Source organism: Microbulbifer thermotolerans, from assembly GCF_001617625.1.
GTDB classification, from domain to species: domain Bacteria; phylum Pseudomonadota; class Gammaproteobacteria; order Pseudomonadales; family Cellvibrionaceae; genus Microbulbifer; species Microbulbifer thermotolerans.
This window is the reverse complement of the sequence record NZ_CP014864.1, coordinates 3,164,901-3,395,586: the sequence shown is the minus strand read 5'-3', so window position 1 is coordinate 3,395,586 and position 230,686 is coordinate 3,164,901. Positions and strand designations below refer to the sequence as shown.

Sequence of the window (230,686 nt, the reverse complement as noted above, 5' to 3'; positions counted from 1 at the left end):
AAGGCCGTCTGCGTGGGGATACCCGCCGGGCCGGCGCGGTAGAAACTGTGTACCGATGGGTCGTCGGTACGGCGTATGTCCCACTGTTCCAGGGCCTCAAGCAGTGTACGGCTGTGTACGGTGGGTAGGGATGTATCAAGCAGTCCCTCTGCCTCCAATTCGCCGAGAATGGCCATAACGCCACCGGCGCGGTGTACGTCCTCAATATGGTATTTCTGGGTGTTGGGCGCCACTTTGCATAATTGTGGAATATGTCGGGACAGGCGGTCGATGTCCGCCAGATTAAAGTCGATACCCCCCTCTTGGGCGGCGGCCAGAAGGTGCAGGATGGTGTTGGTGGAGCCCCCCATGGCGATGTCCAAGGCCATGGCATTTTCGAAAGCGGCGCGACAGGCGATGTTGCGCGGTAGGGCGCTTTCGTCGTCATTCTCGTAGTAGCGCTTGGCCAGGGAGACGATCTCACGACCGGCGCGGAGGAATAGCTGCTTGCGGTCGGCGTGTGTCGCCAGCAGGGTGCCGTTGCCTGGGAGGGCCAGGCCCAGGGCTTCGGTCAAACAGTTCATCGAGTTGGCGGTGAACATACCCGAGCAGGAGCCACAGGTGGGGCAGGCGGACCGCTCATATTCGGCTACCGTCTCTTCGGAGGCGGTGTCGGTGGCCGCGATCACCATTGCGTCGACGAGGTCCAGTTTGTGCTCGGCAAGCTTGGTCTTGCCGGCCTCCATAGGGCCGCCAGAAACAAATATGGTGGGAATATTCAGCCGCAGCGCGGCCATCAACATTCCGGGAGTGATCTTGTCGCAGTTGGAAATACAGACTAATGCGTCGGCACAGTGGGCATTGACCATGTACTCAACCGAGTCGGTGATAATCTCGCGGCTGGGCAGGCTGTAGAGCATACCGTCGTGCCCCATGGCGATGCCGTCGTCCACCGCGATGGTATTGAATTCTTTGGCCACGCCGCCGGCACGTTCTATTTCTTCCGCCACCAATTGGCCCATATCCTTTAAGTGCACGTGTCCGGGTACGAATTGGGTAAAGGAGTTGGCGATGGCGATGATCGGCTTTTGAAAATCGCCGTCTTTCATACCGGTCGCTCGCCACAGGGCGCGGGCGCCGGCCATATTGCGACCGGCGGTGGAAGTTCGGGAGCGGTATTGGGGCATAGAGAATTCCGGATAGATTCACTCAGTTGTGGCTTTGCACCGCCCCTAGCCGGACGGTACGACGTAGAAGGCGAAGGTTACCAAAATTGTGAAAATTTTGCGCGCTGTGAGGCTGTTATGCCCTAAGGGGAGATTTGCATCCCAATTTTTGGGGATGCAAAGGGTTATAGTCCTTTTAAATCCCGGTGTTATGGATGCAGCCGCTTTCGCAAAACACGCGAATTGCGCTGTATGTTGTACAGGGATTGGCGCGAAGCCGGCAGGTCTTTTGCTGTCGCCGGGTTAAAGCCCTGCTCGATAAACCAGTGTTCAGTCTGCGTGGTCAGTACAAAGAGTTCATTGATCCCGAGCACACCCGCCTGACGTTCCAGGTGACGCAATAGCTTGGCGCCGCGACCGCTGCCGCGGAAATCCGGGTGTATAGCTACACAGGCAAGTTCCGCCGCGACAACCTGACCCTGTTCATCGTGAATCGGATACAGAGCGGCGCAGGCGACCGGAGTGCCGTCCACTTCTACCAACGTGAAGTGGTCGATTTCCGCTTCCAGCTTTTCCCGCGGGCGTCGCACCAGTATGCCCTGTGTCTCCAAGGGGCGAATCAGGCCGAGAATGCCTCCCACATCGGTGATACGTGCGCGGCGGATCACTTCGTAGCTGTCGCGGTAAATCATGGTGCCGGCGCCCTCGCGGCGAAACAGCTCCTGTATCAGCGCTCCGTTCTGCGCGTAGCTCAGCAGATGTGTGCGCGGCGTGCCGGCATTGCAGGCGGCGATAGCGCAGCGCAAAGCTGCGCTGTCCACCCGCGAGGTGATTTGTTCCGCCTGCACGATACTGAGCTCCGTGACACGTTCGCCGTCAATCGAGAGTTGTGGTGCTTCGCGAAACAACACCAGTTTTTCCGCCTGCAAGGCACGCGCGGCTTCCGAGGCTAAATCGAGATAATTGAGGTTGAACAGTTCGCCGGTCAGCGACGTGCCCAGCGGAGACAGCAGTACCAACGCGCCCTGCTCCAGAGCGTGCTGAATGGTTTTTACCTCCATGCGGCGTACAGTACCGGTCCAGCGCAGGTCCACACCGTCGAGCACGCCGATAGGGCGCGCGGTAATGAAATTGCCCGACACGACCTTCAGTGCCGAACGCGCCATTGGTGAGTCCGGCAAGCCCTGGGAAAAAGCGGCTTCCAGTTCGAAGCGGAGTTTGCCTATCGCGGCCTTGATTACCTCCAGTGTTTCGCGGTCGGTAACGCGGGTGTTGCCGTGAAATTGATTCGCGATACCGCGCTCGGCCAGGGCCCGATTTATCTGCGCGCGCGCACCGTGGACAACCACCAGACGTGCTCCCAGGCTGACCAGCAGCGTGAGGTCATGCACCAGGTTGCGGAAATTTGCGTGTTCCAGTGCATCGCCGGGAAGGCCGATCACCAGGGTACGGCCGCGCAGGTCGTTGATATAAGGTGCGGCGTGGCGAAACCAGTTTAGGGAGGCGTTGTCATCGCTCACTAATTTGTACCCCGTTTGTTTTGCAGCCCTGGCGAATATACAGCAATTTTACCTTTCCCCTATAGCTGCAGTTGACGAACCGGTGTTACCTTCAGAGGGGGGTTCATCCGGGTGCGAGCGAAGTGGGATTGCCACCTAAAAAGACTCATGAGTACTTTTTCCTGCTGCATCAAAGGCAAAATCTTGCGATCAGTCCGCGCAGTATCGATACCATTGGTTCGATACGCTCCAGCCCGAGAAACTCATCTGGCTGGTGGGCTTGATTGATGTCGCCCGGCCCCAGAACGATGGTGTCCATCCCCATACTTTTCAAATAGGGGGCCTCGGTGGCGAAGGCCACGCTTTCGGCGCTGTTGCCGGTGAGCTTTTCGGCGGTTTTTACCAACTCTGAGTGGATATCCTGTTCGAAGGCCTCGGTGCCCGCAAACAGCGGCGCATAGTCGAGTTTGATTTTTTCGTCCTCGATACATGCGTGCAGGCGTTGTTGCAGTTCCGCGCGCAGGTCAGTCAGCGCCATGCCTGGCAGGGGGCGAATATCAAACTGCAATTCCACATGGCCACAGATCCGGTTCGGATTGTCTCCACCGTGGATGCAGCCCAGATTCATTGTTGGAACCGGTACGGCAAAACCGGGGTTGTGGTAACGCTGCTGCCACTCTCCGCGCAATTTCAACAATTCGCCGATAGCAGTGTGCATCGCTTCCAGAGCATTGGCGCCCAAGGCCGGGTTGGAGGAGTGGCCGGACTGGCCGGTAATACGTACCGCCTCCATCATGGCGCCTTTATGCGTGTAAACGGGTTTGAGCCCGGTGGGCTCGCCCACTACGGCATAGCGGGCCTTGGGCCGGCCGGCTTTAACCAAGGCGCGGGCGCCGGCCATCGAAGTTTCTTCATCAGCGGTGGCAAGCACGATCAATGGCTGCCGCAGCGGTTTGTCACTAAAAGTTTTTGCAGCCTCTATGGCGATCGGGAAAAAGCCTTTCATATCAGTGGCTCCCAGGCCGTAGAGGCGGTTGTCCCGCTCCACCAACTCAAAGGGGTCAGTTTGCCATCGGCCCTCGTCGAAGGGCACTGTGTCTGTGTGCCCGGCCAACACGAGGCCGCCGTCACCCCGGCCGAGGGTAGCGATCATATTGACCTTTTGCGGCTGGTTTGCGATTGGCATCAGCTCGACATTAAAGCCCAGGGTTTCCAGCCAGACCGCCAGAAGCTCAACGACTCCGCGGTTGCCCATGTCGAGAGCGGGGTCGGTGGCGCTGATACTGGGGCTGGCGACCAGTTGCCGCAGTTGCTGCTTCAGATCCGGAAGCGGTTTGACCATGGTGGTTTCCTTTTGTTGGCCCTTTCCTCTTTTTAGTATCGGACCGCGGGTGTCGCATGGGCGGCTGTGCGCAAAGTGCGGGAATCTCTATTCCCGTGCATAAAAAAAGGAGGCGCTTTGCGCCTCCTTTTTATCAAAGTGCTTGGGGTGGAACCAGCTGTTTCTAGCCGAATACGCCCTTGAAGAAAAAGAAGAACAGGATTGCGATACCGGCACCTGCGGGCAAAGTAACCACCCAGGATACGGCAATGGTGCTGACCATACGCAAGTTGAGCGCACCGATACCCCGGGCCAGTCCTACCCCCAGTACCGCTCCGACCAGTGTGTGGGTGGTGGATACCGGCAGGCCGGTACCGGAGGCCAGCACTACAGTGGACGCAGCGGCGAGCTCTGCGGCAAAGCCGCGGCTGGGCGTCAGTTCGGTGATCTTTTTGCCGATGGTGGCCATTACCTTAAAACCGTAAGTGGCCAGCCCGACAATGATTCCCACTCCCCCCAGCAGCAAAATCCATGACGGCATGGTTGCCTTGGCCAATACCGCGCCACTCTGCACCGTGCTGACTACCGCGGCCAGAGGCCCCACGGCGTTGGCCACGTCGTTGGAGCCGTGGGCAAAGGCCATGGCACAGGCGGTGAAAATCATCAGGATTGCGAAGAGACGCTCGACACTGGCGAAGCGGTTGCTCTGCTCCTCAGCCGGGTTGCGTTTGATGCGCTTCAACATGGCGATGCCGACGGACATCACCAGCAAGCCCACCAGTGCGGCGATGCCGGCGTCTTGCAAGAAGCTCAGCTTTATATCCAAATCCTTGAACAGGTGTTTGAGCCCTTTGGTGAGGGTGACCATGGACACCATCCAGCCCGCCGCGAACATATACATGGGGATATAGCGCTTGGCGTTGGCAAAGGGGTCGGCGGTATCGAGAATAAGGCGTTGGACACTGCGGAACAGCAGAAAGGAAATGGTGCCGGCCAACAGCGGTGATACCACCCAGCTGGCGACGATGGATACCACCTTGCCCCAGGCCACCGCTTCGATGGATATCCCCACGGCCGAGAAGCCGACAATGGCACCGACAATGGAGTGCGTGGTGGATACCGGCCAGCCGAGCAGGCTGGCAATCAGCAGCCACGTACCCGCCGCCAGTAGTGCCGACAGCATTCCGTAGACGAGCAGCTCCGGTTGATCCGTGAACACTTGGGCATCGATGATGCCCTTGCGGATGGTGGCGGTCACTTCGCCGCCAGCCAAATAGGCTCCGGCAAACTCGAACACCATGGCGATGACGATTGCCTGTCTGACGGTCAGGGCGCGAGAGCCTACAGAGGTGCCCATGGCGTTGGCCACGTCGTTGGCGCCTACTCCCCAGGCCATAAAAAAGCCGAATACACAGGCGAGAATCAGCAGGATATTCCCGTATTGACTCAGAATTTCCACTGTCGATCCCCCGTTAACGCGCCAGCAGTAACTGCAAGCGGTTGCCCACGCTGAGGGCGCGATCGGCCAGATCGCCGACCCACTCGATAATCCGGTAGAGGAATATCACATCCACCGGCGGCAGGTCTTTCTCGATGGCAAACAGGGCTGCACGAATTTCCACTTCCAGCTTGTCGGATTTGCGCTCCAGTTCGTCCAGTTCTTCGATCATACGCCGGACGATATCCACTTCGCGGCCGGCGAAACCGCTTTCCAGCAGCTCATCCAATTCGTTGATCGCGCGCAGGGCTTGCGCGGAAGTGGCGACGGCGCTGTCGACGAAGGTCTTCATCAGCGGCTGGAGAGGGGCGGGAATCTGCATCTTGCGGCCGATCGCCAAGCCGGCGATATCCTGGGCGGTGTTGGCCACCTCGTCCTGAGCGTGCAGCAGCACTAGCAGGTCGGACCGGGATACCGGCATAAACAGACTGTCAGGCAAGTGTAAGCGCAGGTCTTTTTTGATGTCGTCGGCGCGGTTCTCCGCGGCGGAGATGCGTTGCTGCACAATTTCCGCCTCGGTGAGGTCTCCGCGCATCAGTGCCTCGAAAAAGGGAACCAGATCCGCCGAGGCCTCGTGGGCCGTGGCCATGTGCTTTTCGATCGGTTTTATCGGCGAGCGGCCAAACAGGTTGGCGATATTGGACAGGGGCATGGTGAGCTCCTTTGTAGAACATCTGGGAACCACTGAGTGCCCCCGCAGTGCCACTGCGGTGAGTTTCAGGGAACCCTCGGGTGCGAAATGGCCGGCATGGTACCCCAAGTTGCCGCAAAATCGGTAACCTAGCGGTCACAGCGCACTGTTGCAGGGTGCGGATAAAGCTACAATGCGCGGTTGGCAGCAAAAGGATAGACGGGGGTTTTCCCTATGACAGTGAGCAAAGCGGTGAACCGGATTCTGGATTTACCCGGGTTGCTGGACGACTTAGTAGCCCAGGGCTATGTGAGCCGCCAGGACGCCAATCGCCTGATCGGCACTCCGCGCACCGCCGAGCAGGCGCAGATGCACCCGCTCAGCTATATCGCCAGCTGTGAGCTGCAAAATCAGAGGCGCCCTGGCAAGGTATTGGACGCGGCTACCTTGACCCAGTGGCTGGCGGATACCTCGTCGCACGGCCTCTACCATATAGACCCGCTGAAGGTGAATGTGGGCGCTGTGACCGAGGTAATGAGTTTTCAGTTCGCCAAGCGCCACCAGATTCTCTGTGTCGAAGCGACGAAGGAGATGCTACTGGTCGCCACCGCGCAGCCCTACGCCAGCGGCTGGGAGGAGCAGCTGGAACACACCAGCGGTCGCACCGTACAGCGGGTGGTGGCCGATCCGGCGGATATCCAGCGCTACTGCGTCGAGTTCTATTCCCTCGCCAACTCAATCTCCGGTGCCAGTGGTCTCAAAGGCAGTTCATCTGCCGGGAATTTTGAACAGCTTCTGGAGCTGGGCAAGCTGAACGAGCCGGACGCCGACGATCAGCACATTGTCAATATCGTCGACTGGCTGTTACAACACGCATTTGATCAGCGCGCCAGTGATATTCATATAGAGCCGCGTCGAGGGGTGGGCCGTATCCGCTTCCGCATTGACGGTGTCTTGCATCCAATTCACGAGTTACCGGACGCGGTCAATGCGGCAGTGACCAGCCGCCTGAAAATTCTCGGGCGAATGAACGTTGCCGAAAAGCGCAAGCCCCAGGACGGTCGCATCAAAACCAAGCGCCAGGACGGCAGCGAGGTGGAGCTGCGTCTTTCTACACTGCCTACCGCCTTTGGCGAGAAGCTGGTGATGCGTATTTTCGATCCCGAGGTCTTGGCGCGCTCATACGCGGACCTGGGCCTCGGCGGCGAGGATTTGGCGCGCTGGCAGAAGATGTTGTCACGCCCCAACGGCATTGTACTGGTTACCGGTCCCACTGGCTCCGGCAAGACCACGACCCTCTACACTGGCCTCAAACAGCTGGCCACCAGTGAAGTGAATGTGTCCACCATCGAGGACCCGATCGAGATGGTGGAGGAGAGCTTTAATCAGACTCAGGTGCAGCACAGCATCGGCCTGGACTTTGCCGCGGGTATCCGCACGCTAATGCGCCAGGACCCGGACATTATCATGGTGGGTGAGATCCGCGATCTGGAAACTGCCGAGATGGCGGTGCAGGCGGCACTTACCGGGCATTTGGTGATATCCACTCTCCACACCAACGACGCCCCCACCGCGGTGACTCGTCTGCTGGATCTGGGACTGCCGCACTATTTGTTGAAATCAACGGTGATCGGGGTTATGGCGCAGCGGCTGGTGCGCACTCTGTGTCCGGCCTGCAAGCGCAAAGGCACTATCAGTGAAGAGGACTGGCAAACGCTGGTGCGCCCGTGGAAGGCGCCGCTGCCGGAAACCACATATCGGCCGGAGGGCTGTCTGGAATGCCGCAACACCGGCTACCTCGGCCGCCAGGGAATCTACGAGATACTGCCGTTCACCGAATCCATCCAGGCGCTGGTGACTGCGGACTGCGATTTGCAGGCGCTGCGGCACCAGGCGATGCGCGAGGGAATGAACAGTTTGCGGTTATCCGGTGCCCGCAAGGTGGCGGCGGGTATCACTACTGTTGCAGAGGTGCTGCGGGTCGCGCCGCCGCCGGATATTGCGTTTTAGGGTGGACTTCCTTGTCCGAAAACGGCCAGACTGCTCAGAAGTTGACGCCAAACTGCATTGCCGCGCCGTAGGTGTCGTTATCTCCGTAGAGTGCCGAGATATCCATATTGATAACACCGAAGGGCGTGAGCCCCAGGCCCAGGGAGACGGTGTCATCCATTGCCGATTTTAAATCGGTCTTGTACCCGAGGCGCAGCTGGGCCCAGCCCCAGGCATTCATTTCCAGGCCAATCCGCGCGAACTGAGTGTCTGCACCCAGACCGGGGATTTCCACCGCGTTGGCATCTATGTCAAATGCCGCGGTCAGCCAGCCGTTGCGGTAACCGCCTCCGAGCGTTAGACGCGGCTCCAGTGTCACCTTCTCCCCGGAGATGGTTTTGTAATCTTTGGCGATCAGGTTGCTGAGGGTGGCGCCTACCTGCCAATTGCCGAACGCTTGCTGATAGCCCAGATCCAGGTTGAAGCCGGAATCTTCGCTGCGGTATTCGTCTGCGTCGAACTCCTCGTCATCGAAGTCCGCCACGGTCGTCAGGTATTCGAAGGTCTCCACCTGTTGCAGTTTCGGTGCTATGCCGAAGGACATATCGCCAAACTGCCGCGCTATGGTTACCCCGCCTTCGGTGATTAGGGCACCCTGTAAGAGAACGGCGCTGTTCAGGCTGTCCGAGTCGAAAACTGCATTCAGGTCTCGGGCATTTTCGATCAGGGTCACGTCGCCGTCATCCACCAGCGTGGTGCCCGCCAGCATCAGGTTAGTGCGGGCGAAGAGGCTGGTGGAGTAATCGCCGATGGGGAGACTCAGGGATAGGCCGCCGCCGCCTTGTAACCAGATCTGACTGTCGTCGATGGCTTCCAGCTGGTTGATCAGCGTATCTGCGGTGGTTTCGCCTATCAGCATCTGATCCACTTCGTCGAGGGTATCGCTGAGTTCCTCAGCGTTATCCAGCAGTTCGTCTTTGTCGGATGCTTGCAGGCCCAGATCCAGGTGCAGGTTGTGACTGTTGTCCCTATCGTAACCGGCCATGGCGGCCGGGTTGAGGCTGGCCGCTCGGCTGTAGTCGGCGGTGGCGACACCTGCACTGGACATGCCCATGGCGCGGGCGTCAAAACTGTCCGCATGGACTGCCGCGGAGACGCCGAGGGTTGCGGTGACCCATAGTGAAATGTGTCTGGGTAAGGGCTTCATGAATAGTCCTGTTTACTTCTTGTTGGTTTTAAAGGTCGTTGGGATGAGGCGCTACAGCAGTTCTCCGCCCAGTACATCAGTACAGGCTGCCGCATTTTCTTCATAGGTGATGAAGTTGTCGTCCGCGCAGCGATAGGGGGTCCGGTATTGTTGCGGGCACTGGCCCTCACCCGCTGAAATCAGGCTCGGGTCAACTTCGGGGTAATAGGAGACAGATCCGTTGATCGTCTCTACGAGTGTTTGCCAGGAACCAGAAGCATCGGATTCCATCACCACTTCATTATCTTCGACCCAACGAATTTCTTCGCAATAGGTTTCCTCGGTATCACCGCCCCAGATGAGGTGTAAGAGAATACCGTCGTCATTGCTTGTCTGGCTGTTGTCAGTATCGGTATCGTTACCGGAGGAAATTCCTGCCGGGCCGGCCCCAAGGCGATTGAAGATGACCTGTTCTTCACTGGTCTCAAAGGTCATTAAGTTGCCATTGACGAACATTTTCAGGTCTGCGGTGCCGACAAAATCGGAGAGACCGTATTCATTAGTGTCAACAAAAATGTTGCTGATGGTCACTATGCCGGTTTCCGCATCGTAGCTGTAGTTGCCCACCTCGGCGCCGTCGTCCTCAGCTTCTACATAGGTGCCGTTTTCCAGGAAAGCGATCATCACTAGATCCCCTTCCTCAAGGGCATCGGAGGATTCGGTGTCGGCAACCCAGACACCCTGAAGACCGTTGGCTACTACCCGGTAGGTGGGGATGCTTTCTGCTAACTGGTCTTCCTCGCCGTTTTCCGCAGACTCAAAAATACTGAGGGTGGCGTCGTTGCCGTCGACCTCGAAAGTAATATATTCACCATCCTCTTGGTTGAAGTCGCCGTCTTCCGGGTCGTGTAGACCGATACCTCCATTTTGGTCAGAAATCATTTCGGTGGCTTTCAGTACTTTGTCCGAGCCTAGACTGTAGAAGCCCCATTCCAATCCCTCTTCGGTTTCGTCTGGGAACTCCTTTTCCTCCACATGGAGGTAAGTGCCGTTGGTCTCATCGAAAGCCAGGAAAATAAAGTGGTTGGTACCATTTCCGGTTTCATCGCTGGTATCCAGCACCCAGCCTCCGGTCAATGAGTATTCGTTGGTATAGCCCAGCTGCTCTTCCTCAAGTGTGCTCTCCAGGTGGGCTTGGGCCTCTTCCATGCTGACCAGCTCAGTGACGACTTGATCCTGCCCGCCATTCTCAATCAGAGACTGGACTACTGAAGATGTGGCGAAATCTTCAGGCGATTGAGCGAAGAATTCCTCAGTGGACAAATTGGGGTCCTTGCTGCCCACTGCCGTGTCGCTGATAGTGATGTTGTTGCTCGGGTCTCCATCCGTATCCAGAGATTGCAGCAGGCGTGCCATGTTGATTACGGTGTTATCGGAGGTATCGGTAGTGCCGGCAATATCCAGTGGGGTCACTTTTCCCATGGCGGCCGCCGGAGGAAACTCCAGGCTACCAATAAAGAAAATCACTGTGTCACCTGGCTCGTAGTCGTATTCACCATTGGCGTTGGTGACCCCTTCGTGGGTTGTATTGCCGTCGCTATCTACTGTGCGATAACCGATATTGACCACTGGGCTGTCGATAAAAACACCAGTTTCGGTTTCGACTGGATCTTTTGGATCAGTCGTTTTTACCGGTGGAGAAGTTGGGTTGTCTTGTTTGTCGTTATTGCTGCTGCCACCGCATGCAGACAAAGTGCTGATCAGTAGTGCGGTGGTGGATAAACGTAAGATTTTATTTAGGGATGGTGACATGACGTTGGCCCTTTCTATTGTTAGCGGCTTGGGAGTCCGAGCCCCGGTCCCGTGTCTGAATGGCGCCGGGCTGAAGAGGAGGCATTCGGAGTACTTCTTTGTCAGAGTGATGAGTTAAGAAAGGTTAAGTGGCGCTGCTTAAGGGAGTCTTTCCTATGGCTGAAAGGATGTGATCAGCGGTGAAAAGTTGTGACGAGATATGACTGGAGGAAGAATTAAGGCGTTTCTGATTAATTTGTATCCTGGCGGCAAAGATACTTCGAGGCTTGAGCAGCCCGGAGCCAACCACAAGCGCACGTAAATTCATCGCGGCCGTTTAGCCTGTTTCCTCACCTGGCGGTCGCTGGCCGCAGGGTGAGCAGGACATATCAAGATGAAGGCGTTATAGGGCGTGGGCGGGTTGGTTATTGCTGTGCTCGAAGAGCGGCAGGATCAGGTCATAAAGGTCTTGTGGGGTGGCGGCGACGCCTTGGCCGCCGAGTTCGGCGAGCAGCTCGCGCTGCGCATTACTGGGTAGAATGGTGTAGAGGAAAAAAGGGGTATTGTCTTCCCTTCTGCGCAGCTCTTCTACAAGCCTGAAGCCTGCCAGAGGCTTTTCTCCGCGGCCGAGATCCGAGATCACCGCGGTATAGCTGTCATACATTGACAGTATTCTGAGGGCATCGACACTATTGGTGACTTGGTACACCGCGATCCCCTGGCTCTCCAGGTAGCGGGCTTCCGCCACATTGTTTTCCGGGTGATCATCCACCCACAGCACGCGACCGATGGTGTTTGGCGGTTCTCCGATACGCAATTCCTGTGTTTCGTCCTCGCGCCGGAGCTCCAGTCCCAGCCAGGTAGCCGCTACCGTGGCCGCCAGCGCTGCGCCAGCCCAGGGGCGCCAATGCGCGATCCGGCGAGATGGTTTGGTGGGGCGTCCGGGGGAGGGGGCGATAGCCGCGTCGGCGCTGATGAAGCATTGCGCCGTGATACGGTAGCCAAAGCCATGCACTGTTTTCAGGGCTTGCCCATCGGTGCCTAGGCTCTTGCGTAGGCGCCCGATCAGTTTGGCAAGGGAGTTTTCCTGCACTACCTTGCCTGGCCAGGCTATCTCCAGTAGATCCTGCTTGCTGACCGGCTCACCGTTATTGCGCAGAAGCGCAATTAGAACGCTGTAGCAACTCCAGTCGAGATTGACGGGGTTTTCGCAAATATGAATGGTGCTGTTGCCTTCTTCGACCAAGGTATTTCCGAATTTCCATGACTTCGGCTGCTTTAAGCCTTTTACTGATTCGGAATCCGGTTTCGAGGCTAATTCTTGTTTCATCTGTAACGGTGAGAGAGGCGAAGGTGGATTACATAGTAAAGTTTGGCGCCAATTTCCCGCACATGATACGTCGTGTGGTCATAGTGTGCCAGGAGATGCTCTTGCTCTTCTCGAGAAGGGGGAGAAGATTAGCAGGATAACCCAGAGCCGAGATAACATTACGCGACTGCGATAGGAAGTCGGAAATGCCACTACGAATTGAATCTTGCCCGTCACAATTTCAACACCAACTCAATGAGCGGTGGACTCAATGGCGGGAATCCGCAGGAGAAGATGTCGCCGGGAATACAGACACTTTGTTGGAGGATGTATCCCTGCAGCGGGCTGTGGCGCGTAGCTTCGTCGGCTCTGACTTCTTCTATCGGCAGTGCTGCCGCAGTCCTGAGTTACTGCCCGAACTGCTGCAAAATGACGATTTGGGTCTCGCTTCTATTGATATTGAGCAGTTTGGCGATGACGAAAGCCTCGACCGTGAATTGCGCAAACTGAGAAACCGCGTTACAGCCGAAGTAATTTATCGGGATTTCGCAGATCAGTGGGATATTGCGCGGGTTTGCCAGCGCCTGACTGAGCTGGCTGAAACCTGTATACAGGCTGCACTCGCCTGGCATTACCGGCAACTGGTCAACCGCTACGGTGAACCGCGCGATAGAGAGGGGAATACCCAGTCCCTGATCGTGCTGGGCATGGGCAAACTGGGAGCCCGCGAGTTGAACCTGTCCTCGGATATCGATCTGATCTTCGCCTACCCCGAGCCGGGCGAGACAAGCGGCGAAAACAGTGTCGACAACCAAAAATTTTTCCAGCGTCTGGGCCAACGCCTGATTAAGTCCCTGGATGCGATCACCGCGGACGGCTTCGTCTTTCGCGTCGATATGCGCCTGCGGCCCTATGGCGACAGCGGCCCGCTGGTGAGCCACTTTGCGGCGCTGGAGGATTACTACCAGACACAGGGCCGCGAATGGGAGCGCTACGCAATGGTAAAGGCGCGCCCTGTCGCCGGTGACGTTAATGCCGCTGCCGAGCTGATGGAGCTGCTGCGGCCTTTTACTTACCGCCGCTATATCGACTTCAGTGCCATAGACGCATTGCGCGAGATGAAAACCCTGATCCAGCGCCAGGTGCGCGCCCGGGGCCTCGGCGATAACGTCAAGCTGGGCCGCGGCGGAATCCGCGAAGTGGAATTTATCGTTCAGGCTTTTCAGCTGATCCGCGGCGGCCGAGAACCCGCCCTGCGCGAGCGCAATCTGTTGCAGCTTCTACCCCTGCTGGAGAGTGGTGGTCACCTGGAGCCCGGTATCGCGCAAAAACTGGCAGACGCATACCAGTTGTTGCGGCGGGTAGAGCACGCCCTGCAGGCAGAGCGCGATCAACAGACTCAGACTCTGCCGGCGGAAGAGGAGCGTCGGCAAAAACTGGCCTTCGCTCTCAGTCGAGACAGCTGGGAGCAATTGTGGGGTGAGCTGACCGAGGCGCGCGCGGTGATAGAGCGGGAATTCGACGCGGTGATTGCCCCGCCGGAGGACATTGCCCCGCCGAGTGCCGCGGAAGAGTGGGAAGCGCTCTGGGCCAGCTGTGACAGTGAGCCTGCCGCCAGCGAAGCGCTGAGAACTTTGGAGTTCGCCGGTGTGGAGCCTGCGCATGAGGCGCTGGATTTATTGGCGGAGCTGAGGGTGTCGCCCGTGGTGGCGACGCTGCCGAGCGCCTCACGAGAACGCCTGGACCAGTTTATGCCGCTGCTGCTGGCGGCCGCAGCGCGGGAGCAACAGCCATTGTTGGCATTGACCAGGGTGCTGCCGCTGGTGCGCGCGGTACTGCGCCGCAGTGCTTATCTGGTGCTGATTAACGAAAACCCGCCAGTATTGAAACAGCTGCTGCGTCTCTGTGCCGCCTCCCCGTGGATCGCTGAGCGACTGGCCAGGCACCCGATACTGTTGGACGAGTTATTGGACCCGAGGCGCCTTTTGGCGCCTGCGAAGGCCTCCGATATTTCCGACGAGCTGCGCCGTGAACTGCTCAGAGTTGATCCCCAGGATCTCGAAGTGCAAATGGAGGCGCTGCGCCACTTCAAGCAGAGCCAGAGCCTGCGCATTGCCGCCCAGGAAGTCAGCGGCGCACTGCCACTGATGAAGGTCAGCGATTCCCTGACCTGGCTGGCGGAGGCGATATTGCAGCAGTCGCTGCAGTTGGCCTGGACTCAGCTCGAGGAAAAACACGGCGCGCCCGCGGGTGCGTCCCGGGAGGACATGCGCTTTGCGATCATTGCCTACGGCAAGCTCGGCGGCCTTGAATTGGGGCACGGATCAGACCTGGATCTTGTCTTTGTGCACGATGCCGATCCGATGCAGTACACCGGCGGAGAGGCTTCCATCGACAACCTGCGTTTCTATACCCGCCTGGCTCAGCGCCTGATCCATATATTGCAAACGCGCACACTGAGTGGCCCCCTGTATGAGGTGGATACGCGCTTGCGCCCTTCCGGTAACTCTGGCCTGCTGGTGACATCCCTCGCCGCTTTTGAGAAATACCAGCGCGAAAATGCCTGGACCTGGGAGCACCAGGCACTGGTGCGCGCGCGCCCGGTGGCGGGCAGCCGGCGGCTGTGCGGGGCCTTTGAGCAGCTGCGACTGGAATTGCTTTGCCAGCCGCAAGATGAAAAAAAACTGCGCGAAGAAGTGGTCGTCATGCGCGACAAAATGCGCGCGCACCTGGATAAGAGCAACGATCAATCCTTCGACTTAAAGCAGGGGCGGGGCGGTATTGTCGATATCGAATTTATGGTTCAATATGCAGCTCTGGCCTGGGCGCACAAAGCGCCATCGATAGTGCGTTATACCGACAATATTCGCATTCTCGAGAGTCTGAGGGACGCGGGCCTGATGCCGGCCCACCAAGCCGGGCATCTGATCGACGCCTACAAAGCCTACCGATCTGAAGGTCATCGCCTGGCATTACAACAATTGCCAGGGGTTGTTAGCGGTGACCAATTCACAGCGGAAAGAAAGACCGTTCAAACAAACTGGCGGCAACTGCTCGGCTGAATAACTGCCGGAGTCTCTGCAGCCTACACTGTTTTTATCGGATTTCCTGCACCCGCAGGAGCGCCCGCCGGCGGCTCCTGCGCGCGGTGCAGACAGCGAATTTTGTAGGAGTTTCCCCATGTCTTTTGCCGACCGCGACGGCGTAATCTGGTTTGATGGCGAATTGATTCCCTGGCGTGACGCGCGGGTCCACGTGCTCACCCACACGCTGCACTACGGAATGGGCGTCTTCGAGGGGGTGAGGGCTTATCAAACGGAATCCGGCACCAGCATCTTCCGGCTGCAGGATCACACCCGGCGGCTGTTCCGCTCAGCCAAAATCATGAATATGGCCATGCCCTTCGACGCCGAACAGTTGAACGAAGCCCAGAAACTGGTGGTGCGCGAGAACAATCTGAGCGAGGCCTATCTGCGGCCGATGGTGTTCTACGGCTCCGAGGGCATGGGCCTGCGCGCGGATGCGCTGCGGACACACGTGATTGTCGCCGCCTGGGAGTGGCCCAGCTACATGAGCCCGGAAGCGCGGGAGCTGGGGATCAAGGTGAACACCTCTTCCTATACCCGTCACCACGTCAATATCACCATGTGCAAGGCCAAGGCCAACGGCAATTACATCAACTCGATGCTGGCCCTGCAGGAAGCGATCCGCAACGGATGTGAGGAGGCGCTGCTGCTCGATCCGGAAGGCTATGTGGCTGAGGGCAGTGGCGAAAATATTTTTATCGTCGCCAACGGTATTCTTTACACGCCGGAACTCACCTCCTGCCTGGATGGCATCACCCGCAACTCGGTGATCGAGCTGGCGCGGGAGTGCGGCTATCAGGTGGTGGAAAAGCGTATTACCCGCGACGAGGTTTATATCGCCGACGAGGCTTTTTTTACCGGTACTGCCGCCGAAGTACTGCCGATCCGCATGCTGGACGGCCGCACTATCGGCGCCGGGCGCCGCGGTCCTATTACCAAGCGTTTGCAGCAGCTGTACTTCGATGTGGTGCAGGGGCGCAGTCAGGCTCATCTGGGCTGGCTCACCGATGTCGCTGAAGTGGGACTGGGTGAGACAGGCCGCCTGGCCGCGGTCTAGCAGCTGTGAAACTGTTCTCGCTGACGGCCTGTTGATTTGTAGAGCCGTCAAGCGACTTCCCGTAAAATAGCCGCCCTCCGCTGCCGGCCTTCCGCTGGCGGGGGCGGCTATTTTTATCTCTGTTGCCGCCAGCCGCTTGCCATATAGATCACCGGTGCATCAACGTACTTTGGGAGCGGCTTTTGATTCTTCCAGACGGTATTTCCGAAAGGCTGAGCAGCGCCGGGGGGACACTCTGGCAGCGCAACCACCTCTTGGATATTCCTCCTTTCATGCAGTTATTCGGTGGCCTGGTCGTACTTTTTAGTGCGATTGCCTGGCCCCTGGCGGAACCCTTGTCGGGGCCCACGGCCATTCTGCTGGTGTTGATCACGGGCTGGGCGGTGTTCCGCCACGGCCGGCATTTGCTCCGTTCTCCGGTCGCCTGGCTGTTCGCCGCCGCACTCGCGGTGCAAATCGCTTCCTGGATTTCGGTGCAATTGTCGCATCCGGAGTGGGCCGAATCCTCGCCAAAGATGCACAGACTGGGACACTGGTTTGCCTTTGCCGCTATCGCTTGCTGGCTCGGTGGCAGCACACGCAACGCGCTGGCCTTGTGGACGGTGGCGCTGGTCTCCCTGCTGCTGACCCCCTGGGTGACCGGCGGTGGTTTCGCCGAGTGGACGGCGGGCGCCGCCGGTAAACGCGTCGACTTCGGTATTCGCAATGCCCAGCATACCGCCATGTTGTTTGGCACTGCACTGATCGGCCTTCTGGTGTTGGCGCCGCGCCTGTTTCGCTGGGCTCGCCGTTCCGCCTATACCCTGTTGCCGGTGGGCCTGTTGTGGTTGGCGGCTGTGATTGCCTGTTCTTTGGCTGTGCTCTACACCCAGACCCGCGCGGTGTGGCTGGGGTTGACGCTGGCCGTGCTGTTTCTCCTGACGGCGGTCCTGTGGGCGCAATTTGCCGGGTTTGGCCGCCGCCGCTTGCGTCGGCTAGTGGTGATGTCGACGTTGATTCTCGCGCTGTTGGTCGCTTTGGGGGGCAAGTTCGGCGGTATAGTGGCCGAGCGACTGGAGTATGAACACCATGCGATAGGCCTGGTCCTTGCGGGGGATATCGATTCGGTGCCCTATACCAGTACCGGTATCCGCGTACATACCTGGGTGGACGCGCTGCCGTGGATTCAGGAGCGTCCCCTGTTGGGCTGGGGCGGCAAGGGGCGCCGCTTGGTGATAGAGCATTCCGAGACTATGCCCCGGCAGTTGAAAGACACCATGGGGCATTTGCACAACAGTTATTTGGATCTGCAGGTGAACAACGGCTTGCTGGGCAGCCTGCTGTTGCTCGCTCTGATCGGTTGGCTATTGCTGGCGAGCCTGCGGGCCTGGCGGCAGGGTGTGTTGCCGGGAGATCTGTTGCTGTTTTTCCTCGGCTTTATGCTCTACTGGCTGTGGATCAACTGTTTCGAGTCCTATCTATTTTTCGGTAGCGGCGGTTATGTGTTCGGCCTGGTTTGCGCCGGTGTGGTGACGCACGTCTTGCGGGCGGGGTATTCAGTGAAAGGCGCTGAGAGTGCTCTGAAGGGAGCGTGAGCTGCAGGTTCGGTTCACAGTCGGGGCGCTGCGCGCCCCTTCTTTTAGCGGTTAGCGCGCCGCCGGTATCCGCGGGCGCCCCACGCAATAGTAGTCGATGCCGGAGCGGGCCAGCTGTTTGGGGTCGTAGAGGTTGCGGCCGTCGAAGATCACCGGGTTTTTGAGACCGGAGGTCACGGCTTCGACATCGATGGCTTTGAACTGCTGCCACTCGGTGGCGATGATCAGAGCATCGGCCCCGGCCAGTGCACTCTCCTTGGTACCGCAAAGTTGCAGGCCATCGCGCACGCCGTAGATGCGCTGGCATTCTTCCATCGCCTGCGGGTCGAAGGCCTGCACTCTGGCGCCGCGCTGCCAGAGTTGCTCCATCAGCACACGGCTCGGCGCTTCGCGCATATCGTCGGTATTGGGTTTGAAGGCCAGGCCCCACAGCGCAAAGGTTTTGCCGCTCAGGTCGTCGCCGAAGTGCGCGCAAATTTTTTCCAGCAGGTAGCGCTTCTGGCGCTCATTTCTCTGTTCCACGGAAGCCAGGATTTCCGGGGTTACGTCCAGTTTACCGGCGGTGGTGATCAGTGCCTTGACGTCCTTTGGGAAACAGGAGCCGCCGTAGCCGATGCCGGCGTAGATAAAGTGGTAGCCGATGCGCGGGTCCGAGCCTATCCCCTGGCGCACCTGCTCTATATCCGCGCCGACGCGATCGGCGATTTCCGCCATTTCGTTCATAAAGCTGATCTTGGTGGCCAGCATGCAGTTGGCGGCGTACTTGGCCAGTTCGGCACTCTTGATGTCCATGGCCATGATTTTTTCGTGATTGCGGTTAAAGGGCGCATACAGCTCGCGCAGGGCCTCCTCCGCTTCCTTGCTGTCGGTGCCGATAATAATGCGGTCCGGGCGCATGCAGTCCGCGACCGCGGAGCCCTCCTTGAGGAATTCGGGGTTCGAGACCACGTCGAAAGCCAGATCTCCCGCGCCGCGCTTGTCCAGTTCGGATTTTATAGCCTCGCGCACCTTATCGGCGGTACCCACCGGCACAGTGGACTTGTTGACGACGATTTTGGATTCTCCCATGTGTTCGGCGATAGTCCGAGCCACGGTCAGCACATGGCGCAGGTCGGCGGAACCGTCTTCGTCCGGCGGAGTGCCCACGGCGATAAAGATAATCTCGCCGTGGTCCACACCGGTTTTGGCATCGGTGGTGAACTGCAGGGTACGGCTGGACAAGTTGCGTTCCACAAGGGGGGCCAGACCCGGCTCGTAGATGGGTACCTGGCCCTTGTTCAAGGACGCTATCTTGTTTTCATCGATATCGATACAGATAACCTTGTGCCCGGCTTCCGCCAGCACCGCCGCTTGAACCAAGCCCACATAGCCGGTCCCAAATACAGTTACATTCATTCGCTTGTCTCAAATTCCGTCGATCTCAGGGTAAACAGCCGATGTTGGCGTTCAATGCGGCAATTGTACCTGAGTTCACGTGGATGCCGCGAATGGCGGGGGGCGGATCGGTGAACCAATTCCGGGATCTTGCCTCTGCATAAATACCGCTCATCTCGATTCTGGGTTTCGCTTGGACCTGGTGGATGGGCTATGCTTTACGCCCATTTTTTGCTGGTTTGAGGCGGTTTCTTTGCAACTGACGGTCTGGCGTTTCCTGGACGGCAACCGCGCGCACGAAAAACAGAGTGCGGCACTGGTGGCTGGTCTGCGGGCCTCTTTTGGTGGAGAGGGTGGAGTGGCGAGTTTCGATATTCCCTGTCCGCCTTCGTTCTTTTCGCGCGTGTTTTCCGATCCCGCGCAATCGCGCGGACTGCCAAAGCCGGATTTTATTATCGGCACCGGCAGCGGCAGCCGCTGGCCCATGCTGGCCGCCCGCCGGCATCACGGTGGCCGTGCGGTGGCGATCAATTTGCCGCTTCTGCCGTATCGCTGGTTTGATTTCGCCATAGTGCCGGAGCACGACAGGCCGCCGCCGCTGCCCAATATAATTCTGAGTCAGGGGGCGCTGACCGAGCCGCTGCCGAACTCCAGTATTCAGTCCGGGCGCGGCTTGATACTTGTGGGAGGCCCGAGCAAACACTTCACCTGGGATCTGCAGTCGTTGCGGCAGCAGCTTGAGCGCTTGCTGGCACACCCACTCGACTGGCAGCTGTCCGACAGCCGCCGCACACCGGATGGAAGCCTGGAATCCGTCACGGGGGCCAAGCTTGTACACTGGCGGGAGTGTCCGCCGGGCTGGCTGCAAGAACAACTGGCCACGGCGGAGCAGATCTGGGTGACCGAAGACAGCATCTCCATGGTGTTTGAATCCTTGCAGAGCCGCGCGCGAGTGGGAGTTTTGCGGGTGCCCAGTAAGAAAAAGGCCAACAAGGTGCGCGCCACAGTGCAGCGCCTGGTGGATCAGGGAATGGTGACCGACCGTCTGGAGGATGTGTCCGCGCCGTTTGCGCCGGTCCGCGAGCCCCTCAATCAGTACCTGGTGTGCGCGCGGGCGCTACTGCGCCGCTGCGGCTTACCGGTTGCGGACACCTGAGAGGGTGCGCTTGCCAGAGTATAGGGGAGCCCCTATGTCACAGACGCTTCCTCAACGTTTGAGACCGCGCGCCTCGAATTTGCGCCAGGGCAGGCTTTTATCGGACAGTTCCCACTCAGTGCGCAGCCACATGCGCGCAATGCGCCGCTCGATATAGCTGTCGGCGAAATAGTCGAAATGCGCCGGCAGAGGTAAAAAGGCCGCGCTGCCGAGACCGTCGATCAGGTACAGCTCCAGTTGCCCTTTCTCTTCTCGCACCACCAAATTGTGGGGGATCAGGTTTTTGGTCAGTACCCGGTGGCGCCGCAGCCAGTCGCAAAAGCGTTCCATCGCCGGGTGGATACGATCGTCCAGGCCTTGGCTGTTTAGGTATTGGCGCAGTGTCGGCGCCGGCTCTCCCCGTGCATCCAGGATCATATCGGTAACCGCGCCCGGCCCCAGGCTGGTCTCGCGGATGCCATACCAGCGCGGCAGATGTCGCCACAGCGCATCGTCGCCTTGGCGCAGAGCGCGCTGGGCATAGCCCTGTTGCTCGCGCAGGTTGTCGTCGAAGTAACTCTCACCGCGCCAGCGCTTGTACCAGGGCGCGCGGGCGACAAGTTCCGCACAGCGGCCCGGGCGCATTACCTTGACGCATAGTGCCGGGTCTTGCGGGTGGCGGAAGCAGAGGCGGTTGCCGCCGCTGGCGAAAGGCGTGCTGTCGCTCAAGTCAATCACGGTGCAGCTCCCGCTCTTCCAGTAGCGATTGATAGATTTCGATGGTGTGTTGCGCCTGGGCTTGCAGGGTAAACTCCGGCGCTAGATGTGCCCGTTCCGCCGGCGTGTCGAGCAGTTCACAAGCTTTGCGGTACAGGGCGTGGGGATCGGATTTTTGCACCAACCCGCGGGGGAAGCAGGCGCGCAGGGACTCCGCCGGGCCGCCGATATCGTAACCGATGATTGGTGTACCCACCGCCGCCGCTTCGATGACGGTGCGGCCGAAAGGCTCGGGGCGTTGCGACAGGTTGAACACCAGCGCGGACTGCTTGTACCAGTAACGGATATCTCCGCGGTGGCCGACGAAGGTCACCCGGTCCTCAATGGCGAGACTGCGCACCCGTTCTTTCAGTTCTTCCTCGTAGTGGGTTTTGTTTGGCTCGCTGCCGCCGAGAATAACGCCGTGAATATCCGCGTGCTTCTCCGCAAGGCGCGCCATCAATTCGATAAAATCCTCCTGCCCCTTCCAGCGAGTCAGGCGCCCCGGTAACAACAGCCAGCGCTTGCCGCGCAGCTCGGGAAATTCACCACAAATGTTTTCCAGCCAGTTATCCGGCAGTTGCAGTGTCGGGAAAAATTCATTGGTATCCACACCGCGGTAAACGAGCGCGGGCGTTCGCTGCAGATATTTGCCGTAGTTTTCCTGCAGGTAGTCGAGCACGCAGGTGGATATCGCGATTACCTGCTCGCTTCTCGCCATGATGGCGCTATAGCGGTTGATCGAATAGAGACCGTGGGCGGTACTGACCAAGCGGGGCCGGGAGGCTTGCGGCATTTTCTTCCAGGCCAGGTAAGTCAGCCAGGCGGGAATGCGGGAGCGCACGTGCAGAATATCCGCCTGCAACTCCGTGAGCAGTTCGCGCAGTGGGCGCACCTGCCACAGGCTGGAGAGGGACTTCTTGTGGATCGGCATGGCGATATGCCGCGAGCCTTCGCGCTCGAGCTGCTCGACCATGCGGCCGCCGTTGGAGATCACAATGGATTCATGCCCGGCTTCGACCAGGGCGCGGGCGAAATCCACGGTGCCGCGCTCAACGCCGCCCGAGTTTAAGGCGGGCAGCAGTTGCACTACTTTCAAAGGCTCAACTCCGATTACAGACGTGGTAGGTATCCGCTCGATGGTATGATGGCGGCCTCCCGGAAAGGGTGGCAATTATAGGCAGCGGGGCTGTATCGCGTACAGCGGAGGGCCCGCGGCCAGGAATTTTTTCGGTTCTTTTCTTAGATGCGCAATCTTTACACTTGGTTATTTCGTGCCGCTGTCCCTTTGATTCTGTTACGTCTGTGGTGGCGCGGGCGGCGGGAGCCGGCGTACCGGCAACGGCTGCGGGAGCGCCTGGGGCGGGTACCTGTGCGCGCCAGCCGTGCGCCCCTGATCTGGGTGCACTCGGTTTCTGTGGGGGAGACCCTGGCGGCGGTCCCGGTGATCGAACAGTTGGCGGCGCGCCACCCCCACTGGCAGTGGCTGGTGACCACCACCACCCCCACCGGCTCGGAGCGGGTGGGCGCGGCACTCAAACCGCTGCTCGGCGGGCGGCTGCTGCACTATTACCTGCCATACGATCTGCCCGAATGTCTGCGTCCCTTTCTCGACGCTCTGCGGCCGAACCTGCTGGTGATTATCGAGACGGAATTGTGGCCCAACCTGCTCGCGCTCTGCGCGGAGCGCGGAATGCCCACCTTGCTCGCCAATGCACGCCTGAGCGAGAAATCCGCCCGTGGCTATGGGCGTTTCCCGCGCTTGACCCGAGCTATGCTCAACAACTTGACCCGGGTGGTGGCTCAGTACCCGGCCGATGCCGGGCGCTTTGTCGAGTTGGGACTGCCTCAAGAGCGCGTGGTGGTCAGTGGCAATATCAAATTCGATCTGGATATCGACTTGGGCATGGTCAGCGAGGCCCAGGCGCTGGCGCACCAGTGGCGCGGTCGCGACCACCGGCGGGTGTGGCTGGCAGCCAGCACCCATGCGGGCGAGGAAGAAGTGGTGCTCGATGCCTTCGCCCGGCTGCGGTGCGGGCACAAGTCGTTTGAAGACCTGCTATTGGTGCTGGTTCCGCGCCATCCGCAGCGTTTTGATGATGTTGCGCGTCTGTGCCGCGATCGAGGTTTTCGGCTGCTGCGCCGCAGTGACGGCGGCCCTCCCGGGCCGGAGCATCAGGTTTTGCTCGGCGACACTATGGGTGAACTGCTCAAGTTCTACGGTGCCTGCGAGCTGGCCTTCGTCGGCGGCAGTCTGGTACCGGTGGGCGGGCACAATATGATCGAGCCCGCCGCCTGGGGTGTGCCGGTGATTTGCGGCCCGCATCTGCATAACTTCGCCGCAGTGGCCGAACTCTTGTCCCGGGTTGGCGCCTTGGCGGTGGTGGAAGATGCAGAGAAGCTGGCGCAGCAGGTGCGGAAGTGGCTCGAGGATGACAGGGCCAGACGCAGTGCGGGCGCCCGGGGCAGAGATGTGGCACAGGAGAACAGCGGCGCACTGCTGCGGCTGCTGGAAGAAATCGAGAAACTGCAAGAGAGCGCTTTCCGGGGAGTCGCTGATTGACGCGTTTGAGCGCTGTCAGTGATTCCGGCGTTCAGGCAGCGGGACAGCTCCTTCACATCAGTGCGGGCGACTGCCAAACACGCCCTGTATCCAGGGCCGTCGGAATCTTCCTTTCAGCGTTGGGGCCCTATCCAGCGTTGGTCTTCCCACATGCGCATGAGCAAATCAATTAGAAGCGGGCGGACAATGTCCGCCCGCTAGCGATTTATTTAACTGCCGGCACGGCGCTGGTTTCCGCAACGCGGTTGACAGGTTGGGCTGGGTTGAGCCTGGCTTCCAATTGCTGCAGGTCGTCCGGTGCCAGAAGGCCCGCCACCCGCTTCAAACTCAGGGTGTTGATAATGTAATCGTAGAGGGCATTGGCGTAATCGGTCTGTGCCTGGAACAAAGTGCGTTGTGCCAGCAAGACGTCGACGATATTGCGCGTGCCCACCTCGTAACCGGCCTGGGTCGCATCCAGGGCGCTTTTAGCGGAGACAACCGCCTGTTCGCGGGCCTTCACCCGGGAGACATCCGTTACTACCGCGCGGTGCAGCGTGCGCGTGTTCTGCACCGTGTTGCGCTGGGTCAGGTTGCGCAGGTCTTCCGCCTGGAAGGCCAGATTGCGCGCCTCGCGGCGGCTGGCACTGAGGCCGCCGCCGGTGTAAATGGGGACGCTCAGTGTGAGCGCTGCGTACTTGGTTTCAGTGGTGGTATCGATGGGTAGCCTGATGTCGTCTGCGTCCGGGACAGACGTGTCTGCATGGCCGTCCTGATAGTACTTCTGATAGGTCAGGGAGCCGGTCAGGGTCGGCAGGTGTTCGCTGGCGGCGGCGCGGGCGCCGTAGCGCGCGGCGTCCGCGGCCAGGCGCGCGGCTTTGAGGTCAAAGTTATTGGCCAGGGCGAAATCCACCCAGGCGGCGCGCTCGATCGGCTCCGGCGGCGCCACCTGGAAATCCCCCCGCAGAGGGGCGACTGTGTCGTGGTGCGAACCGGTAAGTACCGAAAGTGCGTCGAAATTGCTCAGTAGGTCGTCTTGGGCGGTGAGGCGGCGGGCCACGGAACTGTCGTAGGCGGCCTGAGAGTCGTATACATCGGTGATCGCCGTCAGACCCACTTCAAAGCGTTGCTGGGTTTGCTCCAGCTGCTTGGCCAGGGCCTCTTCCTCGGCAAGGGCCGCTTCCAGTACATCGTGGGCGCGCAGTACGTTGAAGTAGGCGGTGGCGACGCGCAGCATCATTTCCTGCTGATTGGCACTGAACTCCGCCGCGGCCTGTTCGCTGGCCATGGCGCCCTGCTTATAGCCGAACCAGGCCGGCAGATCGAAGATGGCCTGGCTCAGGGTCGCGGAGTAGGTGCGCTCGTCCGTGTCCGAGTCAGTGGTGTTGGGTACCGGCAGAACGCCCTGATCGAGGAAGGTATAGTCAAACTGGGTTGAATTGTTGCGGGTCCGGCTGGCTTCGGCCGAGGCGCTGATCTGTGGCAGCAGCGCCGAGCGCCCCAGGTTTTTGGCCTCGAGGCCCGCGTGGTAGGCGGCGCGGTCGGCGGCCAGTTGCGGGTCGTTTTCCAGAGCCTGCAGGTATACCTCCCACAGCGTGTCCGCCTGTGCCTGCACGGCGCCGAAGCCGAGCAGTGCGGCGGCGAGCGGTGCTTTCAGGGCGGCGAAAATCTGGTTTTTGAGCGGGCGCAAATGGCTGCCCCGCGTTTTGTTGCGTTCACTTCTTTTCATCGGTATCGACTTCCTGTGACGGGTGCGGTCTTACAAGCGGGCAATGCTGCCAGTCTCCCCAAATCTGTCGCGTGAGTGTACCCGTGGGCCGCGGGGGCGTCGAGGCGACGCCCGGGGCTTTTTGGTATATCTTCGTTAAACCGAAGCGGCTGTGCGGCAACCGGTAAACACTGGTGGCGCTGGGGAATAGCCGCTGTTCCCTGATTGGGGCGTCGCGCGACAATTCAATAGACGCGACAAAGCCGGTTTTGGATGCGGCAAATATTATGCAGAAAAAGGCAAGGATTTCCGGCAGATGCAAAGAGGGGCAGATGTGATGCAGCGCCGCTGGCAGCGCGCCTGCCACGAGTGCGATCTGCTGATAACCGATGCCCTGGCACCGCCTGGGCAAAAGCTGGTGTGTCCGCGGTGCAATGCCGTGTTGCACCGCAACCCAAAAAACAGCATCCGCTACACTGCGGCGCTCAGCCTCACCGGACTGCTGCTTTTTATTCCCGCCGCGACTTTGCCGCTCATGCACTTTTCCATCTTTGCCTTCAGTGGGGAAAGCACGCTGCTAAATGGTGTCGCCGCGCTGTTTAATGCCGGTTATGTATGGCTATCCGCTTTGGTACTTTTCTGCAGCGTGTTGGCCCCGCTGGTCAAATTTCTGTTGCTGGCTTTTATTTGCTGGGGCAGTGCCTGGGCTTTTCTCGACGGTCCGGTAGCCGTCGCGGTGCGCTGGTACCGGCACCTGAAGGAGTGGGGCATGTTGGACGTGTACATGCTCGGGGTATTGGTGGCGCTGATCAAGATGCGTGATCTGGGCAAAATGGAAGTGGATGTCGGCCTCTATTGTTTTGTTGCCATGATGCTGGTGGCCAATCTGACCACGTTAAGCTTCGACCCCCATGTGGTCTGGGCACGCATGGAGCGTCGCCGGCGGCGCGCGAGGGCGGCCGTTGCGGGGGGCACGCAGTGAGGCTTCCGCAGAAGGCCCTGTCGCACGGGCTCACCAGCTGCCTTTCCTGCCACCAGCTGGTGCGGTTGCCCGCGTCTGGCTCCTGTACCTGCCCCCGCTGTGGAGGTCGGGTGCACGGGCGTATCGAAGGCAGTCTAATGCTGACCTGGGCGCTCGCCATCACCGGTGCACTGCTTTTGCTGCCGGCCAATATTTTGCCGGTGATGACGGTGATTTATCTAGGCTCCGGCGAGCCGAGCACGATTATCAGCGGTGTGATGCAGCTTTATAACGCCGGTCTCTGGGGGATTGCGTTGGTGGTGTTTGTGGCCAGTATCGCGGTGCCGGCGATGAAGCTGATGGGACTGTTCCTGTTGCTGATCCAAGTTCAATTGCGTCTGCCGCTGCTGCCGCTACAGTCAATGAGACTCTACCGTGTGGTGTCCGGAATCGGCCGCTGGTCTCTGCTGGATCTGTTTATGATTTCCATACTGGTGGCGCTGGTGGATATGGGGGTCATAGCGCAAGTGGTTGCAGGCCCGGGCAGTACCGCCTTTGCCACCGTGGTGGTAGTCACCATGTTGGCGGCGCGCAGCTTTGATCCACGCCTGATCTGGGACGTTTACGACCAGCGCTGTTTCGACAACGAGAACCCGGGGGCGGGGAATGAGTGACGATGATTCGCCAAAAAAACTGCCGCCGGGCAGCGGGGATTACAGCGACGGCCCACAGCAAGGGCTGGTTAGGCGCAGTCGCGGTCTGCCGTTGGTGTGGTTGTTGCCGCTGACCGCGGCGCTGATCGCGCTGTGGTTGCTGTACAAAAATTTCACCCAGGGAGATATCCACGCGACCATTCTCTTCCGTTCCGGCGACGGCTTGGTGAAAGGCAAGACACCGGTGAAATACTCCGGTGTGGATATCGGGGTGGTGACGGATTTCAAGCTAGTACCGGACGCACCGGAGCTGGGCGGTGAAGACGGTGTACTGGCGGAGGTGGATTTCAGCCGCAGCGCCGAGCACCTGCTGGTGGAGGGCTCCGATTTCTGGCTGGTCAGACCCGAGTTCACCATTACCGGGGTCCGCGGTCTGGAGACGTTGCTGTCCGGCAACTATATCGCCGTGGAGCCGGGCAGCGGCGCGCGCAAGCGCAAATTTGTGGCTCTGGATCGACCGCCGGCCTTTGTGCGCGGAGACGGCCTGCGGGTGGTGCTCAAGGCGCCGCGGCTGGGTTCTTTGAACCACAGTTCTCCGGTCTACTACCGACAGCTGAATGTGGGGCAGGTGGAGGACTTCCGCTTGAGCGAAGACGGCAACGGTGTAGAGATCAACCTCTTTATCCGCCGCGAATTCGCCCACCTGGTGCACCGGGGCAGCCGCTTCTGGAACAGCTCTGGTCTCAGTATTGAAGGTGGCATCAGTGGAATCACCATCAATCTGGAATCCCTGGCCGCTCTGGTAGCCGGCGGGGTCAGCTTCCACACCCCGGAGGAGCAGCGCCACTCCCCCCTTGCGGTCAACGGCAGCCAGTTTGAACTCTACGACAGCTTTGCCGCTGCCGATGCCGGCATTCCGGTGACCTTGAATTTCGATCGTGGCGTCAGTGTCAGCCCCGGCACTCAGGTGGTTTACCAGGGTATAAAGGTGGGGGAGGTGAGCGAGGTCAAAGCCAACCGCCAGCTCAATGGCATGGAGGTCAAGGTGTTAATGGACCCCATTACCGATGACCTGCTGACCGAAAACACCCGTTTCTGGACCGCGCCGCCGACGCTGGACATCGCCGGAGGGCTGGACAACCTGCTCAGGGGGACCCGTATTGAAGTGGATCTGCGCCACGGCAGCTATTCCCGCCGGGCCTTCGACGCCCGCGCCGGGGCGCCACCGCGGGACCCGCGAGTGCCGGGGCTGCACCTGCGCCTGACCGCGCGCAACCCCGGCTCCCTGCAGCGCGGCGCCTCAGTCTATTACCGCCGCATCGAAGTGGGGCGTGTTCAGGGAATGGAGTTGCGCGAGGATGGCAGCGGTGTGGAAGTGTACGCGGTGATCGAGCCGCGCTACGCGCACCTGGTAAATCGGGAGACCCGCTTTTGGAATATCAGTGGTCTGCGCGCCAGTGCCAGTTTGAGCGGCATTGAAGTGGAAGCGGATTCACTCTTGTCGTTACTGCGCGGCGGTATTGCATTCGGCAGTCCGCCATGGGCACATAAGACGGCTGCGCCAGCTCAGAGTGGCGACAGCTTTCCCCTCTACAGCAGCCGCGAAGCGGCGCTTGAGGAAGGGGTCACTATTCACATCATCCTGCCCGATGCCGAGGGCCTGCGGGAGGGGGCGCCGGTGCGCTACAAGGGGATACAGGTGGGCGAAATCACACGCCTGCGCCTGGAACAGGATCTGGGCGCTGTGCGGGCACGGGCCAAACTCTATCGGCGCGGAGAGGATTTCGCCCGCGAGGGTACCCGAATTTGGGTGGTGTCACCGCAAATCGGTATCGGTAAGCTGGCCAACCTCGATACCTTGGTTACCGGCCGCTACCTGGCGCTGGAGCCCGGTGACGGTGGCGAGCAGACCGAGTTTGTCGCCAGCCTGCAGCCGCCGCGGGACCCGCTGGCGGAGGCCATGAGCCGCCCGGGCCTGACCCTAATTCTCGACGCCGCTCGGCGGGGGTCTCTGGTGGCCGGCAGCCCCGTCTATTATCGCCAGGTGCAGGTGGGTGAAGTGACCGGCTTTGACCTGGGGGAACTGGCGGATCGGGTCTACATCTATGTACATATTGCGCCCCGCTACCGTACTCTGGTGCGCGAAAACACGGTATTCTGGAACGCCAGTGGCGTGGAAGTGAACTTCGGCTTGAAAACCGGACTCACCGTCCATACTGAATCCACACAGGCGCTGCTCACAGGCGGCGTCGCCTTTGCCACGCCGGAGGCGCCGAAAATGGGGCGTGAGGTGGAATCCGGCAGCCACTTTCCCTTGTATTCGGAGCCGAAACCCGAGTGGTTCCGCTGGAGCCCCAAGATAGAACTGTATCTTGCCGACGAGCCGGCCAAGTAGAAAACGAAAGGAGTTGTTATGAGAACTGTAATTGTTGGTCTGCTCGGGCTGTTGCTCGCAGCGTGCCAGGACGTTCAAGTGCAGAGAATCGAGCCCGCGGCGGCACCGGTGGCTTTTTCCACTTATGCCTGGAGTCAGGCGGCGCTTTCCGATGTCCCAGAGGCATCGGCACAACTGGTGGAGCTGGATCAGGAAATGCGCGCGGCGGTGACCGCGGAACTGCAGATGCGCGGCTATCGACAAGTGGAAGATACCGGAAGCGCGGATATGCTGGTGGACTACCAAGTGGCGGTGGTGGAAGAGACGTTTTCCGGCGACCCCACCGATCCCAGCTGGGATGCCCAGTTTGACAGTAACGCCCCCGCTGGCGTGGTGGAACTGCCGGCTCGCACTGGCGCGCCGCGGGTCACCCTGACGCTCGGTATCGGCCGTGCCGACAGCGCGCCGATATGGGGAGGCAGTGCGACAAAATTGCTGACGCGCCCGGAGAGCGCCGAAGAGCGCCAGCGCGTGATTGGTAACACGGTACGCGAGCTGCTAAAAGATCTGCCGGCGGCCTATTGAGGACAGCTCACAGTAGAGCAAAGCGACTTCCGGGCGTTCTTTGTGGGGTGGTTAGCCGCTCCGCTCCCGGAGGAAAAGCGCAAATGATGGAATAGCGATAGTGACGCCGCCACATAAAGCGATGTTCACGTGTGAATCAATCGGCGGTTGTCACATGTGAAAAAACAAACAATAAGGAATCATTTTTTCGGTACGGATGCCGATTCTTCAGCAATCTTGTATTTGGAGGCAGGCATGAGTGCCATTCTGCGGTCCACCTTTTTGTTGCGCTCGGGAATTCTGGCCCTGGTGGTGTTGTTGGCGAGCTGTGCGTCCGCGCCGCCAGTGGCGGTGGACTACGATCCCCAGGCAGATTTTTCCAATCTGCACAGTTACTACCTGCTCGATCCCCTTGCCACTGGCCCTGTGTCGCCGCTGGAAATTAAGCGCATGAAGCGGGCGGCGGACGACATACTGCGGCAGCGCTATATGGCGGCCGACAACGCCGAAAGTGCGGATTTTTTGGTGCGGGTGCAGCTGCACTCCGTGGATAAGGTCGCAGTTTATGACGACACCCTGGCATTTTACGGTGGTTACCGGTACTGGGGCTTCGGTTGGCGCGCGCCGCTGCATGTGCGCGAGTACCGGGAAAATACCTTGGTGATGGATGTCCTCTCCCCAGACAATTCACCACTCTGGAGTGGCAGCCTGCGCTCCACCGCCGCCCGCTATGACGACCCAGTGCAGCGGCAACAGCAGTTGCGGGAAGAAATGGCGCAGCTGCTGGGCCGTTTCCCGCCCAACTGATCCGACATCCCCTTCACAAGCGCTCCGCCGCCTCAGCAGGCACTGCCAAACGGGGCGCGGAGCCTAGGGAACCTCTGATTCATTCACTTCCCGGCGTAAAACTCTTTGGAGCCAGATGAGAAGCTCAGGTGATAGGCTGGCCATTTCGAAACCGTCGGATACAAGGATGTATCCGGCGGAGCTACAGGGAAGTACTCGTGCGTTTTCGAAATGGCCAGCCTATTGCCTGAGCGCCCCGGAAGCTACCATAGTATTCACGCGAATTAATCAGAGGTTCCCTAGCTGCAAAGTGCTTTTGTAAAACGCCGTTTACCGCCCCTTTTCCAGCAGATGCTGGTATAGCTCCGTGTAGGCGGCGACAATATGCTGCTTTGAATAGCCCTTCGCGTACACCTCCGCGGCACTTTCCACCAGCTGTTCGCGCAATCCGGGGTTTTCCAGCACTGACTTGATGGCCGCAGCCAGTGCGTCGGCGTCGTCGATGGGGGTGAGCAATCCGCTCAGTCCATCGGTGATAACCTCGCCCGGCCCCTGAGACTTGGTGGCAACGATTGGACAGCGGTGGGCCCAGGACTCCATTACGATGGAACCCAAACCCTCATGCCGCGACGGGCATACAAAAAGGTCTGCTGTACGCATCAGCGCCGTGACATCGGTGCGCCAGCCGAGAAAACGCACCCGGGTGTCGAGCCCCAGCTTGTGACACAGCGCTTTGAGCTTGGCCTCTTCCGGGCCGGAGCCCGCCAGCCACAGCATTGCATCGGGAATCTGCGTTAGGGCGTGCAGCAGTACGTCAAAGCCCTTGTTTATGTGCAGGCGGCCGGCCGCCAGTATCAGCGGCCTGTCGGCCGGGGTGTCAAAACTGTCCCGTGCCAGCGGCTCCACCGGTGTTTCGTCGGCGAAATTGGGGATGTGGAAAATCCGTTCCTTGGGCAGCCCGCCGTCCACCATATGCTGGCAGATGCCCTTGCTGATACCGATCCAGTAATCCGCGTGGCGGTAATACTTGAGGTTGTAGTAGTGTCCCAGTCGGTTGACCAGCAGATAATCCGGGGAGGATTTGGTTGTGATGCTGGCCCGGCCCATCCAGGTCATAACGATATCCGGGCGGTAGTTTTTCAGCGCGCGCCGGTAGGCCGACTTGCCGATCACATCAAGCGGGCCGCCAAAGCTGAAACCTTCGGTTTCCACGCCGTTGTGGCGCAGCGACTGCACGCGATGCGCGTGGTTGCGGATAAATGCCTTTTGCGCAAGTTCCGGGCGTTCGTTGAGGCCGCTGACCAGACGCACGAAAAAATTTTCCGCTCCACCCCGTTCGGCGCCGGCCAGCACCTGGGCTACTCGTATTGGCTTGTTGCTCATAAATAAAAAACTTCGTGAGTTGCGCCGACGTTATTTCAGTGTGCCGTCCAGCTTGATATCGCGTGCCCAAACATAATCGTGGCTGAAAGGCTGAAGGGTAGATGCCTCGACAATGTATTGGGCATAGAGTTTCGAATTCATCTCTGTGTGGAAAAAATTCCGTGCACGTGCGGCCCAGGCACGGCGCTTGGCGTCGTCGCCGTGGAATTCACGGATCTTTGCCAACAGGTCGTCTTCGTTGCTGAAGTAGACTACGCTTTCCGGTGGCAGCAGTTCGTCGAAGTGCAATTTATCACTGGTGAATTGCAATATGCCGTTGCCCGCCAGCTGTGCCATGCGCGCGGAAGCGTACCAGTAGTGGGTATCCTGGCGGTTGAAGTTGAGGCCCATTTTGGTTTGTGCCAAAGCCCGGTCGTAATCCCGCCCCCACACCGGCGGTTCGCCGAAACTGCCGTAGGTTTTGAAATTCAGCTCGTCGCCGAGCTGGTCTTTGAGGTATTTCACCATCTGCAGGCGCTTGGTGAAATTGTTGCTGTTGCTGCAGAAAAGCAGGTCGATGGGGAGATCGGTGCGCTGCGAGTTGTCCAAATTCTCAATTGCCGGTTCCACCGGGTTCGGCATGTGGTAGACGCGTGCTCCGATACCCTCGAACATTTTCAATTCACGGCGGCCGGTGGAGACAAAAATCGCATCGGTCACTTCGGCGCGGTGCTTGATCCGCTCCACATTGCTGGGTACGAAGAGCGGGTCGTTGTTGCAGTGGGCGATAATGCAGTTCGGTTGTTGCCGTTTGATCGCTTTGAGTGTGTCGTTGCTGATCATGTCGCAATGGCCTGCGATCACCAAATCCGGATCGAAGGCCTCCACTGTCTCCAACAGGCGGCGGTTGGCTTTGCCCACCCCCAGATCGCGGATGCCTAGCGGCGCCTCGAAGGCGGCTACATCGCGGTCGCTGAAAACCTGGGTATAGTGATCGTTCTTGATAAGACCAAAGGTCAGCTTCTGCGCCCAGCTGACCCGGGTCTTGCCGTAGCGGCGCAGTTGCTGGTAGGCGATGTTGAGCACTCTCATAAGGTGCGTTCTCTGTACTGCCAGGGGAAAGTGAGGCGGAAAAATTTCTGGCCGCGTGGTCACGGATTTTTCCAGGCGGCAAAGTATAACAGCTGGCCGGAGGCGAGATAGCCCACCAGCGCGGTTCACGGAGTGCAATAATGAAAATGAAAGACAGAAATGAGGACTTGTCCCCGGAGTTTGATCGCAGCTCAGTAGAAATTATTTCCCGCAAGCCCGTTTTTCAGGGATTTTTCACCATGCTGCGCCTGCGTTTGCGCCACCGTTTGTTTCGCGGCGGCTGGAGCGCTGAGTTCGACCGCGAATTGTTCGTGCGCGATCCGGCGGTGGGGGTGCTGCTATACGATCCCGTGCACGAACTGGTGGGGCTTACCGAACAGTTTCGCGTTGGCGCGCTGGAGCGCCCCGGGGGGCCCTGGTGTCTGGAGGTGGTCGCGGGTATGGTGGAAGAAGGCGAGTCCTTCGAAGATGTGGCCAGACGAGAGGTCTACGAAGAGGCGGGCCTGCAAGTGGAGCGTCTGAACTTTATTCGCAGCTATATGCCGAGCCCGGGCGGCAGCTCCGAGCGACTGCACCTTTACTGTGCGCTCGTGGACCTGCAAGGCGCAGGGGGAAATTTCGGTCTGCCACAGGAAAACGAAGATATCCGTCTGCGGATATTTCCGCTGCAAGCGGTGTTGGATGCGATGGAGCAGCGGGAGCCGGGAGCCCATTGCCCGATCGACAACGCGGCTACCGTTATCTGTATGCAGTGGCTGCAGCTCAATTACCGGCAACTTGCTATGCAAACGATTTCGGAATGACTGGTCAGCGTAAATTTTGTTCGTCTACCCGTGAGGGTGTGCAAACTGAGATCTGAATCACAGCGATATTAGAATTGGAGTGTCAATAATGGCCCTACTGACCGAGACCGGGGCGGTTGCCGAGCAAAAGGCAAAGCTGTCGCTAAAGGGCAAGAAAAAACCGGCATATCGCGTAAATCTGCCGGCCTATCACGCTGACTGCGATGCCAATTATCTGCGTCTGTGCAAACTGCTGCCGGAGCTGGACAGCAGGGAGCGCTGGCGTTACCGCATGCCCCATGGGACTGTTGAACTGCTCGTGCTGGAGCGCTCCAGGTATACCACGGAAGTGTGCCTGAGTGCCGAGGCTGTTGCCGGCGACCGCCGTTGGATAGCGCCGCCGAACATTACCGTGCGCCTCTATCACGACGCGCGCATGGCGGAGGTAATCGCAATTGATGGACACGGGCCCGTGGGCGGCACTGGTGTCGATCACGTTTATCCCAATCCGCGGATGCAGAGGGCAGATGAGCGGCAGCAAGTTAATCGTTTTCTCGGAGAATGGCTCGGCCACTGCCTCGCCAATGGTCGCGCAGAATTTGAATTAGTGCTGGATGGCCGGCGATTCTAGTATTTCCGGCCCGCACAAATCGGTATGACATGGATGTCAACAATAGGTGAGTAAGTGAGTTGCGAGCACAGAGAATCGAGTGGGCCGTCACATCGCCTAGTTCAGTTTACTGACCCCCATATTGGCGGTCGGCCCGACTATCAGTTGTTGGGACTGGACACCGGGCGCACCTTGGACGAAGTGTTGCGCGCCATCGCCCGCGACCAGGCGAAGGCCGAACTAATGGTGGCCACCGGAGACATCAGCGCCAATGGTAGTGAGGCCGCATACCGCCGCTTTCTGCAGAAAATGCAGTCGGTGCGTACGCCCTGGCGCTGGCTGCCCGGTAATCACGACGACCCTGCGCGCATGCGGCAGCTGGCCCCGCGCCGCTCGGCGGAGGTGGCCAACTTGGGCAACTGGCGCCTGTTGCTGCTGGACACCAGCGTGGAGAATCAAATCTGCGGCGGTCTCAGTGAGGAGCAGCTGCGGCGATTGCAGCAGCTACTCGAGGAATCCCGCGAGCACCCGGTGATGATTCTGATGCATCACCAGCCGGTGCCTGTGGGCAGTGACTGGATCGATGGCCATATGCTGCGCGAGGGCTGTGAACAGTTCCTGCGCCTGGTCCGCGCGGCACCCCACGTTAAGGCCCTGGTATGGGGGCATGTGCACCAGCAGTTCGATGGCAATTTGGACCATATTGGCCTGCATGCGACCCCTTCCACTTCGGTGCAGTTCACTCCCGGCAGCGGCCCCTTCTCGGTGGACGATGAAATGCCGGGCTACCGCTGGTTCGACCTAAAGGAGGACGGTACCTATACCACCGGTGTAGAGCGGGTCACCGTATCCGAATACAGTGTCGACCTGGCCTCCGCCGGTTACTGAGGCGTCCCTTTACGGTTCTTGGCTGTTATTGCCGGCTGCCAGTTTTACAATGGGGCGTCTCCAGGGAAAGTGATGAGGTCGGATATGAGAAGAATTTTCCAGCCACTGGTCTTTATCTCCCTTCTGTTTATTGGCGCCTGCGCCCAGCAGTCTGCACTGGAGGAGCGGGCGCAAAATGCTGATGCGGACGGTTTGCTGCCGCGCGAGAGCGGTCTGGATGAGGTGGCCGCGGTGTTCGCATTGGATTTAAGTGGTGCTGCCGTCTATGTAGAGCCCGTTGAGATCGAATATACAAAACGCTTCAAAACCGGCCCCGGAACCGCCCGTGCGCGCGATTACGAACTGGATGAAGGCGATCGACAGAAACTGAATGAACTGCTGGCGCAGACCTTCAGTGAGAAATTCCTCGCTCCCCGTGGAAGCCGCTTGGTGGACGACCCCGCCGAGGCGGATTACCGGCTGCAACTGCGCCTGGAAAACTTCTCCCTCGCCGCGCCTCTGGACCCCACTGCCACTTGGGTTTGGCGTGTCTACACCGACCAGAGCGCCTACGGTGTATTGGTGGGTAGCCTTTACGATAGCGACGGCAATCCGGTGATGCGCTTTCGAGACCGCCGCGATATCGGCGATAACTTTGTCGCCGGCCCCGGGCGCTTCGAGCGCTTTAACAGCGTGACCTTCTGGGGCGATATGAGAATTGATATGCGCCGCGCATTCGCCAGTTTGGATAAATCCCTCTGAGGAATTTCTCGAAAAAGCGCAGCGGTGTCTTTGGCTCCGTTGCGCTTCAGCCTCTGCTCTGCAGCGCGAGAGCGCTATAATCTCCCCCCATGTCTTACTCAGAACAAGCAAAGCGGCCGCTGCTGATCTATCTGCACGGCTTTCTGTCCTCGCCGCAGTCCTTTAAATGCCGGCTGATGCGCGATTGCCTGATCGCGGACTATCCGCGGATTATCTTCTGTGCGCCGCAGATATCCCCTTATCCCGAAACCGCCAGACAGGCACTGGTGAGCCTGCTGGAAAACTTTCGCAGCGATGACAGCTGTGGGCCGATCGGCCTGGTAGGCAGCTCCATGGGTGGCTTCTGGGCCACCTACCTTGCGGAACACTACCGGTTGCCGGCGGCACTGGTGAATCCGGCGGTGAACCCCGCGCGGCGCATGCCGGAATACGTCGGGCAAACACTCAGACCTTACGGTGGTGGAACAGAGGAGTATCGCCTTACCCCGGCAGACGTTGATACCATGCATCGCCTGGAAGCCGGGTTGCAGCACCCGCTGCGCGGCCGCTATTGGTTACTGGCTCAGCGCGGCGATGAGACACTGGACTACCGCGAGGCGGTGGACTTCTACCGCGGTCAGCGCCAGACCGTCGAAGATGGCGGAGATCACGGATTCCAGGGCTTCGCGCGCTACTGCAAGCCGATTGTAGAATTTTTATTTAATCCATAAGAGCACCAGCTTCTGTTGGATAAAAACCGCATTTGTTAACGAGCAGTCAATAAATATATGGCCAATTATTCCGCCGAAGATATCGAGGTACTCACGGGGCTGGACCCGGTGCGCAAACGCCCCGGCATGTACACGGATACAGCGCGCCCCAACCACCTGGCGCAGGAAGTGATCGACAACAGTGTCGACGAAGCCCTCGCCGGCCACGCGAAGAAAATCGAAGTGGTATTGCACAAGGACCACTCCCTGTCGGTCAGTGACGACGGTCGGGGAATGCCGGTGGACATACACCCGGAGCAGGGTCGCCCCGGGGTTGAAGTCATCCTCTCTACCCTGCACGCCGGCGGCAAGTTCTCCAATAAGAACTACCAATTCTCCGGCGGTCTGCACGGCGTGGGGGTATCAGTGGTTAACGCCCTCTCCAAAGTGCTGGAAGTCACCATCCAACGGGAGGGAAAAATTCATCGCATCGGCTTCCAAAACGGCGAAAAAGCCTCGGACCTGGAAGTGATTGGAGACTGCCCCAAGCGCACCACAGGGACCAGCGTGCGCTTTCTGCCAGACCCGAAATACTTCGACTCCGCCAAATTTTCCGTGCCGCGCCTGCGCCACCTGCTGCGTGCCAAGGCAGTACTCTGCCCAGGCCTGAGCGTCACCTTTATCAATGAGCAGGACGGCGAATCCGATCAGTGGTATTACGAAGACGGCCTCAAAGACTATCTATCCGACGCCAACCGGGGTTGGGAAGTGCTGCCCGAGGAGCCCTTTATCGGTAGTTTCAGCGCACAGACCGAGGCCGCCGACTGGGCAGTGCAGTGGCTGCCCGAGGGCGGTGAAATTACCGCTGAATCCTATGTGAACCTGATCCCCACCGCCCAGGGCGGTACCCATGTGAACGGTTTGCGCTCGGGCCTGCTGGAAGCCATGCGCGAGTACTGTGAGATCCGCAACCTGGTACCGCGGGGTATTAAACTGGGGCCGGAAGATATATGGAGCCAATGCTCCTACGTGCTCTCCGCCAAACTCGCCGACCCACAGTTTTCCGGCCAGACCAAAGAGCGTTTGTCCTCCCGCGAGGCCACAGCGTTTATTTCCGGTGTGGCCAAGGACGCCTTCAGCCTGTGGCTGAACCAGCACACAGAAGAGGGCGACCGCCTTGCCGAACTCTGTATCAGCAATGCGCAAAAACGTGTGCGCTCGGCGAAAAAAGTTGCGCGCAAAAAAGTCACCCAGGGACCGGCCCTGCCGGGCAAACTGGCAGACTGCTCCAGCGGCGACCCGGCCAGAAGCGAACTCTTTCTGGTGGAAGGCGACTCCGCCGGCGGCTCCGCCAAACAGGCCCGCGACCGAGAATTCCAGGCCATCATGCCCCTGCGCGGAAAAATCCTGAATACCTGGGAAGTGGACTCCACGGAAATTCTCGCCAGCCAGGAAGTGCACGATATCGCCGTGGCTCTGGGGTGGACCCGGGCAGCGATAACCTGGAAGGCCTGCGCTACAACAAAATCTGCATCCTCGCCGACGCCGACTCCGACGGCCTGCATATCGCCACCCTGCTGTGCGCCCTTTTCCTGCGCCACTTCCGCCCTCTGGTCACCGGCGGCCACGTTTACGTCGCCATGCCGCCGCTGTTCCGCATCGACGTGGGCAAGGACGTTTACTACGCGCTGGATGAAGCGGAAAAACAGGGCATTCTCGATCGTATCAATGCGGAAAACAAAAAAGGCAAAATTCAGGTCACCCGCTTTAAAGGCCTGGGCGAAATGAACCCCCTGCAACTGCGCGAAACAACCATGGACCCGGACACCCGCCGGCTGGTCCAGCTCTATGTGGATGCCGGAGATGACAGCAACCAACTGCTGGATATGCTACTGGCGAAGAAAAGGGCTGGGGATCGCAGGCAGTGGCTGGAGAGTAAGGGGAATTTGGCTGAGGTGAGTTGATTTTTAAATTAACAGTTTGAATAAAAGCCCCAACAACTTCACTTGTTGGGGCTTTTTTGTTGGAATAACGTGGCTGTTTTTGCTATCGGCTACTAAAAGATAATGAATCTATTTCAGTATTTTGTAAGAATGTTGTCGCTTATTTCAAGCTGCTTACCTGAATCTGGTTAAGCTTTCATTCGGGTTTGACTCGAATTTATGGGCGCACTGCCGGCCAACTGCACCTGATCTTGTGTGAAATTATCGGGCTGGCCTCAGGTTATCGAAGATCACTTCAAACGCTTCCTGCATGCCTATTCAGCACTCACAGTAAAGCCGGTTTGGTTTCTGAGTCTGATGAAAAACTACACCTCCCAGCACGGTTCTATCATGACCGAAAAGCTGTATGAGGCTCGATTTCCCTCTGTCCCACACGAGACAATTGATGATGCGTTTATGGCCAACGATATAAACGAACTGGTAGCCGCGTTTAAGACTTTCTTACGGGAAGGGGGGGAAGAGGGGACTAAAGGTGTACCAAGGTGTGGTTAACATATACCAATAAGTGAATTATATTGGCTGATTATTGGTACAAAGGCGTGAGTCATGCTCATTCTTAGGGGGCTCCTGCGGGCTAAATCACAGGAAAATGCGCTGGTGTACTTAATGTCGCGCGGCGAGGGTTATGCTCGTGCAATTGCCGGTTTTTACGGTATGCCAGTTAACCCCATGCAAAAGCAACTGGCTCGGTTGGAAGAGGATGGCGTGGTCGTCAGCGAGCTAATTGGTCGGGTGCGTAACTACCGCTTAAATCCGCGCTACCCATATATCGAGCCACTTACCGCGTTGTTAAAAGCCGCCGTAGCCGCTTATCCCGTCGAGCTGAAAAACCGCCTCCTAGTGCAGCGCACCCGACCACGTAAGGCGGGTAAGCCGTTAGTGGCTGCGCGAGGCGAGGGCAAATAATGGACTTTAGCAATACCAGCATGACCGATTTGGCGGCCATTATTGTCCGCCACTTGGCAGAGCTCGGCATAGAAGTAGTGCTGGTGGGTGGCCTGGCTGTGGAAATTTACAGCAGCAACCTATACCTCACCAAAGATATTGACTTGGTCAATACCAGCTATGCTCCGGCTAAAATGTTGCACCGCGCAATGGCCGAACTGGGTTATTACAAGTAAGGTCGCGTGTACGTGAATAACACCACCGAAGTGACGGTTGATTTCCCATCCGTGCCTTTATCGGTAGGTGATGAGTTGATTACGCAAACGACCAGGGTGCCCACAGCAAATGGTGACATACCCATCTTAAAAGTAGAGGACGTGGTGAAAGACCGCTTAGCCGCGTATATCCACTGGAAAGATACCCAGTCTCTGGTGCAAGCCGTCGCTGTAATGCTGAAGCACGAGCTAACCCCCAATGTATTTCGGGCCTTTATTGAACGCGAAGGCTCCGGACAAGACTACGCCTTACTGCAATCGCTATTTTCCGCAGGCAGGCAGGGCGAGGTCACCATGACCGCGCTGGAAACCTATTTGGCAGATATTTTGCTACAACAGCCTTAATAAGAGAGATGGCTTCAGGAAGAGATAGCACAGGCGAGAGCCAACTTGCACCTTGCGGGCATTGGCATTCAAGATCCACGAAACGGCATTTACCTGCCTATAACCAAGGCGCACAAGGGACACTGGTCCGCTCCTAAAGCTCCGGCTCACACAGAGATACACAGGTTTAACTACGAGACATGGATTTATACCAAGTTTTCGCGACCATTGCCGACTTTAGCTTTTGAGGCTGTGCTTTTGGTGGTAAAGACCCAGCTTAAGAACGGCGAGCACCCGAAAAAGATCTTAGAGCTGTAGTGGCATAGTGGGTCTGGCCATTTTCAGCGCAAGCTCTAAAACTTCCTTAGACCGGAGTATTGTCAAGCTAATCAAGCTTTGGAGCTAGCGGTAGAACCTCTTTTTCTGGATACCGATATGTAGCGCTGCATTTATTAGGGCGTCTCTGATTAATTCGCGTGAGCGCTGTAGTAGATCCCTGCGTGCATCGTTAACAAGTGAATTAATTATAGATCCCTTGGGTTTTATTTCAGTTGAATCGTCATATTCGGATGCTCCGCCTGCTCAATATCCGAATCAAACCAGCGCGCAGTCACTGTCTTGGTTTCGGTATAGAAGCGCACGGCCTGCTTGCCGTAGGCGTGTTGGTCGCCGTAGAAGGAGGCGCGCCAGCCGGTGAAGCTGAAGAATGGCAGGGGGACAGGTATGGGCACGTTGATGCCCACCTGGCCCACCAGAATTTCGTGCTGGTATTTGCGCGCGGCGGCGCCGCTGGCGGTGAAGATGGCGGTGCCGTTGCCGTAGGGGCAATCGTTGACTAGGCGTATGGCGTCGTCGAGGCTGTCCGCATTGACCAGACAGAGCACCGGGCCGAAGATCTCGTCGGTGTAGATGGACATCTCCGGGGTGACATCGGCAAACAGTGTCGGCCCAACCCAGTTGCCGCCGGGGTAGCCATCGACTTTTACGTCCGAGCCGTCCAGCAGGCAGCGGGCTCCTTCCGCCTTGCCTTTGGCGATATAGTCCAGTACCCGTTTGCGCGCTGCGGATGAAATCAGTGGGCCGAAGTCTGCGTTGGGGTCTTTCCAGTGGCCGGGTTTGGCCTTGGCCATAGCGTCGCGGATTTCGGTGATCCATTGCTGTGCCTCGCCCACCAGTACGGCGACAGAAATGGCCATACAGCGTTGGCCAGCGGCGCCTGCGGAGGCGCCGATCAGGTTGTTGATCACTATCTGTTTGTTGGCGTCCGGCATAATCACCATATGATTTTTGGCTCCGGCGAAGGACTGCACTCTTTTCAGATGATCGGTGGCGGTGCGATAGATATGTTGGCCTACAGGGACAGAGCCGACAAAAGAGACAGCCTTGATATCCGGGTGTTTGAGCAGGAAGTCCACCTGCTGGCCGCCGCCGTGCACGACTTGCAATAAGCCCTTGGGGGCGCCGGCTTCTGTAAAGAGTTCCGCCAGTTTATAGGCAGTGACCGGGTCCTGTTCCGAAGGCTTCAGCACGAAGGTATTGCCGCAGGCGATGGCCATGGGGAACATCCACAGTGGAATCATGGCCGGGAAGTTGAACGGGGTGATACCGGCGCAGACTCCCAGGGGCTGGGTGTAGGAGTAGCAGTCGATGGCGGCGGCGACATTCTCTACCGTTTCCCCCATCATCAGCGCGGCGATATTGGCCGCCTGTTCCACCACTTCTATGCCGCGCCAGATATCCCCTTTGGCATCCTCGAAGGTTTTTCCGTTCTCCTCGCAGAGAATTTCCGCCAGTTCTTCCTGGTGCTGTTTGAGCAGTTCCTGGTATCTGAGCATTAAGCGGGCGCGCGTGGGAACCGGGGTTTCTCGCCAGCTATGGAAGGCAGTTTTGGCTGCCTCTACAGCCCGCTGCAGTTCCGGTTCTGTAGTGCAAGGCACCCGGGTCAGTGTCTCGCCGGTAGCGGGATTGGTTACATCGATCCAGTCGCGGCTTTGGGAAGGCACCGGGCTGCCATGGATATAGAGCGGAAGTTGGGGGGAATGGTTTTGTCCATGGGGCGCTACCTGATGTCGTCATCGGGGCGGAAGTGCATGGACAGTTTAGGCCTAAGTGCGGGAGGAGAGGGAAAGCGGCGCGCCGCTTTCCCATGTGCCGGACGCTAGCGGGCGTAGGCAGGCTGGCGTTCGGTGTTGTATTGCTTTTCGACCGGTATTTGCTGCAGGTGCAGAGTATAGGTCAGCAGTGTGTAGTCGCGCGGATCCGCTTTGCATTCGAAGCCCATTTCGCCAGCGAAACGTTTTACGCGCATGTTGTCGGCGGATTCGATGGAGTAAATCCGCTCCAGGCCGTATTCGCGTGCCTTGTCGATCAGGCGTTGTAGCATCAGTCTGCCGAGTCCCAGTCCCTGCCAGTCGTCGCTGACCACTACTGCGCACTCGGCGGCGCGGCCGTCTTCATCCAGTGCATAATGAGATACCGCGATGGCTCTCTCTTTCCCATTTTGGGTAACAATGGCGATAAAAGCCTCGTGCCGTTGATCGTTGTCGGTCAGTAGTTCAATCAATTTGGCACTGGCTTTGCAGCTGCCGCCGATAAAGCGGTCGCGGCGCGTCTCTGGAGACAAGCCCTCGATTAGGTCCTTCTCCAGCTGGCCGTCACTTCTGCATATCGGTCTGATCAGCACTTGGCGCCCATTGCCCAGAGTTACATATTCTCCCGGCTCGCATTTTTCCGACGTATCGTAAGTAGACGCCATCAGTCACTCCTCACCGCAATGCAATTTCAATCCTCGGTCGCGTTTGCAACCGTCAGCAAATACTATGATAGCCACCCTGTGGTCCCAAGGGTTACTGGCGTATCGGTCTAAACAAGTGGCGGACTACAACCACCGGGTATTTGCGTAAAATAAAACTATGCGGTCGCTGTGAGTGTGCTATAGTGGCGCGCCAAAGCATTGCGTTATCCGCAGGCCGTCGGGCCTGCCGGCATTTCCCCCGGAATTTTTTTCCACCCCCCTGGAATCCATCTGGTTTATGAGGCGCAAGTGGTGGCTGATGGCGGTCGCCGTGTGCTGGTGTGCAATGTGCGGGGAGAGGTGGTACCTGGTTCACGCGCAGTTCTGCGCTCGGTTTTTCGGTATAACGCTGCGGCGGGCTTCCGCCGGCGATTTGGGAACCCGAATTATTCACAGCGTCCGCAAGTGGGCGTAACGGTTTGCGATTGCGTTGGAACGCAACTCGAGGTTGATTTTTATATGCTATTTGAAGATCTGGGCTTGGTGCGGGAAATTGCCCGCGCTGTCACAGAGAAAGGTTATACGGAGCCGACTCCGATTCAGGCTCAGGCAATTCCCGCGGTGATGGCCGGCGGGGATATTATGGCGGCGGCGCAGACAGGTACCGGCAAGACAGCCGGATTTACTCTGCCGCTGTTGCATCGGTTAAGCCAGGGAGAGCGCGCGCGCAATGGCCGCGTCCGCACCCTGGTGCTCACCCCCACCCGCGAGCTGGCGGCGCAGGTGTTCGACAACGTGCAGGATTACAGCAAGTACCTGCCGCTGCGCCATGCAGTGGTTTTTGGCGGGGTGAAAATCAATCCGCAGATCGCGCGCCTGCGCGGTGGCGCTGATATTCTCGTGGCCACTCCGGGCCGCCTGTTGGATCTGCACGGCCAGGGGGCTGTGCATTTTGACAAGCTGGAGGCCCTGGTGCTGGATGAGGCCGATCGCATGTTGGACATGGGCTTTATTCACGACATCAAGCGCATCCTGAAACTTCTGCCCGCCAAGCGCCAGAACCTGCTCTTCTCCGCGACCTTTTCACCGGAAATCCGCAATCTTGCCAAGGGATTGGTGAAAGATCCGCTGGAGATTGACGTCAGCCCGCGCAACACCACCACAGAGACGGTGCAACAGAAGTTGTACCCGGTGGACAAGGGGCGCAAACAGAAGCTGTTGAGCCATTTGATCCGCGAGAACAACTGGTATCAGGCTCTGGTGTTCAGCCGCACCAAGCACGGCGCCAACCGACTGGTGAAACAATTACAGGCGGACGATATCACCGCTGCCGCCATTCACGGCAACAAGAGCCAGAATGCGCGCACTAAGGCGCTGGCGGATTTTAAGAGCGGAAAGGTGCAAATACTGGTGGCCACGGATATCGCTGCCCGCGGTATCGATATCGACCAGCTGCCCCAAGTGGTGAATTTCGATCTGCCCAATGTGCCGGAGGATTACGTGCACCGCATAGGCCGCACCGGTCGCGCCGGTGCCCGCGGCCAGGCGGTATCCCTGGTGAGCGCGGATGAGATCAAACAGCTGCGGGATATCGAGCGGCTGATCAAGATGGCGCTGCCGCGGGAAGAGGTCGCGGGATTTGAACCGAGCCAGCCACTGCCGGAGTCGGGCGGCCCGGCGAAGGGGGGCAGGCGCCGCAGCGGCGGCAAGAGGCCTGGTGATGGCGGTCGCGGCAACGGACAGAGACGGCGCCGCAACGACAGTAGCCAGACTCCGCGCGGTGACGCCCAGCGTCCCCGCCGCCGCCGGCGCCCGGCGCACAGCAGCGAAAGCGCATCAGGGTAGTGCCGGGACTGGGGCTTATTGCCCGCGGGCGGCGGACAAATAGTTCAGCGTCAGCCGGGTAATGGCCTCAGTACCGGTTTTCAGCGCCGTTTCATCCACGTAAAAACGCGGTGAGTGATTACTCGCTGCGGTGGCGGGGTCTGTGCCCGCGGGCGTTACGCCGAGGAAGTAATAGAAGCCCGGCACTTCCAGGGCAAAGAAGGAGAAGTCTTCGGCCCCGGTGATTTTGGGAATTTCCATAACGTTTTTATCCCCGGCAACCGCTTTCAGCACGGGTACCGCTTGCTCGGTTAATGCGGGATTGTTGACGGTTACCGGATAGCCCTCGAGTATTTCCACTTCGGCCTCGGCGCCGCTGCTCTCCGCAATCCGTTCCGCGGTGGTTTTCAGCTTCTTGAAAATCTGCTGGCGGTTGTCCATATCGAAGTTGCGAATGGTGCCGTTCAGGAAGACGCTGTCCGGGATGATGTTGTTGCGCACACCGCCTGCGATTTTGCCGAAGGAGACCACCGCCGGTTCCTTACTGATATCGATCTGACGGCTGACGATGGTCTGGGTGCCCATGACGATCTGCGCTGCTGCGGTGATCGGGTCAACACCACCCCAGGGGCGGGAGCCGTGGGTCTGGCGGCCTTTGACAGTGATGCGGAACTCGTCCGAACTCGCCATCAGGGGACCGGATCTGTAGCCGATCACGCCGCTTGGGAGGGTGGAGGTCACGTGCTGGCCGAAGGCCACTTGCGGCTTGTATTTCTCAAATAGCCCCTCTTTCAGCATCAGCTCGGCGCCACCCTCTTCGCCGTCCGGCGCACCCTCTTCCGCAGGTTGGAAAACAAACAGCACATTGCCATTCAGTTCATTGCGCATAGCAGCCAGGACTTCCGCCGCGCCCATCAGCATGGCCACATGGGTGTCGTGACCGCAGGCATGCATGACACCCACTTGTTCGCCGTTGTACTCGGTTTTTACCTTTGATGCGAAAGGAATATCCACCTGTTCGGCCACCGGCAGTGCATCCATATCCGCGCGCAGTGCCACTGTGGGACCTGGGTTGCCGCCCTTGAGTAGAGCGACCACGCCGGTGTGCGCTACGCCGGTCTCCACTTCCATGCCGAGGGATCTCAGGTGTTTCTCAATATATTTGGCCGTTTTGAACTCTCGGTTGCCGAGCTCCGGGTACTGGTGGAGGTGGCGGCGCCACTCGATCACCTTGGACTCTGTTTGCTTCAGCAGTTGTTGCGGGTCTGTGGCGGTGGCCGGGTTGCTGCTCAGTAGTGCCGTGCCCAGGGCGAGCGGCAGGAATAGACGTTTCACGGTGGCCTTCCTTATCTATGGGTAATTTGTGACCGGTGTCACGACGCCTCTTATGTACTGGCGCGGAGACACTCGGACAATGTCCATCCGATCATTTTCTTCTCACTGCCGGGTGCAGCGCGGTGTAGAAGCGCGTGCCAGATAGCGAGGGCAGTGATCAGTCAACGGTAGAAATATACGACAAATTGCACAAGATCCAGTGTTTTGTGATTGGTTGCTTACCATCCCAAACGTCTCCTGTATACCCTGCCGAAGAGGGCATTTACTGAGACGTGTTTTTAACTTATTGATTTATAGAGATTTTTTGATTCCCACTGAGCGCTGGGAAAAATGGGATAGCTCATCTTCTCCGCTCCGGCCCAAACTGGGACGACACCTATTGCCGATTCGCCGAGGATTCTCCCGCCTCGATGACTCCGTTGGCGCTAGGCAGTAGCGGCGATCATCTGAGCAGATAAAAAAATAACGACATCACGATGGTGGAGAGAACTCCATGAGCAATCAATTTGGGTTTAGGAAAAAATCCATGGCCGCGGCTATCGCGGCAATGACCATGAGCAGTGTGACAATCGCTCAGAGTCAAGAAACCCCGGCACTGGAAGAAGTGACGGTGCTGGGGGTGCGCGGCGCTCAGGAGAGTGCCGTCAATCTCAAGCGTGACTCCTTGTCCATGGTGGACGGTATTGTCGCTGAAGATATCGGCAAGTTGCCGGACGTGACTGTTGTGGACTCCTTGCAGCGTATATCTGGTGTTCAGATTAAGCGCGATGCGGGCGAGGGGGCGACAGCCAACATCCGCGGCCTGCCACAGGTGATGACCCTGCTAAACGGCGAGCAGTATCTGACTGCCGGTAATCTGGGCGGTGCCCAACCGACCCTTACAGACATCCCCTCCCAGCTGATGGGCGGAGTGAATGTTTACAAATCTGCTGACCTAAGCAATGCCTTGAATGGCATCACCGGCACATTGGACTTGCGCACCCTCCGCCCCATGGGGCTCGACGAGGGTTTTACCAGCACCGTTGCCGCCGAAATGGCCCAGGGCGATTACACTGGCGAGACCGATCCTTCCGTTAATGGGTTGGTGAGCTGGCGCAATGAAACGATGGGCGTTTTATTCTCCGCCAGTAAGAGTGAAGCGAATCTGGGCAACAACTACTCCGGTATTTCCGGTGGCGTCTTCGGCAATAACGATTGGGGCGGCGACGGCAAGAACTTCAACGCGCCCCACGGCTACGACAGCTTCAACCGAGTGGTGGAACGCAACCGCACAGGTATGAATCTGGCCTTTGAGGCGGATCTCGGCAATGGCTTCAATGTTGTCGCGGAGGGCTTCTACACCGAGCTGGAAGAGCACAATCGCGCGGTGGGCCTGAACATTTCCAACCGCTGGCAGACACTGGATTGGCTGACGCCCACTGATTACACGGATACTGGGATTGCCGGTAACAACGGCGAGAGCTGGCTTTCCGTGGATGAGTACGATGTGCACGCCCAGTGGGTCAACTCCTTTACAGTAAACCGTACCAATACGTCCGATTCCAAGAACATTAACCTTGAACTGAATTACGACAACGGCGGCAATTTCCGCGGTGGCCTGCGCGCCATTCACGGCGATGCCAATCGTTTGTCTATGAACGGTCAGGCTCAGGGTGACCTGTCCAACTGGCGCGACGATACGCCCAAGCAACTATTGCCTTTCTATCCCGCCGATATCGCCGCCCTGTACGACGAAGACCGCTATGTGGGCGATGTGGGGGAGAATGGCGGCCGCTTTATCGATCCCAACCCGCTGGGTTACGGGGAGACTCCGGAACTGCATTACGATATCAGCGGCAGTCATCCGCGCTGGAGTGGTTTCGATAACCCGATTTCCGGCGGTCTGGGGGCAGGCGCCACCATGCGCGATTACATGGCTAACCTGGACAGCTACGCGGTGGCCGCCTTCTCTTCCGAGGGCAATAACGAGTCTGACGCTACCCTGGATGTCTTCTCGGCCAAGGGCAGTTACGACTTTGACCAAGCCGTGGGCGGATTTATTACCAAAGTGGATTTCGGCCTGCGCCGCAGCGACCGGCAGGTAGAAATTGAACAGTTCCACCTTTTCTCCCGCTTCTACGCCGGCAACGGCGCCACAGATCCCGCCGGCTGCGAGGCCCAGTGGAAAGCGATCGATGTGGTGATGGATCAGGACCAGTGTCAGGCGGGCGAACTGGTCAACGGAGAATTCCAAGGGTACACGGTCAACCGCCCCACCAAACTATACGACTACAACAACGTAATTTTTGTGGATGACTATGGCTCAGTCACCTCTGGCCTGCCCGGTGTCTGGGCTATTGACCCCAAAGACTTTGACGATGTGGAAGCCTTCCAGAAACGTGTATTTGGCGATGCCTATCGCGTAATCGTGCCCGGCGAGAGTTACGATGTCGGGCTGGTGGAGAACAGCTTCACTCTGAGTGCGGATTTCGAATATGGCATAGTGACCGGTAATCTGGGCCTGCGCGTGATCGATACCGAGATCAGTGTTCGCCAGAATGTCACTGGCGATATCAAGAATTACGGTGATACCAATATCGATGCCGGTGATGTCTTCTCCAAAAACAGCTACACCGATGTCTTGCCAGCGCTCAATTTGACTGCAGCACCCTATGATGAGTTGTTGCTTCGATTCGCCGCCAGTCAAAACATGATGCCGTTGGACCTGGGGTGGTACGGCGGCGGCCTGGACATTAATACTTCTGACTGCCCCGAGTATGGATACGGCACACGCTGTGTTACCAGTGCCAATGCCGGCGGCAACCCCGAACTGGATCCCTGGCGCTCTACCAATTTTGATGTAGCGGTGGAGTATTACTTCGGTGGCGCCTCCATGGCCAATCTGGCGCTGTTCCATGTGGATATCGACAGCTTCGTGGTCGGCGGTACCGTTGAAATGCGGGAATTCGCCGACTCAGACGGTGTGGTGCGCCGCTCGGTACCCGTAACCGGCCCCGTAGAAGGGGAGGGGGCAAAGTTCAAGGTGTGGAACTTGGAGCCAAGCTGGCATTTGGGGACTTTACCGACGGCCTGTTAGGCAACTTTGGTATCGACACCAACTACACCTATTCGCCCAGTAGCAGTAACGACGTCGACAAGAAAGGCAATGAGCTGCCCTTCTACGATACCAGTGAACATCAATTCAATTTTGTTGCCTGGTATCAAGATGAAAAACTGCAAGCGCGAATTGCCTACAACTACCGAAGTGATCGGCTGCAGGATGGCAACGTCGGTGGAACTGGCTTCCAGGTGTATCAGGAGGCCACCAACTATGTGGACGCTCAGGTCAGCTACGATGTCACGGAGGAGGTCACCGTATTCCTGAACGGCTCCAATATCACCGGAGAAATCGAAAATTACTATATCGATTACGCCGGTGAGGCGGAGCAGTATCACTCCCAGAACGAGTTCGAACCCCGTTATACACTCGGTGTCAGAGCCCGTTTCTAAAAAGGTGTGCCGGCTCTTCGGAGCCGGCTTTTTTTATTAGGAATATTCATTTAGCAAACTTGTGGAAAAATTGTTTCAAAAATTCGTTATAAAAATAAGCGCAATGCGCAAAGCTGTACCATGACAACAGACAAACGAATTAAGTCCCTAGTGATTGTCGGCGGCGGCACCGCCGGTTGGATGGCGGCGGCGAGTCTGCAACGCCACTTTTCCGGAACACCCCTGAAAATCACTTTGGTGGAATCGCCCGATATTGGCACCATTGGTGTCGGCGAGGCCACCACACCCACCTTTCGCCGTTTTTGCCACAGACTGGGATTGCAGGACCTGGACGTAATGCGCGCAATCGGCGCCACCTGCAAACTCGGTATTCAATTCAATCACTGGAAAAACCAAAACCACAGTTTTTTTCACCCCTTTAGTGTTTTCGGCCAGTCACTGAATCAAGTGGATTTTCTGCATTACTGGCTGCGGGCACGCAAGGCGGGGTTGGACGCACAACTGACAGACTTCTCTCTAGGTGCGGGCTTGGCGCTGGCCGGTAAATTTTCTCCGCCCTCGCCCAACCCACCCTCCACACTCAGTGTCTATGACTGGGCGCTGCACTTGGATGCGGGACGTTTCGCCGCGCTCCTGCGCGAGAAAGCGGTGGCCGGAGGCGTGGAACATGTGCGGGCTACTGTTCATCGAGTTACCAGGGCTGAGAACGGATTTGTTCACAGCCTGTTACTCGACGATGGCCGCGAGCTGGCCGGAGACTTGTTTATCGACTGCTCCGGGTTCCGTGGCCTTTTGATCGAAGATGCGCTGCAAACCGGCTTTGAGGACTGGAGCCACTGGCTGCTGTGCGACGGCGCCTGGGTGGCGCCCAGCGCGCGCGAGACCGCAGCAAAACCCTACACACAGGTAAATGCCCACAGTGCGGGTTGGCAGTGGCATATCCCCTTACAGGAACGCAGTGGTAACGGCCGGGTCTTTTCCAGTCGATATATCGACGCAGAGCAGGTACGGGATGAATTTTCCCAGAGCTTGGGTGAAAGCGCCTTGGATGAACCTCGGCTTATAAGGTTCAAACCGGGTATACGCCGCCGGGCCTGGAATAAAAACGTCATCGCGCTGGGGCTTTCTGCCGGTTTTATCGAACCGCTGGAAAGTACTTCTATCGCACTGATAGAAACGGGGATAGAGCGGTTGAAAACCCTCTTCCCTCAGCGGGATTGTCACCCCGATATCGCTACTGAGTTTAATGAACAGACACGCCTTGAGTATGAGCGGGTGCGGGATTTCGTATTACTGCACTATGCACTAAATGGCCGGGAAGACAGTGATTTTTGGAGAGAATGTCGCGCTATGGCAAAAAACGGCAATTTGCCGGAAAGCCTGCAGCGGAAAATAAACGTATTTTTATCCAGCGGTTATTTGCTGCGCTATCGCTGGGAAATGTTTCAGCCCGCCAGTTGGCTGGCCATATTCGCTGGGTTTGATCGCTTGCCGCACAGCTGGAATCTCGCCGCTGATGCGTTGGATCAAACACAACTTTTACAGGGACTGCGGGGCATGCGTGACAGCGTCCGCCAGGCGGTGCGGGAAGCGCCAGCGCATCAGGAATTCATTGCGCGTTATGTGCAGAAAAAATAGCCTGGTTCAGAAATAATCTATGAAAGACAAATTCGATTTAGACGACAGAATTCGCCATATCGTCGTTGTGGGTGGTGGTAGCACCGGCTGGATAGCCGCTGCGGTGCTCGCCCACCAGTTCAAGCCAGATGTATGTAAGGTGACCTTGGTGGAATCGGAGGATATCGGTACCATCGGTGTAGGTGAATCCACGATTCCTCCGTTTATCGGACTGCTGCGTGGTCTCGGTATCGACGAAGCGGATTTTATCCAAAAAACTCAGGCAAGCTTTAAGCTGGGAATTCAGTTCCACGATTGGCTGGAAAAAGGACAGAGTTATTTTCACCCCTTTGGCGTTCTAGGGCAGCGCCTCGGTATTATTGAATTTTATCAGGCCTGGCTCTGGGCACAGTTGAACGGGCACTCTTCCGAGCTGCAGGATCACGCACCCTGTGCCGTTATGGCAAGGGAAGGGCGCTTCTATCTGCCGCAGAAAGCACAGAAAACGCCAATCGGTGGCGCCAGCTATGCACTGCACCTGGATGCCAAGCTGGCGGGACGCTATCTACGCAACTATGCCGAAGCGCGCGGTGTTGAGCGTGTCGAGGGGCGGGTTGTTGAAGTCTTTAGCCATGACAACGGTTTTATCGACAAGGTGCGGTTGACCGATGGACGGGAAATCAGCGGAGATTTCTTTATTGACTGCAGTGGCTTTAGAGCACTGCTGATCGAACAACAGCTGGGTGTAGAGTTCGAGGACTGGAAAGATTTTCTGCCCTGCAACAGAGCCGTTGCCGTGCAGACCGAGAATACCGGAGCCACTACTCCCTATACCCAGGCGAGTGCCGAAAGTGCCGGTTGGCGCTGGCGTATCCCGTTGCAGCACCGCACCGGCAATGGCTATGTATTTGATACCCGCTTTATCAGTGACGATGAAGCGCGCGCGCGCCTGCTGGAAGCTGTGGATGGCAAACCTATCACAGAGCCGGCATTGATCCCCTTTCGTACCGGCATTCGCACAGAGCTGTGGAAGCACAACTGCCTGTCCCTCGGGCTCGCCTCTGGGTTTATTGAGCCATTGGAGAGTACCGCTATCCATTTGGTGACACGGGGTATGGATTTCTTCTTGCGCTTTTTCCCTGGAAAGAGCTGTGATACAGAGCTTGCAGCGGAGTACAACCGCCGCATGCGCCTGGATTACGAAGAGATCCGCGATTTCGTTGTGTTGCACTACTGCCTCACCCGCCGCCGGGATGCACCCTTCTGGCGCTGGTGGCAGGAAGAGGCGGAAATCCCGCAGACGCTGCGGGAACGCATCGCGCTGTTCCGCTGCCAAGGGGCGCTGCGCGAAGGCATTGATGAGCTTTTTCACAGTCCCAGTTGGTTTTCTGTTTTCGAAGGCATGGGGGTGCGCCCGCGCCGCTATGACGCCCGCCTGGATAACCTGCCGGCAGCGCAGATTATCCAGCACCAGGAAACCGCCAGAGCGGCCATCGCACAGATGGTCGATACCCTGCCCAGTCACGACGATTTTCTGCGTGAGCACTGCCCGGCAGTTACTATTAACAATTGACGCTCTCTCGAATGGAGTCAGTTGCTTTTCGACCCGCAATGCGGGTCTTTTTTTGCCCCAAAATCGTTCATTCCCCTTCCCACTTTTCGTGCGCACCCGGAAAAAGTGTGATCTGGACCATATTGCCTCGCATTTTTAAAGTGGGACGACGTCTTTCTGTACATTGCGTACAAGGGGAACAGATATTGGCGTTTCTAAAGCGTTGTACGAAATCTGTGCAGATAAAAAATAGGAGTTCTGCGGTGATAAAAAAACGAATTCTCCAGGGGGTCATCTCCTGCCTGGTGGCGGCTGGTGGCATTGCCGCTTGTAGTGAAAAAGTTGCACAAGATAAGAACGACAACCCAGTCCGCCTGGGCGCAGATTGGCCGACTCTGCACGGTGGATTGGTCCAGGATGCAGATATGGAAGCCAAGATTGACCGGCTTCTGGAAAAAATGACCCTGGAAGAAAAAGTTGGCCAGCTGATTCAGGCCGAGCTGCGCGCTGTGACACCACAGGATGTGCGGGATTACCACCTGGGATCAGTTCTCAATGGCGGAGGCTCATTTCCTAACAACAATAAATACGCAACCGTGGATGACTGGGTAGCGCTGGCTGATGCCTTTTACCACGCGTCTATGGACACCTCTGACGGCGGTGTGCCCATTCCCATTATCTGGGGTACGGATGCGGTACACGGCCACAACAATGTTATCGGCGCAACGCTGTTTCCACACAATATTGCGCTAGGCGCTACGCGCAACCCCGACCTGATTCGGAAGGTTGGTGCCGCCACGGCAGCCGAAGTGGCGGCCACAGGCATAGATTGGAGCTTTGCCCCCACCTTGGCGGTAGTCCAAGATGACCGTTGGGGGCGCACTTATGAGTCCTACTCCGAAAACCCCGAAGTGGTAGCGAGCTACGCCGGACCCATGGTGGAGGGATTGCAAGGCAAAGTTCGTACCGATGAATTTTTTGCCGGGGGACATGTGATTGCCACCGCCAAGCACTATATTGCCGACGGCGGTACCACCGGCGGTATTGACCGGGGTGACGCACAGTTTGGAGAGGAGGAATTGCTCAAAATACACGCCCCTGGTTACTTCACCGCGATAGAGGCGGGCGTGCAGACGGTGATGGCCTCCTTCAGCAGTTGGCAGGGGGAAAAAATGCACGGTCATAAATACCTGCTTACCGATGTGCTGAAAAATCACCTCGGCTTTGATGGCTTCGTCGTGGGCGATTGGAACGGCCACGCCTTTGTGGAAGGCTGCAGTACCGTCAGTTGCCCGCAAGCAATCAACGCCGGTCTGGATATGTTTATGGCGCCGGACCCCAACTGGAAAACACTTTACGCCAACACCCTGGCCCAGGCGAAAGACGGCACCATCCCGGCATCGCGCCTGAATGACGCCGTGCGGCGTATCCTGCGGGTCAAAATGCGTGCGGGCTTGTTCGAAAAGGGAGCGCCCTCAGAGCGGGCTTTGGCCGGGGACGAATCCGTTATTGGCTCACCGGAACACCGCGCTATCGCCCGCCAAGCGGTGCGTGAATCCCTGGTGCTGCTGAAAAACCGTGACGGTTTACTACCCCTGGCGCGCAACCAGCGTGTCTTGGTGGCCGGTGACGGCGCCGATAATATCGGCAAGCAAGCTGGTGGTTGGAGTATCAGCTGGCAGGGTACCGGAAATCAAAACAGTGATTTCCCCGGTGCGACCTCCATTTACGCAGGTATTGCCGAAGCGGTGGAATCTGCCGGTGGCGAAGCCATACTGAGCGTGGACGGCAGCTTCACACAAAAGCCGGATGTGGCCATAGTGGTATTCGGAGAAGACCCCTACGCGGAAATGCAGGGGGATATCGCCAATTTGGATTACCGGGGTGACCCCGATCTCGCACTGTTGAAAAAACTTCGGAGCCAGAATATTCCCGTGGTTTCCCTGTTTATCACCGGGCGTCCCCTGTGGGTAAATCCGGAAATCAACGCCTCTGATGCCTTTGTTGTAATCTGGCATCCGGGCAGTGAAGGTGCTGGTGTGGCCGATGTCATTTTCCGCAGAGCGGATGGTGAAGTGAATTACGATTTCGCTGGCCGCCTGCCGTTTACCTGGCCGCAAACCGCAAATCCGGAAAACCCCAAGGTTCAGTATGCCTTCGATTTTGGTCTGAACTATAGTACTCAAGACGTCGCGGGATTGCTGCCGGAGGAAAGTGGCCTGAGTGAACCCAGCGGTGAAGAGGAATTACAGCTGTTCGCAGGCCGTGCGCTGGCCCCTTGGAAACTGGAAGCTCTGGATAGCAGTAACCGAAGCAGCACCATCACCGATAGCGTCACTGAATTAAATGGCCTGCGGGTACAGATGGTGGATCGCCATGTACAGGGAGACAGCCGCCGACTGCAGTGGGGAGGAAAAGGCTCGGCCACCGTTGGCCTCTTTGCCAATCAGCGCACGGATCTGAGCGGTTATCTCCAATCCAACGGCGCCCTGTTGTTCGATGTAAAAGTGGAGCGCGCACCCAGCGACGAGGTGCGAGTGGGCATGTCCTGTGGCACAGACTGCCGCGCAGAACTGCCGGTAACCGGCCTGTTGCAGGCAACAGAGCCCGGTGAGTGGAAAACCATCTCTATACCTCTGCAATGCCTCGCGGAAAAAGGCGCACGTATGGATATGGTGCTTTCACCTTTCTATATGACCACAGCCGGGGAGGTGGATGTTTCAGTCAACAGTGTGCGCGTGTCGGCCAATGTAGAGTCCGATATGCACTGTGGTTGAACATATCCTTGAATATATTCGACTTATTTAAGTTTCTATAGCGTGTGAGAGTGCCCTAAGGAACCTCTGATTAATTCGCGAGAGCACTATGATAGCTTCTGGGGCGCTCAGGTAATAGGACGGAAATTTCGAAAACGCACGAGTACTTCCCAGTAGCTCCGTCGGATACCTCGTGTATCCGACGGTTTCTAAATATATCTATCCTTCACTCCAAGTATTCTGCCCATCTTTTCCGATACGCACATTAAATCAGCGGGTCTCTCTAGGCGTGCGAGCAAGAGGAAAATCCGCTCCTTTTCCCACCACAAAATTTAAGCAGTCAGTAAGGGAATTCGATACACCAAGTGGCTAAGTAAATCAGCCTTCCGGCTGCCAGTTAGCATCGTCGGTCACTCCTTTGATAATGCGGCGGAAAAACCATTAAAACCTTATTCAAAGCGGAGTCTACAGGACGGGCATCTGTAAAAGGAGAGAAATACGGAACATACGGCTTTTCCCTGGGTTGATTCCTTTAACCATAATCGTATTTTTGCATCTATTGTCGATATACCGCTTGATAAATAGAGAAATCTTATTTTTTAACAGTTTAAGGAACCTCTGATTAATTCGCGTGGACACTATGGTAGCTTCCGGGGCGCTCAGGCAATAGGAAGGACATTTCGAAAACGCACGAGTACTTCCCTGTAGCTCCGACGGATACATCCCTGTATCCGACGGTTTCGAAATGCCCGTCCTATCACCTGAGCTTCACATCCACCCGTGAAGAGCCTCTGCCACCAGAAAGTGATTTAATCAGAGGTTCCCTAAGTTAAATTTAAAATGATTTAGATAGCCAGGTTACTGAGATAAAATCAATACCTACACTTTTTACAGGTGCCGGGTAATAAATGCACAGTATGCTAAGTTGTCTGCTGACACAATATAAGATGAACAATTGGGATAGCCTATAAAGCATGGCTGCATTTGTAACAGAAAAAATCTTGTTGTGGAGAAAAGAATTTTCGGTTGCTCAGATATAACAAGTCTTGAAATAAAGACAACTTATTAACTATGATTTTGTATTATATTTAGGTTATTGATTAATTTAAATTATTTAAATTAGGTATTGATAAATGAAAAAAATCTTATTGTTTTTGTCTGTGATGAGTGCCAATTCTGCCTGCGCTTTTAATATCGATGAGATTGATAAAGAATGTAGCAAAGGTTTGATTGATGAGATGCTTTCTTGCTATCAAAGTTATAATGATGAACTCGATGAATTGATAAAGGAAAAGATAGAAGACGCTAAAGTTAATTATGAAAATCCAAAGCTGGCAATTGATACGCAGCCGCTATGGGAATCTTATATAAATAAATGGTGTTCCGGTCGCAACCGTTTAAGTGGCGGATGGGGACAGCTTGTTTACTATAATTGCATAGTTGATCACAAAATAATGCGTCTCGAACAGCTAAATAAATATTACTGTACTGATAATGGATGTGGGAAGAAAATTTAATATTTAAATGGGTGATGTGATGTCAAAAAATCTGGTTTTAGTTCTATCTTTTTTGTTGTCTGTTTCTGGTTTTGTTCGTGCTGAGGATGAAATCATTTGTGATGAGGTATCTCAATATAAGGGTAAAATTACAAATAATTTAGATTCGTATGATGTATTTTCTGATCTTGTTGATGCTGGTGAGATCTATATTCCGAATGGACAAGAGATGCACCCAAGTGTAGGGCTTAAGCTATTGATTCAAGGTGGTACTTATAGGATGCCAGTAGATATTTCCAGGTGGAAGAAAAAAATTGAAGACCTGGAGGGTATCATGAAAACGATGCGAGTAAAAAAGTTTAAAGCCGATATGAATAATAATGGGGATATGGAAGATGTGGTGCAGGTGGCCTGGAAAGGAGATGAAGTTCTCAAGGGGGTGTGGATAAAAATTAATTATGTGGTGGATGAGTTTAATAATATTAGATCGGATTTTGTTAATGATGGGACTGTTGAATATATTTCAGGAGACGTTATTAGTTACAAGGATATGTTTTATACGATCAACGCTTATGGTTATGGTCGCCCGGCTATAGAGGTAAATGAGCTATCAACAAAGCCAATTCTAAGCGAAAACAAGCCGGATGGTTTCTTTAAAGGATTAACAGTTTGTAAAATTTCCCTCTGAAGGACAGTTATGCTTCTCCATTTCTAGCAGTAAGCAAAATTTTGTGCGGCGAGACGATTTGCTCGCTGCATTAAAGTTTCACTGATTACTTGGAATCATGTTTATAAAATCTAAATAAAACGGTAAGGATATACCATCTATAAGATTCGTAAATCTTGGCAGGATTCGCTGGAGGAAGCCAGACGACCGAAGTCAAGATCGATACTGTTAACTTTACCAAGTACGACGTAATAGATGCGGAACTCATTAACTTGTCTGATGATGCAGTACAGGATGAGAAGCTGGGGTTGATCTACAAGGCGCGATTGCGCTTAAAGCAGGATGGCCTCTCTGTGGAGGACAAGTATGTTCGGCTGTCGCCCGGTATGTCGGTAACGGCAGAAGTGAAAACCGGGCAGAGGCGGATAATTGAATTTTTTCTGTCTCCATTGCTTAGGTATAAGAAAGATAGCCTCAAAGAAAGGTAAAGGTGGGAACACAAGTGGAAATCTATAAAAAAGAGGCTTTTAGCCAAAAGCTAGGCGGTCACATTGGGTAGATAGGATACCGCCAAGGGCACACACAACAGTTATCCTGCACCTGAGAGGCGCGAAGTCCGTAAAGATGCAAAGATAACCGATGAGGTAGGAAGTCAGATAGAAACATTAATCCGACAGGAACCTAGCCTGTAGTAAATGGAAAACTACCTAGAAAGACAAACGGATGTGTCTTTGCAACACGAGCTGATCTATCAGCTGGTTTATATTGAAAAAATAATTGGCGGAAATTTATAAACTTACCTGCGCATGACGTAAAAATTCTGCGGCAAGCGCTATGGCAGCAGAAACTGGATCGGAAAGATAAGTAATCGTGTTGTAAATGCAGAATTTTATGTTGAATATTTTGATTGGGGATAAGGGTGTGTTTAGATTTTCATGTTTATTGTTTATTAGCGTTTTATTTCAGTCGGCCAGCTGCTTCGCATCAGAATACTACGACATTTCTTTGCAAAAAATTGAGAGTATGGTGAAGAATAATTTTTATTTTTCTCTATACCGTCAGAATGCTAAGCAGAAGCAGCTTTGCGAGGGGATTATTAGTGGGATTAGATCTCTTGCCGATGATAAGGTTGAAGGGGAGGTTAGCTACCTGTATCCAGTGCATGCTTCAGATAGCAAAAAATCACCAGAAATAAAGAAGTTTTCGAGGGTGTTCAAAATTCTGTGTCAGCCAAATAGCCTGAGGGTGTTCAAAATTCTGTGTCAGCCAAATAGTCACAGACTGATGTATTTCTCCAAGCGTTCCGGGAAGTGGATCGCCAGCTGTGACAGCGTCAGGTTCCAGTTCTGGATTGGGTGCGTCCAGCGCTCGGAGGCCTTCAGTATACCGGCGTACAGCAGCTTGAGTAAGCTGTTCTCATTGGCGAAGCCACCCTTGGTTTTGGTCAGTTTTCGAAACTGCCTGTGCACGGCTTCAACGGCGTTTGTGGTGTAAATTGGCTTGCGTACGTATTCCGGATATTTGAAGTAGGCCGATAGTGTGAGCCACTTGCTGCGCCAGGACTTGATCACCATCGGGTATTTGTCGCCCCACTTGGCTTCCAGCTCGTCCAGTGCGCTCTCGGCAGCATTGAGTGTTGCCGCCTTGTAGACACATTTGAGATCTGCCATAAAGGCCTTCTGGTTCTTCGAAGCCACGTACTTCATCGAATTGCGGATCTGGTGGATCACGCAGTGCTGGATCTCCGTTTGGGGGTAGATGCTCTCGATGGCTTCGGGGAAGCCCTGGAGGCCATCCACACAGGCGATCAGGATATCTTTGACCCCGCGGTTGTATAGGTCGGTCAGAACGCTCAGCCAGTGGTGTGCGCCTTCCTGGTCGGACAAGTAGAGTCCCAGCAGCTCTTTCTTGCCTTCGATGTTCAGGCCGAGGATGGTGTAAATGGCCTTGCTGATATAGCGGCCGTTTTCCTTGATTTTATAGTGGATAGCGTCGAGCCAGATGATAGGGTAGATAGGCTCCAGGTCGCGCTCACGCCAGGCCTGAAGCTCGGGCAGCAGCTTGTCTGTAACGGCATTAATGGTGCCGTTGGAGAGTTCCATACCGTAGATGTCGGCAATGTGTGTGCGGATGTCCTGGTAGCTGTTACCGAGGGCAAACAGGGCAATCACTTTGCGCTCCAGTTCGTCGGTAAGCTGCGTCTGATGCTTTTTGACGATCTGCGGTTCGAAGGTGCCGGCACGGTCCCGCGGCGTATCCAGTTCAAAGCTGCCAGCGGAGCTCTTCATGGTCTTAGATGTATGGCCATTCTTGCGGTTGGGCTTGTCCTCGCTTGCGAGGTGCTCCTCCAGCTCCGCCCGCATGGCCGCTTCGGTAAGCTGTTTGATCAGTGGGGTCAGGATACCGTCTTTGCCACTGAGGTCTTTGCCCTCACGCAGTGCCTTGATGGCGGCATCCATATCGAAGGTAGGTTTGGTCATAGGTCATCTCTTTTTTGTTAATGGTAAAGAAATGACACAGAATTCTGAACACTACCAAGTTTTCCAGCCATCTTCAGGATGATCCATTTTCTCTTTATACCTCTCTTTATCCAGGGTTGGTAGGGGAGTCAAATTTTCTAGTTTTTCAGCACGATTTTGATGAGCATCTGGAAAATGGCATAGAAACTATTTTTTTTAGTGGTGAAATTTCGCGGGAATATAGGGATTCTAAATATAATGAGCCAGGAGATATCTACAAGGTGTATGGAAGTTCTGGGATTAAAAGGAACTACGTTGCTTTTGTGTATGGAGTTTCTGGTGAAAATGATATCAGGTCTGTTTTAGTAAAGTACAGAAATTCTGTATACGTTGTTGGGTACAATAAAAGGGGCCTTTCTGGTGGGAGAGGTATAGAAGGGGGGAAGTTCATTGCGGAATTCAATATTTTTGAGCTCAAGGATAATTATCCTGAGGCAATTCGGGTCTGTAAATATGTTGTCTTGAAAAATAAGTCAGAAAAAATATCTGAATTTAAATTGAACATGGAGATAGATCAGCTCAGGGAACCAGAAAGGTTATTGTCAGATACCTCAGTCATTGAGCCAGTTGAGTTTATAAGTAAATACTCGAAAATTAAGGTTGATAAAATTACAGCCTACGATGAAGTTCCTGAAGAAGTGTGTCGAAGATATGATTTGGCAGTTAGGGAGGGTAGAGCGCAAACGATTCTTCCCGACCATATCTCCCAGGAGAAGTGGTCGCAAGAAATGCTCAAATACTATAGCAAAATCAGCAGGGAACCTTATGAGAATGAGATGAGCCTTATCGCTGATGGTCAAATTATCCCGAGATGGGATCCTTACTCGGTGTTTTTGGGTGGGCCGGTGGAGCAGTATGGTTTTGCGCTAGGAGATTATACGGTATATCAAACTGATATGGATGGTCAGGGTGATAATGAAATTGTTTTTATGGCCAGGGATCTGGCTATGTATGGGTATGGAGATAAGGGTGGACTGGAGTTTAAGGTGTATGGTGCGAATGGTGAATTTATTGATAGCGTGAGTGTTTCGGATTGGAAATATACTGAAGATTATAAAGGGTGGCCTGGAATAGCCAAAGTAGGGAAAGAGACATATGTTTATAGATATTCAATTGAGAATATTAATGGCCGTAAAAATCTTTATATCGAAACCTACCAGTTATTAGATGGGGAATTTAGTGCAATATGTTTTATAAAATCTCGCGATTTTGAATAATAACTGTAATTGGTAAGTGGCGGCCAGCTGGTAGAGCCTGCACCTTTCCCCAGCAGGGGAAAAGCACCGATGAACTACAACCAGCTCACCGAGAATGAGCGATACCAGGTCACAGTCTGAAAACAGACGACTCTCTAAATTTGAGATTGCCAAAAATCTGGCTGGGGCGACATACTTCCACAATCAGCGATGAGCTACGCCGTAACGCTGGACTGAGGGGGTACCGTCCAAGACAGGCACAAAAGTTTTCAACAGCTGGCTGTGCACACGATTGGCGGTGTGGTTACCCCAGCTCAGGAGTTGATGCTGATAGTGCCTGAGCAGAGTGAACTGGAGGTAGAGGCTTTTATCCTCAACAAAGATATTGGCTTTGTGCAGGAAGGTCAGACGGCGGAAGTCAAGATCGATACTTTTAACTTTACCAAGTACGACGTAATAGATGCGGAACCCATTAACTTGTCTGATGATGCCGTACAGGATGAAAAATTGGGATTGATCTACAAGGCGCGATTGCGCTTAAAGCAGGATGGCCTCTCTGTGGAGGACAAGTATGTTCGGCTGTCGCCCGGTATGTCGGTAATGGCAGAAGTGAAAACCGGACAAAGACAGATAATTGAATTTTTCCTGTCTTCGTTGCTCAGGTACAAGAAAGATAGCCTGAAAGAAAGATAAAGGTAGGGGAGCAAGTGCAAATCTATAAAGGAAATTTGCTTTATTTTCTTATATCTATTGTGGTTCTCTCTTTAATTGCTATTTATTTTCATATCTCTTGGAGATTTTCGCAAGTCGATGCAGGGATCTGCCCAGCAGAAGGTAGGATTCTAAGTGGTGATGAGTTGCGGAAGAGGATGCTAAAAGATTTTGTGCGTATACATGTAGATTTTACAGATATATACTACAGAATTTTGCGCAGTGGTTCTTGGCGGGTTGGTATTTCTCCTGACTTGTCTAGAGTTGATGTAAAACGATTGATTAGAGAATCTTATGGCAATGAAAAATCTTTTGAAGAAAATTTTTCCATCGATGTTATTGCGCCAAGTGAAGTGGTTGTAACATATAAAGAGAGTCTAATTATTGATTTTCCTAAGAAGCATTTTTCTTTGGTATTTTTTACGGATGATAAGTCTGGTTTAGCAAGGTTTATATCAACGAAAAGTGTTTATGAAATAGAAAATGATGATGATTATAAAAAGAGATATAAAATTAGTTTGTTTGATGGATGTCGTGGTTTCGGAAAGAATTTTTATTCTTTAAAAAGTTTAATCATACATAAAGATTGCTGTGATAATAAATTTTATAGGCAAACCATTCGGGAATACATGAAAAATAAGCGGGAGGCTTACAGGGATACCGTTGAAGAATTTGATCGTGGTGTTGCATTTCATAGCCAAGTTGTCGCTGTATCCAATTGTGGGAATGTTATGACAGAAAAGGTTGAAAATGGTTTAAATTTGGATTTTGTTAAATGGATGTAAGGAGAGTATTTATGGCTATGCCAACAATCGAGCAAGTGGTTTCCAGGTATCTGTTCAATCAGGATGCGTCGCCGGTAAAAGGAATACAAGTGATATTATCACCTTTGAGGATGGTGAAGGACGTTTTTATAGGGGCATCCAGATAATTAGTCGAACGAAGTCGTAGTTGGAGTTCTTAAAGAGAAGATTACGCAAGATTTAGGAGTGGTATATATGAGTAGTATTTCCAAGTCATTACTTCTTTGGGGCCTCATGTTGTCCTTCAATGCATCAGCCAATACGGTCGCGCCATCGGTTGATGTCTGTGCTTATGCAAAGGAGAGGATATTAAGGTTTACAGAAGAGATTGATAAAAGAAATCAGGGAAAACATTATGAGGAAAAAATTGGAATCAATGTGGATTTTAACTTCACCCTAAATTCATGGACGTCTCAGGATGTGTTGTCTATTGGCGTGAAAGGACGGGAATATGTATTTGCTAAGCTATTCCAGTTTGTAGACATAAATAATGACGGAGAAGAGGAGTTTGTTGCAAAGTTCTATGAGCAGGCCGGTCGGGAAGCTGAGGGTGAGGGTCTGATTATAAATAAATATATAAAAAGGAAAGATGTTGAAAATCTGATCACGCTAAGTATTGCCAGGGAAAGCTTATCTTTTGGTTTTAGAGATAGACTGTTTTTGGATGGCTCTGGCCGGAAGTTTGGAATTCCATTCCATCCATATTTATTTAGTTTTCAAGATCGTAATTACCTTCTGTTTGTACTCCATTTCATCGGGCATGACGACTTTGTGGTCTCCGAGCTCAGTGAAAATTTTCAGCTTAACCAAATTTGCTACATAGATGAATTCTCTAATTAGGGAGTGATTTTATGATTACTTGAATCCAAAAGCGATTATGTTGGCTATTTGTGCGTATCCAATAACTCAATCCAATGCTGAACCGGCACCTCTGCCTGGGATTCCAGGTGCATCTGGCAGCCGATATTGGCAGTGACGATACGGTCTGGTTGACCCACCATCAGCGCGTCCAGTTTTTTCTCCAGCAGTCGTTGGCTCAGTTTTGGCTGTAGCACGGAATAGGTCCCGGCCGAGCCACAGCACAGGTGTTTGTCCCGGGTTTCTGCAAGGTCGATGCCTGCGCGAGTCAGGACTTGTTCCACTACACCGCTTTGTTGCATGGCGTGTTGGAGTGTACAGGGACAGTGAAAGGCCACTTTGCCTGGGTTTTGTTTTAGGTGGAGTTTTTCCAGGTCCTGCTGGAGTAGGAAAGCGCCCAGATCAGTGCAGAGCTCGCTGACTTTTTTGGCCCGCTCGGCGTAAGCGGGATCGTCTTTTAGCAGGTGTCCATAATCTTGAACCATGGCGCCGCAACCGGAAGCGGTCATGATAATGGCCTCTGCACCGGCTTCGATGGCGGGCCACCAGGCGTCGATGTTCCGGCGCATATACGCCAGCGCCTGCTCGTGTTCCGACAGGTGGTAATTGACGGCTCCACAGCAGCCGGCTTGTGGCGCCTCCACCATGGTGATGCCGAGTTTGTCTAATACCCGCGCGGCGGCGGCGTTGGTATTGGGTGTAGCCGAAGGTTGAACACATCCGGCCAGGGCCAGAACTTTGCGTTGATGGCTGACTTTGGGCCAGGGGCTGGCTTGTTTTTTGGGGGGCACTTTGCGGCGCAGGCTGTTAGGGAGCAGCGGCCGGAATAGCTGCCCGATGCGCAGCAGTGATCCAAACAGTCGGCGCCTGGGCAGCACCCGGGCCAGGCCCCAGCGCAACCAGCGGTCTATCGGCTTGCGGGGCAGCTGTTTTTCTATCAGGCCGCGGCTGATATCCACCAGGCGGCCGTACTGAACCCCGGAGGGACAGGTGGTTTCACAGCTGCGGCATGTCAGACAGCGGTCCAGGTGTTCGCGGGTTTTTTCTGTAATTTCCGCTCCTTCCAGGAACATTTTCATCAGGTAGATCCGTCCCCGGGGGCCGTCGCGCTCGTCGTGCAGTTCCTGATAGGTAGGGCAGGTCGCGGTGCAGAAACCGCAGTGTACACAGGCGCGCAGAATGGCTTCCGCTTCCTGACCTTCCTGTGTTTTGGCAAATTGTTGAACCAGATTTGTTTGCATGGTGTTTCTGCTCTTACAGCCAGCTGTATAGGCGTCCGGGATTGAAAAGGTGGTCCGGATCGAAGGCATTCTTAATGCGTTGCTGAATGGTTTTCAGGGCCTCGGGTTGGCGGTGCATGACTTCGCCACTGCGGTCGCCGCCGCGAAAGAGGCTGACCTGCCCACCTGCGGCAGCGGCCAGCGCTTCCATCTCCACCATCTTGCCTTCGCCCCGGTACCAGCGTTGGGCGCCCGCCCAGTCGATCAGCCACTCGCCCTCTAGTTTGGGCTGTAGGGCGGTGGAGCTGATGGAGAAGCGCCACAGGGGGACATTTGTGGCGGTGAAGAAACCGTGCTGCAGATCCCGGATCTGTTGCCAGAACTGTTCGCCTTGCTCCAATATTTTCCCGGACCACTTCTCGGCGGTTGCTTCTACCGCGGAACGGGCGCCGGACAGGCGCAGATAGACTTTGCCGTCTACCCAACAGGCGCCTGTAATGGGTTTGGGTTCCGCAGCGCGGCTGTTCATATACTGTATGACTTCGCCCGGCGCCATGTCTTGCACTAACGTGAGGGTGGCGGCGGGTTGCGGCATGACTTTGAGGCTGATTTCAGTGATGACGCCCAGCGTTCCCATAGCCCCGGCCTGCAGGCGGGAAACATCGTAACCGGCCACATTTTTCATCACCTGGCCGCCAAAGCGCAGGTGTTCACCCTTGCCATTTAGCAGCCGGATACCCAGTACCTGATCGCGAATGGAGCCGGCCCAGGGGCGCGCCGGGCCGGACAGGTTGCAGGCCAGTGTGCCGCCGATGGTGGCGTTCTCTCCCAGTCTTGGCGGTTCAAAGTGCAGAGCCTGGCCTTGTTCTGCCAGTGTTGCTTCAATTTCGCGCAGCGGGGTGCCGGCGCGTACCGTTAGTACCAGCTCCACCGGATGATATTCAACCACGCCGGTGTGTTCTGCCAGGTTGAGGATGTCTGTGTTCGGATCGACCGGGCGCCCCATAAAGGCCTTGGTGCCACCGCCGATAATATTGAGCTTTCTCCCGTCTTCCCGGGCCTGGAGTACCTGCTCCTGAAGTTGTGGAAATATATCAGCCATGGGGGGCATCCGTTTGTGTGTGCTGAGTGGGGGCCAGTGCGCGGTATTCCTGGCAGAATTTCAGTGCGGGCACGTTCTTACCGGGGTTGAGAATTCCCACTGGATCGAACGCGGTTTTCACATCGTGGAATTGCCGCAATTCTTCATCGGTGAATTGCACTACCATTTGTCGGATTTTCTCCACGCCGACGCCGTGCTCGCCGGTGATACAGCCTCCGGCCTCGACACAGAGTCTGAGAATACTGGCACCAAAGGCCTCGGTGCGCTCCAATTCGCCGGGCGCGTTGGCGTCGAACAGGATCAGTGGGTGCAGGTTGCCGTCGCCGGCGTGGAATACGTTGGCCACTCGCAGCCCGAATTGCCCGGATAATTTTTCGATTTCGGTCAGGACATGGGCCAAATGGCGGCGGGGAATGGTGCCGTCCATGCAATAGTAATCCGGAGAAATTTTTCCCACCGCCGGAAAGGCACTCTTGCGCCCTTTCCACAGCAGAGCCCGCTCCTCTTCGGTACGTGATGTGCGCACAGAGGTGGCGCCAAGCTCGTGGAAGAGGGCTTCTGTCTGGGCGATATGTTCATCTACCTCTTCCTCGGTGCCGTCCACTTCGCATAGCAGCAGCGCTTTTGCCTCGCGCGGATAGCCACCCCCGATAAAATCGTCGGCCGCCACAATTGCGTGGCTGTCCATCATTTCCAGGCCCGCGGGGATAATGCCGTTGGCGATGATGCCACCGACCGCATCTGCCGCTTTCTGAATACTGTCGAAACCGGCCATCACAACCCGAGCTACTTCTGGCACTGGCAGCAGCTTCACTTTGACTTCAGTCACCACGCCCAGAAGCCCTTCGGAGCCGGTTAATAGCGCCAGTAGGTCCATCCCGCAGCTGTCCAGGCCGTCACTGCCGATGGTTACCAGCTCCCCTTCGGCGGTCACCATTTCCACGCTGATAATGTTGTGCACGGTCAGCCCGTACTTCAGGCAATGCACACCGCCGGCGTTCTCAGCCACATTCCCGCCAATACTGCAGGCAATCTGGGATGAGGGGTCTGGGCCGTAGTAGAGTCCGTATTTGGCCGCTTCCTCGCTGATAGCGAGGTTGCGGACCCCCGGCTGTAATCGCGCTGTACGCGCCAGGGGGTCTATATCGAGAATGCGGCTGAAGCGGGCCAGGGAGAGCACTACGCCGTCACGGTGGGGCATGGCACCGGCGCTGAGTCCGGTCCCCGCGCCTCGGGCCACCACGGGAATGCCGTACTGGTTACAGATACGCATCACCTGCTGCACTTGCGCCACAGTGTCCGGCAGCACGACCAGCATGGGCATTTCGCAGTAGGTGGCCATGCCGTCACATTCGTAGGGCTTCAGGGTTTCCTCGTCGGTAATAACGAATCGGGGGTCAATGAAGGCCCGGAACTGCTCTGCCAGCTGGAGTTTGCTGATTCTCGCTTTGCTCGCCATAATGCTCTCTAGGGTTGTAAACTGTTAAAAACTACTCACTGACGTCAAACCACTTAGACGTGACCGCTACTACAGCGCCCTATCTTCCTGTTTTTCAGCAGGCAGAGTGTGTATACGGCATTTTAATTCATAGGCAACCAACCATTAGTATCTGGACACATTGGTTTCAGGCTTATCTTTGCTGATGCATTCTTCCTATTCAAGTGCGCAGGGCCTGCTGGTGCAGACCACACAGGTAGGGTTTTGTTCTTTTCGCGAGTAATTTGCCTGAGCGCCCCGGAACCAACTGCAGCACTCAATTGAATACATCAGAGGTTCCTAAAGCCTATTGGGGTCTCAGGCCGGTTTGCCCAACCTCAATTTGATGTAATTTAAGGAGGTACAAGTATTGCCCCGTATTCAGCTTGCATTCCTATTGGGGATGACTGTTGCTCTCGGTCCGCTCGCCCTGGATGCTTATCTGCCCGCATTTCCCGAAATTGCTGATGAGCTCGGTGTAGCCCACGGTGCTGTGGGCCTTACGTTGGGTGCCTATGTGGGAACCATGGGACTGGCGCAATTGATCGGGGGCCCTCTCTCGGATCGGTATGGGCGGCAGAAAATCCTTATGCTAGGGCTGGCAGTCTTTGCCTTGGGGGCCTGGTTAGTTGCTCAGGCAGGTACTTTGCAGGAAATGCTGCACTGGCGGATTTTGCAAGGCATTGGCGGAGCCTTCTGCGCTGTGTCCGTGCCCGCGGTGGTTCGCGACCAGACTGGTGGGGCCGAATCAGCACGCCTTTTCGGCTTGATAGGGCTGATTATGTTTGTTGTCCCGGCGCTCGCTCCAACCCTGGGGGCTATCCTGCTGGAGTGGAAAGACTGGCCGGCCATTTTTCTGGTGCTGTCGGGTTATGCTGTCGTACTTATGGTGGTACTCCACTTCGGGCTTTTCCGCCGTTTACCGCCCCGCAAGCCTGTCGTTACGCCTATGGTCACCTTGGTGACCAACTACGCGATGGTGCTCCGCCACTTGGTGACCATGAGGTTTATTGGCATCCAGGCTCTATGCTTTTCGATTATGCTGGTTTTTATTACCCACTCCTCGTTCATTTACCAAGAGTGGTTTGGTCTTTCCAAGAGTATGTTCTCCGGCTTGTTCGCGGCCAATATTGCCGCTATGGCAGGCATGAATCTATTGAATCGCAAGTTACTGCGTTCTTTTGATTCCGTGGTTATCCTTCGAGCCGTTATCGTTTTGCAGGGCGTGATGGTCTTGGCGCTGGTGATGGCGGCCTTCTTTGAGGCCCCTTATTGGCTTGTAGCAGTGTGTATTATCTGTTGTGTAGGGTTTCAGGGTGCCATTGTTCCGAACAATATGGCCAATGCATTGGAGTTTTTCCCTCATCTCGGGGGGACTGCCGCGGCACTGCTCGGTGCGACGCAGTTTGTCATTGCCGGTTTGATCAGTAGTTTCTCGTCATCGGTAAGTGGACATGCTTTGCTACCTATTGCGTTGACTATGGCCGCCTGTTCCGCGGGTGCGGTATTTCTGGTTCTGGGTGCACCAGAGGCGGTAGCGCGAGAAATACGTGCCGTTCAGGCAACTTCTAAGCCAGAAGTTTAACGGGCTTCCGAAAAACCTGGGGTGACTTAAGGAATCTCTGATTAATTCGCGTGAACACTATGGTAGCTTCCGGGGCGCTCAGGCAGTAGGACGGATATTTCGAAAACGCACGAGTACTTCCCTGTAGCTCCGACGGATACATCCCTGTATCCGTCGGTTTCGAAATATCCGTCCTACCACCTGAGCTTCACATCCGCCCCGAAGCGCCTCTGCCACCAGAAAGTGACTTAATCAGAGGTTCCTTAAAAGCCCTTTCCGGCAGCCGTTTTGCGAAAAATCAGTTTTATAAAAGGGGGGCGGTTTTGCACTCCAGCTGACTACTGGAGTGCTGAGTCTTATAGATGGAGGCCGCTTTTAATTAAGTTACTTTATTGATTCCGATATTTTCATCCTGATGGATCGTCAGTGGCCAGCCTGGAAATTGGTTGTTTGGATTGTTATCCGTTGCATCAACCAGAAAGCGGAATGCCTCCATTGTATAGGTTCTATCTTCGGTATCAAAAGTGATAAATCCGAACCCAGAACCTTTTTCATGCGCTCGAATATAGCGGTTTGCGGATTTTTCTACTTCCGGATTGCCCGCTGCGTAAACGTATATTTTGTTGCCAAAGCTATCCAGGTATTCACCAGTTTGTGATAAGCCGTGGGAAGGGCGGTTAGTGTGAGGCAGGGGTAAGTCGTCAGGACGCCACCACCTTGGCCAGCCAGCGGCGATAGCGGGGGTGCAGAATGCCCAGTTGCTATCCCGTTGTTTATCTACGCCGTATTGAGAGAGTGTGGCCAGGTGGGTGTCACCGCAAATATGTAATGCTTTGGATTGACGCATTATTTTTATTGCCCGGTTGCGTGCTGTAGCCGGCCAGCCGCTGCTGTCAAAGTCATATTTGAGGTAGCGGTCGGGCAGGGGTTGGTGAGTGGAAATTCCTGCAAATACGGTTTGGCTGATAACCGCTTTTAAAGTGTGATCGCGCCAGTCGTTGCCCCATTGTTCTAAAAACGCTTCCTGGCGTTTGCCAAGTAGTTGTAAATCCTCCCGATCAAAATCCGGGTTGATATACAAGGGATCTTCATCTTGACCGGTTTCTCCTACCACTATATTTAAGCGATCTGGGCCGCTTTTCCATTGGCGGTCTGCCAATATGGCGAAGCTGATATTCCCATAGACCATTTCCGTATAATAGACATTCAGCCCTCTGTCTGATGGCGTCGGGTCAACAGGATCGGGAAGGTGGGCAGTGTTAGTCTTGTGAATCACATTGAGCACACGTATTGGTTCAATATAGCCACCCAACATATCGCTGCGCCCCAGCTTTTTAGCTTCATCAGACATTTTTGCGCCACCTTCACCCCACAGGTTGCCTTGCAATACATCGTGGTCATCAGGTAGGCAAATGGTGGGCGCATGGCGCATCGGCTCTCTAAAGGCCCAGCCAAATTGATAAAATTTCCTTAAATAGTTCAATATAGCGGGTTCTGCGGGGAAACGAATAACTCCAAAGCCGCCGTGATTCTCATAGATTTGATCGCCTGAAAATAAAATCAGATCCGGCTTTAACTTTGTTACATTGTTGGCTACTGGCTCGTATGGGAAGGCATAGTCATTTTGACAGGTTAGTGCCGCCATTCTCAATTTTCTACCAACGGGTTGGGCCTGAATGGTGCCGGTGAATATATCCGGAACTTCACTGCCATCACGGCGTTTTTCACGGTATACCAGCCTGTAAGGCGTAGCTACTTTTTCATTCCAGTTGGCAATGCGGAATGTGGCTGTCCATGCGTCGGGATCAAGTTGAGCAGTCGCCAGGGAAACCCATTTGCCTGATTGTTTAATCTGTAATTCAACGTGTTGGTTATCTTTTTTACCCAGCGGCCCCGTCAGTGCGCTGAGCTTCATAATATAACCTTCATCAGACCGGCTATTGGTTAAGGTATACATTGCCCATAATATGGGGCCAAATTTTTGCTCGGGGACATCGTTAAACGCATCTCCTTCTATCATCCACTGAGAAAAGCGATAGCGCGTACCATCGGTTTTAGCGGAGCCATTGTTGGAAACCATAAAATCATCAGGATTGTCTGATGGCAGGCTAAAGTTGCTGACAATACAGGTATTCCCAAGCACTTTGTCAACGGAGAAAAGGTCACTTAACTGGCCAATATGTTGTCCATTTTCTGATAAATAGGCATCGAGAGTTAAAGCAAATACGCCATCTCGTGGCTCGCCGCGCAACACTAAACTTACATTCTGCGCATTAACTTGTTGAGACAGGTTTGTTTTTTTGTCGCCTAGCGACAGTTGATTGTTGATTATCCCGGCATCGAGGCCTTGCTGAACAAAACAGTTGCTGCGGTATTCATTAATATCGCTTTTTACACCGACTCGAATACCGGCGCCGCCATCTTTTGAGCTTGTTTGCAACCTTTTTATATTTACGCTGATAACAAAGGGTTTGTGTGCGACTAATTGATGCGTTAAGGAATGAATGCTTCGATTGCCCCCGGTACTCACGCATTCAACGCCACCATCGACAACGCGCCAGTCTTCCATTGGGTTTGCCCAGTACTCACCGCCTACCCAGATCCGGTCATGGGTTTGATCCCAGCTGTCGCTAAACTTTTTTGTAAGGTTGTTGGTCTGATTGCGCTGAGTGTTATTAGTTGTTGATGTGCAGCCAACAACGCCTGCAGCCATTCCGGCGGCTAGCTTTAATGCGTCACGACGTGAGATCCGGTATTTCATTTTCTACCCTTCAAAGTTTTCTTTTGTTTTATAACAAACGGGTGCTGATAGTTTGGTAACAGTTAATTGTTGACAATATCATGGTGATTTTGGCGTTTCAATATATTTTGATTAAGAGGCTTCCTGAGTCTGTAGAAGGCGAAGGTATGGTGGTTTCTGGTATCTGGGGCTTGAGGATCGCGGACCCTATTGATTGTTTTTTTGTGATAATCAAAATCAATAGAGGGGGCTCGTGTATTTATTGAAGGTTATCGAGCGGCTGCGGAGAGCGATAAGATACGTAGGCCTGCCGGTTTTCAAATGGCAATGTTTGGTCTATGCGTGTTGAGGATAATGTAATATTTTTTCTGAAAAAAACAGAAAATACGGATGTTCTCGCTTTTTATTGTTGGGAGTGACTGATTTAGTTTGCTTGAGTGCAGTAGTTGGTCTAGGTGCGATCAGGCAGTGGGGTGGCATTTGGTTTTGTTCACAGCTGCAGAGCGGGAGATAAAATCCGACTGGTGATAGATGTAACTCACTTTTTCTCGTACTTATGTAGAGACAGCTTTGTTTTTATTGAGTGCCTGTTTGCGGTACTCCGTTGGTGACATGCCAACCAAGCGGCTGAAAAAACGGTGAAACGCCGATTTGCTGTTGAAGCCAGATTCCATTAACACATCCAGAACAGTCATATCCTTTTTGTCAGGGTTTGCTAATAGTGCCTTGGCCTCTTCTATTCGATAAGAATTGATGAATTCGAAGAAATTAGTGCCAAAATGCTTGTTAATTACATTCGACACTTCTTTTGCTGACAGTTCGACAGAATTGGAGAACTGTTCCAGGTTAAGGTTCTTTTTCAGATAGAGTTTTTCTACTTCCATCGCTTGACGCACTTTGGTTATAGCGCTGTCCGATGGTTTTTCCTCATTCGGCTCACGGCTTTGTTGTGGTTGCGTAGCCAACAATTGATGAGCGTAGCTAAGACTGTAAGCGAAAAAAGCGTTGATCAGGATAAAGGTCACATAATTATCGGCAATACCCAGCTGATCGGCGGTTTCAACTGATGTGTACTTGGCCAGTATGTGCACCAGCAGGGTCCAACTCCAACTGACTAGAACGCCATAGGTGAGAATATTCAGCCAGTGCAGCTCGGTAGTCGAAAAGTGTGAATATTCGTCCTCTAGCTGGCCCCGGTAGCGGCGTAGCAGCAGTACCGCAGCAGCCGCGTAGGCGAGTGGTACAGCGGTGGATAGGTCCCATACGAGATCTACCGCCAACTTGGGGAAATCCGGGTGGTTTTCGGTGAGTCGGCGCAGGTCGTCACTGCTCAGATCAAATACGAATACCCATAGAGCCACTGCCATCGCAGGAATCAGGTGCAGGGCATGGTGCCGGTGCAGGCGCAGGTGCTGCTGTGTTAGAGCGGAGACGTAAAGGTAGATGGCCGGCCCTTTCAACATTATTGCAGTAAGAAGGAAGTAAGGGAGCAGGGATCGTCCAAATAGCGGTGCCACTTCTATCTGGTCGTTCCAAAGAAGTAGTGTGCAGGCGGATGCGGTGGCAACGATAAGCAGGAATGCGGTCAGTAATAGCCCGTAGTTACGTTCGCGGATGGGTAACACCTGCTGAAAAATCGCCAGCAATACACATTCCGCCGCAGTCATCAACAGAACTACGTCGTGAACGTTGAAAATGTACTCTTTCATCATCGCACCGAGGTTTTTATGGGCGTTTTTGGCGAGAGTATACCCGAATTCGCATCGGTAGCGGTTCTTCCCGCTTTGCCTCTGCCAAGGTGGGACAGGGGGCAAGCCCCAGTTTGCCGGTGGGAATAAAGTGGGGCGACGGTCGTTCCTTCACCGTGGGAGGATCTTGTGCCCAGCTATCAGGTATCGAACGGTACCTAACAGCAACCCATAACACTAGAGAGTGCAAAAGGATGAAACTTCTCAGCAAGTCTTTCTGGTTGGGGGCGACGCTTTCCGGCCTTGCGGCGGCGCCTCTGGCCGAAGCGGCCTTTACTAGCTACGGGGCTGGCAATATCAGCGACACCATCAACCCGGCGGGCTACAGTTGCGTGGTTGACTATGGGTACTGGATTCACAACGCGGGAGTGGTAGAACCCGGTGTCAGCTCCTGTGATCCCATTGGTACTCCGACTCCGCGCTACCCGCAACTTGTGGCGCCAGCCAGCGAAAAGCCGACTATGACCCACCGCTGGTGGGGATCGGTGTCCTTCCTCGGTGAGATGACCATCGGCGATAGTGGGGATGCGGCATATATCACTCCGGATCCGATCACTGCACGTATTAGCAATCGCGGTGCGCGCCTGTTATCAATTCCCGCGGGTATCAAAACGCTCTCTAACGGGATTGAGAGTACCTACCAAATCCCCGACCCTTTTAATGAGGTGTTCGATGGGATAGCGGTGGGCAACTCCGCGTACGACGATATGGACGCCTACCTGAAGGATTACAGCGATGGCTCCGCCACCGTACAGTGGCGCAGCGGTTCGACCCCGGTGATGGAGGCGACCTTTGTCTACGGTTCACCCTATGTATATTTCACCGCACTGCAGGGGCAGCTGGTGCTGCGTACCAAGGCCGCAGATGGCGCGGAGAAGGGCACCTTCTACAGCGACGGCAACAGCCTGGGTGTGTGGACAGATGTGGCGGAAATACGCAACCACTTCCTGATCGTGGGGGATGGCGATACTCAGTTCGATAATTCCAGCAGCTCTGAGATCTCAGTGGTGGGCAGCGACACCATTACCGTGGCCTGGCTGCCGGACTCAAGCAGTGCCACCATTCAGACTTTTGCCCAGTACGCGCAGCAGCCGGTAGATGAGGTGTTTATCGATTACTCCGTCGACCGCAGCGATAACTCGGTAACAATTTCCCATTCCTATCGCTATCAGGGGACCCCGGTAACCACGCTGGCCGGCCTGATGCCACTGCAGTGGAAGAATTCCGCTCAGCCATTGTCTGGCTACAATGCCCGCAGCGCCCGCGGTGTGGTGCAGTTTGCGGCTACCAGCCAGTTCAGTTACCAGCTGCCCTTTGTCGGCGTTCTGCCTTATTTCCCCGAGGGTATCGGTGACTACGATGAAAACCAGCTGCGTCAGCTGGTGCAAGAGTTTATCGACGCCGGTAACTGGAATCTCAATACAGATACCTACTGGTCCGGTAAGAACTACGGGAAAGTGGCTGAGCTCGCCGCTATTGCGCGCAGTCACGGCATGACGACCGAGGCGGATCAGTTAATTAACTGGCTCAAAGGCGAGCTGGAGGATTGGTTCCGTGCGAACACCAGCGGCGGATTGGATATCAACAAGTATTTCGTTTATGACGAAAACTGGAATACGTTACTTGGCTTCGATGAATCCTTCGGCGCTCAGCAGCAACTCAATGACCACCACTTCCACTACGGTTATTTTGTGCGCGCGGCGGCGGAGATCTGCCGTGTAGATCCGGACTGGTGCGCGCCCTCGGCCTGGGGCCCAATGGTGGAGCTGCTGATCCGCGACTATGCGGGCGGACGCGACGACCCGATGTTCCCCTATCTGCGCAATTTCGATCCGGCTAACGGATTCTCGTGGGCTTCTGGTCACGCCAACTTTGCCCTCGGTAACAACAATGAATCCACTTCGGAGGCGGCCAACGCCTACGGTGCGATAGTGCTGTATGGTCTGATTACCGGCAATGATGAGTTGGTGGAGCGGGGTATGTATTTACACGCATCCTCCACAGCGGCGTACTGGGAGTACTGGAACAATATTGATCGTTACCGCGGTCTCGGCGGCGACTACGATAACTTCCTGCCCGATTACGACAAGATGACCACCTCGATTATCTGGGGCAATGGTCATGTATTTGCCACTTGGTTTAGTGGTGCCTATGCACACATCCTCGGTATTCAGGGCCTGCCGCTGAGCCCGCTGGTGCTGCATATCGGCCAGCATCCGGATTACCTGGCGGACTATGTGGCCCTCGGTATGAGCGGTGAATCAAGCAATGGCAAGCCATCCGGCCTGCCCGAGGGGCACTGGCGGGATGTCTGGTGGAATATCTGGGCTATGACAGACGGCACTGCTGCCGTTGCTGATTTCAACACGGTGAACTTTAACTACACGCCCGAAGCCGGTGAAACCAAAGCGCACACTTACCATTGGATTCATACCTACAAGGCGCTCGGCCATCTGGCCAGTGGTGATGGTGTGTTAAGTGCCGATTACCCGGCAGCACTAGTATTCGATAATAGCGGTCAGAAAACTTATCTGGCCTATAACTTCGGCAGCAGCGCCCGCACTGTGACCTTCTCGGATGGCACCAGCTTTGAAGTGCCTGCGGGGCAGATGTCGGTTAACGGTTCATCTAGCCAGGAACCGCCAGCTGAATCCCCGACCGAATTTGATCTGACGATTCAGGCAGAGGATTACACCGCAATGTCCGGGGTCCAGACCGAATCTACCTCGGATACCGGCGGCGGCCTGAATGTAGGCTGGATAGACACAGGCGATTGGTTGGCCTATGCGGGAGTAGAGATCCCTGAAGCTGGTACTTACCGCATTGAATATCGTGTCGCCAGTTACTCCGGTGGTGGCCGGCTTTCACTGGACAAGGATGCAGGCCAGACCGTTTTAGGTGCATTAGATATTCCCGCAACTGGCGGTTGGCAGAATTGGACCACGATACAGCATCAAGTGGAATTGCCGGCGGGAACATATCAGCTGGGCATTTATGCGGCACAGGGTGGCTGGAATATCAACTGGTTCCGTATCGTGAAAATCTAAAAAACTATTAAAGGAACCTCTGATTAAGTCACTTTCTGGTGGCGGAGGCGCTTCGGGGCGGATGTGAAGCTCAGGTGATAGGACGGATATTTCGAAACCGTCGGATACAGGGGTGTATCCGTCGGAGCTACAGGGAAGTACTTGTTGCGTTTTCGAAATATCCATCCTGTTGCCTGAGCGCCCCGGAACCCACCGTAGTATCCACTCGAATTAATCAGAGGTTCCCTAAGCTCGATTTGCCCTTCTGTCGCTCGCGACAGAGACAGGTTGTAGGAATGTATTTCCAATAATTTGTCGCATCACAATATGGCTGAGGCAATGAACCAAAGCCAACCAGAAAATAAAAAATATGGTGAGAGAAATGCAGTTAGCACCAATAGATATCGTAATTTTCGCCGTCTATGTAGCCGCCCTGGTTACTATTGGCTACCTGGTCTCCAGGGAAAAGTCCGGCCACCAGAAAAATACCCAGGATTATTTTCTGGCGGGCAAAGGCTTACCCTGGTGGGCGGTGGGTGCATCGTTGATTGCGGCTAATATCTCCGCCGAACAGATTATCGGCATGTCTGGTTCCGGCTACGCGATAGGACTGGCAATTGCGTCCTATGAGTGGATGGCGGCGATCACGCTTATTCTGGTCGGAAAATATTTTCTGCCGGTATTCGTGCGCAAGAAAATCTACACCATGCCGCAGTTTCTCGAACAGCGTTATGATCATCGGGTAAAGGTAGTACTGGCTATCTTCTGGCTGGGGGTTTATACCTTCGTAAACCTGACAGCGGTGTTGTGGTTAGGTGCTTTGGCCATTAATGCAATAGCTGGTGTCGAGTTGCTGTTCGGCCTGCTATTCCTCGGTTTGTTTTCCGCTGCCTACTCCCTCTATGGCGGCCTCAAGGCGGTGGCGCTGACAGATATTATCCAAGTGGTACTGCTGGTGTTTGGCGGCCTGTTGCTGTCTTGGCTGGCGCTGGATCTGATTGCCGGAGGGCGTGGACCCGTTGCCGGCTTTATCGAGTTGACACGTCAGGCACCGGAAAAGTTCGACATGATTTTGTCGAAGGACAACCCCCACTATGCGAGTCTGCCGGGGCTGTCGGTATTGGTCGGTGGTATGTGGGTGATGAACTTCAGCTACTGGGGGTTCAATCAGTACATCGTGCAACGCGCCCTGGCGGCCAAGAGTGTGGAGGAGGGCCAAAAGGGCATTGCCTTCGCCGCTTATCTGAAGTTGCTCATGCCGATTATCGTTGTTCTGCCCGGTATTGCCGCAGCGGTGCTGCTCCCCGATCTGTCGCGCCCGGATCAGGCTTATCCGGAGCTGATGAACCTGATGCCAGTGGGCTTCAAAGGACTGGTGTTCGCTGCCCTGGTTGCGGCCATCGTCTCATCCCTGGCGTCGATGACCAACAGCATTGCCACCATCTTTACGATGGATATTTACTCCCGTTACAAGCCGGGTCAGAGCGAGTGCCACTATGTGACTGTGGGTCGGGCCGCGAGCATGACCTCCCTGCTGCTGGCTATGCTCTGTGCTCAGCCGTTGCTCGGTCAATTTGAGCAGGCGTTCCAGTATATCCAGGAGTTCACCGGCTTCTTTACCCCGGGAATCGTAGTGCTCTTTGTGCTCGGCGTCTTCTGGCCCCGCGCCACGGCAAATTCGGCATTGGTAGCCGCTATCGCCTCGGCGCTATTGTCACTGGCGCTGAAACTGTGGTGGCCAGCGCTGCCGTTTATCGACCGGGTGGGGCTGGTATTCCTGGTCTGTACTGCTCTGGCGGTGGGCGTGTCCCTGCTCCAGGGGCGAGCCCAGGCGGCAACAACTACTGCAGGTGGTGCCCTGGCTCTGCGTGAAATCGACTTTTCCACCAGTCAGAGTTTCAATTTGGCCGCACTGGGGGTTTCTCTAGTGCTGGCAGCGCTTTATGCCACCTGGTGGTAACCGGGTACCCCCTCTGTTCAGCCGGCCACAGTGCCGGCTTTTTTTTGTGTCTGTCCCCCCGGAGCGCATTGCGGTAAGACCGTGCCGTTTCGGGGAAGGGGCTATGACCGCCATGGGACTGGTTTTATTTTGCGCGACGCCGTACCTTATACCGCCATTTTTTTCTGCGGTAGGGATTAAGGATAAAGATGACAAGCATCGTAGCGGATATCGGCGGCACCAATGCCCGCTTTGCTATTGCCAAGCCCGTAGCTGGCGGTTATCAGCTGGAATCACTGAGTGTGGTTGACTGCAGGCGCTTTGACGGCTTCAACGCGGCGCTGCGCCACTGGCTGGATGGGCTGGAACAGCCACACCCGCAGCAGGTATGTATCGCCGCGGCCGGGCCGCTGGAGCAGGATGGGCAGGGCAGCCGTGTCTATATGACCAACCTGGGTTGGACCATTACCACTGAGTCCCTGCAAGAGGAGTTCGGTTTCCCGCGCTTGGAGCTGATCAATGACTTCGCCGCTCTGGCACTGTCCCTGCCTCGGCTGACAGGGGAAGACTACCGGGTACTGCGTGACAAGCCGCGGGTGCCCGGCGCCGCCATGGTGGTACTGGGCCCCGGTACCGGTCTGGGGGTGGCCGGATTGGGCGTTGATAACGGTCACTATCACGTGTTGGCTGGTGAAGGTGGCCACGCGAATCTGGGGGTGTCGACGGAGCGCGAGCTGCAATTGCTGCAGCAGCTTATGAAACAGCAGCAGCCAGTGTTCAATGAGTGGGTGCTGTCCGGCAGTGGCCTGGTTCATCTCTATCGCGCTGTTTGTGATCTGCATGGCCGCAAGGCAGAAGAGCTGACGCCGCCGGACATCAGTGCGCGCGGCCTGGAGGGCTCGGACCCCCTGTGTCGGGAAACCCTGCTGGACTTCCTCAACTTTCTCGGCAGTGCGGCGGGTGATGCGGCCCTTTATCTGGGGGCCCGCGGCGGCGTATTCCTCGGCGGTGGTATACTGCCACGCATCGCTGAGTTGCTGCCTGAGAGTCAGTTCGAGCAACGTTTCCTCAGCAAGGGCAGGGTGGAGCGCTGGATGGAGACTGTGCCCGTCTACGCCCTAAATGCCGGCTATCAAGCCTTGATCGGGGCCGCAGCACATCTGGAAGATTGATTCTGGTTGATTGGTAAAAGCTAAATAAATCAATGGGTTAGGCTGTGGTAAGGCGCCTGGACAAAGGGCGCCATGGATTCTCCCGCCTCCTCCCCCCTCGGGGGAGGATGTTACGGATATTTGGCAGGCCTAGGATGCAAGGCCTCACCATAACGATAAATCCTGGGAGAAGATGATGAGTCTATCCAATAAAGGTAAAGGGGGCTTCCGGCCGACACTGCTGTCTGCTGCCGTGGCGGCGACTGTGACCGCTTCATTGGGCGTGCATGCACAAGAGGGCGCGGAGCCACAGGAGCTGGAAGAGATAACGGTCACCGGCTTCCGCAAGAGTGTGATGGATGCCATCGACACCAAGCGCGATGCCAAGGCGGTCGTTGAAGCCATATCCGCCGAAGATATCGGCAAGCTGCCCGACTCCTCCATTGCAGAATCCATTTCCCGCCTGCCGGGCCTGGCCTCCCAGCGCCTGGACGGCCGCGCCAGCCGTGTGACTATCCGCGGTTTTGGTGAGAACGAGAGCGCAACCACATTCAACGGCCGCGAGCAGGTGTCCATCGGTGACAACCGCGGCGTTGAGTTTGATCTGTACCCGTCCGAGATTATGAGCGGCGTTACCGTATACAAAACGCCGACGGCCGATCTCGAAGCCGAGGGCATCGCGGGTGTGATCGATATGCAGACCGTTAAGCCCCTCGAGCGCGGCGAGCGGCTAGTCAAGGTCAGCGGTCAGTACGAGATGACCAGCTTCGATAAGCTGAATCCCGACGGTGAGGATTCCGGCTACCGCACCACTTTCTCCTATATCGATCAATTTGCCGATGACACTATCGGTGTGGCCTTTGCCTTTAACACCATGAGCTCGCCGAACCAGGAAGAGCGCTGGAATGCCTGGGGATATCCCGAGATTTTTGTGACTGACCAGGGTGTTTACAAGAGCTGGCCGGGTGACGAGAATAATCGAAATTCAGATGGAACCCCATGGGACTCTACGGAGACCAGCATGCTCAGTGGGGCCAAGCCTTATGTGCGTTCGTCTGTTCTTGATCGGGACAGCGCCATGTTGGTGCTCGAGGCCCGGCCCACAGACAAACTGCATATGACTTTCGACAGCCTGTATGTGGACTACTCCGATGAGAAAATCCTGCGCGGTATTGAAATCCCGTTCGCTGGGGGGCAGGGTGTCTTCGAGCCTATCGGGGATGCGACTAATGGCTTTTATACCAGCGGTATTACCGAAGGTCAGCGCGTCGTGGTTCGAAACGATGTGGAGAATCGCGATGCCGAACTGCAATCATTCGGGTTTAACGTCGAATACGATTTCAGTGATGATCTGCAGTTGGGGTTTGATATCAGCCACTCCAAGGTAGAACGTCAGATCTGGAGCTTTGAGAGCTACTCAGGTACCGGTCGAGGTGATAATGGGGGAGTGGCCGATACTCTAAGTTACACCCTTAATTCTGGTAATGCCGGTGCTATCTTTACTCACGGATTGGATTACAGTGATTGGGACCTGATCCAATTGGGCGGCCCGCTTACCTGGGGCTGGAATGAAACTCTCAACAACAAGTACGTTACTGATGATGCACTGATAAATACTGCGCAGGACGGCTTTCTCAATGCGCCGGAAATTGATGATGAGCTGACCTCTCTGAAGTTGGCTGCGACCCAGATGGTCAATGCCGGTATTGTCAACGAAATCAGCTATGGTATTTCCTACCGCGATCGGCAGAAAGACAAACAGTCTCACGGTTACTACGTAACCCTGGCTGCTTTCCCGGATACTCTCGTAGTGCCGGAGGCGTATCGCCTGGGCAGTGTATCGCTGGACTTTATCGGCATGGATGAAATGATCGCCTATGATTCCAAAGCCCTGCTGGCGGATGGTTACTATGAGCTGACCGATGCGTCCCTGGCCGATCTCTCGCACCTGACCAAGTCTTATTCTGTGGGTGAGCAGGTTACTGCCGCCTTTGTTGAAGCGGGTTTCGAGACCGAAGTTGCCGGCTTGGTGCTGACTGGTAGCGCGGGGCTGCGCTATGTTCATACCGAAGTGGAGTCTAAAGGTTACGCCGGGAAGCTTGAAGACGGAGCGGTGGTTGCCGTGCCGTCCAATATCCAGCACGACTATGGACATCTGTTGCCGAGTCTGAACTTGGCCTTGGCGCTCGATGAGCAGCAGACGCTGCGCTTTGGAGCGGCCAAGACCATATCCCGTGCGCGCATGGATGAGATGAATTCTTCCGTGAGCTACGACTACCTGGCAGTACAGGACGCAAATGGCAATAACTTCAGCATCAGTGGAGGTAATCCCTATCTGGAGCCGAAGGAAGCAGTGGGCCTGGATTTGTCCTATGAGAACTACTTCAGCGATGAAGGCTACTTCTCTATCGCCTTGTTCTGGAAAGACCTGGACAACTGGCACTTCGACGATATTTACGAGGTGGATCTCTCCGAAATTATGGACCTAAGTGCCGTGCAACTACCGGACGGAGTGAATACCACTGCGACTCGCAGCAGCAAGGTCAATGGTGGTGGCGGTACTTTGCAGGGTTACGAAGTCTCTGTCGCCCTGCCGTTAAACGTGTTCAGCGAATACCTGGACGGATTCGGCATGCTGGCCAGCCATACTGGCGTAAGCTCAGATATCGAAGACCAATATGGCAACGATTATGAGCTGCCGGGCTTGTCCGACAAAATCCAGACTTTTACCTTTTACTATGAGAAGTACGGTTTCTCAGCGCGGGCCAGTATGCGCAAGCGCTCCGACTTCAAAGGAGAGGTTTACGATATCGCTTTCGAACCAAAACAGGTTGAAGTATTGGGTGAAACCATCTGGGATGCACAGCTTGGCTACGACTTTGCCGAATCCGGTATTGGCGGTCTCGAGGGCCTGTCCGTATTCCTGCAGGGCATTAACCTGACCGATGAGCCGTTCACTACCCTGAGTGGCGACAATGAGCTACAGGTTCGTGACTATCAGAGCTACGGCAAGACCTATCTGTTGGGTTTCAGTTACGAGTTCTGATTTCCGGTAGTTAGTCTCACAGGTTGAAGGCCCTTGCAATCCCGTGTTGCAAGGGCCTTTTTATTTTTCGCTTCACGAACGGGTGTTTCAAGTGCGTGATGGAAGTATAAAAAAACTGGTCATACTGGGCGGCGGCACCGCCGGCTGGATGACTGCAGCCCTGGCAGCCAAGGTGCTGGGAAAAGTCATCGATATCACTCTGGTGGAATCGGACCGCATCGGAACTGTAGGGGTAGGTGAAGCTACCATCCCGCCGATAATCCATTTCAACCGTGCATTGGGGATTGATGAGCGGGAATTTCTAACTGCCACAAAAGGCACTATAAAACTGGGAATTCAGTTTGAGAACTGGCTGCGGCGTGGCGACAGCTATATGCACGCCTTTGGCAGTATCGGCAAGAATCTCGCCTTTTGTGATTTTCACCATATTTGGAACCGCAGTCGCCTGCGCGGCGACACTTCGAGCTTCTGGGATTACTCGTTGAACTACCAGGCGGCCATCAACAATAAGTTCGCTCCACTGACGCATATCCAAGGCACCAATCTACCCGGTATCTCCTACGCCTATCACTTCGATGCGGGGCTCTACGCCCAGTTTCTGCGGCGCTATAGCGAGGGCCGGGGCGTCAAGCGGATCGAAGGTATGGTCAAGGAGGTGAGAGTCCGGTCGGACAACGGCTTTATCCAAGGCCTGCTACTGGAGTCTGGCCTGGAGATTGACGGCGATCTGTTTGTGGATTGCACCGGTATGGCCGCGCTGCTAATAGAGAAAACCCTGGGCGTCGGCTACGAGGCGTGGTCCCAGTGGCTGCCTTGCGACAGGGCCATGGCGGTACCCAGTGCATCAGCAAAACCCATCGTGCCCTACACGCGCTCCATTGCCCACGAGGCTGGCTGGCAGTGGCGTATTCCGCTGCAACACCGCACGGGCAACGGCCTGGTATATTCCAGTAAGCATTGGAGTGATGACCGGGCACGGGAAGCATTGATGAGCAATCTGGATGGTGAGCCACTGGCGGAACCCAGGGTTATCCCGTTCCGCACCGGCCGCAGGGGCGAGCAATGGTGCAGGAATGTAGTCAGTATCGGCCTGTCCAGTGGCTTCCTGGAGCCTCTGGAATCCACCAGTATCCATTTGATTCAAACCGCCGCCACCCGGCTGATGAAAATGTTCCCTCATCGCGGCATCCGCGCGGAAGAGGTGGCCGAATTCAACCGCCAGTCCAGGGTAGAAATCGAACATATCCGCGATTTCATTATCCTGCACTACAAGGCCAACCAGCGCCGGGATAGTGATTTCTGGCGCGACTGTGAGGCGATGGGGGTGCCGGATACATTGAGCGAGAAGGTGGAGCTATTCCGCAGAACCGGCAAGGTATTCCGCGATTACGACGACTTGTTTAGCGAGGCGGCCTGGCAGCAGGTAATGATCGGGCAGGGCATAGTGCCGGAGGATTATCACCCAGTTGCGGATGCTTTGTCGGAAGAGCAACTGGGAGATCTGATGGCGAGCCTGAGGACTATGATCGACGGCACGGTAAATAGTCTGCCAGAGCACGAACAGTATTTACCGAATGTTGGATAACGGAGAGCGGGCTCCTCGGCTCTGCGGAGAGCTGTTTCGCGCAGCTCTCCGCAGAATTTTTCCGAGAGAATGGACCCGGTCTTTTATTGCATTACCAGCACAAGCCCGTTTCGTGGAGAAATCTTGATTTCCCCCAGGCTCTGGTCGAGCGTAGTTGTTTTGTTGCTGAGTAGATCCCGCCAGGTGGAATCACCGAGTATTTCTGTCGAGATACTCTGTGTCTTCGGAGAGTTGTTCAATATCACCAATACCCGATTGTCGCGATACTGCCGCAGATAACCGTAAAGCTGGCGCTCGTCATCGATCACTACCGGATTAAAATCTCCCTGCTGCAGCGCCGGGTTTTGGTTGCGAATATGAATCAGTTTTCGATAGTGCGACAGCAGATCACTATTCACGGCAACCTTGTCGGGCGATCGCTTGCTTCCGTCGGGCAGGAAAACTTCATCTTCGTATTCGATGTCCGGCCAGATCATCGGCTTGCGGCTATCCGGATCGTTTGCGCCCCACATGCCCACTTCGTCGCCGTAATAAATCATCGGTGCGCCCACATAGGTCATCTGGAAGATGGCAAAGAGTTTTTGCAGTTGTATCTCCTGGGCGTTGGGCTTCCTGACGTTGTAGTCGGGGTTATTGGTGACCTGTGAGGTGGGGAAGTAGTTGTCCCAATCCCGGAAGTTGCCGATACCGCGGTTTACGATATGTGAGCCGATACGGTTGGAATCGTGGCTGCCAAACAAGTTTTGCACCACATAGGCCACACCCTGTGGATACAGGTTCCTGAGTTCTTTTAGCTTGCGGTCAAATTCGCTGGCACTGATATTCATGCCCGGCGGGTTGAAGAAGAACTCGGCTGCGGTGAAGGCAAAGTTGTAGTTCATTTCGCCGTCAAACTCGTCGCCCTGGAAATACGGCTTCACTTTCTCCGGCTCGTCGACAATTTCCGCAGTGAGATAGGCCTCGGGATTGACCGACTTCACATGGCTGCGCCACGCTTTCCAGAAGTTGTGGTGCACCTCGAAGGCCACGTCCAGCCGCCAGCCGTCGATGCCGTGTTCTATGCCTTTGCCTTTCGGATTCATCCAACGTTCAGTTGCGGAAAATACGTAGTCTCTAGGCCCTTTGACCAGACCGTTTTCATCTTCCCTGAACTCGGGTAGAGAAGCTACGCCAAACCAACCGGAATACTTGAATTCCGTTCCTTTTTTTTCGTCGCGGAAAGACTCGACAATAAACCAGTCTTTATAGGGAGACGCCTGCTGGTGCTTCAGCAGGTCTTGAAAGGCGAAGCTGTTGATGCCCATATGGTTGAACACACCGTCGAAGATAATTTTCATATCCCGCTTATGGGCTTCGTCGATCAGCTTCAGTGCCAGCTCATCGGCCTTGGTCCAGACCCAGGTTGAAGGGTCCAGTGGATTTTCCGTGGCCATCAGTTTGCGGTCCCCTTCCGGGTCGGGGCCAAAGTTTGGATCTATATGATGGTAGCTGGCGCCATCGTATTTGTGCAGCGACGGGGCATCGAAGACAGGGTTCAGGTAGACGGCGCTGATGCCGAGATCTTTCAGGTAGTCGAGTTTATCGATAACGCCTTGAAGGTCGCCGCCATAGCGGCGCCGCAGCAGGTGTTTCCACAACTCCGGTTCGCCGTTGGCCTTCTCGTAGGGCTGTAATTTGTACCAGTCGCTACCCCAGGGGTGGATCTGCCAGTGTTTCGGCGGATCCTGAGGGTCCGCTCCGAGGATATCTTTCACTTTGGGGTCGTTGGTGGTATCGCCATTGCGAAAGCGCTCTGGGAAGATCTGATACCAGACGACTTGTTTAGCCCATTGCGGCACAAACTCAACTTTCTCGCCGGCGTTGGATGCGGTGGGAAAGGCGAGTGCCGCGGAAAATAGGGCGCTTATTGTGATCCGGCTAATGTTTTTCATAGACAACTTTTTCTCAACGCACATGAATCAATATAAAAATTAGAGTAAAGCAATCATCCGCTCGATTGATGGGCGCTCTAGGTCACCATGGACAACCTTGGGTTACCCCTGCAAAGCCTGGCCATTCCTGGCCAGGCTTTCTCCGTTTGGGGTCAGATAAGCGTTTACTGCCAGGTTAAAACGCTTGTATCCAGAGTCCCGGTGGATGAAGAGGGAGATGTAATGGAGCGGTTGTTCCCCCCTTCCCAGGTTACATTGCCACTGCTGTCCTTTTTGATGAACTTGTATTGAATGGTGGTGTTCTTCGGCACTGAGACCGGCAGAAACCACTCCGGATAGTTCGGCGTATGGAAGGGGCCTACAGCTTTGGAGGTGTCCCAGCTTCCCAGTTCCGGAATATCACCGACGATATAGATATTCTCTCCCCAGCTGGTAGTGGCGTTAACTTTAAAGATGACCTGATTCTGATCGTCGGACAATACCTCGTAGCGGAACTGATTGCTGACGTTGGTACCTTTCGTGACCGTAATCTGTCTGGCTCCCGCACTGACATTGGGTACGATTGCTTCGATCATCGTATCGCTGTTGGACACTACCGTTGCCGCTGTGCTGTCAAATTTGACGGTAACGGTGCCGCCGAGACCTGTGCCGTATATGTAGACGGTATTTCCAGCGCGTCCCATTGTGGACACGACATCGCCAATGCGGGGAATGGCGGTGCCCAGATCGGGATTGTAAGACCAGACACTGACTTCGCCACCTGCGAGTGTAAAGGAGCCTATCTTTCCGTTGTTGACGGTCATGGAGTCCCCGTACAGCAGGCCGTTCAGCACGTCATCGTAGCTTCCCGCAGGCAGGGTCGTATTGATTGCCGGGACAGTAAAGGACAGGTCTGGTTGGCGGTTTACCGCGACAATCACCTGCTTGTCATAGAACTGCCGTTTGAAAACAAGCACATCGTCGCTGCTGTAAAGTATGGCGGTTTCGCCATAGGCGACCGCTTCATTCTGCCTGCGCAGTGCGGACAGGGCCTGAATGATCTTGTAGGCCGTGGTTGTCTGATCGAACGAGGTCTCCCTTTCCATAAACACCCGCCCGGAAATGTCGCTACTGTCGGCAGAGGTCAGGTATTGTTCTGTACCGTAGTAGATGTTGGGCGTGCCGCGTGCGGTGAGCAGTGTGGCCAGAGCCGCATGGTAAGGTTTGTCGTTTGGTTGAATGTAGCGGAATCGGGTGACGTCATGGTTGTCGAGGAAAGTGACTGCCTGATTCTCGTACTCGTAATCTGCGCTGGTCGCAATCAGCATCTGGCCGAATGCACTCATCGTCTCAGAGAAGTAGCCGAAAGCGTTGGTTGATGCGCGGAAGTACTCAAAATCGAGATTGTTTATACCCGTGCGATCCGGGAAAGACTGGTATTCATCGTATTTCGGGTCTGGACGTCCGATAAAGAACTCTCCGAAGTGGGTAAGCGGACCACCGCTTGCGGAGTCAATCGCATCCTTGAACCCCTTGGCGAATGAGGGGCTCATATGCAGGGTTGCGTCGTGGCGGAAACCATCCACGCCTTTGGATTTCCAGAAGGTGGCCGCTTTTTCCAGATGTTCTACAACCGCTGCGTTCTCAGTGGAGAAATCAGACAGAGAGCCCAAGTCCTTAAAGCGGTACCCGAACTGTGTGTCATCACTGCCTCGGTCACCGAGGTTGTGGAACCAGCCGTTGATGTCATAGTTGGGATCGGCGAGCAGGTTTTCGACGTTTCCATCGGAGTTGTAGTCTACAGGGTTGCCGTTTGAGTCAAAGACATAGTCGCCGTTGCTGTCCTTGTCAGGCTCGTACAGCTTGCCGTCCTCCGGTGAGTTGCCGCTGGTCGGGTTGGTGCCGCGGCTCGTATGGTTGGATACAAAATCGATAATGAGCTTTATGCCGTTGGCGTGCAGCGCGTCCCTCAGCGCTTCGAAATCCTGCATCAGGCCGAAGTGCTTGTTGGTGGCGAAATAGTTGCGCACATGATAACCGTGGAAGCTGGTCCAGAGGTCGTAGCCACCGCTCTGCTGGTAGTCGTAAATTGGCGTATCGCGGTTTTCGTAGGGGGCGGAAATCCACACCGCGGTAACGCCCATGTTTTTCAGGTAGGAAATTTTATCGATGATCCCCTGCCAATCGCCGCCCTGATACAGTTTCAGGTCGTCTCCGTTACCGAGGCCGTCCTGGTCTGGATCGTCAAACAGACTGGCGCTCGATCCTGTCGGGATGTTGTTGGAAGTATCGCCGTCGACAAAGCGGTCGGTAATAATCTGGTAAACGACGTCCTTAGGAGTGACCGGGGAGAGCATACCGGAGGACGTTGCCGCTTCCGCTTGCTGTGCTGATAGCGTGCTCAAGCCGACTGTGGCGGTCAGCGCAATGGAAGATCCCAAACATCGCAATACATTTTTTTTCTTTTTCATTGGGTTTTGTCTCTTATAGTGTTGTGTGAGTGAACGGATCAGTGTCACGTCTTTGAGCCCGCAGCCCCCGATTTATGCACAGGTAAAGAACAGCGTACCCAGCAGCAGGGGATGAAACCGCTTTTACCTCATCTAAAGGCTCGATCTGATGTTATCTATAGCCACGGTTGCAACCCTCCTCCCCTCTAAGGGCGTAGACAGGGTTGGTCGTCGCCTTCTATGCTCTGGAAAACCCGGTGCTTCTTACAGTGAGGGGGCAACAGAAGGCCGACAACAAACGGAAGGCTGTACCTCTGTAGTGGGTGACTTTTGACCACATCCGGTGGAGAGTTAGTGCGGGAGGGAAGAAATGCCAGTCAGCGGGTTTGACTGACTGGCTTGCGAGAGGCGCTCTTGTCTAATCAGTGAGTGGAGCGCTTTGGGTGAGGTTCACTTGGTCGTTGTGGTGAATTCGTTACAAACCATCACATCTGTATCCAGGGAGGCGATCACTCGCTCCGCGGTATTGCCCCGCAGTAGTGAGCCGGTGGCGCCATACTGGTTCAGGGTGCCCATCACCACAAGGTCCGCATCGATTTCTTTCGCCACCTGGGCGACCACTTCGTTGGTATAGCCCTGCCTCACGTGAATGCGGCTGGTGGGTACGCCGGTCTTATCCGCAAGTTTGGCCAGGGCGCCGCGGTCTGGGTAGAGCATGGAGTCCAGGTAGGCGTTCACCAGGTGGAGTTCAGCGCCTTCATAACAGCTGGTGATATAGTTGGCGCGCTCGGTGATCTGCCGGTTGAGTTGACGTTGCTGCGATGTCTGGGCTTGGTAGTTGACCGTGGCCAGGACAACTTGACGGCTGTCTTTGGCGCCGGGACGGATCAGCACCACCGGGCATTTGGCTTTCTTGAGTACTTCCCACTTGGATTCGGCGAAAGTCCAACGGCGGTTGGTTTTCGGGTGGAGCGGCAGGTAAATCATTTCGGCGTTGTAGCGCTTTGATTCCTGAATAATGGAACCCTGCCAGTCACTGGACCAGCACACCAGGAGTTCATGCTCCACGCCAGCGTCTTCCGCAGGCTGGCGGATTTTTTCACGGAACCAGGTTTCGTCGCGGAACAGGTGGTCGTTGACCGCGCGCGTGTCTACCGCCTCGCCGTCCACGGCGACGAAGATGACCAGTTTGGGTTGGGGGTTGCGGAGCTTGGCGATGATCAGGGCGCGCTCCAGCGCCACATGTTTTTCGTCATTGGGGTCTACGACAACAAAGACAGTAGTCTGCTCGGCCTGCATTTTCTCTCCTCGGCTGGAATGGATCTTCTTGTTGTTTTCGTACCGCAGCGGCCGGGTTCAACCTTCCGGCCGGCAGCGGCCGCTGTGGAGGAGATTAGCACAAACCCTGTGCCGTGGCTTCAGGTGGTGACTATTCGGATTGTTGCAGCGGAATCTGCTCCAATGCCGCTTTCAGCTCCCGCAGTTTTTCCTTGACCCGCGCGGCGTTATCCGGCCCCATACGGATCATCAGTTTGTGCAGTCCGGGCAGCTTTTCCAGCTCGGGATCGGCGAATTTGTAGTAGACAGAAGGGCGCACCAGCTGGATAGGCTCCTCTGCTGCCGGCGCCGCCAGAACCTTGTCGATGGCCTCCATGACTTCTTGGTGGAAATTCTTATTTCTGATACCCAGCTCGGCATAGGCCTGGGCCAGGCGCGGGTACCAATAGCGGTAGATTTCCACGGCGGTGTCGGTGTCCATCATGGAGAAGAGGCGCACCGCTTGATCATAGCGGCGGTAGTTCTCCGGGGACAATTCTATGCCGGTGGGACCTGCCTCGGTGATCGCGATTGGCCCTTTGATGGTTTTTAGGGGACGGTGTTTGTGGATCAGCTCGCCGCGGGAGGCGGCGTTGACTGCGGCTACCCACTTGCGCACCACTTCATCGGGCACCAGCCACTTGGCCAGGGCGCCGTCGGGAGCGAGACTCATCAGATCCCGGTATGCGGCTTCGTCGCTCTCGTTCAGGGCCGGGGGCGGCCCCTTCTCGGGCTCGGGCACGGGTGCCGGTTCCGGGGGCGGTGGTGCCGCGATTTCGGGCATAGGTTCGGGCTCTGGCGCCGGCTCTTCTATTACCGCCTTGGGTGGCGCCTCTGTTTTGTCTGCGGACCAAAACCAGTAGGCGCCCGCCGCTACCGCTGCAAAGACAACCAGGCCGATGATCCACTGGGTCGACTGATTTTCCGACATTCCCTGCCTCCTGTAGCTGAGGTTTGACTGTTGGACCGCGCTGCCGATTAGCGGTTTCCTGTGACGCAGAATTCAGTGTAGCTACATTACTCCGCACAGGCGCGGGCCGCAAAGCTTTCGACCGGCACAGTCTCAGCGTCACCAGGGCCCGGCGGCGTGTTCCAGGCTCGGTGACAGCGCGCGGGGCAATAGAGCGGCCTACGCCCCCGGGGTGGAGGATGTGGGACAGAGACGGGTCGCTAAAGTTGCATTGACCAAATTGCGATCAATGAGCAGAGAGAATAATGAGGAAATTTGCCAGCTTATGCGCAGCTTTGCTGCTGTGTTCAAGTGCCTGCGCGGAGAGGGATGCAGACGCTGTCGCGGATACCAACGCAGACGCTTTCTGGCGCAACGCTACTGTTTACTTCCTGCTGCCGGACCGCTTTGCCAATGGCGATCCGGAAAACGATTTGTCCTACGGCCGCGGGAATGACGCTGCGCCCTTGCGCGGTTTTCACGGCGGCGATCTGCAGGGGGTTATCGATAAGCTGAACCAGGGGTATTTCAACGCACTGGGGGTAGATGCCCTGTGGATGTCCCCGGTTTACGAGCAGATCCACGGCGCCACTGACGAAGGCACCGGCCGCACTTACGCTTTTCACGGTTATTGGCCCAAGGACTGGACCAGCGTGGACCGGAATTTCGGCAGCGAGGCAAAGCTGGCGGAGCTGATCGAAACGGCCCATCGTCACGGCATCCGCGTGCTGCTCGATGTGATCGTCAACCACACGGGCCCGGTGACAGATAAGGACCCGCTCTGGCCGGAATCCTGGGTGCGTGCGGAGCCGGTCTGCGACTGGAGTGGTTTTTCTGGCACGGTGTCCTGCACGCTGGTCAAAAACCTGCCGGATATCCGTACAGAGGATGAAAAGCCGGTGGCGCTGCCGCCACAGCTGGTCGACAAATGGAAAGCCGAGGGGCGCCTCGAACAGGAGCAGGCGGAACTGGAAGCCTTTTTCCAGCGCACCGGTTATCCGCGCGCACCGAAATACTATCTGGTGAAGTGGATTACTGACTGGGTGCGTGAGTACGGCGTGGACGGCTTCCGGGTGGACACCGTCAAGCATGTGGAGCCGGAGGTTTGGCAAGTGCTGAAGAGGGAGGCGAGCCTCGCACTGGCGGATTGGAAAAAGCGCAACCCGGACAAAAAACTCGATGACCGCGATTTTTATATGATCGGGGAAGTTTACGGCTACGGTATCACCGGCGGGCGCGAATACGATTTCGGTGATCGCAAGGTGGACTTCTTCGACTATGGCTTCGATAGCCTGATCAATTTCGATATGACTGCGCGCGCCGCAAAAGAAGATATGGAATCTATCTTTTCCAGTTATTCGAAAATGCTGCACGGCGGGGCGCTCGGTGGCTTGAATGTACTCAATTACCTCACTTCACACGACGATGCGCACTCTTTCGACCGCGAACGCCAACGGCCGCGGGAGGCAGCGCTCAAGTTGTTACTGGCGCCGGGCGCGGCGCAAATCTATTACGGCGACGAAGTGGCTCGGCCTCTGATGGCCAGTGATGCAGAAGGGGACGCCCAGCTGCGCACGCCGATGAACTGGAGCGACCTCGAAAAGACGGAAAAACGTGAGGTTCTGGATCACTGGCGGAAGCTGGGCCAATTCCGCCAGGCGCACCCGGCAGTCGGTGCCGGGGTGCACAGAAAACTGCAGGACAAGCCCTACACTTTTGCCCGCACGCTGGAGGGAGAAGCGTCCGTGCTGGTATCTATCGGTACTGGCACCGGGAAAAAATCCCTGCCGGTATACGGTTTGTTTGCCGAAGGTACACGAGTGAAGGATTTTTATTCCGGTCTTGAGGCGGTGGTTAAGAACGGCCGGGTGGCGTTTGATACGGAGTTCGATCTCCTGTTGCTGGGACAGGCCGCAAACAGCCATTAAGGCGCCTGTGATTCATTCGTCTGACCGCTGTAGTTGTTTCAGGGGCGCTCAGGCAATGTGAATACACGAATACTCGCCTGTAGCTCCGTCGGATACAGGGATGTATCCGTCGGAGCTACAGGGAAGTACTCGTGCGTTTTCGAAATTCCCGTCCTATTGCCTGAGCGCCCCGGAAGCTACCAGAGTGTTCGCGCGAATTAATCAGAGGTTCCTTAATTATTGTTCCTTTTTATATCGTCATCCTCTCTTCTGATTTCCGCCGCCTTGTGCGGCGTTTTTCTGTGAGGGCCTGCATTTTTCGGGCACAAAAGGCGATCTCTGTCATAATTTTCCACTACGCCCCCTTTGGGGGAGGATGTGTTCCGTCTTTATCCCCATCTAGGCTGTGAAGCTGCTGTTGTCACAAGCCGGAGCCATTGCTGTACCGCGCTGCTCGGTCAATAAATCTAAAAAATAATAATGGTACAGAGCGATGAATAATCCCTTTCCCGGCGCTCAGCTCCGGCTGCTTGCCTTCCCCAGTCTACTATTTTCCTGTTCCGCAAAAGGTGTCTCGTCGGATTGGAAAATCCACGACGCTATCAGTTGCGCTATTTGTCTCGGTGCAGCGCACCTTTAAAGCCCAAGCAGCAATCAATCAGAAGTTCACCAGTAGTTTTGTTTTCTAGATAGCGTCTAAATATCGCTATAGCGCGTTTATACAAATTAACCAGAGATTCCCCCCAAAAGAGAAAAGGAAAATTACGATGAAAAAACCACAGGGATTCAGGTGTTGGCTCAGTGGTGTGGGCCTCGCGCTGGGCGCACTATCTGCCGGTAATGCCAGTGCGGGTACCGCGTTTGTGCATCTGTTTGAATGGCGCTGGAATGATATTGCCAGCGAGTGTGAAAATTTCCTCGGCCCCAAGGGATTCGATGCCGTGCAGATATCCCCGCCGCAGGAGCATATCAGCCTGGATACTTGGTGGGCGCGCTATCAGCCGGTGACCTATACCAATCTCACCAGTCGCAGTGGCACCGAAGCGGAGCTGGCGAGCATGATTCAGCGCTGTCACGCCGCTGGGGTGAAGGTCTACGCGGATATGGTGATAAATCACACCGCTGCCTGGAACCAGGGCGGCACAGGCTGGGGAGGAACGCCCTGGTCGGTGACCAATCACCCGGAGTTCTCGCCACAGGATTACCACTCTGATTGCACCGTCAGCAACTACGGTGATGCCTATAACGTGTGGAATTGCCGGCTCAGCGGGCTGCCAGATCTGAATACGGGTTCCGGTTATGTACAGGATCGATTGGCGGCCTACTTCAATAAGCTGAAGGGCATGGGGGTGGACGGTTTCCGCGTGGACGCGGTCAAGCATATGGCGCCGGGAGACCTGCAGGCGATTCTCAATAAGGCCGGCAACCCCTGGGTCTTTTCCGAAGTGATTGGTGCGGCGGGTGAAGCGGCGGAAATTCAGCCGGGAAATTATACCTACCTGGGCCATGTGACTGAATTTAAATACGGCACCGACCTGGCCAGTAACTTTAACGGTCAGATCAAATACCTTGCCAGTATCGGTGAGTCCTGGGGATTGTTGCCGTCGTATAAAGCGGTCAACTTTGTCGATAACCACGATCGCGAACGGGGCCATGGTGGTGGCGGCAATCTCACTTACAAGGATGGAGCAAAATACAACCTCGCCAATGTTTTTATGCTTGCACACCCCTATGGCTATCCCAAAGTGATGTCCGGTTACAGATTTACAAATACCGACATCGGCCCACCCGCCACTGGCCCGCAGGGCTGTACCAACAGTGCCTGGGTGTGTCAGCACCGGTGGGGCAATATTGCCAATATGGTTGGCTTCCGCAATTTTGTGGATGGCACAGCGATGACCAATTGGTGGGATAACGGCAATAACCAGATCGCCTTTGGCCGTGGCAATAAGGGTTTTGTGGTGATCAATAATGAGTCCGGCCAGCTCAATCAAACCTTGTACACAGGCTTGCCTGCCGGGGAATACTGCAACGTGCTTGCCGGCGACGACGCTTGCAGCGGTCATATGATTACCGTTGATGGCAAGGGTTACGCGACCTTCAATATCGCCGCCAATTCTGCCGCGGCTATTCATGGCGGCGCTGTAGCTGCTCCCTGCAGAGAGTGTGCCGCGCAGAATTTTCCGCAACTATATTTCCGCGGTACCGCGAATGGTTGGGGCGTGGACACCATGGCTCTTGTTGCCGACCATACCTGGCAGATTTCGGTTTCCTTTGATGGTCAGGCGGATCAGCGATTTAAGTTCGATGTCTACGGGGATTGGCGTCAGAACTACGGCGATAGCGGAGCCGATGGAACGCTCGATCGAACCGGGGCGGATATCTATACCCCTGTCGTCGGCGACTACCTGGTGGAAGTCAACGACCGGACAATGACTTACAGTCTACACTGCCTCGAATGTGGGGAATACTAGGGAAGCCTCTCTTCCCTGTATTTACGCGGTACACCAGATCAATGTGGCGATAAAAAATGAAACAGGTGGGTGGTGGTGCCTGGGGCGTGGAATTTGACGGCTGGGCATAGTTGCATTTTAGGGATTGTTCATACTAGTTAGTGTACCTACTATCAAAGCAAAATGTATGAAGAACTTGAAAATGACATCTAACCTTTCAAAATGAGAAGAAATCGTCATGCGGAAGCGGTCTGTGGACAATTGCTGAGAGTTACAGCGGATAGATGACAGCCAATATCATGGAGATTGACAGGTTTTCAGATTTTTGAAACTCGTTTATTTCCATATTAATTCTGGGGTCAATCAATAATTGTACTTTTTCATGCAGGGTATCCATATTTACAGTATACCCTGCATGTATAATCAAATACTTACATACCTCGGAGCATTATTTACCACATTTCGCTTCCAGTTTACTCATCGTTTTGGCAAATTCAGCGCCCATGCGAATAACGCCTTCGGTGTTGTAATGCCAGCCGTCATCTAGGTAACCGAAGTCTTTCGTGGCAGTCATGTAGGCTGCGCAGGTATCACTTTTTACGTAGTCTTGCTGAGCATCTTGTACCGTTTTGATGTAGTCCATTACGCTCCCGTCTTCACTCATTCCTGAGTCGGTGATTTTGCCAATGACCACGGGCAGGTCATCCACGCGCAGCGTGGCCCGCAGTAAATCCATTAAGCGCTGAAGGTTAGCACGGTAGGCATCGGCGGCAGCCTGGCTGTCATAGGCATCGGCCTCTCCTTGCATCCAAACAATCCCTGAAGGAATCAGGGTGTCGGGAGCACCGTCGCCATCTATATCGCGATTTGCAAAAGCGTTTCGTATGGTTTTTAAGGCGTGGTCGTATTGATTTAGTCCCGCACCTTCGTTGAAGTCCGGATGCCAGTTTCCATACCCTACGCCTTGGGCCAGACCTGTGCCACCGGCAGCGTATTTAATAATGGCAATGCGCTCTTGCGGATAGGTGCTGGCCATCACTTGACCAAAAAAGAGCTCGGGGCCAAAGCGTCCGGAAAGTATGTTTTTCTTACCGTCGGTTTTAAAACCTGTACCAAAACCCGGTTCTAGAGTTTGCCACAAGCCGACGCCACCATGAGTTTGGTTGTCCAGGGCCGGCTGTCCAGAAAAAATTTTTACCCTGTCATTAATTTTAAATTCCCCTTTTGGTAGTTCATTGGTATAGCCGAAACCCTCCATGTTCGACTGGCCGCCCAAAAAGTATAGTTTGTACGTATTGCCTTCGGTAGCGGCAAATCCCGTGCTGCTGAAACATAGTCCCAGTGCAGCGATTAGTTTTTTGATATATCTCATTATTTACTCCTGTTGTGATGTTTTTGTGGGCTTAGCCGCTTTGACGTTTTTATTGTTATGTGAAGGTCAAAATTAGCCAGTAATAGGGGAGTTCAGCATCTAAAGCCACCTATATATCTACCCCATTGCCTGAGCACTCCGAAGTCCAAAACGCACCTATGAAAATAGATCTGCTTATAGGTTTAAGCGTAAGATATAGCCGGATAGTGGTGCGATCTGCAGGGGAATCTTCGTTTCCTCCCGGGAAATCACAAGGGTGCTTTCCGCAGTGCTGAGCTGGTCGGTAAGCCTGTATGTGCCATCTCTTAATCGCCATTGCTGTAACAGTGTCTCTGGCAACCGCAGTGTCACATCTTTGCTTTCCTTTCCGAAGTTAGCCACTACCAGCAGTTTTTCGCCTTCTGTCCAGCGCGCGAATGCGAATAGCTGCCCGTCATAATCCCGATTGTGTTCGCGGTTATAACTGTGAATTTCCAGATAGTTACCGCGCAGTGCCGGGCTGGCGGCAGAGAAGTTCATCAGGCGTTTGTAGAAATCGCGCAGTTGTTTTTCCTGCTCGGTGGATTCACCCAGCAGCCAGCGGCGCACGCTGGGTACAGACCAGTAGTCGAAGATGGTGGTGCGGGAGGCTTTGCCGAAGCCGGCATCTTCAGCGGCGGCTTCCCCCAGTTCCTGGCCAAAGTAAACCAGGGTGGGTGCTGCAGAAATGGTGGCGGAAACTAACATTGCCGGTTTGCCAGCTTCGGCATTGCCGGCGAACTCGCCGCTGGCGATGCGCTGTTCATCGTGGTTTTCCATAAAGTGCAGCATATGCGGCGCTATATCCGCGAGGCTTTGCTGCAGCGGCACCAGGGCGTCGGTGCTTTCATTACCGGCCATAATCGCGCGCAGGGTATCGTAGGTGCCCACCTTGTCGTAGAGGTAGTCCATCTTGCCCAGGTGAATATAGTCGCGGTAGCGTTCGGGGGTATAGATCTCCGCGAGCAGCAGCGCATCCGGTTTTTTCATCTTGATCGATGAGTTCAGGTAGCTCCAGAACTCCACCGGGACCATGCCGGCCATATCGTAGCGGAAGCCGTCCACGCCGAAGCTGAGCCAGTAATCGGCGATATTGCGGAATTTCTTCCAGGTGTCCGGCACATCTTTGTCGGCCCAGAATTCGGCGTGGGCCTTGTAATCCTTTTGCGCGAATTCGGCGCTGAGTTCGGGGAAGTCCTTGCTGCCATCCGGGCGCACACCGAAGTTGATCTTGACGGTCTCGTACCAGTCGTTGATATCCGGTTGTGCGGCGCGGGCACCATTGCCGGTCCACTTGGCCGGGCTCTCGTGGAATTTTCCATCCACCAGTGGGTGGGGCTCGCCATTCAGCGGTTTGTAGTCGTCGTTCTCTGGAACTTTAAAGTCTTCGCCGATCACGTAATAAAAGTTGTTGTTCCGGGCATAGGTCACGGAGGTGTCATCGTCCGCGCCGAAATCCCGCACGCCCTCTGGTTTTTGTACGGAGTGATAGGCGCGGGCCACATGATTCGGAACAATATCAATAATGACCTTGAGTCCCTGCTCGTGACTCCTTTCGATTAGCGCGCGGAATTCGTCGAGGCGTTGGGCGGGGTTTTCCGCTAGATCGGGGTTTACGCTGTAGTAGTCTTTGATGGCATAGGGTGAACCGGCGCGGCCCTTGACGACGTCCGGGTCGTCGTTGCCGATGCCGTACTCGGTGTAGTCTCCTACAAGTGCATGGTGCAGGGCGCCGGTGTACCAGATATAGTTGGCGCCCAGGTCGCGGATTTCTCCGAGCACTTCCGGCGTAAAGTCATTGAATTTGCCTACGCCGTTTTCTTCTAGGGTACCCCAGGGTTTGTTGGTGGGGTTGGTGTTGCCGTACAGACGGGTCATTACCTGGTAGATTACCGGTTTTTCCTCCGCTAGTGATTCAGGCTTTCTTTCCGCACTGTTGCTGGGGTCGTCTGCACAGCCCGCCGCGGTGGCGAGCAGTGCCGCGGTAAAAAGAGATTGAATTTTTTTCATCGCTACTTTTGCCTATGTATTTGTTACTGGTTCTTGACGGCCAGTTGTAACGGCTGTTTTTCCCAGGAAAATTTCACCAGCAGCTGGTCGTTGCGTTTGTCGTACCAAGCGCCCTCGGTCGCGCGAGAGAAGTCCTTTTCACGTTGGAACAGTGCTAGCTCCTGCCCATCGGCCGCTATCGCGGCTGGAGCTTGTTGCCAGTTGTGAATTTTCAGCGTGATATGGCGTTGTTCCGGCATGCCTTGATAGCCGCCGCCGGTACGATTGAAATTGAATGTAATGCCGTCGCTATTGCGGCTGGCGGAAAAGTCCAGTTTTTCATATTGGCCGCGGGCAAAGGCATTGACGGTTTTGCCGTCGTCTTCATAGATATAGCCGCTGGAGGTCACTGCACTCGGATGGGCGTAGTAGTCCAGTGTCAGTTTTGCGCTGGTGTAATCGCGGGTGTTGTCGATGTCGCTGATGGTGGGGATAAAGGCTCCCGCACGCACTAATACCGGGATGGTTTTCAGGTCCACTTCCACATGCGCGGTATCGCCAATGTATAGGTCGTCATTCCAGTAATCGAACCAGACGCCGCCGGGCAATTTCACCTCCATCTCGTCGATATCGGCTTCAGTTATCGGCGCAACCAGGAAGTCCCGGCCCCACAGGTAGGCATCTTTGTAATCGATCAGCTCTGGGTTGTTTTCGTCTTCGAAGAAGAGCGGGCGCATTAGCGGCATGCCGGTCTGGCTGTTCTCAAATGCCAGCGTGTAGTTGTAGGGCAGCAGACGGTAGCGGAGTTTCACGTATTCGCGCAGGATATTTCTGGTCTTGCGATCGTGGAATACCGGCTCGGGAGCGATATGCTCCTGGGCGTGGGGGCGGTAAACGGGCTGGAAAACGCCGTACTGCAGCCAGCGGATATAAAGTTCGCGATCGAACTTTTCACCACCGGCAAAGCCGCCCAGGTCTGAGTGGGTGTAGCTGAAGCCGAGCAGGCTCATAGAAAGGGAAAGCTCCATCTGAGACTGGAGGCCGCCCCATTCGCGGGCCACGTCGCCGGTCCAGGGGATCATGCCAAAGCGTTGAGAGCCGGCGAAACCGGCGCGCATCATGATAAAGGGGCGGCGCTCGGGGTATTTCGCGGTTTGTCTTTCAAACAGTAACTGCGCCCAACGGTGGCCGTAGGCGTTGTGGATTTCGTCGGCGGTGCCGATGGCGTGCACAGTGTCCGAGGGGTGTACCTCCGGCTCTCCCAGGTCGCCCCACCATCCGGCCACGCCCTGTTGCAGCAGGCCGTCGTAGATATTCCAGAACCAGTCGCCGGCTTTGTCGGAGAAGACATCGACCAGTCCGGTATTGCCGAAGTAGAAATCGAAACGCTTGGGTTGCCCGGCCAGATTTTTCGCCAGTGCATCGGCGGCCACCGCTTCGTCCCAGCGCTTGGAAGTGGTGAGGATAAAAGGCTCTGTTACCAGAATGGTGTTGATACCGCGCTGGCGGAAATCCTCCATCATTTTTTCCGGTTCCGGGAAGGCTTCTCTATCCCAAGACAGATTGCCCATATGGCCCTGGATATCGGGGCCGAACCAGTAGAGATCCAGTACTACTGCGTCCAGCGGAAAGTCTTCTTCGGCAAACTTATCCACGGTGGCACGCACTTCCTGTTCCGTATGGTAGCCGAAGCGGGAGGCAAAATTACCCAGTGCCCAGCGCGGCGGCATCGGTTGCGGGCCTGTGACGTCCACATAGTGTTCAATCAGTTGCGGATAGCTTTCGCCGCTGATGATGATGTAGGAGGTGCGTCCGGCGGCCGCTTCGAACTGCAGTACATTTTCCTCACTTGCCCCCAGGTCCAGTGTGCCTGTGGCGGAGTTGTCAAACAGCAGTATGTATTTATTGCTGGAAAGGATTGCCGGCAGGGAGAAATACATCTGCTCCGATTCGGTGGTGTAGCCGTAGTGGGCCTTGTTGTATAGGGGCAGGCGCTGACCGCGGCGGTCCATACCCAGCGCTCTCTCGCCGCCACCGAGCAGCTTTTCTTGCGGTGACAGCGCAAAGCGGAAGCCGCGCATGGTCTCATTGATGAAGAAACCGATTTCCTCGCCGATCAACGGCGTTTGCCGGTGCAGGTACTCGATGCGAAACGGCGACTTGTGGATAACCGCGGTGAGATCGGCGGTGCTGTAGGTCAGTGTGCTCTCAGTTTCGGCCAGCTTTGTTTTCACACTGCGTTGCCGCGAGTAATCGATGGCGAAAGAGGGCAGCTGTTTCATGCCCTCCCGTGTGTAGTGGACTTCCATGGCCGCTTTACTCAGCGGCGTCAGGGTGACACTGCCGTCACTGGTGTAGACGGTGAGAGCGTTTTTCTTTAACTGGTGTTCCCGGTATTGCCGTAGATCCGCTGAGTTGGCCAGAGTGCTGTACAGTAGGATAAGTAAAGCGCAACCGCGCAGTATGAGTGTCTGTTTCATCATCGGTTCGGTTTTTGTTGTTTAATTAGTGTAATTCCAACACCAGTACATCCCGGGCGGGAAGGGGCAGATTTGCCAGTGTATAACGCCGTCCGCTGATCACATCGGTGCCGCGGGTCTCGCCGTCGATCACTTCGGCAAATCGCTTCATGTCCAGTTTCTTCGCTTGGTCTGACTTATTGATGGCCACCATAATTTTTTTCTTGTCGTCGTAGCGGAAATAGACATAGGTGCCATTTTCGGGCGCAAAGTGTTTCAGTTTTCCGCTGTGTACTGCCGGTGTCTGCTTGCGCCAGCTGAACAGCTTGCGCACCATGTCCTGGGCGGTTTTCTGCGGTTTGCTCAGTCCCTTGCCGGTGAAGGCGTTGCGCTTGTCGTCGGCCCAGCCGCCGGGGAAGTCGCTGCGCACTATGCCGTCGTCGCGTTGTTTGGGGCTTCGCATGAGTATTTCATCGCCGTAGAAGAACTGCGGTATGCCGCGCATGGTGGCAATATAGGCGACGGCCATTTTGAACAGTGCGGGGTCTTCATCCAGTGCGCTGAAAAGGCGGCTGGTATCGTGGTTGCCGCCGAAGATCACCAGGCGGTTGGGTTCCGGGTAGAGAAAGTCATTGGCCAATCCTTCGTAGAGACGTGTCAGGCCGCTCTCCCAGCTGTCGCTCTGGGCCAGTCCTTCACGCAGCGCGTAAAAGATGGGAAAGTCCATCATACTTTTCAGTCGCCCGCCGGTGACCGGCTCGCTTTCGCTCCGCTGCCAGTGGGCTACCAGCGCCGGATTGCGGGTCCACTCTTCGCCGACAATATTGAAGTTCGGGTATTCACGCCGGATACGCGCCGCCCATTGCTGCAGGAAATCCGCATCGGAATAGGCATAGGTGTCGGCGCGGATTCCGGAGAGCCCCGCGTATTCGATCCACCAGAGGCTGTTTTGGATCAGGTAGTTGGCCACCAGTGGATTGCGCTGATTCAGATCCGGCATGGAGTCCACGAACCAGCCCTCGGTAAAACCTTCTTTATCGTATTCACTCGCGTAGGGGTCTACGTGGGTGAAGCGGGCGTGGTTGGTTATCCGGTATCCATTCTTCTCAGTAGCTCGGCCGTTCAGCCAGTCGCCAGCGGGCAGGTCGCGCATCCACCAGTGATGGTCGCCGATATGGTTGAGTACAACATCCTGGATGACGCCCAGCCCTTTTTCCCGCGCGGCGGTGACAAATTCGCGGAAGTCTTCGTTGCTGCCGAAGCGCGGGTCTATGCGGTAGTGATCGGTGGCGGAGTAGCCGTGGTAGGAGTAGGCCGGTTGGTTATTTTCCAGCAGGGGATTGGGCCAGATCTGGGTGAAACCCATGTCCGCGATATAGTCGAGATGTGCGCGCATACCGGCGATATCGCCGCCGTGACGGCCGCCGGGATGTTTGCGGTCTGGCCCCTCAAGCATATCAGCGCTGCGGTCGTTAGCCGGGTTGCCATTGGCAAACCGGTCCGGGGTGATTAGGTATATAGCGTCCGTGGCGTCGAAACCGCGGCGCTCGGCGGAGCCGGGTGTGCGTCTATTTAGTTGGTAGTTGACGACGGCCTCTGTTTCGCCGCGGTGAAACAGGGTGATTGCCATTTGGCCCGGTTTTGCCTCCGGGGACAGCTGCAGATTGATAAACAGATAGTTGGGGTTTTCCGTGCGCTGGGTGTCCAGCAGGGTAACGCCGGGGTGGTCGATCTGTGCTTCTAGCTCGGCGATATCGTCTCCGTGCAGCATCAGCTGCAGGACCGGCACTGCCATGCCGGTCCACCAGCTGGGTGGTTCTATCCGGTCCACGGTGGTCTCCGCGTGTGCGGTGGACGCACAGGCGAGTGCGAGCAGCAGTGTCGATAGGCGTTTCATGGCGGGCTCCGAATGATTATGGTTACAACTTCCCGAGTTTGATTGTGTAGTGTTTCGGAGCGGGTGATATCCCCCTCTGTTTGGGGGGAGATCGCAAAATAGTGCACCGGAACCCGGGTGTGGCACCTGTGGCGATACTGAGGTTCCGCTCGCGGCATAAATCGGAGTTTCTTCCGCGGCCGGCTAATGGCGGCAAGCGGGGCGGTGCAAGCTGCCTGGAAACACTGGAGCTTTCTCCCCCCTGAGGGGGGAGGAGGGCCCCCGTTCACACTCCTGACACAATCCGCGCATAATCATAATCAGTTATCAGCGGTGACCCCCATGACTGAATCAGCTTCCGGCGCCGATGTGCGGCCCGTGCAACAGCCTCGTCTGCCTTTCTGGCAGGTTTGGAACGTCAGCCTCGGTTTTCTCGGTGTACAGTTCGGTTTCGCACTGCAAAATGCCAACGCCAGCCGTATCCTCTCCGATCTGGGCGCCGACCTGCACTCGCTGTCCTTCTTTTGGATAGTGGCGCCGCTGATGGGCCTGATTGTGCAGCCGATTGTCGGCTCTGCCTCGGATCGCACCTGGAACCGCTTCGGGCGCCGCAGCCCCTATATCCTTTTTGGTGCTATAGCGGCTGCTCTGGGAATGGCATTGATGCCCAATGCCGGTATCGTGGTGGCTTTTGTCGCCCCGATACTGTTTGGCGGCGTGATGCTGGCGCTGATGGATGCAGCCTTTAACGTCACCATGCAGCCATTCCGCGCTTTGGTTTCGGATATGGTGCCTTCTGAGCAGCGCACCTTGGGCTACTCGGTGCAGTCGCTGCTGATCAATATCGGCGCTGTGTGCGGCTCGATACTGCCGTTTGTACTGACCAATGTCATCGGATTGGAAAACAGCGCCCGCGCCGGTGAAGTGGCGCCCTCGGTGATCTGGGCCTTTTATATTGGCGGCACGGTGCTGCTGGGGTCTGTATTGTGGACGGTGATCCGCACCAAAGAGTACCCACCGGCGCAGTATGCGGCCTACAAGGGCATAGACGCGGAACAACTGGCCCGCACACAGGCGGAGCACAAGCCCCTGTCCCAGCGGATTGGCGGATTCCTGCGGTTGTTGATCACCATGCCCAAGACCATGCGCCAGCTGGCCGTGGTGCAATTCTTCTCTTGGTTCGCGCTCTTTATCATGTGGGTCTACACCACTCCCGCGATCACTCAGCATGTCTGGGGTGTGGAGGCCAAGTGGTTCGACTCCCACTATCTGGAGAGCGTCGGTCAGGTGCCTGCGCATATCGCCGCAGCCAAGGGGGCCGCTGGCGACTGGGTAGGTATCCTCTTTGCCGGTTATTCGCTGTTTGCCGCCATCTTTTCCGTTGTGCTGGCGAAAGTGGCCAATACACTGGGACGCAAGCTCACCTACGCGCTGTCGCTGCTGGCCGGCGGCGCCGGCTATATCAGCTTCCTGCTGTTCCAGGGGGGCGAGCCGGTGGCGGTGAATCTGTTGATCACGGAGGTGACAGTGCCCAGCGGCGCCCTCGGTCTGCTGCTGCCGATGGTGGGGGTGGGTATCGCCTGGGCGGCGATACTGGCCATGCCCTACGCGATTCTTTCCGATTCTTTGCCGGCGGATAAAACCGGTGTCTATATGGGCATTTTCAATTTCACCATCGCTGCGCCGCAGATATTGTCCGCGCTGGTGGCGGGGCCGATTCTGGCAGGGCTGTTCGGCAACCAGGCCATCTATATTCTTGTGCTGGCGGGTGTGTTTATGGCGCTGGGAGCCGTGTCAGTGTTCTTTGTCAGGGAGGCCGGCAGTGAGCCGGGCGCGGAAGCTGAGGAAGCGGCAGCCACTTGACAAAAAAGCCCCTGAACCACAGGGGCTTTTTTTCTGCGGGCACTGCAGATCGCCAAGGGGTGGTTTTTTTACGCGGATTCCTCCCGGGTCAAGTCCGGTACGGTTTCTTCCGTGTTGGCGTAGGGCCAGTTGGCTTTGCTAAAGGCGCCCCCGTCTACCCACAGGGTCTGGCCGCTGATAAAGGACGATTCCTCTCCGGCGAGAAACAATACCGCATCGGCGATATCCCGGGCGTAGCCCACCCGGCCGAGCGGGGTGATGGCGGACCAGGATGCCGCGTAGTCCGGCGCTTCCCGCTCGGTTCGCTCCACCAGCACCCCTCCGGGGGCCACGCAGTTGACGCGGATGCCATACTCCCCCAGCTCGATGGCGGATGCCTTGGTGAGCATTTCTATGCCCCCTTTGCTGGCCGCATAGTCCACCAATCGCGGAAAGGCCAGTTTGTTGCATCCGGAGCCGATATTGACGATGCTGCCCCCGCTGCCGGCCTCCACCATCAGGCGCGCGGCGCGTTGGGTGTTCAGAAAACAGCCTTTTAGGTTGGTGTTAATTACCCTGTCCCAATCTTCTTCAGCCAGGTCGAGCAGCGGCGCCCAGGTCTGTATCCCGGCGTTGTTGACCAGCAGGTTTGGTGCCTGCTGAAAGTGGTCAGTCAGGCCGTGGAAAAAGCGGTCCACGGAGCGGCTGTCACCCACATCGCAGGGGGCGTACCAGGCGCGTCCACCCATGGCTTCCACTTCTCGTACCAGTTGCAGGGCTGACGCGTCCTCGGCCTCCAAATTGTTGACCGCGATAGCCCAGCCGGCCTCGGCGAGCCTCAATGAGATCCCCCTGCCGATGCCGGTTGTGCCGCCGGTAATCACCGCCAGTCTGTTGTTGTTGGTCATTTCCTCTATCTCTACATGCGCAGCCTCGGCTGGCCGGCAGTCAATGGTCGAATTCCAGCTAGGCTAGCAAATGATGTAAACGTTTACAAATGTGGGGGTGCCCGGGCGTATTTGCGGGAATTTTCGTGAAGGAAACGCTAACATCGGCCTTTTATTGGGCATCTCAAGGACTTTTACTTTGTCGATCAAAGATGTGGCCAAGCTCGCCGGCGTTTCCATCGCCACTGTGTCGCGCTATCTGAACAGTCCCGAAGCTGTGCGCGAAAAGACCCGCAAAAAAGTGCGGGAGGCGATCCGTCAGACCGGTTACGCCCCCAATACATTGGCACGCAATTTCCGCCGCGGTAAAACCAGTCTGGTGGTGGTAGTGCTGCCCTCGGTAGGTGACCCCTTCTTTGCCGGAGTAATGCGGGGCATCTGGCGGGTTGCCGACGAAGAGGGGTACAGCATCCTGATCCGCGAAACCCAGTTCAACACCCATGCTTTCGACGAGTACACCGATATCGTTTTTTCCAAGCAGGCCGATGGCATTGTGCTGTTGGCGAGTATCTCGCCGTTTATGCAGGGCGACGCCGAAGTGACCGGCAAAGGCGGTCGTGTGCCGCCGATAGTGGTCGGCTGTGAAGCGGTGGCGCCCCAGCTCAGTCCCTTCCCCAGTGTGCGGGTGGACAATGCCCGCGCCGCCGCCGAGGCCACAGAGCATTTGATCGGTCTGGGTCATAAACGCATCGCTTTTATTTCCGGTCTGGCGGCTTCACTGCTGACCCGCGACAGGGAACAGGGCTATCGCAGTGCTATGGCCGCTGCTGGTCTCGCGGTCTCCGAGCACTGGGTGGTGGAAGGGCGCCAGACGCTGGAGGGTGCCCGCGCGGCCACGCGCCGGCTGCTGGCACTGGAGGCGCGGCCCACGGCTATTTTTTGCGCCAATGATGAGATGGCAATGGGCGCCATGCGCGAGATCCGCCGCGCCGGTTTGCGTATTCCGCAAGATATCTCCGTGGTGGGGTTCGACGATATCCGCTACGCGGAAATTCTCGACCCGCCACTGACCACCGTCGCCCAACCCGTCGAGGAAATCGGCGAACGCACTATGCGTCGCCTGTGCCGCGCCATCGACGGCGGCGATATTGGTGCGGGGCCGGAAATCGTGTCGCACCGACTTGTGGTGCGTGAATCCAGCGCCGCGCCGCCGAAGTGATACAGCGGCGGAACCGCTTGCCCGCTACAGGTCCTGCACATCGCTCTCGCCCTTGACGGAATGTAAACGTTTACATTAATGTGAAGAGCACAGGTGGGTAAGACGGCTGCAATTCCCGTCGAATCTGCTGCCATGAAAACAAAAATAAGAAATAAAGCTGCGGCTAAAGCTGACAAAATAGCAAAACAATAAATAAACCGGCCCGCGGGCCACAGCGAATGAGGGAAATAAGAATATGAATCCCACTTCCACCAGTGCGGTATCGGACCGGGTATCCGGTGCCGTCGCCTCCGAGACTAACCACTTTCTCGTTATCGCCATCAGCACCGTAGCGACCATCGGCGGTTTTCTGTTCGGCTTCGACAGCGGCGTCATCAACGGCACCGTAGACGGCCTGCAGGCGGCGTTTCATTCCGACAGCGCCGGTACGGGCTTTAATGTGGCCTCCATGCTGCTCGGCTGTGCAGTGGGCGCCTTTTTTGCCGGGCGGCTGGCGGATATTTACGGGCGCAGGGCGCTACTGATAACAGCGGCTGTTTTCTTTATCGTCAGCGCCTGGGGTTCCGGTATCGCCTCCGGTTCCTTGGAGTTCGTTGTTTACCGGGTGCTGGGCGGCCTTGCGGTCGGCGCGGCCAGTGTGATGACACCGGCCTATATCAGCGAGGTGGCGCCGGCTGCCTACCGCGGGCGCCTGGCCACGGTCCAACAGGTGGCGATTATCTTCGGACTGTTCGGTGCCTTTGTCAGCAACTACTGCCTGGCCCGCTGGGCCGGCTCTTCCACCACCGAGTTCTGGTGGGGGTTCGAGACCTGGCGCTGGATGTTCTGGGTGGAGTTGCTGCCGGCAACCATCTTTCTGATCGGTCTCTTTTTTATCCCGGAGAGCCCGCGTTTCCTGGTGGCTAGCGGCAGGAAAGCGCGCGCCGGCGCAGTGCTCGGCAGGCTGTTCGGCGAGCGCGAGGGCAGGCAAAAGGTGGCGGATATCGAGCGCTCGCTGTCCTCTGACCACAGGCCCAAATTCTCCGACCTGAAAGCCCCCGGAGGCGGCTTGCGCAAAATCGTCTGGGTGGGCATTGGCCTGGCCTCCTTCCAACAGCTGGTGGGCATCAATGTGGTCTTCTACTACGGCGCTGTGCTCTGGCAGTCCGTGGGCTTCACCGAAAGCGATGCCCTACTGATCAACGTGGTGTCCGGCGCGGTGAGTATCGCCGCGGTGATCACCGCACTGCTGCTGATCGACAAGGTGGGCCGCAAGCCGTTGCTCTTTTGGGGCTCGGTGGGCATGGCGGCGACCCTGGCGGTGATGGCGGCGGCTTTCTCCCAGGCCACCCTCGATGAAAACGGTTCCCTGCAGCTTTCCGATACCGTTGGTACAGTGGCGCTATTGGCGGCCAATGCCTATGTGGTCTTTTTCAACGCCTCCTGGGGGCCGGTGATGTGGGTGATGCTCGGAGAGATGTTCCCCAACCAGATCCGCGGCTCCGGCCTGGCGGTCAGCGGCCTGGCCCAGTGGGGCTCCAACTTTTTGATCACCTGGACTTTCCCCATGTTACTGGCGGCCATCCAATTGTCCGGCAGTTATGGCCTCTATGCGCTGGGTGCCTTTATCTCCATCCTTTTTGTTTCCCGCTGGGTACACGAAACCAAGGGACGCGAACTGGAACAGATGGAGGGATGACGCGTGCGGGAGCTGAGTGCGGAGTGTGTCTGGCCCGCAGGTGCCACCCTTGGCGAAGGGCCTGTGTGGGTGGCGCGGGAGCGGGCGGTCTACTGGGTGGATATCAAGGAATACAGACTGCACCGCTACATCCCCGAGTCCCGGGAGCGGGCCAGCTGGCGCATCAATGCCCAGGTATCGGCCCTGGCGCCCCGTGCCGGCGGGGGCTTTGTCTGCGCTACCCGCGACGGCTTCGCACTGCTTTTCCTCGACGGCGGTACTGCGCGTTTGGAATTGCTCGGTGGCCCCGAGGGGGATCTGCCCGGCAACCGTTTCAATGACGGCAAGACGGATGCCGTCGGCCGCTTCTGGGCCGGCAGTATGGACGACGGCGAAAGGGCCCCCAGTGGCGCACTCTACCGCCTGGATACAGATCTCCGCTGGCAGCGGCTGGATGCGGACTATGTGATCACCAATGGCCCGGCGTTCAGCCCCGACGGCGGGACTCTCTACCACACCGATACGCTGCGGCGGCGTATTTACGCCTTTGAGGTGAGCGATAGCGGCAGTTTGCAAAACAAGCGTCTCTTTCTCCAGTTGCCGGATTCCGCCGGATATCCGGACGGCATGACGGTGGACAGCGAGGGCTGCCTCTGGGTTTGCCACTGGGGCGGCTGGGGCATTAGCCGCTTTTCTCCCGGCGGTGACGTCGTAGGGCGCATTGCCTTGCCGGTGTCCAATGTGACCAGCTGCACCTTCGGCGGTGGTGGCCGGGACCAACTTTATATCACCAGCGCCCGCAAGGGGTTGAGCGAGGCGGAACTGGAGCGCCAGCCCCTGGCTGGAGGCCTCTTCTGTTGCAGGCCCGGTGTGTCTGGCTTGGAGACGCCGCTGTTTCAAGGCTAGCCGCCGGCGGTATTTGTTCGGGTTTTACTGTAAACGATTACATCACTGGTGGGTTCATGAGCGACAACGACAATTTGCGTGGGCTTCTGCTGCCCGAGGATGGTCTCGCCGGCACCTTGCTCGGCCGTGTGTGGCTGCCGGAGACCCTGTCCCCGGTGCCGGGGCCCAGCCCTGTCTGGCTGTGCGACGATGGCGTCTTCGATCTTTCCGCTCTGGCTCCCACGCTGGCCGAAATCGTAGAGAAGGGCTTTTGCCCGCAGGATTTGGCAGCGGGCAAGCAGCGCCGTCTGTGCGGTGTGGATGAATTGCTGCACAACAGCATGGCGCCACTGCACGGGGGGCAGAGAGACCCGCGCTATCCCTACCTGCTGGCACCGGTGGACCTGCAGGCGATCAAGGCCTGCGGCGTCACTTTCGCCTGCAGTATGTTGGAGCGGGTGATTGAAGAGCGCGCCGGTGGTGATCCGGGCCGGGCCGAGGCGCTGCGCAGCTTACTGGCGGAAAAAATCGGGGGCGATATCGGCGCTGTGGTGCCCGGCTCCGCCGAGGCGGAAACGCTGAAGGCGGCGTTGCAACAGCAGGGTATCTGGTCGCAATACCTGGAAGTGGGCATCGGCCCCCTGGCGGAAGTCTTTACCAAGGCCCAACCCCTGTCCGCGGTGGGGCCTGGCGAGCAGGTGGGGATTCACCCGATTTCCCACTGGAACAACCCGGAACCGGAGGTCGTGCTATTGGTGGACAGCCGCGGCCGTCCCCGAGGGGCGACTCTCGGCAACGACGTCAACCTGCGGGATATCGAAGGTAGAAGCGCGCTGCTGCTGGGCAAGGCCAAGGACAACAACGCCTCCTGCGCCATCGGCCCTTTCGTGCGCCTCTTTGACGAGCGCTTTTCCATGGATGAGGTGCGCCATGCCGAGGTAACTCTGGAAATCGAGGGCGAGGACGGTTTCCGCCTGCGCGAAGTCAGTCCGATGACAGAAATCAGCCGCGATCCGCTGGATCTGGTGGCCCAGACCATTGGTGAAAACCACCAGTACCCGGATGGCCTGGCGCTGTTCACCGGCACTCTGTTCGCGCCCACCCAGGACCGCGATCTGCCCGGACAGGGGTTCACACACAAGGTGGGGGACCGGGTGACCATCCGCTCCCCCAGGCTGGGGGCGTTGATCAACACGGTCACTACCAGCGACAAGGCGCCCCCATGGACCTTCGGTATCTCTGCGCTCATGCACAACCTGACGGCAAGGGGGTTGTTGTAGGGCGCGGACCCGTCAACAAAATTGGCAAAACCAAGAGGTAATCATGACGATCCACTGCAATTACATCGGCGGAGAATGGCGGGAGGGCCAGGGCACCATCGCCAATATCAATCCCTCCGACACCAACGACCGGATCGGCGAATACGCCGAGGCCAGCCCGGCCCAGCTGGATGAGGCTGTAGCCGCAGCCCGCCAAGCGTTTCCCGCCTGGTCCCGCAGCGGTATTCAAAGCCGCAGCGAGCTGCTCGACCGTATTGGCCAGATGATTCTCGATCGCCGCGCGCAACTGGGTGAACTGCTCGCCCGCGAGGAGGGCAAGACGCTGCCGGAAGCCACCGGTGAAGTGGTGCGTGCCGGGCAGATATTTAAGTTCTTCTCCGGTGAAATTCTACAGTTGCGGGGTGAACTGCAACCGTCGGTCCGCCCCGGACTGGAGGTGTCCGTTACCCGCGAAGCCCTTGGGGTGATCGGCCTGATTACGCCGTGGAACTTCCCGATCGCCATCCCCGCCTGGAAGATAGCGCCGGCACTGGCCTACGGTAATTGCGTGGTGTTCAAGCCGGCGGAGCTGGTGCCCGGTTCCGCCCACGCGCTGGCGCAGATCATTGCGGAAGCGGGTGTGCCCGACGGTGTTTTCAATCTGGTGATGGGCCCCGGTCGCGTCATCGGCGATGCGCTGGTCAATCATCCCCAGGTGGACGCCATCAGCTTTACCGGCTCGCAGAATACCGGCCGCCGCATCGCCGCGGTCGCCGCCGCGCGCCTGGCCAAGGTGCAGCTGGAGATGGGGGGCAAAAACCCTCTGGTTGTTCTCGACGACGCCGATCTGGATACCGCGGTCGAGTGCGCGGTTAATGGCGCCTTTTTCTCCACCGGCCAGCGGTGTACCGCTTCCAGCCGCTTGATTGTCACCAGTGGCATACACGATCGCTTTGTCGAAGCGGTGTGCGAGCGCATGAAAGCGCTGGTCACCGACCACGCGCTAAAGGCCGGTACCCATATCGGTCCGGTGGTGGACGAGCGCCAGCTCAAGCAGGACCTCGACTACATCGACATCGGTCGTGGCGAAGGGGCGACCCTGGTGTGTGGTGGCGAGCGGGTGGAGCGGGAAACGCCGGGCTTCTATCTGACCCCGGCCCTGTTTACCGGCACCGAGCCGCAGATGCGCATAAACCGCGAGGAAATTTTCGGCCCCGTTGCCACGGTAATCCGCGCCGATGACTACGAGCAGGCGCTGGCGCTCGCCAACGACACGGAATTCGGCCTCTCCGCGGGTATCGTCACCCGTTCGCTCAAACACGCCAGCCACTTCAAGGCCAACGCTCAGGCGGGCATGGTGATGGTCAATGTGCCCACCGCCGGTGTGGATTACCACGTGCCCTTCGGCGGCCGCAAGGGCTCCAGCTACGGGGCGCGGGAGCAGGGCAGCTACGCGAGGGAGTTTTACACCACGGTGAAGACGGCCTATACCCTGGCTTGAGCCAAGAGTGGCCGGTGCCAGCGACTCAGCAGGGCACCGGCCTGCAGTATCACGTCGCTCTGAGCGGCAATTTTCGCGAAGGTTTGGTTGTCAATTGATGAATAAAAAAAGAAAGCTCCGCAGTGCCGATTGGTTCAATGACCCGAACCATCCGGACCACACGGCTATCTATATCGAGCGCTATCTGAACTACGGCCTCACCCGGGAGGAATTACAGTCCGGTAAGCCGATTATCGGCATCGCCCAGACAGGGAGCGATCTTACGCCCTGCAACCGCCACCACAGGGAGCTGGCACAGAGGGTGCGCGAGGGCATCCGCGACGCGGGCGGTATTCCGCTGGAATTTCCCGTGCATCCCATTGCGGAAATGGGCAAACGTCCCACTGCCGCGCTGGACCGCAACCTGGCCTATCTGGGGCTGGTAGAAATTCTTTATGGCTATCCCCTAGACGGTGTGGTGCTCACCACCGGTTGCGACAAGACCACGCCGGCCACTTTGATGGCAGCGGCGGCGGTTGATATCCCGGCAATCGTTCTATCCGGCGGTCCCATGCTGAACGGCTGGGAGACAAAAAATAACGAAGAACAGCGGGTGGGCTCCGGGACCATTATTTGGCGTTCGCGGGAGGACTATGCCCGCGGCGATATCGATTACGAGCAGTTTATGCAGAATGTCACCCGCTCTGCGCCCTCCGTCGGCCACTGCAACACCATGGGCACGGCGCTGACAATGAACTGTCTCGCCGAGGGGCTGGGTATGTCTCTGCCCGGTTGCGCAGCTATACCTGCGCCCTACAAGGAACGTCCGGCCATGGCCTATTACACCGGGCGACGCATTGTCGATATGGTGTGGGAAGATCTGAAACCCTCGGACATTATGACTCGCGCGGCTTTTCTCAACGCCGTGCGCCTCTGTTCCGCAATTGGCGGCTCCACCAATGCGCCGCCCCATTTGCAAGCGATCGCCAACCGCCTGGGGGTGGAACTGTCCATCGACGACTGGCAAACCTTCGGCGAAAAAATTCCCCTGCTGGTTAACTGTCAGCCGGCGGGCGAATATCTGGGCGAGGATTTTTACCGTGCCGGCGGCGTCCCCGCGGTAATGGGCGAGCTGCTGCGCGCGGAGCTTATCGACGGCAGCTGCCGGAGTGTAAACGGTAGAACTATCGGTGAGAATTACGCTCGGCAGTTACCCCGCAATACGCAGGTTATACGCTCCTTCGATGATCCGCTGCGGGAAAATGCGGGTTTTGCCGTTATGCGTGGCAACCTGTTCGACTCGGCGATTATGAAAAAATCCGTGATCGGCGATGATTTTCGTAAAAACTATCTTTCCAACCCCGAACACCCCAATGTACTGCGCGGCCGCGCCATAGTGTTCGAAGGCCCCGAGGATTACCACCGCCGAATCGACGATCCGGCACTGGAGATCGACGAACACTGCATACTGGTCATTCGCAACTGCGGCCCAGTGGGTTATCCCGGTTCCGCGGAAGTGGTCAATATGCGCCCGCCCAATTATCTGATCAAACGCGGTGTTAGCTGTCTGCCTTGCATCGGCGATGGCCGTCAGAGTGGCACCTCTGCCAGCCCTTCTATATTGAACGCCTCTCCCGAGGCGGCGGTGGGCGGTGGTCTTGCGCTTCTTGAGACCAATGACATAGTGGAAATTGATCTGAATAAAAACCAAGTGCATGTGCTGGTAGAAGACGGAGAACTACAGCGTCGCCGCGCCCGCTGGCAGCCGCCGCGACTGGTCAATCAAACCCCCTGGCAGGAGATATACCGCAACACCGTTACCCAGCTTGCCGACGGTAGCGATATGGACCTGAAGGAAGCGCACCTGCATATTGTCGAGTGTCACGGCACACCGAGAAATTCCCACTGAATCTTACGGCGGATCATTCAGAAATCATCGATTAACTCGTTCCCTGGCTTTAAAGAAACCCTGTGATCGCACGAGAAACGCAGGCGATAGGGAACCTTTCAAGGTTGTTGGATACAGAGATTTTATCGTGCGTTTTCGAATCCCATTGTTTGCGCGCGCTTCCTGAAAATATGACAGAGCTTATGCGGATCAATCATAGGTTTATCAATCGGCAAATAGATAGAATAATGCCGCCGACAACTTTCTCTCGATAAATAGGCAGTTGGCTGCAGAGAAGATGTTTAATGATCCGTTGGTGGATGAATTGAGCTTTTGTATCTGAATCTGATCTGAGACTATGAAATTAGAGTTGGAAAATTTTATCGAACAAATAAAAAGATAATCGCGCCACAGCAATAAAAACGATAGGCGAAGGGAGAACTTTATAGTGAAAAAGAGATTGATAGCCCCAGTAATAGCGGCGCTGTTGTGCGGCTGTGGGACTGGAGATAAAACCACAGAAAGCCATACGGTCACGGATAACAGCCCCTGGCCGAAGCTCGAACCGGCGCTGGCGAAAGACCCGGAAATTGAAAAGCGGATTGCAGCCCAACTGGCGAAAATGACGCTGGAAGAAAAGGTCGGCCAGTTAATTCAGGCGGAGATCAAGTACGCCACCCCGGAAGACGTGAAGAACTATCACCTGGGTTCGATTCTAAACGGCGGCGGCACCTACCCGAACAACGACAAATTTGCCAAGCCTGAAGACTGGCTCGCGCTGGCGGAAGCCTATCACCGCGCGTCCATGGATACTTCCGACGGCGGCGTGGCAATCCCGGTACTCTGGGGCTCCGACGCAGTGCACGGCCACAACAATGTAATCGGCGCAACTCTGTTTCCGCACAATATCGGCCTCGGCGCCACACGGGACCCGCAGTTGATCCGCCGTATCGGCGAGGCCACCGCGCGCGAGGTGGCGGTAACCGGAATTGACTGGACCTTTGCACCGACGGTGGCGGTGGTGCGTGACGACCGCTGGGGGCGCACCTTTGAGAGCTATTCCGAGGACCCGAAAATCGTGCGCGAATACGCCCGCGCCATGGTGGAAGGCATTCAGGGGGAAAAGTCCTCGGCGGAATTCCTCGGCGGTGAAAAGCTCATCTCCGCCACCAAGCACTTTATCGGCGATGGCGGCACCGATCGCGGTATGGACCGCGGCGATACCCCTGCCAGTGAAGAAGAGCTCGCGGAGATCCATGCCGCAGGCTATATCGCCGCGCTGGAGGCGGGCGTGCAGACTGTGATGGCCTCCTTCAACAGCTGGAAAGGGGTAAGGCTACACGGACACAAATACCTGCTGACCGATGTACTGAAAGGTCGCTTGGGCTTTGACGGTTTTGTGGTGGGAGACTGGAACGGCCACCGCTTCGTTGAAGGTTGCACCCTGGAGAGCTGTCCCCAGGCGATCAACGCGGGGCTGGATATGTTTATGGTACCTTCCGACTGGAAGGCGCTTTACGAGAACACGCTTGCACAGGCCAAGAGTGGTGAAATTCCCACAAGCCGCATAGATGACGCGGTGACGCGCATACTGCGGGTAAAAATGCGCGCGGGCCTGTTCGAGCGCAACAAACCACTGGCAGGCGCTACCGGTATTCTCGGCAGCCCAGAGCACAGAGCCATAGCCCGCGAGGCGGTGCGCAAATCGCTGGTATTGCTGAAGAACAATGGTCAGCTGTTGCCCCTTAATCCAAAACAGAAAATTCTCGTCGCCGGCGACGGCGCAGACAATATCGCCAAGCAGAGCGGCGGCTGGACGATTTCCTGGCAGGGCACCGGCAACAGTCAGGCGGATTTCCCTGGGGCTACTTCCATTTACGCAGGCATTAAAACCGCTGTGGAAAGTGCCGGTGGTGAAGCCGTATTGTCTGTCGACGGAGAATTCTCCGTAGATACCTTTACCGACGCCGAGCGGCCGGATGTGGCCGTGGTGGTCTTTGGCGAAGACCCCTATGCGGAATGGCACGGGGACATCACCAGTCTTGAATATCAGTTCGGTACCAAAACCGATCTGGCGCTGCTGAAAAAACTCAAGGCCCAGGGCATTCCGGTGGTGAGTATTTTTATTTCCGGTCGCCCGCTGTGGGTCAACAAAGAGCTGAATGCGTCTGACGCTTTTGTCGCCGCCTGGCTGCCGGGCTCTGAAGGCGCAGGGGTGGCCGATGTAATCCTCACTGATGCCGACGGCAAAATCCGCCATGACTTTACCGGTAAACTTTCATTCAGCTGGCCGCTGTTGGTGGATCAAACACCGCTCAACCTGGGCGATGATGACTATGATCCGCTGTTTGCCTATGGCTACGGCCTCACCTACAGCGACAAGGTTGAAATAGCATCCGACCTCACGGAACAGGGGGAGAGCTACGCCGAAGGCAGACTCGAGGATGCCTGGATGATGGTATGGCGCCCGCGCGCGCCCTGGAACCTTGTGTTGCTCGACGAGGGCAGTGCACCGATTGAAGTAGAGGGCAATGTGGCCGAGAGCAGCGACGGCAATATTCGCGTAAGCGCCATCGATATGCGTAATCAGGAAGACGCGCGCCTGGTGCAGTGGGCCGGCCTGCGCCCCGGCGGCGTGGCCCTGCGCGCGGGGAAACCGCAGGACATGAGCCGCTATCTGGAGTCCGGTGGCACCCTCAGCCTGAAGTTGCGCTTGGACGAAGAGCCGCGTGGTGAGGTACGTGCATCGGTGGGCTGTGGTGATGACTGCACCGGCGGTCTATCGCTGCGCGAGTCGTTGCGGCAGTTGCAGACCCAGGAATGGACAGAGATGTCCATTGATCTGCAGTGCTTTGCGAAACAGGGGGTGGATTTCTCCCGCATTGAGAGCAGCCTGTTGCTGGAGAGCGATGAGGCGTTGTCACTGGCTTTGGCGGATATCAAATATGTGCCCGGCGGTGCGGATAGCGCGACTTTGCGCTGCGACGGTTGAGGCTCGGGCCTTTATATCGCCCCCTTTCCCGCAAGCGGGAAAGGGGGCGAGCTGAGGGGGGTATGGGGCAGATAACCGATGGTAGATGATTCCCGTCGCAACCTGTTTAAGACATTGATCGCGGGGGCCGCATCCGCTCCTTTCCTCGGCGGACGGGCCAGGGCTGATCAATGCGGCGAGCGCCCGCAGTCTTCCGGGACCCAGCAACCTATGTGGGCTAGGGGGATAGGGGGCCAGCGTAAGGCGGATTTTGGCAACGGGTACTTTTTGAACCCGATCCTTCCTGGCGACCGCCCAGATCCCACTATTCTGAAGGACGGGCGCGACTACTACATGACCTTCACCTCCTTCAAATCCTATCCCGGCCTGGTTATCTGGCACTCCACCGATCTGGTGAACTGGATTCCCATTGGCCCGGCGCTGTTTAAACCCATTGGTAACGTTTTCGCCGTGGATCTGTGCAAGTATGGCGACCGTTACTACATATACATCCCCGCAGTGGCGGATGGGCGTGGCTGGTCCATCTATGTTATCTGGGCGGACGATATCCGCGGTCCCTGGAGCGAACCGATCGATTTAAAAATACCCGGTTGTATCGATCCCGGTCATGTGGTGGGAGAAGACGGTCGCCGCTATCTGTTTGTGAACGGTATCCGCAAGGTGCGGCTTTCTCACGATGGTCTCTCCGCCGATGGGGAACTGGAAACCGCCTATGATCCCTGGCGCTATCCCGACCACTGGGTGGTGGAGAATTTTGCCCCGGAGGGGCCAAAGCTGCTGCGCCGCGGTGGCTGGTTCTATCTCATCACAGCGGTGGGAGGCACCGCCGGTCCTCCCACCGGGCATATGGTGATCGCCGCCCGCTCCAAATCCATTCACGGCCCTTGGGAGCACTGTCCGCACAACCCACTGGTGCGCACCACCAGTGCAGACGAACTCTGGTGGTCACGGGGCCATGCGACTCTGGTGGAGGGGCCAGCGGGGGACTGGTGGATGGTCTATCACGGATATGAAAACGGATTCCGCACGCTTGGCAGGCAGGTATTGCTGGAGCCAATCGAGTGGACCGACGACGGTTGGCTGCGGGCCAAAGGTGGGGACCTTTCCATACCGCTGCGGATGCCTGTGGGCGGCGGAAAGCGGCCTGGATCAGCGGGCTTTGCTCTGTCGGATGATTTCAGCGAAAACCGCTTCGGCCTGCAGTGGTGTTTTCACAACCCGGCGGCGGACGAGTTACAGCGAATCCGTTATGAAAAAAAAGGTCTGCGCTTTGCTGCGCGAGGTAGGTCACCGGCGGACAGCGCACCGCTGATCTGTGTCGTCGGTGACCGCGCCTACGAGGCGGAAGTCACTGTCGACCTTCTCGGTGAGGAAGAGGACACTGAGGGCGGACTGCTGTTGTTTTACAACCACAAGGCGTTTGTCGGACTCGGTTTTTCCCGCGACCACCTCAAGACCTTCCAGTACGCTGAGGAACAGCGCTGGCTGCGCCAGCCGTCAAAGGCTTCCAGTCTGCGTATTCGTCTTACCAATGACAATCATATTGTGACCTATCACTATTCCCGCGACGAAGGCCGAACCTGGATTCTGCACGGTCACCGCATGGAAGTCTCGGGCATTCACCACAATGTTTTTGGAGGTTTCCTGAGTTTGCGCATCGGCCTCTATAGCAGTGGAAACGGGAGTATCCGCTTACGTAATTTTACCTATCGGGCACTTTGAAGCGGACTTTATCCCGGCCCGGTTGCCTGCGCCTTGAGTGCTGAGCCGGTACCGTAGTTTAGTTCATGGATACCCATACGCAATGAGGAAGTTTTTGACGATTCTTAATGCAGTGGTACGGGATGGCCAGGAGTGGGCGTACTAAATATTTTTGCTGGCGCTTGTGACCTGCCCCCAATTTTTAATCCAACCTCGTGTTAGTAATGTTCGTGTTGATAGATTCTTTTTTGTGCGACCTGAACGCTGCAGCAAATTCCGCCGGTGTCTGATAGCCCAGCGATGAGTGTGGCCGCTGCTCGTTGTAGTCTTGCCGCCACTGGCTGATCAGCCCCCGAGCATGAGCCAAGTCCCGAAACCAGTGCTCATTGAGACATTCATCCCGAAATTTGCCGTTGAAACTCTCGATATATCCGTTTTGTGTCGGCCTCCCTGGCTGGATCAACTTTAGCTCAACCCCGTTGCGATAGGCCCACTGATCAAGCGCTTTGCCGGTAAACTCCGGCCCTTGATCTGTCCTGATGGCTTTGGGATAACCACGGAAGGCCGCTATGGCATCCAAACTCCTCACCACCTGCTCTCCAGATATCCCGCTGGCTACCTGAATATCGAGACACTCCTTGGTGAAATCATCGACAATGGTCAGACACTTGATACGACGGCCATTGGCCAGAGCATCCATCACGAAGTCCATCGACCACGTATGGTTCGGGGTTTCCGGTAGCGATAGAGGCTGTCGCTCAACCATAACGCCCTTGCGACGCCTACGTTTGCGGACGGCTAGTCCCGCCTCGTGATATAACCGATAGACCTTCTTATGGTTCACTTTCAGCCCTTCCCGACGCAGCATCTGGTGCACTCGCCGGTAGCCGAATCGCCGTCGCTCGAGTGCTATTTCCTTGATACGTTCAGCCAGTTCAGACTCTGTAGCCTTTTTGGACTGGTATCGCATGGACGCGCGAGATAACCCGACGAGCGAACAGGCCCTACGTTCTGAGATAGTCGTTTCCGACCGCATGATTTGTACGGCCTCGCGCTTGTTGCCGACGGTTAGTACTTTCCCTTAAGGGCAGCCTTCAATGCTTCCTGATCCAATAGAGACTCCGCCAGCAGCTTCTTAAGGCGGGCATTCTCCTGTTCCAAGGCCTTGAGCCGCCGGGCCTCAGATACCTCCAGACCTCCATACTTCTTACGCCAGGTGTAAAAAGTGGCATCCGAAATACTGTACTTGCGGCAAAGCTCTTTCACCGGGATACCGGCCTCAGCTTCCTTCAAGATTGGGATAATCTGTTCTTCAGTAAAACGTTTCTTCATGTTCATCGTCCTCATTGGTGATGAACATTACTAGGATTGAAGTGGACTAGAAAGTGGGGAGCAGGTCAGAGCGCTACCTATCCCCGCCGATTACTTCTTAAAGTTTTTTCTTTCTTTGAAAAACACAATCGCGGGCTTCAGCAAAGCTGATGTTACGCACCAATAAATCTATTTGGCGCAATTCCACACAGGGCGCCGACCCTACTTACCCGAATGTAAAGCTCTGGCAACAGCGGGCTGAATATGCACTAGCCTTCCCGTCAATTTTTTGATTGGTGGATGTCCATTATTTCGCTAGCGTTTGAACCACAGTTGCTTGTTATGCACGGATTGCTTTGTGCTCTCTCATTGCCCACAAATCACAAGCTGTTTCTTTATCTTGACTAAAGTTATTTTTTATGTGAGCAATTTCGTGAAGTGCTAAGTGTTCTAGAAACTCAATTTCGCTGTTAATGTCACTAGCGTAATTAACTAGATCATCAATATCCTCTTGGATTCCACGCATTTGTAGAGCTAAGATGTGATCCTCGATTTCCGGCTTCGTAATAGTTTGTTTAAATGTGATTCTTGCGGCATCCGAGGAGCTTGACCATTCAGCCATGGACAATTTTCCTTTAGTCTTTGAGTGATCGTTGGTGATTACCACCTCAGCATTGATATAGCGAGAAACTAGCCCTTCTATTCGCCCTTTCTCCAATCTTACATTTAAGTCTTCCATGTTTGCTCCATTAGCGCATAACACCTTTGTCAGGCGTCCATAAACCGGAGTAGATTTTGTGCTAAAGTGAAGCGTAACGTAACGCACAAAAGCTGCGTAGGTTTATGGGTCGGCTGGACAAATTGTTATGCATATCTTTTTGTCTGTATACAAGCACCGTTAAAATGATACATATCTAGAACTTCTAAAGCGGCCTTGAACCATGTTTGCTCGATGTCTATCTCGTTATTATAGGCATCAAGAATGTGCAAGGATCTAATCTCACTAAAAGGCTCATCGTAGTAACTTACAGGTTTTTCAGCATCTCTAACTGTGCCACAACATTCTCTTTCAGTTTCACTAGATATTTCACACAAAACAATATACACCATGTGGCCATCTAATATTTTGCTAAATGGTATCGCATTATAGCGATCTATCTCGATCTCAAGTTTTTCTTTGGCACTCGCGCCAAACTCTTCTCCCAGTTCGTCTAATAATGTTTTTCGAATTTTATATGTAGTTATCGTTTGCGCTTTTTTCTTCCCCTTTGCGCTCCCTCCAGGGAGGTGCGCACCTTTTCGATTATTACCGCTAGACTTACCTCCAAAGCCGAAAAGAATGTTTCCTGTTCTCGTAAAAAACACTCCATACACTTTGCTCATAAAAATATCCTATTTCCGATTGCTTTAAGCGGTTCCAGAATAACGCCTCAATAACCGGCGCAGCTTTGCTTCGTCCGGCGCCGTAGGCGCGAAGTTGATTGACTTTTTACGCAATTACGCTGCCTCTGTTGATGTCGATTGTTTTACAGCACCTCTTATAAGGCGCCAACCGACAGCTATTACAAATAGGGCAAGATTAAAACCAACATAGAACCAGTATATCTCGCCTGCTTCAGTTGGTGCTGAAGAAGCAGTTCCGAGGTCTATTGCTCCTGATGAGGCGGCATCAGACAGCATAATGCTTGGACTGAGAAAGGCAGTATTAATGATATTAATTCCGAAGGTAATCCCGGACAGGGTAGGCTGAGATCTGAACGAAATCATCGCCATGACGCTGCATAGCATAGCTATGAATACACCTCCGACTGGAATGAAAATGGACAATGCCCCAAAGACTAATGCGACTATAGCTAATGCTTTCATGATATTTTCCTTTTTTGCGAGTTTGAGTCTTATATGCCTAACGTCTGCAGCAACCGCGGCTTTGTAGTGAAGCCACAGGCGCAATGGAAAAGCCGTCGGATTGCCTGCGATTGTTAGCCGTGATGGTCAAACCACTCATTGTATTTCTGAATAAGATCAATGAAGTAATCTCGAGAATCTCGACCGTCAATTAAGAAGTACAATTGGCCTAGGCTATCCCCGGCTCTTCCCAGGCCCGCTCGGAGCCCTTCTGCCTTAGATGTCGATCCCTGTGTTCCGGACGTAATGTGGTGTTTTCCCCGATTGCACAATTCTTGAATTATACGAAACGATGGCATCGAGTATATTTCAACGAAGAATCGCTCTCCATCTGTCAAAGCTTGTCCGGCTCTTTCCTTGCACTTGATTTCTTCGTAACTCGACTCCGATATCCATTCACGCAGATGGGTAAGGCCAAGCGTAAGAAATAGGAAACCCCGTTAAGTTGGATACCGAATATATTCCTCGTAAACCTCGAGAATAATGCGATATAGATCTTTTGGATCGTTTAGGTCAAATAGGTCCATATTGCTTGTCCGGCTAACAGTTTTATTCACAAGCCAGTGGCTTTATATCATCCTGGCTCTTGTTTACAGGCGCACAATGCCACATGCTGGAAAATCGTCATTGAAATCAATGAGATAACCTACAGCTCGATTTAAATTCAGGAGTTAAACGAGCCAGATGCTCATTTACCTTTTTTCTATGTGGCTCAAATTTTTATCACTATCCACTTTAAAGTCAACAACTAAGTGGCGGCTCATCGGTGAACAAGAGCTACCGGCTAATGAGCACGGGCTTGATATAACTATCTCCGCAACAGGCAGTTCATGAACACCCATAAAACAAAAGCTTTCGACGCCAATCATATTGCAACATATCTTACCTCATAGAAAACACTTTCCTCCCATACAGTTAGATAAACAGTCAAAATGAGACGTTAGTGCAAATCCCGGACTTCTCTCGAAGCTACGCTCTACTACCATTGCGTCTCCCGCCGCGTGCACCGCGCGTTCCTGTGCGGCCAGGATGAGCGAACCGAGCGTTGCTTCGAGCTCAAGAAGCAATGAATCGAAGGTCGGTTATCGGAGTTGGCTGGGGTATTTGCGCTGGATATCTTTGCTTATGCAGTCATGAGCAACCACTGCCATCTGGTACTGCATATCATTGCGGTACAAGCTGAAGCCTGGACGCTGCAAGAGGTAGTAGACCGCTGGCATTAACTCTGTAAATAATGATTCATAGACACCCATATAATGATTCCTCAATCTAGGGGGGCATGAAATTCATTATCGGACTGCCTTAAACACCAGCGATGATTAGACTTTCCTCCGTTCTTTTATCTGATGTCGTGAAAAATCCGGGATAGCGATACAAGACATTTTCTAGCTTGTCTTCCGCATAGGCATCTGAATTTGTAAGATGCCGTCCAAAGGGCCTATTTTATTTACATATAGCCCTTGCTTGAAAACTATTTGTAAACCGTGCTCTCGTTCCCAATCACAGGAGCACTCTAATGAGATGTAGACCAGCTTGTCCCCGTATGGACGACGCAAAACCATTGGAGTATTACCAAATTAAATATGCTTCCAAACATCCTCGGGATTAGCTATTTCCACATACCAGTCATCATCTGGAACAAGCTGGATAAAGATATCTTTGTAATATCGCGAATCATAACGCGAATCATGGACATCCATAAAATAAAAAGTTTTCAATGCCAATCATATTGCAATATTCTCTACCTCATAGAAAATGCTGTTGATATATACAGTTCAATGAGTGAACAAAATGGGACGCCCGCGCAAATCCCTAATCTCTCTTGAAGCTACTCCCTACTACCATTACGTCTCTCGCTGCGTGCGCCGCGCATTCCTGTGTGGCAGGGATGAGCGCACCGGGCGCTGCTTCGAACACCGAAGGCAGTGGATCGAAGATCGGTTATTGGAGCTGGCTGGGGTATTTGCGCTGGATATCTGTGCTTATGCAGTCATGAGCAACCACTACCACGTGGTATTGCATATCAATGCAGCACAAGCTGAAGCCTGAACGCTACGCGAGGTGGTGGATCGCTGGCATCAACTCTGTAAAGGTTCTCTTCTTTCCCAACGTTATGCCCGTAACGAAGCCTTGAACGGTACGGAACTGGCCCGGCTGGAGGAGGTGACCGCAGAATGGAGAGCAAGGCTAATGGGTATCAGCTGGTTTATGCGGATGCTCAATGAATCTATTGCCCGACAAGCCAATCGGGAGGATGGCTGTACCGGTCGCTTTTAGGAAGGTAGATTCAAATCCCAAGCACTGCTCGACGAGCGAGCTCTGGCGGACTGTATGGCCTATGTAGATCTGAACCCTATCCGGGCCAAAATGGCTGATACGCCCGAAACCTCAGACCACACTTCCATACAGCGCCGTATTTCGGCAGCTCAGGATGGCAGGCAGCCACAGCACCTCTTTCCCTTTGCTGGTAATCCGCGAGAACCTATGCCTGTGGGACTGCCGTTCCAGTTGCAGGACTATCTGGAGTTGGTGGACTGGAGTGGCCGTTGCCTGCGTGAAGACAAGCGCGGCGCTATCGATGAACAACTACCACCAATTCTCGATCGGCTGCAGATCGACCCACGACACTGGTTCTACCTGAACCGAAAGTTCGAAAGCCGCTTCAAGTGCTTGGTTGGCGCCGCGCACTCGGTGCGTAATGCCTGCCAGCAGCTCGGCAAACGCTGGGCGCAGGGTATTCTCGACTGCGAGCTATATCTATCTCCTCCGATCACTTCCCAAAATTTTGCCTTTCCTTGAGAAATAACATCGCGGGCTTCTGCGAAGGACTGCTGCGCCACAACAAAACTGTTTGGCGAAATTCCACACAGGACGCAGGCTCTACTTGCCCGAAAACAAAACTCTGGCAACAGCGGACTAAGAATGCAGTAGCCTTCCCATTAATGTTTCAATTGGTGGGTGTCTATTTTTATCACTCGTCCCAACAATTATTCAATTAGTGGGTGTCCAATTTTTTCGTTTTGCGCAAAAATGGGAGCGCAGCGACCTGCGCAAAATGTGCACGAGGTAAGCTGTCCCGCGGAGGGCCGAAGGCCCGGAACTTTACTGCCTGGCTTTGTTATGAGTTTCTACCAGACTGGTAAGCCGGACTATCTCAGTATGGTTGCAGGCCATACCTCCCAAAACACTATATCCATCACCAGATAGCTCTGCATGAGCCTTATGCAAGAATACAAGCTCCAACTCGCTCGCCTTTAATGCGGATTCCGAAAGGCAAGCATTAGCCACTTGGTATCCAGGCTCCTCGACAATGGCTAGCGGAACACTTGCCATAAGAACTCCTGATGAATCCTTCACATTTACCATTATGCCAGCCAAGTACATAGCTTCATTGACATACTTTGGAGCTAGCAAAAAATTAATATTTAGGCAGCCTTCCAGAATGGGGGCGTCTGCGATTTTGGAGTCGGTAACATACTTATAAATGTCGACTTTGTCTTTGGCACAAGCAAAAACTAAGTTTGGAAATAGTGTCACCAAGAAAACAAATACGATTTTTCTCATATTGACTCATGACGCTTGCATAAACGGCGCCCGACTAGGGCGTCCGGTGGAGGCCCATCGGGCCGGAACGAATTTAATGCACTGGTTATGTGATTAGACATAGAAGGCTATGCCTACGGCCGCAAAAACCATGATCTTAATGATTAACTCTACGACGGAGCGTTTCCATATCGCCTTAGAACCTTCCGGATTTGACCACTCGCCTGGAACTTCATCATCCAAGGTAACGAGGTGGCCCAGAGCAGACCAGCCAGAAAAAGCTAAAGCAGGTGCAGCAAAATATTTGGCTAGGGATTGGTGGCCCATAAACATAGCCACCGAAGCAACCAAAAGCGAGGTCAAAAATATCCCTATAACAATGCGTTGTGCCATTCAATCATGCCCGTTGGTACTACCCACATAACGCCTTGCTTTGGGGCGTCGGAGCGTCAGCGTAGGCGTCCCAGCAGCGTGCCCCTTTGCGCTGCGACAACAGCAACTTGTTAGGGTGGGATGGCTACGCATTGCATTTAATTTCAATTGAACGACGACCAAACCAATTAAAGAAGATAAGCCCGGTTTCATCAGCTACTCGCTGCCCTTCAAAAGTATGACGAAGTATCCACTTATAGGGCTTTGACCCGGAGTAACATATTTCCAGCTCTGCATCAGTAACTATAGAGTTCAAGAATTCCCGCAGACTAGCCTCTAGATCTTTAGGCTTCCAAACTGTTACGTCCCAACAACCACCGTGCCAGCCTTCAGCTGACGGATATACCCCGTATTCCGTGCATTCCAATTCAACTTGAAACCCATTTTCCGATTGCGGCGGGATACGAAGGACATCTCGGTCCTTTTCGGATTTGATTTCGGCTGCCACAGACAGCGAAGCCATAAATTCTTCAGCAACATTCCGAAAAGAATTACGAAATTCGCTCATTTTGAACCCTAACGCCGCCAACACGCGCGCCTACAAAATGGAGGTGAAGCCGCAATGTAGTAGGCGTCGCCGTGCTTGGCCTTGTTAGCGCTCGCTTTCTCGCAACTTGGAAATAAGCTTCCAAACATACACAATACTCTGAATGGCTAGAACTGAGGTAAAAACCTCCACCAAGACAAACGATGTAGCAATTGGATCGTAGTTGTGGAAGTTCCCGAACCCAAAAGAGCTGTACCCCTTAACAGAGGATGCAATAATACCGATGCTTGGTGGAAGATAAACCAGCATTATGCAAAGTGTAGCCAGCAATAGTGGTATCGCACGGGACCACAATACTGACTTAAGGTTATTTTTGAACTCCCCTCGGTTCTCCTTGTGCTGCGGCATGACCATAGAGATTGCGTTAACGATATCATCATGCCAAAGCGCATAAAGAACGCCAGTTATAGCCAATAGAACACTTGCTGCAGTCAGAAGTTCATTCATTAGGTATAAATTGTTCCGTGAGCCTAGCGTAAGCGGCAGGGGATATTTCAAAAGTGGACACAGTACCCCGCCTTTTCTTTATTTGCTGAAGTGTTCCATCTATTGATGCAAGCGCTCTGTTGAGTTCTTCGACAACATTTTGGCTGTTAATTGTTACCACATAGGGGCCGGTATCACCTTCTTGCTGAGCAGAGTCAAGAGATCTTCTTATAGAGTTATCAATAGCGTCACGTAGTTGATATTGAAACTTGGACATTACTGCCCGGATCAATGCTCGACTTTCTGTAGCGCTAGTTTGAAAGAGTCGACAAACTTCTTGTTCATCCGGAATCCTATTCTCGAAGACATTTGTTATGAGGAGGAATAGACGATACTCATTGATATCAGATCCACGCCTAAAGATCTTCTGCCCTAGAAACATAGAGACGTACTCTTTCAGCGCGGCTGACGAATACGATGAGAGCGAATCTGAGATATCACCTATCGAGCAATCTAGAATTCGAGCTAGCTCCTGCTGATCCTCATCGCTGAGCTCAATTGTTGTAGTTACTTCCATGACTTCTCCTTAATCTGCTTACGCTAACAGTTTTATTCAAAAGCCAGAGGCTCTATATCACCCTGGCTCTTGTTCCCAGGCGTGCAATACCACATGCTGGAAAATATCCATTGAAATCAATGAGATAAGCTGCGGCTCGATTTAAATTCAAGAGTTAAACGAGCCAGATGCTCTGTTATCTTTTTATTGATGTGGCTCAAATGTTTATCACTATACCCTTTGAAGTCAATGACTTAGCGGCGGCTCATCGGTGAACAAGAGCCACCGGCTACTGAACACGGGCCTGATATAACTATCTCCGCAACAGGCAGTTCATGAACACCCATAAAACAAAAAGCTTTCGATGCCAGTCATATTGCAACACTGATTACTACACAGGCAAGACTATCTATATATACAGTTATGCGCATGGCCCAAATGAGACAGCAGTGCCAGTTACTGGCTTCTCTCTATACTAAACCCTACTATTGTTGCGTCTCTCTTGCGTGCACCACGCATTCCTGTGTAGCTGCGATGGACACACCGGGCGTTGCTTTGAGAATCGGAAGTAATGGATAGAAGATCGGCTATTGACGCTGGCTGGGGAATGATTCATAGACACCCATGTAATGACTCCTCAATCTAGGGGTGTCCATAAACTTCATTCGCTTGGTGCAGTGGGCGTGGTTTGTGCTCCGGTGGCGTGGCCCTGCGAGCGCATAAACCGCAGGACATGAGCCGCTATCTGGAATCCGGCGGCACCCTGGATTTGAAGCTGCGCCTGGATGAGAAACCCAGTGGCGAAGTGCAAGCTTCGGTGGATTGCGGATCAGACTGTGCCGGCAGCCTGTCATTGCTGGAATCTCTGCAGCAAATCCCCGTCAATGAATGGGCGGAGATGTCCATCGACACTCTAGTGTTTCGCCAAACAGTGCGCGGATTTCTCGCGGGTTAAGAGCAGTCTGCTGCTCGAGAGCGAAAAGCCCCTGTCATTGGCAGTGGCGGATATCAAATATGTGCCCGCTGGTGCGGAGAGCACCACGCTGCGCTGCGACGGCTGAGTCTTTTCAAAGCAGCTGCGAAGGCCCCTCCCTCTTGGAGGGGCCGGGGCATCTGTTTTTCCGAACAGAAAAATTATTGACCTCTCTGAATCTGTTACCCGAATAGCAAGCGCTGGCAACAGTGGACTGAATATGCAGTAGAGTTCTCAACTATTTTTAAATAGATGGGTGTCCATTTTTATTTTCTCAAAAATTAGTGTGAACAGGCCCTAGTAAGCGCCCCAACGCCCCTAATATTTACTCTGACTTTTTGTAACTCGCCAGCATTAGCCAAAACACCCGCCCCGTCCCACAATTTGAGCAATCCGCTCGGGCCCCAAAGCGGTTATTGACGCCATTCTTACGAATATGCCGGGCAGTTTGGCGGTTGGTCGGTGACGGTGTTCACAGGCCACATGGCCTGTTTATGCTCCAATGCACGCCCATCATAAAATAGTTAACAATCGACAATCCGATAAATGTAAACCACAAAAAAGAGAGGTCATTATGAAGTTTTTCGCTTCTGCTCTTACAGCACTTGCTATCAGCTCCCCCACCATTGCCGCCGACTGGGATGGGCTCTCCGTTCCCGCAGATGCCGGCGCAGGAAACATTTGGCAGCTGCAGGACAATGTTTCCGATGACTTTAACTATTCCGCCCCGGCCAACGGCAAAAGCCAGGCATTTTACGACCGCTGGGCCGAAGGTTTTATCAATGCCTGGCAGGGCCCTGGGCTGACCGATTATCACAACCCGAATTCACGCGTTGAAAACGGCCAGTTAGTTATTCAGGCAACCCGCAAACCCAACACCGATCAAGTGTATACCGGTGCTATACACTCCAACGACAGTGTTCAGTACCCGGTTTACATTGAAACTCGGGTTAAGATTATGGATCAGGTGTTGGCCAATGCGGTCTGGATGCTAAGCAGCGATTCCACTGAAGAGATTGATATTGTCGAAGCTTACGGCAGCAGCCGCCCGGACCAAACCTGGTTTGCCGAACGCATGCATTTGGCCCACCACGTTTTTATTCGAGACCCCTTCCAGGATTATCAACCTCAGGATATGGGCGCTTGGTACAGCGATGGCCGCCTGTGGCGCGAACAATACAGTCGAGTGGGTGTGTACTGGCGCGATCCCTGGCACCTTGAGTACTACATTGATGGCCAGCTGGTAAGAACCGTGAGCGGTACGGATATGATCGACCCCTACGGTTACACTAACGGCACAGGGTTGAGCAAGCCCATGCAAATTATTATCGATGCGGAAGATCAGGACTGGCGCTCTGACAACGGCATTCTCGCCACTGATGCCGAGCTGGCCGACAGCAGTAAAAACCAGTTTTATGTAGACTGGGTTCGCGTGTACAAACCCGTCCCCGCCGACGATAATAATGACGACAGTGATGTTACTGTCAGTTTTGACTTTGACAGCTTTTACGCCACTGGCAAAGAAGGCGATGCGGTAGCAGGTGACACTGTTACAGGTTTTAACCCTTCGGGTAACGGCAACATTAATTTCAACACCTTGGGCGACTGGGCAGAGTACAGCTTCAATATACCGGAAGCCGGAGACTATCGGCTGGAGCTGGATACCGCCTCTACCGTTACCTCAGGTATCGGAGCTGATCTTCAGATTGACGACATCTACATCGGGCAGATCAGAATGCAAGCAACAGGCGGTTGGGAGAACTACCAAACCTTTAGCCTCAGCAACAATTTGACGATCGGTGCAGGCGCTCATATCCTACGGGTGCAAAGCAGCGGCAGCGCTCCATGGCAGTGGAATGGCGACAAAATTCGCCTGATCAAAGTGGGTGACAGCACAGGGAACAACGGTGGGAACGACGGCGGTAATGACAACGGCCAACAGACTCAGGTCATTACTCTAGAAGCCGAAAACTTTACCAGCACTGGCGGCACCTACGATGGTTTTCAAACCTACACACAAAACGGCGTTACCGCCATTAATTACAATCAGCGCGGAGATTACGGCGAATACACCCTGTCCGTTCCCAGTGGTGGCAATTATATTTTTAGCGCTGTCGTCGCCACGCCAGAAACTGGTGCCGCCATGGCGCTCAGCTTAAATGGCAATGCCTTACTGAATTTGGACGTTCCATCCACCGGAAGTTGGAGTCATTTTTCAACCATCAGCGCTGCTAATGCCGTAACCCTGCCCGCTGGCACACACACTTTGCGCATTACCAGCGCGGGTAACACCAGCAACACTTGGGAGTGGAACGCGGATAGCTTTGAATTCAGCCCACAATAAAACCAACCTGGCCTCTGCCGATAGGGCAGAGGCCTAACCCCAGCACCAGCATCCTGTGTTTGCGCCAAGTGAGAAGGTTGCGAATCATGGACACCCATAAAATAAAAAGTTTTCAATGCCAATCATATGGCAACATTCTCTACCTCATAGAAAATACTGTTTATCCATACAGATAAATGGATAACCAAAATGGGACGCCCGCGCAAATCCCTAATCTCTCTTGAAGCTACGCCCTACTATCATTGCGTCTCCCGCTGTGTGCGCCGTGCATTCCTGTGCGGCAAGGATGAGCGCACCGGGCGCTGCTTCGAACACCGGAGGCAGTGAATCGAAGATCGGTTATTGGAGCTGGCCGGGGTATTTGCATTGGATATCTGTGCCTTTGCAGTCATGAGCAACCACTACCATGTGGTACTGCATATCAATGCAGCACAAGCTAAAGGCTGGACGCTGCGTGAGGTGGTGGACCGATGGCATCAACTCTGTAAAGGCTCTCCACTCGCCCAACGTTATGCCCATAACGAAACCTTGAACGCTGCGGAACTGGCCCGGCTGGAGGAGGTGGTCACAGAATGGCGTGCGCGGCTGATTTTTATCTGGACACTTCCATACAACGGCGGATTTCGGCAGCTCAGGATGGCAAACAGCCACATCAGCTCTTTCCCTTCGCTGGTAGCCCACGAGAACCTATGCCAATAGGACTGCCGTTTCAGTTACAGGACTATCTGGAGCTGGTGGACTGGAGCGGACGTTGCCTGCGTGAAGACAAGCGCGGCGCGATCGACAAACAACTGCCGCCGATTCTCGACCGGTTGCAGATCGACCCACGACACTGGCTCTACCTGAACCGCAACTTCGAAAGCCGCTTCAAGTCTCTGGTTGGTACCGCCCACTCAGTGCGCTCTGCCTGCGAACAACTCGGAAAACGTTGGGCCCACGGAATCCGCGACTGCGCGCGCTATCTCTCCCCGCCGATCACCTCTTAAAATTTCTCCTGTCACGGAAAAACGTCATCGCGGCTTCTGCGAAGGACTGCTGTGCCATAACAAAACTGTTTGGCGAAATTCCACACAAAACGCAGGCTCTACTTGCCCGAAAACAAAGCTCTGGCAACAGCGGACTAAGAATGCAGTAGTCTTCCCATTAATGTTTCAATTGGTGGGTGTCCATTTTTATCCTACTCGTTCGCTCTTCCGGTTCTTTAAAATTTGACTTAGATTTCGTTATGTATTTGCTTGCAGACAAGCCGGTTCCACGAATATTAACGGTGGCCTTAACGCCTTTCTTCCCAGCATTGACTGCAAGGCCTTTTCGGCCGACAGATAGACTGGTAATACCTTTTTTGCCGACGTTTAGCCTTACACCTTTTCCGAGCTTGATACTTCTTCTTTTCTTAAACATGAAACCTCCTTGTTTTGGCTAACGGTTAAGCTAGCGGGCGCACGCTGTTTGTGCGTCTGTTGTTAATCGCATTGTTATACGCTTTTTATGAAACATGATAAACCCCCATTACTTTAGAAAAGCCTAGGGAAGGTCTGAATAACCCCTCCATTTCATAGTGTTATATGTCGCGAATCATGGACACCCATAAAATAAAAAGTTTTCAATGCCAATCATATTGCAATATTCTCTACGTCATAGAAAATGCTGTTGATATATACAGTTCAATGAGTGAACAAAATGGGACGCCCGCGCAAATCCCTGATCTCTCTTGAAGCTACTCCCTACTATCACTGCGTCTCCCGTTGCGTGCGCCGTGCATTCCTGTGCGGCAAGGATGAGCGCACCGGGCGCTGCTTCGAGCACCGAAGGCAGTGGATCGAAGATCGGCTGTTGGAGTTGGCCGAGATATTTGCGCTGGATATCTGTGCTTATGCAGTCATGAGTAACCACTACCATGTGGTACTGCATATCAATGCCGCACAGGCTGAAGCCTGGACGCTGCGCGAGGTGGTGGACCGCTGGCATCAACTCTTTAAAGGCTCTCCGCTCTCACAGCGTTTTACTCGCAACGAAACCTTGCACGCTGCAGAACTGGCCCGGCTGGAGGAGATAGCCACAGAGTGGCGGGCACGGCTGATGGATATCAGTTGGTTTATGCGAATGCTCAATGAATCTATTGCCCGGCAAGCCAATCGGGAGGATGGCTGCACCGGTCGCTTTTGGGAAGGTAGATTCAAGTTTCAGGCTTTGCTCGACGAGCGGGCCCTGGCTGCCTGTATGGCCTATGTGGATCTGAACCCGATCCGAGCCAAAATGGCTGATACACCCGAAACCTCGGACCACACTTCCATACAACGGCGTATATCAGAAGCTCAGGATGGCAAACAGCCACCGCAGCTCTTTCCCTTCGCTGGTAATCCACGAGAGTCCATACCTGTGGGACTGCCGTTTCAGTTACAGGACTATCTGGAGCTGGTCGACTGGAGTGGCCGTTGCCTTCGTGAAGACAAGCGCGGCGCTATCGACGAACAACTACCGCCAATTCTCGAGCGGCTGCAGATCGACCCACGACACTGGCTCTACCTGAACCGCAATTTCGAAAGTCGCTTCAAGTCCTTGGTTGGCGCCGCGCACTCGGTGCGCAATGCCTGCGAGCAGCTCGGCAGGTAGTGTTCAGAATTCTGTGTCATTTCTTTACCATTAACAAAAAAGAGATGACCTATGACCAAACCTACCTTCGATATGGATGCCGCCATCAAGGCACTGCGTGAGGGCAAAGACCTCAGTGGCAAAGACGGCATCCTGACCCCACTGATCAAACAGCTTACCGAAGCGGCCATGCGGGCGGAGTTGGAGGAGCACCTCGCAAGCGAGGACAAGCCCAACCGAAAGAATGGCCATACATCTAAGACCATGAAGAGCTCCGCTGGCAGCTTTGAACTGGATACGCCGCGGGACCGTGCCGGCACCTTCGAACCGCAGATCGTCAAAAAGCATCAGACGCAGCTTACCGACGAACTGGAGCGCAAAGTGATTGCCCTGTTTGCCCTCGGTAACAGCTACCAGGACATCCGCACACACATTGCCGAAATCTACGGTATGGAACTCTCCAACGGCACCATTAACGCCGTTACAGACAAGCTGCTGCCCGAGCTTCAGGCTTGGCGTGAGCGCGACCTGGAGCCTATCTACCCTATCATCTGGCTCGACGCTATCCACTATAAAATCAAGGAAAACGGCCGCTATATCAGCAAGGCTATTTACACCATCCTCGGCCTGAACATCGAAGGCAAGAAAGAGCTGCTGGGACTCTACTTGTCCGACCAGGAAGGCGCACACCATTGGCTGAGCGTTCTGACCGACTTATACAACCGCGGGGTCAAAGATATCCTGATCGCCTGTGTGGATGGCCTCCAGGGCTTCCCCGAAGCCATCGAGAGTATCTACCCCAAGACAGAGATCCAGCACTGCGTGATCCACCAGATCCGCAACTCGATGAAGTACGTGGCTTCGAAGAACCAGAAGGCCTTTATGGCGGATCTCAAATGTGTCTACAAGGCGGCAACACTCAATGCTGCCGAGAGCGCACTGGACGAGCTGGAAGCCAAGTGGGGCGACAAATACCCGATGGTGATCAAGTCCTGGCGCAGCAAGTGGCCCACACTATCGGCCTACTTCAAATATCCGGAATACGTACGCAAGCCAATTTACACCACAAACGCCGTTGAAGCCGTGCACCGGCAGTTTCGAAAACTGACCAAAACCAAAGGTGGCTTCGCCAATGAGAACAGCTTACTCAAGCTGCTGTACGCCGGTATACTGAAGGCCTCCGAGCGCTGGACGCACCCAATCCAGAATTGGAATCTGACGTTGTCACAGCTGGCGATCCACTTCCCGGAACGCTTGGAGAAATACATCAGTCTATGAGGCTATTTGGCTGACACAGAATTTTGAACACCCTCGCTCGGCAAACGCTGGGCGCAGGGTATTCACGACTGCGAGCGATATCTATCTCCTCCGATCACTTCCTAAAATTTTGCCTTTCCTTGAAAAATAACATCGCGGGCTTCTGCGAAGGACTGCTGCGCCATAACAAAGCTGTTTGGCGCAATTCCATACAGGACTCCGGGTCTACTTGTCCGTATAGCAAGCTCTGGCAATAGTGGGCTGAATATGCAGCAGATTTCCCACCAATTTTTCAATTGATGGGTGTCCATTTTTGTTGCCGATGGGTGTCCATTTTTGTTGCCGACCCACGGCACTGGCTCTACCTGAACCGCAACTTCGAAATCTGCTTCAAGTCTCTGGTTGGTACCTCTCACTCAGTGCGCTCTGCCTGCGAACAACTCGGAAAACGTTGGGCCCAGGGAATCCGCGACTGTGCGCGCTATCTATCCCCGCCGATCACCTCTTAAAATTTCTCCTGTCACGGAAAAACGTCATCGCGGCTTCTGCGAAGGACTGCTGCGCCACAACAAAACTGTTTGGCGAAATTCCACACAGGACGCAGGCTCTACTTGCCCGAAAACAAAGCTCTGGCAACAGCGGACTAAGAATGCAGTAGTCTTCCCATTAATGTTTCAACTGGTGGGTGTCCATTTTTATCTATTTTCTTTGGAGCTGGCAGAAAATTAATATTTAGGCAGCCTTCCAGAATGGGGGCGGCTGCGATTTTGGAGTCGGTAACATACTTATAAATATCGACTTTGTCTTTGGCACAAGCAAAAACTAAGTTTGGAAATAGTGTCACCAAGAAAACAAATACGATTTTTCTCATATCGACTCATAACACCCACAACACCGGAAAAACGGAGCGAAGCGTAGTTTTTTCCGGTGCTTGTGATTGTTAGATCCTGTTTTTATTTACCAAATTCCAATAGTGTGCACCTAAAACTGTCAATCTACATCCGGTTGAATTCATCGCTGCAAAATACATGTGATCTTCATCGATCGGCTTTACTAAATTTATGCGATTGTATTTTTGGAGTAAGGAAAATATCTCTGTATTATCTGGTTCGGGAGAGTCTGATGTCGGTTCGTAACTGGGGTCTAACGAAAATACGTGCTCCGCAGCCGGGAAAAGCACTATAATTTTCCGTAAATCTTCCAAATCAATGGGCGGCTGCACTTCACGCAAGGAAATAAATCTTTTTACATTTGTTTTAAAAATTGGTCTTTGTTCCCATGGGCCAAGAGATTGATCAATGTGTGCATACACACTTCCAGGAGTGATATCACCGACTAGATTTGCAGCGCTACCATTTAGAGCATCAACAAACAGAGACGTAAAAACACCAGAGCCATTATTTTCAATCGAATACTGATTCTTGGCTGAAGCGGTCAAAATTGTCACCCCCTCACTTAGAAATGATTTATCTGATACGCCAGATGGGTTGCCAGCAGCGCCAGAGTGACAGCAATCAAGTACAATTACTTTGTTTTTGGCAGGCGATGAATTAGCTATTGTTAACAGCTCATCCATCGAAAAGCCGTCATCTCCATCGGAGCATTCCGAAGTAATAAGATATCCTCCTGTAGACTCTATATATCCATGACCAGAAAAGTAAAAAAGCGCAATATCAGCGTCATCTTTAAATAATTCCGTGACAAGATCTTTCAGTATTCTCCGCTCAACTTTGGAACGTTGATCCGACGCTACTATTGTGTTTACTCCAAAATTGGGTGATCCATCACCATGTCGTTCCAATACATTTTTTACAGCATAGGCGTCATTCACACATCCATGAAGTCGATTTATATTTTCATAGAAATCTATCCCAACTATCAAAGCCTTCCTCATAAACACCACCTATATCGAATGCTGTCTGATTGCGCTTACGATTGACGAGCTATTCCACTTTACAATTGCATCCGCATTATCCTTAACAATTTTTGATGTTTTCTCCGAACCCCAAGGCTCAATTGCCACAAGTGGTTTTGAATAAACTGATTTCGCGATCTCAATCTCTTTATTTATCCACTTCGAGTATGTGCTATACACTCCCGCAAGTACTACAACACAGTTAACAAACGGCATTTGATTCTTTATGGCTTCATAAAGAGCCTTGTCATTGGGCGCGTTATGGATCGGATCATTCTTAGGAACGGAGTAATCAACCCAACTGAAGTTCGGGTGCTCATCAAAAAATTTCACCAATTTTTCGTATGCATCCCCATAAGCCCATGAATGGCTAATGAAAAGTCTATAAGTTTTTAATTGAGGCATCGCCAATTCTCCTTTGATTTATTGCACACACCTAAAAAGATCTAACAGTTTTATTCAAAAGCCATTGGCTCTATATCATCTTGGCTCTTGTCCACAGGCGCCCAATGCCACATACTGGAAATCGCCATTAAAATCAATGAGATAACCTACAGCTCGATTTAAATTCAGGAGTTAAACGAGGCAGACGCTCAGTTATCTTTTTATTAATGTGGCTCAAATTTTTATCACTATACTCTTTAAAGTCAACGATTTAGTGGCGGCTCATCAGTGAACAAGAGCCACCGGCTACTGAACACGGGCTTGATATAACTATCTCCGCAATAGGCAGTTCATGAACACCCATAAAATAAAATGTTTTCGACGTCAATTATATTGCAACATTTCTTACTCCATAGAAAACATTTTCCACCCATTCAGTTAGATAAACGGTTAAAGTGAGACGTTAGTGCAAATCCCGGATTTTTCTCAAGGTTTTGCTCGCAGCGAAGCCTTGAACGTTGCGGAGCTGGCCAAGCAACCGCTTTTACGCCATACACTTACAGTGCATTCGCCCTGCGATAATTCCCCTGATAGTCAAAAATCCGCTCCTGCACCTGCCAGTAGCGTTTCTGTTTGCGGGCGATGACGAAATCCGGGGCCGGTAGGTGGGCCTGTTGCGCGAGTACTTCTTCAATATCGGTGAAGGTTTTCAGGGTCTGGCCATTGGCGAAGCGGCGGCCGAACAGGCGGTTGAATACGCTGCGCTGGGTGGGTTTGGAGAAGTCAAAGGATTCGCGGAGTTCTTCTCCGTCTTCACCGTGATAGGTGATCGTCAGCCGGGTGTCACTGGTGCTGATACTGATGCCGGCGCAGCGGATCACCATGGCGTCTTTGAGTTTCAGGGCGTCCCGCAGCCGGTCGTCCGGGTCGATGATGGCCTTGCGGCACTGGTGGCAGTTGCGGGCGGCAATGTCATTTTCAGCGCCGCATTGCGGGCATTCCTTGAAGCGGAAGCGGTAATCGCATTGCTCCGGGCGCTTGTGCTGCGCGCCCGGGCCATTGTCTTCCTCCGGCTCCAGCAGGCCCTGGCAGCGGCGTCCATAATGTTCTGTCACATGGCCGTCTGCGTCGGTTTTGCCCCAGAAGATATTGGCAAAGCCGCAGGCCGGGCAGAACACCTGTACCGGCTCACAGTCCGGGGTCGGCTTTTTCTCTCCCACTTCCGGGTGGTACAGGTTGATGCCGTTACCTGCGTAATCAATCACCAGACAATCCTTCTTGCCGTCATCCAGGCGGAGGCCGCGCCCCACCATCTGCTGGTACAGGCTCACCGACTGGGTCGGGCGGAGAATGGCGATAAAGTCCACATGCGGCGCATCAAAGCCGGTGGTGAGTACGGAAACATTCACCAGATACTTGAGCCGGCGCTGTTTGAAGCGGCGGATTAGCAGGTCCCGTTCTTTCTGGCGGGTTTCACCGGTAATCAGGGCCGTCTGCTGTTGCGGCAGGTAGCCGGTGATCTCCCGCGCGTGCTCCACCGTTGCCGCGAAGATCATCACCGCCTGGCGCTCGGCGGCCAGCTCCACCACCTGTTCGATAATGCCCCGGGTCACCCGCGGATGCCGGCTCAGCAGCTGGTTCACATCCGCCTCGGCGTATTCACCAAAGCGGTTCTGCGGCAGCGCCGAGAAATCGTACTGCGCCACGGCCGCGTCAATCAGCTGGGGTCTGGTGAGATAGCCGCGGTTGATCATGTAACTCAGGGGCAGTTCGTAGATGCAGTGCACAAAGGGCTTGTCTTCCTCACTGCGGACAAAGCCCCGGTAGTGATAACGGTAGATCCAGCCCAGCCCCAGGCGGTAAGGGGTGGCGGTGAGGCCCAGCACTTTCAGGGAGGGGTTCTGCCGGCGCAGCAGGGTGATGATCTGCTGATACTGACTGCCTTCCTCACCGCTGACGCGGTGGCATTCGTCAATGATGAGCAGGGAATATTCATTCCGGAACAGCTCCGGATTCGCCGCCACGGACTGCACACTGGCGAAGGTGATCTGATGCCGGGTTTCCCGGCGCTTGAGGCCGGCGGAGAAGATGCCCCCGGTCAGACCGTAACTCTGGTACTTACCGTGATTCTGTTCCACCAGTTCTCTGACATGGGTGAGCACCAGAACCCTGCGCCGGGCCAGACGCGCCAGCTCCGCAATCACCAGGCTTTTCCCGGCTCCGGTGGGCAACACGATAACGGCAGGCTCATGCGAGCGCCGGAAGTGCCGCAGGGTGGCATCGACGGCTTCCTGCTGGTAGGGGCGCAGGGTGAACGGAGCTTTCATTCCGGAATGCCTGCTGTTTCTTTGCATGCAATCATAAGACAGTCGTTACTGCTCGCTGGTGTCGGGCTGAATGTTGGCCTGATCAATGTTCGCACCGTAACGCCCGTTTCCCGGACCGGGAAGCCGCTGCCCGCCTCCCATTTGTAAATCTCGGCAGAACCCGGGCCTGAAACGGCCACCAACAGAAAAAAGACAGGGAGCAGGTGTGCGCCTTTCCGGCGGAGCATCAACATGCTCCGGCTTTCTTTTCAGTGAATATGATTCGCCTGTAGCGCTGGTCAATGATGTCTGCAATCCCCCACCGTAGAGGCATTCAGTTTTCCTTTTAGGGGTTGATCAACCGGATTCAGGCTGCAACCGGCATTCCCCTAGCGCCTGCGCCTTCAGATGCTCACAAAACGCCAGCACATCCGGATTTGTATACTCTTTGGAAATCAGCTCCCCCGGAATCAACCCCTCATCCCACCGGTTCGCATACAGGGTATGGGCGTGCACCTCATCATCCGGCAAAACCATCACCTCAGCTCTCGTCTGGTGAATATACAGATCCCTGAGCTTCCTGTAACACCGGAGAATCCCGCCCTCACGCTCGCGGTCACAGCGGTAGCTCCGCTCTCCAAAGAAGTCACTGGCGGCAGAGAACAGTGCTTCTGTATTCAGGGAAGATCCAGTCACAGGATAAACGCTTCTGGCGGCATCGCTGGTTACATTGGTACAGCCGGCGACAAGCGCCAGGGACAGAAACAGCAGGGTTTTGAGTTTTGTCACAGCCGAGGTCTCCTACCTCCCATAAAGCCCGCTTGCCCTGTGGGACAGCCGCACAGGTGGAGCTTCAGCGTTGCGGCTAGGTCTGCTCCCGGAAAACTTGTTAAGCCTGGTGTCTCTAACATTTTGAACCTGAATTTAGGTGAGGTGGTCTAGTCGGTCTAATAGTAACCGACACCCCAGTTAAGGAATAATACCCTGAACTGAGGTGTGAGATGACCAAAAAGACACGAAAGAATTATACCTCCGAGTTCCTGCAGGATGCCGTCCGGTTAGTCGCGGAGCAGGGATACATGAGTGCGGCAGCGGTAGAAGTCTCGGTATGGACGCCGGCATGTTGGGCCGGTTACTGGGCGTAAGTCGTAGCGGTTTTTATGGCCGGCAACGTCGTGCACAGTTGTCTTCTGATAGCGAGAACCAGCGGGAACAGCAGGACTTGATCCAGGAGCTTGCAAAGAGTTCCGGTCATACCTAAGGGAGTCGTCGGTTGGTCATAGTATTCAACAGCAATCACAAGCAGCCGATCTTTCCCAGCTGGCTGGAACGCAACTTCAAAGTAGAGGAGCCGGACCACGTGTGGGCCAGAGATATCGCCTATATCTGGACACAGGAAGGGGGGGCTGCATTTGGTGGTGGTAATCGACCTTTACTCGCGCAAAGTCGTGGGTTGTTCGCTTGGCAAGCGGCTGACAGTCGCCTTGGTTTGCGACGCGCAGAGCATGGCGATTTGGGAGCGACGCCCGTACTGCTTTTCGGCTCACTGAAATCAGAACGCATTTACTGGCGCAGTTATCAGAGTAGGGGAGAAATGAGGGCAGATATCATTGATTACATCGTGATATTCTGCAACATTCACCGGCTACACAGTTACTTTGGATACCGGAGCCCGCATTTGTACAAGGAAGAAATTGGGTTGCCATTACCAGTACACCAGAAATCAGCATAATTCATGTAAAAGAAAGGCGCCATGCATTCCCTGACTCTATTACTATTCATTTTTATTGCTCTGAATGGAAAGCAGCTTAGGAATGACAGTCTCTACAGGGCAAACGTATTTGCTATTGTGGGAATCTGTTACTTCTTTTTTGTTCAATATATCGCTTATTGGAATAGAGTATTTCCTGTGGAAGGTTGGGGGAAATACCTGCTTGAAATGTTGGTGGCTCTTGGTGCTGTGGGACTTTCTCTTTCTTCGTGGAATAAAAAATCTCACCCGATAAAAACTCTATGTCTCTGCTCGATATTTTTTATTGCTCTACTGGTGACATATGTTTTTGATATAAAAGTTAAAGAGTGGCTTGCTGAAAAAGGTGGCTTTTTTAATGGCGAACCTCCATTAGTATTGAAGCAGCAAGCAGGCACTTTGGATAAGTCGATTAAGTTTTCCGAAGTCGGTATTGAATTTCGAGCTTTTGAAGGCTGGCGTAAGGGCGAACTACCATCTGGACATGAATACTTAACTTATGGCAATAGTGATGCCGGAGTTGTTGAGGTAAGGCCAAATTGTCTGGATGGAATGAATATTGATACGCCTACTTATGTTTCTAATATGCTCGAACTTCTGGAGGTTAACAAGCCAACCTCCAGGTATGATTATCAGTGTAGTAAGTCTGCACAAGTTAAAGAGTGCTTTATCAGAGTTGAGTACTTGTCTGCCGATGGGGTTTCGAAACGGTGGCATTGGCTGAGGTCTCAGAGAGGCGAAAGATCCATTGCCGTAGATTTTATTATTCCCAATGACAGCAAAGTAGTTGAGGAAAAAGTCTTAGAGTTGATAATGTCCACAAAAATTTCAAAGAAACGCCAAACAGTAATATGTACTACACCTGCCGCTTGGCTTTAATGCGAACCGACCTGGCTTCCGTATTGCTCTACTGCCAAGCAACTCCAATCTGAGTGTCCAGCACTTCTTGCTGCATCCTTATAGAGCATGGAGCGCTGGTCAGCCGCTGCATTCTGAATAGCCATCCATGCTTGATAGGCATTACTAGAGGGTGGAAGCTTTTCGGTCAAAAAGGCGTCCAGTTTCAGAGCACGCTCTTGCGCTGTCAATTCGGAGTAGTCATCTGCATTTACAAGCCTCGTAAATTGATCGCAAAATATATCAAAATCGCTATTTTCAATACCAGAATTTGGATCTTCTTTTGGAGTGCAGGCACATAAGGATACCAGAATTGGAAACACCGCTACGTATTTAAGCTTAATCATTTTGTTATCACCTCCCAGTTAAATCCGCCGCTCAGTCCTGCCTGATAAGGTTTTTTGGGGCGGTATATTTTCAGGAAGTCTAGAGGTTGATAGTCGGCGACTAGGTTACCCCTGGCATCGGTAATGTATACCCATAGGCCAATATTGCTAATCCAAGCTGTGCCCCCTTTGTTAGCTATTGACATCGCGATAATTTCAGGTGCGGAAGAACCGTAATTGCTGCATGGGTGGATAAATTTAGCATACTTGGCTGGCTCTTTGCTGCGGACATGAGATAGCTTTCTCTGGGTATCGTCGTCCATCACGGCTTTAATTACGCTGGTAGTGATTGCGGCCGGCGCGGATACGAATCCGGTTGCCCAAAGGCCAATATCAACAGCTCCCGGCTTACTGCCTTCTGCCGCATAGTTCAAGGCCCAAGTTGCAGGAGTAATCAAGGAGCCGGCTACCTTTTTTCCCGATTGCTCTAGCCCAATTGAGGCAATAGTGCCACTTAGGGTTTGGATCGTATTCTTGGAGGGTGTTCAAAATTCTGTGTCAGCCAAATAGCCTCATAGACTGATGTATTTCTCCAAGCGTTCCGGGAAGTGGATCGCCAGCTGTGACAACGTCAGATTCCAATTCTGGATTGGGTGCGTCCAGCGCTCGGAGGCCTTCAGTATACCGGCGTACAGCAGCTTGAGTAAGCTGTTCTCATTGGCGAAGCCACCTTTGGTTTTGGTCAGTTTTCGAAACTGCCGGTGCACGGCTTCAACGGCGTTTGTGGTGTAAATTGGCTTGCGTACGTATTCCGGATATTTGAAGTAGGCCGATAGTGTGGGCCACTTGCTGCGCCAGGACTTGATCACCATCGGGTATTTGTCGCCCCACTTGGCTTCCAGCTCGTCCAGTGCGCTCTCGGCAGCATTGAGTGTTGCCGCCTTGTAGACACATTTGAGATCCGCCATAAAGGCCTTCTGGTTCTTCGAAGCCACGTACTTCATCGAGTTGCGGATCTGGTGGATCACGCAGTGCTGGATCTCTGTCTTGGGGTAGATACTCTCGATGGCTTCGGGGAAGCCCTGGAGGCCATCCACACAGGCGATCAGGATATCTTTGACCCCGCGGTTGTATAAGTCGGTCAGAACGCTCAGCCAATGGTGTGCGCCTTCCTGGTCGGACAAGTAGAGTCCCAGCAGCTCTTTCTTGCCTTCGATGTTCAGGCCGAGGATGGTGTAAATAGCCTTGCTGATATAGCGGCCGTTTTCCTTGATTTTATAGTGGATAGCGTCGAGCCAGATGATAGGGTAGATAGGCTCCAGGTCGCGCTCACGCCAAGCCTGAAGCTCGGGCAGCAGCTTGTCTGTAACGGCGTTAATGGTGCCGTTGGAGAGTTCCATACCGTAGATTTCGGCAATGTGTGTGCGGATGTCCTGGTAGCTGTTACCGAGGGCAAACAGGGCAATCACTTTGCGCTCCAGTTCGTCGGTAAGCTGCGTCTGATGCTTTTTGACGATCTGCGGTTCGAAGGTGCCGGCACGGTCCCGCGGCGTATCCAGTTCAAAGCTGCCAGCGGAGCTCTTCATGGTCTTAGATGTATGGCCATTCTTTCGGTTGGGCTTGTCCTCGCTTGCGAGGTGCTCCTCCAACTCCGCCCGCATGGCCGCTTCGGTAAGCTGTTTGATCAGTGGGGTCAGGATGCCGTCTTTGCCACTGAGGTCTTTGCCCTCACGCAGTGCCTTGATGGCGGCATCCATATCGAAGGTAGGTTTGGTCATAGGTCATCTCTTTTTTGTTAATGGTAAAGAAATGACACAGAATTCTGAACACTACCTATTCTTGTGATTTCTTGCCGCTGATACTGTGTCCATACATTGCAATTCCTTTTGAGTAAAAGCGGGCCGATTTTGGAAAATTACAAACTAATAATCAAGTTTTAAAATTCGGGTCAGAGTGGAACTTTATATTGCGGATGTGATGCTTGCCACAGTTGCTGTGTGATGCTGATCTATTTAAAGGCTGTTTCAGACTTGGTGTTTCAATTGATGGGTGTCCATTTTTGTTTTCACAGCTGGCGATCCACTACCCGGAACGCTTGGAGAAATACATCAGTCTATGAGGCGATTTGGCTGACACAGAATTTTGAATACCCCCAGGTGCACAGCACCTGGGTACTGAGCTTAGTCAGGAAAATGAAAGTTACACACCTGCTTCTCTACCACTATCTATATCTCGTTTAAACATAAAAATTACGACATATGCTAGCCCAAATATAGGAACTATTGAAAAAATGACACCAAGGAATGCTGCAAGTACAGGAGTCTCCGTTTTCCTGCGGCCAAGGAAGTAGCTAACAATACCAATAAAGATCGCAAAAACAACAATAAACTGGCCAAGCAATGCAATATTAATATTCACGATGATAAATTTCCTTTTCTTTTATAAACGTTTATCGTGCCCCAAAGGAGAATTTCGCATACCTCTTATCCAAAGATATAAATTTACGCTAGTATACTTTAACCTTCAATCTGCAAGAAGTGTAGAAATTTTCAGAATGACAGGTTAGGGAACCTCTGATCAACTCACCGTTTTCTGGGGGGGGCTGATTCATGGATACCCATAAAATAAAAAGCTTTCGATGCCAGTCGTATTGCAACATTCTCTACCTCATAGAAAATGCTGTTCATCTATACAGTAAATGAATAGCTAAAATGGGACACCCGCGCAAATCCCTAATCTCTCTCAAAGCTACCCCCTACTACGCTGGATATCTGTGCCTATGCTGTCATAAGCAACCACTACCATGTGGTACTGCATATCAATGCTGCGCAGGCTGAAGCCTGGACGCTGCGCGAGGTGGTGGACCGTTGGCATCAGCTCTGTAAGGGCTCGCCGCTCTCACAGCGTTTTTACTCGCAACGAAACCTTGAGCGCTGCGGAACTGGCTCGGCAGGAGGAGATAGCCACAGAATGGCGGGCACGGCTGATGGATATCTGCTGGTTTATGCGGGTGCTCAATTTCTCGAACGGCTACAGATCGATCCGCGGTATTGGCTCTATCTGAACCGTAACTTCGAAAGCCGCTTCAAGTCTCTGGTTGGAGCTGCGCACTTGGTGCGCAGCGCCTGTGAGCAACTCGGAAAGCGCTGGTCTCACGGTATCCGCGACTGCGAGCGCTACCTATCCCCACCGATCACTTCCTAAAATTTTTCCTGTCACGGAAAAACGCCATCGCGGGCTTCTGCGAAGGACTGATGCGCCACAACAAAGCTGTTTGGTGAAATTTCACATAGGACGCAGGCTCTACTTACCCGAATAGCAAGCTCTGGCAACAGCGAGCTAAGAATGCAGCAGCCTTCCCATCAATGTTTCAATTAATGGGTGGCCGCTGATTGTTATGCCTAGTGGCTGACATACGCTTCATACTCCTTTCCTCTATTGTCTTTCAAATAGGCTTTAACCCATATTTGATGTGATGGAGTACTAAATATATCGGTACGCATTTCCGTGATAATACTTGCATCAACGCCGTGGCTTGCTAAGTGCTTGGGCAGCCAATCCTAGTATGTCGCTATGGACTTTCGAACTCTTTTTGAAAAATTCGATGAGTCGTAGTTTATTCTCGGAATCCATTGAATCGAAATGGTTTCACCCTTGACTTCCCGTGCCATAACAATCAAATCATCAACAACGTAACCATCATCAATATAATTCATTAGACTCACGAATGAGTGGCTGAAGTTGTGAGACATTGACTTTAAATCTTTGTATTTCATAGTTCAAAGGTATAACGCCCGTAGCAGGCGCGTTTTTGTAGGTGGTTTTTGTATGCCAGCGTAGCGACCGGCATGCAAAAAGTGCCGCACTGACTACGTTTTTATGGCATTTTTTACTACGTGGGGCTGATTATAAAACGCATTTGTTTTTGATTAATAACTTTTTCGACTTCTGCTTCTGCATGAGTAGCTAACAAGGCGTCCGAAAATGCTTGGTCATTTGTTACCTCCATAAGAAATTCAAGCTCTTCACTGAATGACTCACATTGCTCGGGATCAAAAACAGTATCAATTATTGGCTCAACAATCTTCTGAAAATGTAATTCGTATGCAGCTCCGTAGGATAAAAGTCGAGACCATAGGCGCTCTGACACGCAACCCCAAAATTGGACCGGGAAGAAAACTTTGATCTACAGCTGCAAGTTCAACCGATTCATCGTCGGTGAATTCCCCGGGGCTTACTAGCTTCTTCAGATTCTCATTCATGATGCATAACGCTCTGCATCAGCGGTCAAAATGAGAGCATAGCGAATATTTTGATCCGACTGCATGCGCTTGTTACATTGTGGTTGCTTCCCACCCTTGAAGGTGGGTCGCTACCATTGTTTTAATTTCTTTAAGACGTAGGTAGTCGTCTTCTGTGGCAGATATTTTTGTATACATTCCCAAAACATCTACAATAAACGAGCAACTCGTTTCTACACCGTCTGCATTTTGGTAGCAACTACCAACCCAAAGCCCTTTGTAACTGTTGCTAGGTTCATAATCTGTTGTTGGCTTAACTGTAACGAGATCCCAGAACCCACCAAGTTTTTTCCCTTCATGCTCACGAAATACACGGTAGAGTCCCAAGTCATCGTCGTATTCTACAAAACCATTCTCAAAATCTCCGGATAGTGATAACGGCTCGAATCTTTTGTTCCAGCTCCAGAGTTCAGTCATTTCTTGTTCTGAACCATCAGACAAGGTGACATGAATGTTTCGAAAGTAGCGATCATCTTTACCACCTTTCAGTTTAAACTCTGGTATATGCTCTTTTGTATAAGCACCGTTAAACCAAATGAAAATATCCGGCCCTTCTGTATCGAAGCCTTCTGCTGGCGACTGATTTGGTAGCGTACCAGGAACCACGAAACGATAAGGTATTTTGAAGTTAAAGTTTTTGGTGTGATATGAGATCAAATCATTCGGTTTTGGGGCTCTGTATACGGATAGAGTAAACAGCACGGTGACTATTCCAGCCACTACACCAAAAATGCCCAGAACCCACTTTATTAATTTTTTCACGTTAGCTCAGTATCTCCAGAGTAATGTAGCGCCAAGGTCTGCTGATTTTTAAAGTGGAGGCGAAGCCGGAGCTTGAAAAATTCCGCAGCACATTTTGTTATATTATTTCTTCACCTAATGTTTCTACCACTTTTATAAGCCAATTTTTAAAAGTACGCCATGAATTTATTTCGGTAGAAACATTTACGTATTCAAAAACTGGGTACTCATGGCAATAAATGTCAAAATTATTTGGACCTTCTCTATTCATGGTAAATCCAATGTGGTCGCCCATTGAATTAGATACACCTATCATACAAAAAAGGTCAGTGATAGGTTCTTCTTCGTCCATAGTTTTGAGCTCTTCATGAGTCTTAATAATTTTATCAAGAGTAAAAATATCAATGCCTAAGCCAAGCTGTGGATCATTGAACAAACATGTATTACCTATTTCCTTCATGAACGTTCTAAACTCAGTAGGAAACCGCCAACTCAACGCCTTCTCTGCGGAAGCGATTTCTTCATCTGAGTAGACTTTAAATTGGTGGAATTCGCAATGAACGTTTTTGCCAATATGGATAGCTGCTCCATTACTTTTAGCAATCCAGCTTTTTAATTGTTCGATTGCTTGATCGTACGTCATTCTATCTCCGCTGTAATATAACGCTTAAAGCACGCCCAATACCGGAGCTTGAACTTTGTGCGAGTATTTTGGCGCACAAAACTCAAGTGGAGAGTATTGGATTGCCGTGACTTTTTTTGTTATGTGTTTTATACTGAATTGTTTAAGTGATTGCATAATAACCAAAGACAACGATTGGGATTAATATTGTAACCAATGTATACGCTACAAAATCTGAATATATATTTTTCTCTAGAGCCTTTAGTCCATCCCTGATTGAAAGCAGAGATATTACGGTTAGAGCTAAGCCCACATAAATTGGCCAGCTTTCATAATCACCCCACCCCATATAAATATAGATGGGGCCTAGTACGGAACCAACCCAAGCTACGACTAAGGCTTTAGCTCCTATATATGATACATAAAGGTCTTGATTCATGGTTTACACATAACGCGCTTTAGCATGGGCCGTAGTGGAGGTGTTTTTGATATTAGCGTTAGCGTACAGCATAAAAAATACCGGAACGGAGGTCCAGCCGAAGGCGGACATGGCTAAATTGGTTATGTGTCGCTGCTTGCACAGCCAAGGGATACCCCCAACCATAAACAACCTAAAAAACTGGGACAGCCAAATATAGAGCCACCACCATAATCCGCAAAACCACAACGGAAGCAGCCTCTTTCCAATTGCTGATAAATAGCGCGATCCCGCTTTCATGAACCCAAGATCCATCGGAAGTATAAGTAGCCCCTTGATTGAGGAATACAGTAACAATAATGGAAGTAGCCAGACCCATCACAATTGCTATCAATACACTTTTCGTAATTATTTTTTTCATAGAACTATGACACATAACGTTTTGCTAAAGGGCCGAGCGGCATAGCCGCCAGGTCCAAGTGAGCGAAGCGAATGGCTTTGGGCAACTTGTTATGTGCTTTAGTCTCCATCGAACACGACACCTACTTCTTTTGATTCGGCTTCATCAACAATTGATTCAAACTGTGAAATAAACTCCAGCACCTTGGATTTGCTCACTTTGGTGTATAAATCTTTTTCTTCAGGGTGTGTTTGCTTGCCGACAAACTCTTGCCAATATTCGGGCTTAGATGAAATTCTGTTTTTCACATCTTTTATGAGCCTTTTAAGATGTACCAACTCAATAGTCTGGAACGTAACTCCATCATATAGATCAATGTATTTTCCGGTTACTGAGCTTAGATGATCTATTTCAGGCCCCATAACCCAATAAAAAACTTCTGGTTCAAAAGCCAGTTTGTATTCCATTGATTTTGAATCTTTTCCGATTCCTATAACTAGAGACATTCTCTAATTCCTTGGTAACACATAACACCTCAAACACCGGCGTGGTGAAGTTGTGACCTGCCCCCAATTTTTAATCCAACCTCGTGTTAGTAATGTTCGTGTTGATAGATTCTTTTTTGTGCGACCTGAACGCTGCTGCAAATTCCGCCGGTGTCTGATAGCCCAGCGATGAGTGTGGCCGCTGCTCGTTGTAGTCTTGCCGCCACTGGCTGATCAGCCCCCGAGCATGAGCCAAGTCCCGAAACCAGTGCTCATTGAGACATTCATCCCGAAATTTGCCGTTGAAACTCTCGATATATCCGTTTTGTGTCGGCCTCCCTGGCTGGATCAACTTTAGCTCAACCCCGTTGCGATAGGCCCACTGATCAAGCGCTTTGCCGGTAAACTCCGGCCCTTGATCTGTCCTGATGGCTTTGGGATAACCACGGAAGGCCGCTATGGCATCCAAACTCCTCACCACCTGCTCTCCAGATATCCCGCTGGCTACCTGAATATCGAGACACTCCTTGGTGAAATCATCGACAATGGTCAGACACTTGATACGACGGCCATTGGCCAGAGCATCCATCACGAAGTCCATCGACCACGTATGGTTCGGGGTTTCCGGTAGCGATAGAGGCTGTCGCTCAACCATAACGCCCTTGCGACGCCTACGTTTGCGGACGGCTAGTCCCGCCTCGTGATATAACCGATAGACCTTCTTATGGTTCACTTTCAGCCCTTCCCGACGCAGCATCTGGTGCACTCGCCGGTAGCCGAATCGCCGTCGCTCGAGTGCTATTTCCTTGATACGTTCAGCCAGTTCAGACTCTGTAGCCTTTTTGGACTGGTATCGCATGGACGCGCGAGATAACCCGACGAGCGAACAGGCCCTACGTTCTGAGATAGTCGTTTCCGACCGCATGATTTGTACGGCCTCGCGCTTGTTGCCGACGGTTAGTACTTTCCCTTAAGGGCAGCCTTCAATGCTTCCTGATCCAATAGAGACTCCGCCAGCAGCTTCTTAAGGCGGGCATTCTCCTGTTCCAAGGCCTTGAGCCGCCGGGCCTCAGATACCTCCAGACCTCCATACTTCTTACGCCAGGTGTAAAAAGTGGCATCCGAAATACTGTACTTGCGGCAAAGCTCTTTCACCGGGATACCGGCCTCAGCTTCCTTCAAGATTGGGATAATCTGTTCTTCAGTAAAACGTTTCTTCATGTTCATCGTCCTCATTGGTGATGAACATTACTAGGATTGAAGTGGACTAGAAAGTGGGGAGCAGGTCAGTTGGCGGCTTTTGTGCGTTTTTTTTGCACAAAAGATGACAGCTTTGCCACGTCCGCGTGATTTGACTTGTTAGGTGATTTATTCAATGTAGATTATATTACCATCTAAATCATAAACCTCTTCATATTGAAGGAGGCTTGATAAAAACTCTTTAAAAGTATTTGCTACCACGAGGCTATTACCATCATCAGTCTCTGTGACAATAACTTTGGGATCAGTTAGGGAATCGCTGTAGTCTAGAGCTAACCAAGTATGGCTATCACCTTCAAGTGCTGATTCATGGACACCCACAAAATTGCTGATTCATGGACACCCACAAAATAAAAAGCTTTCGACGCCACCCATATTGCAACATTTCTTATCTCACAGAAAATACTGTTCATTTATACAATTGGGTGAATAGCCAAAATGGGACTCCCGCGCAAATCCCTGATCTCTCTCGAAGCTACGCCCTACTATCACTGCGTCTCCCGCTGCGTGCGCCGCGCTTTCCTGTGTGGCAGGGATGAGCGCTCCGGGCGCTGCTTCGAACACCGAAGGCAGTGGATCGAAGATCGGCTGTTGGAATTAGCCAAGGTATTTGCGCTGGATATCTGTGTCTATGCAGTCATGAGTAACCACTACCATGTGGTACTGCATATCAATGCAGCACAGGCTGAAGCCTGGACGCTACGCGAGGTGGTGGACCGCTGGCATCAGCTCTGTAAAGGCTCTCCGCTCTCACAGCGTTTTACTCGCAACGAAACCTTGAACCCTGCGGAACTGGCTCGACTGGAGGAAGTAGCTACAGAATGGCACGCACGGCTAATGGATATCAGCTGGTTTATGCGGATGCTCAATGACTCCATTGCCCGGCACGCTAATCGAGAGGATGGCTGCACTGGTCGCTTTTGGGAGGGCCGATTCAAGTCTCAGGCCTTGCTCGACGAGCGGGCTCTGGCGGCTTGTATGGCCTATGTGGACCTGAACCCAATCCGGGCCAAAATGGCTGAGACGCCCGAAACTTCAGACCACACTTCCATACAGCGGCGTATTTCGGCAGCTCAGGATGGCAGGCAGCCACAGCACCTTTTTCCCTTTGCTGGTAATCCGAGAAAGCCCATGCCTGTGGGACTGCCGTTTCAGTTACAGGATTATCTGGAGCTGGTAGATTGGAGCGGCCGTTACCTTCGTGAAGACAAGCGAGGCGCTATCAATGAACAACTGCCGCTGATTCTCGAGCGGCTGCAGATCGATCCACTACACTGGCTCTACCTGAACCGCAATTTCGAAAGCCGCTTCAAGTCTCTGGTTGGAGCTGCGCACTTGGTGCGCAGCGCCTGTGAGCAACTCGGAAAACGCTGGTCTCACGGTATCCGCGACTGCGAGCGCTACCTATCCTCACCGATCACTTCCTAAAATTTTTCCTGTCACGAAAAAACACCATCGCGGGCTTCTGCGAAGGACTGCTGCGTTACAGCAAAACAGCTTGGCGAAATTCCACATAGGGCGCAGGCTCTACTTACCTGAATAGCAAGCTCTGGCAGCAGCGGACTAAGAGTGCAGCAGCTTTCCCATCAATGTTTCAATTGATGGGTGTCCAATTTTGTTTACATTTTGTTTATTTAATTTTTGTTTATGGGTGTCCATTTTTGCTTAACAGCATAAGTTCAGATAACTTTTGTTCTGCTGTACGACGATAGCAATAAGCGAGACTAAGGTGTATGCTATCGAAATTATCTAGATCACTCATTTGGTTTGTGAGTTTACAATATGCCTCTCTATAATCTCTCCAAGAAGTAATAGAATTGTCAAAACTACTTATAAGGCTTTTCCCTTCAGGAGTAAGCTCTAAATCTCTCCTAATCTTCTTTTCGATAGCTTCAATTTTTTTCTCTGCTATTTTATTATGAGCCCAGCCACACTGTGCTGCGCCCCACTTCCCACCTGAATCTTCACAAGGGTCATATACAGATAATTCAATACAACGAATAATTATATCTTGATTTTTGCTTGCCCGACAAGATTGACGATCAATCACAAAGTTTGGTTCATTAATAAAACCTGACAAAGTATCTCTTAGGCGTTCAATTCGCTCTTTATAAGTAGATTTACATTTTTCAATATCAATACGACAGGAAGAATTTCTAAGCGTTATCCATTTTCTTTGTTCTTCTCTCACTTCTCTAACTTCATCTGAATTGTTAGAAAGGGTCTTTATTAAGGATTTATAAACATCTGAAAGGTGTTCATCTAGGTAGCTAATAGAATGATTAGAGCATATCAAATGTTCAGCATCGTTACCTGCTTTTTTACAATTAAAACTCGCTGAAAATGATGGCGCAGAAGTCAATATTGATAGTATAAAAGAGATAATTATAACTTTATTCATTGGTTGCCTTTTATCATATAACGCCCAGCGCAGGCACAGCCAGAGCGGAGCATATTTTGTGTTAATGTTTGAGCGACAGCGAGTAACATAAAAAGTGCGTAGTGTTGGCTGTCGCTCTGCCGCTGTTTGTTATGTAATTATTTCCACTGAGCCAAGGCCAGAAAGAAGATGTCTTCTGAATTCCTCAAACTTCTTGGCCGGGAATACGAAGCTAGGAAATTTTCCTGGCTCAATCTGATTATAAGGAAGAGTAAAATAGCAGTCATTCTCAACAACTTCTAAGGCTACTTTTTGAACCTTATTGACAGGGATGGACACTTCGGAAAATGCTATTTTTCCACCTGAAAATTTCACAAAACTTACCGGATCTTCGACCTTCTGGGGGCCACTTTCCTTGAATAGAGCTATCAGTAGGAAGATATTGGTAATAGCGCTTAGCTCTAAGAGCTTAAATTCATACTCTGTAGTCAGGACGAACAAACAGTACACGACTACAATTGCACACCAAATAATCAGCATTCTAAGTCTGTACTTTTTCATTGCACTTTAGCTCTTATGATTACATAACGCCGTCAGCAGGGGCGGCCAATGCTGTGCACGTATTGTGCGAAAATGGGAGCGCAGCGACCCGCACAATATGTGAACAGCGTTGGACGTCCCGCGGAGGGTCGAAGGCCCGGAGCTTTACTGCTTGGCATTGTTATGCACCTTACTTTTAGCCCACTCTAAAGCCCAGCCCTCATGTGCGTTCCCACGATTGTAAACCACCATTAATGTATTTTCTGACGTTAATATTTCTTGTTGATCTTGCAGGAAAACTAAGAATACCGCATTTTCTGAAAGGTCCGGACTTTTGCATGGCTCCGCACTTAGGTAAAAGTAGCCTTCTCGCGCAACCTCTCCTTTTAATATTGGAGAAATAGCAGAGTAACGCCACCTAAGATGAGGTGGTCCATCTAAGTGTTCTGCTTCAACATTTGCCAAAAATACGACTTTTGCTGCTTCATATGCGGAATTCAAAATATCAACTCTATCGAGTGATTTTCGATCGCCACAATAAATATCAATTGCTAATGCCTTTCCACTAAAGGTGAATACTAAGAATAACTGAATTACTCTAGTCATGCTCTTGCCGCATAACGCCTTGGATAAGCCGCCGCTTTAGCGGTCGGCTTAATTCACTTGTTAGGCAATCTAAAGTATCTTATCTAAAGGCAGACCAACCTCATCCTCTATAGATTTGTATTCGGATTTTAGGTACTCCAGAAACTGTGTTAATTGTAAATGATGTTCTTCATAGTCGGATCGATCCCGAATTGTCTCACTATTTAACAGGCTTTCAGTGTATAACACTGCATCCCTAACTGCGGAGAGCATTAAAGGCGCCCATGTATTCGGTATTTCCATTATACAGCTTCCTTAATTAAGTCTTGCGCAAGTGAGTTCAGCAACATCTTAAACCGCCACAATGGCATATCAAAAGCTGGGGCAATTGTATAATGGGTTGCATCAAAGCGCGAATTATACTCATCTTTAACTATGGCAAGCCCATAAGGTAGTGTTGTGCCTTTAGGAATTCGAAAATATTCCCAATTTTTTCCTTTAGGAAGCCCCGGCTTGTCAAAGGTACTTAGGCCTCGCGGTCTTTCTTTGACCTTTACCCACTTTTCCTTCCCGACATTTTCTATTTTAATATCTGCTGGCCGAGGCCGACCATTAGATAACATATACGGTTCCTCTACAAATTCGAAGGGCTCCTTGTTCGCTTTAACGTTCATCGCCCTCCATAAATTGATTGGGACCTGCCCATCAAAATACTTCTCTATCTGATTTTTCGATAGTAATACGTCCTTCAAAACAGTAGCAGTCATTGCTGTATTTCATCCTTTTAAAATTAGACGATACTGCCTAACAGTTTTATTCACAGTCCAGTGGCTCTATATTATCTTGGCTCTTGTTCACAGGCGCGCAATACCACACGCTGGAAAATCTCCATTGAAATCAATGAGATAACCTACAGCTCGATTTGAATTCAGGAGTTAAACGAGCAAGATGCTCAGTTATCTTTTTGTTGATGTGGCTCCAAGTTTTATCACTACGCCGTTTAAAGTCAACGAGTTAACAACTGCTCATCGGTGAATAAGAGCCGCCGTCTACTGAGCACGGGCTTGATATATCGGTTCCTGCAACAATGATGTTTGTATAAACAGTTTTCAGGGGCTCTACCATGGTCATGGGTGACGTTCGTCCCAGGATATCCGCCCAAGCAACAGCTTCTTCAGTATGACGGCTGGATGCTCGGTGGAGTAACGAGGCTATGTGTTCTTGTTTGTCGCCCCCCTGTCTTGCTTTCTTTGTTTCAGTAGAAGCGAAACTGTCCTGATACAGGGGGGAATTGCGGCGGGTTGAGTTTTATCCCGGTTCTACAGTGCGGGGCTCTGGTGCAGCACTGCTGCGGCGGTCGTAGAGCCAGATAGCGCCAAATACCAGTAATAGTGCCATCGGCAACAGGGCAACCAGGGCGAAGGACTCGGCCGCAGCCAAACCCTGTATCTCCGCCAGCGCTTCGGCGGACAGTTGTGAAAGGTGTTCGGAGCCGCCGGCTAGTTCGGCCTTCACTTGGTCGTAGTAGGCGCCGAGCATGGGGAGTACAAAATAAATGGACAGGGCTCCGGCAGATCCCAGTAGGCCGATCATCAGAGAACCGCCGCGAGGATAGCGTTCGGATACGCTGGCGAGCATGGTGGGCCACATAAAGCAGACGCCTGTGCCCCAGACGGTGGCGGCGAGGAGCGCGGTTATCGGTCCCTGGGCCTGAGATAGCAGCCACAGGCCCAGTGCCGCCAGCAGGCTGGAAAACCACAGCAGCCCGGCGTTGGAAAGGCGGTGTGCCAGGGGGCCGGCGAAGTGGCGCATTACGAACATCAGCCCGCTTACGTATACCAACAGCAGCATACCGCGGAAGCCCACCTTTTGAGTCAGGGCCAGGTCCACCCATTGCCCCGGTGCCAGCTCTGAAGCCGCGGTGAGCAGCATTGCGCCGAACCAGATAAAGAAGCTGGGGCGGCGCACTATCTCTGCGAACATCTCGCCCATGCTGATGCCGTTGGCGGCACGTTCGGTAGGAGGGAAGGGGGTGTTGAGGGACAGCAATATCACCGCGGATGCAGGTAACAGAACAAGAGCCAGTGCCCACTGCCAGCTAATATTCAATGTCCCCAGGACCACACCCGCGAGCCCTCCGGCGATCATGCCTGCCGGCCACCAGGCGTGCAGTACGTTCAGGCGGTGGGTTTTTTGCTCCGGGTAGAGAGCTGTGGTCATCGGGTTGATCGTCGCCTCCACGCAGCCCCAGCCGATACCGCATAACAGCATGCCGCCCCAGATTACTCGGTAGGCAGCCTCTCCCCCGAGCAGCGGTGCACAAATCGTCAGCAGAGTGCCCCCGCCCAGGCAGGTACCGGCGGCGATTACCACCCGGCGCATACCCAACAGGTCCAGAAAGGGGCTGACCGCGAAGAGGGTAAAGGCAAAGCCCAGAAAGGCTACACCGAGGGCTTCGGCGATGAGTGTCGCCGACCTGGCGAGGTCTATGGCGTCGAGTAGCTCGGTTTTGATATCGCCCGCCACGGTGGCACGCAGGGAGGCGCTCATGGCGGCGGTGAAAAGGGCGAGGACGCCGATAAGGAAAAGTTTACTGCGGGGGTACTGCGCGGGACTAGTCATGGTTTTTCTCCCATCGCTTTATTGTTGTTATGGGCCGCGCCGCAGCTGTTCGTTTGGCGGTGAATGAATTGCGGCGCGGTTTTGTTTGCCCGCCGGCTCGAGCTATCTGATGCCTAAAATGCGCGCGTTGCGCCCGGCATCGCTGGCCCCGCCGGCGAAGTCGTCGAAGGCCTTGTCGGCGCGGCGGATCAGGTGTTCGCGCACGAAGCGCGCCCCCTCGCGGGCGCCGTCCTCCGGATGTTTGAGGCAGCACTCCCACTCCACCACCGCCCAGCCGTGGTAGCCGTACTGACTGAGCTTGCTGAAGATACTTTTGAAATCTACCTGGCCGTCGCCGAGGGAACGGAAGCGGCCGGGCCTGTCCTGCCAGTTCTGATAGCCGCCGTAGACGCCGGCGCGGCCGTTGGGGCGGAATTCGGCATCTTTAACGTGGAACATGCCGATGCGGTCGTGGTAGCGGTCGATAAAGTCCAGGTAATCCAGCTGCTGCAGGACGAAATGGCTCGGGTCGTAGAGAATCTTGGCGCGGGGGTGCCCGTCCACCGCCTGCAGGAACTGCTCGAAGGTGGCGCCGTCGTGCAGATCTTCGCCTGGGTGTATTTCGTAGCAGAGGTCCACGCCGGCTTCGCCGAAGGCGTCGAGTATGGGCTCCCAGCGCCGCGCAAGTTCCGCAAAGCCCTGTTCCACCAGCCCTGCTGGCCGCTGTGGCCAGGGGTAGACCAGGTGCCACATCAGGGCACCGGAAAAGGTGGCGTGGGCTGTAAGGCCCAGGCGCTCGCTGGCTTTCGCGGCGAGCAGCAATTGTTCGATTGCCCAGTCGGTGCGCGTATCGGGCTTACCGCGCAGTTCCGGTGGGGCGAAGTTATCGAACAGCTCGTTGTAGGCCGGGTGTACGGCCACCAGTTGTCCCTGTAGGTGGGTGGATAGCTCGGTGATTTCCACGCCAGCATCCGCGCAGAGCGCGCGCAGGTCGTCGCAGTAAGCCTGGCTTTCGGCGGCGAGGCGCAGGTCCAGGCAGCGGCTGTCCGAGGTGGGGATCTGCACTCCCCGGTACCCCAGGTCCGCGGCCCAGCGGCAGATGGCCGCGAGGCTGTCGAACGGCGGTTGGTCGCCCATAAACTGGGCGAGAAACAGGGCGGGCCCCTTGATGCTTGAGTCCGTTGTACTCATGAGAGCACCTCGGTCGGCGAGTCCACGGTATCTGCCAGGGCCACCCAGTTGCCGCGGCTGGCGACGACCGCTTCAATAAACGCCATACCGCGGATACCTGTTTCTATACCTGGATAATTGGCTGGCACGCCGTCGAGAATCGAAGCGGCGAAATCCCGGTAAAGGTTGGCCATGGCCTCGAGGTAGCCTTCCGGGTGACCGGCGGGCAGTCGCAACCCCTGCAGGGCGCGCGGGTGCAGAAAATTTTTGTCGCTGCCTGCGCGCAGCAGGCGCACTTCGCCGCCGGGGATTCGATGAACCAGAGTATCCGGCGCCATCTGGCGCCATTCCAGCCCACCTTTTTCTCCATAGATGTGTAGGGTCAGATCGTTTTCTTCGCCTGCGCAGACCTGGCTTGCGATCAGTACGCCGCTGGCGCCACCGGCGGTGCGGAACAGGGCCGCGCCATCGTCATCCAGCCGCCGCTCCTCGACGTGACTGCGCAGCTCAGCGCACAAATGGGTGATGGGTTGGCCGCTGACAAATTCCGCCAGACTGAAAGCGTGGGTGCCGATATCGGCCATACAACCACTGGCGCCGGCCAGAGCGGGATCGGTGCGCCAGCCGGCCTGCTTATTGCCGCTGTTTTCCAGCCCGGTGGAGAGCCAGCCCTGGCGGTAGCTTACGTAGATTTTTCGTATGCGGCCCAGTGCGCCATCGATCACCATTTGCCGCGCCTGCTGTACCAGCGGATAGCCGAGGTAGGTGTGGGCGAGGGCGTATTTGCGGTCACTTGCGTCGAGGGCGCTTTTCAGCCCCTTTACTTCCGCCAGTGACACGCCCGCGGGTTTTTCGCTGAACACGTGAAAGCCGGCCCGGAGTGCCGCCTCGGCAATGGGTACATGCAACTGGTTGGGTGTGGTGATAGTGAGCGCTTGCATGCGCTCGGATTCCGGCAGGGCGGCCTCGGATTCGATCAGGGTGCGCCAATCCGGGTAGATGCGGGCGGGGCTGAGTCCCAGGGCGCGGCCGCTGCGGCGGTTGTTGTCCGGGGCTCGGCTGAAGTTGCCGCACACCAGTTGAATGCGTCCGTCCAGGGCTGCTGCCGCGCGGTGCGCGGCGCCGATAAATGCACCTTCACCACCGCCGACCATACCCAGGCGCAACTTGTGACTGTCCGACTGCTTCACCCAGCCCTCCTGAGGAAAACCGCTGATTGTTGTTTTCCGCTCCGACGGCTGGCGGTTGCTTGTGCGGAGGAATGTAACGGGTTACATTTTTTTATGTCAATAGCCGGCGGGATGGATAGCGCGCCACATTTGGTGCTTCGCTCCGGCGGACGGCGGCTGCTTTATTGCTGAAGGTGGAGTTTCCCATGTCGAATATCCGCACCGTGGCCAGGCTGGCCGGCGTATCCGTGGCTACGGTATCGCGCGCCCTGGCCAAGCCGGACCTGGTATCTCCGCGCACGCGCAAAAAGGTACTGGCCGCGGTGGAGGCGGCCGGCTACAAACCCAATCTGATGGCGGTGCAGTTCCGCTCGCGGCGCACGCGCAATCTGGCGGTCTTGGTGCCAGTGATCGCCAACCCCTTCTTTTCCCGGGTGATTACCGGCATCCAGGGCTGCGCGCGGGAGGCCGGCTACCAGGTACTACTGTGCAATACCCAGGGGCGCGAGGAGACTGAGCGCGAATACGCGCGCATGGTGCAGAATTTTCAGGCGGACGGCGTCATTCAGCTGCGCGCCTTTGATCCCTTCGCCGATAGCGGGGTGGGTTCCGATTTCCCCGGCGGTTTGCCGCCGCTGGTCAATGCCTGCGAGGTGATGGACGACTGCCGCTACCCCTCGGTGAAGCTGGACAACCGCGCCGCCGCCCGCGCTATGACCGATCACCTAGTGCGTCTGGGGCACAGGCGTATCGGGGTGATCAAAGGGCCCCAGCGCAGCCCGCTAACCCGCGACCGTATCGCCGGCTATCGGGACGCCCTGGATGCAGCCGGTATCATCTACGACGAGACGCTCTTATGCCCCGGCGATTTCACCCTGCAGTCCGGCCACCGCGCTGCCGGCACCCTGATTACCCGCGATAATCCGCCCAGCGCCATCTTCTGTGAGAACGACGAAATGGCCATCGGGGCGATACAACGTATCAAGCAGGGCGGGTTGCGGGTCCCGGAGGATATTTCCGTAGCGGGATTCGACGATATTGCCTTTGCCTCCTACAGCGATCCGCCACTGACCACCATTGCTCAGCCGGCAGAAGAGTTTGGCGCCACTGCGGCCCGGCTGCTCATCGATCAGCTGGAGGGGCGGCAGCAAGGGGTTACCCACAGTGTCCTCCCCTATGACTTAGTGGTGCGCGACAGTACGGGCCCGGTGCGCTGACCGCTACCACTCGGGGTGAGTTTGCGCTCACTTTAGCGGGTTTCACAAGCGATGGGACCGGCAACCCCAAGCTGCCAGTTGCAAACGGCGCCAGATTGTTTTGCACCACTTGTGGGCATGGGTGAAACCGGTTACATTCTTTTGGTGCGTATGTTGCAAAAGTCCGGCCGTGCCCCGGCGCGGTGGGAAATATCAATAAAAATAACGAAGGATGAGAGCAATGAGCGCGACCGAACTAGGCCCGGATCAGGCCCGGCGGGCGCTGCTGCGCCGCGCTGCCTTGACGCTCGGCGTGAGCGCGATTTCCCCTGCCGTCAGCGCCGCCCTGCTGCGAGCGGGAACTACTCCCCCATTGCATCAATTTTCCGTGGCGCACCGGGAACTGGTGGCGGAACTGGCGGACATGATTCTGCCCGATACCGACACCCCCGGCGCCCGCCGTGCTGGTGTGCCCCAATTTATCGAAACTTTGTTCAGCCAGTTCACTCCCGGGCACCGGGCGCGTTTCCTGCGCGGTCTGGAGGAGGTCAATGCGCGTGCCAGTGTCGAGGCCAGTGATGGTTTTCTGCGCGCCGATGCCACTGCCCGCGAGCGTATCGTCGAGCGCATGGACCGGGAGGCTTTTTCCGGGGGAGACTCTTCCCGTTATTCCTTTTTCCGCGAGTTCAAGGAACTGACACTGATCGGCTACTACACCTCTGAGGCGGGTGCCAGCCGCGAGTTGCGTTACGTGTCTGTGCCTGGTGACTATCGCGGTTGCGTGCCGTTGGCGGAAATCGGACGCTCCTGGGCGACGGAGTAACGCAAACAATGAAAACTCCCATCTTCGACGCCATAGTGATCGGCTCTGGCATCGCTGGGGGCTGGGCGGCCAAAGAGCTCACCGAACGCGGCCTGCGCACGCTGCTGATTGAGCGCGGTTCTGAGATATCCCACCCCCGCGATTACAAAAGCGACTTTGCGGCCCCCTGGGAGCTGCAAAACCGCGGCCTGGTGCCCGAGGCACTCGCGCAGCGGGACTATCCGGTGCAAAGCAAGTGCTACGCCTTTAACGAGCAGAGTCGCGATCGCTTCGTCAATGACCGTGAACATCCCTACGAGCAGGTGGCGCCTTTTGACTGGATTCGCGGTTATCAAACCGGCGGCAGATCGATGATGTGGGGACGCCAGTGCTACCGTTGGAGCGAACTGGATTTCACCGCCAATTACGAGGACGGCCACGGTACCGATTGGCCCATCCGCTACCAAGATTTGGCGCCGTGGTATGACCATGTAGAAGCCTTCGCCGGTATCAGTGGCAACCGCGATGGTTTGGCACAGATTCCAGACGGCAACTTCCAGCCACCGATGGCAATGAATTGTGTGGAAAAAGCGGTAAAGGCGCGTATAGAAAAAGCCTTTCCCGACAGGCGTTTGATCATAGGCCGCGCCGCACACCTGACGGCGCCGGAAAAAATTCATACTGACCTCGGGCGCGGCAAATGTATGAACCGCAATATGTGCGAGCAGGCCCGCGGTTGTTCATTTGGTGCTTATTTCTCAACACCCGCTGCCACACTGCCAGCGGCGCGCAGAACCGGCCGATTGGAAATGGTGCACGATATGGTTGTGCGCGAAATTATTTTCGATCGCGAGCGCGGTCGCGCCAGCGGTGTGCGCGCGGTGGAGCGAGATACTCTCCGGCCGCGTGAGTTCCAAGCCCACCTGATCTTTCTCTGTGCCGGTACACTGCCCAGCACCCAAATCATGTTGAATTCGGTATCGGAAGCATTTCCAAATGGCATTGGTAACGGCAGCGGCGTACTGGGTCGCTATTTGATGGACCACCATATGCGGGTCAGTGCCGCGGGTATCTATCCCGGATTCGAGGATCACTATTACAGCGGCCGCCGTCCCAACGGCATTTATATTCCGCGCTTCCGCAACCTGGGTCACAAGCGGGAAAACTATCTGCGCGGTTTTGCCTACCAGGGGGGCGGCGGGCGCGCGGGCTGGCGGCGCGGGGCCAGCGAAGCCGGATTTGGCGTCGACTTCAAGCGCCGGCTGCGAATGCCGGGTCCGTGGTATTTCTATTTATCCGGCTTTGGAGAAATGTTGCCCAGGCGCGAAAACCGCGTTTGGTTGGATCCGGAAAAACGCGACCGCTGGGGTATGCCGCTGCTACACGTGGAGGCGCGTTGGAGTGAAAACGAGTATCGCATGCGGGAAGATATGCTCGCTTCCGCGGTGGAAATGCTCGAGGCTGCGGGGTTGAAAAATATCAATTCGTCAAATGAAGAGCACGCTCCCGGACTCACCATCCACGAAGCGGGTACCGCCCGTATGGGGCGTGACCCAAAAACTTCGGTACTCAACGCTTACAATCAGTGTCACCAGGTGCCGAACCTGTTCGTCACCGACGGTGCCTCTCTGGCTTCTTCGCCCTGCCAAAACCCTTCATTAACTTTAATGGCTTTAACCGCGCGGGCAGTGGCTTTCGCAGTAAAAAAATTTCGACAAGGGAAGGTGTGATTGGCTTTGAGCGAAATATGTGGACTGGATAAGAGAAGCAATTTTTCTGAATGGATACATTATTTGCGGAGGGATCAATGCAGCGTAGAAGATTTTTGCAACTGGGTGCACTCGGGCTGGCTGCCGCCGGGATGGGTGTGACGGCGCTAGCGGAGGATAATGCCTTCAGGCCCAGGCAGGAGGAAGCCGGAAAAATTCCCGGACTGCAGTTATATACGCTGCGTTCGCTGATGAAAAAAAATGTGGCCGGTACCCTGGCAGCGGTGGCGGAAATCGGTTATCGGGAAGTGGAGTTTTCCGATTATTTTGGGCTAAAGCCCACAGAAGTGAGAAGAATGCTCGATGCCGAAGGGATTTCAGCTCCGGCAGTGCATGTACCGTTGCAAATATTGGAGACGCAGCTGGAACAAGCATTGGAAGCCGCGCACCGTATCGGTCATCGCTACCTCGTTTTGCCGTGGCTGGAAGAGAGGCAGCGTGGTACGGAAAACTTCAAACGGCTCGCGGAGCGCTGCAATGAGTGGGGTGAGAAATGCCGTGCAGCCGGCCTGCGGTTTGCCTATCACAACCACGATTTCGAGTTCTCTGCAGATGGAGGGTTCGTCCCTTACGATTGGTTGCTTGAAAATACCGATCCAGATCTAGTGAGTTTCGAAATGGATCTTTTTTGGATAGCCAAAGCGAATCGGGAACCTGAAGGATACTTCAAAAAATACCCGGGACGTTTTCCCCTCTGGCATCTAAAAGACATGGATGCGAATGGAAATATGGTGGATGTTGGTGCGGGGGTGATTGACTTCAAAAAAATCATCCTCGGCGCAGACATGGCTGGTTTTGAGTTTGGATTTGTGGAGCATGACCAGCCAGATGATCCTTTGCGAACGGCAAGCACTGGATTGGCGGCGGTGCGATCCTGGGAGAGGGGATGAGTTTTCGCCTTCACTTCCGTGAAATGTGTGGATAGAATGCCGCCCCCCCATCCATCCATGATGGATGGATGTTTCGTTGGATTTTTGTTTTTTGAATTGTGGTGCGAGCTTGGGCGGGTGGAGTAAATCCCCCGTCTTTTTTTTGCGCCAAATAATTTTGATTGCGACGCACAGGAACTGAAAATTTTTGTTTTGAGAACCTTGTAGTAATTTTACAAATGTGTGGCGCGTAAATTATCGGTCCGATTGTGGCGCCGCAATTTTATTGTTAGCGTAAACAAACCTTATCTTTCCCCGGTGCAAGAGTGCTCTTGTGCCGATGTAGAGGGATGAGATAGGCCATCGACGATTAGCGAATATTTATTCGCAATAAAAAGGCAGGGACGCCGGATTAGTAAACTCTTCCGTTGCGCCCCCAAAAGCCAAATAAATTACTTTCTCGCACCACCTGGACTTTTATCTCATAGGGCTCTCTTGCCTTGTGAGGCTGCGATCTAATGTGCAGATTGCACTGAAAAGGGGTGCGTGTGTCAGAAAGAATGAATGAAGTCTCTTCTGTGTGGAAGGTTGCCTGGGTGGTTGAAGCTGTCCGCATTTATTTTGCGGTGGCCATTTTGGCAATGATTCCTGTCTCCGTTCGTGCAGATCTTGTATTCAGTGCTGCCGGCGCCGGGCCTGTGGCTAATCTCTATGCGGTGGATTCCGCCGGCGATCTGCGCAGGATCACAGACAATATCCGTTGGCGGGATATCGATGCAGACATTGCCGGTGATGGCCGGGTCGTCTTTAGTTCCAATCGCGAGACAGAACCGAAAATCGATGTTGAGCGACGTTCTGAGCATTTCCATCTTTACCTTACTGATATCCATGGCAGATCGCCGGTTCCGCTGACGGCGGGCAATAGTGACGAGCGCATGCCACGCTTCTCGCCTGACGGGCGCAGCGTCGCTTTTATTCGCCATGCTCCCGGTGTTCAGCAGCTGGTGATGATTGAGCTTGGCGGCGAGGAGCAAGTAATTTTTTCCGCGGAGGAAATATTTGATTTTTCCTGGTCTCCGGGTGGGGAAAATTTAGTTCTGGCACTGCGTAATGGCGCGGAATCGGCAGTTGCGCTGAAAGCGGTCTCGGGCAGTCATGAAGACGTTAATACAGTGGCGCGGGGCGCTGGTGATGACTGGCTGGTTGCCGCGCGCTGGTCTCCGGATGGACGCCGAATCGCGCTGATCCGCCACCCGCTGCGGTTGGGCGAGCGGTCGTTGTCAGTGTTGGATCTGGCAAACGGAGATGAGCGCCGTCTGTCGCCGGCGGGGGTTGAGGTGCAGCAGTCGGTGGACTGGTCCGACGACGGTGAGCGCCTGCTGTATGCGGCGCTGGTGGATTATAACTACCGCTACGACGAGGCAGCCCACAAAAAAATACACGAGGGCGCCATGCATATATTTCAGTCCTCTATCGATGGTGAAACCCGGCGACTGAGCGCGGGCGGCGGTCTGCACAGAGCGCCGGTGTTTTCGCCAGACGAAAAGCGAATCGCCTTTCTGTATGCACCATCGCTGGATGCCCGCCGTTTGGCGCTGCGCACCATGCGTGTCGACGGAGAGGGGGTGCGAGAGCTCTATCCCGCGGTGACGCGTCATTCCGGGATTCTTTGGCGCTAGCGCGGTGATGAGGTGCCTGGCCGCAATTCGGAAATCAGATGTCGGTTCTGCGGCAGGTAAATAAAGATGTCAGAACACCGTATGGCATCTATGCGGTAGTGGTTAAGTCGGTGGGTAGTAACGGCAGAGAAGTAAACAAAAGCGAAATAATGAGAGAAGCGAAAGGGTGAAATCATGAAAAAGACACTGGCCATAGCCCTGCTAATGGCGCCTCTCGTCGCAGTGGCCCAACTGGCGGACGGGAAAAACAAATTCCTGGGAAATATTTCCCAAAACAACGTGCCTGGCAATTTCGGTAACTACTGGAATCAGGTCACCCCGGAAAACGCAGGTAAATGGGGATCGGTGGAAGGCAGCCGCGACAGTATGAACTGGAGCGGCCTGGACGCCGCCTACAATTACGCCCGCACAGAGGGGATTCCTATCAAAATGCACACCCTGGTATGGGGTAATCAGGAACCGGGGTGGGTCAGCGGTTTGAGCCAGCAGCAGCAACTGGAGGAAGTGACCGAGTGGATACAGGCCAGCGGTCAGCGTTACCCGGAAGCGGATATGTGGGATGTGGTCAACGAGCCGTTGCATGCGCCGCCCTCATATGCAAATGCGCTCGGCGGCGCGGGGCAAACCGGCTGGGACTGGGTAATCAAATCCTTTGAGCTGGCACGGCAGCACGTAAACGGTCAGTTGTTAATTAACGAGTACGGTATCGTCAATGACGGTAACGCTACTTCACGTTATCTGGAAATTATCCAGTTACTGCAATCCCGAGGATTGATCGATGGCATCGGGGTGCAGGCACACAGTTTCAACGTGGTTCCCGCTTCGCCGGAAACCATCCGTCAAAACCTCGATCGCCTCGCTGCCACCGGGTTGCCCGTCTATGTGTCCGAGTTGGATATCAATAACCCGGATGATGCCGCGCAGCTGGCGCAGTATCAGCAGAAATTCCCTGTCATGTGGGAGCACCCTGGTGTGGCCGGGGTAACCCTGTGGGGATATATCCAGGGTATCACCTGGCAGTCGGACGCCTGGTTGGTGTCCGCGGATGGCAGCCGCGAACGGCCGGCGTTGACCTGGCTGCGGGAATATCTCGGTGGTGGCAGCTCTTCCAGCAGTAGCTCCTCTTCCAGCAGCAGTAGCTCTTCTTCCAGCAGTAGCTCTTCTTCCAGCAGCAGTAGCTCGTCATCCAGTAGTTCCTCGGGCGGCCCGTCATTGTCCTGTGCTTCGGAAGGTATGGACGACTGGGGTGCCGGCTTTGTCATTAATTACCGGGTGACGAATAACGGCGGTCAGGCGGTGGACAGTTGGGCTGTCCAGCTGGACTTCCCCCATTCTGTAACGATTTCCAACGCGTGGAATATCGATTTACCAGTTACCAGTGGCAGCCAGTTGTTAGGTGGCAACGTTGGGTACAACGGCAATTTGCCCCCGGGCGGCAGTGCGACTTTCGGCATGCAGGGTGGGCCAGGAAATGTGGGTATACCGGAGTGCACCGCTGCGCAGTGATAGAGGAATAACCATAAGGTGCGGCTTTTTCAAGCTGCTTAAAAAATAGCGCACCCAGAAACAGGAGTAGTTCGGTAAAACCCAAATTACCGAGCCAGGGAAGGTACAACGCAATAATTAATTTCTCGATAAGGGAGAGAACCATGTATCGGTTATGTAAATCCAGTGCCCTGATGGGGTTACTGTGTCTCGGAGTCGCCGACGCCTATGCGGCTGAGGCAAATATGAATATCGTCAATGACTGGGGATCAGGATTTCAGGGGGAAATCACCGTAATCAACGATGAGTCTACCACCTTGTCGGACTGGACCGTCGAATTTGATATGGCGGTAGACATTGGTAATTTGTGGAATGGTGTTATTTTATCTCATGTGGGTAACCACTATGTAGTGGGGGCAGCGGATTACAATTCCGAAATTGCGCCGGGCGGTCAGATAAGCATTGGCTTTATCGGTGCACCGGGCAATGCGTCGCCGGTTCCGGTCATCGTCAACGGTGATGGAGGCAGTTCCTCCTCCAGTTCATCCAGCTCCTCGAGCTCGTCTAGCTCTTCGAGTTCCAGCAGCTCAAGTTCTTCCAGCTCCAGTTCTTCCAGCAGTTCCTCCAGCGGCGGTGTGGTATTCCGCGTGGATGAGACCGGCAATATCACCAAGAACGGTGAAGTATTCCCGGTGCGCTGTGGTTCCTGGTTCGGCCTGGAGGGCCGGCACGAGCCTTCCGATGAGCCCGTAAACCCGAGCGGTGCGCCCATGGAACTCTATATCGGTAACACCGTCTGGGCGAACAATAATCAGGGCACTGGCCGCACCATTCAGCAGACCATGAGCGAGATCACCGCCATGGGAATCAATGTGGTGCGCCTCCCTGTTGCCCCGCAGACCTTGGATCCGAACGATCCGCAGGGCAAAGCTCCCTATCTGAAAAACCACGAATCTGTGCGGGTGCCCAATGCGCGTCAGGCGCTGGAAGAATTTATTGTCGCCGCGGATCAGAACAATATCGAGGTAATGCTCGATGTGCACTCCTGCTCCAACTATGTGGGCTGGCGTGCCGGCCGTTTTGATGCCCGTCCGCCCTATGTGGACGCCGATCGCGAAAACTACGATTACCCCCGCGAGGACAGCTCCTGTGCGGCTACCGGTAATCCGGACAGCGTGACCCGCATCCAGCCTTACGACAAGGAGGCGTGGCTCAATACGCTGCGCGAACTGGCCGGCATGGATCAGGCGCTGGGTGTGGACAACATTATCGGTATCGACATCTTCAACGAACCCTGGGATTACACCTGGGAAGAGTGGAAGACCCATATCGAAGACGCCTATGCAGCTATTGACTCAGTGAACCCCAACCTGCTGTTGTTTGTGCAGGGTGTTTCGGCCACCGCCAATAACCAGGACGGTACCCCGGAAACTTTCGTCGAGGTACCACACGGGGATGAGTTCACCGTGCCCAACTGGGGAGAAAACCTCTTCGAGGCCGGTGACAACCCGCCGGATATTCCCAAGGAGCGGCTGGTATATTCACCGCACACCTATGGTCCCTCTGTGTACGTACAGAAGATGTTTATGGACCCGGCACAGCCCGAGTGTGCGGATCTGGAAGGGGATGCCGCCGGTGATGCCGACTGTAATATCGTGATCAACCCGGAGATTTTGCGCTCCAGCTGGGAGGAGCACTTCGGCTACCTGCGCGATCTGGGTTACGCCGTGGTGGTGGGCGAGTTCGGCGGCAACCTGGACTGGCCCAACAAAGCTGCGTTGCGCGACCAAAACCGCTGGGATCACATCCAGCCGGGTATTGTTGATGGCCAGTGGCAGGAAGCCTTTGTGAATTACATGGCCGAAAAAAATATCCAGGGCTGTTACTGGTCCATCAACCCCGAATCCGGTGACACCGGGGGCTGGTACGGTCATGCCTATGACCCGATTAGCAACACTGCTGGTTGGGGTGAGTGGCTCGACTTCGATCAGCGCAAGACCAACCTCCTCAATATCCTGTGGGGAAATCAATAAAGCGATAAGGATTCCCGGAACAGGCATCCGAGTGCCGAGCTTACGCTCGGCATTCTCTGGCCACAGGGCGGTGTTGTTCCGGGGATTTTTCCAAACATCCGATTCGCAATTTGCGCTAAGAGGAAAACATGTATCGATTATTTAAGCGAAGCGTATCGCTTCTGGGCCTATGCTTGGCGGCGCCCAGTGTTTATGCCGCCCAGGCTTCAATGAATATCGTCAACGATTGGGGCAGCGGCTTGCAGGCGGAAGTTGTCGTGGTCAACGATGAGTCTTCGGCGACCAGCGGCTGGACCGTGGAATTCGATATGCCGGTGGATATCGGGAACCTGTGGAACGGTGTTATTGTTTCCCACGTTGGCGATCGTTATGTGGTGGAAGCCGCTGATTACAATGGTGCCATTGCTCCCGGTGGTCAGGTGAGTTTTGGATTTGTTGCGGCGCCGGGCAATATAGCTGCGGTGCCGGTGACGGTGGAATTTGAATATGGGGATGGCGGAAGTTCCAGTTCTTCGAGCAGCTCTTCCAGTTCATCCAGTAGCTCTTCCAGCTCCAGCTCTTCCAGCAGTTCGTCCAGTTCGAGTTCGTCCAGTTCGAGTTCGTCCAGTAGCTCTTCCAGTTCATCGAGCAGTTCCAGTTCGTCCAGCTCTTCCGGCGGCCGTCTGGATAATCCATTCGCCGCTTCCAGCAGCTGGTACGTAAATCCGGAGTGGTCGGCCAATGCGTCGTCGGAGCCGGGCGGCAGTGCCATCGCCAACTACAGTACCGCAGTATGGATGGATCGTATCGCAGCTATCACAGAAGGCGTGGGACTGCGCGGCCACCTCGACCAAGCACTGGCCAATGGCAACGATCTGTTTACTTTTGTGGTTTACAACCTGCCGAACCGCGATTGCGCGGCGCTGGCTTCCAACGGTGAGTTGTTGATTTCCGAGAATGGATTCGAGCGTTACAAACTGGAATACATCGATCCGATCGTGGAGATACTCTCCGATCCCGCCTACGCGGATATCAATATTGTCGCTGTTATCGAAGTGGATTCACTGCCGAACTTGGTGACCAACCTGAGTACGCCGGAGTGTCAGGAGGCCAATGGTCCGGGAGGTTACCGCGACGGTATTCGCTACGCGTTAAATCAGCTCTCCACATTGCCTAATGTCTATTCCTATGTCGATATTGGTAATTCCGGATGGCTCGGCTGGAGCAGCAACTTTGGTCCAGCAGTATCTTTGATTGGTGATCTGATTGAAACCACCGACAAGGGCTGGAACAGTGTGGCAGGTTTCGTCAGCAACACCTCCAATTACGCACCGGTTGAGGAGCCCTTCCTGCCTGATCCCACTTTGACTGTAGGTGGCCAGCCAATCCGCTCTGCGGATTTTTACGAGTGGAACGATTATCTCGAGGAGCTGGATTTCGTTCAGGACTGGCGCCAGGCGATGATCGACCGCGGTGCGCCTGAAACGATCGGTATGCTGATTGACACCGGCCGTAATGGCTGGGGTGGCCCGGACCGACCCACTGGCGTGTCCGCCAGCCTGGATGTGAACACTTACGTGAACGAATCACGTATCGACCGGCGCGAACATCGCGGCAATTGGTGCAACCAGCCCGGCGGTGTCGGCTTCCGGCCTCAGGCCAATCCGCACCCGGGTGTGGACGCCTATGTATGGGTCAAACCACCGGGTGAGTCTGATGGTATCGCGGATCCGAATTTCGAACAGGACCCGAACGATCCCAACAAGAAACATGATCCCATGTGCGACCCGAATGCATCCAACCGCTACGACGGCAGTGTGAGCACGGGTGCATTGCCCAATGCGCCTCATGCGGGCGGCTGGTTCCCGGAGGGCTTCCAGGTATTGCTGGAAAACGCCTATCCACCGCTTTAACCGCTTTGCCCCCTCCACGCGTTTGTGGAGGGGGTCTGCAGCAAGGGTGAAAAATGAAAAAGTTATCTCAATGCATAGCTGCGGCGGGCTTGTTGCTGGCGGCCAACAGTTGGGCGGGTTTCTCCATTGAGAACGGTCAGCTGCTGGATGCCAATGGTGAGCCTTTCGTGATGCGCGGCGTCAACCATGCCCATACCTGGTACAGGGACAAGACACCACAGGCCCTGGCAGACATCGCAGCCACTGGCGCCAACGCCGTGCGTGTCGTGCTGGCCACCGGGGGGCGCTGGAGCCGCAATGACGGTGCCGACGTGGCCGATGTAATTGCCCGTTGTAAATCCCTTTCACTCATCTGTGTACTGGAAGTACACGATGCCACCGGTTGGGGAGAAGATGGTGCGGCTATTCATATTTCGGAGGCGGCACAGTACTGGATAAGTCCGGATATTCGTGCGGCGATTGAAGGGCAGGAAGATTACATCCTGATCAATATCGCCAACGAACCCTTCGGTAATACGGTGTCGGAAAGTGCCTACGTGGAGGATACCAGTGCCGCTATTCAGACTCTGCGTGAAGCGGGCCTGACGCATACTCTCGTTGTCGATGCGGCCAACTGGGGACAGGACTGGCAGGGCTATTTGCGGGACAACGCCGCGCAGATATTTGCCGCAGACCCCTTGGCCAATACGCTTTTCTCCGTGCATATGTATCAGGTCTATCCGGACCGCGGCACGGTGGCGGACTATATGCAGGCCTTTGAGGATATGCAGCTGCCGCTGATGGTGGGCGAATTCGCGTATGAACACCAGGGACAGCCTGTGGACGAAGACGCGATACTCGCGGAAGCCGAGGCGCGCGGCATCGGCTACCTGGGTTGGTCCTGGTCTGGCAATACGGAACCCTACCTGGATATGACGGTTAACTGGGACCCCAATAACTTGTCTGAATGGGGGCAGCGGTTAATTCACGGGGAAAATGGTATTGCGCAAACCGCGCGTTGCGCCAGCGTATTTCCCGCTTGCGGCGGTACTTCTTCCAGCAGCAGTTCCAGCTCTTCCGGAAGCAGTTCGTCGTCCAGCTCCAGCAGCTCTTCCAGTTCCAGTAGTTCTTCCAGCTCCAGTAGTTCGTCGTCCTCTGGTGGCAGCGGCGCTCTCACGTGCACTGCCGGCAGTGTAAACGACTGGGGTGAGGGCTTTGTGCTGAATAACTTCACCGTCACCAACAATGGTACCGGCGCGGTGGATGGATGGACGGTGCAGCTGCAGTTTGAGCAGCCGGTGGATATCAGCAACGCATGGGGTATAGCGCTGCAAAACAGTAGTGGCTCGGAGCTCATTGGCGGCAATGCCGGTTACAACGGTAGCTTGCAACCGGGCGAGAGCGCGGTGTTCGGAATGCAGGGCGCCCCCGGTGATCTCGGTGCAGTGATTTGTTCCGCCCAGTAAACATATCTTGATCGGATGTCTGTTTAGCGATTCTTTCTCTCTTAGTGAGAAGGAAAAATAGGCATCACTAACAAAAAAAAGAGGATGTTATGAAGTCTACGAAGTATTTAATGAAACCACTGTGCGCCATCATTGCCGGCGCGACACTGGCGGTCGATGCCATTGCCGCGCCCAATTACGGCGAAGCGCTGCAAAAGTCCATTTACTTTTATGAGGCGCAGCAATCCGGTCCCATTCCCGACTGGAACCGCAATGAATGGCGCGGTGATTCCGGCATGACCGACGGTGCTGACAACAATGTGGATTTGCTGGGCGGTTGGTACGATGCCGGCGACCATGTGAAGTTCGGATTTCCCATGGCGTCGAGTGCCACCATGTTGGCCTGGGGGGTGGTGGAAAACCGCGAGGCCTATGAGCAAACCGGCCAGTTGCAGCACATGATGAACAACCTGCGCTTCGTGGCTGATTACTTCGTTAAGGCGCATACAGCCCCGAACGAATTCTGGGGGCAGGTTGGTAACGGCGGCCTGGACCACGGTTGGTGGGGTTCGGCGGAAGTGATGCCCATGGAGCGCCCATCTTATAAGATCGATGCCAATTGCCCGGGCTCCGATCTGGCCGGGGAGACAGCCGCGGCACTGGCTGCCATTTCCATGGTGTTTGAATCCACCGACGCTGCGTACGCGGCCAACTTGCTGGAGCACGCCAAGCAGCTGTACAGCTTTGCCGACAACTACCGGGGCAAATACACCGATTGCATCACCGATGCGGCCAGCTATTACAACTCCTGGAGCGGATACAACGACGAACTTGTTTGGGGCGCCGCTTGGCTCTATCGCGCCACTGGTGAACAGAGCTATCTGGATAAGGCGGTCAGCTACTACGACAATCTGTCCACCGAACCGCAGCAGCCCATCAAATCCTATCGTTGGACCCATGCCTGGGACGACAAGAGTTACGGCAGCTATGTGCTGATGGCCAAACTCACCGGAGACGATCAGTACCGCGCCGACGCCGAGCGTTGGCTGGATTACTGGAGCACCGGCTACGAGGGCAACCGGGTTACCTACACCCCCGGTGGTCTCGCCCATTTGGATCAGTGGGGCGCGGCCCGCTACGCTGCCAATACCGCATTTATCGCGCTGATTTATTCCGATTACCTGCAGTCTGCGGATCCGGGCAATTCCCGTGCGCAGGACTATTACAATTTTGCTGTAGGGCAGATGGAATACCTGCTGGGCGACAACCCGATGAATATGAGTTATCAGATCGGATACGGCAGCGTCTATCCCACCTCGCCCCACCACCGTACGGCCCACGGCTCTTGGAATGATAGCCTGCAAGACCCGGTAGAGAACCGCCACACGCTGGTAGGCGCCCTGGTGGGTGGCCCGGACACCAGTGATAACTTCGTCAACGACCGCGGCGACTATGTGCTGAACGAAGTGGCCACTGATTACAACGCTGGTTTCACCGGAGCGCTCGCGCGCCTGTGGCTCGATTTCGGCGGCAATCCGATTCCCGATAGCCAGTTCCCGGCGCCGGAAACCCGTGACGTAGAGCTGTTTGTAGACGCCAAACTCAATTCCAGCAGTGCGCGTCACACAGAGATCAGCTCCTATGTACACAACCGCACTGCATGGCCGGCGCGGCTTACTGACAATCTGAGTCTGCGTTACTGGATCGATATTTCCGAGCTGGTGGATGCAGGCTATGGCCCCGAAGATTTGGTTCTTTCCAGCGGCTACAACCAGGGCAGTGGTTTTACTGGCCCGCACCCCTGGGGCGATCCTGCAGACAATATCTACTATGTGGAAGTTTCCTTTGCTGGAGTAGATATTTATCCCGGTGGTCAGTCCGCCTCGAAAAAGGAAACTCAGTATCGCATCGGCGCACCTGAGGGCGCACCCTGGGATCCCGAGAACGATCCTTCATGGGATGGATACAACAGCACCCGTAAAGAAGCGCCGCTGATTGCCCTCTACGATGACGGTGAATTGGTGTGGGGCCAGGAACCCGGTGGTGGTTGCGGCGGTGACACCGGCGTTAACTGTGCGCCTTCTGCAGACAGTCAAAATCTGTCCACGCCTTACGAAACATCCCTGTCCGTCACCCTGAGCGGCAGCGACAGCGACGGTAGCATTGCCGCTTACACCGTGGTGAACGGTCCGGCCAACGGCACCCTGGAAGGCAGTGGCGCCAGCCGACTGTACACACCGGCGGCGGGCTTCTTCGGTACCGACAGCTTTACCTTTACCGTGACCGACAACGACGGCGCAACTTCCCAGCCGGCCACCATTTCCATTGAGGTGGAAGCGCCGGAAATTCCCGCTGTCAATATCACCAGTCCCGTGGATGGTGCCCGCTTCGCACCGGGTGCGGATGTCCGGGTGCAGTACAACCTGCAAAACGCCGAGGGCGTTAATCTCTATCTGGACGGCACCCTGGTTGCCACTGGCAGCGGCTCCGGAACTCTCACCGTACAGGCTCCGGATGAGATCGGCTTCTACATGTTGAAACTTGTCGCGACGCAGGACGGCGAAGAGTTGAGTGCGAGCGACAGTGTCACCTTTGAAGTGGCTGAGGCGCCAGCGGGCAGCCTAGGTTGTACCGTTGGGCAAATGGATGACTGGGGCGCGGGATTTGTGCTTAACAATATCACTGTGACCAACGAGGGCAGCGAGCCTGTGGATGGTTGGACCGTGCTGCTGGATTTCGGGCAGGAGGTGACGATTGGGAACCACTGGAACGCCAGTTTGTCCTCCACGTCCGGTAGCCAGCTGAGTGCCAGCAACGTCAGCTACAACGGCAGCCTGCAGCCGGGCCAGAGTGCCACCTTCGGTATGCAGGGCACCCCCGGTAACCTCGGAGCCGTCACATGCACGGCGCAGTAGCCACTGCCGATGCCCGCGCCCGCGTTGTCAGCGGAGCGCGGAGCTGGATCACCGACCGCGCCTGGATTTCCGGCGCGGCCGGTGCCTTAGCAGTGCTCCTTTGCGCGGCTTGGTACAACGCCCATCAGGTATTGAGCAAAGGGCTTTCCATCGGTGGTTGGCAGATTACTGACAACCGCCTGGACAGTATTCTGGCGGCGCTGGTTTTCAGCGCCGCTGTTATGCTGTTGGTGGAATTGCTGCGCCTGCGATTGTGGCACGGGTCCGATTTTTTTCGCCTGGACCCAAAATTGCGGCACGGCTACTGGCTCGTGTTTGCTCTGCACAGCGTGCTTTACTACCTGACCTATTTGGGCCTGTTGGCCCTGGTAATCTTTTTCTTTCACAGCGCTGGTGAATACGGCTTTGCGCGCAACCACCCCTACTATCAGCCCTGGTTCCGCCTATTGGATTTGGCGTGGGTCGCCTGGCTCTGGGGTGGTTTGCCCTATGTGATACTCACTCGGGCCTTAAAGCATTCCAAGGCGGCGGACAAGCTGGATCTGGCACACAGCTGTATCAAGGCAATGCGGTTTTTGGCCGGCCGACGGCCAAAATTCGAAGAGGCAGATAGGAAAAACCTGCGCGCCTTATTGGTGAAGCTTTTCTTTGCGCCGTTGATGACGGTGTTTTTTGCCGACCAGTTTCCCCACCTGGTGAACAATGTCGGTTATATGTTTGATGGCCTCCCCGCGGCGATTGCGGAAAACCGCTACAGTCACCGGCAATTCAACCTGGATTTTTTCAATATTACTGTAGCACTCGTATTTTCCATTGACGTCGCTCTGGCCTGGTGCGGTTATATGGTCTCCAGTCGCTGGTTTGATAACCAGACGGTGTCTGCGGAACCCACTCTGCTCGGCTGGGTGGTATGCCTGTTGTGCTACCCGCCGTTCCAGATGTTCCTCGGGCTCTACTACGCTGCGCCCGGAGAGCGCGAAGTACTGCAGCTGGGTTCGCCCTGGTTGGTGACCTTGTTTACCGCGATGATGTTGGCCAGCTATCTGATCTATGTGGCTGCCACCGTCCATTTCGGCGTGCGCTTTTCCAACCTGACACATCGCGGAATCATCCGCACCGGTCTCTACAGCCTTGTGCGTCACCCCGCCTACGCGGCAAAAAACTTTGCCTGGTGGTGTGTGATGTTTCCGGTCATTTTGTTCCAGGGATTCCACGGCAGTTGGCAGTTGGCTCTGGGGCATACGCTCGGCCTGCTTCTGATGACATGGATCTACTACTGGCGGGCGATTACGGAAGAGCGGCATTTAAGTATGGATGCGGACTACCGGGAGTATTGCCGTCAGGTGCGTTATCGATTCGTGCCAGGCATCTGGTAAGACTCGCCGACGAGCCGGGTTCAGGCGGAATTGACTGGGCCCGAGCTCCCCCCGCAAGCCGAGAGGTATCTTCACCGCCATAAGCGGATTAATCAGCAGTTCTTTTGCCGTAAATAGTCATATCAATCATAAATTTTCGCAGTTGCAGTGCGCTCCGTGGAAGCGCACTGCAGACGTATCCCGCCTCCACGGATTTATCTCTCAAAAAGGACGAGGAAAATCAGCGATGAACTTGCGAAAACTATCTGCGGGAGTGGCTTCGGGACTCTTGACCTTGGGGCTGGTGTCATCCGCATGGGCTGTGCCCAGCGAACAATATAGATGGGATAATGTGCGCATCGATGGTGGTGGTTTTGTGCCGGGAATTATTTTCAACCGCTCAGAACCGAATCTGATTTATGCGCGCACGGATATCGGAGGTGCCTACCGCTGGGATAAGCATGCGGAGACGTGGATTCCACTGCTGGATTGGGTCGGTTGGGAAAAGTGGGGTTGGAACGGTGTTTTGAGTCTTGCCACCGACCCGGTGGATCCGGATCGCGTTTACGCCGCACTGGGGATGTACACTAATGGCTGGGACCCGAACAATGGCGCTATCGCCCGCTCCACCGACCGCGGTGCAACTTGGCAGGTGACCGAGCTGCCTTTCCATATCGGTGGCAATATGCCCGGCCGCGGCATGGGCGAGCGGCTGGCAATAGACCCCAACGACAACAGCACCATTTATTTCGGTGCGGAAGGGGGCAATGGCCTCTGGCGCAGTACCGATTTCGGGGTGACCTGGTCGGAGGTGAGCAATTTCCCGAATCCCGGCACCTACGCCCAGGACCCCGATGACCCCAATAACTACTTAAATCAGTTGCAGGGAGTAGTCTGGGTCACCTTCGATTCCTCTTCGGGCACCCATGGAATGGGGTCTGAAGTTATTTATGTGGGGGTGGCCGATCTCAACGAATCCCTCTACCGCTCCACAGATGGCGGTGCCACCTGGGAAGCCATACCAGGCGCACCCACAGGTTATATACCTCACAAGGGCGTATACGACGAAGTCAACGGCGTGCTCTATGTTGCCACCAGCGATACCGGGGGACCCTATGACGGCGGCAGTGGCGCCGTGTGGAAATTCAATGCGCAAACCGAAACCTGGACCGATATCACTCCGGTCAGCGGCGACGATCTTTACTATGGTTTTTCCGGTCTGACTATCGATCGCAGTCAACCGAACACCATTATGGTGGCCTCTCAGATCTCCTGGTGGCCGGACACTATCATGTTCCGCTCCACTGACGGCGGCGCCAGCTGGACGCGCATATGGGATTGGAATGGCTATCCCAACCGCAGCAAGCGCTACGAAATGGATATCCGCAGTGTACCGTGGCTCAGTTTCGGTGCCCAACCACAGCCGCCGGAGGAAGCCCCAAAACTGGGTTGGATGAATGAATCGGTGGAAATCGATCCACACAATTCCAACCGCTTTATGTACGGCACCGGCGCTACCATATACGGCGCCACTAATCTCACCAACTGGGATAGTGGTGGTGTTGTTACCATTCGGCCCATGGTTCGCGGGCTGGAGGAAACTGCAGTACTGGATCTGGCCAGCCCGCCTTCAGGTAGTGCACATATATTTTCTGCCCTCGGCGATATCGGTGGGTTTAAGCACGAAAACCTTCATTTGGTTCCGGAATTGATGTACCAGCAGCCCAACCTTACTAGCACCAGAAGTATCGACTTTGCCGAGCTGGACCCCAGCATTATGGTGCGCGTGGGTGACTCCGACACAGCCCATATCGGTGTCTCCAGCTCCGCTGGGGACAGCTGGTGGCAGCCTCAGGAGCCGGCCGGTGTAACGGGCGGTGGGAGTGTCGCTATGGGTGCAGATGGCGGCACAATCGTATGGAGTCCTCAGGGGGCCCCTGTGCATTATTCCACTACCCTGGGCAGCGACTGGAGCCAATCCGAGGGCCTACCGCAGGGTGCGCGGGTAGAGAGTGATAGGGTCAACCCGCAAAAGTTTTATGGCTTCAAAGACGGTACTTTTTATATATCTACCGATGGTGGCGCCAGTTTCGCAGCTACCGTCAGCGGTTTGCCGCAATCAGCAAGATTCCTCGCCGCACCAGGGCGGGAAGGGCATATCTGGTTAGCGGGTGGCGGCATCGACGGCGCCGTAAGCGGACTTTGGCGCTCCACGGATTCCGGTGCCAGCTTCGACAAATTTGCCAACGTGGAAAAAGGCATCAATATTGGTCTGGGCGCACCGGCACCGGGCGCCGATTATCAGGCTCTCTATCTCGTCGGTACCATAGACGGCGTTACCGGTGTATTCCGCTCCACCGACCAGGGTGCAGGTTGGGTGCGTATCAACGATGACAAACACCAATACGGTAATATGGGCGAAGCCATCACCGGCGATCCGCGCATCTATGGCCGCGTATACCTGGGGACCAATGGCCGCGGTTTGTTGTACGCCGATCCGGTGGACAACTCCAGTTCATCGAGCAGTTCCAGCTCATCGAGCAGTTCCAGTTCGTCGGCTAGTTCCAGCTCCTCGAGCTCCTCAAGTAGTTCAAGCTCTTCAAGTGGCTCCAGTTCCTCGTCATCCTCGAGTTCCGGCGGCGGGGTGGTGTGCACCGTGGAATCGCGGGACGACTGGGGGGGCGGTTTTGTACAAAACTTCACTGTCACCAATAGTGGTGGCCAAGCGCTTAACGGTTGGGCGGTGCAAATGGATTTCGGGCAGGAGGTAACCATCAGCAATGCCTGGGGAATCAACCTCAGCACCTCAAGCGGCGGCCTGATCTCCGGTACTAACGTGGACTACAACGGCAACTTGCAGCCGGGTGCCAGCGCCAGTTTCGGTATGCAGGGTGAACCCGGTAATCTACAAGCCGTAACCTGCCAGGTGCAGTGAAGTCCGCCCTGCAGGGTAAACTTTATATGGCCGGCAAATCGCCGGCCATATTTAATTTTCCGGCCTGTACTTTTTATTGCACAAGCTTGTCAAAATAAATATCGTATGTAAGGGGGCTGATTTATGCGTATTTTTTGAATAAAAAATAAGGAAATAAAGCGTGAAAAAATTTAAAGTTCTTCCGGTCGCCTTATTACTTTCGGCCTGTCAGACAGGCACTATGGAGGGCAATGCATCAGAAAGTGCTCTAGAAGAGACGCAGTCTTTAGTAAAAGTATGTAAAGATCACCCGTGCAGGCGAAATATACATGTCACATTCCGGACAGATGGCGAACCTGTAGATCAGATGATACCGCTCTATTGGCCGAGGGTGTTCAATGAGGTGATATCTGTGCTTCCGGGTGAATCGTTTTACGTAGAGGCGGAGCTAGAGGGTGGAAAGCTGGTCAATATGAAAGAGGTTTCTGAAAATTCCAATCCAGATAAGACCATTATTATAAAGTTCAATCAGGTTGAAAATGAAACCGGTATGATGCTATCGATTTATAATCCATTTGAAACTGTTGTGCTGAAATTTAATATGGATATGGTGGATTTTTTCGGAACGCCTCATAAAACAAGTAGCTGCCCAATTATGCCACAGGCGTATATTTTTGAGTCTTGGCCACACCCTATTCCTGAATTAATTATTAAAAACCCTGTCGCAGTGCCTGTGCATAAAATGGAAGCGGTGGAGTGTATTTACTAAATAGTATCAGGTTCATTTCTTCGCGAAGGTAAAGATTGTTTGCGGTCAGATGTTGATATCAGGTGATGAAATGGAGTGATCCACAGAACACTACAGTTTCCAGGTGAACTCATTAAAGCTTCCTTAAGGAACCTCTGATTAATTCGCGTGGACACAGTGGTAGGTTCCGGGGCGCTCAGGCAATAGGACGGATATTTCGAAAACGCACGAGTACTTCCTTGTAGCTCCGCCGGATACCTCCTTGTATCCGACGGTTTCAAAATGCCCGTCCTATCACCTGAGCTTCACATCCGCCCCCGAAGAACCTCTGCCGCCAGGAAATGAATTAATCAGAGGTTCCTTAAGTATAATTTTTTGATGGTGTGGTTCTTGTCGGTTGAATAGACAAATCCGGTAAATAGAAAACACTGAAGTTCTGCCGTCTGTATCCGGCGGCTCAGAATAATCACCCCATTGTGGGAGATTTCTTTTCCGCGAAATCTTCCTGTGCACCGGGAGCGAATCACTCGAAGACCTTGTAACCGACAGTTGTTGCGAGCGGGGGTGGCACACACTCACTTTGTGACTGTCGGTATGCTGAGCTTCCCAAAATCGGCGGTGTCTCCTATATCCACAATAATTGTATGGTTATAGATATCTGTCCGAAATGCGCTAATTGGTCATGCCCCAAAGTGGTGCGGCACCGCATCTGCTTGTTGATAGCCAGGTGTGTGGGACAGATTTCGGGGAATTGGAGATATCACGGCGCCAGGATGGTCGTAGTGGTTTAGCAGCGTGACTGAAATAGTTTTAGCGCAAACTCTCGAAGCTTGAGGAATTTTCACCAAAGAAACGCTGCATTGTAACTATGTTCCCGCATCCCTAGAAGAGTTCTGCAGAGTCAAGAGCGGTTGACAGCTGTTACGTTGGCTGAGAGTATCCGGAAAAATTTTTGCTAGTGCTTTCTGATCGCAGAGTTCACTGGTTGTCTGATTGATAGTGAGGCTGTTTGAAATAGCTGAAATTGCCCTTTTCGAGGGTGATATAAAACAAAGCGTTGGGGTTAACCCTTGAATGGGAACCACCGGTGCTTATAAAGAGAGTTGTAGCGATGGATGTTAAGAGTCAAATCAGTAACCTGCAAGAGGAGCAGTTACCGGTCCCAAAACAACAGCTTAAAGGGTGGCGCCACTTTTTAGGTCTATATGCCGGAGAGCATGTGGCGGCATCAGAATTTGTCTTCGGTGCGACCTTTGTTGCATTGGGGGCATCCATGACAGATATCCTGTTAGGGTTATTAATCGGCAATATTCTTGCCGTCTTGAGTTGGACATTTATTACTACGCCGATTGCCGTTGATACCCGCTTGAGTATGTACACATACTTGCACAAAATTGCGGGGGACTCGATGACTAAGCTCTATAACTGGGCCAACGTCATTATCTTTACGGTGATTTCCGCGGCAATGATTACCGTATCCGCGACTGCGGTGCGCTTTGCTTTAAATATTCCCGCTCAGCTGAATTGGTATCCTACCGATCCGTGGTTTGTCTTGGTGGTCTTGACGGTTGGAATTATTGTTGTTCTCGTTGCCACCTATGGTTTTAACGCTGTATCAAACTTCTCCAGGATTTGTGCCCCCTGGCTGTTCGTTATGTTCATATCAGGTCCTCTGGTCCTGATTCCCGCATTGTCTAATTCGGTGTTGGGTTATCCGGTATTAACCGGGTGGTCCGATTTTATGCAGATTGGCAGCACGTCTATATGGACCGGGCTTGACCCTAATGGCAAGCCGGGTATTGGTTTGATTGAAGTGGCCGGGTTTGCGTGGGCAGCGAATACGATAACCCACTTTGGTCTTATTGATATGGCATTGCTCCGCTATGCGAAAAAACGTTCCTACGGTTTATGCACAGCGGCGGGAATGCTTTTCGGTCATTATATAGCCTGGATATCGGCTGGTATTATGGGCGCAGGAACTGCATTGTTGGTACAAAAGTCCATCACGGAACTGGATCCAGGGGACGTTGCGTTTCAGGCGTTAGGCTTGTCGGGGCTGGTGATCGTTATTGTTGCCGGCTGGACAACGGCGAACGCGAATTTGTACCGCGCTGGACTTGCTGCGCAGGCCGTATTTAAACAGTATTCGCGCAATATCACTACATTAATGGTTGGTATCGTCACCGTTATCATTGCATGTTTCCCTTTTGTGTTCACCAAGTTATTGCCGCTATTGACCTACGCCGGCCTACTGGTCGTTCCGGTTGGTGCTATTGTGTTCGCTGAGCACTTTATCTTTCCAAGAATTGGTTTGACACGCTATTGGGTTAGTTACCGCAAGCTGACGCACAGCACTCCAGCTGTTTCTGCCTGGGGGTTGGGATTGTTGTTTGGTTTTGGACTGAATGTCATCAATGTTATGCCGTTCTACTACCTCTTCCTGCCGACCTGGATTTTCACTATCGTTGTGTACTCCCTGCTTTCCAGGGCGTATGGCGCTAACGAAAGGTATGAAAAAGAAGCGGCGGAAATGGCCCGCTTTGAACGGGAGGTTGAAAAGCACCAGGAAGAGCAGGCGCGTATTAATCCGGAAATTGAGCCAGAGTCAAGCTCATTCTCAAATGTTCTGAAATCGATTGCTTATGCCAGCTTGGGTATAACCGTGGCGTTGGCGGTTAACACCATGTTCTTTAGTTCAGATATGGCTGAATACGCGCAAAATCGAGATCTCTTTTACAAATTTGGATTTGCTTGTACTGTCGTTTATTTTGTTTCAGCCTACTGGGCAATGAAGCGGCAGAAGGAACAGGCATTGCAGTTGGCAGAGGAAGTTTAATATGCCCAGCCTAAATGTTATGGCGTTGAATGATAAAAATTTAAAGTCTCTCCCTAACAATGTAATAGTTCCGAAATATGATAGGAAGCTGGTAAAAACTGGTATTGTGCACGTGGGCGTGGGTGGTTTTCACCGTTCTCATCAGGCCTTTTATACCGATGAATATATGGGGCATACCGGAGATTTACGTTGGGGAATCTGCGGTGTCGGTCTGCGCGAGGCAGACCGAAAAATGAAAGATATCCTCGAAAATCAGGATTACTTATATACCCTTATGGTAAAACATTCTGATGGCCGGATAGAAAATCGCGTCATCGGTAGCCTGACCAATTTTTTACTGGGGTGTGATAACCCACAGGTGGTCATTGATAAGATGGCTGCAGATGAAACCAAAATAGTTTCATTAACCATTACCGAAGCGGGTTATAACTATAATCCAGCTACTGGCGAGTTTAACTTTGATAACCCGGATGTTAAGCATGACTTGGCGCATCCTGAAGCCCCGCGTCTTGTTTTTGGTTATCTTGTCGCCGCGCTTAAACAGCGTAAAGAAGCTGGTAAAGTCCCGTTTACCATCCAATCTTGTGACAATATCCAACACAATGGCGATGTAACACGCAAGATATTAGTGGCCTACGCTCGGGAACTGGATGCCGATCTTGCGTTGTGGATTGAACGGGAGGTGTCATTCCCAAATGCAATGGTTGACCGTATCACTCCGGTGACCACTCCATCTGATATTGAATATTTAAGATCAGAAATTGGCCTTGAGGACAAATGGCCGGTCACTTGTGAGAAGTTTTTGCAATGGGTGATTGAAGACCGCTTCAGCCAGGGGCGGCCGGATTGGGATAAGGTTGGTGCGCAGTTTGTGCCCGACGTTACGCCGTATGAAACGATGAAAATCCGCTTGCTGAATGCGGGTCATACTGTGCTTGGTATGTTGGGGTCACTGCATGGCTACAAAACAATTGATGAGTGTGTTCGGGATCCCGTATTTGCCGAGTTCTTGACAAAGTTTATGGATGAGGAAGTGACACCAGTGTTGCCTCCGCTGGAAGGTATCGACTTGAGTGCGTACAAGTCGACACTTCTCGAGCGATTTGGCAATCCGAATATCAAGGATGCATTATCTCGGATTTGCCTGGACAGCTCTTCTAAGGTGGCTACATTTTTGGTGCCGACGGTGGTAGAGAATTTGAAGCGTAAAGGTGAATTCCGTCTCTCTGCGCTTACTATCGCTGCGTGGTGTTATTACAGTGCAATGCATGCGGATCAAGCGGGTAATGCGCTGGAAGTCAACGATGCGATGGCGGATGAGCTGCACGAATTGGCCCGTCAGCCTAGCGAAGGCATACCTGCCTTTTTGACCGTGTCTTCTATCTTTGGTGACCTGCCGAAACACGAAGGTTTTGTGGCGGATTACAACTCCTTTGTTGATGGATTGTTCGCAAATGTGGAAGTCAAATCATTGATGCAGTCCGTGCTGCAGGTTGTTCAATAGCACTGAATTTCGATTGAGACTGGATAATCTCGTAGATGCCTCCATATTGAATCGGCGTGGCTCAGAGGAGCAATAAAGTACAAGGATGTGCTCGTATGCTTCTCCAAAGCTTGTCCCATGATTCAAAATCCCTGATCCAACTATGGATTCGTATGCATAAATTGAGGTCGTTTGCGCAACTTGTTTCCTGAAATTATCCATTGCTGATTGGACGTAAGTCGATGGCAGATTGTCAGTGTAACCAGCTTTCTGGCTATTTCGGCATCCTTTGATACAGATTTAAGTGGAGATAATTGTGGTCCAACCCAAAGTGGCCGTATTTGGCGAAGCATTGATTGATATGATTCAACAATCAACGGGAGAATATCAGCCCTACATTGGGGGATCACCTTATAATGTTGCGCGAAGTTTTGTGAGGCAAGGTTTGGATTGTTATTACCTTTCTCCAATATCCACTGATTTAATGGGAGAAAAAATTCTAGATTCTGCTAGAGAAGACGGCATAAAAATACCTGAGAATTATCGCTCTCAGCGCAATACATCGCTAGCCTTGGTTTACAAGGATCATGATGGCAAGCCTAGTTATCGATTGTATCGCAAAGGTGTGGCTGATTTGGATGTTACTCCAGAGAAACTATTGGATGTGTTGCCTCCGGATATAGAGTTATTCCATACCGGTTCGCTGGCGTTAGTGCCGGAGATGCTCGATGTGCTTATTCCGGTGATTAGGGAATTGAAAACTCGCGGTGTCAAAATCAGTATTGACGTAAACGTGCGTAAAGGGGTGGAGGAAAACCATCATCAGTATGTGGCTGCGATATGGCGTTTTGTCGAGTTTGCCGATATCGTTAAAGTGAGCGATGAAGACTTGGCGCTAAAAGGCTTACACGGTAAGCCGGAATTTCATGCAAAGGCAATGTTAGACCGTATGGATCGGGGAATTGTGATCCTCACGCTCGGTGAAGGCGGTTCTCATCTCATTACTCAGGACTTTAATTTTCGCCAGGATGTCATTGAAGCAACGGATTTTAAGGATACCGTAGGGGCCGGTGATACTTATTTTTCGGCGTTGGTTGCCGAGCTGCTCAAAGGGGGGGCGCTTTCTCCGGATGCTCCAGAAGAGATTCTTAAACGCGCGTTGCGCTTTGGTGCAGCTGCGGCGAGTTTGAATGTCTCAAAAGTTGGGTGCCAGCCGCCGACCTACTCTGAGGTAATGGCGTTCATGGGGCAGCCTTAGTTCCGTATTGGTGTCATTTATTGGGCATCGGTTCCTAGAGTATGTTGGTCGGCGTTGGCTATATATGTCAGTCGGTGGTGGAAAGGTTACACTCGCCCGCCGTCAACAATCAGCGATTGACCGGTGATCATGCTGGAGGAATCTGAGGCGAGAAACAGTGCGCTGTTGGCGCAGTCCTCTTCGGAGATGGTTCTTTTCAAACACTGTTGATCCAAACAGTCCTGCAGTGCTTCTGGTGTGACCCAAAGTGCCCGCTGCCGCTCTGTCATTACCCAGCCGGGCACCAGGGCGTTCACGCGAATATTGACTGGTCCCAGCTCCCTGGCTAGTGCCTTGGTGAGGCCGAGAATAGCCGCTTTGGCGGTGACATAGGCTGGGTAGCCAGAAAGACCAAGTAAAGCCGCGCTGGACCCCACATTGATAATACTGCCACCGCCGGCTTTGCGCATGATGGAGGCAACTGCTTGCGCGCTGAAAAAATGTGGTCGCAGGTTGGTGTTGAGGGAGTGGTCCCAGTCGTCCGGGGTGAATTCCTCTAGGCGATGGCGATCGTCTCGCGCGGCGTTGTTAATCAGTACCCGCACCGGGCCAAAACGATCCATTGCCCGCTCGATACACTGCTGCAGATGGTCGATATCGGTAATATCACAGCGTTGAAAATAGGGCTGTGCGCCCAACTCGGCTTCTAGTTTGTTGCAGAGCCGGTGCGCTTTGTTTTCATCCAGAGATACAAAGGCTACCCGCGCGCCTTGCCAGAGGAAGGCTCGGACCATGGCTGCGCCTATTCCTGAGCCGCCGCCGGTAACAAAAACAGTGGTGTTGCGCAGGTCGGGATAGATGGCTTGGATCATTTTTTCACTCTATCGTTATTGGTTCTTTTTTCTCTTTGCGGTTAGGGTACCTCAGATTCAATTTTCCCCGTTTGCCAAAACAGTCCACACTCAGATGGTTGTCTCAAGTAGCCGGATGGATAATTGAAATCGACGGATACATGGATGTACCTCGCAGAGCTACAGAGAAAGCTTTGCGCGTTTCCGGTTGTCCACCAAAATGGTCGAGCGCCATAAGATAACGGTAAACCACAAACGAATTCATTTTGGATTCCTTGGTGGTTTCATTATTTTGCGCAGCCGAGTCAGCGCCAGTTGCTGAATCATGCGGGTTTTTTTAGTGTGATCTTTTCGCCGTTGTATTTAAGGGACTGTCCGGGTTTTGTTTCGAAGTCCACTGCGCTGTCACCTTCGTCAATCCAACGTACGTGAATTTGCCGTGTGTGCTCCATGCCCTTGAAGCTACCTATACGGTCGCCAATGGTCAGTTCGCCGCTGGCGTCATCATAGCTTACGGGAATACGGGACCACTGTCCCTGCTCGTAGTCGTAGCTAAGACCGTCGTCTTCGTAAATATCGAAGCTGCCATCCGCACCAGTAAATACATTCAAAGTAATAGGGGCGTTCAGGCTCTGGCCGGTATGCTGTATGTCCGGGCCGGTAGGAATAATGGACCCGGCTTTGACGAAGATCGGAATACGGGAGTAGGGGGCGTTTGCATTGAGTGTGCGGCCGCCTTGGTGTTTCTTACCACTGTAGAAATCGTACCAGTCTGCGCCGGCGGGCAGGTAAACCTGGCGCGAGCGGGCACCGAATTCATATACCGGATTGATTAGTAGTGCGGGTCCGAACAGGTATTGGGTATTGATATCGAGTACCTTGGGGTCATCTCCGAAATCCATTGCCAAACCGCGCATGATTGTGCTGTCCCTGTGGTAGGTGTCGCCAGCGAGTGTGTAGATATAAGGCATCAGCCGGTAGCGCAACTTGGTGTACCAGACAAGGCTGTGGTAGGTCTCGCTACCCTCGTCAGCGATATTGTAGATTTCGCGAAAGGGGTTCTGGCCGTGAGAGCGGAACAGCGGCGTAAAGGCGCCGAATTGAAACCAGCGCAAGTTGAGCTCCTGCCATTCCCGTTGTTCGGTCTCAGCCATCTGTTCAAAGTGACCGACCACGGTATCTCCGTTGTAGCGATAGCGGTCTTCCGGTGTAAATCCGCCGATATCGAAAGTCCAGTAGGGCATTCCCGCCATGCCGACGCCGATACCCGCGGCAATCTGTTCTTTTAGGTTTGACCAGCGCGATACTACATCACCGCTCCAGATGGCTGACCCGGTACGCTGAATACCGCCGAAGCCGGAACGGGTGAGGATAAAGCTGCGCTTGTGGCCGTCAGATTCTCGCTCTCCCCGGTAGACGCTTTCAGCGTGTGGCAGGGCGTATGCGTTGAACATCTCCGCCCCTGTGCCCATAGCGTTAGGTGTCATCAGGGCTTTGCGGTGTTGGAAGGATAGATTGGAGTGAATATCCGGTTCCACGGCGTCCAGCCACCAGGCGTCGAAACCGAGCCGATTGAGTTTATCGCGGATCTGCCGCCAGTAGATTTTCCGGCATTCTGGGTTGTAGGCGTCGTAAAAGGCATTCAGGTAGCCGGGGCCAATCCAGTCGATATTTTTTTCGTCGATATTTTTGTTGAACATACAGCCGGCCGCGTTCAGCGCTTTATAGTTTTCGGTACTGGGGTAAAACTTGGGCCAGACGGAAATCATGATATTGGCGTTCAGCTCGTGTACCCGGTCCACCATGTCGCCGGGAGCGGGAAAGTGCTGAGGGTCGAAGTCGTGGCTGCCCCAGGCATCTTCCGGCCAGTAGGACCAGTCGAGCACAATATTATCGATGGGAATTCTGCGCGCCCGGTATTCTTCCAGTGCGCTGATTAGCTCGTCTTGGGATTTGTAGCGCTCCCGACTCTGCCAGAAGCCGAAGGCCCACTTGGGCAGCATGGTGGCTTTGCCGGTCAAGTGGCGGTAACCAGAAATCACTTCGTCGAGGTTATCGCCGGCCACAAAATAATAATCCACCGCTTTGGCGGTTTCGGCGCTCAGGGTGAGCTGTTGGGTTTCTTTGAGTGGCCGCGGCGCATACTGTAGTAGCCGCAGATAGCCGCCCTGAGGCCGCCAGTGGAGATCGAGCTGGTATTTGCGGCCTGCCTGCATGTCTATTTTTGCATTGTGATACCAAGGGTTCCAGTTCATGCGCCAGCGGTCCAGCAGCACATCGCCGTCCAGGGACAGGGTTGCGTAACCACTGGAATACATTTTGAATTCGTGTTTGCCGCTTTGTTTGGGCACTATGCTGCCGCTCCAGCGGATACGCAGATTTTCCGCGTCGGCCAATTCTTCCGGCAGAGGTACTTCCCGCAGGTTTCCGTGAGAAAGAAACTGATAGTTTAGGTCCGCTTCTGTGCGTGCGAGTTTCAGCTTGTCGCCATCGTAATAGTGAGCGGTGAGGCCGCCCTTGTTGCCGTCTATGTCATAGAGTTCGAAAGCTGCTGCTAGCGGCTGCGGTGGCCGGGGATCTCCCAGGCGGCTGATGCCGGTGTTATTCCACAGCAGGCCATAGTTGTAGCTGGAAACCAGATAGGGAATGGTAATTTCCATGTTGTGCGTAGTCAGCTCGATATTTTCACCGGCCAGATTTACGCGGCCATCCTGGCGCTGGCCCAGCCCGTAAATTGCTTCGCCGGGCGATTGTCGGAAGTATTGACGCACTGAGTGGGAGTCTTCATCCACTGGCCCGGGGTCTCTGGTTACCGGTGCCAGGCTGCGGCCGGCCTCCGCCAACAGGGTTTTTCCACTGGCATTTTTGAATTCTACGGTTCCATCTGTGAGGGATATTTCCGCGGATATTTCCGCAGTCTTTACGATTAATTTGCCTTCTGCCTCGGTAACAGAAAAATCAGATTGAACCGGCTCTGCCACTGCCATCAATGTATCTGGAAGGTTGTGAAAATTTTCCTGTGGTGTGGCGGTAACGCGGAAGATCTCTTCGTCGATAACCTGTAGACGGAGCTTTTTAAATTCGCCTTCACTGAGCGAGATAATGGCGCCGGTGTTGGTCTGAAGCCAGGCGGCCTCGGCCTGTTGATCCTGCTCGCCATTACAGGCGTTTATTAAGGGGATGAGAGAGAGTGCAATCAGTGGGTGTGCATGAGTGATATTCTTTATCATGGTTCTGCCTGTATTGATCAGGGCTGCTCCATATTCGAGGGCAGTGGAATTAATCGGTTTGATAAGTGGCAAGCGTTACTTTCAAAACTCGGGGATTGCTGGTGAAGTTAAGGCCCCAGTCGGTCTGGTCGCCGTTCCAGATCCGTTCGAAAACCCATTTTCCCTGCTCGAAATGTCCCTCTTCGACACGGGCGAGCATATAGCTTTTTCCTTCCTGGTCTCCGTTCGGATAGAAGGTCACGCGCGCGCGGAGTGCGGTTACCAAGTACTCGTTTGCACCGAGTTCGGCGATCAGTGCGCCGCCGGATGCCGGTTTGTTGCCTTTGGGGGGATCTGTCCAGAAAGCGGGGCGGCCATACGTGATTTCAGCGATCCAATCGCCGAGGTCCAGGCGTTGGGTATGGTCCTCGGGATTGGTTTCCCGATCTTGACCGGAACTGTCTTGGGAATTCCAGACGGTGTCATCCTGTCGCACTGTATCCCCTGGTTCCGATACCCCCCATGTGCGCTTGCTGGCGCTGATTTGTGCCCATTCCCGTGCCATAGCACCGAAAAATTGGTAGAGGCCGGAGAAGTGAGCGATTTCAGAATCCATTTTTTTCGCGCCCAGCGGGTAGTTGCTGTAGCCCGTATAATCGATGCCGAAAGGAGTGAAGCCCAAAGCTCCACGGCCGAGGGCGGAAAACAGGTAGCGCGCGTAGGGTTGGTCGTTGCCAATTTCGGCGATATACAGCGGGTTGTCTTCGCGGTTGTAGAGGTCCATGATCCGGGTGACGGTTTTGTGGTCTCGGAAATAGATATCCGGAGAGATCATATCGATATTGGGCGCGGCCGCTTTCCAGATGTGGATCACATTATCCGTGGCGCCGCCGCTGGAATACTGGCCCGGTTCGCCGGGGTTAAACGGATTACGCAGGGCCACATTCACGTACATTGGCAACGGGTATACCGCTTTTCCCGCAGCGGCTATCTCGTCCACATAGCGGGCGATATGCCATGCATGGAAAAATTCGTCGGCGTCGCGGCCGAACAGTTGCCGCCATGTGCCGGGTTCTTTTCCTGTCACTGCCAGTAAACTTTCCGGAACCGGTTGCCGGAATATTTTTTCCGCAATGTCGGAGAAATCACGCACAGAACCGTAGGTGCCCACTTCATTTTGTACCTGAACCATAATAACGGTGCGTTGTGCGTCCGTTTTTTTCAGGTGTCGCATCAAGGCTACAAAGGCTTTTTTGTCTGCTTCCAGTGTGCTGCGGAAATGTGGGGAAAGGGAATTCAAGGTTTTTCCATCCGCGGTTTTCACTCGAGGGAAGCGCCGGTTGTCCAGTTTCACCCATAGGGGCGCATAACTGGGTCCATTGTTTTTCCAGGTTGCAAACCAGAGCAGTACCAGGCGCACCCCTTTTTCCCGGGCCTGCTCTAGTAATATATCGACAAAAGAGAAATCGAAGCTGCCTTCTTTTGGTTCTACCTGCTCCCAGGCGACGGGGATGATCAGCGTATTGGCGTTCATCTTTTCCACTGCCGGCCACACCATTGGCAGTGCCGCAGGGTAGTTGGCGGAGTTATTGGTTTGGGCACCGAGGATCAGGTAAGGGGCACCGTCTACCATCAGGCTGTAGCGGCCGTTGTTATTCACCAGTTGGGGAATTGGCCGCATATTTTCGCCGTTCGCACCGGTGCCAATAAAAATTTGTGTGATTAACACAAGTATTACCACGGGGATTCTGCGCATTGTTCAGTTACCGTTGTCGTTAGAAAAGGCCCGGCCTCGGGCGGGTACCGGTTAGAAGCTGTACCGGGTGATAAAGGCGATTCTGCGGTCGGTGTCAGTCCAGCTGTAGCGGGCGTCTGGCCCTCCGTCGGCAAGGACTTCCAACTCACTTCTCGAGTTGAGTATGTTGGTCACCTGCAGACCGAATTTCAGATTGTCCGTGGCGTTGTAGAGCACTGAGCCGTCAAGCTGACCGTAGTCGTTAAACCATACCGGGCGGCCGATATTGGCCGCGGAAGTGGTAAGCAGGTAGCGTTCGCGCCAGTTGTAGGCAAGGCGCGCGGAGACGCCATATTTTTCGTACATCAACGCCAAGTTGTAACTGGTTCTGGACATGCCTTCAATGGGCAGAGTTTCGTCGGTGGCGCCACTTTGCTGGGCTGCTTCAAATGGATTGGCCGCGGTGTTCACACCGCCTTTGTTGTCGATATAGGTAAAGTTCGCCTGCAGTCCGAGTCCGTCGAAGGGGCTTGGCAACATATCGTAGAACTGTTGATAGGCGAGTTCGAAGCCCTGCAGTTGTCCGCTGGCACTGTTGGTTTGGCGCGTGGTTTCGAAGCGGAAGGTCTGACCGCCGTAACTGAATTCCTCCACCCTTGTTACCAGCGCGATATAGTCGTGGATATCCTTGTAGAAGGCGGCGAAAGTCAGACTGCCTGTATCGTTGAAATACCATTCGAGACTGGTATCGAACTGGTCTGCGACCGTGGGTTTTAGATACGGTGCGCCGCCGGTCGCGGTGCCTTGCACGCCGTTAGCCACCGTATCCGGATTAAATTGCTCGCCGGTGAAATCGAAGGAGAGACTGGTATATGGCCGCGTCTGGCTGAAAGCGGGGCGCACCATACCGCGGGAAAGCCCAAAGCGCAGCTGTAGCTCCTCCTGTAACATAAAACGTAGGTTTAGGCTTGGCAGCATGTTGGTGTATTTGTTGGAGAAAGATTTGTAATCGCCCAGTTCGGACAGAAAGGCGCTGACAAAGGCATCGGCATTTGCGCAATCTCCCGGCTTTATGCCAGTGATATTGCTCGCGTTGTCGCGGATGTAGCAGGAGTCGCCGATGCCGCCGGCCACGGAGCGGCCGTAGGCTGTGGTTTCTGTTTCCACAAAGCGCATACCGAAGTTGCCGTCGAAGGGCAGGCCCAACGTATCACCGCTGTCGTCTCCGAAACGCAGACTCACGTAGATAGCGCGGGTTTTTTCGTTCTGCTCGTTGATACCGGCGCTGACATTGTCTCCGCGCGGGTTCAGGTCGTAAGCCTCCGGTGGAGTCAGTGGTGCCCAGCCCCAGAACTGGCCGTTATTGGCCACCATACTCTCGAAATATTTGTAGGCGCCGGTGTTACTGCTCACCAGCTGCTCGGTAGGGAACCAGCCTACGGTGGGCACATCCACATCGCCGCGCATAAATTCGTCAAAAGTGATCAGTTCGCTCTGGTTCTGGGCGGCTTCATGCAAAAAGGCGGTGTTTTCTGGACTGTTGTTGAGCCAGTACTGGTTGGAAAGCAGGGACCAGTTCCAGCCGGTTTGACGGGTGGTGGTGTCTTTGTCAGTGATACGGCCGCCGAAACGGATGTTTTTGATAAAGCGGTTATCGTCAAATGTGTATTCCACATCCAGACGACCGGCGAGGGAATCCGCTTCATTGTCCTCCAGATGATCCATGGCCGCGCCCCACCAGTATTGATCCTGCTGCATAAGCCGATCTTGGTCGCTGATGGACAGAGAGGGTTTACTGCCGGAAAAACTAAAAGTGGTTTCCGGATAGTCGTTTTCGCTATCGGGGAGTACTCCAGTAAATGCGGTCATGCTCAGTACTGTCGCTTCGGAGGAAATGTGCTGGAGGTCGCCGCTGACAGACCAGCGTTCTGTCGGCGCATATTCAAAGCGGAGAGAGTAGTCGCCGATACTGCTCTCCTGCTCTCCGTAACGGGTGTTAAAGGTAATACTGGAGTCGTAAAGGGTGCCGCTTTGCAGCCTGCCACTCGGATCGTAGTGGAAGTCACCCATACCGGGGGCTAAGCTGGCCCCAAAGGGACCGTTAACTCCCACGGCCCGCTCCAGGTCCACTGGGTTGGCTTCAGCGTAAAAAGCCTGCGCGGTAAAGGTCAGTTCGTCGTTGGGTGCCCATTGGAAGACACCGTTGTACGCATTGCGCTCCTGTTCCCAGTCTATGCGCCGAAATCCCAGGCCCGTGGGCAAATAAACCGTGCTGCCGTCTGCTTCTGTATTGGGTTCGAATCGTCCGGATTGGATCGAATCGGTGCGGTTGCCGATTTCGGCGATACTGGCGGAAAGCAGTAAACCGATCTCCCCTCCGTCCAGTTGCCAGCGGTCGCTGTAAAGACCGTTTCCGGAAACAAAGCCCTCGTCGTAGAGATCCGCGTAGTTGTAATCTCCTGAGAAAGCCAGCAAGCGGCCATTCTGCTCCAGGGGCAGTCGGGTGCGAAGGTTTACGGTACCGCCCAGGCCGCCTTCCACTTGGTCGGCGGTGGGGTTTTTGTAAACTTCGATACCGGCCAGCAGGTCGGCGGACACATCTTCAAAGCCTAGCGTACGGCCTCCTTCCGCGGAGAAAATATCGCGGCCGTTTAATTCCGTTCTCACCCAGCTCAGGCCGCGTACAAAGACGCCGCCACCTTCAGATGCCAGGCGCGCGGGGTCGCGGGCTTCATTGGTGCGCTGCAATTGGATGCCCGGTAGTCTTTGAAGAGCTTCGGATACAGAGCGGTCCGGCAGGGCGCCGATATCGGTTGCGCTGATCGCATCCATTACTTGCTCTGCATGGCGCTTGGCCGCCTGGGCCGAGAGGATACTGGCTCTGTGGCCGGTTACTTGGACTTCCTCCAACACCTCCGTTTCATTCTGGTGCTTTTCTGTGTCGGTTTGCTCCTGAGCCAGTGCCAATGGACCCATGGCCATAATTGAAAAGGCGCAGGCCAGCCGGGTGTGATGTGATAGTTTTGTTCTGGCAAATACATCGTTATTTTTATTCATTGTCAGTCTCCCTTCCCAATGATTGTTCCAACCACCAAAGATCACTTTTACCCCTATTGAAGCTATTTACGCGTAACCTCCGAGTTTGCTTTGGTAAGCAGGTAGCTTTCGCCCGGCTGTACATTGAATATTTTTATATGTGCCCCTTCACTCTGCGCGACGATTCTGTTATCGCTGGCCCGGCGCAGCGAGAAGTTTCCGTTTTGTGGCAGGCGTAACTTTAGTTGGCCGCTGCTGTAGGCGGTGATGTGGGCGTTTTGCAATTGACCCTTACTCCACCACATATCCACGGTGGTATTACCCCGGGCGCGCAATCCGGAGACTGCGCCGCTGGGCCAAGCAGCGGGCAGCGCTGGCAGCAAATGAATTTCCTGGCCATGAGACTGCAGTAGCATTTCCGCTATGCCCGCGGTTGCGCCGAGGTTACCGTCTATCTGGAAGGGTGGGTGACTGCTCCATAGGTTTGGCAGTGTGCTTTGGCGCAATTGTGCGGACAGAATACGATGGGCGTGGTCGCCGTCTCCCAACCTGGCCCACAGGTTAATTTTCCAGGCTCGACTCCAGCCTGTGCCGGCGTCGCCGCGGGCTTCCAGAGAGGTTCGCGCGGCATCGAGCAGTGGCGCAGGAAGGGAACGAATGCCAGGGTAAATTGCGAAGAGTTGCGACACATGCCTGTGCTTGTTTTCGGGGTGGTCCAGATCTTCCTTCCATTCCTGCAACTGTCCCCAGCTGCCGATGCGCAGGCCTGGGTCCAGTTGATCCAGTGTTTTTTCTATTTGTTGTGCAAATGCACGGTCGCCGAGCTTCAGGGCGGCGTTGAGCGTATCGCGCAGCAATTCAGAAACGATCTGCTGGGACATGGCGGCACCCGCGGTGAAGTCACCGTGCTCTGGAGAGTAACTGGGTGAAACCACCAGTAGCCCGTCGCGCGGATCTGGTACCAGCGCGTCCAGCCACAGGAGGGCGGCACCTTTCATCGCCGGGTAGGCCCGTTCGCGCAGGAATTTTTCGTCGTGGGAAAACAGATAGTGCTCGTAATAATGGGTGGCCAACCAGGCACCGGCTTCCGGTTGCCAGAAGGCTGTGGGCCAATCGATGGTGCCCGTGAATCCCCAGATATTGGTATTCAGAAATAAGGTCCACCCGCGGGCGCCGAGTAGTTTTTCCGCCGCAAAATTTCCGGGTTGGTGCAGGGTATCGACAAAGTCGAACAGGGGTATGGCCGTCTCGGCGAGATTGGTGGTTTCAGCGGGCCAGTAATTCATCTGCAAGTTGATATTGGTGTGATAGTCCGCGTTCCAGGGCGGCGTGGTGGAATTGTTCCAGACACCCTGCAGGTTGGCGGGCAGAGACCCGGAGCGGGAACTGGCGATTAGCAGATAACGACCGTATTGAAAGTAGAGGGCTTCCAGAGCGCGGTCCGCAGCCGAGTTTCCAGAACCGTAGCTGGCCAGCCATTGGTCGATGGGGATATTGGTAAATAGCGCTGCAGTTTTTTGGCGGGGGGGCTGTTTCCCGGCGGAAGGTGCAAGAGGCAATTCATTTACGTGCAGGGATACGCGATCGAACAGGGCGCGGTGGTCGGCGACATGGGCGGCGCGCAGGGCCGACCAGCCTTTGCGGTGGGCGCGGTTCACGCGTGTCTGTACTGTTTTGTGAGGGGAAATTGTGCTGCGATAAGCGGGATATACCGGAGCGTAATCGGTGGCGGCGGCCAGCAGTAGGGTGGCGGTGTCGGCGTCCGATACCCGGATACCGCCTTCGTTTGTCCGTGTGAGGGAACCGCCGTCGGCGATCACCTGTAGTTGAGTTTCGTAGGCCAGACCGTTGTCCAGCAGTTTTCCTCTGATGGCGATACGCCCCTGCCGGACCGAACGATGCGCGCTGCGGTTATGCGGAATATTCAGCTCTGCGGTAAAGTTGATATGCCCCGCGCGATCGGCTTTCAGGTGGATGGCAATAACGCCGTCTGGATAGCTGGCCAGATATTCCCGCGTGTAGCGCACCCCATCGGCGGAATAAGTGACCCGTGCGATAGCTTCGCTGATATCCAGTTGGCGTCGGTAGCCGCTGATTTCACCGGACGGGGGAAAAGTCAGGCGCAGTTCACCAAAATTTTGATAGCTGCCGTAAGCCTCGGCTTTGCGTCCCAGTTTCCTGGCGACATACTCCGGTGTCAGCCGGCCCTTTGTATTCAGCTCCCGGCGGATTTCTGTAAGGGCTTCGGTTTGCGGATCGGCGGGGATACCAAAATCGTATTTGCCCTCCCGTGTGCCGGGTCCCCCGGTCCAGAGCGTTTTCTCATTGAACTGCAGAATATCCAGTGTTACGCCGCCCTGAACCGCCGCGCCCATAGCGCCGTTCCCGATGGGGAGGCTCTCGCGCTCCCAATCTTCGGCGGGGCGGTCAAACCATAGATGGTGAGGCGTCTGCGCTTGCGCGGTTGCGCACAGACCGGTAATGGCTGCGAAAAAAAGTAGCAGCAGTTGCGTTGGGCCGCGGCGCGGAGCCGCCGACCGTGTGGCGGCTGATTTTTTCATTTCATCGCTGACAGCGCTGGTCGTTATGGATTTATTGTCGAGCGCCTGGCGCGGGAATACGCGCGAATATTTTAGGCTGCTGCTCAGTGCATTGAGCAGCAGCCGGGGAGTTACCCTAGCAATGGATGTAAACGTTTACAATATTTATCTGAATGATATGTCAAATAGATGTTGAATCGAGCGACGCTGGGTGTCCGGCGAATAAGTGGCGGGGCTGCGTGCCGGGCAATGGCGGGTTATCTTTTGACGCCCCGACAAAAAATAAGAAGAGAGCAGAGCGCGTGAATAGAAGACCCGGTGGACAGAATCTGACCCAACAACTGGTACACATCTTAGGCGCGGCTATCGTCAACGGCCGCTACCGCGGCGGAGAGGGATTGCCCTCTGAGGCCGGATTGTGCGATGAGTACGGCATTAGCCGCAGCGCCACCCGAGAGGCGATCAAAATGCTGACGGCGAAAGGGTTAGTCACTTCCCGTCCACGCCAGGGCATCAGGGTACAGCCGCGGGCGCGATGGAATCTGTTCGATCCGGATGTGCTCGGCTGGATATTGCGCGCCAGCCCGACCTTGGAAATGCTGCGTGAATTTCTCCAGTTGCGTTTGGCCATAGAAAAAGAAGCTGCGGCCCTGGCGGCGGCGGTGCAGGACAAAGAGTCCATCTCCGCGGTGGGGGCGGCGCTGGCGCGCATGCAGCGCGCCGAGGAAGGACTGGAAGATCCCGTCGATGCGGATATTGCCTTTCATATCAATATTCTCAATGCCACCAATAACGCCTTTTATATTCAGCTCGGCAGTTTTATTGAAACGGCACTTAGGGTAAGCATCCGCTATACCAATCGTATTAAAGGTGTGGCGACGGCGAGCTACCAAAATCACAAAATACTTTACGACGCTATCGACAGTGGAGAGATCAGCGCAGCGCGCAATGCTTCCGCGGCCATGCAGGAAGAGGCGCTGGCTTTGATTGAGGGGGAGCTGGCCCGTAGAGTCAGCAGAGGGAAAGATATTCTAGTTTGATAGAAAATACTCTAATCAGATGGCGATCGTCTTCGTCTGGCTTACCGTGCGCATGTAAAACCTTAATTAGAAAGTTCTAATTTGTCTGTCCGATAAATACAGGCCTTTTGGGGGGCTTACTTTGGTGCGTGGGCTCATCGGCCTATACCTATAATAGTATCTGCCCATTTGCGTTATGCCGGAGGTTAAAATGGACCATGGTAAAAATGGCGTCGAATGCGTTGACCGGTTTATCTGTTGCTATAAAGAATTTATGGCGCGTGGTGGAATTATAGTAAGTAGAAACCATTGAGAATGGTTCTGATTTAAAAAATCTGCAAACGAATTAGTTGAATATCTTATTTGTGAAGAGGTTTTGTGGCTGGTTAAAAATGCAGTTGATAAATCAGAGATCGAGGCGGATATTTTAAATTGTTTGTCTACTGAAATTGAATTCTTTCTGATCCGGTCGAAGCATAACGAAGGAAGCAGTAATTCGGAAAATGGCAACAACGCAGAAAAAGGAAACGATAGCGAAATAGTTGAAGGCGCCAGCACCATCAAGCAAAGTATAGAGAAATTGTTAGGTAAGTGGATTCCTAGTCGTATCTTAAATAGATTCTCTCTATTAAATGAAATGCTAAGCCTTTGCTGGCTTTAATGGCGTTTTCTTTTGGGGGCAAACGCTATTTTCTTCCCGCCACGTGGATATTCTCGCGTGGCTTTTTAGCGCTCAACCAGCGTGTATTCCCAATAACTTACCTGCTGCGTAGTAGCGAAGGGTTCGCGGCCTCAAAACCTTATACTGTGCACTGCAGGCGCTGAAACGCGTATAATCAGCGCCTTTTGCACGAGGACAGATTGTGAGTACTGAACAAGAACTGGTGGCGCGCAGCGGCGGACAATGTGAACTCTGCGGTGCGGACAGTGGACTGAAGCCTTATAGCGTGCCGGCTTCAGAGGGCCGCGGCGACGCGGATATACTGCTGTGCGAGACTTGTCGCACGCAGCTGGAGAACCCGGCGCAGATAGATTCAGGTCATTGGCAGTGCCTCAGCGACAGCATGTGGAGCCAGGTTCCAGCGGTACAGGTGATGGCCTGGCGTCTGTTGAAACGGCTATCGGGAGAGACCTGGGCACAGGATCTGCTCGATATGCTCTATCTGGACGACGATATGCTGGCCTGGGCTCAAGCGGGTGCGCTGCCGGACGAAAGCGAGGTGGTGGTACACCGGGACTGCAATGGCGCGCAGCTGCAGGCCGGCGACACGGTGACCATTATCAAGGACCTGGACGTTAAGGGCACTAGTATTGTCGCCAAGCGGGGTACCGCGGTGCGCGGTATCAGCCTGACGGACAACCCCGAGCAAATTGAAGGGCGTGTAGAAGGTCAGCGGATTGTTATCCTAACCAAGTTCGTCAAGAAATCCGGCTAAAATCCGCACAGCATCCAAAGCTGGGTCACTTCAAGCTTTGCAGGAAACGGGATAACAGTGCGCGACTAATACCGGTATAACCTCAATTTTTGAATTTGCCACTCGCCGCCGGGAATGCGCAGGTGCCGTCCCTGGTGGCTCTGGTCGCCGTTTAAGCGCCGTCCGGGCGTCCATTTGCCGTCTTGGAATTCTCCCTCTTCCAGTGTGTCTATGCCTGCGCGTTTGCCGTCGGCGGCGAAGGTTAATACCACGCCGGTGCCGGCGACCATAAAATCTTCCAGCCCTGTTTGCACTATCAGAGCGCCCGCTTCGGGCCAGGTTTCCGCCTCTGAACCCGGGGACCAGCCGAGGGTGAATTCGTGTTTGGCGGTAAAATGGTAGTCGCCGAGGGTGAAGGCCATTTGTGGATTTTCCCGGGTGAGCCAGACGCCTTCTTTAATACTGCCTGCGGTGATATGTCCCCCCAGCTGTGCCAGTAAATCATAGCTGCGAGCGAGATTTTCCATTGCCTTTGTTGAGCCAGTTTCAATGGAAAAGGGCGAAAAGCCGAGCGTATTGTAGTGGCCGAAAGCATAGAGGGCCTTGGCTCCGGCGTCAGTGTCGAAGCGGATTTCCGGAATCAGCAGCGGATCACCCTGGCGGGTATAACGGTCGTTCCAGTATTGGAAGTGGGGGTTGTAGAAGTCTGGTGCCATAAGATCGATGTTCGGCGCCGCGGCCTTCCAGATATCCATCAGGTGTGGCAGCGGGCCACCGCTGGGGTATTCACCGGGCGAGGCACCGGGGCGGTTGAGGGCAGCGTTGACGAACATGGGCAACGGGTATTCCGCTTTTCCGGCGGCCGCCACAGCGTTGGTATAGCGGGCGAAATACCAGGCGGTAAAAATCTCCTCGCCGGTGGTGTCGCCGCCGAATAGCTGTGCCCAGCTGCCGCTGTTGCGGAAGCCGTTGCGGCGCCATGCGGCGCGCAGCTCCGGTTCCAGTTGCGCCTTGTGCTCCCGCAGGTAGTCGAGCAGCGGCTCCGGCACTTGCGACGCAAAGGCGGCATCCGCCAGCGGGTGGTGGTCGCGGGGGCTCGGCAGCATGCCGATTTCATTTTCTACTTGCACCATAATGACGGTTTTGTATTTGCCGTCCGCCCGTTTGAGAAAGCGCATTAGCGCAGCGAAAGCGCGGCGGTCCGCGTTTAAATTGTTTTCGCTAAAAGGCGTGAGAATTTCCTGAGGTATGCCTTTTTCGTCCAGTGCGCGGGGGAAGCGCGCTGTGTCGCGTTTCACCCAGGAAGGGGCGTAGGTGGACATGCTGTTTTTCCAACTGCCGAACCACAGCAGCACCAGCCTGAGGTTTTCCCGGCGGGCTCGGTCGAGCAGCGCTTCGATCAGGGAAAAGTCGAAATTTCCCTCTTCCGCTTCCAGTAGTTCCCAGTAAACGGGTACCAGGAGGGTGTGCAGGTGCATGGCTTTTAGTTTCGGCCACACACTTTCCATGTATTCCAGGTGGGAGGCGCTGGAGTTACCCAGTTCGCCACCGAGTATCGGGAAAGCCCGCTTGTCCACCAGCAATTGGGTGCCTCCGGTGTGATTTTGCAATTGTGGTGGGGGTGCTGCTGCGGCGGGCAGGGCGAGAGCGGTGGAGAGCAGGAGCGAGAGAATCCGGTTTTTCATTGTTGTTTTGAAGTTGTCGCGATGAGGCCGTTTACCAGGTAGGCGAGAGGCGCGTTCCAGTTAATGGCTATTTCGTTGCTGGCGTAGCTGCACAAGGTATCCGTGTAGGATTCATCTGCGACATCACTTGGGTAGTCGCAGTTATCCTGTTGGGCGGGATTTGGTCCGCCGACAAGAAACCCCGGCAGTGGCGGCAGCGCTGGTTGGGCCGCGGCCAAGCGGTGGTGTGGGTGTTGTGGGGATTTGCCGCCGAAACCGGTGACATAGGAATAGCCGGTGGCATTTCTTCCCAGCAGGTAATCGAGATTGTCGGCTGCGCTGTGCAGAAAGCCGACATCGCCCGTTAGATGATACGCCTCCAGGAAAAGGATGCCCTGGTTTGCCGCCACTGAGTTACTGCCCCAGACGAAATGGGTTTTACTGGTGACCATGGGGGCCTGATACGCGGTCTGAGCACTCTGGTGGCGCAGTCGTTCGGCTTCTTTGAGAAGGCTGCGTTTTATCTCCGTCAGCCAGGCCAGGTCCAGATGCTTCAGCTCTTGTTCGCGGCGGATCAGGGAATAATGTCCCAGCCACTGTACCTGGGACCAGGAGGGCAGCTGGTAGTCGATGGGGGCATTTTGCAGAGCGTCCCGGTAGGCGGTGTTGCCGGTGCTGATAAAGAGCTCGGCGGCGGCCCACAGCCGCTCGTCTTCGAGGTATTCGTCGCTGTAGGCGCCTGTGTGTATATCTGGGTCGTATTTGCGGTTCAGTGCTTCCTGTCGGTAGAGAATGCCAGGGTTTTGCGCGGCCCAGGTCCAGGCACGCTCGGCGGCGCGCAGGTACTTGTCGGCTTCTTCCGCGGAGAAGGGGGAATACAGACGCGCCGCTTGGGCCATAACGGCGGCGAAATCCAATGTGGCGGCGGTGCTCTTTTGTACCAGATAGCGACGCCCCCCGGCATCCGCTGGCGCTACCGTCATGCCTTCAAATCGGGCCGTGGTGAGCTTGTGGTACACGCCCCCGTCGGCGGGGTCCTGCATGGTGAGCATCCAGCGCAGGTTGTAGCGCGCTTCGTCGAGAATGTCCGGCAGTGGGTTGCCGGATTCGGGAATGCCGAGCTCCAGTCGTGTGAAATAGCGGGGATAACGCTCATAGGCCGACAACAGGGTCGCCGTGGCGATGCCGCTGTTTACTATGTACTTGTTGTAATCGCCAGCGTCGTACCAGCCCCCTGGCGAGGCTACGGTAGCCCCCGCCGGACGCGAGGTCCCCGCGGCCGATGGATGTATTTCCACTTCCCGGTCGGCATGGCCGCCCCTGCGCGCCCAGCGCCCGGCGTATTGTGCGTCCAGGTCGGTGGAGGCGCGTTGGAAGTAGAAAGCCTTGAGACTGGCGCGGGCCAGTTTTCCGTATACATCGCTGTTGACCGCAAAAGGCAGGGAGCTGCCGCGACCGGGGATTTCCAGCCGGTATAAGCCGTTTTTTTTCAGGGTGGAAAAGTTGGCTATCCACACTGGTTTGCCAGACCAGCTTTTGGCTGGGGCGGGAGTGAAGGAGCCCTTGAGTATTGGGTCGCCTCCGCTGTGTTCGCGCAGGAGAAAGTAGCCAGGGTTTTCCTCCGCGAACACCAGGGCGATTTTTCGCTGTTCGGGGGCGTAGCCTAGCTGGTTTAGGCGAAAAAGCGCGGTGCCGCTGGCAAGCTGTTCGGCGCTGGAGGTAGGGCTGAAGAAAGTCAGCAGGCACATTAGGCAGAGAGCGGCGGGAAAAAGGCTATGGGAGCCTTTCCCACCGGTTTTAGTCGGATGTTGTTGCGTCATAGGCCGGATTCTCCAGATGTGCGCGGAAGGGCGCGGCCGGTAAGTCGGCACTGTTGTACAGGTTGGCGCCTGCGGGATTATCCGCCCAGGCGTAGCGCACAGCGGTCGGTGTGGGTACTTGCTCACTCCAGAGGCGTACTGTATCGCCGAGAATTTCCGCACGGGCCCAGGTGAAGTGGCCGTCTTTGCCGGCGATGGCGAAGTGCCGCAGGGGGCCGCCGTCCGATGGTTTCAGACCGCCGCCAGTGTGGCGGAAGGTGACAATCAGTCTGTCGCCTTCTGCCCGCAGAGAGTGGAACTGCGGCCCGAAATAAATGCCCTCTTTTTCTCCATAGGCGACGCGCCGCGCGGCCAGCGCCAAGCGAAGTCCGACGGTTTTTTTGTCCAGCGGATGTATGTCGTTCCACTCGCCAGCGTCGATGGCAACGGCCATGCCGGTGTCCGGCAGGGCGAGAGCGGCGGCCTGGGCTTCGCGCAGTTCCGCCCAGGCGCTGTCTGCGGGCGTCGATGCGGGTTCGAGAAAATTCGCCAGCTGCACAAACAGGAAGGGCAGGGAATCCTGACCGGCTTGTGCCCGCCAGCCCGAGCGCCAGTCGCGGATTAGCGCTGGGAAGAGCTTTTTGTATTCCTCCGCCCGGCCCACATTGGACTCCCCCTGGTACCAAATGGCGCCTTTGATGCGGTAGTTTTGCAGCGGGTAGAGCATGGCGTTGAAGAGCCCGCCGGGCTTCCAGCGCACAAAGGTCTGAGGCGCCAGCGAGGGCATGCGCGCGCCCCGCCGGAAGTGCCAGGGACCGCGCAGATCAAACCGCTCGCCTGCCACTGTGAGTGCGTAGGGCTTGTCTTTGACGAAACCGCCGCGACCGCTGGTATTGGTGACGCGCACGGTGATAGTGTTTTCCCCCGCGCGCAGCAGGCCCGCCGGCACCGGGTAACGGCGCCGCGGGTAGAGGTAGCTGGTGCTGCCCACCTGTCGGCCATTGATATAGGTTTCGTCCGCGTCCACGATGCGCCCCAGCTCCAGAAGCCCCGCTGTGCCGGCTAAGTGTTCTGGCAGCGCTAGGTTTTTTCGGAACCAGAAAATGCCGTTGTCGCCCTCCTCTGTTGGTTCCGCCCAGTAACCCGGCAGAGAGAGTTGCGCCCATTCCGCGGTGTCCAGTTGCGGCGCAAACCAGGGGACTTCCCCCTCGGCCAATCCCGCATCCTTTTGCGCGGCGATGGCGTACCATTGATCGATGCGGGCGCGGTCCTCCCGCTGGATTTTTTCAATCAGCGCCGGATTTTCAAATTTTCTCTTTTCCGCCAGATGTTGCGGAAACTGCTTGAGAGTTTCTTCGCTCACCCAGGCTTCCGCTGGTGAGCCGCCGAGACTGCTATTGATGATGCCGATGGGGACCTGCAGTTTCCGCTGTATTTCCGCGGCAAAAAAATAGGCTACGGCACTGAAGTCCCGGATATTGTCCTGGCTGGCCGCCAGCCATTGGCCGCTTTCTAAATCCGCTCGAGGCGCGTTGAAATCATATTCTTGCGGTACCCGGAACTGGCGGATGCGACTGTTGTTTACCGCGGCGATTTCTTTTTCAAAGCGGTGGGCGATGCGGCTGATGGGATATTCCATATTGGATTGCCCGGATGCCAGCCATACATCGCCGACGAGAATGTCCGCCAGTTCGATGTGGTTCTCCCCATGGATGGTCATGGTGTGAGGGCCACCGGCGGGCAGTGGTTTGAGCGTGACGGACCAGTGGCCTGTGTCATCGGCCTCGGTGCTGTAGTGCCGACCGTTGAATTCGACTGCCACCGCTTCTCCCGCATCCGCCAGGCCCCAGATTTTCACCGGAGCGTCGCGCTGCAGCACCATTCCGTCGCTGATCAGTTTGGGCAGGCGCACTTCCGCCGCACCCGGCGCGGACAGCAAACCTACTAAGAGCGGAGGCAGGATTCGTTTGATGAATACCCGTAAGCAAGAGGCTTCCGGCCTTTTCCCTGTGGGGGGCGGTGATGTGCCGAATAGAAACGGGCGTATACCCGTGATTGGACGTGTCATCTTTTGTGCCAAATAGGACTCGTTATTGTTGTTCGGTACCGGTATTTGACGCTGCGAGCACCGACAGGACCGGGTTTTCCGGTGTTTGGTGTAAACGTTTACATTACGGGTTTCTCCCGTGCGGATCAATACCGAGGGTCGGAGGAGTATGGAGCGACAGTGCCGTCGCCGCTCACGTTCCCCGGCCCTTCTGCAGTGCGCTTGTTCCGTGTTCGAGGGGCAGCCTTTCATCTGGTGGGCGCCGGAAACAACCAGTTGCGCCAGCTAACCACTTGACTTCTCCGCTCAGCCGCGCCAAGGTCGCGAAACGCTTACTCGAGGCCGGATGGGAGTCTTTCCCACCCAGGGGAGGTTATAAATAACAAGCGATTACAAATACCTGCTCCCGGTGTTTTCCGGTCGCCCACGTCTCGCACCGCAATAATTTCTTCTCAATAAAACAACAGGAGGGAGAAGTTATGCGGTATCAAAAATCACTACTCAGTGCATGGGCACTGGCCCTGTCGGCCGGAGCCTTCGGCCACGGCCTGATGTCCGAACCCGCTTCGCGCAATTGGTTCTGCGGTGCGATCACCAAACCCGATACGGCGGAACCGGGCAGCGCCTGTGCTCAGGCATTTGCCGATGATTTCAACGGCGGTTATCAGTTTATGAGCGTCTTGACCCATGACGTGGGCCGCAAAGGTGTTACCCCTTTGCCCGCCAATGTCTGCGGTTTCGACAGCGAAACCTGGCATGGCGGCGCGACCCCCTGGGATAAGTCCGTGGACTGGCCCACCAACCGCATCACCCCGGGGCCTTTGACTATCACCTGGGATATTTCCTGGGGGCCGCACTTCGACGACACTGAGGAGTTTGTCTATTACATTACTAAGCCCGATTTTCAGTATGAGGTGGGCAAACCGCTGACCTGGGATGATTTCGAGAGTGAGCCCTTTTGTAACCTGACCGGGTATAACGACAGCAATCCGGGTGCGACCCCGAATATCACCCCGGACAAGGGCAACAGCCTTTTCCACACCCAGTGTGTGGTGCCGGAGCGCAGCGGCCGCCATGTGATCTACGGCGAATGGGGGCGCAATCAATGGACCTACGAGCGCTTCCACGGTTGTATTGATGTGGTGTTCGACGGCGACGGCGGCCCCGCGCCGGTTGTGGCGGAAATCACCGCAACACCCGACAACAGTACTTTTGTGGGTTCTGGGGAGATCCAGCTCAGCGCCGCTGCCTCGCAGGGGGAAAACCTCACTTACACATGGAGTCTGGAAGCCAATGACACGGCGCTCTACAGCCTGAGCAGTACCAGCGCAGTGGAGACGGTACTGAGCTTGGACGAGCCGGAAACCGAAGGGGAGGTGACCGTGCGCCTGCAGGTGAGCGATGGTTCAACCAGCAGCACTGATGCGTTCACCTTCACTCATGTTCCGGCCAGCGGCAGCGCCTGGGCGGATCTGGGGGCGCTGACCGCTGCGGAGCAAACCCTAAATCCGGGTGATCAAGTACGGTTGCGCCTGGTGACCGAGGAGGGATCCGATGTCTACCTGCCCTCTTCTCCCTTCACCGTCGTCAATGGGGCGGCGTCCGTCTGGACCTACGAGTTTGCCCAGGCTGTCAATGGGGAAAACACCGATGTGCGCGTAGGCGTGCTGAATGGCGGTAATATCGCACCGGTGCAGAGCGCCACGGAAAACCGCGTTTACGCCCAGGCACCCGCCGCATACAGCAGTGCTTTCCTGCAGGTGGAAGCGGGCTCCGGCTCCGGCGGCGTCAGCTGCGATTACATCAACCAGGATGTTTGGAACAGCGGCTTTGTTGCCAGTATCGTCCTGACCAATAACGGCTCTGAACCGGTGGAGGGCTGGAGTGTGTCATGGGACTATGCCGGCGATGCTCAGGTGACCAACGGCTGGAATGCGCAGATATCCGGCAGTGGGCCCTACACGGCGACGAATGTGGACTGGAATGCCACCATTCAGCCGGGTGAGTCGGTTGAGTTCGGATTCCTGGGCACGGGCAGCGCGGAGACGCCGGAGGTCAGCGGGGCTATCTGCGACTGAATACGGGGGCGCGGCAAACGCCGCGCCTCGACTTTCCTTCCCGGAGAGAACCTCGAACGGATTCAGAGAGTGCTCTCATCTGCCTGTTGTTCCAGTAGGGACTGCACGGCATTGGCCAGGAACAAATAACTGGCCCCTACCGTAATCACATATTCGTTTTGCCCCCAGAAAAACGGCCAGTTTTCTTTGTTTTCCGGAAAGTCCGGCGGCAACACCAGCACCCCGGGCACCACGCCGCCGGGAATAAAGGAAAAGTCCGCGCGGTTGGAACCGTAGGCCACCAGTTTCGATTCCACGCCAACGGCGGAGACCAGTGACAGGTTCGAGCCGGGATGTTGGCCGAGGATATAGTCGAGACTGCGGAATACCAGGTCCTTTTCCACAATGTGCGGAAAATAGCGGTGCAGCCAGTAGTTGGTATTACCGAAATCGATCACGCTGCCGGCGCCGGCCCAGCCGCCGCGGGTAATGGGGACACCGAAAGGATTTTCCCGCTCGTATTCCCTGATCTGCTCCCGGTAAGCGCGCGTGAGTTGTTGCAGCGTTTCGGCGTATGCCTGGTCCATCAGCGGAAGGGCCTGCGCCAGGGTAATGGCGTTGGTGGCAAACCTGTCATGCAGCTGTGGTAATAACTGACGCACCGCTTGTGCATAGCGTGGGTTTTGTGTGGCCGCCAACAGCTCCACCGCGGCGCCCAGCTGCTCCTCCTCCAGTCTGCCTCCGGTGGTATTGCCATAACGGTATCGGTTGGGTTCGCGGTGGCTTTCGTACTCCCAGACGTTGACGGCGGTCTCCAGGCTCTCTTTCGCCAGGTCGTCGTTGTAGCCGCGCAACGCGCGGCTGGCGGCGGCGAGGGCCGCGGCGGAACCGTAGTTCAGTGCCGATGTGTTGCTAGTGAAAGCCCAGCGGTCGTCGAATTCACCACTGTGGTTGCCGTCGCTCGATAGCACCCGGCGCTCCGGCGGCGGTGCGGCTGTGGATGGCAGATACATTTTTCCCACCCGCCGCTCACTGGCGAAGGGGTCCAGTGTGGCGCGATAGACGCGGTTGTCGGTTTTGGTGGCGCCGTCGCCCAGGTGCGGGTACTGATACAGGTGTGCGGCGACAATGCCGGGAATGGCGTGCCCTAGGGCGCGGTGCTGGGCGATCAGCGCTAGTGTGCCGTGCTCGATTTGTTGGAGGATGTCCGGTACCCCGTCCGGGCGGTGGATCTGCACCAGGCGTTTCGATTGGCTGACGGTGGTGTTGTCCCTTGTTATGCGGAACGATTCCCAGGCGCGCACTAGATCCCGCACCGTGTGATACTGGGACTGGGTGCGGATATCGTAGTCCCCCGCGTCGTACCAGCCACCGATCGCCAAGCCCGGAATATGTTCGAAGGGTTCAAAACGGCTGTCTGTCTCCGGGCCGTGGGCGTAGAGGTCGAAGTGTTCATAGTTTGGTGGCGCCTGCAGGGCGTCGTCTAAATGCGATCTGCCGTGCCAAATCCGGTAGGCCTCGCGCACTTCCATATGATCCATCTGTACCGGCAGAAAAATATCCAGTGTCGGCTGCCAGGTTTGTCGGTGTACATTGGTATCAATCGGAAAGGGGCCGCTCAGTTGGCTGCCGTACTCAATTCGGTAGAGTCCCGGGCGGGTGACCGCGGAAAAATCGAAAGTGGCGTACTGGTAGCGCAGGTAATTGCCCCACAGATTGACCGGCGCGTTGAAAGCTTCGTTCGTTTCGCCATCGGCCGTCAGGCGCAGCAGGCGGGCGCGCGCTTTGGGCGTGTCGTTGGCGTCCAGTTCGATAACCGCGGTTTTCGGCTGCTGCGGGTGGTAGCCCACTTGCGAATAAGTGATCACCGGTGTGCGCAGCCAGCCGGGTTCCGCCGTTATTTCCAGCTCCCAGTGAATCACCCGGCCTGTGCGTGCGGCGGGAATCAGGCTGCGCACGACAAACCAGCCGTTCTGCGCCTTATTGCGACCATCGAACAGCAGCAGTTGGTTTTCGCCGCTCAATTCGCGCAGGGTGACACGTGTATCCGGGTTTTCCGGCGACAGTACCAGCTCAGTTCCACGCGCCAGAGGCAAAGGCTCCGTGCGGCCATCGCGGTCGAACCGCATGGGACCGCGGGGGTGGCGGGGAAATATTGCGCCGCGGCCATCCATCAGATAGGTCTTGCCAAAATAGGCCGCCGGCAGGAATTCCAGGTTAAAGCCGGCCTTGCCCTCGAGTTTTTCCGGCAGAGGCTTGTCTAGGTGCACGCTGATTTCGACTTTGTCGCCCTGGGCGCGAGTGTCCACGCGGTAAGAGAGATTGTGTTCGGGGTATTCCAGTCTTGTTTCTATGCGATTTGCCTCCGGATCTGCGCGGCGTTCAATCAGCCTGCCCATACCGTCCCACTGCTCCGGGGTATGCAGCAGCCGCAGGTCCCCATTGGTGGCGATGCGCTCGCCGCGCTGGATGATTTCCACACCGCTGGTTTTTGCGTCGTAGAAAAGGCCTCCGGGCGCATTGCTGAAGGCGAGGACGTTGATTCCGGGAGCTTCGAAATATTCGCGTGTATTTAGGTTTAAATCGGCGGCGGCGTGATGCCCGCGCTCTTCGCGCGGAATATTGACGGAGTTATTTCCGGGGTGTTCGCCGCAGGCGGCGAGGCAGGCCGCGAGGAAGATAAGTGCAATATTATTTTTATACATGTTGGAATTCCTCTACGAATCGTGGAGTGTGCCGTCCTCCAGGCGGTTTACCGGCAGATAAGCGCGTTTATAGGGAAACTTTTGCGCAAGTGATTCATCGATATCCACACCCAGCCCCGGCGCGTCACCCGGGTGCAGATAACCGTCGGCAAAGCGGTAGTTGTGGGGGAAGACAGCATCAGTATCGGCGGTGTGACGCATATATTCCTGGATACCGAAATTGGGGATCGCAAGGCCCAGATGCAGCGCCGCGGCCATGGTAATCGGGGAAAGGTCGGTGGCGCCGTGGCAGCCGGTGCGCACCTTGTACAGCTCCGCCAGGGCCGCGATGCGCCGGAGGTGGGTGATGCCGCCAGCATGCAGCACAGTCGCGCGAATATAGTCGATCAGCTGTTCTTCGATCAGCTGCTTGCAGTCCCAGATGGTATTGAATACCTCGCCCACCGCCAGCGGCGTTGTACTGTGGCCGCGTATCAGGCGAAAGTTGGTCTGGTTTTCCGCTGTCACTGCATCCTCTAGCCAGAACAGGCGGTAGGGCTCCAGGTCCTTGGCGAGGCGCGCGGCCTCTATGGGGGTGAGGCGGTGGTGGACGTCGTGCAGAAGGTGGATATCCCAGCCCAGATGTTTTCGCGCGGCGGCGAAGAGTTCCGGCGTGCTGCGCAAGTAGCTTTCCGTGGACCATCGATTTTCCGTAGGCAGGTCCGCGTCCGCGGGCTCGTAGAAGTCCTTGTCCTTGGAGACGCCATAGGTGGACTTGAGGCCGGGTACACCGGACTGTAGGCGCACGGCGCGGTAGCCGAGGTCCATATAACGCCGGGCTTCCCGCAGAGTTTCTTCAATGGTGTCACCGTTGGCGTGGCCGTAGACCATACAGCCCCGGCGGCTGGCGCCACCGAGCAACTGGTAGAGGGGCAGGCCGGCGACCTTCGCTTTTATGTCCCAGAGCGCCACATCCACCGCGGCAATGGCGGCCATGGTGACCGGGCCCCGGCGCCAGTACGCGCCGCGGTAGAGAAACTGCCAGGTGTCCTCAATGCGGTGAGCGTCGCGGCCGATCAGGCAGGGGATCACATGGTCTTCCAGGTAGCTGGTCACCGCCAGCTCGCGCCCGTTCAGCGTGGCGTCGCCGACGCCGTGGACGCCGCTATCCGTCTCAATTTTCAAGGTGACGAAGTTGCGCCCGGGACAGGTGACGATCACACGGGCATTGGTAATTTTCGGCATGAATCAATCGCCTGTAGCTTTATGGAGCCGGTGACAGCCGGTTGTTGAAACGGGCCTCCTCGGCGGCCCGTCCAACAACCGGAGAGAGACTTATTGTGGCGAGCTGACCCCCTGGAGTCCGAGCTCCCGCAGTGCCCGCAGGTGAGCTTCGACAGAGTTTTTTCCTGTATAGGTCAGCGCACGCCATGTCTCCGTTGCCGACATGGATTCCCCTGGTGCCAGTTCGCGATAGGGTGCGTGCACTTCCAGTTCCAGCACACCGGCGTCGGGGTTCTGCGGATCCTGTTCCAGATACAGTTCCACCTGGCCCTGATCCGGGTGGATTGAGTCGCGTGCCTGCCGCGGAAATTCAATCACGAACAGCTGTCCTTGGGTGAAGGCTGCGATCCAGCCAGCGGAGGGTTCGATAAAAGCTTTTGCCTTGATGTTTTCGCCACGGGCGAAACCGAACAGCCCTAGCCGCTGTTTTTCCGCATCCGCTTTTACCTCAGTTGTCATTTCCGGGAATTTTTCCAGGCGCAGGTCGCGGGAAAAGTCCGCTATCGGAACGTAGACACGGGTTTCCGGCGATACGCGGGTGTTGAACCAGATATCCCATTTGACCGGTGTCTCGCGCCGGTTGACGGCGGTAACACGATGCAGCAGGACGTCGTCTTTGAGCGTGAACTCTTTGGTGAGTTGCAGGCCGGTGACAGGACTTACCGGAGAGACAATTGTCGCCGACTTGTCAGAGACTGCCGTCAACTCGTAATCGTTTAGCACAGTGAAGGGGTCCGGTGGCCAAACGGCGCCGGCCGCGCGGCGCTGCGGGTTTACCTCCTGTTGCTTCCACCAGTCGGCCTGGGGACCGGGCCAGATAATATGGCCCTGATAGGGGATAAAGCCCGCCTGCGGGGATATGTCCGGGTTCGGCTGTTCCTGGACCGCGGTACCGACTTTGAGCAGGTTTTTCTCTCCCGCCGCAGAAAATGCCAGGCCGCGGCCGCCGATCTGCGGTGTAAAGCTGTAGCTCAGTTTACTGTTTTGCAGTTTGTAAATTTCCGGCTGGGCATCGCTGTGTCCGTAGGCCTGACCCACAAGTAGCGCCGCCAATAGGGCGGTCAGTCCGCGGGTGCGGATGATGCCGGCGCAATTGCGCCGCCAGGGCAGGTTCAAGCGGTCATGCTTTATTGATCTTTTCATACTGTTCAATCCGCGAAGGTATTCAGAGTTTGCCGCTGCCGTTGTCATCGCCGGCAGCGGTACCATCTTCACATTGCCCTGATGGGTTGGCCACTGCGCCTCGAAATTTCACGACTAAACAAGCGCCACATACCGCTGAGCGCCGGCGATCCCACTACAGCGCGCAGACGCGCGTTGCAGATGCCCGGTCGGGTTCGGAAAAAGAACAGCGCCGGGCCTTTTCCGCGGGCGGTTAGCTTTCGACGGTCAGAGTCACGGTTTGCAGGTCAACGGAATTGGGGCCGGCCATAATGTCGAACTCGCCGGGTTCCAACACCCTTTGCATGGCGCTGTTCCACAGGGACAGGTCTTCCGAATCCAGGGTGAATTCCACTACTTGTGTTTCGCCCGGTTGTAGGGAAAGGCGCCTGAATCCACGCAATTCCTTCACTGGACGGGTCACCGAGGAAACCTTGTCGCGGATATAGAGCTGCACGACTTCATCGCCGGCGCGCTCTCCGATATTGCGTACTTCAACGGAGACGCGAACTTCCCCCCCCGCCGCGATAGTGGGTGCGGAAAGCTGTGGTGCGCCAATCTCAAAGTCGGTGTAGCTGAGCCCGAAACCGAAGGGAAATAGCGGGGTCTCATCGTCGAATAGGTAACCGCGCCGCGCGCTGGGTTTGTGGTTGTAGTAAAGGGGCAGCTGGCCCGCGTTGCGTGCGAAGGTCAGCGGCAGCTTGCCGCCGGGATTGATATCGCCGAACAGGGCTTCGGCCAGCGCGGTGCCCCCCTCCTGACCCGGATACCAAGCTTCGATCAATCCGCTGGCACCTGCCGCGATGGCTTCCAGTGCCGGCGGGCGACCGTTGATTAACACCACGATCACCGGCTTGCCAAGGGCGAAAAGCGCTTGAGCCAGTTCTTCCTGCTCACCCACCAGGCGCAGGCTGGATCTGTCTCCCAGGTGGTTTTCCGCCCAGGCCTCGCGGCTGGTCTGCTCTGTGTCGCCGAGGGCGAGCACTATGGCATCGGCGCCTTGCGCCACTTTGACCGCGTCTTTAATGCGCCGCAGATTTTCCGCGCGGTCGGCGAGCTGGACCTCATCCGCCCACCAGTCGTCGTTTTCCGTGATGCGCACGCCCTCGGCGTAGCGCACTTCCCCGTTGAAGCGGGCGCGAATGCCGTCGAGCAGACTGACCTTGTGACGCGGTAGGCCGGAATAGCCGCCCAGGCGTGCCACGGCGGCATTGGGGCCTATGACCGCGAGGGTGCCAATCGCCTTTTCATCCAGGGGCAGGGTGCCGTCGTTCTTCAGTAGTACCAGGGATTTGCGCGCGGCCTCGAGTGCCAGTTCGCGCGCCGCTGGATCGTCGATCAGTGCCTCGGCGGTGTCCGCGTCGGCGTAGGGGTTTTCGAACAGGCCGGCGTTGAACTTCAGGCGTAGCATCCGCCGCACGGCGTTGTCCAGCCGCGCCTCGGGAAGGTGGCCCGCGCGCACCGCGTCGGCCAGGGTGGGATAGGCGCGGGGGTCCGGCAGTTCTGTGTCGACACCCGCGTCGAGGGCGGCGAGGGCGGCGGACTCCAGGTCCGGCATCAGCTGGTGCAGGTCAACCAGCTGAGTCACCGCTTCGTAGTCGCTGACCACGGCGCCCTCAAAACCCCACTCTTTCCGCAGCACGTCGTTCAGCATCCACTTGTTGACGTGGCTGGGCACACCGTCGATTTCGTTGTAGGAAGCCATCAGTGCACCGAGCTGGGTGCGTTTCACGACCTGCTCGAAAGGCGGGAAGAAATACTCGCGCAGTGTGCGCTCACCAAAAGGGGCGATACCGACATTGATGCCGCTTTCCGGCTGACCGTGGCCGGTCATATGTTTGAGTGTGGCGAACACCTGTTCCGGGCCCAGCGGCAGACTTTTCCCTTGCAGTCCTTCCACTGCGGCCACGCCCATCTCGCCGACCAGGTACGGGTCCTCGCCGAAGGTCTCCTCGATGCGCCCCCAGCGCGGATCGCGGGCGATATCCACCACCGGCGACAGTACCAGCGGCACGCCGCGGGCGCGCACCTCACGGGCGATCACCTTGTTCACCCTGCGCACCAGGTCGGTGTCCCAGCTGCTGGCCAGCGCGATGGCCTGGGGAAAGCTGGTGGCGTCCCGGGTGGCGAAGCCGTGCAGAGCCTCGGCGTGGAAAAGCACCGGAATCCCCAGGCGGGTCTCTTCCGTCGCGTATTTCTGAACTGCGTTGATAAATGACACTGTGTTGCGCGGGCTGCGCCAGCGGGGGGCTCCGGGAGGCGCGCCGCGGTAGTCGGACGGACGGGCGATCTGGCCGAAACCGTGGGGGTAGCGGTCGCGGGCTTTGGCGGGGTCGAAGTTGAGATCCTGGTCGACGATGTGCGCCTTGTCCTCCCACAGGGTGGTGAGCTGGGCCACCTTTTCTTCCAGTGTCATGCGCGCAAGCAGATCCTCCACTCGCGCCTCCACTGGCGCACCCGGGTCACGGTAGTGCGGCGCGGCGGGTTCGCCGCCGCAGGAAATCAAAATGGCCAGACATGTGCCGGCACCGAGCGCGCTCTGCAGCCGGGATCCTATGCTCAGGAATCTCACTCTCCCACCTCCTGTCATTATTGTTGTTTTCCAATTTATGATAGCGCTACCATAATAATTCAGCGCGGCTTTTTGTCAAAGCCCGTGCCGGGACCGCGCGACTGGTTCGGAGCGCCCGGTTTATGCCGTGGCTGAACAAATAACAATAACGAGGGGGGCAGCGATGCAACCTTTGGCTCTGCGGGCGTGCCGCACGGCACTGCTGTTGGCTCTGGTGATTCCACAATGTTTGCGCGCCGAGGACGGCTACGAACTCTGGTTGCGCTACCGGCCGCTGGAAGCGGAATGGCGCTCCACCTATCGCGAGGCGGTGCGCAGCCTGGTGGTGCCGCAATCGGGCTCGCCGACATTGCGCGCGGCGCGCGGGGAACTTCTGCGGGGGTTGGAGGGCTTGCTCGGCGCGGTGCCGGCGAGCGCGCGCGAAGCCGGAGAAGGGGCATTGCTGCTGGGGACGCCGGAAACCTCGGCACGGATTGCGGACCTTAAATTGCCGCTGAAACCCCTGGGAGAGGAGGGCTACCTGATCCGCCGCGTCGACACTGATCGCGGGGCGGCTATCGTGATCGCCGCCAATAGCGATATCGGTGTGCTCTACGGGACATTTCACTTCCTGCGTCTGCTGCAAACCCGCACCGCCCTTGCGAATCTGGATATTGTCAGTCGTCCACGGATACAGCTGCGCCTGTTGAATCATTGGGACAATCTGGACAGAAGCGTCGAGCGCGGCTACGCCGGCCAGTCCCTGTGGGACTGGTGGCGACTGCCGGACTACCTGGATCCGCGCTATACCGACTACGCTCGCGCCAACGCCTCCATCGGTATCAACGGCACAGTGCTGAACAATGTCAATGCCAGCGCCGACAGTCTGACCTCCCGCTATATCGCCAAGGCCGCCGCCCTGGCGGACGTATTTCGCCCCTACGGCATCCGCGTCTACCTCTCCGCCCGATTCAGTGCCCCGGTGGAAATCGGCGGTCTTGACACCGCCGATCCGCTGGAACCGGCGGTACGCGCCTGGTGGAAAGCCAAGGCAGCGGAAATCCATGCGGCCATTCCCGATTTCGGCGGTTTCCTGGTCAAGGCCAACTCCGAGGGACAGCCGGGGCCCCAGGACTACGGCCGCAGTCACGCCGATGGAGCCAATATGTTGGCCGAGGCACTGCGCCCCTACGGCGGGGCGGTGATGTGGCGGGCCTTCGTCTATTCGGACACCAATCCCGAGGACAGGGCTAAGCAGGCTTATAGCGAATTCAAGCCCCTGGATGGCCGCTTTGCGGACAATGTGATTCTGCAGGTAAAAAACGGCCCCATCGACTTCCAGCCCCGCGAACCTTTTCATCCACTGTTCGGCGCCATGCCGGCTACCAACTTGATGCTGGAATTACAGATCACCAAGGAATATCTGGGGTTCGACACTCACCTGGTGTATCTGGGGACACTGTTCGAAGAGGTGCTGGATGCGGATACCTGTGCCGGGTCCTCCGGGCGTTGTGGGGAGGGTGCGGTGGTTGCCAGCGTGATAGACGGCAGTTTGCACGGCTACCGGCGGACCGGCATCGCCGGCGTGGCCAATATCGGCACTGATCGGGACTGGAGCGGCTCCATTTTCAATCAGGCCAACTGGTACGCCTTCGGGCGCCTGGCCTGGAACCCGGATCTTTCCGCACGCAGTATCGCCGAAGAGTGGCTGCGGATGACATTCACCGCCAACAAGCGCTTCGTTGCTCCCGCTGCGGGCATGATGCTGCGCTCGCGCCAGGCGGCAGTGGACTATATGACACCCCTGGGGCTGGCACACCTGATGGGCACGGATCACCACTACGGCCCGGCACCTTGGGTGGATCATCTGGCCCGCCCGGAATGGAACCCCGTCTACTATCACCGCGCCGATCGCGAGGGTATTGGTTTCGATCGCACAGCAGAGGGCACTGGCGCGGTGTCGCAGTATGCACCGCCTCTGGCGCGGCGCTTCGGTAACCGCAACGCTGTGCCCGAAGACTATCTGCTTTGGTTCCACCACCTGCCGTGGGATTACCCCATGGCCTCCGGCCGCGACCTCTGGGCAGAACTGGTGCACCGCTACGACCGCGGCGTGGCCGAGGTGCGGGCCATGGCGGAGACCTGGGCGGGCCTGGAATCCTTTGTGGATGCGGAGCGCTTTTACAAAACGGCGCGCTTCCTGGAAATCCAGAAGCGCGAGGCGCGCTGGTGGCGGGACGCCAGTATCGCCTATTTCCGTGCGGTTTCCGGGCGCCCGCTGCCCGCTGGCGCACGCGAACCTGCCCGCCCTCTGGAGGCGTACCGCGCACTTCAATTCCCTCGGGGCGCGGGCAATTGAGCGCTAACACACAGAATTAGACGGCTGTACCTGTTGCAGGAAAGTGCTTGACATATACCGGTTATCTACTTAAACCTATTTATGGTAGCGGTATCATAAAGTTATAAAAAGTCACAATAATCAATAACCAAAGCCGCTGAGCACTCTCGGAGGTGCGCTGTCGAATGTTGCTTCGGCGGGTCAGTCCGATGAGGGGAGACCTTATGTATAAAAAGAAAAAACTATCCGAAGCCATTATGGTGATGGCGGCAGTGGCCTGTAGTCAGCCACTGGTGGCGCAGGAATCGCCGGGTGTGCTGGAAGAAGTAACGGTCACCGGTATCCGCGCATCTCTGCAGCGCTCGATGGATATCAAGCGCGACGCCTCGGGTGTTGTCGACGCCATATCTTCCGAAGACATCGGTAAGTTTCCCGATACCAATCTGGCCGAATCTCTGCAGCGGATTACCGGGGTTTCCATCAACCGGGTGAACGGTGAGGGCTCCGAGATCACCGTGCGCGGTTTCACAGGCAGTTACAACATGGTGACCCTCAACGGCCGCACTCTGCCCGGCGGCATCGCATACGGCGGTGGAAGCGGGGCCGGTGGCACGCGCGGTGGTGGCACCCGCGCCTTTGACTTTGCCAATCTCGCCTCCGAGAGCGTCAGTAGTGTACAGGTCTACAAGACCAGCCGGTCCGCCATTACCAGCGGTGGGATAGGCGCCACGGTGAATATCGATACCGCCAAGCCGCTGGACAACCCCGGCATGCAAATGAGTATTGGCGGCAAGGTGGTCAATGACACCACCAACTTGGTGGGTGATGACTTCACGCCCGAGGTCTCCGGCATTTTCAGTTGGACGGACAGCAGCGAGCGGTTCGGTGTGGCTTTGAGCGGCAGCTTCCAGGAGCGCGATTCCGGCGCCGCCAACGCGGCCGTCAACGACTGGAATATCGGCACCTGGGGCGAGGATGAACTCTATTCCTTCACCGGTGACGCGGTGATCGAGAATGCGCCCGACGAGGGCCAGCTGTACGCGCGGCCCAACGATTTGCGCTACGCCTGGTCGGACCGCCACCGCGAACGCACCAACGGACAGCTGACATTACAGTTTCGCCCGATGGACTCCCTGACGCTGACCGGCGACTACACCTATGCCGAGAACTACCTGCAGGAGCACCGCAGCGAGCAGACTTTCTGGTTCGCGAATGGTGACAGTGTCGACCATGTTGTGTTCGATGATTCCGCGGTTGCCACGCCGGTGATTTACTCCGAGGTGTTAAGTGGCAAGGACGCGGGCTTTGAGCAGCAGTGGCGCGAGCAGACTAACACTCTGGAGTCTATTGGCTTCAATGCGGACTGGAATGTCAACGAGACACTGAGCCTGCGCTTCGATATGCACGACTCCAGTATGGAGAGCCTGCCCAGCGGTCCCGGTAATAGTGGTGAGATTGCCATGTCTATTGCCGCGCCGATACTGACTTCCCAGGTGGTGAATTTCGGCAGCGACCTGCCCGTTGCCGATGTGACCTTCGACGACTCAAGCCGCGGCAATAACAATGGCGTCTTCGATGCGGGCGATTTCGGCACTCAGGTGGGCCGCGTATGGTACGCGGGACAGACCACCGATATAACGCAAGTCAAACTGGACGGTTCGCTGGAATTTGACGACGGCCGCTTTGACTTTGGCGTGGAGTCCATGGCGGTGGATATGCGCCAGCAGAGCTCCAGTCGCTACATGGGGCTGGGGGACTGGGGGATCGCCAACCCGGGCGAGATACCCGAGGGGCTCTGGGATGCATTCAGTCTCACCGGCCGATATGACGACTACAATATGTCCGGAGCCCTCTCCACCGGTTTCCGCGGCGATCCCGTGGCGCTTTGCAATTGGTCCATGAGCATCTACGCCACGGCGGAAAACGACTATCAATGTGCCTACGATCCGGCCTTCACCACCAACAACCGGGTGGAGGAAGATACCACCGCAGTCTATTTCCAGGTGTCGATGGATGGTCAGCTGGCCGGTCTGCCGACCAACTTGCTCGCCGGCGTGCGTTACGAGACCACCGATGTGAAGTCCTCCTCTCTGCAACAGATACCACTGTATCTGCTGTGGCAGGACAACAACGATTTTATGACTGTATACGCGGATGGCGACGCCGAGCTGATTAGCGCCGATGCCAGCTACGATCACCTGCTGCCCAGTCTGGACTTTTCTATTGATCTGCGCGACGACCTGAAAGGCCGTTTCTCCTACAGCAAAACTATCGCCCGCGCAGGCTACAGCAATCTCTCACCGTCGGTGGGCAGCTTCGGTACCGTGGGTTCCACCTATAACGGCACCACACCGACCGCCGTTTCCTCCAATCCCGCGCTCTTGCCTTTGGAATCCGACAATCTGGATCTTTCCCTGGAGTGGTACTACAGCGACTCCAGTTATGTTTCCGCCGGATTCTTCGAAAAGCGGGTGGATAACTTTATCGGCACCGCGCAGGTGGAAGAGAACCACTTCGGTATGCGTGACGTCACTAACGGTCCGCGTGTCGAAGCTGCGGCGCAGGCGCTGATGGATCGCGGCTTCGCCGTCAATGACACTTCGCTGTTTGTGATGATGGCGGTGATGGAAAACCCGGACGCCTTCCCCAACGGCGCGGATGACTACACTGACGATGCCCAGTTTGCCGTCGATGTGGCCACCGCCTACGATCTGGCGCCCAACGATGACGATCCGCTGATGATCTTCCGCACCTCTAAGCCAGACAACAACAAGGAGGCGAAGATCTACGGATTCGAGTTTGCCGCTCAGCACTTCTTTGGCGACACGGGGTTCGGCTTACAGGCTAACTATACGGTGGTGCGCGGAGACGTGGGCTTTGACGTGTTGTCTGACCCCGGCGTGTCCCAGTTTGCGTTGCCGGGGCTGTCCGATACCGCCAACTTGGTGGCCATCTACGAAAACTACGGTTTCCAGGCACGCCTCGCCTACAACTGGCGCGACTCATACCTGAACGAAGTCAACAAGGGAAATTCCCGCAACCCCATATTCGTTGAGGCATACAGCCAAGTGGATCTCAACGTGAGCTATGAGGTTAACGAAAATCTGGATGTTTTCTTCGAGGGCCTCAATCTGACGGAGGAAAATGTCCGTTATTACGGTCGTTCCGATGGCCAGCTGTGGTACCTCGAAGATCTGGGCGCGCGTTATCAGTTGGGTGCCCGCTATACCTTCTAAGGTTTTGGGGGGACGCCGTTCCGGCTCTGCCGGAGCGGCGGATTTTTCTGCGTCATGTGTTTCCTTGCGTTTGTATCGTCACTGTGAGGTAGCTTTATTGTTGTTGTTGAGCCGCTGTTTGCAGCGGCCATTTTTTTGATGGCCCTATTGCCTGAGCGCCCCGGAAGCTACCATAGTGTTCACGCGAATTAATCAGAGGTTCCTTGGGAACCTTCAGGATAACTGCGGTGAAGGAATTGAGCGATCCCGTTCTGTTGGACAATGTTACGCACAAAAACCTGCGGGTGATTACTCGCAGCGGCAAAGCGTTCGGAGATAGCGTCAACCTGGTACCGGTCTTTCCCCCGGAGTTTGGTGATGTGCAGCGGGAGTATCCGATACTGCTGCGCAAAGAGAAAGAAGGCGGCTATCAGGCGCTGGCACTGTTGGGTTTTGATGTCGGGGAAAATCTGTTTCTCGAAGGAGACCGCTGGCAGGCGAGTTATATTCCCGGTGTGATCGCCCGTGGGCCCTTTATGATCGGATTTCAGCAATGGGAGCGGGATGGAGAGCTGCTGCGTGAACCGGTGATTCACGTGGATATGAACAGCCCGCGTATTCGCGACGGCGGTGAAGAGGGCGAGCCAGTTTTTCTGCCCTACGGCGGCAATAGCCCTTACCTGGAGCGAATTGCCGCGATTCTGCGCGCTATTCACCAGGGCGTCACAGTGAGTAAAACCATGTACGCAGCCCTCGAGTCCCTGGGTTTGATAGAGCCGGTGAATATCCAGATAGAAATACACCGGGACCAACACTACGATTTGCAGGGTTACTTTACCATTGCCGATGAGAAACTCGCGGAACTGCGCGGGGATGCATTGGAAGAACTCAACCGCGCGGGCTTTCTGGGAGGCGCCTTTTTACTGCGGGCCTCTCTGAACAATGTCAAAAAACTGATTGAGATGAAACGGCGGAAAATCATTGGCCGGACAAGCGGTGGCTGACCCGGCGACAGATACTGCCGACACAAGAAAGATAACAATGGCAATCGTCGAAAGAAAAACCAAAGTAATTGAAGGTCTGCGGCCGGATACCATTCCCTGGCGCGAATTAATCGCGGCAGCCGAACCGGTGGTATTGAAGGGGCTGGCGGGCAGCTGGGAGCTGGTGCAAGCCGGTCGGCGTTCCGCGTCAGAGGCCATCGCTTATCTCAAATCCTTTTACAACGGCCGCACCGTGGGAGCTTATCTGGGATCTCCGGAAATCGGCGGACGCTATTTTTACAAAGACGATCTCAGTGGGCTGAACTTCCGCTGCGAGCGCTTGCCTCTGGACCAAGTGTTGGATGACATAGCGCGTCACCTGGACAACACGAGTCCCCCTTCCATTTATGTCGGCTCCACCACTCTGGATGCCTGCCTTCCAGGCCTGCGGGCGCGCAATGATCTCAGCTTCGACAGCGAAATGTTTGCCGGAAGTCGGCCGCTGACCAGTATCTGGATCGGCAATCCTTCAATTGCCTCCGCCCACTACGACGCGCCCAACAATCTCGCCTGCTGTGCCGTGGGGCGGCGACGCTTCACTTTGTTTCCCCCCGAACAGATCGCCAATCTGTACCCGGGACCGCTGGATCTGACTCCCGGCGGCCAGGCGGTGAGCATGGTGGATTTCGCCAACCCGGATTTTGAAAAATTCCCCCGCTTCCGCGATGCACTGGCGGCGGCACAGGTGGCAGAACTGGAGCCGGGGGACGCGGTGTTTTACCCGAGCCTCTGGTGGCACCAAGTAGAGGCACTGTCGCCGTTCAATGTGCTGATTAACTATTGGTGGAGCGATGCGCCCGGCTATATGGGGACACCGATGAACGCGCTTTATCACGCCCTGTTGAGTTTGCGCGACAGGCCGGAACAGGAAAAGCAAGCCTGGAGGCACATCTTCGACTACTACATTTTCGGCACCAGCGATTTGCCGCGGGAACACCTGCCGGAGAAGGCGTGCGGTGTCTTGGGGCCCGTGGACGAAGATCGCGCACGCCAGCTGCGCGCCATGTTGCTGCACAAAATGAACCGATAACGGCAGCGCCACCGGACCGAACCCGTGCGGCGGCACGGGGGAGTGTTTACGGACCGGCTTTTTTGCTGAACAGGTGAAAAAAGATGGATAAAAACAACAATAAAATATCAAGAGTCGTAATCGCTGGTGGTGGCACTGCAGGCTGGATCGCCGCTGCGGCCCTGAGCAAAAAACTCGGTGAACTGCTGGATATTACCCTGGTGGAATCCGAGGCGATAGGAACCGTGGGCGTTGGTGAGGCCAGTATTCCGCCAATGCGGGTTTTTCACCGGCTCCTGGGTATCGAAGAGCGGGCCTTTATGCGTGCGACCGGCGCCACCTTTAAACTGGGCATCGCGTTTGAAAATTGGGGGCGAGAGGGCGACCGCTATATCCACGCCTTCGGCCGCATCGGGCAGGGCTCCTGGCTGTGCGAATTCCACCATTTTTGGCTGCGGGCGCGGGCGTTGGGAATGGATTTCGCGCTGGGCGATTTCTGCAGCGAGTTGCAGGCGGCGGAGGCCGGTAAATTTGCCACTGCGGAACAATCGGAAATCAATTACGCCTACCATCTGGATGCCGGGGCCTACGCGAAATTCCTGCGCAATTTCAGCCAGCGCTTGGGAGTCAGGCGTGTCGAGGGAAAGATTATCCGCGTCGGGCGCAATGCCGACAGCGGCTTTATTGAAGCTCTGCAGTTGGATAATGGCCGCCGTATCGAGGGCGATCTGTTTATCGACTGCACCGGCTTTCGCGGACTGTTGATCGAGGAAGCGCTGGGGACTGGCTATGAGGATTGGTCCCACTGGCTTTTGTCTGACAGTGCCGTACCTGTGCAAACACGTGTAACCGGACCGGCGCCACCCTACACACGGGCCACGGCTCGCGGCGCCGGCTGGCAGTGGCGCATTCCGTTGCAGTACCGGGTGGGCAACGGGCTGGTTTACTGCAGCGATTATCTGTCCGACGACGAGGCGGCAGCTCAGCTGCTCGCCAATATCGAGGGCGAGGTTCTGACCGAACCTAAGGTAATTCGTTTCAAAACCGGCAGACGCCGGCGGGCCTGGAATAAAAACTGTATCGCGCTCGGCCTCGCCAGCGGCTTTGTGGAGCCGCTGGAGTCCACCAGTATTCACCTGATCATCACCGGCATCACCCGCCTGATGCAGCTGTTCCCCTTCGATGGTATCGCTGATGCCACGGTCAATCACTACAACGCGCTCACGCGCACGGAACTGGAGTCCATCCGCGATTTTATCGTGCTCCACTACCACTTGAACGAGCGCGAAAGCAGTGCCTTCTGGCGCCGCTGCCGGGATATGGAAATTCCGCAGTCTCTGGCTCAGCGCATCCGACTGTTCCGCGACAATGCCTACGCTTACCAGGGGGATGGGGAATTGTTCCGGGTGGACTCCTGGGTGCAGGTGATGCTCGGTCAGGGGCTGAAGCCGCAAGGTTACCACCCGCTTACCCGCCTGATGCCTGAGGCGCAGTTGGCGCAGCTGCTCGGCGGACTTAAGGCGTCCATCGCACGCGGGGTGGCGCCTCTGCCTGCCCACCAGGATTTTGTCGAGGGCTATTGTGCCGCCGAGTTGGCCGAAGCCGTCCCGGGCTGAGAGCGCTTTTTTGTTGGTCTGGGATGCGTTATACAATCCCGTGACAGGATTATCAGCCGGTGGAAAGTCAGTGAAGCAGAGACAGCCCCGTCGACAGCGCGGCAGCGCGCCAACCATCAGCGACGTCGCCCGCGCGGCCGGTGTATCACCGATGACGGTTTCGCGTGTCATCAACGGCGAGAGCAACGTTAGGGCCAAAACCAGGGAGGCGGTCAACGCTGCCATTCAGGCGCTCGGTTACACGCCGAATCGCGCGGCGCGCAGCCTGGCCGGTGTGGAGCAGATCAATCTCGGCCTGCTGTACAGCAATCCCAGCGCCGCCTACCTCAGCGAGCTGCTGGTTGGCGGCCTTGAGCAGGCCAGCCGCTACAATGTGCAACTGATTGTTGAGAAGTGCGATGTGGAGCTGGACGCTGAAGAGGTGGCCTACCGGCTGATCTCCCGCGGTGTCGAGGGAATTTTGCTGCCGCCACCGCTATCCGATTCCCCGCGCTTGGTGGAAGTCCTCGAAACAACTGATACGCCGGCGGTGGCCATTGCCACCAGCCGCCCGCAGAAAAATGTTTCGGCGGTGAGTATCGATGATTACCGCGCCGCCCACGCTATGACCCGTCACCTGATTTCCCTCGGCCACAAGCGGATCGGTTTTATTGTCGGCGACTCCAACCAGGTCGCGAGTGGCCACCGTCTTCAGGGGTATCGCGATGCCCTGTGCGAGGCGGGGCTCGAAGCATCCGATGAACTAGTTGCCCAGGGGCTTTTTACTTACCGATCCGGCCTGGATGCAGCGGAGAAACTGCTCAGCCTCGGAGAAATTCCCACGGCTATTTTTGCCAGCAACGATGACATGGCCGCGGCAACCGTCGCCGTGGCGCACAGCTGTGGCCTGGATGTCCCCGGCGATCTGAGTGTGTGCGGTTTCGACGACACGGCTCTGGCCACCACTATCTGGCCGGAGCTGACCACTATTCACCAGCCGATTATCGAGATGTCTCGCGCGGCCGTGGATTTGCTGGTGAAAAAAATACGCGCGCGCCGCGCGGGCCGGGAAGAGGCATGCCGCCAGTTGCTGCTGGACTATACCCTGGTGCGGCGCCAGTCGGACGCCCCGCCTCGCCGCCGCCCACTGATCAAGGCCGTAGGGGCTTCTGGAACACCGGAAACCCGCACTGAATAGCAACGAGTATTGGCGCTATGCCCGGGCTTGCCGCTCTGCTTCTTCATCCGCCCACCGCCGCGTGACGGCACCGCCGCCGTTTGCGGCGGGTCGCGAAAAGCGTCAGTATGGCAGGTTTCAACTACGGAAACCGAGCCTGCGATGTCCCTTCTCTCCGCTATTGATTCCGCTCTTTCCGCCTTCGCCGCCTTCGTGTGGGGGACACCGCTGCTGGTTCTGCTGGTCGGCGGCGGCCTGACCTTGCTGATCTGGTCCCGAGGCAGGCCCTACCGCCACCTGGGCCACAGCATTGGACTTTTGCGGGGCAAGTACGACGATCCGGCAGACCCGGGGCAGGTGCCGCATCGGCAGGCGTTGTCCACGGCGCTTTCCGGCACCCTTGGGCTGGGCAATATCGCGGGCGTGGCCATCGCCATCAGCACTGGCGGGCCGGGGGCGATTTTCTGGATGTGGGTGACCGCGCTGGTCGGCGTGGCCACCAAATTTTATACGGCCTCGCTGGCGGTCATGTTCCGTGGGCGCGATGCCAGCGGTGAACTGCAGGGCGGCCCCATGTATGTGATCCGCGAGGGATTGGGCAAAAAGTGGATGCCGCTGGCGGTGTTGTTTGCCCTGGCCGGCCTGGGCGGCATGATGCCCTCCTTTCAGTCCAATCAAACAGTGCAGCTGTTGCGGGAATCCTTTGCCGTGCCCCTGGGATGGGTGGACGAAGGCAATACACTGCTGTTTGATTTCACCGTTGGCTTGGTGCTGGCCGCGGCCGCCGCCGGGGTTATCGCCGGGCGCATCGAGCGCATCGGCAGGTTCACCGTGCGTCTGGTGCCGGGCATGGTGCTCTTCTATCTGGCCCTGACACTGATCGTGATCGGCTATTTCTGGCAGCAGGTGCCGGCGGTATTTGCACAGATTGTTAGCGACGCGTTCACCGGTCAGGCGGTGGCCGGTGGTGCCCTGGGTACAGTGATCGCCACTGGTATCAGCCGTGGAGCCTTCTCCAACGAGGCCGGTATCGGTACAGAATCCCTGGCCCACGGTGCCGCCAAGACCCGGGAGCCGATCCGCGAGGGCGTGGTGGCGATGGTGGGTCCGATTGTGGATACGCTGGTGGTCTGCACCTGTACCGCACTGGTGATTCTGCTTACCGGCGTGTGGCGGAATGCCGAGGGGGTGGAAGGCGTCACGATGACCGCCAGCGCCTTTTCCGAGGTGTTCGGCCACTGGGGACCGCTGCTGTTGCTGATGATGGTGTTGCCGCTGGCATTCAGCACCATCGTCACCTTCTGGTATTACGGTTTGAAGTGTTTTGTTTTTCTGTTCGGTGGCCGCTGGCAGCGCTTTTATACCGCCTTCTATCTCGCATTGGTCGCCATCGGCGCTGTTGCCTCGCTCAATGCCGTGAACAGTTTGATCATCGGTATGTACGCGATCATGGCGATTCCAACCATGACATCCACATTGCTGTTGGCCCCGCACGTCAACCGCGCGGCGCACAACTATTTTGTGGGTATGGCGGAAAAAAAAGAAACCCGCAAATAATTCAGGCGGGATACTGGGTATTCAAATGATAGGGAGAAAACCAACCTGTTTTTTCCCGTAGTGCCGCCGGATACGGTCCCTTGTATCCGGCGGTTTAAAGTTTCTATTCTGTCAGTGGCCCGCTCGCTCGGCTGGGTAAAGCCCGTGCGCCGATCCCTAGTGCACTACGGTGACCCGAGTGCCCACGGTGGCGTTCTGATAGAAAATTTTCGCCATATGCCAGGGCAGGCGGATGCAGCCGTGAGACGCCGGATAGCCCGGCACGCGACCCGCATGCATGGTGATAGGTCCATTGATGCGCATCATGAAGTCCATTGATGCACCGCGGAAAACGGCACCCGGAGGACGGCGGTGGCGGCGCACATCCACATTACTTCTCAGCACATAGCCGGTACGGCTGACATAGTGGCCGTAGAGGTTGGAGCGATGGCTGTACTTTTTCTCCGAGATACGGAAATTCCCGGTTGGTGTGCGATGCCCCGGCATACCTGTGGAAACGGGGGATACACCGGCCAGGCGACCGCCCTTATAAAAGTAAGCTCTCTGCTCGCTCAAAACGATTTTGATGTGCGGTGTTCCTCCGGAAACCTCGGGGCGCCACCAAGCCTGGCCCGCGTATCTGTCCTGATAAGTGGTGCCCTGACGCAGGAACTGATAGCCGTAGTCGACCGCGTGAGACAGGGGACTGAGCAACATTGCGCCGCCGATCAACAGGGCGCTCAACGAAGAGTTTTTCAGTAGGGATGAACGGCTTAGCATTGCGCACCTCTCTATTGCAAATGAACTTTGCAAACAACAGCGATTTTCGGTGGTATCCCCAGTGCGGCTTGCCGGTATGCTCCGGTATGCGCCGCTAAGTGGGCGGGCAACGGCCGCGGCCGTAGCATGTGGGAGAGATGGTAGAGTCGGCGGAGGTGCCGGATTACATCAAAAGGGAATGACGGCGCTAACGGTTAGAGCAGGTGCTATTATCCGCTGATGTCAAAGGCCAACTTGTTACTCGACCTGCGCAGTTACGACCGGGAAACCCGGCGGCATTTGCACGACTATCACCAATTGGTGTTGCCTGTGTCCGGCACCCTGGAAACCAGCATCGCCGGGCGGGAAGGCTGTGTTGATCGAGGTCGGGGGGCGCTGATCGCGGCGGGCGCAGAGCATGCCTTTGCTGCGGCTGCCGAGGATAACCGCTTTATCGTCGCCGATATCCCGGCGGCACTGGCCCCGGAGCTGGAGCGCCTGCCTGCATTTATTCCACTGGACGCGGCCCTCGGCCACTACGCCGCTTTTTTGCAGGCGGAGCTCGAATCATCCCGCTTCGCTTCCAGTCAGGGCCAGCGGCAGATGTTATTGCTGTTGGTGCAGCTGCTCACCGAGCGCTACGGCGGTGAACAGTGCATTGACCGCCGCGTTCAGGCCGCGCGCGCTTGGATAGACGAGCACCTGGCGCAGCCGCTGCCACTGGCCCGGCTGGCCGCCGTTGCCCACTTGAGCCCGCGCCGTTTGTCGGAGCTGTTCAAGCGCAGTTACGGCATGACGCCCCACCAGTATCAGCTTGAGCGGCGTATGCAGCGCGCCTGGAGTCTCCTCGAGCGCGGCGAGTTTAGTGTGGAGCGTATTGCCGAGGAGGTGGGTTACAGTAGTCTCTCCGCTTTCAGCGATCGCTTCCGCCGCCACTTCGGCAAGTCGCCGAGCCACTTTCGGAAATAGGTCGGTCATCTCTGCCATTTCGACAAAGTTTTGTGCCTGTGCGCGGAACCGGATCGGCGCGGTTACCGGTAAGCTGGCCTATCCGGTAATTTTGTGGAGATACCCATTGTGAAGCGGACACAAGCCACCGCCATCGGCAGCCTTTCTATTCTGCTTTGGGGTACGCTCGCATTACTGACGCAGCTGACCGAAAACCAGGTTCCACCTTTTCAGCTGCTGGCGATGACTTTTGCCACCGCCTGGTTGCTGATGCTGATCAAGGGGGTGCTGCTGGGGCCTTCGCCCAGGCAGCTGTTGCGCCAGCCAGCGGCCGCCTGGGCATTGGGTGTCGGCGGCCTGTTCGGCTACCACGCCTGCTACTTCGCCGCCATGGCATTGGCACCGGCGGTGGAAGTCAGTCTGCTCGCTTATCTTTGGCCACTGCTGATCGTGTTGTTGTCGGCACTGTTGCCGGGGCACAGACTGCTGTGGGTACATGTTGCCGGTGCTCTGGTGGCGATGGCCGGTTGCTGGCTGCTGCTCGACCGGGGCGAGGGTGGATTCCAGTGGCGTTACTGGCCGGGCTATGCACTGGCGCTGGGCTGCGCATTTTTATGGTCCGGATATTCGGTATTGAGCCGCCTGCTGGCACAGGTAAAAGGTGAGGCTCCGGCGGATGCGGTGGGCTGGTACTGTGCAGTCACTGCCTTGCTGGGGCTGATATGCCACCTGCTGTGGGAATCCTGGGTATGGCCGCAGGGAATCCACCAGTGGCTGGGTATCCTCGGTCTCGGTCTGGGGCCGGTGGGAATCGCCTTCTTCACCTGGGATTACGGTATCAAGCGCGGTGACCTGCGCTTGCTCGGTGTACTCGCCTACGGTGCGCCTCTGGTATCCACACTGTTGTTAGTCGTATTCGGCTATGCGGAATCTAGCTGGAGTCTGGTGTTGTCCAGTCTGTTGATTGTCGGTGGCGCGCTGCTGGCGGGCGCTGGCCCGCTGTGGCAGGCCCGCAAGGTGGCAAGAAGAACAGAGCAGTTGGAGACACCTTAAAAAACTGAGAGCAACTATGTCGAAAATTGCCAATACACCAAAACCTCCATACTACGCAGTTATATTCAGTAGCCATCGGACAGCTGGGGACAATGGTTACGCCGAAATGGCTGACTATATGATGGCGTTGGCCGCTCGGCAGCCGGGGTTTCTGGGGGTGGAATCCGCGAGGGAAGATTTGGGTGTTACCGTGTCCTATTGGGAAAGCCTCGAAGCTATCAGCAACTGGAAGAATAATTTAGAGCACCGTGAGGCCCAAAAGCTGGGCCGTCAGTGCTGGTACACCCATTTCCGGGTGCGAGTGGCAAAGGTAGAACGCGACTATGGATTTTAACGGGCCTTAGGGAACCTCAAATTAATTCGCGTGGATACTATGGTGGGTTCCGGGGCGCTCAAGCAATAGGATGGATGCTTCGAAAACGCACGAGTACTTCCCTGTAACTCCTATGGACACATCCCTGTATCCGACGGTTTCTAAATGCCCATCTTGTCACCTGAGCTTCTCATCCACCCACGAAGAATTCCTGCACCAGGAAGCGAATTAATCAGAGGTCCCCTAGATAATGGGCTAGCGGTAGGTTGCGGCTGGATATCTGGGATTGCATAGCGTCTCCCCTTGCCAGTGGCTAATGGTTGCAATCTATCGCATTTCAAACAGCTCCTGATGAAAGTGCTTTGCGGGCAGGCCGTGTTTCAGAAAATCCTTGCGCAAGGTGCTTCCGAATGCAGAGGGGCCACAAAACCAAAGGCTTGCGGAATACCACTCCGGTACGGCTGCGCGGATTTGTTCGGGTGTCAGGCGGCCGTCTCTCGGCGTGACGATCAGGTGCAGTCGCACCTTTGCCAACCTGGCGTCTTCAGTCAGCTTGCCAATGGCAGCTTCGTCGTAATCTCTGGTCACATGGAACAAATCTATTTCTTTTTTCCCAGGGA

Annotated in this window: 177 protein-coding genes and 2 pseudogenes (2 of these 179 only partly in view); 97 read left to right on the top strand and 82 right to left on the bottom strand. The window is 55.2% G+C overall.

Annotation, left to right across the window (positions count from 1 at the left end):
* The 5 genes from ilvD to A3224_RS13965 all read right to left on the bottom strand — a co-directional run.
* Nucleotides 1–1,166 carry the 5' portion of a dihydroxy-acid dehydratase gene (gene ilvD, locus A3224_RS13985; protein ID WP_067155899.1) on the bottom strand. 670 nt of this gene lie to the left of the window's left edge, so the window shows 1,166 of its 1,836 coding nt (coding positions 1–1,166); its start codon is at nucleotides 1,164–1,166; the stop codon falls past the left edge of the window.
* Nucleotides 1,167–1,354: 188 nt separating this feature from the next.
* Complete coding sequence (gene argA, locus A3224_RS13980; RefSeq protein WP_067155896.1) at nucleotides 1,355–2,665, bottom strand: amino-acid N-acetyltransferase; 1,311 nt, start codon at nucleotides 2,663–2,665, stop codon at nucleotides 1,355–1,357.
* 169 nt (nucleotides 2,666–2,834) lie between these two features.
* Nucleotides 2,835–3,986 carry an acetylornithine deacetylase gene (gene argE, locus A3224_RS13975; RefSeq protein WP_067155893.1) on the bottom strand — a complete coding sequence of 384 codons (1,152 nt, stop codon included), beginning with the start codon at nucleotides 3,984–3,986 and terminating at the stop codon, nucleotides 2,835–2,837.
* Between the two features lie 163 nt (nucleotides 3,987–4,149).
* Nucleotides 4,150–5,424: an inorganic phosphate transporter gene (locus tag A3224_RS13970; RefSeq protein ID WP_067155890.1), complete on the bottom strand. Its 1,275-nt coding sequence runs from the start codon at nucleotides 5,422–5,424 to the stop codon at nucleotides 4,150–4,152.
* A 13-nt stretch (nucleotides 5,425–5,437) separates the two neighbouring features.
* The gene (locus A3224_RS13965) at nucleotides 5,438–6,115 is read right to left on the bottom strand and encodes a TIGR00153 family protein (RefSeq protein WP_067155888.1); all 678 of its coding nucleotides are present in this window, start codon (nucleotides 6,113–6,115) and stop codon (nucleotides 5,438–5,440) included.
* A gap of 213 nt (nucleotides 6,116–6,328) precedes the next feature.
* Here A3224_RS13965 and A3224_RS13960 point away from each other — a divergent pair, with 213 nt between their 5' ends.
* Nucleotides 6,329–8,104 (top strand): GspE/PulE family protein, encoded by a 1,776-nt coding sequence (locus A3224_RS13960; RefSeq protein ID WP_067155885.1) that lies wholly within the window; start codon nucleotides 6,329–6,331, stop codon nucleotides 8,102–8,104.
* A gap of 34 nt (nucleotides 8,105–8,138) precedes the next feature.
* On the opposite strand, the gene traF is transcribed toward A3224_RS13960, so the two are convergent.
* The 3 genes from traF to A3224_RS13945 all read right to left on the bottom strand — a co-directional run bounded on the left by traF (nucleotide 8,139) and on the right by A3224_RS13945 (nucleotide 12,390).
* The gene (traF, locus tag A3224_RS13955) at nucleotides 8,139–9,290 is read right to left on the bottom strand and encodes a conjugal transfer protein TraF (protein WP_067155881.1); all 1,152 of its coding nucleotides are present in this window, start codon (nucleotides 9,288–9,290) and stop codon (nucleotides 8,139–8,141) included.
* 51 nt (nucleotides 9,291–9,341) lie between these two features.
* Nucleotides 9,342–11,081, bottom strand: a complete 1,740-nt coding sequence (locus tag A3224_RS13950) for a hypothetical protein (RefSeq protein ID WP_067155878.1) — start codon at nucleotides 11,079–11,081, stop codon at nucleotides 9,342–9,344.
* 382 nt (nucleotides 11,082–11,463) lie between these two features.
* Nucleotides 11,464–12,390 (bottom strand): winged helix-turn-helix domain-containing protein, encoded by a 927-nt coding sequence (locus tag A3224_RS13945; protein ID WP_067155875.1) that lies wholly within the window; start codon nucleotides 12,388–12,390, stop codon nucleotides 11,464–11,466.
* A gap of 185 nt (nucleotides 12,391–12,575) precedes the next feature.
* Here A3224_RS13945 and glnE point away from each other — a divergent pair, with 185 nt between their 5' ends.
* The 3 genes from glnE (at nucleotide 12,576) to A3224_RS13930 (ending at nucleotide 18,086) form a co-directional block, all read left to right on the top strand.
* Nucleotides 12,576–15,431: a bifunctional [glutamate--ammonia ligase]-adenylyl-L-tyrosine phosphorylase/[glutamate--ammonia-ligase] adenylyltransferase gene (gene glnE / locus A3224_RS13940; RefSeq protein WP_067155872.1), complete on the top strand. Its 2,856-nt coding sequence runs from the start codon at nucleotides 12,576–12,578 to the stop codon at nucleotides 15,429–15,431.
* Nucleotides 15,432–15,549: 118 nt separating this feature from the next.
* On the top strand, nucleotides 15,550–16,512 hold the full coding sequence (locus A3224_RS13935) for a branched-chain amino acid transaminase (RefSeq protein WP_067155869.1): 963 nt from the start codon (nucleotides 15,550–15,552) through the stop codon (nucleotides 16,510–16,512).
* Nucleotides 16,513–16,694: 182 nt separating this feature from the next.
* Nucleotides 16,695–18,086: an O-antigen ligase family protein gene (locus tag A3224_RS13930; RefSeq protein WP_067155866.1), complete on the top strand. Its 1,392-nt coding sequence runs from the start codon at nucleotides 16,695–16,697 to the stop codon at nucleotides 18,084–18,086.
* A 51-nt stretch (nucleotides 18,087–18,137) separates the two neighbouring features.
* Here the strand turns inward: A3224_RS13930 and A3224_RS13925 are convergent, their stop codons facing one another.
* Nucleotides 18,138–19,481, bottom strand: coding sequence for a UDP-glucose dehydrogenase family protein (locus tag A3224_RS13925; protein WP_067155864.1), 1,344 nt, complete (start codon nucleotides 19,479–19,481; stop codon nucleotides 18,138–18,140).
* Between the two features lie 232 nt (nucleotides 19,482–19,713).
* On the opposite strand from A3224_RS13925, the gene A3224_RS13920 reads away from it, so the two are divergent.
* Complete coding sequence (locus A3224_RS13920) at nucleotides 19,714–20,616, top strand: ELM1/GtrOC1 family putative glycosyltransferase (protein WP_231902400.1); 903 nt, start codon at nucleotides 19,714–19,716, stop codon at nucleotides 20,614–20,616.
* A gap of 51 nt (nucleotides 20,617–20,667) precedes the next feature.
* Here the strand turns inward: A3224_RS13920 and A3224_RS13915 are convergent, their stop codons facing one another.
* Together A3224_RS13915 and A3224_RS13910 are read right to left on the bottom strand one after the other, a co-directional pair.
* Entirely contained in the window at nucleotides 20,668–21,333 is a 666-nt protein-coding gene (locus A3224_RS13915; protein WP_067155861.1) for a YrbL family protein, read from the bottom strand.
* On the bottom strand, nucleotides 21,326–22,441 hold the full coding sequence (locus tag A3224_RS13910) for a glycosyltransferase family 4 protein (RefSeq protein WP_231902531.1): 1,116 nt from the start codon (nucleotides 22,439–22,441) through the stop codon (nucleotides 21,326–21,328). Before A3224_RS13910 ends, A3224_RS13915 begins: the two co-directional genes overlap by 8 nt.
* 156 nt (nucleotides 22,442–22,597) lie before the next feature.
* Here A3224_RS13910 and waaA point away from each other — a divergent pair, with 156 nt between their 5' ends.
* Complete coding sequence (waaA, locus tag A3224_RS13905; protein WP_067155854.1) at nucleotides 22,598–23,914, top strand: lipid IV(A) 3-deoxy-D-manno-octulosonic acid transferase; 1,317 nt, start codon at nucleotides 22,598–22,600, stop codon at nucleotides 23,912–23,914.
* Nucleotides 23,915–24,119: 205 nt separating this feature from the next.
* Here waaA and A3224_RS13900 read toward each other — a convergent pair whose 3' ends face one another.
* Complete coding sequence (locus A3224_RS13900; RefSeq protein WP_067155851.1) at nucleotides 24,120–25,622, bottom strand: TolC family outer membrane protein; 1,503 nt, start codon at nucleotides 25,620–25,622, stop codon at nucleotides 24,120–24,122.
* Nucleotides 25,623–25,917: 295 nt separating this feature from the next.
* Between A3224_RS13900 and A3224_RS13895 the strand changes: the two genes are divergently transcribed.
* The 5 genes from A3224_RS13895 (at nucleotide 25,918) to A3224_RS13875 (ending at nucleotide 30,960) form a co-directional block, all read left to right on the top strand.
* A complete protein-coding gene (locus A3224_RS13895) occupies nucleotides 25,918–26,583 on the top strand; it encodes a paraquat-inducible protein A (protein ID WP_067155848.1) in 666 nt (221 codons plus the stop codon).
* Nucleotides 26,580–27,236 (top strand): paraquat-inducible protein A, encoded by a 657-nt coding sequence (locus A3224_RS13890; RefSeq protein WP_067155845.1) that lies wholly within the window; start codon nucleotides 26,580–26,582, stop codon nucleotides 27,234–27,236. Before A3224_RS13895 ends, A3224_RS13890 begins: the two co-directional genes overlap by 4 nt.
* Complete coding sequence (locus A3224_RS13885; protein ID WP_067155842.1) at nucleotides 27,229–29,610, top strand: PqiB family protein; 2,382 nt, start codon at nucleotides 27,229–27,231, stop codon at nucleotides 29,608–29,610. The genes A3224_RS13890 and A3224_RS13885 overlap by 8 nt, the downstream gene beginning before the upstream one ends.
* An 18-nt stretch (nucleotides 29,611–29,628) precedes the next feature.
* On the top strand, nucleotides 29,629–30,174 hold the full coding sequence (locus A3224_RS13880; RefSeq protein WP_067155839.1) for a DUF4136 domain-containing protein: 546 nt from the start codon (nucleotides 29,629–29,631) through the stop codon (nucleotides 30,172–30,174).
* Nucleotides 30,175–30,408: 234 nt separating this feature from the next.
* The gene (locus tag A3224_RS13875; RefSeq protein ID WP_067155836.1) at nucleotides 30,409–30,960 is read left to right on the top strand and encodes a DUF4136 domain-containing protein; all 552 of its coding nucleotides are present in this window, start codon (nucleotides 30,409–30,411) and stop codon (nucleotides 30,958–30,960) included.
* 309 nt (nucleotides 30,961–31,269) lie between these two features.
* Here A3224_RS13875 and A3224_RS13870 read toward each other — a convergent pair whose 3' ends face one another.
* Entirely contained in the window at nucleotides 31,270–32,322 is a 1,053-nt protein-coding gene (locus A3224_RS13870; protein WP_067155832.1) for a glycosyltransferase, read from the bottom strand.
* A 30-nt stretch (nucleotides 32,323–32,352) separates the two neighbouring features.
* On the bottom strand, nucleotides 32,353–33,393 hold the full coding sequence (locus tag A3224_RS13865) for a glycosyltransferase family protein (RefSeq protein ID WP_067155829.1): 1,041 nt from the start codon (nucleotides 33,391–33,393) through the stop codon (nucleotides 32,353–32,355).
* A gap of 146 nt (nucleotides 33,394–33,539) precedes the next feature.
* On the opposite strand from A3224_RS13865, the gene A3224_RS13860 reads away from it, so the two are divergent.
* The 10 genes and pseudogenes from A3224_RS13860 (at nucleotide 33,540) to A3224_RS17685 (ending at nucleotide 40,908) form a co-directional block, all read left to right on the top strand.
* Complete coding sequence (locus A3224_RS13860; RefSeq protein ID WP_139223287.1) at nucleotides 33,540–34,196, top strand: NUDIX domain-containing protein; 657 nt, start codon at nucleotides 33,540–33,542, stop codon at nucleotides 34,194–34,196.
* Between the two features lie 88 nt (nucleotides 34,197–34,284).
* Nucleotides 34,285–34,806, top strand: coding sequence for a DUF1249 domain-containing protein (locus A3224_RS13855; RefSeq protein WP_067155822.1), 522 nt, complete (start codon nucleotides 34,285–34,287; stop codon nucleotides 34,804–34,806).
* A 54-nt stretch (nucleotides 34,807–34,860) separates the two neighbouring features.
* Entirely contained in the window at nucleotides 34,861–35,673 is an 813-nt protein-coding gene (locus A3224_RS13850) for a metallophosphoesterase (RefSeq protein ID WP_067155819.1), read from the top strand.
* Nucleotides 35,674–35,757: 84 nt separating this feature from the next.
* Nucleotides 35,758–36,414, top strand: coding sequence for a DUF3313 family protein (locus A3224_RS13845; protein WP_067155816.1), 657 nt, complete (start codon nucleotides 35,758–35,760; stop codon nucleotides 36,412–36,414).
* Between the two features lie 89 nt (nucleotides 36,415–36,503).
* A complete protein-coding gene (locus tag A3224_RS13840) occupies nucleotides 36,504–37,124 on the top strand; it encodes a YqiA/YcfP family alpha/beta fold hydrolase (protein ID WP_082817548.1) in 621 nt (206 codons plus the stop codon).
* Between the two features lie 57 nt (nucleotides 37,125–37,181).
* Nucleotides 37,182–39,067 (top strand): annotated as a pseudogene (gene parE, locus A3224_RS13835) (DNA topoisomerase IV subunit B).
* A 636-nt stretch (nucleotides 39,068–39,703) separates the two neighbouring features.
* Complete coding sequence (locus A3224_RS13825; RefSeq protein WP_139223289.1) at nucleotides 39,704–40,012, top strand: winged helix-turn-helix domain-containing protein; 309 nt, start codon at nucleotides 39,704–39,706, stop codon at nucleotides 40,010–40,012.
* Nucleotides 40,012–40,227: a nucleotidyltransferase gene (locus A3224_RS13820; RefSeq protein WP_067155806.1), complete on the top strand. Its 216-nt coding sequence runs from the start codon at nucleotides 40,012–40,014 to the stop codon at nucleotides 40,225–40,227. Before A3224_RS13825 ends, A3224_RS13820 begins: the two co-directional genes overlap by 1 nt.
* Nucleotides 40,228–40,239: 12 nt before the next feature.
* Nucleotides 40,240–40,611 (top strand): hypothetical protein, encoded by a 372-nt coding sequence (locus A3224_RS13815; protein ID WP_139223290.1) that lies wholly within the window; start codon nucleotides 40,240–40,242, stop codon nucleotides 40,609–40,611.
* A 45-nt stretch (nucleotides 40,612–40,656) separates the two neighbouring features.
* Complete coding sequence (locus A3224_RS17685; protein WP_067155800.1) at nucleotides 40,657–40,908, top strand: AHH domain-containing protein; 252 nt, start codon at nucleotides 40,657–40,659, stop codon at nucleotides 40,906–40,908.
* 224 nt (nucleotides 40,909–41,132) lie between these two features.
* On the opposite strand, the gene A3224_RS13805 is transcribed toward A3224_RS17685, so the two are convergent.
* The gene (locus A3224_RS13805) at nucleotides 41,133–42,593 is read right to left on the bottom strand and encodes a CoA-acylating methylmalonate-semialdehyde dehydrogenase (protein WP_231902399.1); all 1,461 of its coding nucleotides are present in this window, start codon (nucleotides 42,591–42,593) and stop codon (nucleotides 41,133–41,135) included.
* A 155-nt stretch (nucleotides 42,594–42,748) separates the two neighbouring features.
* Nucleotides 42,749–43,345 (bottom strand): GNAT family N-acetyltransferase, encoded by a 597-nt coding sequence (locus A3224_RS13800; protein ID WP_067155794.1) that lies wholly within the window; start codon nucleotides 43,343–43,345, stop codon nucleotides 42,749–42,751.
* Nucleotides 43,346–43,843: 498 nt separating this feature from the next.
* On the opposite strand from A3224_RS13800, the gene A3224_RS13795 reads away from it, so the two are divergent.
* On the top strand, nucleotides 43,844–45,169 hold the full coding sequence (locus A3224_RS13795; RefSeq protein ID WP_067155791.1) for a DEAD/DEAH box helicase: 1,326 nt from the start codon (nucleotides 43,844–43,846) through the stop codon (nucleotides 45,167–45,169).
* 15 nt (nucleotides 45,170–45,184) lie between these two features.
* Here A3224_RS13795 and A3224_RS13790 read toward each other — a convergent pair whose 3' ends face one another.
* Nucleotides 45,185–46,483 carry a M20 family metallopeptidase gene (locus A3224_RS13790; protein WP_067155788.1) on the bottom strand — a complete coding sequence of 433 codons (1,299 nt, stop codon included), beginning with the start codon at nucleotides 46,481–46,483 and terminating at the stop codon, nucleotides 45,185–45,187.
* A gap of 493 nt (nucleotides 46,484–46,976) precedes the next feature.
* Here A3224_RS13790 and A3224_RS13785 point away from each other — a divergent pair, with 493 nt between their 5' ends.
* The 8 genes from A3224_RS13785 to A3224_RS13755 all read left to right on the top strand — a co-directional run bounded on the left by A3224_RS13785 (nucleotide 46,977) and on the right by A3224_RS13755 (nucleotide 58,548).
* Complete coding sequence (locus A3224_RS13785) at nucleotides 46,977–49,559, top strand: TonB-dependent receptor (protein ID WP_197462999.1); 2,583 nt, start codon at nucleotides 46,977–46,979, stop codon at nucleotides 49,557–49,559.
* Complete coding sequence (locus A3224_RS17170; protein WP_197462998.1) at nucleotides 49,508–49,972, top strand: TonB-dependent receptor domain-containing protein; 465 nt, start codon at nucleotides 49,508–49,510, stop codon at nucleotides 49,970–49,972. The genes A3224_RS13785 and A3224_RS17170 overlap by 52 nt, the downstream gene beginning before the upstream one ends.
* Before the next feature lie 120 nt (nucleotides 49,973–50,092).
* Nucleotides 50,093–51,610 carry a tryptophan halogenase family protein gene (locus A3224_RS13780; protein WP_067155786.1) on the top strand — a complete coding sequence of 506 codons (1,518 nt, stop codon included), beginning with the start codon at nucleotides 50,093–50,095 and terminating at the stop codon, nucleotides 51,608–51,610.
* Between the two features lie 19 nt (nucleotides 51,611–51,629).
* Complete coding sequence (locus A3224_RS13775; RefSeq protein WP_067155783.1) at nucleotides 51,630–53,162, top strand: tryptophan halogenase family protein; 1,533 nt, start codon at nucleotides 51,630–51,632, stop codon at nucleotides 53,160–53,162.
* 245 nt (nucleotides 53,163–53,407) lie between these two features.
* The gene (locus tag A3224_RS13770) at nucleotides 53,408–55,918 is read left to right on the top strand and encodes a glycoside hydrolase family 3 protein (protein WP_067158067.1); all 2,511 of its coding nucleotides are present in this window, start codon (nucleotides 53,408–53,410) and stop codon (nucleotides 55,916–55,918) included.
* 1,112 nt (nucleotides 55,919–57,030) lie between these two features.
* Complete coding sequence (locus A3224_RS13765) at nucleotides 57,031–57,414, top strand: hypothetical protein (protein WP_067155781.1); 384 nt, start codon at nucleotides 57,031–57,033, stop codon at nucleotides 57,412–57,414.
* 19 nt (nucleotides 57,415–57,433) lie between these two features.
* A complete protein-coding gene (locus A3224_RS13760) occupies nucleotides 57,434–58,081 on the top strand; it encodes a hypothetical protein (RefSeq protein ID WP_156481502.1) in 648 nt (215 codons plus the stop codon).
* A 155-nt stretch (nucleotides 58,082–58,236) separates the two neighbouring features.
* On the top strand, nucleotides 58,237–58,548 hold the full coding sequence (locus A3224_RS13755; RefSeq protein ID WP_067155777.1) for a putative HlyD family type I secretion protein: 312 nt from the start codon (nucleotides 58,237–58,239) through the stop codon (nucleotides 58,546–58,548).
* 786 nt (nucleotides 58,549–59,334) lie between these two features.
* Here the strand turns inward: A3224_RS13755 and A3224_RS13750 are convergent.
* The gene (locus A3224_RS13750; RefSeq protein ID WP_067154764.1) at nucleotides 59,335–60,540 is read right to left on the bottom strand and encodes an IS256 family transposase; all 1,206 of its coding nucleotides are present in this window, start codon (nucleotides 60,538–60,540) and stop codon (nucleotides 59,335–59,337) included.
* 260 nt (nucleotides 60,541–60,800) lie between these two features.
* Here A3224_RS13750 and A3224_RS13745 point away from each other — a divergent pair, with 260 nt between their 5' ends.
* The 4 genes from A3224_RS13745 (at nucleotide 60,801) to A3224_RS13730 (ending at nucleotide 64,129) form a co-directional block, all read left to right on the top strand.
* The gene (locus A3224_RS13745; RefSeq protein ID WP_231902398.1) at nucleotides 60,801–61,796 is read left to right on the top strand and encodes a hypothetical protein; all 996 of its coding nucleotides are present in this window, start codon (nucleotides 60,801–60,803) and stop codon (nucleotides 61,794–61,796) included.
* 261 nt (nucleotides 61,797–62,057) lie between these two features.
* On the top strand, nucleotides 62,058–62,468 hold the full coding sequence (locus A3224_RS13740; protein ID WP_197462997.1) for an HlyD family efflux transporter periplasmic adaptor subunit: 411 nt from the start codon (nucleotides 62,058–62,060) through the stop codon (nucleotides 62,466–62,468).
* A gap of 14 nt (nucleotides 62,469–62,482) precedes the next feature.
* Entirely contained in the window at nucleotides 62,483–63,271 is a 789-nt protein-coding gene (locus A3224_RS13735; protein ID WP_156481501.1) for a hypothetical protein, read from the top strand.
* 213 nt (nucleotides 63,272–63,484) lie between these two features.
* Nucleotides 63,485–64,129, top strand: coding sequence for a hypothetical protein (locus A3224_RS13730; protein ID WP_067155768.1), 645 nt, complete (start codon nucleotides 63,485–63,487; stop codon nucleotides 64,127–64,129).
* 44 nt (nucleotides 64,130–64,173) lie between these two features.
* On the opposite strand, the gene glcF is transcribed toward A3224_RS13730, so the two are convergent.
* The 3 genes from glcF to A3224_RS13715 are packed head-to-tail and all read right to left on the bottom strand — an operon-like array spanning nucleotide 64,174 to nucleotide 67,928.
* Nucleotides 64,174–65,388, bottom strand: coding sequence for a glycolate oxidase subunit GlcF (glcF, locus tag A3224_RS13725; RefSeq protein ID WP_067155765.1), 1,215 nt, complete (start codon nucleotides 65,386–65,388; stop codon nucleotides 64,174–64,176).
* A gap of 13 nt (nucleotides 65,389–65,401) precedes the next feature.
* Nucleotides 65,402–66,469, bottom strand: a complete 1,068-nt coding sequence (gene glcE, locus A3224_RS13720; RefSeq protein WP_067155762.1) for a glycolate oxidase subunit GlcE — start codon at nucleotides 66,467–66,469, stop codon at nucleotides 65,402–65,404.
* A complete protein-coding gene (locus tag A3224_RS13715; protein WP_067155759.1) occupies nucleotides 66,462–67,928 on the bottom strand; it encodes an FAD-linked oxidase C-terminal domain-containing protein in 1,467 nt (488 codons plus the stop codon). The genes glcE and A3224_RS13715 overlap by 8 nt, the downstream gene beginning before the upstream one ends.
* Nucleotides 67,929–68,316: 388 nt before the next feature.
* Between A3224_RS13715 and A3224_RS13710 the strand changes: the two genes are divergently transcribed.
* The gene (locus A3224_RS13710; RefSeq protein WP_082817545.1) at nucleotides 68,317–69,531 is read left to right on the top strand and encodes a multidrug effflux MFS transporter; all 1,215 of its coding nucleotides are present in this window, start codon (nucleotides 68,317–68,319) and stop codon (nucleotides 69,529–69,531) included.
* 358 nt (nucleotides 69,532–69,889) lie between these two features.
* On the opposite strand, the gene A3224_RS13705 is transcribed toward A3224_RS13710, so the two are convergent.
* Together A3224_RS13705 and A3224_RS13700 are read right to left on the bottom strand one after the other, a co-directional pair.
* The gene (locus A3224_RS13705) at nucleotides 69,890–72,271 is read right to left on the bottom strand and encodes an alkaline phosphatase D family protein (RefSeq protein ID WP_067155756.1); all 2,382 of its coding nucleotides are present in this window, start codon (nucleotides 72,269–72,271) and stop codon (nucleotides 69,890–69,892) included.
* 533 nt (nucleotides 72,272–72,804) lie between these two features.
* Nucleotides 72,805–73,959, bottom strand: coding sequence for a helix-turn-helix domain-containing protein (locus A3224_RS13700; protein ID WP_067158061.1), 1,155 nt, complete (start codon nucleotides 73,957–73,959; stop codon nucleotides 72,805–72,807).
* A gap of 233 nt (nucleotides 73,960–74,192) precedes the next feature.
* On the opposite strand from A3224_RS13700, the gene A3224_RS13695 reads away from it, so the two are divergent.
* The 5 genes from A3224_RS13695 to A3224_RS13675 all read left to right on the top strand — a co-directional run bounded on the left by A3224_RS13695 (nucleotide 74,193) and on the right by A3224_RS13675 (nucleotide 84,745).
* Nucleotides 74,193–77,045 carry a glycosyl hydrolase gene (locus A3224_RS13695; protein ID WP_067155753.1) on the top strand — a complete coding sequence of 951 codons (2,853 nt, stop codon included), beginning with the start codon at nucleotides 74,193–74,195 and terminating at the stop codon, nucleotides 77,043–77,045.
* 361 nt (nucleotides 77,046–77,406) lie between these two features.
* Nucleotides 77,407–78,984, top strand: a complete 1,578-nt coding sequence (locus A3224_RS13690; RefSeq protein ID WP_067158059.1) for a sodium:solute symporter family transporter — start codon at nucleotides 77,407–77,409, stop codon at nucleotides 78,982–78,984.
* A 188-nt stretch (nucleotides 78,985–79,172) separates the two neighbouring features.
* Nucleotides 79,173–80,135, top strand: coding sequence for a glucokinase (glk, locus tag A3224_RS13685; RefSeq protein WP_067155750.1), 963 nt, complete (start codon nucleotides 79,173–79,175; stop codon nucleotides 80,133–80,135).
* 175 nt (nucleotides 80,136–80,310) lie between these two features.
* A complete protein-coding gene (locus A3224_RS13680) occupies nucleotides 80,311–83,160 on the top strand; it encodes a TonB-dependent receptor (RefSeq protein WP_067155748.1) in 2,850 nt (949 codons plus the stop codon).
* Between the two features lie 91 nt (nucleotides 83,161–83,251).
* Nucleotides 83,252–84,745, top strand: coding sequence for a tryptophan halogenase family protein (locus tag A3224_RS13675; protein ID WP_067158056.1), 1,494 nt, complete (start codon nucleotides 83,252–83,254; stop codon nucleotides 84,743–84,745).
* An 83-nt stretch (nucleotides 84,746–84,828) separates the two neighbouring features.
* Here A3224_RS13675 and A3224_RS13670 read toward each other — a convergent pair whose 3' ends face one another.
* The 4 genes from A3224_RS13670 to A3224_RS13655 form a co-directional block, all read right to left on the bottom strand.
* Nucleotides 84,829–86,676 (bottom strand): glycoside hydrolase family 13 protein, encoded by a 1,848-nt coding sequence (locus A3224_RS13670; RefSeq protein ID WP_082817544.1) that lies wholly within the window; start codon nucleotides 86,674–86,676, stop codon nucleotides 84,829–84,831.
* Between the two features lie 164 nt (nucleotides 86,677–86,840).
* The gene (locus A3224_RS13665) at nucleotides 86,841–89,126 is read right to left on the bottom strand and encodes an alpha-amylase family glycosyl hydrolase (protein ID WP_082817543.1); all 2,286 of its coding nucleotides are present in this window, start codon (nucleotides 89,124–89,126) and stop codon (nucleotides 86,841–86,843) included.
* A 429-nt stretch (nucleotides 89,127–89,555) separates the two neighbouring features.
* Nucleotides 89,556–90,404, bottom strand: a complete 849-nt coding sequence (locus A3224_RS13660) for a universal stress protein (RefSeq protein ID WP_067155745.1) — start codon at nucleotides 90,402–90,404, stop codon at nucleotides 89,556–89,558.
* A 130-nt stretch (nucleotides 90,405–90,534) separates the two neighbouring features.
* The gene (locus tag A3224_RS13655; protein WP_067155742.1) at nucleotides 90,535–91,353 is read right to left on the bottom strand and encodes a DUF3014 domain-containing protein; all 819 of its coding nucleotides are present in this window, start codon (nucleotides 91,351–91,353) and stop codon (nucleotides 90,535–90,537) included.
* Between the two features lie 284 nt (nucleotides 91,354–91,637).
* Between A3224_RS13655 and A3224_RS13650 the strand changes: the two genes are divergently transcribed.
* Nucleotides 91,638–93,299, top strand: a complete 1,662-nt coding sequence (locus A3224_RS13650) for an alpha-amylase family glycosyl hydrolase (protein ID WP_067155739.1) — start codon at nucleotides 91,638–91,640, stop codon at nucleotides 93,297–93,299.
* Between the two features lie 746 nt (nucleotides 93,300–94,045).
* Nucleotides 94,046–95,752, top strand: a complete 1,707-nt coding sequence (locus tag A3224_RS13645) for an alpha amylase C-terminal domain-containing protein (RefSeq protein WP_067155736.1) — start codon at nucleotides 94,046–94,048, stop codon at nucleotides 95,750–95,752.
* Nucleotides 95,753–96,179: 427 nt separating this feature from the next.
* On the opposite strand, the gene A3224_RS13640 is transcribed toward A3224_RS13645, so the two are convergent.
* The 4 genes from A3224_RS13640 to A3224_RS13625 form a co-directional block, all read right to left on the bottom strand.
* Nucleotides 96,180–97,103, bottom strand: coding sequence for a sialate O-acetylesterase (locus A3224_RS13640; protein WP_067155733.1), 924 nt, complete (start codon nucleotides 97,101–97,103; stop codon nucleotides 96,180–96,182).
* 174 nt (nucleotides 97,104–97,277) lie between these two features.
* Nucleotides 97,278–99,131: an alpha-amylase family glycosyl hydrolase gene (locus A3224_RS13635; protein WP_067155730.1), complete on the bottom strand. Its 1,854-nt coding sequence runs from the start codon at nucleotides 99,129–99,131 to the stop codon at nucleotides 97,278–97,280.
* 23 nt (nucleotides 99,132–99,154) lie between these two features.
* The gene (locus A3224_RS13630; RefSeq protein ID WP_231902397.1) at nucleotides 99,155–101,590 is read right to left on the bottom strand and encodes a glycoside hydrolase family 31 protein; all 2,436 of its coding nucleotides are present in this window, start codon (nucleotides 101,588–101,590) and stop codon (nucleotides 99,155–99,157) included.
* A 25-nt stretch (nucleotides 101,591–101,615) separates the two neighbouring features.
* Nucleotides 101,616–103,466, bottom strand: a complete 1,851-nt coding sequence (locus A3224_RS13625; RefSeq protein ID WP_067155724.1) for a glycoside hydrolase family 13 protein — start codon at nucleotides 103,464–103,466, stop codon at nucleotides 101,616–101,618.
* Nucleotides 103,467–103,787: 321 nt separating this feature from the next.
* Between A3224_RS13625 and A3224_RS13620 the strand changes: the two genes are divergently transcribed.
* The gene (locus A3224_RS13620; RefSeq protein ID WP_067155721.1) at nucleotides 103,788–105,308 is read left to right on the top strand and encodes an MFS transporter; all 1,521 of its coding nucleotides are present in this window, start codon (nucleotides 103,788–103,790) and stop codon (nucleotides 105,306–105,308) included.
* Nucleotides 105,309–105,376: 68 nt separating this feature from the next.
* Here the strand turns inward: A3224_RS13620 and A3224_RS13615 are convergent, their stop codons facing one another.
* Nucleotides 105,377–106,195: an SDR family NAD(P)-dependent oxidoreductase gene (locus A3224_RS13615; protein ID WP_067155718.1), complete on the bottom strand. Its 819-nt coding sequence runs from the start codon at nucleotides 106,193–106,195 to the stop codon at nucleotides 105,377–105,379.
* Between the two features lie 178 nt (nucleotides 106,196–106,373).
* Between A3224_RS13615 and A3224_RS13610 the strand changes: the two genes are divergently transcribed.
* The 8 genes from A3224_RS13610 to A3224_RS13575 all read left to right on the top strand — a co-directional run bounded on the left by A3224_RS13610 (nucleotide 106,374) and on the right by A3224_RS13575 (nucleotide 119,276).
* Nucleotides 106,374–107,393, top strand: coding sequence for a LacI family DNA-binding transcriptional regulator (locus A3224_RS13610; protein ID WP_067155715.1), 1,020 nt, complete (start codon nucleotides 106,374–106,376; stop codon nucleotides 107,391–107,393).
* Between the two features lie 235 nt (nucleotides 107,394–107,628).
* The gene (locus A3224_RS13605) at nucleotides 107,629–109,071 is read left to right on the top strand and encodes a sugar porter family MFS transporter (protein WP_082817541.1); all 1,443 of its coding nucleotides are present in this window, start codon (nucleotides 107,629–107,631) and stop codon (nucleotides 109,069–109,071) included.
* A gap of 3 nt (nucleotides 109,072–109,074) precedes the next feature.
* On the top strand, nucleotides 109,075–109,956 hold the full coding sequence (locus A3224_RS13600) for an SMP-30/gluconolactonase/LRE family protein (RefSeq protein ID WP_067155713.1): 882 nt from the start codon (nucleotides 109,075–109,077) through the stop codon (nucleotides 109,954–109,956).
* Nucleotides 109,957–110,012: 56 nt separating this feature from the next.
* The gene (locus A3224_RS13595) at nucleotides 110,013–111,215 is read left to right on the top strand and encodes a fumarylacetoacetate hydrolase family protein (protein WP_067155710.1); all 1,203 of its coding nucleotides are present in this window, start codon (nucleotides 110,013–110,015) and stop codon (nucleotides 111,213–111,215) included.
* Nucleotides 111,216–111,258: 43 nt separating this feature from the next.
* Complete coding sequence (locus A3224_RS13590; protein WP_067155708.1) at nucleotides 111,259–112,695, top strand: aldehyde dehydrogenase family protein; 1,437 nt, start codon at nucleotides 111,259–111,261, stop codon at nucleotides 112,693–112,695.
* A gap of 97 nt (nucleotides 112,696–112,792) precedes the next feature.
* Nucleotides 112,793–114,583, top strand: coding sequence for an IlvD/Edd family dehydratase (locus tag A3224_RS13585; protein WP_067155705.1), 1,791 nt, complete (start codon nucleotides 112,793–112,795; stop codon nucleotides 114,581–114,583).
* A 427-nt stretch (nucleotides 114,584–115,010) separates the two neighbouring features.
* Nucleotides 115,011–117,554, top strand: coding sequence for a glycoside hydrolase family 3 protein (locus A3224_RS13580; protein WP_231902396.1), 2,544 nt, complete (start codon nucleotides 115,011–115,013; stop codon nucleotides 117,552–117,554).
* A 78-nt stretch (nucleotides 117,555–117,632) separates the two neighbouring features.
* Nucleotides 117,633–119,276, top strand: a complete 1,644-nt coding sequence (locus tag A3224_RS13575; RefSeq protein WP_067155700.1) for a family 43 glycosylhydrolase — start codon at nucleotides 117,633–117,635, stop codon at nucleotides 119,274–119,276.
* A gap of 181 nt (nucleotides 119,277–119,457) precedes the next feature.
* On the opposite strand, the gene A3224_RS13570 is transcribed toward A3224_RS13575, so the two are convergent.
* The 4 genes from A3224_RS13570 to A3224_RS17165 form a co-directional block, all read right to left on the bottom strand.
* Nucleotides 119,458–120,587, bottom strand: a protein-coding gene (locus A3224_RS13570) for an IS3 family transposase (protein WP_407939252.1) whose coding sequence is annotated in 2 segments (ribosomal slippage) — nucleotides 119,458–120,329 and nucleotides 120,329–120,587 — 1,131 coding nt in all. Because the reading frame shifts where the segments join, the coding sequence is not laid out codon by codon here.
* 319 nt (nucleotides 120,588–120,906) lie between these two features.
* Nucleotides 120,907–121,305 carry a hypothetical protein gene (locus tag A3224_RS13560; protein ID WP_067155697.1) on the bottom strand — a complete coding sequence of 133 codons (399 nt, stop codon included), beginning with the start codon at nucleotides 121,303–121,305 and terminating at the stop codon, nucleotides 120,907–120,909.
* 125 nt (nucleotides 121,306–121,430) lie between these two features.
* On the bottom strand, nucleotides 121,431–121,949 hold the full coding sequence (locus tag A3224_RS13555) for a hypothetical protein (RefSeq protein ID WP_067155694.1): 519 nt from the start codon (nucleotides 121,947–121,949) through the stop codon (nucleotides 121,431–121,433).
* A gap of 114 nt (nucleotides 121,950–122,063) precedes the next feature.
* Nucleotides 122,064–122,432 (bottom strand): hypothetical protein, encoded by a 369-nt coding sequence (locus A3224_RS17165; protein WP_197462996.1) that lies wholly within the window; start codon nucleotides 122,430–122,432, stop codon nucleotides 122,064–122,066.
* A gap of 1,130 nt (nucleotides 122,433–123,562) precedes the next feature.
* On the opposite strand from A3224_RS17165, the gene A3224_RS17440 reads away from it, so the two are divergent.
* On the top strand, nucleotides 123,563–123,694 hold the full coding sequence (locus A3224_RS17440) for a hypothetical protein (protein ID WP_269454573.1): 132 nt from the start codon (nucleotides 123,563–123,565) through the stop codon (nucleotides 123,692–123,694).
* Nucleotides 123,695–123,856: 162 nt separating this feature from the next.
* On the opposite strand, the gene A3224_RS17680 is transcribed toward A3224_RS17440, so the two are convergent.
* A complete protein-coding gene (locus tag A3224_RS17680; protein ID WP_407939254.1) occupies nucleotides 123,857–124,033 on the bottom strand; it encodes a DUF6985 domain-containing protein in 177 nt (58 codons plus the stop codon).
* Nucleotides 124,034–124,262: 229 nt separating this feature from the next.
* On the opposite strand from A3224_RS17680, the gene A3224_RS17575 reads away from it, so the two are divergent.
* The 3 genes from A3224_RS17575 to A3224_RS17565 are packed head-to-tail and all read left to right on the top strand — an operon-like array spanning nucleotide 124,263 to nucleotide 125,270.
* Nucleotides 124,263–124,520 (top strand): hypothetical protein, encoded by a 258-nt coding sequence (locus A3224_RS17575; RefSeq protein WP_331709193.1) that lies wholly within the window; start codon nucleotides 124,263–124,265, stop codon nucleotides 124,518–124,520.
* Nucleotides 124,521–124,535: 15 nt separating this feature from the next.
* Nucleotides 124,536–124,748 (top strand): hypothetical protein, encoded by a 213-nt coding sequence (locus A3224_RS17570; RefSeq protein ID WP_331709192.1) that lies wholly within the window; start codon nucleotides 124,536–124,538, stop codon nucleotides 124,746–124,748.
* A gap of 54 nt (nucleotides 124,749–124,802) precedes the next feature.
* Nucleotides 124,803–125,270 carry a hypothetical protein gene (locus tag A3224_RS17565; RefSeq protein WP_331709191.1) on the top strand — a complete coding sequence of 156 codons (468 nt, stop codon included), beginning with the start codon at nucleotides 124,803–124,805 and terminating at the stop codon, nucleotides 125,268–125,270.
* Nucleotides 125,271–125,573: 303 nt separating this feature from the next.
* Here A3224_RS17565 and A3224_RS13540 read toward each other — a convergent pair whose 3' ends face one another.
* From A3224_RS13540 to A3224_RS13525, 5 genes are all read right to left on the bottom strand, one after another.
* The gene (locus tag A3224_RS13540) at nucleotides 125,574–126,035 is read right to left on the bottom strand and encodes a hypothetical protein (protein WP_067155691.1); all 462 of its coding nucleotides are present in this window, start codon (nucleotides 126,033–126,035) and stop codon (nucleotides 125,574–125,576) included.
* Between the two features lie 93 nt (nucleotides 126,036–126,128).
* Nucleotides 126,129–126,407, bottom strand: a complete 279-nt coding sequence (locus A3224_RS13535; protein ID WP_067155688.1) for a hypothetical protein — start codon at nucleotides 126,405–126,407, stop codon at nucleotides 126,129–126,131.
* A gap of 124 nt (nucleotides 126,408–126,531) precedes the next feature.
* Nucleotides 126,532–126,954 (bottom strand): hypothetical protein, encoded by a 423-nt coding sequence (locus A3224_RS17005; RefSeq protein ID WP_156481500.1) that lies wholly within the window; start codon nucleotides 126,952–126,954, stop codon nucleotides 126,532–126,534.
* Nucleotides 126,955–127,038: 84 nt separating this feature from the next.
* Nucleotides 127,039–127,440, bottom strand: coding sequence for a hypothetical protein (locus A3224_RS13530; RefSeq protein ID WP_067155684.1), 402 nt, complete (start codon nucleotides 127,438–127,440; stop codon nucleotides 127,039–127,041).
* Nucleotides 127,433–127,996, bottom strand: a complete 564-nt coding sequence (locus tag A3224_RS13525; RefSeq protein ID WP_067155681.1) for a hypothetical protein — start codon at nucleotides 127,994–127,996, stop codon at nucleotides 127,433–127,435. Before A3224_RS13525 ends, A3224_RS13530 begins: the two co-directional genes overlap by 8 nt.
* Before the next feature lie 712 nt (nucleotides 127,997–128,708).
* Here A3224_RS13525 and A3224_RS13520 point away from each other — a divergent pair.
* From A3224_RS13520 to A3224_RS17350, 5 genes are all read left to right on the top strand, one after another.
* Nucleotides 128,709–128,930 carry a putative glycoside hydrolase gene (locus A3224_RS13520; protein ID WP_067155677.1) on the top strand — a complete coding sequence of 74 codons (222 nt, stop codon included), beginning with the start codon at nucleotides 128,709–128,711 and terminating at the stop codon, nucleotides 128,928–128,930.
* Nucleotides 128,931–129,522: 592 nt separating this feature from the next.
* Nucleotides 129,523–131,292, top strand: a complete 1,770-nt coding sequence (locus A3224_RS13515; protein WP_067155675.1) for a carbohydrate-binding protein — start codon at nucleotides 129,523–129,525, stop codon at nucleotides 131,290–131,292.
* A 189-nt stretch (nucleotides 131,293–131,481) separates the two neighbouring features.
* Nucleotides 131,482–131,619, top strand: a complete 138-nt coding sequence (locus tag A3224_RS17360; RefSeq protein ID WP_231902395.1) for a hypothetical protein — start codon at nucleotides 131,482–131,484, stop codon at nucleotides 131,617–131,619.
* A 15-nt stretch (nucleotides 131,620–131,634) separates the two neighbouring features.
* Nucleotides 131,635–131,991, top strand: coding sequence for a hypothetical protein (locus tag A3224_RS17355; protein WP_067155672.1), 357 nt, complete (start codon nucleotides 131,635–131,637; stop codon nucleotides 131,989–131,991).
* Complete coding sequence (locus A3224_RS17350) at nucleotides 131,982–132,278, top strand: hypothetical protein (protein ID WP_067155670.1); 297 nt, start codon at nucleotides 131,982–131,984, stop codon at nucleotides 132,276–132,278. Before A3224_RS17355 ends, A3224_RS17350 begins: the two co-directional genes overlap by 10 nt.
* Before the next feature lie 157 nt (nucleotides 132,279–132,435).
* Here the strand turns inward: A3224_RS17350 and A3224_RS13500 are convergent, their stop codons facing one another.
* Nucleotides 132,436–132,693, bottom strand: coding sequence for a DUF4236 domain-containing protein (locus tag A3224_RS13500; protein ID WP_067155667.1), 258 nt, complete (start codon nucleotides 132,691–132,693; stop codon nucleotides 132,436–132,438).
* A gap of 279 nt (nucleotides 132,694–132,972) precedes the next feature.
* On the opposite strand from A3224_RS13500, the gene A3224_RS13495 reads away from it, so the two are divergent.
* Together A3224_RS13495 and A3224_RS13490 are read left to right on the top strand one after the other, a co-directional pair.
* Entirely contained in the window at nucleotides 132,973–133,905 is a 933-nt protein-coding gene (locus A3224_RS13495) for a transposase (RefSeq protein WP_067155666.1), read from the top strand.
* A gap of 51 nt (nucleotides 133,906–133,956) precedes the next feature.
* Nucleotides 133,957–135,162: an IS256 family transposase gene (locus A3224_RS13490; protein WP_067153116.1), complete on the top strand. Its 1,206-nt coding sequence runs from the start codon at nucleotides 133,957–133,959 to the stop codon at nucleotides 135,160–135,162.
* Between the two features lie 101 nt (nucleotides 135,163–135,263).
* Here A3224_RS13490 and A3224_RS17345 read toward each other — a convergent pair whose 3' ends face one another.
* The 6 genes from A3224_RS17345 to A3224_RS13470 form a co-directional block, all read right to left on the bottom strand.
* Nucleotides 135,264–135,557, bottom strand: coding sequence for a hypothetical protein (locus A3224_RS17345; protein WP_156481499.1), 294 nt, complete (start codon nucleotides 135,555–135,557; stop codon nucleotides 135,264–135,266).
* A 227-nt stretch (nucleotides 135,558–135,784) separates the two neighbouring features.
* Nucleotides 135,785–136,012 (bottom strand): hypothetical protein, encoded by a 228-nt coding sequence (locus A3224_RS16995; protein WP_156481498.1) that lies wholly within the window; start codon nucleotides 136,010–136,012, stop codon nucleotides 135,785–135,787.
* Between the two features lie 69 nt (nucleotides 136,013–136,081).
* Nucleotides 136,082–137,035 (bottom strand): caspase family protein, encoded by a 954-nt coding sequence (locus A3224_RS16660; protein WP_082817630.1) that lies wholly within the window; start codon nucleotides 137,033–137,035, stop codon nucleotides 136,082–136,084.
* 9 nt (nucleotides 137,036–137,044) lie between these two features.
* Nucleotides 137,045–137,461 carry a TIR domain-containing protein gene (locus tag A3224_RS13485; protein WP_067155663.1) on the bottom strand — a complete coding sequence of 139 codons (417 nt, stop codon included), beginning with the start codon at nucleotides 137,459–137,461 and terminating at the stop codon, nucleotides 137,045–137,047.
* A gap of 536 nt (nucleotides 137,462–137,997) precedes the next feature.
* Nucleotides 137,998–139,767, bottom strand: coding sequence for a DEAD/DEAH box helicase (locus tag A3224_RS13480; protein ID WP_067155661.1), 1,770 nt, complete (start codon nucleotides 139,765–139,767; stop codon nucleotides 137,998–138,000).
* 336 nt (nucleotides 139,768–140,103) lie between these two features.
* Nucleotides 140,104–140,535, bottom strand: a complete 432-nt coding sequence (locus A3224_RS13470; RefSeq protein ID WP_067155655.1) for a hypothetical protein — start codon at nucleotides 140,533–140,535, stop codon at nucleotides 140,104–140,106.
* A gap of 484 nt (nucleotides 140,536–141,019) precedes the next feature.
* Between A3224_RS13470 and A3224_RS13465 the strand changes: the two genes are divergently transcribed.
* Together A3224_RS13465 and A3224_RS13460 are read left to right on the top strand one after the other, a co-directional pair.
* Nucleotides 141,020–141,478, top strand: a complete 459-nt coding sequence (locus A3224_RS13465) for an IS3 family transposase (protein ID WP_067155652.1) — start codon at nucleotides 141,020–141,022, stop codon at nucleotides 141,476–141,478.
* Nucleotides 141,479–141,499: 21 nt separating this feature from the next.
* Nucleotides 141,500–142,375 carry a hypothetical protein gene (locus A3224_RS13460; protein ID WP_067155649.1) on the top strand — a complete coding sequence of 292 codons (876 nt, stop codon included), beginning with the start codon at nucleotides 141,500–141,502 and terminating at the stop codon, nucleotides 142,373–142,375.
* Here the strand turns inward: A3224_RS13460 and A3224_RS13455 are convergent.
* From A3224_RS13455 to A3224_RS13440, 4 genes are all read right to left on the bottom strand, one after another.
* Nucleotides 142,372–142,740 (bottom strand): hypothetical protein, encoded by a 369-nt coding sequence (locus tag A3224_RS13455; protein WP_067155646.1) that lies wholly within the window; start codon nucleotides 142,738–142,740, stop codon nucleotides 142,372–142,374. The two genes, A3224_RS13460 and A3224_RS13455, sit on opposite strands and share 4 nt — an antisense overlap.
* Nucleotides 142,737–143,177 (bottom strand): hypothetical protein, encoded by a 441-nt coding sequence (locus A3224_RS13450; RefSeq protein WP_156481497.1) that lies wholly within the window; start codon nucleotides 143,175–143,177, stop codon nucleotides 142,737–142,739. The genes A3224_RS13455 and A3224_RS13450 overlap by 4 nt, the downstream gene beginning before the upstream one ends.
* Before the next feature lie 114 nt (nucleotides 143,178–143,291).
* Complete coding sequence (locus A3224_RS13445; RefSeq protein WP_067153116.1) at nucleotides 143,292–144,497, bottom strand: IS256 family transposase; 1,206 nt, start codon at nucleotides 144,495–144,497, stop codon at nucleotides 143,292–143,294.
* 421 nt (nucleotides 144,498–144,918) lie between these two features.
* Nucleotides 144,919–145,137: a hypothetical protein gene (locus tag A3224_RS13440; protein ID WP_067155638.1), complete on the bottom strand. Its 219-nt coding sequence runs from the start codon at nucleotides 145,135–145,137 to the stop codon at nucleotides 144,919–144,921.
* Between the two features lie 552 nt (nucleotides 145,138–145,689).
* Between A3224_RS13440 and A3224_RS17155 the strand changes: the two genes are divergently transcribed.
* Complete coding sequence (locus A3224_RS17155) at nucleotides 145,690–145,923, top strand: hypothetical protein (protein ID WP_067155635.1); 234 nt, start codon at nucleotides 145,690–145,692, stop codon at nucleotides 145,921–145,923.
* Between the two features lie 1,130 nt (nucleotides 145,924–147,053).
* On the opposite strand, the gene A3224_RS13430 is transcribed toward A3224_RS17155, so the two are convergent.
* The 7 genes from A3224_RS13430 to A3224_RS17340 form a co-directional block, all read right to left on the bottom strand.
* On the bottom strand, nucleotides 147,054–147,782 hold the full coding sequence (locus A3224_RS13430) for a hypothetical protein (RefSeq protein ID WP_067155632.1): 729 nt from the start codon (nucleotides 147,780–147,782) through the stop codon (nucleotides 147,054–147,056).
* Nucleotides 147,783–147,879: 97 nt separating this feature from the next.
* A complete protein-coding gene (locus tag A3224_RS13425; RefSeq protein ID WP_067155629.1) occupies nucleotides 147,880–148,404 on the bottom strand; it encodes an SMI1/KNR4 family protein in 525 nt (174 codons plus the stop codon).
* Nucleotides 148,405–148,546: 142 nt separating this feature from the next.
* The gene (locus tag A3224_RS16990) at nucleotides 148,547–148,822 is read right to left on the bottom strand and encodes a hypothetical protein (RefSeq protein WP_156481496.1); all 276 of its coding nucleotides are present in this window, start codon (nucleotides 148,820–148,822) and stop codon (nucleotides 148,547–148,549) included.
* Nucleotides 148,823–148,994: 172 nt separating this feature from the next.
* Entirely contained in the window at nucleotides 148,995–149,222 is a 228-nt protein-coding gene (locus A3224_RS13420) for a hypothetical protein (protein WP_067155626.1), read from the bottom strand.
* Nucleotides 149,223–149,320: 98 nt separating this feature from the next.
* Nucleotides 149,321–149,707 carry a hypothetical protein gene (locus A3224_RS13415; RefSeq protein ID WP_139223195.1) on the bottom strand — a complete coding sequence of 129 codons (387 nt, stop codon included), beginning with the start codon at nucleotides 149,705–149,707 and terminating at the stop codon, nucleotides 149,321–149,323.
* A gap of 70 nt (nucleotides 149,708–149,777) precedes the next feature.
* A protein-coding gene (locus tag A3224_RS13410) for an IS3 family transposase (RefSeq protein ID WP_407939252.1) occupies nucleotides 149,778–150,907 on the bottom strand; the annotation gives its coding sequence in 2 pieces (ribosomal slippage) (nucleotides 149,778–150,649 and nucleotides 150,649–150,907; 1,131 coding nt in all).
* A 147-nt stretch (nucleotides 150,908–151,054) separates the two neighbouring features.
* Nucleotides 151,055–151,267, bottom strand: a complete 213-nt coding sequence (locus A3224_RS17340) for an SMI1/KNR4 family protein (RefSeq protein ID WP_156481495.1) — start codon at nucleotides 151,265–151,267, stop codon at nucleotides 151,055–151,057.
* A 117-nt stretch (nucleotides 151,268–151,384) separates the two neighbouring features.
* Here A3224_RS17340 and A3224_RS13400 point away from each other — a divergent pair, with 117 nt between their 5' ends.
* Nucleotides 151,385–152,374 (top strand): transposase, encoded by a 990-nt coding sequence (locus A3224_RS13400; RefSeq protein ID WP_067155620.1) that lies wholly within the window; start codon nucleotides 151,385–151,387, stop codon nucleotides 152,372–152,374.
* A 217-nt stretch (nucleotides 152,375–152,591) separates the two neighbouring features.
* Here the strand turns inward: A3224_RS13400 and A3224_RS16650 are convergent, their stop codons facing one another.
* The 7 genes from A3224_RS16650 to A3224_RS13370 form a co-directional block, all read right to left on the bottom strand.
* Nucleotides 152,592–153,347 (bottom strand): lysozyme inhibitor LprI family protein, encoded by a 756-nt coding sequence (locus A3224_RS16650; RefSeq protein ID WP_082817540.1) that lies wholly within the window; start codon nucleotides 153,345–153,347, stop codon nucleotides 152,592–152,594.
* Nucleotides 153,348–153,476: 129 nt separating this feature from the next.
* Nucleotides 153,477–153,887 carry a hypothetical protein gene (locus A3224_RS13395; protein ID WP_067155617.1) on the bottom strand — a complete coding sequence of 137 codons (411 nt, stop codon included), beginning with the start codon at nucleotides 153,885–153,887 and terminating at the stop codon, nucleotides 153,477–153,479.
* Between the two features lie 144 nt (nucleotides 153,888–154,031).
* Nucleotides 154,032–154,472: a hypothetical protein gene (locus A3224_RS16980; RefSeq protein WP_139223197.1), complete on the bottom strand. Its 441-nt coding sequence runs from the start codon at nucleotides 154,470–154,472 to the stop codon at nucleotides 154,032–154,034.
* 281 nt (nucleotides 154,473–154,753) lie between these two features.
* Nucleotides 154,754–155,218, bottom strand: coding sequence for a Tse2 family ADP-ribosyltransferase toxin (locus tag A3224_RS13385; protein WP_067155610.1), 465 nt, complete (start codon nucleotides 155,216–155,218; stop codon nucleotides 154,754–154,756).
* A gap of 541 nt (nucleotides 155,219–155,759) precedes the next feature.
* Nucleotides 155,760–157,073, bottom strand: a complete 1,314-nt coding sequence (locus tag A3224_RS13380) for an MFS transporter (protein ID WP_067155607.1) — start codon at nucleotides 157,071–157,073, stop codon at nucleotides 155,760–155,762.
* Between the two features lie 102 nt (nucleotides 157,074–157,175).
* A complete protein-coding gene (locus A3224_RS13375) occupies nucleotides 157,176–158,243 on the bottom strand; it encodes a sugar phosphate isomerase/epimerase family protein (RefSeq protein ID WP_067155605.1) in 1,068 nt (355 codons plus the stop codon).
* The gene (locus A3224_RS13370; protein WP_231902394.1) at nucleotides 158,240–159,412 is read right to left on the bottom strand and encodes a Gfo/Idh/MocA family protein; all 1,173 of its coding nucleotides are present in this window, start codon (nucleotides 159,410–159,412) and stop codon (nucleotides 158,240–158,242) included. Before A3224_RS13370 ends, A3224_RS13375 begins: the two co-directional genes overlap by 4 nt.
* A 185-nt stretch (nucleotides 159,413–159,597) precedes the next feature.
* On the opposite strand from A3224_RS13370, the gene A3224_RS13365 reads away from it, so the two are divergent.
* The 8 genes and pseudogenes from A3224_RS13365 to A3224_RS17335 form a co-directional block, all read left to right on the top strand.
* Nucleotides 159,598–160,608 (top strand): LacI family DNA-binding transcriptional regulator, encoded by a 1,011-nt coding sequence (locus tag A3224_RS13365; RefSeq protein ID WP_067155602.1) that lies wholly within the window; start codon nucleotides 159,598–159,600, stop codon nucleotides 160,606–160,608.
* 220 nt (nucleotides 160,609–160,828) lie between these two features.
* Entirely contained in the window at nucleotides 160,829–161,410 is a 582-nt protein-coding gene (locus tag A3224_RS13360; protein ID WP_067155599.1) for a gluconate 2-dehydrogenase subunit 3 family protein, read from the top strand.
* An 8-nt stretch (nucleotides 161,411–161,418) separates the two neighbouring features.
* Nucleotides 161,419–163,119, top strand: coding sequence for a GMC oxidoreductase (locus A3224_RS13355; protein ID WP_067155596.1), 1,701 nt, complete (start codon nucleotides 161,419–161,421; stop codon nucleotides 163,117–163,119).
* 50 nt (nucleotides 163,120–163,169) lie between these two features.
* Nucleotides 163,170–164,048 carry a sugar phosphate isomerase/epimerase family protein gene (locus tag A3224_RS13350; protein ID WP_197462994.1) on the top strand — a complete coding sequence of 293 codons (879 nt, stop codon included), beginning with the start codon at nucleotides 163,170–163,172 and terminating at the stop codon, nucleotides 164,046–164,048.
* A 527-nt stretch (nucleotides 164,049–164,575) separates the two neighbouring features.
* Nucleotides 164,576–165,706 (top strand): TolB family protein, encoded by a 1,131-nt coding sequence (locus A3224_RS13345; RefSeq protein WP_156481494.1) that lies wholly within the window; start codon nucleotides 164,576–164,578, stop codon nucleotides 165,704–165,706.
* A gap of 174 nt (nucleotides 165,707–165,880) precedes the next feature.
* Nucleotides 165,881–167,212, top strand: a complete 1,332-nt coding sequence (locus tag A3224_RS13340; protein ID WP_082817538.1) for an endo-1,4-beta-xylanase — start codon at nucleotides 165,881–165,883, stop codon at nucleotides 167,210–167,212.
* A 143-nt stretch (nucleotides 167,213–167,355) separates the two neighbouring features.
* Nucleotides 167,356–169,224: a cellulase family glycosylhydrolase gene (locus tag A3224_RS13335; RefSeq protein ID WP_082817537.1), complete on the top strand. Its 1,869-nt coding sequence runs from the start codon at nucleotides 167,356–167,358 to the stop codon at nucleotides 169,222–169,224.
* Between the two features lie 128 nt (nucleotides 169,225–169,352).
* A pseudogene (locus tag A3224_RS17335) lies at nucleotides 169,353–169,628 on the top strand (cellulose binding domain-containing protein); the annotation flags it as partial.
* Nucleotides 169,629–169,639: 11 nt separating this feature from the next.
* Here the strand turns inward: A3224_RS17335 and A3224_RS17435 are convergent.
* Nucleotides 169,640–169,975, bottom strand: coding sequence for a hypothetical protein (locus A3224_RS17435; protein ID WP_067158041.1), 336 nt, complete (start codon nucleotides 169,973–169,975; stop codon nucleotides 169,640–169,642).
* 25 nt (nucleotides 169,976–170,000) lie between these two features.
* Here A3224_RS17435 and A3224_RS13325 point away from each other — a divergent pair, with 25 nt between their 5' ends.
* The 9 genes from A3224_RS13325 (at nucleotide 170,001) to A3224_RS13285 (ending at nucleotide 186,049) form a co-directional block, all read left to right on the top strand.
* On the top strand, nucleotides 170,001–171,116 hold the full coding sequence (locus tag A3224_RS13325; protein WP_265965759.1) for a glycoside hydrolase family 6 protein: 1,116 nt from the start codon (nucleotides 170,001–170,003) through the stop codon (nucleotides 171,114–171,116).
* 53 nt (nucleotides 171,117–171,169) lie between these two features.
* On the top strand, nucleotides 171,170–172,561 hold the full coding sequence (locus A3224_RS17330; protein ID WP_067155591.1) for a cellulase family glycosylhydrolase: 1,392 nt from the start codon (nucleotides 171,170–171,172) through the stop codon (nucleotides 172,559–172,561).
* Nucleotides 172,562–172,650: 89 nt separating this feature from the next.
* Nucleotides 172,651–175,455 carry a glycoside hydrolase family 9 protein gene (locus A3224_RS13315; protein ID WP_067155588.1) on the top strand — a complete coding sequence of 935 codons (2,805 nt, stop codon included), beginning with the start codon at nucleotides 172,651–172,653 and terminating at the stop codon, nucleotides 175,453–175,455.
* A complete protein-coding gene (locus A3224_RS13310; protein WP_067155586.1) occupies nucleotides 175,440–176,831 on the top strand; it encodes a methyltransferase family protein in 1,392 nt (463 codons plus the stop codon). Before A3224_RS13315 ends, A3224_RS13310 begins: the two co-directional genes overlap by 16 nt.
* Before the next feature lie 226 nt (nucleotides 176,832–177,057).
* Entirely contained in the window at nucleotides 177,058–179,745 is a 2,688-nt protein-coding gene (locus A3224_RS13305; RefSeq protein WP_067155583.1) for a cellulose binding domain-containing protein, read from the top strand.
* Nucleotides 179,746–179,905: 160 nt separating this feature from the next.
* Nucleotides 179,906–180,493 carry a hypothetical protein gene (locus A3224_RS13300; protein ID WP_156481492.1) on the top strand — a complete coding sequence of 196 codons (588 nt, stop codon included), beginning with the start codon at nucleotides 179,906–179,908 and terminating at the stop codon, nucleotides 180,491–180,493.
* 1,090 nt (nucleotides 180,494–181,583) lie between these two features.
* Nucleotides 181,584–183,308 carry a purine-cytosine permease family protein gene (locus tag A3224_RS13295; RefSeq protein WP_067155577.1) on the top strand — a complete coding sequence of 575 codons (1,725 nt, stop codon included), beginning with the start codon at nucleotides 181,584–181,586 and terminating at the stop codon, nucleotides 183,306–183,308.
* A gap of 1 nt (nucleotide 183,309) precedes the next feature.
* Nucleotides 183,310–184,812, top strand: coding sequence for a mannitol dehydrogenase family protein (locus A3224_RS13290; protein ID WP_067155575.1), 1,503 nt, complete (start codon nucleotides 183,310–183,312; stop codon nucleotides 184,810–184,812).
* A gap of 295 nt (nucleotides 184,813–185,107) precedes the next feature.
* Complete coding sequence (locus tag A3224_RS13285; protein ID WP_197462993.1) at nucleotides 185,108–186,049, top strand: carbohydrate kinase family protein; 942 nt, start codon at nucleotides 185,108–185,110, stop codon at nucleotides 186,047–186,049.
* 86 nt (nucleotides 186,050–186,135) lie between these two features.
* On the opposite strand, the gene A3224_RS13280 is transcribed toward A3224_RS13285, so the two are convergent.
* The 5 genes from A3224_RS13280 to A3224_RS13260 form a co-directional block, all read right to left on the bottom strand.
* Entirely contained in the window at nucleotides 186,136–186,900 is a 765-nt protein-coding gene (locus A3224_RS13280; RefSeq protein WP_067155572.1) for an SDR family NAD(P)-dependent oxidoreductase, read from the bottom strand.
* Nucleotides 186,901–187,202: 302 nt separating this feature from the next.
* On the bottom strand, nucleotides 187,203–190,109 hold the full coding sequence (locus A3224_RS13275; protein WP_067158031.1) for a TIM-barrel domain-containing protein: 2,907 nt from the start codon (nucleotides 190,107–190,109) through the stop codon (nucleotides 187,203–187,205).
* 49 nt (nucleotides 190,110–190,158) lie between these two features.
* The gene (locus A3224_RS13270; protein ID WP_156481491.1) at nucleotides 190,159–191,769 is read right to left on the bottom strand and encodes a DUF5597 domain-containing protein; all 1,611 of its coding nucleotides are present in this window, start codon (nucleotides 191,767–191,769) and stop codon (nucleotides 190,159–190,161) included.
* A gap of 126 nt (nucleotides 191,770–191,895) precedes the next feature.
* On the bottom strand, nucleotides 191,896–194,880 hold the full coding sequence (locus A3224_RS13265; RefSeq protein WP_067155566.1) for a TonB-dependent receptor: 2,985 nt from the start codon (nucleotides 194,878–194,880) through the stop codon (nucleotides 191,896–191,898).
* 62 nt (nucleotides 194,881–194,942) lie between these two features.
* Nucleotides 194,943–197,420 (bottom strand): glycoside hydrolase family 95 protein, encoded by a 2,478-nt coding sequence (locus A3224_RS13260; RefSeq protein ID WP_074902690.1) that lies wholly within the window; start codon nucleotides 197,418–197,420, stop codon nucleotides 194,943–194,945.
* A 281-nt stretch (nucleotides 197,421–197,701) separates the two neighbouring features.
* Here A3224_RS13260 and A3224_RS13255 point away from each other — a divergent pair, with 281 nt between their 5' ends.
* The 3 genes from A3224_RS13255 (at nucleotide 197,702) to A3224_RS13250 (ending at nucleotide 199,854) form a co-directional block, all read left to right on the top strand.
* Complete coding sequence (locus A3224_RS13255) at nucleotides 197,702–198,439, top strand: FadR/GntR family transcriptional regulator (RefSeq protein ID WP_067155563.1); 738 nt, start codon at nucleotides 197,702–197,704, stop codon at nucleotides 198,437–198,439.
* A 355-nt stretch (nucleotides 198,440–198,794) separates the two neighbouring features.
* On the top strand, nucleotides 198,795–199,079 hold the full coding sequence (locus tag A3224_RS16975) for a hypothetical protein (protein WP_139223202.1): 285 nt from the start codon (nucleotides 198,795–198,797) through the stop codon (nucleotides 199,077–199,079).
* 202 nt (nucleotides 199,080–199,281) lie between these two features.
* Nucleotides 199,282–199,854: a PhnA domain-containing protein gene (locus A3224_RS13250; RefSeq protein WP_067155559.1), complete on the top strand. Its 573-nt coding sequence runs from the start codon at nucleotides 199,282–199,284 to the stop codon at nucleotides 199,852–199,854.
* Nucleotides 199,855–199,919: 65 nt separating this feature from the next.
* Here A3224_RS13250 and A3224_RS13245 read toward each other — a convergent pair whose 3' ends face one another.
* The 3 genes from A3224_RS13245 to A3224_RS13235 are packed head-to-tail and all read right to left on the bottom strand — an operon-like array spanning nucleotide 199,920 to nucleotide 205,208.
* Complete coding sequence (locus A3224_RS13245) at nucleotides 199,920–201,518, bottom strand: GH35 family beta-galactosidase (protein ID WP_082817534.1); 1,599 nt, start codon at nucleotides 201,516–201,518, stop codon at nucleotides 199,920–199,922.
* The gene (locus A3224_RS13240; RefSeq protein WP_082817533.1) at nucleotides 201,515–203,317 is read right to left on the bottom strand and encodes a glycoside hydrolase family 9 protein; all 1,803 of its coding nucleotides are present in this window, start codon (nucleotides 203,315–203,317) and stop codon (nucleotides 201,515–201,517) included. The genes A3224_RS13245 and A3224_RS13240 overlap by 4 nt, the downstream gene beginning before the upstream one ends.
* Complete coding sequence (locus A3224_RS13235) at nucleotides 203,295–205,208, bottom strand: sialate O-acetylesterase (protein WP_197462992.1); 1,914 nt, start codon at nucleotides 205,206–205,208, stop codon at nucleotides 203,295–203,297. The genes A3224_RS13240 and A3224_RS13235 overlap by 23 nt, the downstream gene beginning before the upstream one ends.
* A 614-nt stretch (nucleotides 205,209–205,822) precedes the next feature.
* Between A3224_RS13235 and A3224_RS13230 the strand changes: the two genes are divergently transcribed.
* Entirely contained in the window at nucleotides 205,823–207,421 is a 1,599-nt protein-coding gene (locus A3224_RS13230) for a lytic polysaccharide monooxygenase (protein ID WP_067155553.1), read from the top strand.
* A 62-nt stretch (nucleotides 207,422–207,483) separates the two neighbouring features.
* On the opposite strand, the gene A3224_RS13225 is transcribed toward A3224_RS13230, so the two are convergent.
* The 4 genes from A3224_RS13225 to A3224_RS13210 form a co-directional block, all read right to left on the bottom strand.
* Nucleotides 207,484–210,105, bottom strand: a complete 2,622-nt coding sequence (locus A3224_RS13225) for a glycoside hydrolase family 9 protein (protein ID WP_082817531.1) — start codon at nucleotides 210,103–210,105, stop codon at nucleotides 207,484–207,486.
* Between the two features lie 12 nt (nucleotides 210,106–210,117).
* The gene (gene manD, locus A3224_RS13220) at nucleotides 210,118–211,329 is read right to left on the bottom strand and encodes a D-mannonate dehydratase ManD (RefSeq protein ID WP_067155550.1); all 1,212 of its coding nucleotides are present in this window, start codon (nucleotides 211,327–211,329) and stop codon (nucleotides 210,118–210,120) included.
* A 90-nt stretch (nucleotides 211,330–211,419) separates the two neighbouring features.
* Complete coding sequence (locus tag A3224_RS13215; protein ID WP_197462991.1) at nucleotides 211,420–212,511, bottom strand: DUF4380 domain-containing protein; 1,092 nt, start codon at nucleotides 212,509–212,511, stop codon at nucleotides 211,420–211,422.
* A gap of 232 nt (nucleotides 212,512–212,743) precedes the next feature.
* Nucleotides 212,744–215,101 (bottom strand): glycoside hydrolase family 3 N-terminal domain-containing protein, encoded by a 2,358-nt coding sequence (locus A3224_RS13210; protein ID WP_197462990.1) that lies wholly within the window; start codon nucleotides 215,099–215,101, stop codon nucleotides 212,744–212,746.
* Nucleotides 215,102–215,264: 163 nt separating this feature from the next.
* On the opposite strand from A3224_RS13210, the gene A3224_RS13205 reads away from it, so the two are divergent.
* From A3224_RS13205 to A3224_RS13175, 7 genes are all read left to right on the top strand, one after another.
* A complete protein-coding gene (locus A3224_RS13205; RefSeq protein WP_156481489.1) occupies nucleotides 215,265–217,439 on the top strand; it encodes an alpha-glucuronidase family glycosyl hydrolase in 2,175 nt (724 codons plus the stop codon).
* A gap of 203 nt (nucleotides 217,440–217,642) precedes the next feature.
* The gene (locus A3224_RS13200) at nucleotides 217,643–220,654 is read left to right on the top strand and encodes a TonB-dependent receptor (RefSeq protein ID WP_082817529.1); all 3,012 of its coding nucleotides are present in this window, start codon (nucleotides 217,643–217,645) and stop codon (nucleotides 220,652–220,654) included.
* Between the two features lie 227 nt (nucleotides 220,655–220,881).
* Complete coding sequence (locus tag A3224_RS13195; protein ID WP_231902393.1) at nucleotides 220,882–221,637, top strand: SapC family protein; 756 nt, start codon at nucleotides 220,882–220,884, stop codon at nucleotides 221,635–221,637.
* Nucleotides 221,638–221,674: 37 nt separating this feature from the next.
* Complete coding sequence (locus tag A3224_RS13190) at nucleotides 221,675–222,706, top strand: cupin-like domain-containing protein (RefSeq protein WP_067155538.1); 1,032 nt, start codon at nucleotides 221,675–221,677, stop codon at nucleotides 222,704–222,706.
* Nucleotides 222,707–222,789: 83 nt separating this feature from the next.
* On the top strand, nucleotides 222,790–224,301 hold the full coding sequence (locus A3224_RS13185; RefSeq protein ID WP_067155536.1) for a tryptophan halogenase family protein: 1,512 nt from the start codon (nucleotides 222,790–222,792) through the stop codon (nucleotides 224,299–224,301).
* 70 nt (nucleotides 224,302–224,371) lie between these two features.
* On the top strand, nucleotides 224,372–225,478 hold the full coding sequence (locus tag A3224_RS13180) for a LacI family DNA-binding transcriptional regulator (protein ID WP_067155534.1): 1,107 nt from the start codon (nucleotides 224,372–224,374) through the stop codon (nucleotides 225,476–225,478).
* A gap of 141 nt (nucleotides 225,479–225,619) precedes the next feature.
* Nucleotides 225,620–227,014 carry an alanine/glycine:cation symporter family protein gene (locus tag A3224_RS13175; protein ID WP_067155532.1) on the top strand — a complete coding sequence of 465 codons (1,395 nt, stop codon included), beginning with the start codon at nucleotides 225,620–225,622 and terminating at the stop codon, nucleotides 227,012–227,014.
* Between the two features lie 156 nt (nucleotides 227,015–227,170).
* Here A3224_RS13175 and A3224_RS13170 read toward each other — a convergent pair whose 3' ends face one another.
* The gene (locus A3224_RS13170) at nucleotides 227,171–227,773 is read right to left on the bottom strand and encodes a L,D-transpeptidase family protein (RefSeq protein ID WP_231902392.1); all 603 of its coding nucleotides are present in this window, start codon (nucleotides 227,771–227,773) and stop codon (nucleotides 227,171–227,173) included.
* Nucleotides 227,774–227,992: 219 nt separating this feature from the next.
* Here A3224_RS13170 and A3224_RS13165 point away from each other — a divergent pair, with 219 nt between their 5' ends.
* The 3 genes from A3224_RS13165 to A3224_RS13155 all read left to right on the top strand — a co-directional run bounded on the left by A3224_RS13165 (nucleotide 227,993) and on the right by A3224_RS13155 (nucleotide 230,087).
* A complete protein-coding gene (locus tag A3224_RS13165) occupies nucleotides 227,993–228,721 on the top strand; it encodes an AraC family transcriptional regulator (RefSeq protein ID WP_067155529.1) in 729 nt (242 codons plus the stop codon).
* Between the two features lie 108 nt (nucleotides 228,722–228,829).
* Nucleotides 228,830–229,753 (top strand): aromatic amino acid exporter YddG, encoded by a 924-nt coding sequence (gene yddG, locus A3224_RS13160; protein ID WP_082817626.1) that lies wholly within the window; start codon nucleotides 228,830–228,832, stop codon nucleotides 229,751–229,753.
* A 106-nt stretch (nucleotides 229,754–229,859) separates the two neighbouring features.
* The gene (locus A3224_RS13155) at nucleotides 229,860–230,087 is read left to right on the top strand and encodes an antibiotic biosynthesis monooxygenase family protein (RefSeq protein WP_231902391.1); all 228 of its coding nucleotides are present in this window, start codon (nucleotides 229,860–229,862) and stop codon (nucleotides 230,085–230,087) included.
* 306 nt (nucleotides 230,088–230,393) lie between these two features.
* Here A3224_RS13155 and A3224_RS13150 read toward each other — a convergent pair whose 3' ends face one another.
* Nucleotides 230,394–230,686, bottom strand: the 3' end of a protein-coding gene (locus tag A3224_RS13150) for a ferredoxin reductase family protein (RefSeq protein WP_231902390.1). 1,027 nt of this gene lie beyond the right edge of the window; 293 of the gene's 1,320 nt are visible here — the last part of the coding sequence; the start codon falls outside the window, past its right edge; its stop codon occupies nucleotides 230,394–230,396.

Bases quoted from the DNA above. Each gene is read 5' to 3' on its own strand.
- A3224_RS13840 (WP_082817548.1), top strand. From the start codon at position 36,504: ATGTCTTACTCAGAACAAGCAAAGCGGCCGCTGCTGATCTATCTGCAC.
- A3224_RS13270 (WP_156481491.1), bottom strand. From the start codon at position 191,769: ATGCGGCCAATTCCCCAACTGGTGAATAACAACGGCCGCTACAGCCTG.
- A3224_RS13480 (WP_067155661.1), bottom strand. From the start codon at position 139,767: ATGAAAGCTCCGTTCACCCTGCGCCCCTACCAGCAGGAAGCCGTCGAT.
- A3224_RS17565 (WP_331709191.1), top strand. From the start codon at position 124,803: ATGGCCTATGTAGATCTGAACCCTATCCGGGCCAAAATGGCTGATACG.
- A3224_RS13190 (WP_067155538.1), top strand. From the start codon at position 221,675: ATGGCAATCGTCGAAAGAAAAACCAAAGTAATTGAAGGTCTGCGGCCG.
- A3224_RS13165 (WP_067155529.1), top strand. From the start codon at position 227,993: ATGTCAAAGGCCAACTTGTTACTCGACCTGCGCAGTTACGACCGGGAA.
- A3224_RS17005 (WP_156481500.1), bottom strand. From the start codon at position 126,954: ATGAGCGAATTTCGTAATTCTTTTCGGAATGTTGCTGAAGAATTTATG.
- A3224_RS13495 (WP_067155666.1), top strand. From the start codon at position 132,973: ATGGGACGCCCGCGCAAATCCCTGATCTCTCTTGAAGCTACTCCCTAC.
- A3224_RS13225 (WP_082817531.1), bottom strand. From the start codon at position 210,105: ATGTATAAAAATAATATTGCACTTATCTTCCTCGCGGCCTGCCTCGCC.
- A3224_RS13355 (WP_067155596.1), top strand. From the start codon at position 161,419: ATGAAAACTCCCATCTTCGACGCCATAGTGATCGGCTCTGGCATCGCT.
- A3224_RS13415 (WP_139223195.1), bottom strand. From the start codon at position 149,707: ATGTCTCTAGTTATAGGAATCGGAAAAGATTCAAAATCAATGGAATAC.
- A3224_RS13365 (WP_067155602.1), top strand. From the start codon at position 159,598: ATGTCGAATATCCGCACCGTGGCCAGGCTGGCCGGCGTATCCGTGGCT.
- glcF (WP_067155765.1), bottom strand. From the start codon at position 65,388: ATGCAAACAAATCTGGTTCAACAATTTGCCAAAACACAGGAAGGTCAG.
- A3224_RS13625 (WP_067155724.1), bottom strand. From the start codon at position 103,466: ATGAAACGCCTATCGACACTGCTGCTCGCACTCGCCTGTGCGTCCACC.
- A3224_RS13865 (WP_067155829.1), bottom strand. From the start codon at position 33,393: ATGAGAGTGCTCAACATCGCCTACCAGCAACTGCGCCGCTACGGCAAG.
- A3224_RS13655 (WP_067155742.1), bottom strand. From the start codon at position 91,353: ATGTCGGAAAATCAGTCGACCCAGTGGATCATCGGCCTGGTTGTCTTT.
- A3224_RS13860 (WP_139223287.1), top strand. From the start codon at position 33,540: ATGAAAGACAGAAATGAGGACTTGTCCCCGGAGTTTGATCGCAGCTCA.
- traF (WP_067155881.1), bottom strand. From the start codon at position 9,290: ATGAAGCCCTTACCCAGACACATTTCACTATGGGTCACCGCAACCCTC.
- A3224_RS13280 (WP_067155572.1), bottom strand. From the start codon at position 186,900: ATGATCCAAGCCATCTATCCCGACCTGCGCAACACCACTGTTTTTGTT.
- A3224_RS13780 (WP_067155786.1), top strand. From the start codon at position 50,093: ATGACAACAGACAAACGAATTAAGTCCCTAGTGATTGTCGGCGGCGGC.
- A3224_RS13245 (WP_082817534.1), bottom strand. From the start codon at position 201,518: ATGAAAAACCGGATTCTCTCGCTCCTGCTCTCCACCGCTCTCGCCCTG.
- A3224_RS13575 (WP_067155700.1), top strand. From the start codon at position 117,633: ATGGTAGATGATTCCCGTCGCAACCTGTTTAAGACATTGATCGCGGGG.
- A3224_RS13425 (WP_067155629.1), bottom strand. From the start codon at position 148,404: ATGACGTACGATCAAGCAATCGAACAATTAAAAAGCTGGATTGCTAAA.
- A3224_RS13895 (WP_067155848.1), top strand. From the start codon at position 25,918: ATGCAAAGAGGGGCAGATGTGATGCAGCGCCGCTGGCAGCGCGCCTGC.
- A3224_RS13925 (WP_067155864.1), bottom strand. From the start codon at position 19,481: ATGAATGTAACTGTATTTGGGACCGGCTATGTGGGCTTGGTTCAAGCG.
- A3224_RS13730 (WP_067155768.1), top strand. From the start codon at position 63,485: ATGAGTAGTATTTCCAAGTCATTACTTCTTTGGGGCCTCATGTTGTCC.
- A3224_RS17435 (WP_067158041.1), bottom strand. From the start codon at position 169,975: ATGGCACTGCCGCCCGGCTCCGACGACGCATTGGCCGACCACTCCGGA.
- A3224_RS13555 (WP_067155694.1), bottom strand. From the start codon at position 121,949: ATGAGCAAAGTGTATGGAGTGTTTTTTACGAGAACAGGAAACATTCTT.
- A3224_RS13775 (WP_067155783.1), top strand. From the start codon at position 51,630: ATGAAAGACAAATTCGATTTAGACGACAGAATTCGCCATATCGTCGTT.
- A3224_RS13185 (WP_067155536.1), top strand. From the start codon at position 222,790: ATGGATAAAAACAACAATAAAATATCAAGAGTCGTAATCGCTGGTGGT.
- glcE (WP_067155762.1), bottom strand. From the start codon at position 66,469: ATGGCTGATATATTTCCACAACTTCAGGAGCAGGTACTCCAGGCCCGG.
- A3224_RS13875 (WP_067155836.1), top strand. From the start codon at position 30,409: ATGAGTGCCATTCTGCGGTCCACCTTTTTGTTGCGCTCGGGAATTCTG.
- A3224_RS13175 (WP_067155532.1), top strand. From the start codon at position 225,620: ATGTCCCTTCTCTCCGCTATTGATTCCGCTCTTTCCGCCTTCGCCGCC.
- A3224_RS13590 (WP_067155708.1), top strand. From the start codon at position 111,259: ATGACGATCCACTGCAATTACATCGGCGGAGAATGGCGGGAGGGCCAG.
- A3224_RS16990 (WP_156481496.1), bottom strand. From the start codon at position 148,822: ATGAATCAAGACCTTTATGTATCATATATAGGAGCTAAAGCCTTAGTC.
- A3224_RS17575 (WP_331709193.1), top strand. From the start codon at position 124,263: ATGGGACGCCCGCGCAAATCCCTAATCTCTCTTGAAGCTACTCCCTAC.
- A3224_RS13950 (WP_067155878.1), bottom strand. From the start codon at position 11,081: ATGTCACCATCCCTAAATAAAATCTTACGTTTATCCACCACCGCACTA.
- A3224_RS13900 (WP_067155851.1), bottom strand. From the start codon at position 25,622: ATGAAAAGAAGTGAACGCAACAAAACGCGGGGCAGCCATTTGCGCCCG.
- A3224_RS13640 (WP_067155733.1), bottom strand. From the start codon at position 97,103: ATGAGATATATCAAAAAACTAATCGCTGCACTGGGACTATGTTTCAGC.
- A3224_RS13645 (WP_067155736.1), top strand. From the start codon at position 94,046: ATGAAAAAACCACAGGGATTCAGGTGTTGGCTCAGTGGTGTGGGCCTC.
- A3224_RS13650 (WP_067155739.1), top strand. From the start codon at position 91,638: ATGAGGAAATTTGCCAGCTTATGCGCAGCTTTGCTGCTGTGTTCAAGT.
- A3224_RS13445 (WP_067153116.1), bottom strand. From the start codon at position 144,497: ATGACCAAACCTACCTTCGATATGGATGCCGCCATCAAGGCACTGCGT.
- A3224_RS13215 (WP_197462991.1), bottom strand. From the start codon at position 212,511: ATGAAAAGATCAATAAAGCATGACCGCTTGAACCTGCCCTGGCGGCGC.
- A3224_RS16660 (WP_082817630.1), bottom strand. From the start codon at position 137,035: ATGAGGAAGGCTTTGATAGTTGGGATAGATTTCTATGAAAATATAAAT.
- A3224_RS13380 (WP_067155607.1), bottom strand. From the start codon at position 157,073: ATGACTAGTCCCGCGCAGTACCCCCGCAGTAAACTTTTCCTTATCGGC.
- glnE (WP_067155872.1), top strand. From the start codon at position 12,576: ATGCCACTACGAATTGAATCTTGCCCGTCACAATTTCAACACCAACTC.
- A3224_RS17360 (WP_231902395.1), top strand. From the start codon at position 131,482: ATGGGACGCCCGCGCAAATCCCTAATCTCTCTTGAAGCTACGCCCTAC.
- waaA (WP_067155854.1), top strand. From the start codon at position 22,598: ATGCGCAATCTTTACACTTGGTTATTTCGTGCCGCTGTCCCTTTGATT.
- A3224_RS13620 (WP_067155721.1), top strand. From the start codon at position 103,788: ATGACTGAATCAGCTTCCGGCGCCGATGTGCGGCCCGTGCAACAGCCT.
- A3224_RS13520 (WP_067155677.1), top strand. From the start codon at position 128,709: ATGAGCCGCTATCTGGAATCCGGCGGCACCCTGGATTTGAAGCTGCGC.
- A3224_RS13490 (WP_067153116.1), top strand. From the start codon at position 133,957: ATGACCAAACCTACCTTCGATATGGATGCCGCCATCAAGGCACTGCGT.
- A3224_RS16980 (WP_139223197.1), bottom strand. From the start codon at position 154,472: ATGACTAGAGTAATTCAGTTATTCTTAGTATTCACCTTTAGTGGAAAG.
- A3224_RS13935 (WP_067155869.1), top strand. From the start codon at position 15,550: ATGTCTTTTGCCGACCGCGACGGCGTAATCTGGTTTGATGGCGAATTG.
- A3224_RS13765 (WP_067155781.1), top strand. From the start codon at position 57,031: ATGAAAAAAATCTTATTGTTTTTGTCTGTGATGAGTGCCAATTCTGCC.
- A3224_RS13715 (WP_067155759.1), bottom strand. From the start codon at position 67,928: ATGGCGAGCAAAGCGAGAATCAGCAAACTCCAGCTGGCAGAGCAGTTC.
- A3224_RS13265 (WP_067155566.1), bottom strand. From the start codon at position 194,880: ATGAATAAAAATAACGATGTATTTGCCAGAACAAAACTATCACATCAC.
- A3224_RS13635 (WP_067155730.1), bottom strand. From the start codon at position 99,131: ATGAAAAAAATTCAATCTCTTTTTACCGCGGCACTGCTCGCCACCGCG.
- A3224_RS13885 (WP_067155842.1), top strand. From the start codon at position 27,229: ATGAGTGACGATGATTCGCCAAAAAAACTGCCGCCGGGCAGCGGGGAT.
- A3224_RS13420 (WP_067155626.1), bottom strand. From the start codon at position 149,222: ATGAAAAAAATAATTACGAAAAGTGTATTGATAGCAATTGTGATGGGT.
- A3224_RS13705 (WP_067155756.1), bottom strand. From the start codon at position 72,271: ATGAAATACCGGATCTCACGTCGTGACGCATTAAAGCTAGCCGCCGGA.
- A3224_RS13485 (WP_067155663.1), bottom strand. From the start codon at position 137,461: ATGCCTCAATTAAAAACTTATAGACTTTTCATTAGCCATTCATGGGCT.
- A3224_RS17350 (WP_067155670.1), top strand. From the start codon at position 131,982: ATGCCAATAGGACTGCCGTTTCAGTTACAGGACTATCTGGAGCTGGTG.
- A3224_RS13605 (WP_082817541.1), top strand. From the start codon at position 107,629: ATGAATCCCACTTCCACCAGTGCGGTATCGGACCGGGTATCCGGTGCC.
- A3224_RS17330 (WP_067155591.1), top strand. From the start codon at position 171,170: ATGAAAAAGTTATCTCAATGCATAGCTGCGGCGGGCTTGTTGCTGGCG.
- A3224_RS13750 (WP_067154764.1), bottom strand. From the start codon at position 60,540: ATGACCAAACCTACCTTCGATATGGATGCCGCCATCAAGGCACTGCGT.
- A3224_RS13540 (WP_067155691.1), bottom strand. From the start codon at position 126,035: ATGAGAAAAATCGTATTTGTTTTCTTGGTGACACTATTTCCAAACTTA.
- A3224_RS13680 (WP_067155748.1), top strand. From the start codon at position 80,311: ATGAGTCTATCCAATAAAGGTAAAGGGGGCTTCCGGCCGACACTGCTG.
- A3224_RS13400 (WP_067155620.1), top strand. From the start codon at position 151,385: ATGGGACTCCCGCGCAAATCCCTGATCTCTCTCGAAGCTACGCCCTAC.
- A3224_RS13800 (WP_067155794.1), bottom strand. From the start codon at position 43,345: ATGGCGTCTACTTACGATACGTCGGAAAAATGCGAGCCGGGAGAATAT.
- A3224_RS13845 (WP_067155816.1), top strand. From the start codon at position 35,758: ATGAGAAGAATTTTCCAGCCACTGGTCTTTATCTCCCTTCTGTTTATT.
- A3224_RS13585 (WP_067155705.1), top strand. From the start codon at position 112,793: ATGAATAAAAAAAGAAAGCTCCGCAGTGCCGATTGGTTCAATGACCCG.
- A3224_RS13295 (WP_067155577.1), top strand. From the start codon at position 181,584: ATGGATGTTAAGAGTCAAATCAGTAACCTGCAAGAGGAGCAGTTACCG.
- A3224_RS13615 (WP_067155718.1), bottom strand. From the start codon at position 106,195: ATGACCAACAACAACAGACTGGCGGTGATTACCGGCGGCACAACCGGC.
- argE (WP_067155893.1), bottom strand. From the start codon at position 3,986: ATGGTCAAACCGCTTCCGGATCTGAAGCAGCAACTGCGGCAACTGGTC.
- A3224_RS13395 (WP_067155617.1), bottom strand. From the start codon at position 153,887: ATGAAAAAGTACAGACTTAGAATGCTGATTATTTGGTGTGCAATTGTA.
- A3224_RS13820 (WP_067155806.1), top strand. From the start codon at position 40,012: ATGGACTTTAGCAATACCAGCATGACCGATTTGGCGGCCATTATTGTC.
- A3224_RS13870 (WP_067155832.1), bottom strand. From the start codon at position 32,322: ATGAGCAACAAGCCAATACGAGTAGCCCAGGTGCTGGCCGGCGCCGAA.
- A3224_RS13630 (WP_231902397.1), bottom strand. From the start codon at position 101,590: ATGAAACAGACACTCATACTGCGCGGTTGCGCTTTACTTATCCTACTG.
- A3224_RS13305 (WP_067155583.1), top strand. From the start codon at position 177,058: ATGAACTTGCGAAAACTATCTGCGGGAGTGGCTTCGGGACTCTTGACC.
- A3224_RS13200 (WP_082817529.1), top strand. From the start codon at position 217,643: ATGTATAAAAAGAAAAAACTATCCGAAGCCATTATGGTGATGGCGGCA.
- A3224_RS13460 (WP_067155649.1), top strand. From the start codon at position 141,500: ATGCATTCCCTGACTCTATTACTATTCATTTTTATTGCTCTGAATGGA.
- A3224_RS13855 (WP_067155822.1), top strand. From the start codon at position 34,285: ATGGCCCTACTGACCGAGACCGGGGCGGTTGCCGAGCAAAAGGCAAAG.
- manD (WP_067155550.1), bottom strand. From the start codon at position 211,329: ATGCCGAAAATTACCAATGCCCGTGTGATCGTCACCTGTCCCGGGCGC.
- A3224_RS13275 (WP_067158031.1), bottom strand. From the start codon at position 190,109: ATGATAAAGAATATCACTCATGCACACCCACTGATTGCACTCTCTCTC.
- glk (WP_067155750.1), top strand. From the start codon at position 79,173: ATGACAAGCATCGTAGCGGATATCGGCGGCACCAATGCCCGCTTTGCT.
- A3224_RS13690 (WP_067158059.1), top strand. From the start codon at position 77,407: ATGCAGTTAGCACCAATAGATATCGTAATTTTCGCCGTCTATGTAGCC.
- A3224_RS13880 (WP_067155839.1), top strand. From the start codon at position 29,629: ATGAGAACTGTAATTGTTGGTCTGCTCGGGCTGTTGCTCGCAGCGTGC.
- A3224_RS13945 (WP_067155875.1), bottom strand. From the start codon at position 12,390: ATGAAACAAGAATTAGCCTCGAAACCGGATTCCGAATCAGTAAAAGGC.
- A3224_RS13310 (WP_067155586.1), top strand. From the start codon at position 175,440: ATGCACGGCGCAGTAGCCACTGCCGATGCCCGCGCCCGCGTTGTCAGC.
- A3224_RS13385 (WP_067155610.1), bottom strand. From the start codon at position 155,218: ATGACTGCTACTGTTTTGAAGGACGTATTACTATCGAAAAATCAGATA.
- A3224_RS13335 (WP_082817537.1), top strand. From the start codon at position 167,356: ATGTATCGGTTATGTAAATCCAGTGCCCTGATGGGGTTACTGTGTCTC.
- A3224_RS13695 (WP_067155753.1), top strand. From the start codon at position 74,193: ATGAAACTTCTCAGCAAGTCTTTCTGGTTGGGGGCGACGCTTTCCGGC.
- A3224_RS13665 (WP_082817543.1), bottom strand. From the start codon at position 89,126: ATGAAAAAGAAAAAAAATGTATTGCGATGTTTGGGATCTTCCATTGCG.
- A3224_RS13530 (WP_067155684.1), bottom strand. From the start codon at position 127,440: ATGAATGAACTTCTGACTGCAGCAAGTGTTCTATTGGCTATAACTGGC.
- A3224_RS13375 (WP_067155605.1), bottom strand. From the start codon at position 158,243: ATGAGTACAACGGACTCAAGCATCAAGGGGCCCGCCCTGTTTCTCGCC.
- A3224_RS13290 (WP_067155575.1), top strand. From the start codon at position 183,310: ATGCCCAGCCTAAATGTTATGGCGTTGAATGATAAAAATTTAAAGTCT.
- A3224_RS13260 (WP_074902690.1), bottom strand. From the start codon at position 197,420: ATGAAAAAATCAGCCGCCACACGGTCGGCGGCTCCGCGCCGCGGCCCA.
- A3224_RS13500 (WP_067155667.1), bottom strand. From the start codon at position 132,693: ATGTTTAAGAAAAGAAGAAGTATCAAGCTCGGAAAAGGTGTAAGGCTA.
- A3224_RS17680 (WP_407939254.1), bottom strand. From the start codon at position 124,033: ATGGTTTTGCGTCGTCCATACGGGGACAAGCTGGTCTACATCTCATTA.
- A3224_RS13205 (WP_156481489.1), top strand. From the start codon at position 215,265: ATGCAACCTTTGGCTCTGCGGGCGTGCCGCACGGCACTGCTGTTGGCT.
- A3224_RS13525 (WP_067155681.1), bottom strand. From the start codon at position 127,996: ATGGAAGTAACTACAACAATTGAGCTCAGCGATGAGGATCAGCAGGAG.
- A3224_RS13340 (WP_082817538.1), top strand. From the start codon at position 165,881: ATGAAAAAGACACTGGCCATAGCCCTGCTAATGGCGCCTCTCGTCGCA.
- A3224_RS13795 (WP_067155791.1), top strand. From the start codon at position 43,844: ATGCTATTTGAAGATCTGGGCTTGGTGCGGGAAATTGCCCGCGCTGTC.
- A3224_RS13670 (WP_082817544.1), bottom strand. From the start codon at position 86,676: ATGAAAAACATTAGCCGGATCACAATAAGCGCCCTATTTTCCGCGGCA.
- A3224_RS13240 (WP_082817533.1), bottom strand. From the start codon at position 203,317: ATGACGCAACAACATCCGACTAAAACCGGTGGGAAAGGCTCCCATAGC.
- A3224_RS13660 (WP_067155745.1), bottom strand. From the start codon at position 90,404: ATGCAGGCCGAGCAGACTACTGTCTTTGTTGTCGTAGACCCCAATGAC.
- A3224_RS16995 (WP_156481498.1), bottom strand. From the start codon at position 136,012: ATGAGAAAAATCGTATTTGTTTTCTTGGTGACACTATTTCCAAACTTA.
- A3224_RS13595 (WP_067155710.1), top strand. From the start codon at position 110,013: ATGAGCGACAACGACAATTTGCGTGGGCTTCTGCTGCCCGAGGATGGT.
- A3224_RS17165 (WP_197462996.1), bottom strand. From the start codon at position 122,432: ATGAAAGCATTAGCTATAGTCGCATTAGTCTTTGGGGCATTGTCCATT.
- A3224_RS17155 (WP_067155635.1), top strand. From the start codon at position 145,690: ATGGCGGGCACGGCTGATGGATATCTGCTGGTTTATGCGGGTGCTCAA.
- A3224_RS13155 (WP_231902391.1), top strand. From the start codon at position 229,860: ATGGCTGACTATATGATGGCGTTGGCCGCTCGGCAGCCGGGGTTTCTG.
- A3224_RS13785 (WP_197462999.1), top strand. From the start codon at position 46,977: ATGAGCAATCAATTTGGGTTTAGGAAAAAATCCATGGCCGCGGCTATC.
- A3224_RS13535 (WP_067155688.1), bottom strand. From the start codon at position 126,407: ATGGCACAACGCATTGTTATAGGGATATTTTTGACCTCGCTTTTGGTT.
- A3224_RS13700 (WP_067158061.1), bottom strand. From the start codon at position 73,959: ATGAAAGAGTACATTTTCAACGTTCACGACGTAGTTCTGTTGATGACT.
- A3224_RS13170 (WP_231902392.1), bottom strand. From the start codon at position 227,773: ATGCTAAGCCGTTCATCCCTACTGAAAAACTCTTCGTTGAGCGCCCTG.
- A3224_RS13455 (WP_067155646.1), bottom strand. From the start codon at position 142,740: ATGATTAAGCTTAAATACGTAGCGGTGTTTCCAATTCTGGTATCCTTA.
- A3224_RS13560 (WP_067155697.1), bottom strand. From the start codon at position 121,305: ATGGAAGACTTAAATGTAAGATTGGAGAAAGGGCGAATAGAAGGGCTA.
- A3224_RS13515 (WP_067155675.1), top strand. From the start codon at position 129,523: ATGAAGTTTTTCGCTTCTGCTCTTACAGCACTTGCTATCAGCTCCCCC.
- A3224_RS13760 (WP_156481502.1), top strand. From the start codon at position 57,434: ATGTCAAAAAATCTGGTTTTAGTTCTATCTTTTTTGTTGTCTGTTTCT.
- A3224_RS13960 (WP_067155885.1), top strand. From the start codon at position 6,329: ATGACAGTGAGCAAAGCGGTGAACCGGATTCTGGATTTACCCGGGTTG.
- A3224_RS16650 (WP_082817540.1), bottom strand. From the start codon at position 153,347: ATGAATAAAGTTATAATTATCTCTTTTATACTATCAATATTGACTTCT.
- A3224_RS13350 (WP_197462994.1), top strand. From the start codon at position 163,170: ATGGATACATTATTTGCGGAGGGATCAATGCAGCGTAGAAGATTTTTG.
- A3224_RS13360 (WP_067155599.1), top strand. From the start codon at position 160,829: ATGAGCGCGACCGAACTAGGCCCGGATCAGGCCCGGCGGGCGCTGCTG.
- A3224_RS13230 (WP_067155553.1), top strand. From the start codon at position 205,823: ATGCGGTATCAAAAATCACTACTCAGTGCATGGGCACTGGCCCTGTCG.
- A3224_RS13965 (WP_067155888.1), bottom strand. From the start codon at position 6,115: ATGCCCCTGTCCAATATCGCCAACCTGTTTGGCCGCTCGCCGATAAAA.
- A3224_RS13325 (WP_265965759.1), top strand. From the start codon at position 170,001: ATGGATCGTATCGCAGCTATCACAGAAGGCGTGGGACTGCGCGGCCAC.
- A3224_RS13315 (WP_067155588.1), top strand. From the start codon at position 172,651: ATGAAGTCTACGAAGTATTTAATGAAACCACTGTGCGCCATCATTGCC.